Source organism: Paracoccus sp. M683 (assembly GCF_007096355.1).
GTDB lineage: Bacteria > Pseudomonadota > Alphaproteobacteria > Rhodobacterales > Rhodobacteraceae > Paracoccus.
Genome location: NZ_VKDF01000004.1, coordinates 279767 through 505093, shown reverse-complemented (window position 1 = coordinate 505093; position 225327 = coordinate 279767). Strand labels below are relative to the sequence as shown.

The following is a 225327-nucleotide window of genomic DNA, read 5'->3' as shown; positions in this document are numbered from 1 at the left end:
GACCGCGCAGCGCATCCAGCGACAGCATCGTGCCCGAGGGATTGCCGGGCGAGGCCAGCATCAGCCCGGCCGCATCGGCGGGAATGTCCTGCGGCCGCGGTTGGAAACGATCTTCAAGCCGGGTCGGGATGGCGACGGGGTCCAGCGACATGGCCCGCATGATCTGGCGATAGCTGGGATAACCGGGCGCGCCCAAGGCCACCTTGTCGCCCGCGTCGAACAGCGCCGAAAAGGCCAGGATGAACGCCCCCGACGAGCCGGGCGTCACCACCACCCGCGCCGGATCCAGCGTGACGCCATACCAGCGCTGATAGAGATCCGCGATGCCTTGCCGCAATTCCGGGATGCCCAGTGCCACGGTATAGCCAAGCGGCTGGTCCAGCGCCGCCGCCAAGGCGCGGCGCGCGCCCTCGGGTGCCGGGGTGCTGGGCTGGCCGACCTCCATATGGATGACGCGACGACCTGCGGCCTCTGCGGCGCGCGCGGCCTCCATCACGTCCATGACGATGAACGGGTCCACCTGCCCGCGCTGTGACTGTCTCATCCGCTCTGCCCGTCTTCTTGCTTGTTTGGCGGATGTTCTAGCGCGGGGGCGGCCGCCGCTCCACCCTCTTTTGCGTCCCGCGATGGCCGGGGGTTTCACACCCCCGGACCCCCGTGGGATATTTGCCGGACCAAAGCAGGCTGGATCGGGGCCGATCATCACGCAGCCGTGTCCTTGCCATTATGGGTCTTGGGGCTAATGTGGCGCGCGACAAGGAAAGGACCCCTGATGAAACGCCTGATCGCCGCGCTGCTGCTGACTGCCACCCCCGTCATGGCCTTTGACATCAGCGCCATGACCGAGACCGAGAAACAGGCCTTTGGCGAGGCGGTGCGTGACTATCTGATGGCCAATCCCGAGGTGCTGATCGAGTCGATCAACGTGCTTGAGGAACGCCGGGCATCGGATGCGGCGCAGAATGACAAGCTGCTGGTCAGCCAGTTCAGCGACGAGATTTTCAACGACGGCTACAGCTGGGTCGGCGGCAATCCCGATGGCGACCTGACCATGGTGGAGTTCATCGACTATCGCTGCGGCGTCTGCCGGCGCTTCAATCAGGAGGTTCAAGATCTGGTCGAGGCCGATGGCAATATCCGCTTTATCCTGAAAGAGTTTCCAATTCTGGGGCAGGATAGCGACGTCTCGTCGCGTTTTGCCGTCGCGGTCAAGCAAATCGCCGGGGACGAGGCCTATATGGCCGCCCATGTCAGGCTGATGGAGCTGCGCGCCGGCGCCACGCTGGATGCGCTGTCAAAGATCGCGGACGAGATCGGCGTCGATGCAGAGGCGGTTCTGGCGGCGATGAATACCGATGCGGTCAGCGATGTGCTGCGCAGCAATCATCAGCTGGGCGAGAAGATGGCCATTCAGGGCACGCCCACTTTTGTCATTGGCGGGGAATTGCTGCGCGGCGTGCCGCAGGCGGGTCTGACACAGACGGTTCAGAAGATCCGCGAAGGTCTGGACGCATCCGGCAGCGAGGGCTGACCGGATCAGGTGGCGGCGCGCAGGTCGAAACAGGCGCGCCGCAATTACAGGTCAGTTTCCGCCGGAACCGCCAGCCGTGGCCTGCTGATCCTCGGGTCGGACGGCGGCGACGGTTTCGGCCGTGGGATGTTCGGTATACTGGTTGCCGAAATTGGTCTGAACATAGGTCACGACGGCAACCACCTGTTCATCCGACAGCATCGCGCCAAAGGGCGGCATGCCCTTTTGCCCGTTGACGACCAGCATGACCGGATAATCTGGAAATTCCAGATTCTCATTGCCGGCCAGTGCCGGATAGGCGCCCGCACCCGATGCCCCCGCGCCATCATATTGGTGGCAGGTCCGGCACAGATACTGATAGATGTCCTGGCCATCGGTAAAGGCCACCAGCGGCCCCGGATCATCAAGCTGGGGCGCGGCCGGGTCGGTCAGGGCTGCGGCGGCCTGGGTTGCCGCATCCGGCGCGGCATCGGTCGCAGCGGCGGTTTCGGCCTCGGCCGGGGCGTCGGCCTGTGGGGCGGCCTCTTGCGCAAAGGCCGGGGTGGCCAGCGCGAGGGCGACCAGAAGGGTCAGGTGATGTTTCATCTTGATCTTCTCCTTCCTCAGCCGGCCATGACGCGTTCATGCAGCCGGGTAATGGCGTCCAGCGCCGACAGGATCGCGCCTTCCTGCCAGCCGGGCAGATAGGACAGGTGCTCGCCCGCGCAGACCAGCCGGCGATCAACGGCGCAGGCCTGTGCGTAAGCCGTGCCGTATTCGTCCCAATGCCCGTAACATCCAAGCGTCCAGGATGTGCGGTGCCAGGCCCAACTTGCGCCGGCCACAAATTCCTGCCGATAGGCCGGACCGTGGATCTTTTCGCCATCGGCCAGGCAACGCTCGATCCGCTGTTCGGGGGTCAGGGCCGACAGCTCGTAGGCCTGCTTGCCGAAACGATAGGCCGCCAGAAGTGTGCCCGGCCCCGCACTCATCATATTGGCCGAGGGATAGCTGATCTGGCCGATGGGCAGGTCGGTAAAGGTGATGCCGCCATAGATCTGTTCGTCCTGTTCCCAGAAGCGGCGCTTCATTTCCAGACCGGCCTTGAAGCCTTCGTAATACCACATGCCGTCGACCGCGTTTTGAAGGTCGGATGACAGGTCGGCGTCGATCTGCCCCAGAACCGAGAAGGGGATGGTGCAGACGCAGTAATCGGCCGTCACGCTGCCGCCCTGCCCCGTGCCCGAGGCGCTTTCATAGTCGATGGTCACGCCGGTCTCGCTTTGCGCGATACGGGTGACGCGGGCGTCAAATGTGATCAGGCTGCCCACCTCGGCCTCGAAGCCTTTGGCGATCATGTCCATGCCGCCGACCGGCTGGAACAGCGCGGCGTGATGTTCGAACGTGTCATGTTCGCGCAGATATTCCCACAAGCCCGAGCGCAGAAGATCGTCGCGCCCGATCGGCACCGAGGGTTCCGGCGCGCCCGTCAGCCCGCCTCCGGGGGGCTTGGCATAATCGCGGAAATTCGAGGTCGCCAGATTGCTGGCGTAACGCATGTCGCCGTCCAGCGCGCCATAGGCACGCAGGCTTTCCAGCAGCATGTCCTTGACCTCGCCCGTCACCTCATCATCCAGCGAGCCGGCATTGACCGCCTTGGCCAGCAATTCGGTGACATTGCCCAGATAGTCGTTCTTGACCCAGGAAAAGCGCTGCGGCTTGCCGTCGAAAGAGGTCTGCGAATGCAGATAGGCGCTGTCATTCTGCTGAACGAAGGGCTGCAATTCGACACCGAGGCGTTGGCAGTAATGGATCACGCCCTGATGGTGATGCGGGATGCGCCAGGGGCCGTTATTCAGATATTGCCCCTCGGAAAAGCCGACCTTCTGGGTAAAGCCGCCCATCTCATGCACCTCGTCACCGCCGCGCAGGGTCATGCAGCGGCCGCCGGCGCGGTTCTGATATTCCAGGATGGTGACGTTATAGCCCGCGTCACGCAATTCCAGCGCAGCGGTCATGCCGGCAAGACCCGCGCCCAGAATGACGACGCTTGCGCCATTCGGATCGCCTTCCAGCTTGACCGGCTTATAGTCGCTTTCCTGCGCATGACCCATCGTGGTCATGGCGCGAAGCATGGCGGCGCTGCCGGCGGTGGCCCCGATCAGGGTCAACAGGTTGCGCCGCGACATGGTGCCAAATGGTGACATGGCAAGTCCCTCCGCGATTTGTATTGTATTGGATAAGGCCAACGGGACTGTGGGTGGAACGGTTCCACCGCAAGCTGAATAAACCTGCACGGTCCGCAAACGACCGCGCGCCCCATGTCAGGGCAGGCCAACCGGCCCTGGTTTTCCTGTCATTCCGCGGCCTTGGCGGCCAGTGCGGCGTCGGCCTCCAGCTTTTCGGCGCGGGCTTCGACCAGTTCGACGATCTGGTCGATCATCTGCGCATTGCTCATCTTATGGGCCTGTTTGCCGGCCAGATAGACCATGCCAGAGCCCGCCCCGCCGCCGGTAAAGCCGATATCGGTCATCAGCGCCTCGCCCGGCCCGTTCACCACGCAGCCGATGATGGAAAGGCTGATCGGCTGCTTGATATGTTCCAGCCGCTGTTCCAGCGCCTCGACGGTCTTGATCACGTCAAAGCCCTGACGCGCGCAACTGGGGCAGGAAATGATCTGCACGCCCCGCGTCCGCAGGCCAAGGGATTTCAGGATCTCGAAGCCGACCTTGACCTCTTGCACCGGATCGGCCGACAGGCTGACGCGGATGGTGTCGCCAATGCCCGACCACAAAAGGTTGCCAAGACCGATCGCCGATTTGACCGTGCCGCCGACGAAACCGCCGGCCTCGGTGATGCCCAGATGGATGGGCGCGTCGGTCGCCTCGGCCAGTTGCTGATAGGCAGCGGCGGCAAGGAACACGTCGCTGGCCTTCACGCTGATCTTGAATTCGTGGAAGTCGTTGTCTTGCAGGATCTTGATGTGATCCAGCCCGCTTTCGACCATCGCATCGGGGCAAGGCTCGCCGTATTTTTCCAGCAGGTGCTTTTCAAGGCTGCCGGCATTGACGCCGATCCGCATCGAACAGCCGTGATCGCGGGCGGCCTTGATTACCTCGCGCACGCGGGCGGCATCGCCGATATTGCCGGGATTGATGCGCAGGCAGGCGGCACCGGCCTCGGCGGCCTCGATGGCGCGTTTATAGTGGAAATGGATGTCGGCCACGATCGGAACCGGGCTTTCGCGGCAAATCTCGCGCAGCGCCTGCGTGGTGGCCTGATCGGGGGCACTGATGCGGACGATATCGGCCCCGGCCTCGGCAGCAGCGATGACCTGGGCCAGCGTGGCGCGCACGTCGGTGCCATCGGTATTGGTCATGGTCTGCACGCTGATCGGCGCATCGCCGCCCACGGGGACGCGGCCCACCATGATCTGCCGCGACTTGCGACGTTCGATATTGCGCCAGGGGCGGATCGGGTTATGGGTCATCGGGACCTCGGGGGTATGGGGCCGGGTTTCGCAGCAGCAGATACGCTATTGCCGGGCGCCGGACAACCTGGCGCGCGGCTCTGTGATCGGGCGCGCTATTGCAATCCCAGTCCGGCCATCGCCGCCGCCAGCGCCTCGCGCGGCAGCATCACCAGCATCGGCCCCTCGATCGCCAGACGCACCGGCCCCGTCACCCGGTTCGAGGTGCCGCTGCGCCCGTCCGGGGTAAAGGCCAGGCCGTCGATGGGCCATTCCAACCCCTCGCTGCTGCCCCGCGCGGGCCCCATCGGGAAAAGCGACAGGCGCGCACCGTCAGGCAGGTCCAGCGCCAATCGCGGCGGGCAGAGAAAGACGATATCCTCGGCCGCGATCAGGATGACATTCGGCGCGGGCAGCCGCGCCATGACATTCAGCGCGGCAAGCGTATGGTCCAGACGGCGGCCGGAAAAGCCGATGGCGATGACGAAGGGCGCAGCGATCCGGGTCAGGCATTTCTGGAAATCGGTGCTGTCCTGTTCGGCAACACGATGCAACACCTCTGGCGGCAAGGCCGCGCGACCGGCCACGGACAGCGAGTCGAAATCACCGATCACGGCGGCGGGCCGATAGCCACGATCCAGCGCCTGATCGGCACCGCCATCGGCAGCGACCAGAAGGGGCGCTGCGGCCAGCGCCTGTTCCAGATCGTCAGGCTCCAGCGCACCGCCGCCGATCAGCGTGACCCCGCCGGCACTGGTGACAAGCGGCTCGCTCACTCGTCGCCCTTGCCGATGCCGGTGAACACCCGCTTGAAGGGCAGGATCCAGATGATCCCCAGCACCACGATCACCAGCAGTTCCACCAGAACCGGCAGGCGGCCATAGCGGTCGCCAAGCCAGCCCAGCACCATCCAAGCAATCGCGATATAGCCCGGCAGACCAATCACAAGGATCAGGATCGACAGGCGCTTGCGGGTTTTCAGGTCCATCAGATCTTGTCCTTGCGTTTCAGTCCCTGTGCGCCGCCGGCAAGCTTGCGCAGCCGGGCACGCCACTTCTCGATATTGCGGTCCACACCGCCGCGCCTGACCATCCCGAAATAGGCCATGCGGATCGGGCGGAAGCCAACGAAACCCAGCACCTGCCGGCGATAGCGCCAGCCCACCGGATCGAAATAGGCCAGCCGCAGATAGGGCGGCGGCGTATCCATGGTGACGATCACATCGGCCGAGCGGCCCCGAAGCAACCGGTCCCACCAGGGATCATCCTTGTGATAGCGAAAGGCGCGGCGCGGCAGCAGGATGCGATCCCAAAAGCCCTTGAAGCGCGCGGGCTCCGCCCCCCACCACAGCGGAAAGCCCAGGACCAGATGGTCGCAACCCTCGACCAGTTCCAGCACGCGCGCCAGATCGGGTTCCAGTGGCGGCACTTCTTCATAGCCGCGCGACAGGTCGGGATTGAAATCCAGATCACGAATGGCAATCCGCGACACTTGGGCCCCCGCTGGCAGAGCCTGCTGATAGACATCCAGCAGATGCGCCGTCAGGCGGTTCGCATCGGGATGGCCGTCGATCAGCAAGACCTGCAAGATGTCAATCCGCGAAGGGATCGGTCACAAGGATCGTATCGTCGCGCTCGGGGCTGGTCGACAGCAGCGCGACAGGGCATTGAATAAGCTCTTCGATCCGGCGGACATATTTGATCGCCTCGGCCGGCAATTCGGCCCAGCTGCGCGCGCCTGCGGTCGATTCCTGCCAGCCGGGCATTTCCTCATAGATCGGGGTCACCTTGGCTTGCAGGGCCGCGGCCGTGGGCAGGTAGTCATAGGTCTGCCCGTCGATTTCATAGCCCACGCAGATCTTCAGCGTATCGAACCCGTCCAGCACGTCCAGCTTGGTCAGCGAGATGCCGCTGACACCCGAAATCGCGCAGGTCTGGCGCACCAGCACCGCGTCAAACCAGCCACAGCGCCGCTTGCGCCCGGTGACGGTGCCGAACTCGCGGCCGCGTTCGCCAAGACGCTGGCCGATCTCGTCATGCAGCTCGGTCGGGAAAGGGCCTTCGCCCACGCGGGTGGTATAGGCCTTGACGATGCCCAGCACGAAATCCACCGAACCCGGCCCCATGCCAGTGCCGGTGGCCGCCTGCCCCGCGATCACATTGGACGAGGTCACATAGGGATAGGTGCCGAAGTCGATATCCAGCAGCGAGCCTTGCGCGCCTTCGAACAGGATGCGCTTGCCGGCGCGGCGGGCCTCGTTCATCACCTTCCAGACGGGGGCCGCATATTGCAGGATCTGCGGCGCGATGGCGCGCAGGCTGTCCAGCAGCGGTTCGCGGTCGATCGGTTCCAGCCCCAGGCCGGCACGCAGCGCGTTGTGATGGACCAGCGCACGGTCGACCCGCAGTTGCAGCGTATCGTCATCGGCCAGATCGGCCACGCGCACGACGCGGCGGCCCACCTTGTCCTCATAGGCCGGGCCGATGCCGCGACCGGTGGTGCCGATGCGGGCCAGGCTGTTCTGTGCCTCGCGTGCGCGGTCAAGTTCGCCATGGAAAGGCAGGATCAGCGGCGTGTTCTCGGCCACCATCAGGTTCTCGGGGGTGATTTCCACGCCCTGTTCGCGGATCGCGGCGATTTCCTTGACCAGATGCCAGGGGTCCAGCACCACGCCATTGCCGATGACCGACAGCTTGCCGCCCCGCACCACGCCCGAGGGCAGCGCATTCAGCTTGTAGACCTGGCCGCCGATGACCAGCGTGTGCCCGGCGTTATGGCCACCCTGAAAGCGCGCGATCACATCGGCGCGCTCGCTCAGCCAGTCGACGATCTTGCCCTTGCCCTCGTCGCCCCATTGCGCGCCGACAACCACCACATTGGCCATGAGAAAAGCCCCCTTCGGTCAGGAATTTGCCGCTGAAGGGCATAGTGGATCGCCGCGCCAGAGGAAAGCGGCGATTTGGCACGGGGCGGATCGCGCATCCTTTTCCGCCAGCCGACCACCCGCGCGGCCAATGATGGCTAGGCCCGGTTCCCATCCCCGGCCGATTTTGCGCCCAGCCCCAGATAGGCGCGCGGTGCCGCGCCGAAGGCCTTTTTGAACATGATGGTAAAGGCGGCCGGATTTTCATATCCCAGATCCATCGCGACCGCCGTGACCGCCCGCCCGCCAGCCAGATGCGGCAGCGCCGACAGCAGGCAGGCTTGCTGCCGCCAGGCAACAAAGCTGAGACCGGTTTCCTTGCGAAAGAAGCGGGTAAAGGCGCGCCGGCTCATACCCAGCAGGGTGGCCCAGTCATCAATGGTCTCGTGGATATTGGGGTGGCGCATGAACCGCTGGCAGGCATCAGCCAGGCGGTCGTCGCGCGGATAGGGCAGAGACAGCGGCAAGGCCGGCAGGCGTTCCATTTCATAGCCCAGAAGCGCCATCAGCGCCCCGGACCGGCCGTCAAGATCGTATTCCAACGGCAGATCCAGTGCCTCGACAATCAGGCCACGCATGAAGCCCGAGATTTCGACGACCTGACAATGATCCGGCATCCCACGCGCGGCCTCGGGCTCGATGTAAAGGCTTTGCATGCTGACCGCCCCCACCATGCGGACATTGTGGGTTACCCCAGGCGGGATCCACAGACCTCGCTGCGGCGGCATGATCCAGGTGCCGTCAGGCGCAGACAGCACCAAAAGCCCCGTCGTGCCCGAAATCAATTGCCCGCGACGGTGATGATGCGGGGCAATGCGCCCGTCATCGGGATGGTCGCGGGCGATCGCGACGATGGGGCGCTGCGTGTCATCCACGCTGTTGATATGGACATTCCGCATCTCTGGCCCAGTTGCGTAAGAATGAGGCCCGGTCAAGGTGGCAGGCCAGCATGCCGGTCCATAATTCTTGGTTGCATTGGTGGCAAGTGCGCTTGCCCGCAACCCATTCAAGGCGAACCCCCTGTGTCAAACATCACCACGACAGCACCGCCATCAGGCGGAACAGCCGCGTTTTCCGTTCTTGGCGCCGCCAGCCTGTGCCATTTTCTCAATGACATGATGCAGTCGCTGTTGCCGGCGGTGTATCCGATCCTGCAAGGCAATTTCGCCCTGTCCTTCGCGCAGGTCGGCATTCTGACATTGGTTTACCAGCTGACGGCCTCGATCATTCAGCCCTTTTTCGGGGCCTATACCGATCGCCACCCGCTGCCCTATTCACTGCCCATCGGCATGGCCTCGTCCATGCTGGGCCTGCTGACGCTGGCCTATGCGCCCAGCTACGCCGTCCTGCTGGCTGGCGCGGTGCTGCTGGGCGTGGGTTCCTCGATCTTTCATCCCGAGACCTCGCGCATCGCACGCCTGGCCTCGGGCGGCTCGCATGGTCTGGCGCAGTCGATCTTTCAGGTGGGCGGCAATTTCGGTTCCGCGGTTGGCCCGCTGGCCGCGGCTTTCATCGTCCTGCCAAGGGGGCAGCAAGGTCTTGCCTGGTTTGCGCTGGTGGCTTTGGCCGGCATGATCATCCTCGGCGCCCTTGGCCGCTGGTATCAGGTGAATCATCACGCAAGGCGACCGACCGAAACAGCGCCGGTCCGGCATGCAAGCCTGTCGCGCGGCAAGGTGGTGTTGGCAATGTCGGTGCTGATCGCGCTGCTGTTTTCCAAATATATCTATACGGCCGCCTTCACCAGCTATTACATCTTCTTCCTGATCGAGAAATTCGGGATCGAGACCCGGCAGGCCCAGCTGTGCCAGTTCGTGTTCTTCGGCGCGGTCGCGGCAGGCACGCTCGCAGGTGGCCCCATCGGCGACCGGATCGGACTGAAGCCGGTGATCTGGGTGTCCATCCTTGGTGTGCTGCCCTTTTCGCTGATCCTGCCGCATGTCGGCCTGACGGCGACGATCCTGCTGAGCGGAATCATCGGCTTTACCATCGCCTCGGCCTTCCCGGCGATCGTGGTCTATGGCCAGGACCTGATGCCCGGACGGGTCGGCATGGTCTCGGGGCTGTTCTTCGGCTTCATCTTCGGGATCGGAGGGATCGGTGCGGCGATGCTTGGCGGACTGGCGGACTGGAAGGGCATCGCCTTTGTCTTCAACCTCTGCTCGGTCCTGCCTGCGATCGGGATTCTGGCCGCGCTTCTGCCCGATACGCGCCAGCGCCATGGATAAGACAATGCGGCAGGGCCTCTGACTGACGGCCCCGTCAGCCGCGCGGTCATTGGCATGCGGGGACCGGGACGTGCCTGCCGGGCGTCAGTCCCCCAGCCTCTCCTCGATCTGTTCGGCAACCGCTTCGGCGCGGGCGGCCAGTTCGGCCATCGCTTCCTTCAGATCGGCGGGGACCACCGGAACCTCGACCTTGGTGGGGTTGGATTGCAGCCGCGACAGCTGTTTTTCGGCCTTGTCAGCGCGGTCTTCCAGCGCCGAATACTTGTCGGCCAGCATCAGGCCGGCCAGCAGCAGCAGGCGCGGCTCGGGCATGCGGCCGGCCTGTTCCAGGATCAGCCGCGCCTCGGCATCCAGCAGGGCGGCGGCGCGTTTCAGCAGCCGTTCCTCGCCCGGCTGGCTGGTCAGGCGGTATTCCTTGTGCCCGATCGAAAAATCGACTTCCGCCATGATTACCTGCCCCCGTTTCCGGCTTCGCCGGCCTCGTCATCGGCATCAACGCCGTCATCATCATCGCCATAAACCGCACCAAAGGCCGGATCGGCCTCGCGGGTCAGTTCGGGCACGCCCGCCTCGTCGCCAAAGCTGACCACCTCGGCCTGAACCAGCGGCCTGTCAGGCACCGCCACATCGGCGGCGAAGGGCGCATCCGTCGCGGCGGAATCGGCCAGCATACGCTGCAATTCGGCCATGATCTCGGCCAGTTGCGAAATCTCGGCGGCGCGGGCGGCGCGCAGGGCCTCGATCTCGGCCTCCAGCGCCACGGCCACGGCCTCGACCTGGTCGGTCTGGCCCGAGACGGCCTCGATCAGCCCGCGATTGGCGGCGATCAGTTCTTCGTTCGCGGATGACAGCCGCGCGGCCTGATCGGCCAGATCGGCCAGGCGCGGATCGCCCGACCCGGCCAGTTCGGCCCCCGATTGCGGCGCCGGGCGCATCGCATCGACGGCAGCCTGAAGCCGTTCATTATCGGCAAGCGCCTGATCCAGACGGGCCTGCAACCCGGCGGGATCCACAGCCGGGCCGCCACCAGCCCCGCGCGGTGGCGCGGTTTCCAGCAGATAGTCGATCCGGTCAAGCGCGGCAGCCAGGCGGCGTTCGCTGGCCCTGATATCACTCATCACTTCGTCCTTACGGCAGTCGCTGGCGCATAGCCTTCGGTGAACTTTCTCGCATCCTGCGCGCCATAAAACAAGAACGGGCAGGTTTCCCCGCCCGTTCTTTTAACTCTGCCAGCCAGATCAGGCGATTTCACGCCGTTCCGCAGCAAGGCCCTTGAACACAGCCCAGACCGCGCCCAACAGCACGATGGTGAAGGGGAAACCCGTCGAAACCGCCATCGCCTGCAAGGCCGTCAGCCCGCCACCAAGCATCAGCGCAATGGCGACCAGCCCCTCGAAGGTGCACCAGAAGACGCGCTGCGGCACCGGCGCGTTGACCTTGCCCCCGGCCGAGATCGTGTCGATCACCAACGAGCCGCTGTCGGACGAGGTGACAAAGAACACGATCACAAGGACGATGCCGATAAAGCTGGTGATCTGCGCCATCGGCAACTGGCCCAGCATCTCGAACAGCTTCAGCTCCAGCGTGGCATCGGCAATGCCGGTGAACCCGCCAAGCGTTATCGAGATAGCCGTGCCGCCCAGTGCCGTCATCCACAGGACCGAGATCAGCGAGGGCACGATCAGCACCGCGACCAGGAATTGCCGCACCGTGCGACCGCGCGACACGCGGGCGATGAACATGCCGACAAAGGGCGACCAGCTGATCCACCAGGCCCAGTAGAACGCCGTCCAGCCCTGCCGGAAATTGTCATCCGTGCGGCCGAAGGGGTTGGACAGCGGGATCAGATCCCGCGCATAGGCGCCCAGATTGCCGAAGAACCCCGTCACGATCTGCCAGGTCGGCCCCACCGCGATGACAAAGGCCAGCAACAGGAAGGCCAGCACCATATTGGCCTGGGACAGCAGCTTGACGCCCTTTTCGACGCCCGCCACGACCGAGAAGGTCGCCACCGCCGTGATGCACAGGATCAGCACCATCTTGGTCAGGTCGGTGGCCTCGATCCCGAACAGATAGTTCAGCCCGGCACTGGCCTGTTCGGCCCCCAATCCAAGCGAGGTCGCAAGCCCGAAGATCGTGGCAAAGACGGCAAGGATGTCGATGACATGGCCCGGCCAGCCCCAGACACGTTCGCCCAGCAGCGGGTAAAAGACCGAACGCATCGTCAGCGGCAGACCCTTGTTATAGCTGAACAGCGCCAGCGCCAGCGCGATCACCGCATAGATCGCCCAGGGGTGCAGCCCCCAGTGGAAGATCGTGGCGGCCATGCCCAGACGCCGCGCGCCCAGTTCATCGCCAGCAGCACCGCCAAGCGGCGCCCAGTCCGTGCGCAGGCCGTTTTCAACGGTAGGGCCTGCCAATGCGGCATCGAAATGGCTCATCGGTTCGCTGACGCCATAGAACATCAGCCCGATCCCCATGCCGGCCGCGAACAGCATCGAAAACCAGCCCGACAGGGTGAAATCCGGCGTCGCTTCGGGTCCGCCCAGCCTGATGCTGCCATAGGGCGAGACGATCAGGACCAGGCAGGCCAGCACGAAGATGTTGCCCGCCAGCAGGAAGAACCAGTCCAGCCGGCTGGTCAGCGTGTCGCGCAACCCGGTGAACACCGGCTCCAGCGAACTGGCGAAGGCCATGGTGACGACGGTAAAGATCAGGATCGCCACAGCCGAGATGATAAAGACCGGGTTGTGGATGTCGAACGGGATGCGACCCTTGTTCTGGATGTTGTCCTGTCCGACCTCATAGTCGGTCTCGATGATCTCGGTTGCCCCTTCGGGCTCGGGGATGGGTTCGACCTCGGGTTGCGGATCGTCCCTGCCCTCTAAGACGCGGCGTTCGGCGGCTGCGTCGCCGGGCCGTCCTTTATGGCCCTTTCTTGGATTGGTCGGGTCTGTCATTCGGCCCCTTTCCTTTCCTGTTTTCTGGTTTTTCCGGTTTCGTCATTTTGCGGGATGGCGGGTTTCCGCCAAGGGCAGCAAACCTGTCACACTGCGTCCAGATTGGCCACCCAAGACCCGGAATAAGGGTGAAACACCGACAAATCAGGGGCTTAATGCGACCAATTCAGGGGGTCAGAGGGGTGAAGGACAATCGCTTGACGATGCCTGCGGTCGATCTCACTATCCGCGCAACCTATCGTGAGGGCGGCAGATGAGTCGCAGAAATCGCAGTTTCGTGGTCGTCGGGCTGGGCAGCTTTGGCGGCGTGGTCGCGACAGAGCTGGCCCGGTTCGGCAACCGGGTTCTGGGAATAGACCGGGACGAACGCCGCGTCGCCATGCTGGCGGAAACCCTGTCCAGCGTCGTCATTCTTGATGCCACCGACGAGGGCGCGCTGCGCGAGGCGGGCGTGAACCAGTATGACGTGGCGATGGTCTCGATCGGCAATGATCTGGAAGGCAGCATCCTTGCCTCGATGAACCTGCGGCTGATCGGCGTCGAAACGATCTGGGCCAAGGCCGAGAACCGCACCCATCACCGCATCCTGTCCAAGATCGGCGTCGACCGGGTGATCCTGCCGGCGCTGGAGATGGGCCGGCACACCGCGCAGATGCTGAACAACCCGGCGGTTCAGGACTATGTCGCCCTTGGCAACGGCTTCAGCGTCGTCAACCTGATGATCCCGAAGCGGCTGGCCGGCAAGGCCATCGCCGATCTGCATATCGGCGCGGGCGTCAGGGTGCTGGGGCTGATGCGGGGAACGGAATACACCCCCGGCCAGGATCCCGCCTATGTGCTGAAAGAAGCCGACCGCCTGCTTTTGCTGGGCAAGCGGCCCGAGCTGACGGCATTCGGCGACCGGCTGTGAGCCAGTTAAGCCGTCCCTCATGGCGCGGATTCAAGCGGTGGCTGGGCCGCACGCCGCCCACTGCCGTTCTGGCGACAGGTTATTTTTCGCTGATCATGCTGGGCGCGTTCTGCCTGATGCTGCCTTTCGCGACGACACGGCCGATCAGCCTGACCGATGCGCTGTTCACCTCGACCTCGGCGGTGACGGTGACGGGACTGGCCGTCATCGACACCCAGTTCGCGCTGACCTTCTGGGGCCAGCTGATCGTGATGATCCTGATCCAGTTGGGCGGGCTGGGTCTGATGACCTTCGCCGTGCTGGTCTTTGCCGCGCTTGGCATGTCGATGGGCGTGGCCCAAAGCACCTATCTGCGCGAGGATCTGAAGCAGACATCCTATGAAAGCCTGTCGCGCCTGACAGCCACGATCCTGCGCATCGTGCTGCTGGCCGAGGTCGCCGGCGCGATGCTGCTCTGCCTGACTTTCGTGCCGAAGTTCGGTTTCACACTGGGGGTCTGGCACGCGATTTTCCATTCGGTTTCGGCCTTCAACAATGCCGGCTTTTCGACCTTCTCGCCGGGGCTGGTCGATTTCGCCACCGATCCGATCATCAACGTTGTCCTGCCGGCGCTGTGGATCACCGGCGGCATCGGCTATCTGGTGACCTCGGAAATCGCGCGGCGCAAGTTCTGGACCGCCTACAGTCTGCATACCCGGCTGATGCTGGTCGGCACGGCGGTGCTGATCGTGCTGGGCGTCGGGCTGACGGCCGTTCTGGAATGGAACAACCCCAAGACGTTGGGTCAGTTCGACAGCGCGCTGGCACGGATGACCGTGGCCTGGTTTCAGGGAACCGTGCCCCGGACGGCTGGCTTCAACACTGTTGCCATCGGCGACCTGAACGATTCGACATCGCTGCTGTATATGGCGCTGATGATCATCGGCGCGGGGCCGACCTCGACCGCGGGCGGGTTGAAGGTCACCACCATCATGGTGCTGTTTCTTGCCACCATGGCCTTTTTCCGCCGCCGCACCCATGTCTGGGCCTTTGGCCGATCGGTCGGGCTGGAAGAGGTGCTGAAGGTGATGGCGGTCATCTCGCTGTCGGCGGTGCTGATGTTCACCGCGATCTTTGTGCTGACCATGACCCATAACGGGCATTTCCTGGATATCAGCTTCGAGGTGGCCAGCGCCTTTGGCACCACCGGCCTGTCACGAGGTTATACGGGCGAATTGTCCGATTTCGGGCGGATCGTGATCATGATCGTGATGTTCCTCGGCCGGGTCGGGCCGCTGACATTGGGCGTTTTCCTTGCAACCAGTATCCCGTCCCGCGTGCGTTACCCGCAGGGGCAGCTGCATCTTGGCTGACGGGCCTGCCCGGCCTATAAGCGCGGCGACAAGCAAGGGATCAGCCGATGCGCACAGCCACCATCAGCCGCAATACCGCCGAGACGCAGATCGAGGTGACCGTCAATCTGGACGGCACCGGCATCTATGACAACCGGACCGGCATCGGCTTTTTCGATCACATGCTGGATCAGCTGTCGCGGCATTCGCTGATCGACCTGACGGTGCGGGCCACGGGCGATCTGCATATCGACGATCACCACACGGTCGAAGATACCGGCATCGCCATCGGCCAGGCCCTGACCCGCGCCCTTGGCGACAAGCGCGGCATCCGCCGCTATGGCAGTTTCCTGCTGGCGATGGATGATGCGCAGCTGCGCACGGCGCTGGACCTGTCGGCGCGGCCCTTTCTGGTGTGGAACGTCGATTTCCCCACCGCCAAGATAGGCAGCTTCGACACCGAGCTGGTGCGAGAGTTCTTTCAGGCGCTGTCGACCCATGGCGGCATTACCCTGCATGTGGACCGCCTGCACGGGTTGAACAGCCACCACATCGCCGAGGCCGCCTTCAAATCCGTCGCCCGCGCCCTGCGCGAAGCGGTCGAGCCTGATCCGCGCATGTCGGGTGTGCTGCCCTCGACCAAGGGCGCGCTGTGATGCGGGTCGCGTTGGTCGACTATGACAGCGGCAATCTGCATTCGGCGGAAAAGGCCTTTCAGCGGATGGGCCGCGATCTGGGCGCGGATGTCACCGTCACCTCGGCTCCTGATGTCGTGGCCCGCGCCGACCGGATCGTGCTGCCGGGCGATGGGGCGTTTCCCGCCTGCAAGGCCGCGCTGGACGCGGTGGACGGCATGACGGATGCGCTGCGTCAGGCCGTGCTGGAACGTGGCGTGCCCTTCATGGGCATTTGCGTCGGCATGCAGATGCTGGCCGATCTGGGCCATGAATACCGCCCGACCAACGGCCTGGGCTGGATTGGCGGCGAGGTCGTGGCCATTGACGCACCGGGCCTGAAGGTGCCGCATATGGGCTGGAACGATCTGGCCATCGACCACCCCCATCCGGTCTTGCAGGGCGTGGTGACGGGCGATCACGCCTATTTCGTCCATAGCTGGCAGTTCCGCGTCACCGATCCGGCGCAGCGGCTGGCTCATGCCGGCTACAGCGGCGAGGTGACGGCCGTGGTCGGTCGCGACAATATCGTCGGCACCCAGTTCCACCCCGAGAAATCGCAGGGCGTCGGTCTGCGGATCATCGCGAATTTCCTGCGCTGGCAGGTCTGAGGCCGCGCCGCCACCGCGATTGCGACGACATCAATAGCGCATGTTCAGGCTCATTCGCAGGGCCTGCGAATAGGTCGCATAGGGCACCACCAACAGCGGCACGCCGGGCGCATTGATGCCGAACATGTCGTTGGCATTCCAGTATTTATCCTTGGTGATATTGTGCGATGTCGGGTCATAGCGCAGCAATTGCCCGGTCCCCAATGTGCCAAAATTGTTGAAGCCGCGCACCGTCACATGATCGGCACGCCTGACCTGGCGCACGATCATCGAATGGTTCGGCACGGTGTAATGCCCGGTGATCAGCACATCGCCCGGATGCAGATTGACCAGATCGTTGCGGGTAATCCTTTGGGCCCCCTGACAAAAGATCGGGCCATAGCGCATCGCCGGCAGCGAGAAATGAAACGCCCCGTTATTGATGCAGCCCGGACAGGTCGCCCGGACAAAGCGGTCGACCTTGGCATTGGCTTCGGCCTCGGTCAGGCCCAGATCCATATAGCCCCAATGCATCGCGGCCGTGTGGCAGGTATATTCTGTGGTCGAGTTGTCGCTGTGCCGGTTCAGCCAGGGATTTGGGGCTGTCTTGGACAGGGTGGACAGGTTCTGACCGCTCATTGCAAATCTCCTGTTCAGCCGGGCGTGGTGCCGCGGACGCTGATGCATCGTTTACGCAAGGCGATTGTCAAAAGGGCGACGCGAGAAACTGGCTGTGCCAATGATCAAGCTAAGCCAGCGGGCGCATTCCGGCAATGATTCTGGCACGTTGGGGGGCACGCTATCGGACAAAGGCGCGCGCCGCAGATGTCAGGACCTCATGATCGGCAGTTCGGCAAGCGCCGTCTTCAGCCGCAACATGTCCCAGGGCAGATGCTCGGTGATGGCAAGTCCGACCAGATCGGTCGCGCCACCTGCATCCTTCAGCAGGCGGACCACCTGATCCAGTCGCATCCGGCCGCGTTCGATCCCGTCAAACGCACCTTGCGGCAGATCGGGCCTGTTGAACAGCAGCGGCGAAAAATGCGCCGGATCCAGCACATCAAGATCGAAATGCACGGCAAGATGGGTGATCCCTTCCTGCGCGATCCAGTCCAGAACCGGCTGGCTGGTATCGGCAAGATCGGCGGCAGGGATGTGCCGGATGCCCAGTTCTTCAAGGATCGGGCCTTCGGCATCATTCCAACCCTGCATCCCCGCGATCATCACGCGGGGGGCAGACAGCTTGGCCGGCACCTCGGCCGTAAACGCCTCATCCCCACGGCCAAGCAGCATGGCAAGCACATGGGCATGGGCGTGGGAAAACTCGGCCGCGCTCATCACGTCGGGATGGGCATCCAGCCACAAGACGCCCAGCTTGTCGCCATATTTCCGGCTGAGCCAGGCGATCGGGGCCAGATCGACAAGGCAATCCCCGCCAAGCGTCACCACCCGGTCAGGGTCATGGCGTTCAATGGCAGCCCGCGCCGCCCTGGCCTGCGACAGCAGATCGGCCCGCCATTTGATGCCGCGATCCATGTTCGGGGCCTGCCCGTCACGTTCGGGCGCAGCCACCGTTTCTTCCGGCCCGTCATGGGCAGGCGCCAGCCAGCGCAGCAGATCGGCACCAAAGCGATAGGCCGGTTCGTTACCACCCTGCCATTGCGGCATGTTCAACCTGAGCGTCGTCGATGTCATCAGACCCATCCTTCATTATGGCAACGAAAGATCGCCGCAGCATACTGGCATCCGGGGCATAGTGGCATGGCCGACGGTTGGCCGGAACCGGGCCTAGCTGACCACCACCGGCTGGACCCCCATCGCCTTGCACAGCGATTCAAAACGCGACCGCGCGACCTCGCCAAACAGCGCCTGTCCAACACGCGTCAGCTTCAGCTCCAGCGCGTTCTTTTGGGGCAGCAGGGTCAGCGTGCCCGCGCTGTTGGGATCCTTGACCGAGAACATCGCCCCAAAGCGCATGGCCTTGCCCAGGATCTCGGCATCCTGGGTCGCGCGTTCATCAAGCAACGCGAACAGCGGCGCCATGGGCGAACCTTCGCGGCTGTTCTTGTATCGGTGCAGCAGCGATAGGCCCAGAAAGATCCGTTCAGGATGGCTGAGTGCGGCCATATTGGCGCGGGTGACATTGTCGAAACAGGCCTCGGCGCGGTAATCGGGATGGGTGCGCCAGGTCGTGTCATGCAGCATGCAGGCCGCGCGGATCAGGCGTTCGCGGTCCTTGGGCACGCCGTCAAACAGCGGTTGCAGGAACTTGTACAGCTTTTTGCCGAAACCGGGCATCCGTGCCATCTGGCGTTCGCTGAACCGCGCGCCCTCGATCAGCGGGTCGCGGCGGCGCAGGGCCTTGGACATGTGTTCATACAGCAGCCCCTCGCGGATGCCATAGCTGCTGACGGCCAGTTCCTTCGGTTTGAAGGTCGCAACCAGTTCGCGCAGCACCTGCGAGGCCAACGGCACCAGCTCCATCCGGGCCGAGCCGATGCCGACCAGCTTGCGCAGATGGTCGGTGGTGTTGTTCCCGATCCAGTCGACCGTGTCATTCACGGTTTCGGGGTCCATGCGGTATTCATGCAGCACCGTCATCGGATAGCCAGTGCGTTCCATGTCCAGCCGGGCGATGGCACGCCAGGACCCGCCCACCAGATAGATGCGATCATGATCGGTGCCGACCTCTGCCGCCAGTTCATCCATCACCGTCTTGATATAGTCGCGCAGCCCGTCCTTGCCGCCCTTGACCTGTTGCAGCCGGAAAGGGCCAAGCTGCGAGGTCGCGCGCTTGCCGACCTTGCCATCCTTCAGCACGGCCAGTTCCATCGAGTTGCCGCCGATGTCGCAGACCAGCCCGCTGGCATCGGGCCAGCCCAGCAGCACGCCCTGCGCCGACAGCCGCGCCTCTTCCTGGCCGTCGATCACCCACAGTTTCAGACCCAGTTCGTCCTCGACCCGCTGCTGGAAGGCGGGGCCGTCCTCGGCGTCGCGGACGGCGGCGGTGGCCACACAGGTCAGCGGCTTGACGCCCATCCCATCGGCCAGCGCGGCGAAACGCTTCAACGCCTCGAAACCGCGCTCGACGCCTTGCGGGTTCAGCCGACCGGTCGCAGCCATATCCTGCCCCAGCCCCGCCATGACCTTTTCGTTATAGAAATAGGCCGGGCTGCGGGCCGCACCCTCGAACACGACCAGACGGATCGAGTTCGAGCCGACATCAACCACGCCCACCCGGCTTAGCGCGCGGGCCGAATCATCCGTGAACAGCGATTCGCCCCAGGGCTCGATCGTCTTGCCAGTGGCCGTCAGCACTCCGTTCATGGGGTGTCCTCCTTGGGCGTGGCGGCTGATCGCGCCGCATTTCACGCTGCGTTCATCGCCTGTCAGGCGGTTTTGGTCAATCCGCCGAATGGGTCAGCGCCGGCACGTCGCGATAGCCCGCTGTGCCACGCCCCGACAATGAGGGATTGGCCATGAAGAAACGATGACAGTTGAACAGATCATCGCGCCCCGCCGGCAGATAGCGGACATAGCGCCCATCGGGTTGCAGGATCCAGCTTTGCGCCTCATCGGCCATATTGGCCGACATGATCTGGCTGACGATCTGCGCCTTGACCGTCTCGTTATGGCATTCGACCAGCGTTTCCACCCGGAAGGACAGGTTGCGACCCATCCAGTCGGCCGAGGAAAAGAACACCCGCGCCCTGTCCGAAGGCAGCCCGTGGCCGTTTCCGAAACAGACGATGCGCGAATGTTCCAGATAGCGCCCGACGATGGATTTCACCCGGATATTTTCGGACAGGCCCTTGATGCCGGGCCGGACGCCGCAGATGCCACGGATCACAAGGCTGATCTTCACCCCGGCCTGGCTGGCGGCATAAAGCGCCTCGATCACTTCCTTCTCGGTCAGCGAGTTCATCTTGGCCCAGATCGCGGCAGGCCGGCCACGCCGTGCCAGATCGGCCTCGCGCGCGATCATCGTCAGCAGATCCTGCTTCAGATCGACGGGGCTGATCGACAGGTTTTCCAGCCCTTCGGGGTTCACATAGCCCGACAGATAGTTGAACACCTTGGTCGCATCGCGCCCAAGCGCCCGGTCGCAGGTAAACAGCGACAGATCGGTATAGATGCGCGCCGTGATCGGGTGGTAGTTGCCGGTGCCGAAATGGGTATAGGTAACCAGCTTGTCGCCCTCGCGCCGGACCACGCTGCTGATCTTGGCATGGGTCTTGTAGTTCACGAAACCATAGACGACATGCGCGCCCGACCGTTCCAGCCGGCGCGATTGGCGGATATTGGCGGCCTCGTCGAAACGCGCCTTCAATTCGACCAGCGCGGTGACGGATTTGCCCGATTCCGCCGCCTCGCACAGCGCATCGACGATGGGGCTGTCGCGGCTGGTGCGATACAGCGTCTGCTTGATCGCCAGCACATCGGGGTCACGCGCCGCCTGCGCCAGAAAGCGGATGACCATGTCGAAGGTTTCATAGGGGTGATGCAGCAGCATGTCTTTCTGCCGGATCGCCGCGAACAGGTCGCCATCATGATCCTGCACCCTTTCCGGCACGCGCGAGGTAAAGGATGGCCACAGCAATTCGCGCCGGTCATCCAGCACCAGTTCGCGCAGATCGGCCATGCCCAGCAGGCCCTTGACCTCGACCATCTCGTCAAGGCTGACGCCCAGTTCCTCCATGATCAGGTGGCGCATCGCCTCGGGCGCGCCTGCGGTGATCTTCAGCCGCACCACGCTGCCCCGGCGGCGGCGTTTCAGCGCGGTTTCAAATTCACGCACCAGATCCTCGGCCTCTTCCTCGACCTCAAGGTCGCTGTCGCGCAGCACGCGAAAGGCGCAATGGCCATTGTCGCGATAGCCGGGGAAAAGGCTGGTCAGGTTCATCAACAGCAGGTCTTCCAGCCGCAGGAACCGTTCCGTGCCAGGCATGCGGATGAATCGCGCCAGCTGCGCCGGAATGGGCAGCAGCGCCTGCATCCGCCGCCCGTCGCGGTCGCGGACCAGTTCCAGCGCCAGCGAGAAGCCGGCATTGGGGATGAAGGGAAAGGGATGCGCCGGGTCGATGGCAAGGGGCGACAGAACCGGAAACACGCTGTCCTGAAAATAGCCTTCCAGAAAACGCGCCTCATCCGCGGTTACATCCTCGCGTTCGAGGATGGTGATGCCGGCCTCGGCCATCTCGCGGCGCAGGCGGTTCCAGACCGATTGCTGCGCGCCCATCAGCCGGCGCGCATCGGCATTGATCAGTGTCAGCTGTTCAGCCGGGCTGAGGCCGTCATCCGAGGGGATGGCGTTCCCCTCGCGCACCAGTTCGCGCAGCCCGGCGACGCGGACGGTATAGAACTCGTCCAGGTTGGTGGCGCTGATCGACAGAAAGCGCAGACGTTCCAGCAGCGGAACCCGGTCATTGCGCGCCTCGTCCAGCACCCGCCAGTTGAAGCTGAGCCAGGACAGCTCGCGGTTGAAGAAACGGGCCGGGCCTTCGGGCGTGCCGCCGGGCACATCGCTGGCAATCGGGAACGGATTACGAAGAAAATCAGCCTGGGTCATGTCATGTCGATGGAAAGGAACGGCCGGATCATGCGCCGGGCGACATCAGCTTGTCCAGCAGGTCCTGGGCCAGCCTGCGCGTCACCGGCTTCTTGTCAGCCATCGCCGCCTGATCCAGCGCGGCGACCAGCCGGCGGGCAAGGCCCAGATCGCGGTCCATGCGCAGGACCAGCCAGTCGATCAGTCCGGCGGACACCACCAGCTGACGATCGGCGAACAGCTTGACCAGCACGGCGGCCAGCAGGGTCTCGTCCGGGGTGGCGATGCGGGTCTGGGGCATGGCATCCATGCGACTGCGCAGGTCGGGCAGGACCACCCCCCAGTCACGCGGCGCACAGCGCGCCGTCAGCAGCAGCAGGCAGCGCCGGGCATGGCAGATGTTCCACAGGTGAAACAGCGCCTGTTCGGCCGGGCCTACCCCGCCGGCGCGATGCGCATCCTCGACCACCAGCGCACCGCCTTCGGGGGCCAGCGCATCGGCATCCTCGGGGTGCAGCGCCATCGCCGCGACCCGCTGCGCGCCATGTTCCGCCGCCCAGAACGAGGCCAGATGCGTCTTTCCCGCCCCGGCCTCGCCGATCAGCAGCATCCGCCCCTGAGGCCAGCTTTCGGGCGTATCCAGCGTTGCCAGCGCCAGCCGGTTGGCCTCTGCCACCAGGAAATCGGCGCGCGAATGGGCCGGATCGCCGGCCAGATCGAGTGTCAGCTGACGGGGCACGGCCTAGGCGCTGTCCCCGCCCGGACCCTCGGCGGCAATGGCATGGGCGATGGCCGGTGCCTGGCGTTCGGCCTCGGCGGTGCCGCGCGGCACCAGTTCGACCCGCAAGGGCTCGGCCGGTTCGGGGCGCGTGCCCTGCCCGGTATAAAGACTGCTTTCGCGATAGCGCTGGATCAGGAAGCGCACGATCACCCCAAGTGCTGCGGCCAGCGGCACCGCGGCCACCAGCCCGACAAAGCCGAACAGCGCGCCAAAGACCGACAAAGCCAGAAGCAGCCAGACAGGATGCAGCCCGATGCTGCCACCGACGATCTTGGGTTGCAGATAATTGCCCTCGACCACCTGGCCAATGACGAAGATGGCGATGACCACGCCGATCCACAGCGGATCCCCCCAGAAGCTGAACAGCGCCACCCCGATCGCCGTGCCGCCACCCAGCAGCGTGCCGACATAAGGGATGAAGGACAGCGCCGCCGCCATGATGCCGATGAAAAAGCCGAAAGGCAGCCCGGCAAGCATCAGCGCGAAGGAATACCAGGTGCCCAGGATCAGCATCACCAGCCCCTGCCCGCGCACGAAACCCGACAGGGCGATGTCGATCTCATGCGCCAGCTGCCGGATCGTGGGCGCATGTTCACGCGGCAGCAGCGTGTCGATCTGCGCCACCATGCGATCCCAATCCAGCAACAGATAGAAGGCCACCACCGGCACGATGACCAGCAGCGCCACCACGCTGAACACCCCCGCGACTGAGCCCAGCACCGTGCTGAGCAGCTCCCCCGCCCGTTCGCCAATGGCCGAGCCAAGCTGCGACAGGGTCGAGGCGATGGTGCTGCCTTCGGGGATCAGGTTGGGGAATTGTGCGGTCAGGAAATTCTGCAAGCCCTCCAGCATCTGCGGGGCCGTGTCGACCAGCTGGCTTGCCTGGCGCACCAGCACCGGCACGACCAGCAGCATGGCGATGACAAAGATCAGCACGGCGAAGGCGGTAATCACCACCACCGACATGGTGCGTGACAGACCCATGCGTTCCAGCCGATCGGCGACGGGATCCAGCAGATAGGCGACACCCGCACCCAGGATAAAGGGCAACACGGCCGAACCCAGAAGCCACATCGTCAACAGCAGAATGGCAGCGGCAATGCCCCACCAGGTCGCCTGTTTCTGAACCGGAATGCGCATGAGTGGCCCCTTTTGGCTTTCAGGCTATGTGGCCGGTTGGGCGGGGGGATGCAAGGGTTTGGTCAGGGGGCAAAGGCAGGCGCCAAGACGTCCGCGGCCTCGGCGCCGATGAAATGACAACCAATCAAGCAATCAACGGCAACTCGACAGGTCCGTTGTCCATCGGCTCGGCAAGAAGTGATCGGTCCATCGGCGCGCGGTTATCTCGCGCATCCCGGCCGATCCGACATGTCCTTTTGCGGTGTTTTCCGTGCCATGCGCAAGCCTCTCGATCCATTGATCATAGTGCCTGCGCCACCCCACCCCGCAAGCCCGCACACCCATCGCCCTTGCATCAGCCACCTGCTTGGCCCAGAAGTCCAACCCAAAGCGAAACCCCAACACGGTGTGTCCCATGCGTCTGTCGCGCTATTTCCTGCCCGTCCTGAAAGAGGACCCCAAAGAGGCCCAGATCGTCAGCCATCGGCTGATGTTGCGCGCGGGCATGATCAAGCAGCAGGCGGCGGGGATCTATTCCTGGCTGCCTCTGGGCTACAAGGTGCTGCGCCGGATTGAACAGATCGTGCATGAGGAACAGCAGCGCGCCGGCCATATCCCGCTGTTGATGCCGACGCTGCAACCCGCCGATCTGTGGCGCGAATCCGGCCGCTATGACGATTACGGCGAGGAAATGCTGCGGATCAAGGATCGCCACAAGCGCGACCTGCTGTATGGTCCCACGAATGAAGAGATGATCACCGACATCTTCCGGTCCCATGTGAACAGCTACAAGGACCTGCCGCTGACGCTGTATCATATCCAGTGGAAGTTCCGCGACGAGATCCGCCCGCGCTTTGGCGTGATGAGGGGGCGCGAGTTCCTGATGAAGGACGGCTATAACTTCGACCTGACCAAGGAAGACGCGCTTCATGCCTATAACCGGCATCTGGTCAGCTATCTGCGCAGCTATGAGCGCATGGGATTGCAGGCCATTCCGATGCGCGCCGACGGCGGGCCGATCGGGGGCGATTACACGCATGAATTCCTGGTGCTGGCCGATACCGGCGAATCCGAGGTCTTCTATGACAGCCAGATCACCGACCTGACCTTTGGCGACCGCCAGATCGACTATGACAATGTCGAACAGTGCCAGGCCGTGCTGGAGGAGTTTACCAGCCGCTATGCCCGCACCGACGAGACCCATGATCAGGCCCTGTTCGACCGGATCCCCGAAGAACGCCGCCGGACGGCGCGTGGGATCGAGGTCGGCCAGATCTTCTATTTCGGCACCAAATATTCCGAACCGATGGGTGCCACGGTCGTCGGTCCCGATGGCGCGCGCGTGCCGGTCCACATGGGATCGCACGGCATCGGCGTCAGCCGCCTGCTGGGCGCGATCATCGAGGCCAGCCATGATGACAAGGGCATCATCTGGCCCGAGGGCGTGACCCCCTTCCATGTCGGCATCGTGAACCTGAAACAGGGCGATGCCTCGACCGACAGCGCCTGCGAGGCGCTTTATGCCGAGTTGAAGGCGCATGGTCTCGATCCGCTTTATGACGATCGCGACGAACGCGCCGGGGCGAAATTCGCCACCATGGATCTGATCGGCCTGCCCTGGCGGATTACGGTGGGGCCGCGCGGGCTGGCCAACAACAAGGTCGAATTGACCAACCGCCGCACGGGTGAAAACCTGGAAATCTCGCCCAAGGATGCGGTGGCCCGGCTGGACGAGATCTATCGCCCGGTTCTGGCGGCGGCCCTGCCGTGATCGGGCTGCTGCGGCTGGTGGCGGCGCTTGCCTGCGCCGTCTGCCTGTCGCAGTTCCCCGCCTTTTCCGACCAATATGTCCAGCGTCTTGGCGGTCAGGTCGATGCGCTGACCCGAATCGCGGCCGATTTCGACGCCAGTGCAGCCGAGGCCGGCTTGACCCGGACGGAGGCGCTGGCCGATCTGGGCGGAACCGAATTTCGCGATCTGCATCAGGCAGATATCGCCCAGACCTTTGCCCGGCTGGACCATGCGGCCGCCGATCTGACGATGCTGCGGCTGGCCAGCCCGCTGGAACGGATGCTGCTGCCCCACCGGCTGCGCGATCCGCAGACGCTGGCTGCGACCTGGGGCGATTTCAGCCCCGCCGTGCCGGTCACCGTCGCGGGCCTGGCCGCTGCCGGCATCGGCTTTGTGCTTGGCTGGCTGGCCTTTGGCCTGCTGATCCTGCCGTTTCGCAGCCGCGACAGGCTGGGCTGGCGCTAAGCACCCGGCATTCCGCCGAAATCTGCTTCAAATTGCCCGAAATGGCAGCATCTGGCTGACCATATGATGCTTTTCTTTTGAAGCCGGCCCTTTTAACCTGCGGCGCAGGACATTGTTCCAACTGGGAGACAAACGTATGAAAAAACTTCTTCTTGCCAGCGCCGCCATGGCGCTGACGACCGGCATTGCCGCCGCCGAGGACATCAAGCTGGGTGCATCGCTTGGCTTTACCGGCGCGCTGGAATCGCTGGCCCCGGCCATGCTGGGCGGTGCCGAACTGGCCGCGAAGGAAGTGACTGATTCCGGCAAGCTGCTGGATGGATCGACCGTCAGCGTCGTGCAATCCGACTCGACCTGCACCGATGCCGCCGCTGCCGTTTCCGCGCTGGAGCGTGTTGTGGCCGAGGGCATCAAGGGCGTCGTCGGCGGCATGTGCTCGGGCGAAACCATCGCCTCGCTGGAAAAGGTCGCCGTGCCGAATGGCATCGTGATGATCTCGCCCTCGGCGACCTCGCCGGCGCTGTCCACGATCGAGGATCAGGGGCTGTTCTTCCGCACCTCGCCTTCGGATGCGCGTCAGGGCGAAGTGATGGCACAGATCATTCAAAGCCGCGGCATCAACAACGTCGCCGTGACCTATACCAATAACGACTATGGCAAGGGGCTGGCAGACAGCTTTGCCGCAGCCTTTGCGGCCACCGGCGGCACGGTGACGGTGAACGCCGCCCATGACGACGGCAAGGCCGACTATTCGGCCGAGGTTGCGGCCCTGGCCGCAGCGGGCGGCGATGCGCTGGTTGTGGCGGGCTATGTCGATCAGGGCGGCTCGGGCATCACCCGCGCGGCGCTGGACACGGGCGCGTTCGAGACCTTCGTTTTCCCCGACGGCATGGTCAGCCAGGCGCTGGTCGACAATTTCGGCGCCGAACTGGCGACCTCGTTCGGCCAGAACCCGGCCGCCGAGGGCGAGGGCCGCGACGCCTATGTCGCCGCCGCCCAGGCTGCCGGCTTTGACGGAACCTCGGCCTTCTCGGCCGAAGCCTATGACGCCGCCGCGCTGATCCTGCTGGCGATGGAGGCTGCCAAGTCCTCGGACCCTGCCGTCTATAAGGACAAGGTTCTGGAAGTGGCCAATGAGCCGGGCGAAAAGATCATGCCGGGCGAGCTTGCCAAAGGTCTGGAACTGCTGGCCGCAGGCACCGATATCGACTATGTCGGCGCCACCGCAGTCGAGCTGATCGGACCGGGCGAAAGCGCCGGCGTCTATCGCGAGGTCGATTTCCCGAATGGCGAACTGAACGTGGTGGCTTACCACTAAGTCTGGCCAGGACAGATAACGGGCCCGGTGCTTTTGCGCCGGGCCTGCCTTATAATAAGGGGCCGGCGCGCGTCGCGGGCGACCCGACGCGGGGAACACCGCGCGGGATGACAGGGGGAAATCACGAATGATCCGGGTCGAGGATCTGCACAAGCATTTCGGCGGTTTCCGCGCCGTGGACGGGGCCAGCCTGTCGATCGAGCAAGGCTCGATCACCGGGCTTATCGGACCAAATGGCGCCGGGAAATCAACGCTTTTCAATGTGATCGCTGGCGTTCTTAAACCGACATCCGGTCGCGTTTTCATGGGCGACGAGGATATCTCGGGCCTGCCGCCGCATCAGCTGTTCCACAAGGGGCTGCTGCGCACCTTTCAGCTGGCGCATGAATTTGCCTCGATGACAGTGCGCGAGAACCTGATGATGGTGCCCGGTGGCCAGACCGGTGAGACCATCATCAACACCTGGTTCCGCCGAGGCCGGATCGAACAGGAAGAAGCCGCGCTGCGCAAGAAGGCCGATGAGGTGCTGGATTTCCTGACCATCCGCCATCTGACCCATGAAAAGGCCGGCAACCTGTCAGGCGGGCAGAAAAAGCTTCTGGAACTGGGCCGCACGATGATGGTCGACGCCAAGATCGTTTTTCTGGACGAAGTCGGCGCCGGCGTGAACCGCACGCTTCTGGGGACCATCGCGGATGCAATCATCCGGCTGAACAAGGAACGCGGCTATACCTTCTGCGTGATCGAGCATGACATGGATTTCATCGGCAAGATCTGTGACCCGGTCATCGTCATGGCCGAGGGCAAGGTTCTGGCCAAGGGCAGCGCCGCTGACATCATGCAGAACGAGGCCGTGATCGAGGCCTATCTGGGCACCGGCCTGAAGAACAAGGAGATGATCGGCGCATGAGCGATGCAGATCAGCCATTCGGCAATCGCGGCAACCGCGACGCCTCGATCGTCAATCCCCGCCCCGGCGGCAGCATTGACGGCACCCGCAAATCCGGCCCTACCGGCGCCGCAGGCAGCGGCACCCCGTTCCTGATCGGCGAGAACATGACCGGCGGCTATGGCCGTGGTCCCGATATCCTGCATGATTGCACCATCGCCGTCGAGCAGGGCGAAATCGCTGTGATCGTCGGCCCCAATGGCGCAGGCAAATCCACCGCGATGAAGGCCGTCTTTGGCATGCTGGACCTGCGTAAGGGCCGGGTCTGTCTGAACGGGCAGGACATCACCGCGCTGAACCCTCAGGACCGGGTCAAGGCCGGCATGGGTTTCGTGCCGCAGGTGAACAACATCTTCCCCTCGATGACGGTCGAGGAAAATCTGGAAATGGGCGCCTTCATCCGCGATGACGACATCCGACAGACGATGGAACAGGTCTATGACCTGTTCCCGGCCGTCGCCGAAAAGCGCAAGCAGGCGGCCGGCGAATTGTCAGGCGGCCAGCGCCAGCAGGTCGCCGTCGGCCGCGCGCTGATGACCCGCCCAAGCGTGCTGATGCTGGACGAGCCAACGGCAGGCGTGTCGCCCATCGTCATGGACGAGCTGTTTGACCGCATCATTGCCATCGCGCGCGGTGGGCTGCCGGTGCTGATGGTGGAACAGAATGCGCAACAGGCGATGAACATCGCCGACAAGGCCTATGTTCTGGTGCAGGGTGCCAATGCCCATACCGGAACCGGCAAGGAATTGATGGCCAATGACGAGGTGCGGCGCACCTTCCTGGGGGGCTGAGGTGATCCGCATGACCCTGCTGCCCCTGGCCCTTCCGCTGCTGCCTGCTGTTGCGCCGGCGCAGGACAATTCCATGCCCGTTCCATTCGATAGCGCCGCCGGCTGGCACATGGAATGCAAGGAAGAACGCTCGACCGATCAGTTTGCCACGCTCGGCAGCTTCAGTCTGGACTGGGATCGGCGGACACGAACCGTACGATGGGAATCTGCCGAGGGCTTTTATAGATACGGAACACAATTACAACGGGACGACGACTGGACAGTTACCTTTGTAACCAGCCCCGAAAGCCCAGTCGTTCAAACCACCGACAAGCCCGTGATCAACTGCTGCTTTGCCGACATGTTCTCGGTTCGCGCCCAAGGTGAATTCGCGGCGACAGACCACACGATCATCTATGGCGGCTATAAGGCTATATCGAGGGAAGGCCGCTGCACGTTCACGCCGGTTGACCCCGCCAGCATCCCCTTTGCCAACGGAGCAGCGAATGAGTAACGCACGCAAAACCTTTGCTGCGCGTCGGTTATCGGTCGGTGCCGCCATTCTGACATTGATGCCGCTTGTCGCTTTGGCACAAGAGGCCAGCTGGAATTGCAAATTCCAGACCGAATGCCTGGACAACGAATGCGCGGGTTCGGCTTATGAGACCAGCCTGGTTCTGCTGACCAGCAGCATCGACGCCGGCATCGCCACTGTCGGCGGTCGGTTGGAGGACAGCGCCGAAAGCCTGCCGATGGCCGGCATGGATCAGAACGGGCTGATCCGCCTGTTCAATATCGAAAGTGCGACCGGCGCGCGACTGCTGACGCTCGCCCCGGACGGAACCGCGCGCTATACCACTCATATCGCCGACCCGATCATGTCGATGACCTATCTGGGCCGCTGCGAGGAAGCCAAATAATGGATATTCTGAACGCCCTTGTGGCCTTTCTCAACTTTGTTTTCATCCCGGCTGCGGCCTATGGCGCACAATTGGCGCTTGGCGCGCTTGGGGTGACGCTGATCTATGGGATCCTGCGGTTTTCGAACTTCGCCCATGGCGACACCATGGCTTTCGGCACCGCCGCGACCATTCTGGCGACATGGGGCTTGCAGGGGCTGGGCATCACCGCCGGCCCGCTGCCCACGGCTCTGCTGGCGCTGCCAGTGGGGATCGCGGTGACGGCGGCGGTGGTCCTGGGCACCGATCGTATCGTCTATCGCTTTTACCGCGCCCGCCGCGCCGCGCCGATCATCCTGGTGATGGCCTCGGTCGGGGTCATGTTCGTGATGAACGGCCTGACGCGGATGCTGCCCGGTATCGGCGTGAACGAGATCCGCTTTGCCGATGGCGCGCGTTTCGTTATCGAAGTGCGCAGTTTCCGCGAATGGTCAGGCCTGACCGAGGGGCTGGCGCTGAAGACCACGCAGGCGCTGACGCTTGTGGTCGCGGTTCTGGTTGTCTGGGCGCTGTTCCGGTTTCTGAACCGCACCAAATCGGGCAAGGCCATGCGCGCCTATTCCGATAACGAGGATCTGGCGCTGTTGTCGGGCATCGACCCGGAACGGGTGGTGCGCCTGACCTGGATCATCGCCGCCGCGCTGATGACCATTGCCGGCACTCTTTACGGGCTGGACAAGTCGTTCAAGGCCTTCAACTATTTCCAGATCCTGCTGCCGATCTTCGCCGCCGCCATCGTGGGGGGCCTGGGCAACCCGCTTGGCGCCATTGCCGGGGGGTTCGTCGTTGCCTTTTCCGAGGTCGCGGTGACCTATCCTTGGGTCAAGGTCGCGGGCTATCTGTTCCCCGGCTGGCAGCCTGACGGGCTGCTGCAACTGCTGTCGACCGAGTATAAATTCGCCGTCAGCTTCGTGATCCTGATCATCGTCCTGCTGTTCAAGCCCACCGGGCTGTTCAGCGGCAAATCTGTGTAAGGGGGGCAAGCGATGTCAACCAATCGTCAAGCCGGGGCCAGCAGCCCCTGGCGCGCACCGATCCTGTTCGCCATCCTCGCCCTGCTGATCATCCTGGAGGGCAGCTGGCGCAGCGCCCTGTTCTCGGGCAGCTGGAACACCGCCCTGGCGATCCTGAACATGGGGCTGATCTCGGCCATCACCGCGCTTGGGGTGAATATGCAATGGGGCTATGCGGGCCTGTTCAACGTCGGTGTCGTGGGCTTCCTGGCACTGGGTGGGCTGGCGCCGGTTCTGGTCTCGCTGCCCCCGGTCGAGGGGGGCTGGGCCGCTGGGGGGCCGCGTGTGCTGGTCGCATTGGCCTCGGGGCTGGGCACGCTGGCGCTGGCCGTCGTGCTGTGGCGCAAACTGGCCAAAAGCTGGCTGCGCGGGCTGGTCGTGCTGGCCGTGCTGATCGCGGGCTTTGTCCTGTATCGCGAGCTGTTCGACCCGGCGGTCACGGCGATCGAGGCGAACCAATCGGCGCGTTACGGCAACCTTGGCGGGCTGGGCTGGCCGGTGCTGCTGTCCTGGCCGGTAGGCGGGCTGTTCGCGGCCGCTGCGGCCTGGGGCGTGGGCAAGGTCGCGCTTGGGCTGCGTTCGGACTATCTGGCCATCGCCACGCTTGGCATCGGCGAAATCATCGTCGCCGTGCTGAAGAACGAGGAGTGGCTGGCACGCGGGGTCAAGAACATCACCTCGATCCCGCGCCCCGTCGGATATGAGATCCAGCTGCAACAGAACCCCGAATTTCAGCAGGCGGCTGCGAATTGGGGCTTTCCCGTGGCCGAAGCCTCGGGGATCTGGGTCAAGCTGTCCTATATGTCGCTGTTCCTCGTCGTGCTGCTGGTGCTGATCCTGCTGGCCGAACTGGCACTGAAATCGCCCTGGGGCCGGATGATGCGCGCGATCCGCGACAATGAAACCGCAGCCGAGGCGATGGGCAAGAACGTCACCAACCGGCATTTGCAGGTCTTTGTCATCGGTTCCGCCGTTATCGGGATCGCCGGCGCGATGATGATCACGCTGGACGGGCTGATGGCGCCGACGGGCTATAACCCGCTGCGCTATACCTTCCTGATCTGGGTGATGGTGATCGTTGGCGGGTCCGGCAATAACTGGGGTGCGGTGCTGGGCGCCGTGCTGATCTGGTTCCTGTGGATCAAGGCCGAGGCCTGGGGTCCGCAACTGATGAGCCTGCTGACCAGCCCCCTGCCCGATGGAGGGTTGAAAAGCCACCTGATGAGCAGCGCCGCCCATATGCGCTTTATCGCCATGGGTGCGGTCCTGCTGCTGGTGTTGCGCTTTGCCCCGCGCGGGCTGGTGCCCGAGAAATAGCCAACCGCTTCCTGTCGAAACACAAACAGCCGCCGGACGATCCGGCGGCTGTTTTCATCTGCGGACTGATGCGAGAAATGGTCAGGCTGCGATTGCGCGCAAAGGCATCACGTGCCGCAAAACCTGCGTCAGTCGGCGCGCTTATTCCTTGAAATGGCGGCTGTCCTTGACCTGATCCCAGGCCCAGACGACCTCGGCCAGACGGTCCTCATCGGACCGATCGCCGCCATTCATGTCAGGATGCAGAACCTTGACCAAGGATTTGTATTGCTTCCTGATTTCCGTCCTGGACCAATTGTCCTTGGCTTCCAGAATCTCCAGCGCCTTGCGCTCGGTCGGGGGCAGCTTGCGGCTGGCCTTGGCGCGGGCCTCGGGGCTGGTGCCGTTGGCGCCCAGGATCTCCATCGGGTCGCTGACGCCATGTCGCGCCCATTTCAGTTCCTCGGCGGCCTTGCCAAAGGGCTTGGTGGGGCGTTCCCAGACCGTCGCATTGTCCAGAAACTCCTGGAACTCGGCCTCGGACTGGCCCTGGAAATAATTCCAGTTCAAATTGTATTCCCGGACGTGATCCTTGCAGAACCAGTAATAGTCCTCAAGGTTTCGCGGGCTTTTGGGCGCGCGGTATTTGCCGGCCTCTTCGCAGCCCTCTTTATCGCAAATGCGGGTCGAGGTCTCGAAGGCGCCGGACATGCCGCGACGGCCCTTGGCCCGGCGCTTTTTGTCTTTCGCGGCCGAGATATCGAAATCGAACGGGTCGTTCTTGGTCATGCTTCTGCACCTATGCGACTCGGGAAAGGCAGTTTAGGGTTTTTCGCGGGACATGAAAGGGGGCGATATGGCCGAACAGCGACTGATCGCGGATGAAATGACGGAACGGCTGGCCGAACTGGCCCCGCTTGCGCTGGAGGTCATCGACGAAAGCGAAAGCCACCGCGGTCATGCCGGCTACCGGGATGGCGGGCAAAGCCACTTCCGCATCCGCATGACCAGCCCGGCCTTTGCCGGCCTGACCCGGTTGCAGCGTCATCGGCTGGTTCATGCCACGCTTGGCGATATCGTGCCCCGCATTCATGCCCTGGCACTGGAGCTTGAAGCCGCCTGATCCCTTCCCTAGAAGTCAGGCAACCCAAATCCAAAAGGATAGATGATGACCGCCCGCAAGGATTTCAACGACCGCATGCTGTCTTTGGGCCTGGCCCGTGTGTCCGAGGCCGCCGCCCATGCCTCGGCCCGGCTGATCGGCCGAGGTGACGAAAAGGCCGCCGACCAGGCCGCCGTCAACGCCATGCGCGAACAGCTGAACATGCTGGACATCAAGGGCGTGGTCGTCATCGGCGAGGGCGAGCGGGACGAGGCGCCAATGCTGTATATCGGCGAAGAGGTCGGCTCGGGCAGCGGCCCCGAGGTCGATATCGCGCTGGACCCGCTGGAAGGTACGACCCTGACCGCCAAGGACATGCCGAACGCCCTGACAGTGATCGCCATGGCCCCGCGTGGCACATTGCTGCATGCGCCGGATGTCTACATGGACAAGCTGGCGATCGGGCCGGGCTATGCAAAGGATGTCGTCAGCCTGGACATGTCCCCTGCCGAACGGGTGCAGGCGCTGGCCCGCGCGCGCGGCGTCAAGGGCAGCGATATCACCGTCTGCATCCTGGAGCGCCCCCGCCACGAAGAGATGATCGCCGAGGTGCGCGAGACCGGCGCGGCGATTCGCCTGATCACCGATGGCGACGTGGCCGGTGTGATCCATACCGCCGAGGCCGAACTGACCGGTATCGACATGTATATGGGTTCGGGTGGTGCCCCCGAGGGCGTGCTGGCCGCCAGCGCGCTGAAATGCATGGGCGGGCAGATGTGGGGCCGGCTTCTGTTTCGCAATGACGACGAACGCGGCCGTGCCCGCAAGGCCGGTATCACCGACCTGAACCGCGTCTATACGCGCGACGAGATGGTCACCGCCGATGTGATCTTTGCCGCAACCGGCGTCACCAACGGTTCGATCGTCGCCGGGGTCAAGCGCGAACCGCATTACCTGCAAACCGAGACGATCCTGATGCGCTCAAAGACGGGTTCGGTGCGGCGGATGATCTATCGCAACCCGATCCGGTAGGGCGATGGGGGCTTTGCCCCCGTCCCTGCGGGACTCCCCCAGGATATTTGGACACGGCTGATAGGGCATGGCGGCATTTCTCGGGGTTGAGCATTCACTGACCGGCCGACGCTGGGCCGGTCCCGGCGCCGCGGCCGAGCGGCTGGCCGAGGGATTGGCACAGGCCGCGAGGCTGCCCCTGCCGGTGGCGCGCGTTCTGGCCGAACGCGGGGTCGAGGCAGCCGATGTCGGCGGTTTTCTGACGCCCAAGCTGCGCGACCTGATGCCCGACCCGCTATCCCTGCGTGACATGCAGGTGGCGGCGGAACGGCTGGTGATGGCGGCCATGGCCGGGCAGCGGATTGCGGTCTTTGCCGATTATGACGTGGATGGCGGGGCATCGGCGGCGCTGCTGGTCTGGTGGCTCCGCGCGCTTGGGAAACCTGATCCGACGATCTATGTGCCGGATCGCATTGACGAGGGCTATGGCCCCAATCCTCAGGCCATCGGGATGTTGGCAGAAGGCCATGACCTGATTGTCTGTGTGGATTGCGGCACGCTGTCGCATGAGGCCCTGGCGGCTGCGGAAGATCGGGCCGATGTGATCGTCCTGGATCACCACCAGGGGGGCGAAACGCTGCCACCGGCGCTGGCCGTGGTGAACCCCAACCGTGCCGACGAGGATGGCGCCCTTGGCCATCTTTGCGCCGCTGGCGTGGTCTTTCTGACATTGGTGCAGGCTGGACGCGCGCTGCGTGGCCAGGGGCAGTCTGAACCGCCGCTGATGGGGCTGACCGATCTGGTGGCATTGGCCACGGTTGCCGATGTTGCACCGCTGATCGGCGTGAACCGCGCCTTTGTCCGCACCGGCCTTGCCGTGATGGCCCGGCGCGAACGCCCCGGCATCGTCGCCCTGTCTGACGCGGCGCGGCTGGACGGTGCGCCCAACGCCTTCCATCTGGGTTTCCTGCTGGGTCCGCGCATCAATGCCGGCGGTCGTGTCGGTCGTGCCGATCTGGGCCTGCGCTGCCTGATCAGCCGCGAGCCTGCCGAGGCGACCCGCCTGGCCGCCGAACTGGACGAGTTGAACCGCGACCGCCGGGCGATCGAAGCCGCCGTGCGAGACGAGGCGCTGGCCCAGGTCGAGGCGCGCGGCGCCACCGGCCTGTCCTGGGCGGCAGGCGACGGCTGGCATCCCGGCGTCGTTGGCATCGTGGCGGCACGGGTGAAAGAAGCGACGGGCCTGCCCTCGGTGGTAATCGGCATCGAGCATGGCATCGGCAAGGGCAGCGCCCGCAGCGTTCCCGGCGTTGACCTTGGCCACGCCGTCCAACGCCTTGCGCGCGAGGGCCTGTTGCTGAAAGGCGGCGGGCATGCCATGGCCGCCGGACTGACCGTGGCCGCCGATGCCGTCGAACCCGCCATGGCTCGGCTGGCCGAGCTGCTGGCCCGCGATCTTGACGCGCGCACCAGCATCCACGATCTGCGCATTTCCGGCCTGATCGAGCCTTCGGGCGCCACTATCGAGATGTTCCGTCAGCTAGAGGATGCCGGTCCCTTCGGGCAGGCCGCCCCGGCGCCACGCTTTGCCTTTGCCGACATGCTGATCGACAGCGCCGCATCCATGGGCGACAACCACCTGCGGCTGGATTTCCGCAGCCCCGGCATCACCCCGATGCAGGCCGTGGCCTGGGGCGCGATGAATACCGCGCTTGGCCCCGCGCTGCTGGGCGCCAAAGGCCGCCGCTTTCACCTTGCCGGCCGGCTGGAGCTGAGCACATGGGGGGGCCGCGAACGACTGCGGCTGCGGTTGGATGACGCGGCGCCGGCCTGACGGCTCTATCATCCGGGCACAAATATCCCGCAGGGGGTGCGGGGGCGGCGAACGCCCCCGCTGCCGCCGCTGGCCCTTCGAGACGCGGCCGGCTAACCTGCCCCAAACCCGGCAAGGAGATTCCCATGAAACTGACCTGGCTCGGCCATTCCGGCTTTCGGCTTCAGATCGAGGATGCAGTGATCCTGATCGACCCCTGGCTTTCGGGAAATCCGGTCTTTCCCGAACCCCGCCGGGCCGAGGCGCTGGCCGGGGCCACACATATCCTGTTGACCCATGGTCATGGCGACCATACCGGCGACGCGCTGGCCATCGCCAGGGATCAGGGGATTCCGATCGTCGGGATCTATGACCTGATCAGCAGCTGGGTGACACATCAGGATGTCGAGGGCATCGGCTTCAACAAGGGTGGCACGGTCGATCTGGCCGGTGCCAGGGTCACCATGGTCAATGCCAGCCATTCCTCGTCCTTGCAGGGCAATGAGGGCCCGGTCTATGCGGGCCATGAATCGGGCTATATGATCGCGGGCGAGGGTCATGTGATCTATGTCAGCGGCGATACCGACATCATGGCCGATATGGGCTGGATGGGGGAATACCATCAGCCCGATATCGGCATTCTCTGTGCGGGCGGGCATTTCACCATGGACATGGCGCGGGCGTCCTGGGCGGCAAAGAAATACTTCAACTTCAAGACCGTGATTCCCTGCCATTACAAGACCTTCCCGCTGCTGGAACAATCCGCGCAGCCGATGATCGACGCGCTGCCCGGCGTGAATGTGCTGACGCCCGAGGTCATGGAAACGGTGACATTGTGAGCGCCTTCCAGCAATTCGAGGATGAAGGCGCAGCCGGCGATCACGCGGCCCGGCTGGTGGCGCTGCGGCGGCAGATGGCCGAAACCGGGCTGGATGCCTTTGTCGTGCCCCGTGCCGATGCCCATCAGGGCGAGTATGTCGCCGATTCCGATGCGCGGCTGCGCTGGCTGACCGGCTTCACCGGCAGCGCCGGCTTTGCCATTGCCACGGCCGACAAGGGCGGGCTGTTCGTCGATGGTCGGTACAAGGTGCAGGCCCGTGCGCAGGTCGATCCTGCGCTGTTTGCCGTGGTCGACTGGCCTGCGACGCGGCCCGCCGACTGGCTGCGAAAGGCATTGCCCGATGGCGGCACCCTGGGTTTCGACCCCTGGCTGCATACCCGGCGCGAGATCGAGACCCTGCGAAAAGGCCTGAAGGGCAGCGGCATCGCCTTGCTGGCAACGGACTATAACCCGCTGGATGCGGTCTGGACCGACCGTCCGGCCCCACCTGTGGGCGCCGCGCGCATCCATGCCGATGCCACCGCCGGCGAGGTGGCCAAGGCCAAACGTGAACGCATCGCCGCCGAACTGGCCTCGTCCGGCCAGAAATCCGCGCTGCTGACCCTACCCGATTCGATTTCCTGGCTGCTGAACATCCGGGGCAGCGACCTGCCCCGCAATCCCGTTGTGCAAAGCTTTGCCATCCTGTCCGATGACGGACATCTCGCGCTGTTTGCCGAGCCGGCGAAATTCGACGATGCCCTGCGCGCCCATCTGGGCAACAGTGTCAGCATTCAGCCCCCCGACCGGCTGATTGATGCGCTGCAAGCCATCGACGGGCCGGTGCGGGTCGATCCGGGCTCGGCCCCGGAAGCGGCCTTCCTGCAACTGGAACTGTGCGGCACCACAATTGCGCAGGCCACCGATCCGGTCATCCTGCCCAAGGCGATGAAGAACGATGCCGAACTGGCCGGCATGCGTGCCGCGCATCGCCGCGATGCCGTGGCGATGGTGCATCTGCTTGCCTGGCTGGATGCTCGCGGCCCGGAAGGGCTGACCGAAATCGACGTGGTCGAGAAACTGGAAGGTTTCCGTCGCGATCAGGGCATTCTGGATATCAGCTTTGACACCATCGCAGGCGTCGGGCCGAATGCCGCCCTGCCCCATTACCGGGTCAACCGCGCCAGCAACCGCCCGCTGGTCGAGGGCGACATCCTGCTGGTCGATTCCGGCGGGCAATATGGCGATGGCACCACCGACATTACCCGCACCATCGCAATCGGCCGGGCGCGACCCGATGCGATTGGCCCGAACACGGCTGTGCTGCGCGGAATGATCGCCCTGACCCGCGCGCGCTTTCCCAAGGGCGTGGCCGGCGCGCATCTGGACGCGCTGGCGCGACAGTTCCTGTGGGCAGAGGGGCTGGATTTCGACCATGGCACCGGCCACGGGGTTGGTGCGGCGCTGTGTGTGCATGAAGGCCCCGCGCGGATCAGCCGGATCAGTGACATCCCCTTGCAGGCGGGCATGATCCTGTCGAACGAGCCGGGCTATTACCGCGAGGGTGCCTTTGGCATCCGCATCGAAAATCTGGTGATCGTCCAGCCGGTCCACGCGGAACCGGGGCGAGAGATGCTGGGTTTCGAAACCCTGACCCTGTGCCCCATCGACCGGCGGCTGATCGACGTCGACCGGCTGTCATCCGATGAGATCAACTGGCTGGATGACTATCACGCCCGCGTCCGCCACGAGATTGCGCCGCTGGTGACGGGCGATGCCCATGACTGGCTGATCCGCCAGACGCAACCGCTGGACTAGGCGCTACAGCGCCGCGAGGATCCGCAGGGCCTCGTCCCGGCAAGGGGTCAGCGCGGCGCGATCCTCGCCCGGATGGAACCGGGCGCGGGTCGCGGTCGGCATCGGCGCGGGCTGGGCGATGACCACACGGGGACCGATGCTGGCGGTTTCCGCCTGCCAGCTGCGGGCCAGCGCAATCTGGGCTGCCTTGGTCGCGCCATAGCTGCCAAAGAACTTCTGCCCGCCCAGGGCGTCGTCAAAGAACAGCGCCGTTCCCTGTCGGGCCAGCAGCAGCGGCTCGATCAGACCGATCAGGCCACGGGTCGCGTTCAGATTGATCTCGACCGATTTGGCCCAGTCTTTCGCGTCGATATGGGGTGCCGGCGTCAGCGGCGCGGCATGGATTGCGCTATGCGCCCAAAGATCCAGCCCGCCCCATCGCTGCTGGACCGAGGCTGCCAGTTGAACCATGGCTTCGGGCACCGTCACATCCATCGGCGCCAGCGTGGCGCTGCCGCCTGCGGCACGGATGCGGTCGTCCAACTCTTCCAGCGCGCCGGTGGTCCGGGCGACGGCAAGGATATGCCAGCCCGAGGCGGCAAGCGCCTCGGCCAAGGCCGCGCCCAACCCGCGCGAGGCGCCGGTGATCAGGGCGATTTTCTGCGTGTTCTCGGTCATGCCGGCCTCTTGCCATCGGGCGCGGGCGGCGGCAAGCGCCGAATGGTTAGCCATTCAGGAAACCATCTTGACAGGGCTGCGTTCCGGCGATTACTTAGCCACATGGCTAATCTTGACCGAATCTTTCACGCCCTGTCTGACCCGACGCGCCGCGCGGTGATTGAACGGCTGCGCGATGGCGGGGCCTCGGTCAGCGAACTCGCCCAGCCCTTCGACATGGCGCTGCCCAGTTTCCTGAAACATCTGGGCGTGCTGGAACGCGCGGGCCTGATTGAAAGCGACAAGCAGGGCCGCACCCGGCACTGCCATCTGGCCGATGGCGCACTTGTGCCGGTCTCGGCCTGGATGGCGGATCAGCGCGCGCTGTGGGAAGGGCGAACCGACAGATTGGCCGCCTTTGTTGAGCAAAAGGATGCAAATCCATGAAATCCAAGACCACAATCGACGGGAATGATCTGATCATCACCCGCCACATCGCCGCCTCGCCCGAGGCGATCTGGGACGCCGTGACCAATGCCGAAAAGCTGAAGCAATGGTTCGCCCCCCGACCCTGGCAGATCACCGATGCGGTGGTCGAACCGCGCCCCGGCGGCCGGTTCATGATCGTCATGGTCGGCCCTGATGGCGAGAACGAGGATTGCGGCCCCTCGGAAGGCTGCGTGATCGAGGCCGAGGCCCCCAGGCGGCTGGTCTGGACCGATGCCATGGCCGGCGGCTATCGCCCCAACCAGACGCCCTTCATGACCGCGATCCTGACGCTGGAGGTCAGCGATGGCGGCACTCAATACACCGCCCGCGTGCTGCACCGCACCGAAGAGGACCGGATAAAGCACGAGGAAATGGGCTTTGCGGAAGGCTGGGGCACGGTGATTGAACAGCTTGCCGAGATGCTGGAATAAGGAACCCAAGCGGGTTGTGACACGAAACCGATCCCTGCCGGATGCCGGCACTGTGGTCTTTTCGGTCCATATCAGTATGGTGCGCCCCGAAACTGTTAGTCCCGAACCGGCCGGTCCGCTGGCCGGTTCCCGATTTGAAGGTCGCCACGATGAAAGCCCTGCTGGTCACCAGCCACCCGGTCGGCGAAAGCCTTAGCCGCCATCTTACGGTCCAGACCCTGATCGCCACCGGCGCGGCCGGCAATGACGTCGACTTTCTGGATCTTCATACCGAGGATTTCGACCCGCGCCTGTCCGAGGATGAACGCCGCGCCTATTACGACCCGCAGGCCGAGATCGAAGATGAAAATCTGGCGCAGATGACCGAGCAACTGCGCCAGACCGAATTGCTGATCCTGATCTTTCCAACCTGGTGGTCGGGCTTTCCGGCAATTCTGAAAGGCTGGTTCGACCGCGTCTGGCGGCCCGGCATTGCCTTTGATCACAGCCCCGACGGCGGGCGGCTGATCCCCAGGCTGGACAATCTGAAACATGTGATCGCAATCACCTCGACAGGCTCGCCCATGTGGATCGACCGGCTGGTGATGCGCCAACCCTTGCGGCGGGTGCTGCACCGGGCGATCATCGCCCCCTGCGCGCCCAAGGCCCGGCTGCACTGGATGGTGTTGCATCAGGCCGAGACGGTCCCCGCCGCCCGCGTCGACGGCTTTGTCACCCGCATTCGGGATCTGGTCGACCGCCTTGCGCAGGAGGAAAAAGAGCTGGCCCAGAAAGAGAAAGAAAAAGAGCTCGCTCAGCAACAGAAAGAAAAAGGGGCGCCGTAAAAGCGCCCCTGCTTCTGTCTTTTACCAGGTGGTTATCCTGATCAGGCGGCTTCCAGCACCAGATGGGGCTGTCCATCCGAGGTGCGGCTGATGCTGCGACCGCTGGTGTTGACCGTGGCGTTCACCCGCTTGCGCGGCGCCTCGAACAGGTCCGAGCGGGACACATCGACCGGCGCGTCGAAATGGATCGTCAGCGCGTGGTGGTTGCGCCCGCGTTCGCTGGCCGCGACGACCCGCCCGGTAAAGGGCTGGCCCAGATAGCGCCCGCGAACCGGACCGCCGAATTGCCACAGGGGCGCGGCGTCGACCGCCTCGGCGGCTGCATGGGCGGTGTTCCAGTCGCGCGCGCCATGGCTTTGCGCGACCAGTTCCAGCGCCTGCGAATGGGTCACCGGGCTGCCGGCGCGATCCAATGCCGCACGAAGATTTTTCGCCTGAGATTTCAAAGCGTTCAGATCATGGTTGATGGCCATGTTACAGTTCCTTCAAGCAATCATGCCGTATATGGGCGGGGCTCACATTGCCGCCGTCGGACATGTTGCCGAAAGCGGAAGAATTTCAGGACTTCACCAAAGGCAAATGCCATGTGAGCGGCCGGGGCCTGAACCCGAGAACGGGGATATGGTGGGCCTGCGTCCCCCCGTCAAGAGGGCGCGATCAGCTGCGGGATTCGTCCAAGGCCTCGAACCCGGCGCGTTGCCGGTCGGTCCAGCGCAAATGCAGCAGCAGCCCGTCATCGGTGGTTTCTTCGCGCTCGACCACGCCGGCCTCATGCAGCCAGGCGCGGCGCCGGCCATCGCTGAAGGGCAGCGTCACCTGCGCCTCGTGGCGCGGCTCGTCCAGCGCCTCGGCCAGATGGGCGTCGATGGCCGAGATCAGATCGTCCAGCCCCTCGCCGGTCAGGGCGCTGACGGCCTGCACCCCCTCGGTGCGCGAATCGGTGCGACGCAGGGCGGCGCGGGTTTCCGCCGACAGGGCGTCGATCTTGTTCCAGACCTCGATCAGGGCCACGTCGTCATCGACGCCCAGCCCTTCAAGGATCTCGGCCACATCGGCGGCCTGTTCCTCGGTTTCGGGGTGGCTGATGTCGCGCACATGCAGGATCAGATCGGCCTCCAGCACCTCTTCCAGCGTGGCGCGGAAGGCGGCGACCAGTTCATGCGGCAGATCGCTGATGAAACCCACCGTATCGGACAGGATGATCTTGCGCCCGCCCCCGGCCCCGCCGCCGGCATCGGGCAGCCGAATCGCGCGCATGGTCGGGTCCAGCGTGGCGAACAGCATGTCCTTTGCCATGACCTCGGCCCCGGTCAGGCGGTTGAACAGCGTGGATTTTCCGGCGTTGGTATAGCCCACCAACGCGACGATCGGATAGGGCACCTTGGCGCGTGCGGCGCGGTGCAGGGTGCGGGTTTTCACTACCCGTTCCAATTGCCGGCGCAAGCGGGTCATCTGTTCGTCAATGGCGCGGCGGTCAGCCTCGATCTGGGTTTCGCCGGGGCCACCCACAAATCCCAGCCCGCCCCGCTGACGTTCAAGGTGGGTCCAGGCGCGCACCAACCGCGTGCGCTGATAGGACAGCGCGGCAAGTTCCACCTGCAACACACCCTCGCGCGTGCGGGCGCGATCGGCAAAAATCTCTAGGATCAGGCCGGTCCGGTCCAGAAGTTTGACGTCCCAGTCCTTTTCCAGATTGCGTTGCTGCACAGGGCTGACCGGGCCGTCGATCAGCACCAGATCAACCTCGCCATCGGCCAGACGTTCCTTGATCTCGGCCAGTTTTCCCTTGCCGAACAGGCGGCCCGGATCGGGCTTGCGCAACCGCACCACCTCGGCACCCACGATTTCGGTGCCGGGAAGCGCATGGGCCAGGGCCACCGCCTCGGCCAGCGCATGTTCGGGTTCACGGCGCTGCATGCGGGCAGCGCCGATATCAGGATGGATCACATAGGCGCGTGTCGGCCGTGCCTCGGTCGAGGTGGGTTCGGCCAATCAATCCTCGCCTTCATACAGGCTGATCGGCTGGCCCGGCATGATCGTGCTGATGGCATGCTTATAGACCAGCTGCGACTGGCCATCGCGGCGCAAAAGCACGCAGAAATTGTCGAACCAGGTGATCACGCCCTGCAATTTGACGCCATTGATCAGGAATATCGTGACCGGCACCTTGGCCTTGCGGACGTGGTTAAGGAACGCGTCCTGAAGGTTCTGCTTATCGCCAGCCATTTGGTGTCAGCCTGCCTGCTAAAGTTGATCGACATCCAAGGTTTAGGGGCTGATCCGCGCGCATGCAAGTTACTTGACATCAACAGGAAGCAGACAAAAGCTGACTGATGCACTGCAGCTGCTGTTATTCCGGCACACGCCCCGATTTCAACATGAGGCCTCGATGGTAATTCGCTACCAGGGTAAGGAAATTCCCCCCGATCATGTGCTATGCGAAACGCTTGGCGCCGCGCAGGCGGATCAGCAGACGACAACGGATGACGGTTCTGCGACGCTGACGCCCCGGATCGAGGGCGCGACCCGGCGCGCCAGCCCCACCCATGTGGACGAACGCGGCCGCCTGTTCGAGGTCTATTCGCGCGACTGGTTTCCCGACGATGAACCGGTCGAGCATGTCTATGTCACGACGCTGCGGCCCGGCATCGTCAAGGGCTGGGGGCTGCATGAACGCCATGTCGACCGCTATTTCCTGATCTCGGGCGAGATGCAGGTGGTGCTGTATGACGTGCGCCCCGACAGCCCCAGCTGTGGTAAGCTGTCGGTGATCACCCTCGGCCCGGAGAATCGTCAGTTGCTGCGGATCCCCGCCTATGTCTGGCATGCCGACGTGAACATCGGTGAAACCGAGGCTGTGCTGCTGAACATGCCGACGATGATTTACGACTATCGCAACCCCGACAAGCATCGCCTGCCGCCTGACACGCCGCTCATCCCCTATGATTTCGGCGGACGACCGGGCTGGTAGGGATGGCAACCACTGCGCCAGCCGACGGCCCGCTTTTCTCGGTCCTGCTGCCCACCCATGACAGCCCCGACACGCTGGGGTTGTCCATCGCCAGCGTGCTGGCCCAGACCCGGACCGATTTCGAGTTGCTGGTGGTGGGCGATGGCTGCACCGGCCCCGAGGCAGATATCGTTCAGGGCTTCGGCGATCCACGCATCCGCTGGTTCGACCTGCCCAAGGCGCCGGGCTTTGGCTATGCCAATCGCAATATCGCCCTGCGGCAGGCGCGCGGTCAGCTGATTGCCATGGCAGCCGATGACGACCTGATGCTGCCCGGCCACCTGTGCGGCATGGCGGCCGAGTTCACCAACCCCGAGGTGCAATGGGCCTATTGCCGGCCGCTCTGGGTGACGGGTGACGGGCTGATCCTGCCCGCCTATGCCAATCTGCGCCTGACCCATGCGCGGCAGAATTTCATGGGCCATTTCAACATGATCCCATCCGGCTGCGTGGTCCATCGGCGCAGTTGCCTGGACGAGGTCGCCTTTTGGCCCGAGAATATTCTGAAATCCGGTGACTGGCATTTGTGGCGCCAGATGATCCAGCACTACGGCCCTGCCAGCATCCGTTTCAACAGCCGGCCGACGCAGCTGCATTTCCGCGCCCGCTGGCGTGACGAAACGGATGAGTTCTGGCCTCGTTTCCTGGTGCATCTGCGGGCCGTGGCGCTGGCCGGACCGGGCTGGTACCCGCCCTTGCGGATCGAGCCGGCCGGGGGGCGCAGCTTTCAGGCGCAGTTCTGGCATGAATTGCAGTCATCCCCGAACCGGGCCGAGCGGATTGCCCAGGCGGTGCAATCCTTTCAGGATCAGCTGGCCTGGCAGGCAACCCAGGCCCATCTGTTCAACTGACAGCCCTCAGCGCCGCCAGAAATCGGGCGTGAACAGCGCCAGGATCGCCAGCGTTTCCAGCCGCCCCACGATCATCGCGCCGGCCAGAATCGCCTTGTTGTAATTCGACAGGCCGGACCACCCGTCCCACGGGGCCGAGGCGGCGCCGGCGGTCCCCTCGAAAGCGGGCGTCAGCGGGATGGCGCCAGCCAGCGGGCCGGTATTGGTCAGCGCCGCGATGGACAGGATCGTTGCGGTCTCGAACTCGACCTGCTGGATCGAGACAAGGATGACGACGACCGCGATGGATATGGCAAACAGCATGAAGAAAATGAAGGCCAGATAGGCGCCCTCGCGCCGCAGACGCCGCGCCATGCGCCCGCCCCCGCCGATCGAGCGCGGATGAATGATCCGCTCCATCTCGCGTTCGCCATGGCGGGCCAGCGCATAGACGCGCAGCAGCTTGACCCCGCCCGCCGTGGTCGCGACGCCGCCGCCGAACATGGCCAGCCCGGCCAGCATCAGGCCCGGCGAGGTCAGCCCCGACCAGGTGCGGGCGCCCTGCCAGTCGACGCTGTTCCAGCCGGTCGTGGTCAGATAGCTGAGCCCGTTGAACAGCCCGCCCCAGGCGGCTGCGGCGCCCTTGCCGATGGCATCGAAGGGGCCGGCCGGATCCACCGGGCCGCCAGTATTGGCCACCTCGATCGCGCCGATGAAATGGCGGGCGAACAGCAGCGCCGCCACCAGAAACACCACCCCTGCGGCAAGCCGCAATTCGGGGTCATCAACGATCCGCTCGGTCGCGCGCAATTCCCCGCCGCCCGGCCAGAACCGCCGCGACAGGGCCAGGATCAGAAACAGGAAGATCACCATCTCGCCCAGCACGCCCGAACCCTCGGTCGTTGCGCCGACGACCGGCGAAATGCCCGAGGTGGCCAACGTTCCCATCGCCCGGCACAGCGCGATCAGCGAACTGTCCCCCAGCAGCAGCAGCAGCACCCACAGCACCAGCGTCAGCCCGACATAGACCGGCGCCACCGCCTGCAAGGCCCGCAGCACGCGATAGGCCGGGTCGACCAGTTCGGTCTGAAAAGCCGGGCTGGACAGATGCGACGGCACCTCCAGCGCGTCGGCCGATCTGGGCAGCCGTTCGAAATATTCGCGCCGGCCATAGGGCGATGACATCAGCTCGAACCCGCCAACACGCAGCGGCGCAAGGACGGCGATGGCCGCGACCAGCATGAACAGCCCCCCCATCCAACCGACCATCGCCCGCCACAGATGCAAAGGAGGCGCCAGCAGATCGGCGGAATAAAGCGAAGCCCCGGTGGTCGTCAGCGACGAGACCATTTCCCACCAGGCGTTGAACAGCCCCGTATCGGGCAGGCTTTCGGCCAGCGGCACCGCCAGCATCACCGGCAGAACCGTCATCGTCGCCACCATGGTCAGCAGCATCGACCGCGCCCTTTGCCCGGCCGGGTTGGCGGCGGTGGCGATGCCGATCATGCCGGTCAGCACCAGAAACAGCAGCCCCGAGTAAAAGAAATGCCGTGCGATGGCGTCATGATCGGTGACCGAGGCATAGCCGGCCGGCACCATCATCGCCAGGGCACCAATCCCGGCAAGGATGACGATCAGCGGCAGGCGGATCAGAACCGACACGGGGCGCGCAACCTCAGAAAAAGTCGATCGAGACCTGCAACAGGCGCTCGACCTCGGGGACATCGGCACTCAGCGCGAAGATCAGGACAAGATCGCCCTCTTCGATGCGCATGTCTGCGGTGGGCTTCAGCACCTTTTCGCCTTTCTGGACAGCGCCGATCAACACGCCCTCGGGAAATTCGATATCGCGGATCGCCCGGCCGGAAATGGGCGAGGTCGACAGCACCTGCGCCTCGATCACCTCGGCCTCGGCATCGCCGATGGAATAGATGTCGCGCACGCGGCCATGTCGGATATGGCGCAGGATGGTGGAAACCGTGGTGGCGCGCGGGTTGATATAGGCGTCGATGTCCAGCGCCCCCATCAGGGGCACCAGCGTCGGGTCGTTGATCAGCGCGATGGCCAGTTTCGCGCCGGCCTGCTTGGCACGGACAGAGACGAGGATATTGGTCTTGTCGTCATCGGTCACGGCCAGCACCGCATCGGCGCGCGGCACGGCGGCCTCTTCCAGCAACTCGGCCGACAGCCCGTCGCCGTTCAGCACGATGGTGCGTTCCAGCGCATCGGCGGCCATCTCGGCGCGGCTGCGGTCGCGTTCGATCAGCTTGGCGCGGATCCGATCGGGCCGGGCTTCCAGCGCGCGGGCCACCGACAGCCCGACATTGCCGGCACCGACCACGACGACCCGTTCCTGCTTGGCCGTGGGCTTGCCAAAGATTTCCAGCGCGCGATCCACATCATCGACATGGGCAAAGACATAGATCTGATCATGGGCGAACAGCTGATCGCCCGGTTCCGGTGCAAAAAGCCGGCCGTCGCGGCGAACGCCGGCGACGATGGCACGCAGGCTGGAAAAGATTTCGTTCAGCTGTCGCAGCGGGGTGTTCAGGGCGGGGCAGTCTTCTTCCAGTGCAATGCCCAGCAGATGCACCTTGTCGCCCATGAAGGTCTCGGCATCAAAGGTCGAGGGCGCCGAAAGGCGCTGCATCGCGGCCTGCGCCACCTCGCGCTCGGGGCTGATGACCACGTCGATGGGCAGGTGATCGGTGCGGTAAAGATCGGAATAGATCGCGTCCAGATAGGCGCTGGAGCGGAGGCGGGCGATCTTGCGCGGCACCTGAAAGACCGAATGGGCAACCTGGCAGGTCACCATGTTCACCTCGTCCGAATAGGTCGCGGCGATGATCAGATCGGCATCGCGGGCCCCGGCGCGATCCAGCACATCAGGATGGCTGGCAAAGCCGGTGACGCCCTGCACGTCCAGCGCATCGGTGGCGCGGCGGATCAACTCGGCATTGTTGTCGATGACCGTCACATCGTTCCGCTCGCCCGACAGATGCCGCGCGATCTGCCAGCCAACCTGGCCCGCCCCGCAGATGATGATCTTCATTCCAGCCCGCCCAATTTCGGTTCCAGACCAGCAGCATTAGGCAAGATGGGCAGGATGGGCAATCGCCTCGATCCGCTCGGCATGGGCCGATCCCCGCAGCCTTGTCTTTCCAGCAATTTGCACAATGCGCAATTATCCTGTTATTTCAATGCAATCGAGGGAGCCAGACTTGAATGTGCGGCTTCTTTGCGCTATTGTCATGAAGTCTGAGAATTTGCAGCGTTTCGCAATTGCGATATGGCCGCGCTGTTAAGATGCTGACTTGGGACGATCCGGCCGGGACCACCCCCCGGCTTCAGCGCAGACAGTGGCCATCCTGAGACTGACAAGGCGGTTGGTCTTGGACGAACGCTGTATGTCCTGGGTACTGGCGTTCGCCCAATGTCACCGCCAACCGAAAGTGAGGATCACGCCGATCGCTTCCTGATCCGGGCCAACGTCGTCTGGCCTTTGTCACGGCAGCCTTCGGATGGTGCCATGCCCACGCATGGGGCCTTCGCGTTCGGAACGAGTCGTGTCTTTCGCAACCGGCCGCAGGGTCCACTCTCCCGGCGGCCGGTTGCAGCATTTCTGGTTCGGGGTCATTTCCCCAAAATCATCTCATCCTCGACCCGCACGCCGCCGACGACGCCAAGCGATTTCAGCTTGCGGTGCAGGGCGCTGCGTTCCATGCCGACGAATTGCGCGGTGCGGCTGATATTGCCGCCGAAACGGTTGATCTGGGCCAGCAGATATTCGCGTTCGAACAGCTCGCGCGCCTCGCGCAGCGCCAAAGCCGTGATCTGCGGGCCGAGGCTCAGCGCCTCGCCATTGTCGGGGGTGGCGCCCTGGGGTTCCAGTTCGGCCGGCTGGATCGGGCCGGTATCCTCGGCCAGGATCAGCACCCGCTCGATCACGTTGCGCAGCTGGCGGATATTGCCGGGCCAGCGCATCGACTGCAACGCCGCCACCGTCTCATCAGGCAACACGCGCGGGGTCAGGCCCTGATCGCGGTTGAATTCGTCAATGAAATGCTCGGCAAGCAGCTGGATGTCCTCGCGCCGCTCGGCCAGCGAGGGCACGACGACGGGCACCACATTCAGCCGGTCATACAACTCCTGCCGGAACCGGCCGGCGGCGATCTCGGTCCCCAGATCGCGGTTGGTCGAGCTGATGACCCGCAGATCGACCCGCACCTTGTCTGCGCCGCCCGATCGGCTGAACTGCTGTTCGGTCAGCACCCGCAGAATCTTGGGCTGCGTGCCCAGGGGCATATCCGAGACCTCGTCGAAATAGATCACCCCGCCATGGGCCTGTTCCAGCAAACCCGGCTCGATCCCCCTTTCGGGCGTTTCGCGGCCGAACAGGACCTCTTCCATGCGCTCGGGTTCGATCGTGGCGCAGGATACGGTGACGAAAGGCGCCTTGGCGCGCGGGCTGTTGGCATGGATGAAGCGCGCGGCCAGTTCCTTGCCGGCCCCCGGCTCGCCCGTCAGCATCACCCGGCCATTGGACTTGGCGACCTTTTCCAGATTGTCGCGCAGCCGCTTGAAGGCGGCGGAATTGCCCAGCATCTCGGCAGGCTTGGTGTCGCCGCGCTTCAGGCTGGTGTTTTCGTGCCTCAGCCGGCTGGTTTCCATCGCCCGGTTGATGACCACCATCAGCTGATCAATGTTGAACGGCTTTTCGATGAAGTCATAGGCGCCCTGCCGGATCGCGGCGACTGCGATCTCGATATTGCCATGGCCGGATATGATGATCACCGGCACATCCGGGTTGTTGCGCTTGACCTGTTTCAGGATGTCGATCCCGTCCATCCGGCTGTCCTTCAGCCAGATATCCAGGATCATCAGCGCCGGTTCCGCATCATTCAGCGCAGCCACCGCCTCGTCCGAGTTCGCGGCCACCCGTGTCTGGAAACCTTCGTCCTTCAGAATATCCGCGATCAGCTCGCGGATGTCTCGTTCGTCATCGACGATCAAGATGTCGCTCATATCGCCCCCGTCTGCTCTTTGTCATGTTTGTGCCGCCTTGCGGCCAGCCGGACCGGCTGACGTTCCCGCGGCAATCTGATTGTGGCCATGGCCCCTTCATGGCCAGGCGCGTCGGTCAAGGACAGGCTGCCGCCATGTTCCTCGATGATCTTCTTGACGATCGGCAGCCCCAGCCCCGTGCCATGCGCCTTCAGCGTGACATAGGGTTCGAACAACCGCGTCCGATCGGCCGGCAGGCCAGTGCCATTGTCGATGATGCGGATCTCGACCGCGTCGGGCTGGGCAATCATCCGCACATCGACCTGCGGATGCCAGTCGGCAGGGTTGTTTTCTGCCTTTTCGTCAATTGCTTCGCCTGCATTCTTCAGAAGATTGGTGAAAGCCTGGCTGAGCATGCCGGCGTCGCAATCCACGATCACCGGCTGGTCGGGGATATCGGCAAGCAGCGCGCCTTTCACCGCGTCCTGCTGGATCAGCACGGCATCGCGCAACAGCCGCGCCAGATCGACCTCGGCGCGGTCAGGCTCGGGCATGCGGGCGAAACGGCTGAACTCGTCCACGATCCGGCGCAGATCGCCCGTCTGGCGGATGATCACGTCGACATATTGGTCCAGACTGGCCTTGTCCTCGTCACGGGCCAGCGGCATGAACTTGCGCCGCAGCCGTTCCGCCGACAGCTGGATCGGCGTCAGCGGGTTCTTGATTTCATGCGCCACGCGGCGGGCCACGTCGCCCCAGGCCGCCATGCGTTGCGCGCTGACCAGTTCGGTCACATCGTCAAAGGCCACGACATAGCCTTCCAACCCGCCATCGGTGGCACGGCGCACGGCCATGCGCACCAACAGGCTTTCGACCCGGCCCTCGCGGTTCAGCCGCACCTCGTCCTGCACCGCCTCGACCACCGATCCGGTCAGCCGGTCAAACAGCGGCGCGAATTCCGGCACCGCCTCGGACAACAGCGCGTCGATATCACGCGCCGCATCCAACCCCAGCAGGCGCGTGGCCGAGCGGTTCAGAAAGTCGATCTCGCCCGCCGGGTCCAGTCCGATCACGCCCGAGGTGACCGAGGACAGGACATTGTCGAACAACCGCCGCTGTTCATCGCTGGAGCGATAGCTTTCCACCAACTCCTCGCGCTGCGCCTTCAGCTGGCGCGTCATGCGGTTGAAGCTTTCGCCAAGGGTCTGGATCTCGTCCCCGGTATCGGGTTCGGGCACCTGCACGTCCAGATCGCCGCGCCCCACCGCCTCGCTGGCCTGCGCAAGCTGTCCGATGGGCCGCGACAGCCGGCTGGCAAACCACAGGCCCAGCCAGATAGCCCCCGCCACCATCAACAGCGCAAAGCCCAGATAAACCAGCGAAAATTCCAGCAGCACCCGGCCGCGCGTCTGTTCCAGCTGCTGATAGTCGCCAACCGTCTGGCGGGTGTCATCCAGCAGCCCCAGAAGCGAGCCATCGACATCGCGGGTGACGTAAAGATAGCGGTCGGCCAATGGCGACAACTTGACCAGCGCGCGAAATTCGTTGTTCTGCCAATCCTCGATCAGCACCACGCCTTCCGCGCTGGCCTGATCGAACTGGCCGGCACCAGGGGCCTCGTACCAGAACAGATAGGACCGCTCGCCCCGTGCCCTGATCGCGCCTGCACCGTCGATCACATAGGCCTCGCGCAGGCCGCGCTGGATCAGCCCCTGCCCCTGCACCAGCAATTCGCGCAGCATCGCGTCCTCGATCAGCGGATCGTTGCGCGCGGCCTGGGTCAGCACGCGGGCCAGCGCATTGGCGTCCTCGGTCAGATCACGGCGATGTTCGTCCTGATAGGCCACGGCTGCCGCCTGCGAGGTGGTGACCACCTGCTGCACCCGGTCCGAGAACCAGCCTTCAAGCCCGATATTCACCAGCAGACCGGCAAACAGCGCCACCAGCACCGTCGGCACAAGCGCGATGACGGCAAAGACCCCGACCAGCCGCATATGCAGCCGCGATCCGGCCGCCGAGGCCCGCCGCGCCGCCACCATCCGCGCCAGCCGCATGACCACCAAGCCGGTCAGCGCGATCATGCAGACCACGTCCAGCAGCAGCACCAGCCGCAAGGCCCAGTTCGGCGTCGCCGGCCCGAACGGCCCCAGCACCAGCAGCGTCGCCACGGCCAGAACAACACCCAGCCCAAGCAGCATGGCCATCGCCATGCCCTCTAGCTGCCGGCTGTCACCCAGCCGGATCAATCGGTTTCGAATTGCGCCGCTCGCCGCCCCTGCCATCGCCATCCCAACGCCGTCTTACGCGGCTGTTGTTGCAAAGCCGTGACTCTGCCACGGCTATCTGTGGCTGTTTTACATCAGTTTGCGGCGCCGTGTCACCTCGATATTCAGATCGGTCAGCTTTTTGCGCAGGGTATTGCGATTTATTCCCAGCAAATCGGCACAACGCAGCTGATTTCCGCCGGTCGCGTCCAGCGCAATTTCCAACAGCGGCTTTTCCACTTCGCGAAGGATGCGGTCATACAGGCCCGGCGGGGGCAGTTGATCGCCATGAAGATCGAAATAGCGTTGCAGATGCGCCTCGACCGAATCCGCCAGAGGTGTATCAGCACCGGTCGCAGCCGGGGTCACGCGCGCGGGCCGCTCGGCCATGGGCGGGACGGACATCCGCGTGACAGCCGGTCGCGTCGCCGGTTCGGCGCCAGCGGTCTGGGCCAATGCCTCGCGTGCCTCGGCCGCGGCAATCTGGGGGCCAGAGGCGGTCAGGGCCAGCCGGCGCATGGCGTTTTCCAGCTCGCGCACATTGCCGGGGAAAGGGTGGCTGCGGATCAGCGCGGCCGCCTCGTCGGTCAGGCCCCGGTCAGGCAGCCCCTGCGAGGCCGCGCGCGCCAGCAGATGCCGGGCCAGCGGCACGATATCCTCGATCCGGGCGCGCAGCGGCGGCACCGTCATCGTCACCCCGGCCAGCCGGTAATACAGATCGGCGCGCAACCGCCCCGCGGCCAGATCGGCCTGGGGATCGGGGCCCATGGTCGAGATCAGCCGTGGCGCCCGGCCCGGTTGCGGATCGGCCTCGATGGTCTCGATCAGGCCCAGCAACCGGGCCTGCGCGGCGGCATCGAACCCTGCGGGGTTCTCGATGATGACCGAGCCGCCCACGGCCTGCGTCTCGATCCGCGTCAGCGCGGCATCCATCGGGTCCGCCGCATTCAGCACCACGATGCCATGGTCCTTGCGGTCCGACAGGTCGTGGAAGCTGCGGGCAATCATCGACTTGCCGACACCGGCCTCGCCCGCGATGACCACCGGCAGATCCGCGTTCAACACCCGCGCCACCATCCGAAACAGCGCCTGCATGGCCGGCGCGTGACCGATCAGCGGCATCGCCGGATCGGCCGAGGGCGCCGCACCGGCCGCAGGCTCTGCCCCCCCTGCCACGACCGAAGGCAGGGCAGGCCCGCCGGACGGCTCGCCGGCCCTTCGCGGACGACGGGACAAGGCCTGCCCGGCCTTGCCCATCAGATCGGGCAGATCAAAGGGCTTGGGCAGGTATTCAAAGGCCTCGGCCTCGGTCGCACGAATGGCGGTGACAATGGTATTCTGGGCCGAGATCACGATGACCGGCAGGTCAGGCCGCGCCTTGCGGATGGCAGGGATACGGTCGATGCCATTGCCGTCGGGCATCATCACATCGGTGATGACCAGATCGCCGCGCCCCTCGTCGACCCATTTCGACAGCTGCGCCAGCGAGCCGGTCGCATGAACCCGGCAGCCGGCGCGCGTCAGGGCCTGGGTCAGCACTGTGCGGATGGTGCGGTCGTCATCGGCGATCAGAACGGTTCCATCCATGATTTCAGTCCTTGAAACTATGCCTTGGGCAATGAAATGCGGAAAATCGTGCGGCCGGGCCGGCTTTCTGCGCGGATCCAGGCCCCGTGATCGGTGATAATCTTGCTGACCAGCGCCAGCCCCAGGCCGGTGCCGTTCTCGCGGCCCGATACGAAGGGTTCGAAGATCTGATCTGCAATCGCCTCGGGCAGTCCCGGCCCGTCATCCTCGATCTCGATTTGCAGGGGCAGCGGCCGGCCGGTCGGCTCTGCATCGGTCGGCGGCTGGCGCATGGTGTGGTCGTAATGAGTGCGCAGCCGGATGGTGCCGCCGCGCCGCGACAGGGCCTCGGCCGCGTTCTTGACCAGGTTCAGACAGACCTGCATCAGCTGGTCGGGATCGGCCAGCGCCGAGGGCAGCGAGGGGTCATATTCGGTCAGGATCCGCAGCCCCTTTGCGAACCCCACCTTGGCCGAGCGGCGCACCTGTTCCAGCACGTCATGGACATTGACCGGCCCCAGCTTTGGCCCGCTGGTGTCGCCAAAGCGTTCGACCTGATCCAGCAGCGCCACGATCCGGCGCGATTCGCTGACGATCATCTCGGCCATCTCGCGATCCTCGGGCGCGGCGTTCATGGCCATCAGCTGCGCCGCGCCGCGAATGCCGGCCAGCGGGTTCTTGATCTCATGGGCCAGCATCTCGGCCATGCCGATGGCGCTGCGGGCTGCGGTGCGCACGGCGCGGGTCTGGCCCATGCGGTCGTCGGTCTCGCTTGGCACGATCAGCAGCGACAGACCATCGGGCAGATCAGGCGCGGGGCCGGCATGCAGGGTGGCATAGCGCGCCTCGTGCCGTCCGGCGCGGTCTCCGATACGAAAGCAGACATGCGGCTGAAACAGCGATTCGTCGCCGCGCACCACACGCGCGGCCATGGGGGCAATCGACGGCTCGATCCGCAGGCGCGCCGCCATATCCTCGCCCTCAAGCAACTTGCCAAGGGTCGATTTGCGCGACAGGTTCAGCCAGATCTCGGCCGCTTCATTCAGCGCGGCGACCCGGCCCTTGCCATCCAGCACCAGCGCCGGCAGCGGCAGCCCCATCCAGCCGGTGCCGGGATCGGCAGGAATGAAATCGGGGGGCGGCAGGCAGGTCATGCAGCCCGCCCCTTCCTGCCGTCATCGCCGGGCGCATCCGCAAAACAGTCGCGGATCACCGCCAGCGTGGCCGCAGGCGTGGCCGCGCGCATCAGCAGATCGCGGCCCGGCGCCTGGTTCGCCTCGGCATACCAGCCCAGATGCTTGCGCGCGACGCGCAGGCCCAGTTCAACCCCGTAAAGCGACAGGATGTCGTCATAGTGATCGGCCACCGCATCGGCCAGCCCGGCGCCGCGCGGAATCGCCGGCGCCGGTGTGCCCCACAACTGATGCGCGATCTGCGCCAGCCGCCAGGGCGCGCCCTGCGCCCCACGCCCGACCATCACCGCATCCGCCCCCGATCGCGCCAGTGCGGCCTGCGCGGTTTCGGCATCGACCACATCGCCATTGGCGACCAGAGGCGGCCTGCCCGGCAGGTTGGCCACCGCCCGGATCGCCGCCCAATCTGCGCTGCCCTTGTAGAATTGCGCCCGCGTGCGGCCATGGACGGTCAGCATCCGCACCCCCGCATCCGCCGCGCGCCGCGCCAGATCGGCGGCATTCAGACAGGTCTCGTCCCAGCCAAGCCGCATCTTCAGCGTCACCGGCAGATCGACCGCGCCCACGACCGCATCGACCAGTCCAAGTGCGTGATCCAGATCGCGCATCAGCGCCGCGCCCGACAGACCGCCCGTCACCTTCTTGGCGGGGCAGCCCATGTTGATGTCGATGATCCGCGCGCCCATACCCGCGACGATGCGCGCGGTTTCGGCCATGGCACCGGCCTCGCGTCCGGCGATCTGCACGCTGACGGGCAGCGCGCCCTCGGTCAGGGCCTTGGCGCGAACGGCGGCGCGGGTCGAGGGGCGCGGCGTCACCATTTCGGTCGAGGCGACCATCTCGCTGACCATCAGCCCCGCGCCAAAGCGCGCCACCGCGCGGCGGAACGGCAGGTCGGTGATCCCGGCCATGGGCGCCAGAAAGACCGGCGGCCCAAGCCGCAGGTCACCGACAGAAATGGGGTCTGGCAAAGTCATGGCTTTCCTTCGCTCGCTTCGCTGTTCCACCGCAAGACGAGCGCGATCTTCGCCCCACAGGCAAAAGGCTCATGCCGCAGCATTGTTCAATTTTCAATCATCATGCCTTAAATTTAGGCAGATCCGAAACGTCACTTTCGTCGCAGCACCTGTCCGTGCCGTCGCTTTCCGGCTGGCAGGCGGGCCGGGCTGGCATGTAGACAGTGGAATGGCAAAGGAGAAGAGCGATGTTTCTGTCCGTATTCGACCTGTTCAAGATCGGCGTCGGGCCGTCATCCTCGCACACGATGGGGCCGATGGTTGCCGGGTCCCGCTTTTTGCAGGCGCTGCGCGAGCAGCCCTTTCGCGCCCATGGGCTAAGGGCCAGCCTGCACGGCAGCCTTGCCTTTACCGGCAAGGGCCACGCCACCGACCGCGCCACCATTCTGGGCCTGGCCGGCTTTGTCCCCGAAACCATGGATGCCGAGGCAGCCGAAGCCGCGCTGGCCAGCAATCGCGAAACCCGGCTGCTGACGCCCGAGGGCCTGCCTCCGCTGCATTTCGACCCCGAGACGGATCTGCGTTTCGACTATGACAACGCCCTGCCCGGCCATGCAAATGGCATGACCCTGTCGGCCACGGACAGCCAGGGCGACGTGATCTTTCATCAGGTCTATTACTCGGTCGGTGGCGGTTTCGTGCTGACCGAGGAAGAACTGGCCCGCAAGGGCGACGAGGATCGCAGCGATGCCAGCAGCAAGGTGCCCCATCCCTTTGCCAGCGCGGCCGAGATGCTGGCCATGGCGCAGGCCTCGGGCAAGTCCATCGCCCGGATGAAGCACGAGAATGAGCGGGTCTTTCGCAGCGAGGCGCAGATCGACCAGGGATTGCGGCGCATCTGGCAGGTCATGCGCGACTGCATGGATCGCGGGCTTGGCACGGGCGGGCACCTGCCCGGCGGGCTGAATGTGCGCCGCCGCGCGCAGGGGATCCACGAAAAGCTGATGGCGGAACGCGGCATGAACCTGACCGCGCCCCATGTCATCAATGACTGGATGTCGACCTATGCCATGGCCGTGAACGAGGAAAACGCCGCCGGCGGTCAGGTTGTCACCTCGCCCACCAACGGGGCCGCCGGGGTGCTGCCCGCCGTGGTGCGTTATTGGCTGGACCATGTCCCCGGCGCGTCCGAGCGCGATCTGCCCGAATTTCTGCTGACCGCCTCGGCCGTTGGCGGGCTGATCAAGCATAACGCCAGCATCTCTGGTGCCGAATGCGGCTGCCAGGCCGAGGTTGGCAGCGCCAGCGCCATGGCAGCCGCCGGTCTGGCCGCCGTGCTGGGCGGCACGCCCGAGCAGGTGGAAAACGCCGCCGAAATCGCGCTGGAACATCATCTGGGCATGACATGCGACCCGGTGCGCGGGCTGGTGCAGGTCCCCTGTATCGAGCGCAACGGCCTGGGCGCCATCAAGGCCGTCAGCGCCGCCAGTCTGGCCCTGCGCGGCGATGGTCAGCATCTGGTGCCGCTGGACGCCGCCATTGAAACGATGCGCCAGACCGGCCGCGACATGAGCGAGAAATACAAGGAAACCTCGCTTGGCGGGCTGGCCGTCAATGTGCCGAACTGCTGAATAGCGGCCAAAAGCCCGGCTTTGCCAGCGGCGCTTTGCCGGCTCGGCGTGGTTGGCCTTGCCCCGGACTGCCGCATTTTGCTATCGCTTGGCCGACAGTGATCCCAAGCCCAAAGGCACGACATATGAAATTGCGCCTCGCCGCTCTCGCGGCCCTGCCCCTGGCCCTTGCCGCCTGTGACGAAGCCGCAATGAGCGATCTGCGCAACGGCCTTGGCATGACCCCTCCGGCCGAAGAACAGCCCGAAGGCCCCAAAGGCCCCCCCGCCGTCTCGCCCCTGGATCAGGCCATCGAGATCGCCGGCGCCGATCAGGTGCTTTCGGCCACGGCCAATTCCGAGACGTTGAATACAGTAGCCTTCGTCGCGCGTGGCAACGAACCCTTCTGGACGGTCGAGGCATCCGGCGACCGCGCGCTTTACAAGACGCCCGAGAACCAGGCAGGCCGCGCCGTCACCGTGCGCCGCATCACCTTTGCCCAGGGGGTCGAGTTCGTCGGCACGTTGAACGGCAGCCCCTTCGCGCTGACGGTCCGGGGCACGGATTGCGTCGATGACATGTCGGGCGAGAAATTCCCGATGACCGCGACGCTGAAAATCGGCAGCCGGATGAACAACGGCTGCGCCGCGCCGGCCGCCGCCGCCGATCCCGCCGCGCAGGGCTGATCCGGGCTGTTGCCCAATCGACGCGGGCATTCGCCTATCTGACCCGGCAGGGCTGTGCGCAGCCGCGCTGTCCCGTTAACATGGCCGAAATACCGACAGGAGACCTCAACGCCATGCGCCCATCGCGACTGCACCGCCATCTGCTGGCGACCACCTTGCCTGTGGCCCTGCTGATGGCCTCGGGCGGCCAGACAGCCATGGCCGAGACGCTGATCGGCCAGGGCATGAACGCCTATGGCATGCCCGGCGCCATCGACACGCCGACCGCCGAACTTCTTGACGACGGCACCCTTGGCGGCTCTGTCGGCTATTCCGATTACTCGCGCCGCAACACGCTGGTGTTTCAGGCGATGCCCCGGCTGACCGCCTCGTTGCGCTATTCCCGTCTTGAGGGGCTGGACGACAATCGAGGCTATGTCTGGGACCGTTCCTTTGACATGCGCTTCCGCCTGCTGAACGAGGATCCCGAGGGCTGGCGCCCGGCGGTTTCGGTCGGGCTTCAGGATTTCATGGGCACTGGCATCTTCTCGGCCGAATATCTGGTCGCCACCAAGACGCTGTCGCCCCGGCTGCGGGCCAGCCTTGGTGTGGGCTGGGGCCGTTTGGGGGGTGAATTCCGGCCGCCCACCGATCCGGGCGAAGGCGGCAAGCTGAATTACGAGGACTGGTTCACGGGCCAGGCCAGGCCCTTCGGCTCGATCACCTGGCAGGCCACCGACCAGTTGCGGCTGGTCGCGGAATATTCGACCGATCCCTATGCCATCGAGGTCGGCGAGGGGCAGGAAGCCCCTGACAGCAAGATCAACCTTGGCGCCAATTACCGCTTTGGCGAGAATTACGAGATCGGCGTCTATACGATCGGCGGCAACAGCTTTGGCGCCCAGTTCAGCGTCGCGCTGAACCCGCGTCAGGCGCCCTTCCCCTCGGGTCTGGAAAAGGCCGCTGCCCCGGTTCGCCCGCGCCCCGCGCCCAGTGCCGATCCCGAGGGCTGGTCGGGTGTCTGGGCCAGCGATCCAACCGCGCATCCCGCCATTCAGACGGCACTTGGCGATGCGCTGCGGGGCGAGGGGCAGCTGCTGGAATCCATGGCGCTGTCGGCCGACCGGGCCGAGGTCCGCATCCGCAACAACCGCTATATCCAGCATGCCGAGGCGATCGGCCGCACGGCGCGGCTGATGACGCGCGCCCTGCCGCCTTCTGTCGAGACCTTCGTGATCACAACCTCGGCCGACGGCCTGCCGACCAGTTCGGTCACACTGCGGCGTTCCGATGTCGAGCGGCTGGAAAACTCCGAGGCCGGCCAGATCGCCAATGCCGCGCTGTTGACCGACGCCGATCCGCGCCCGGCCGGGCTGATCCAGACCCCCGGCCTGTTCCCGCGCCTGCAATGGAGCCTGCGCCCCTATCTGTCGACCTCGCTGTTCGACCCTGACCAGCCCTTCCGCTATGAGATCGGCGGCCAGGTCAGCGCGAAATACGAGATCATGCCGGGGCTGGTTCTGTCCGGCAGTATCAAGCAGCGCGCCTTCGGCACGATCAAGCAGGACGCGCCCGGCAGCATGACGGTCGATGAATACGAGGCGCAAACCGCTGATGTGAACGAAAACGGTGTTCCCAGGGTGCGTTCGGACAGCCGGATGTATTCGGGCAACAAAAAGCCCAATATCCCGGAACTGACACTGAACTGGTATGCCAAGCCTACAGACACGGTCTATACCCGCGTGACCGTGGGCCTGCTGGAACGCGCCTATGGCGGGGTCTCGGCCGAGGCGCTGTGGAAGCCGGTCAATTCACCGCTGGCTTTGGGCGCCGAGATCAACCGCGTGCGCAAGCGCGATTTCGAAGATGCCTTTGGCTTCCGCGATTACGAGGTCACCACGGGCCATGTCTCGGCCTATTACGAATTTGGCGGCGGTTTTGTCGGTCAGGTCGATGTCGGGCAGTATCTTGCCGGCGATCGTGGCGCGACCGTGACGCTGACCCGCGAATTCGCGAATGGCTGGCGCGTGGGCGCCTATGCCACCAAGACGGATATGAGCGAAGAAGATTTCGGCGAAGGTTCGTTTGACAAGGGCATCACCATCTCGTTGCCGCTGGCCTGGGGCACCGGGCAGCCGTCGATGCAGCGGGTTGGCGGCGATCTGCGCTCGCTGTCGCGCGATGGCGGGTCGCGGCTGAAGGTCGATGGCCGGCTGTATGACAATGTGCGCGAAAGCCATTCGGGCAAGCTTTACGAAGGTTGGGGGAAATTCTGGCGATGACCGGCACTATCACGAAGGGCGCGCTTGGTATCGCCTTGCTTTCGCTGCTGGCGGCCTGTGGCACGCAGGACGAGGAAGGGTCGGGCGGCGTTTCGACCCTTGGCATCGCCAGGCAGGCCGCAGGGCAAATTCTGGCCGAGCGTCGCGCCGCCAGCCAACCGCAGGCCCCCGCCCGCACGCCAGAACAGATGGCGGCCGAGGCGCTGCGGGTGAACCCCGGGCCGCTGATCCTTGTGGGGCTGGAATCGGCCGGTCGCACGCAAGTTCTGGCCATGACCGGCCAGAATGGCGCCATGCGCACCTATATGACCGAGAACGAACAGGCGCTGATCCTGCGCAACGGCATGCTGATCGGCACGCGCGGGCTGGGCAATGACATGTCGGTAACCGAGCCGGCCACGGAATCCCTGATTCGCGCCGGCCGTGCCGGCACCGCGCAGCGGGTGATCCGCTATTACGCGGGCGACGGGCTGGAACGGCCGCTGACCTTCAACTGCACGGTCGGCGCGGGCCCCAATCCCGGTGTCATGGTCGAGAACTGCGAAGGGCTGGGCGTGACCTTCCAGAACAGCTTCATGGTCCAGGGCGGGCAGATCCCGGTCTCGCGCCAATGGGCCGGCCCTGGGCTGGGCTATATCACGGTTCAGACCCTGCGCCCCTGACCGCCTGAACCCAGCCCCCTGACAACGAAAAACCGCCCCTCGCAGGGCGGTTTTTTCATGGCCCCAAGGGCCGCCGGTTTTGGCGTTTGATCGGCCGGCAGCCAAACCGTGAATCATGCGCAAATGAAAAGGGCTGGCACAAGGCCAGCCCTTAGTCGAAATCCCACAAGGGGAAATTCGATTACTCGGTGGTCGCAGCTGCGTCGTCGTCGTCGTCGTCCGAAGCGACGGCAGCGATCACGCCCAGCAGCAGCAGGGCGGGAACAACCAGGCCGGCGTTCGACGAAGCGGGCTGCTCGTCGACAACGACGGGCTCGACTTCAACGACGGGGGCGACATAGCCACCGGCCAGAGCCGAGGTAGCGGTCAGGCCGAGGACGGCGGCGAAAGTAGCAAATTTGGTCATGATCATGCTCCGTTTCATATGACAGATGCCGTCTCCGGCAACATCGCTGCGACAGTTGCATAAACCCGTTCCTTTGAAAAGCCGGGTCACTTCAGAATCCCGGCGGGTTTGCGCCCACTGTTGCATATTCGCCAACACCGCCAACGCGGCCCCAGTTCCCGTAATTCTGTCGCAATTTCGGACCGTTGCATTCCTGCACTAACCCTTGCGGAAGATCGCGCCAAATGCAAAGACCCCCGCCGCCGCCACGACGATCGAGGGGCCGGCGGGCGAATCCAGCCGCAGGCTTGACCACAACCCCGCAGCGACCGACAGCGCCGCCACCCCGGTTGCGATCATGGCCATCTGTTCGGGCGTGCGCGACCAGGTGCGGGCCGCCGCCGCCGGGACGATCAGCATGGCCGAGATCAGCAGCGCACCCACGATTCGGATTGCCACGGCCACGACAAGCGCCAGCGCCACCGCCAGAATCAGCCGTTCAAGCCGGGTGTCGATTCCGGCGGCCATGGCCAGTTCCTCGTTCACGGTGGCGCTGACCAGCCGCTGCCAGCGCCAGATCAGCAGCCCCAGAACCAGCAAGGCGCCGCCCCAGATCCACGCCAGATCCGCGCGACCAACCGCCAGAATGTCGCCGAACAGAAAAGCCGTCAGGTCGACCCGCAGCCCCGGCACGAAACTGGCCGCCACCAGCCCAAGTGCCAGCGCCGAATGCGCCGCCACCCCCAGCAGCGTATCCATCGCATGCCCCCGCCCCACCAGCGCCGAAACCAGCAGCGCCATGGCCAGCGCCACCGCCAGCGTGCCGGCATAGATCGAGACCCCGAAGGCAAAGCTTAGCGCAACGCCCAGAATCGCCGCATGGGCGGTGGAATCGCCGAAATAGGCCATGCGCCGCCAGACCACGAAACAGCCCAGAGGCCCCGCCGCAATGGCCAGTCCCAGCCCCGCCAGAACCGCGCGGACAAGAAAATCGTCAAGCATGGTGATGACCCCGCGGATGCGCATCATGGGGATGGCCGTGATCGCCGTGGTGATCAGCGCCATGATCGTGATCGTGATCGTGATCGTGATCGTGATCGTGATGATGGCGATACAGCGCCAGCGTGCCCTCGGATTCGGCGCCGAACAGGGCGCGATATTCCGGCGCGCTGCTGACCTGCTGGGGCGTGCCCTCGCAGCAGATATGCCCGTTCAGGCAAAGCACCCGGTCCGAGGCCCGCATGACCACCAGAAGATCATGGCTGACCAGCAGGATCGCGGCGCCGGTTTCGGCCCGAATCTGCTCGATTAGCTTGTAAAAGGCAACGATGCCCGGCTGATCCAGCCCCTGCGTCGGCTCGTCCAGCACCAGAAGCTGCGGATCATGCAGCAGCGCGCGCGCCAGCAGCACGCGCTGGAACTGGCCGCCCGAAAGCTGCGTGATCTGGCGCTGCTCGACCCCCTCGACACCGACCCGGCGCAGCATCGCGGCCGCCTCGGCATCGGCCACACGGCGCGGCAGCGACAGAAAGCGCCGCACCGTCATCGGCATGGCGGTGTCGATGTGGACGCGCTGCGGCACATAGCCGATGCGCAGCCCCGTCAGGCGCATCACCCGCCCGGCTGCCAGCGCCACATGCCCCAGCAGCGCCCGCACCAGGGACGATTTGCCCGAGCCATTCGGCCCGACAACCGTGACGATCTCGCCCGGTTCAATGCTGAAATTCACATTATCCAGCACCGGCTCGGTGGTGCCGGGGCGATGGATGCCAAGACGCTCGGCCCGGATCAGCGCCGTCATGGCCGCACCTCGGCGCCGGCAGCACAGCGGTCGCACAGGCCCAGCACCTCTACCGTCATCCGTTCCACCGAAAATCCCGAATCGCCCGCAGCCTGCCCGACCGCATCGCGAATCGCGGGGACGTCGGCCTCGGCCACCTTGTTGCAGGACCGGCAGATCAGGAATGCCGGCGCATGGTCATGGCCGGGCGTCAGGCAGGCGGCAAAGGCATTCAGCCGCTGGACCCGATGCGCCAACCCGTGCTGGACCAGAAAGTCCAGCGCCCGATAGGCAACCGGCGGCTGGCTGCCAAAGCCCTCGGCCGCCAGGCGTTCCAGCACCTCATAGGCGCCCATCGCCTGATGGGTTTCCAGCAGGATCTCCAGCGTCCGCAGCCGCACCGGGGTCAGCCGCACGCCCTGCTGCCGGGCCAGATCGACCGCAGCCTGCATCGCCTGACTGCGGCATGCGCCATGATCATGAGGGGTAAAGGCCGTGGCCTCGGTCGAGGAAGGGGAAGATCTTGCCATGGGTGATTTTATAACATGATGGTTGACTTGTTATCTTATTACATTCAAACCGTGGTGCTGTTCAACCTGTTCCCCAATTCTCGAAGGATCCCATGCGCATCCCATCCCTGTCGCGGCCTGCGACCATGGCATTTGCCCTGACCGGCATGACCGCCCTGACTGCCTTGACGGCCAGGGCCGAACCGCCCCTGATCGTCACGGACATCCCTGCGACCGGCTCGCTGGTCCAGCAGGTTCTGGGTGATCTGGGCGACGTGCAGGTGCTGCTGCCGGCCGGAGGCAACGCCCATCATTATCAGCTTCGCCCGTCACAGGCGGCAAGCTTGCAGGATGCCGGGTTGCTGATCTGGGTCGGGCCGGAACTGACGCCCTGGCTGGCACGGGCGGCGGAATCGCTGACACAGGGCGTTTCATTGCCGCTGCTGGCGCTGCCGCAAACGCAGCATCCCGGCGGAACCGCAGAGGATCACGACCACGCGGCCCATGATCACGACCACGAACATGATACCGACGACCACGACCAGGATCATGGCGGCATTGATCCCCACGCCTGGCTGGATCCGCAAAACGGCAAACTTTGGCTGGCGGCCATCGCCGAGGCCCTTGCCAAGGCCGATCCAGAACATGCCGCAACCTATACCGAGAATGCCCGTCTGGGTGCGCAGCAGATCGACCAGACCTCTGCCGCGCTGACCGCGGAACTGGCTTCCGTCGCGGGGCAGCGCTTTGCGGTTTTCCACGACGCCTATGGCCATTTCACCGGCAGGTTCGGCTTGCAACCCGCCATTGCTCTGGCGCTTGGCGATGCCGCCACGCCTTCGGCTGCTCGGCTGTCGGCAATTCGCGACGAAATGCTGGCCGGTGACATTCGCTGCATCTTTCCCGAAACAGGCCATGACCCGGCAGTCATCGAATCGCTGATCGACGGCACGGATATCCGCATCGGAGACATGTTGGACCCGGCCGGCGCAAGCCTGGTGACCGGCAATGGCACCGGCGACAAGCAGCTGTATCCCGCCATTCTGCAAGGCCTTGGCCAGACAATAACCGGCTGCCTAAGCAGCGAATAACAGGCAGGAATCTGCCGGTGGCGGATTCCTGACTCTTTTCCTTTGACATATCCGACCATTATTGTCAGATTTCAGTCAGGCCCTGTCGAACGGAAGGACGAACCCATGACCGCCACCCGCCCCGCCGAGTTCACCCGCCCCGGTGTCACCATTCTGAACAGCCTGCCCGCCCATGACGCCGAGGCCCTGACGGCCGGCGGCAATCAGGCGCTGATCGTTCTGGGCGAACAGGTCTATCAGCTGCGCATCACCCGCGCAGGAAAGCTGATTCTGACGAAATAAGGATCAGCCGCGCGGCGCGCGCGGCTTGCCACCACCGGGGCGACCACCACCAGGACGGCCGCCCTTGCCTGCAAATGGCTTGCCACCACCCGGCTGGCCACCCTTGCGGGGACCGCCCGGCTTGAAGCCTTCGCTGCGGGGCTTGAAGCCTTCGCCGCGGGGCTTTCCACCTTCGTCACGCGACTTGAAGCCACCCGCATTACGCGGCTTGAATCCATCGTCGCGGGATTTGAAGCCCTCGCCGCGCGGCTTGTAGCCCTCGCTGCGGGGCGAGCCACCGTCATCGCGGGATTTGAAGCCACCCGCATTGCGCGGCTTGAATCCCTCGTCACGGGATTTGAAATTCTCTCCACGCGGTTTGTAGCCGCTGGCCGAACGGGCAGCCGCGTCATCGCCATCCCGACGCGAATAGGGCTTGTCACCATCCCTGCGGGCGAACGGCTTGCCACCGTCGCGGTTACCGTAAGGCTTGCCGCCGTCGCGGTTCCCGTAAGGCTTGCCGCCGTCGCGGCGGGCAAAGGGCTTGCCGCCACCGCTGGCCCGCTCGGGCCGTTCCCCATCACCGGCGTCGCGCGGCCTGGATGACCAGCGCGGCTTGCGATCATCGTCCTTGCCAAATCCACCCGCGCCGCGCGAACCGCCGCCAAAGGGCTTGCGGCCGCGATCGTCGCGGCTGTCGTCACGTTCGCCATCGCGGCTGCGGAAGGGGCGCGGTCCGTCACCATCCTCGCGCCGGCGGAACGGCTTGCGCCCGTCATCGGCACCCGCGAAACGGGCTGGGCGCGGTCCGCGCTCGCCACCACGATCGTCGCGGCCCCGCCCGTCATCATCCCGGTCGCCGAATTTCCGATGTTCGCGGGGGCCATCCCGATCGGCACCGCGTTCACGGAACTCGCGCGGCTTGTCCTCGACCTCTCCGGTCAACAGCCCGCCCAGCTGATCGCGCAGGGTGCGGCGCTTGACTTCGCGGACCTCGTTTTCCTCCATCCCGGTCAGCTTGAAGGGGCCATAACCGATGCGGATCAGCCGGTTCACCTGCATGCCAACATGGGCCATGGCGCGGCGAATCTCGCGGTTGCGGCCCTCGCGGATGCCGACGGTCAGCCAGGCATTCGCGCCCTGCTGGCTGTCCAGACGGACCTCCATCGGCTGAAAATCCTCGCCCTCGATACTGACGCCCCGGCGCAGCGGATCAAAGGTCAGGTCGGTCGGATTGCCGTTCACCCGCACGCGATAGCGGCGCAGCCAGCCCGTCGAAGGCAGTTCCAGCCGCCGCTTCAACTCGCCATCATTGGTCAGCAGCAGCAAGCCTTCCGAGTTCAGGTCAAGACGGCCGACCGACATCACCCGCGGCAGGTCGCGCGGCAGCGCGTCGAATACCGTCTGACGGCCCTTTTCATCGGATTCCGAGGTGACCAGACCAAGCGGCTTGTAATACATCCACAGCCGGGTTTCCTGCGGCGCATCCAGCGGCTTGCCATCGACCTTGATCTTGTCAGAGGGCAGCACGTCCAGCGCCGGCGAGGCGATCTTTTCGCCATTCACCGTCACGCGGCCTTCGATGATCATGCGCTCGGCGTCGCGGCGGCTGGCCACGCCGGCGCGGGCGATCACCTTGGCGATGCGGTCGGCTTCGGCCGGTTTTTCGGGATTCGGGCTGTGGGGGGTATCGGTCATGGCGATCTCTCCTGCGCATCACTGCGGTGGTTGAAAGCGGGTTTAATACGCCTGCGCGTCCTGAAAGGAAAGGACGAACTGCATGCCGCCCCCCCGCAACGGTCTGCTATTGCGCAACCGGCCCGCAGGCTTCACAACGTGCCGATGCGCGCCTTTACCTCGCATATGCAACAGGCCCTGGCGCAGGCCCGCGCCGCCGCCCTGCGGGGCGAGGTGCCTGTGGGCGCGGTGCTGACCGACCCAAAGGGCCGTGTCGTCGCCGCAGATGGAAACCGCACGCGCGAACTTCACGATCCGACCGCCCATGCCGAGATTCAGGTGATCCGCGCCGCCTGCCGCGCCGCCGGGTCGCAGCGCCTTCCCGGCCATGCGCTGTGGGTGACGCTGGAGCCATGCCCGATGTGTGCCGCCGCCATATCCGCCGCGCGAATCGAGATCCTGTATTTCGGGGCCGACGATCCGCGCATGGGTGGTGTCAGCCATGGCGCACGGGTCTTTGACCATCCCCAATGCCACCACCGCCCCCAGATCTATGACGGAATCGCGGCGGACGAGGCCCGCCAGCTGCTGCAACGGTTCTTCGCCCAGCGGCGCTAGCCTCGGGCTTTACAACGCCCGGCCGGCCCTTACTGTGGACGGACGCAATGGCAGGGGGATCCATGTCACCACGCATCAGGCTGACCGTTGATGGCGGGCCCGTCGATCTGGCCATTGATCCGCGCCTGACGCTGCTGGACGTGCTGCGCGACCGGCTGGGGAATTTTTCGGCCAAGAAGGGCTGCGACCACGGGCAATGCGGGGCCTGTACCGTGCTTGTGGATGGGCGGCGGGTGCTGTCCTGCCTGTGCCTCGCCCTGTCCCATGACGGGGCCGATGTGGTGACGGCGGGCGGTCTGGGCCGGCCCGGCGCGCTGCATCCGATGCAGCAGGCCTTCATCGACCATGACGGGCTGCAATGCGGCTATTGTACGCCGGGGCAGATCTGTTCGGCCGTGGGCATGCTGCGCGAATTTGCCGATGGCGCGCCAAGCCACGCCACCGCCGACCTGACCGCCAGCCCCAGCCTGACGGATGACGAGATCCGCGAGCGTATGTCAGGCAATCTGTGTCGCTGCGGGGCCTATGCCAATATCCTGACGGCGATCCGCGACGTGGCCGAGGGCCGTGCGGAATGACGCCCTTTGACTATATCCGTGCCGCCGATCCGGTTGATGCTGTGGCGCAGTTGCAGGCAGGCGGCACATTGCTGGCGGGCGGCACGAACCTGATCGACCATCTGAAGCTGGGCATCGCCACACCGACCCGGCTGATCGACATCAGCCGCCTGCCCCTGACCAATATCGACGAATTGCCGGATGGCGGCCTGCGCATCGGCGCAATGGTCCGAAACAGCGATCTGGCTGCCAACCCGCTGATCCGCGCGCGTTTTCCCCTTGTCGCACAGGCGCTGCTGTCGGGGGCATCGGGTCAGCTGCGCAATATGGCCTCGACCGGCGGAAACCTGATGCAGCGCAGCCGCTGCGTCTATTTCCAGAACCTCGCCACGCCGTGCAACAAGCGCGATCCCGGCAGCGGCTGCCCTGCGCGGGAGGGCTTTGGCCGCCATAACGCGATTTTCGAGACCGGCGGGCAGTGCATGGCCGTGCATCCCTCGGATCTGTGTGTGCCGCTGGCGGCACTGGATGCGATGGTCATCGCGCTTGGGCGGCAGGGCGAACGGCGCATCCCCTTTGCCGATTTCCATCGCCCGGCCGGCGATACCCCGCAGCTGGATACCAATCTGGCCGGTGACGAGCTGATCACTGCGATCGAACTGCCGCCCCTGCCCGCCACGGCCCGATCCAGCTATCGCAAGATCCGGGACCGGGCCTCGTTCGCCTTTGCGCTGGTCTCGGTCGCTGCCGCGCTGGAGATTCGGGATGGCAGGATCCAGGACATCCGGCTGGCGCTTGGCGGGGTCGCGCATCGCCCCCACCGGGCACGGCTGGCCGAACAGTCGCTGCGCGGGGCACGGGCGACGGTTCAGGCCTTGCGCGACGCGGCCGAGGTCGAACTGGCGCAGGCGCAGACCGGCCATGACAATGGCTTCAAACTGCCCATGCTGCGCAATGCCATCGTCGCCGTGCTGGCCGGTCTGGCCGGCATTGACGAAAGCCCAGCGCCATGAACCGCCCTAATGATCCCCGCAATATCGGCGCCCCGCGCCGTCGGATCGACGGGCCGCTGAAGGCCAGCGGCACCGCGCCTTATGCCTATGAACATCCGGTCGATGACCCGCTGTGGCTGTGGCCCATCACCGCCACGCTGGCCAAGGGCGAGATCACCCGGATCGACACCAGTGCTGCCGAGTCCCTGCCCGGCGTCGAACTGGTGCTGACCCATCTGAACGCGCCCCGACTGTGGCTGGGCACCGATGCCTCGCTGAAGGTGCTGCAATCGCCACAGATCGCGCATTTCGGCCAGTTCATCGGCGCAGTGGTGGCGGCGGATGCCGCAACCGCGCGGCACGCGGCGGGGCTGGTGCGCGTCACCTGCCGCCCCCTGCCCTTCGAGGCCGCCTTCACCCCGGACCTGCCCGACCTGCCTGTGCCCAAAAAGGTCGGCGGCGAGCCGGGGCAGCGATCGCGCGGTGACATGGATGCGGCGTGGGCAGCTGCCACACACCGGATCGACGGGGTCTATACCCACCCGGTACAGCATCATAACCCGCTGGAACCGCACGCCCTGATCGCGCGCTGGCGAAAGGGCGGTGGCCTTGATCCAAGAAAGACGCGGCTGACCCTTTGGGACGCAAATCAGGGCGTTCTGACCGCGCAACTGTTTCTGCCCCCGCTTCTGGGGCTGTTGCCGAACCAGATCGAGATCATCGCCCCCTATACCGGCGGCGGTTTCGGCGGCAAGGGTCTGCCGCTGCCCCATGTAGTGCTGACGATTCTTGCGGCGAAGAAGCTGCGCGGTCGGGCGGTGAAATACGCCATGACCCGGCAACAGATGTTCGCCACAACCGGCCACCGCCCCGCCAGCCATAACCGCATCCGCCTGGCCGCCGATGATCAGGGCCGGTTGCTGGGGATCGAGCATCACATCACCGCCCCGGATTCGCGGCTGAAATCCTATATCGACGCCTCGGGCGGGGGGCCGCGGATGATCTATGCCGCGCCGGCCTGCCGGACCATCTATCACCGGCAGGTGCTGGATACCGCACCGGCCACCTTCATGCGCGGGCCGGGCGAGTTTTCGGGCATGTTCGCGCTGGAAACGGCGATGGACGAACTGGCCCATGACTGCGGCGTCGACCCGGTCCAGTTGCGCCTGCGCAACGAACCTGCAACCAACCCCGATACAGGCAAGCCCTTCAGCACGCGCAACCTGACCGCCTGTCTGACCGAGGGCGCGGCGGCCTTTGGCTGGGCCGACCGTGCCGCCATGCCGGGCCAGCGGCGGCAGGGCGAATGGCTGATCGGGATGGGCGTGGCGGCGGCCGCATTTCCGCATGTCCATATGCTGCCGACGCGCTGCCGCATCCGGTTCCGGGGCGGACGCTATGTCGTGCAACTGGGTGCCAGCGATATCGGCACCGGCGCATGGACCGCGCTGACCCAGATCGCCGCCGATGCGCTGTCCGTGCCAATGGACCGGGTGCAGCTGGAAATCGGCCGCACCGGCCTTGCGCTGGCCATGGTCGCGGGCGGCAGTGCGGGCACCTATAGCTGGGGCGGCGCGATCATCCGGGCGGCGCGGAAGTTCCGTGGCAAATATGGCGAGACACCGGCCGAGGGCGCGCATGTCGTGGCCAGCAGCGGGCCGCCCAAGGGCTATAAGAACCAGTCGATGCATGCCTATGGTGCGCATTTCGCCGAGGCGCGGGTGAATACCGTCACCGGCGAGGTGCGGGTGCCGCGCATGCTGGGCGCCTATGCGGCGGGCCAGATCATCAACCCGGTCACCGCGCGCTCACAGATGATTGGCGGCATGACCATGGGGATTTCCGCCGCTCTGCACGAGGAAAGCGTGACCGACCCGCGCTTTGGCCATGTGGTGAACGCCGATTTCGCCGGCTATCACATCGCCGCCCATGCAGATATCGGCCGGTTGGATGCGATCTGGATCGACGAGTTCGACGAATGGTTCGGCCCCACCGGCGCCAAGGGCATTGGCGAAATCGGCATCGTCGGCGTGCCGGCGGCCGTCGGCAATGCGATCTTCAACGCCACCGGCATCCGCCTGCGCGACATGCCCTTTACCCCCGACAAGCTGTTGATGGCGGGGCCGGACCTGCGCTGACCCTGCCTGCGTCGGTTGGCTTTGCTTGCCGGAATGGGTGAAGCCGACTAAATTCGGTCATCGTAAGGGTTCTGGCTTTGGGGGTGATATGATCGTGACATTCCAGCGCGAAACGGTGGCGGCGCAGCGGGCGGCGCAGGGTGTGACCCGGCGACAGTTCGCCCTCGGCTCAGCGGCGGCAATGGCAATCCTGGCCGCTGCGGCAGGCCGGGCCTGGGGGCAGGAACCGCTGCCCAGGCTGCGCATTGTCGAATCGGGCCACAGCCTGACCGATGGCGTCATGGAACCGCTGCGCGACATGATCAACGCCGCTGGCGGGCGTGGCACCACGCTGGTCAAATCCACCATTCCCGGCAGCCCGATGGAATGGCGGTGGGAGCACCCGGCCGAGCCGAACCTGCGCGACCCCGCCGCCATGGCCCAGTTCGACCTGATGGTCATCACCGAGCGCGTGTCGCTGTCCAACACCCTGCCCTTTCACAGGTCCGAAGAAATGGGCCTGCGCTGGTTCGAACAGGCCTGGACATACGGCAAGGACGGCCAGGGGGCGGCGACCATCCTGTATGCCACCTGGGTCGACATCGATTCCGGCCCCGATCACGAAAACCCCTATAAGGACTCGGATGGCAAGATCCCCTTCCGTCAGCGGATGGACCGCGAGATGGTGCTGTGGGAACAGATCGCAAACCACGTCAACAAGAACCGGCCCGAGGGCTCGCCCGCGATGAAGGTGATCCCCGGCCCGCTGATCATGGCCGCCGCCTATGACGCGATCGCCGCCGGCGAGGCGCCGGGCCTGACCGAGATGCAGCAGCTGTTCGAGGATGTGATCCACCCCAACGAGCTGGGCAAATACCTGATCGCCCTGGCCCATTTCGCGGTGATCTATAACCGGGACCCACATGGCCTGCCCGCAGGGGTGCCCGCGCGTGGCGGCACCAGCCCCGAACAGGCCGCCTGGATGCAGGATCTCGTCTGGCGTGTTGTCTCGGGCTATCCTGGGGCGATGACCGACGGATCGGGGCAACTGGATTACTAGGCCGCGAATGCCCGGCGTTGTTGCGCCAGGCCCGCATCTTCGTCAAAGTGATCCCGCAGGGATGGTCCGACCCAGGCGTTGAGGAGCGCGCGGCCCACCCCCAAAGGGAGGAAAACCATGAAAAAGACGACTTTGGCCGCATCGGCGCTGATGCTGGCCCTGCCGGTTGCCGTGCATGCGCAGACCCTGAAGGCCAGCCACCAGTTCCCTGGCGGCAAGGGCGATGCCCGCGACGAGATGGTGCAGATGATCGCCACAGAAATCGCAGCGGCGGATGTGGGGCTGGATATCCGCGTCTATCCCGGCGAATCGCTGTACAAGGCCCGCGATCAATGGAGCGCGCTGACCCGTGGCCAATTGGACATCAGTTCCTTCCCGCTGGATTACGCATCCGGCCGGGTGCCGCAGTTCAGCGTCACCCTGATGCCGGGGCTGGTGCGCAATCACGAACGCGCCGCGCGGCTGAATGACAGCCCGTTCATGGAATCCATCCACAAGCTGATCGAAGATCAGGGCGTGCTGGTGCTGTCCGATGCCTGGCTTGCCGGCGGCTTTGTCAGCAAGAAAAACTGCATCGAGGCGCCCGAAAGCATCGCCGGTCAGGTCACCCGCGCGGCCGGACCCGCCTTTGAGCAGATGCTGGTCGGCGCCGGAGCATCGATTTCGTCGATGCCTTCGTCCGAAATCTATACCGGCATGCAGACCGGTGTGCTGGATGCAGCCAATACCTCATCGGGGTCGATGGTCAGCTATCGCCTGTTCGAACAGGCCACCTGCCTGACCGCGCCGGGCGAAAATGCGCTGTGGTTCATGTATGAGCCGATCCTGATTTCGAAAAAGGTCTATGACCGGCTGTCGCCCGAACAGCAGCAGGCGCTGATGGATGCGGGTCAAAAGGCCGAGGACTGGTTCGCCCAGCAGGCCGCCGGCCTGGATGATGCGATGATCAAGCAGTTCGAGGATGCGGGCGTGCAGGTCGTCAGCATGACCGGCGAAAACTACGACGCCTGGCTGCAAATCGCGCAAGAGACCTCGTATAAAAAGTTCGCCGAAGAGGTCGAGGGCGGCAAGGAGTTGATCGACCAGGCGCTGGCCGTCGAATGATCCGGGCGGGCGGGGCGCAAACGACCCCGCCTGACCTTTTCCAGGCGAGGGACGGGGATGAGGGCCTATCTGGCAATTCTGGGCTGGGCCGCGCGGCTGTGTGGCTGGGCGGCGATGGCGCTGTTGGTGGCGGCTGTGGTGGTCGTCACGCAAATGGTGGTGATCCGATATGTCATGAACGGATCGACCATCTGGCAGACTGAATTCGTGATCTATTCCACCACGGCGGCGATGCTGCTGGGGTCGCCCTATGTGCTGGCCCTGCGCGGGCATGTCGGCGTCGATGTGCTGGTGCAGGCGGCCAGCCCCGGCTGGCGCCGGGTGATGGAACTGATCGCCGCCATCGCCTCGATCATCTTCGTTGGCGCGATGACCTGGTCGGGCGTGCGTTTTCTGGTCGAGGCGATCCATGGCGGCTGGACGACCGACACGGTCTGGGCCCTGCCATTGTGGATTCCGTTCTGGCCGCTGCCGGTGGCGATGGGGCTGATGCTGTTGCAATTGCTGGCCGATATCGTGCTGGCGCTGCGACCCGACCTTGCCCCGCCACCGATGGAAGAGGTCTGAGATGTCGCCCGCCCTTGCCGGTTTCGCCGTTCTGATCGCCCTGCTGGTCCTGCTGGCCGCCGGCACGCCGATCGCCTTTGCCCTTGGCACCGTGGCCATCGTCGCGCTGGTCCTGTCCGAGGGCTTCTTCGTGCTGGATGGCGTGGCCGAGACCTTCTGGGTCGGCCTTGCCAATTTCGGCCTTGTCTCGATCCCGATGTTCATCCTGATGGGGGCGGCCATCGCCTCCAGCCCGGCCGGGAAAGACCTGTACGAGGCACTTGACCGCTGGCTGTATCGCGTGCCGGGCGGGATGGTCATGTCGAATATCGGCGCCTGTGCGCTGTTTGCCGCGCTGTCGGGATCCAGCCCCGCCACCTGCGCCGCCATCGGCAAGATGGGCATTCCCGAAATGACCAAGCGCGGCTATCCCGACAGTCTTGCTGCCGGGTCCATCGCGGCGGGTGGCACGCTTGGCATTCTGATCCCGCCTTCGGTCACCATGATCGTCTATGGCATCTCGACCGAAACCAGCATCGGACGTCTGTTCCTTGCCGGGTTGATGCCGGGGCTGATGCTGACCCTGCTGTTCATGGCCTGGGCGCTGTTCGACTGCTGGCGGCGCGGCATTGGCCTTGGCGATCTGACCCGCCGCTATTCCCTGGCCGAGCGGTTGGAAAACCTGCCCCGCGTGTTGCCCTTCCTGATGATTGTCGCGGCGATCCTGTTCGTGCTTTACGGCGGCGTCGCCACGCCCTCCGAGGCCGCAGGCGCGGGCGCGCTGATCTGCATCCTGCTGGTCGCGGTGATCTACAAGATGTGGAGCCCGCGCCCGATGGCCGCGATCTTTCGCGATACCATCCGCGAGGCGGTGATGATCATGCTGATCATCGGCGCGGCGGAACTGTTCGCCTTCGCGCTGTCATCGCTGTTCATCACCCAATCGCTTGCGGGCTGGATCGCCGGGCTGGAGGTGAACCGCTGGGTGCTGATGGGGATCATCAACCTGTTTCTGCTGTTCGCCGGCTTCTTCCTGCCCCCGGTGGCGATCATCCTGATGACCGCGCCGATCCTGATGCCGATCCTGGATGCGCATGGCTTCGATCCCTATTGGTTCGCCGTCATCCTGACCATCAACATGGAAATCGGCCTTATCACGCCGCCGGTCGGGCTGAACCTTTACGTCATCAACTCGATCGCGCCGCGTATCTCGCTGCGAGACATCCTGATGGGCTCGTTGCCCTTCGTGGGCATGATGGTGCTGGGGATCGTGATCCTGTCGATCTTTCCGCAGATCGCGACCGGGCTGCCGGACCTTGTGATGGGGCCGGTCAGGTGACAAGACAGAATAAAAGAACCGGGGGGCTGTCATGACCAACACGCTTTACGACGCTTTGATGGGGCCGCATCAGGGGTCCGAACGCGCCTTTCTGATCCTGCCTGACGGCAATGCGCTAAGCTATGCCGATATCGACCGACTGTCGGCGCGGCTGGCCAATCTGCTGGTGGCCAAGGGCGTCGCGCCCGGCGACCGGGTGGCCGCGCAGGTGGAAAAATCGCCCGAGGCGTTGGCGCTGTATCTGGCCTGTCTGCGCGCGGGGGCCGTGTTCCTGCCACTGAACACCGCCTATACCCCGGCCGAGATCGCTTATTTCGTCGGTGACGCCGAACCTGCGCTTGTCGTCTGCGACCCTGGGCGCGAAGGCCAGCGCGATGCCTTCATGGGTATGTCAACCGCACCGCTGATGACGCTCGCCGGAAATGGCCGTGGCAGCCTGATGGATGCGGCGGCCGATATGCCAGACAGCCAGACGCCGGTGGAACGCGGGCCCGATGATCTGGCCGCGATCCTTTACACGTCGGGCACGACGGGCCGGTCGAAGGGCGCGATGCTGAGCCACCGGAACCTTTTGTCAAACGCACAGGTGCTGGTGGATTACTGGCGCTTCACGGCTGATGACGTGTTGCTTCATGCGCTGCCGATCTTTCACACGCATGGGCTGTTCGTGGCCAGCAACATCATGATGATGGCCGGCGGCGCGATGATCTGGCTGTCGAAATTCGACGCCAGACAGGTCATGTCGCTGATGCCGCAGGCGACATCCATGATGGGCGTGCCAACCTTTTATACCCGGCTTCTGGATCAGCCCGGTTTTGACCGCGATCTTGCGGGTCATATGCGTCTGTTCACATCGGGCAGTGCGCCCCTGCTGGCCGAAACCCACCGCGCGTTCGAGGCCCGCACAGGCCAGCGCATTCTTGAACGCTATGGCATGACCGAAACCAATATGAACACCTCGAACCCGTACGAGGGCGAGCGGCGGGCGGGCACCGTGGGTTTTCCCCTGCCGGGCGTCGAGCTGCGGATCATGGATGGCGGCGCCGAGGTCACGCCGGGCGGGATCGGCACCATCGAGGTGCGCGGCGCCAATGTCTTTCAGGGCTATTGGCGGATGCCCGAAAAGACCGCCGAGGAACTGCGCCCGGATGGCTGGTTCATTACCGGCGATCTGGCAACGGCGGACCCGGACGGCTATGTCACCATCGTCGGGCGCGGCAAGGATCTGATCATCTCGGGCGGGTTCAACGTCTATCCCAAAGAGGTGGAAGAGGTCATAGACGCCCTGCCCGGCGTGCTTGAAAGCGCGGTAATCGGCCTGCCGCATCCCGATTTCGGCGAGGGTGTGGTGGCAGTGGTGGCGCGCCAGCCGGGGGCCGAACTGAACGCAGCCGCGATCATTGAGGGGCTTGCCGACCGGCTGGCCAGGTTCAAGCAGCCCAAGCAGGTGATCGTGGTCGACGAATTGCCGCGCAACACCATGGGCAAGGTGCAGAAGGCCGCCTTGCGTCAGGAACATGCGGCGCTGTTCGGGGGCTGACCACCCGTCGCATCGGCGCTAGAACGGCATCAGTCGCGGCTGATCTGGGGAAAGCGGATGAAGACGATCTATGTGCTGAACGGGCCTAACCTGAACTTGCTGGGCAAGCGCCAGCCCGAGATCTATGGCCGCGAGACGCTGGAGGATGTGGAACGCCTGTGCCGCGACACCGCCGGCGCGGGCTATGCCATCCGCCTGCTGCAATCGAATTACGAGGGCCAGATCGTCGACTGGATCCACGAGGCCCGTGAACAGGCCGTGGGCATCGTCATCAACCCTGCGGCGCTGACCCATACCTCGGTCGCGGTGCTTGACGCGCTGCACACGTTCGAAGGCCCGGTGATCGAGGTCCATATCAGCCAGGTTCACAAGCGCGAGGCATTCCGCCACCATTCCTATGTCTCGCTGCGCGCCGATGGGGTGATCGCCGGGCTGGGGATCGAGGGCTATGCCGCTGCGACACGTCGTATCGTCCAGCTGACGAAAGGCTAGGCCGGTGGTCCCGCCGGCCAGTCGCATCGCAGTCGTCGGCGCCGGTCTGATCGGCCGCGCCCATGCCAGGGCCATTACGATCGCGCCCGGCGTGACGCTGGCCAGCTTCACCGATCCGACGCCTGCGGCCGAAACCGCCGCGTCTGAATTCGGCGTGCCCCTGTTCGACCGAATTGAAACGATGCTGGCCGCCGGCTCCGCGGACGGCGTTATTCTGGCCACGCCCAACCAGCTGCACGCATCGGGCGCGCTGGCCTGCATTGCCGCCGGTCTGCCGGTTCTGGTGGAAAAGCCGCTGGCCTCGGATCTAGCAAGCGCCCGCGCCATCGTAGATGCGGGCGAACAGGCCGGCATCCCTGTCGCCACCGGCCATCACCGCCGCCACAACCCGCTGATCGTGAAAGCCAAGCAGCTGATCGCAGGCGGAACGCTTGGCCGCATCGCCTCGGTCCAGGGCAGCGCCATGTTCCTGAAACCGGACGATTATTTCGAAGCCGGCTGGCGGCGTGCCCAGGGTGCCGGCCCGGTCTATCTGAACCTGATCCATGACATCGACCTGATGCTGCATCTTTGTGGTCCGATCACCCGGTTGCAGGCGATGGAATCCAGCGCCATTCGCGGGTTTGAGGTCGAGGACACGGCAACCATAACCCTGCAATTCGAGAGCGGCGCGCTTGGCACGGTGAATGTCAGCGACACCGCGCTGACGCCGCTTAGCTGGGAGTTGACGGCGCGGGAAAACCCCGCCTACCCGGCCACCTCGCAGGATTGCTACTGGATCGCGGGCACCGATGGCTCGCTTGCCCTGCCCAGCCTGACCCTGTGGACCAATCCCGGCCAGCGCGGCTGGTGGCAACCGATCAGCGCCACCCGCATTCCCTTCGATTTCGCCGATCCACTGGTCTTGCAGGCGGCGCAATTCGGCCGGGTGATCCGGCGCGAGGAACCACCGCTTGTCACCGCACGCGACGGTCTGGCCGCGCTGGAGGTGATCGAGGCGGTCAAGCAGGCCGCCGCCAGTGGCCAGATTGTGGTGCCCGGACAGGGCGGATGACGGGTTGCAATACCGGTCCGGCGCGGCAAGAATTGTATACCAAATATCCCACGACTCAGCCGTAAGGACATGCGCCAATGGATCTGCCGAAAAACGCCTTCAAAGCCGCGATCAAGGCCAATCAGCGCCAGATCGGCGTCTGGTGCTCGATCCCCGATCCCAGCAATGTCGAGCTTCTGTCAAATTGCGGCTATGACTGGATTCTGCTGGATGCCGAACATACGCCGATGGATTCCACCGACCTGATGCCGCTTTTGCGGGCGGCGGCGCCCTATCCGATCACCGCCATCGTGCGGCCCGGCTGGAATGACGCGGTGGATATCAAGCGGCTGCTGGATGGCGGCGCGCAGACCCTGCTGATCCCCTATGTCCAATCGGCGGACGAGGCGCGGGCGGCGGTGGCCGCCGTGCGTTACCCGCCGCTTGGAATGCGGGGCGTGTCGGGGCTGTCGCGGGCCTCGCTTTACGGGGCGATCCCCGACTACGCCAATCGCGCGCATGAAGAAATCTGCCTGCTGATCCAGTTGGAAACCCTTGAGGCGCTGGAGCATCTGGACGAGATCGTCACCATCGAAGGCATTGACGGGGTGTTCATCGGGCCTGCTGATCTTGCGGCTTCAATGGGGCATCTGGGCAATGCCGCCCACCCCGAGGTCAAAGCCAAGATCGTCGAGACCATTCAGCGGCTGACAGCTGCCGGGATGCCTGCGGGCTTTCTGTCGCCCGACCAGAATCTGGCCCGCGCCGCCGCCGATGCGGGTGCGGTTTTCGTGGCCGTCGATATCGACACGGCACTGATGCGCCGGGCGGCTGTCGCCCGACGCGCTGAATGGGCGTGACCCCCTAGTAAGCCGCGCTGCCGGTCCCGGCGGGCAGCGCGCCATAGGGCAGCCAGATGGTCTTGGTCTGGGTGGCGTGGCGCAGGAAGCTTTCGCCCTGCGCCTGCGGGCCGGTCCAGTCGCGGTTCTCGGGCGACCAGACGGGCTTCAGATTGCCGCCAGCAGCCTTTTCCACGCCCGCCAGACCGGCGCTGTCGCCGACATACCACAGCGCCGCGACCTCATCATGGGCGGCCAGCACGCGGGCCAATTCGTCCTTCACCCCGGTCACGATATTGACCACACCGCCCGGCAGGTCCGAGGTATCGAACACCTGATAAAGGTCCAGAACCGGCAGCGGATCGTCCTGCGCCGGGATCGCCACGACGGCATTGCCCATCGCGATGGCGGGCATGACCAGCGACATGAACCCGGCCAGCGATTGCCCGTTCGGGCAGGCGATGCCGATGACGCCGTAAGGCTCGGGCAGGACGTTCACCAGATGACCGGGTTTGGCCTGCACATTGCGGCCATCGAACTTGTCGGCCCAAGCGGCATAGTGAAAGGCGCGGTCGATGGTGGCCTGAACCTCGGCCTTGCTGGTGCGTTTGGCGAACTCGTCAGCGCGGGCGGCAAGGTTTTCGGCGATGTAATAGAGGACCTGCGCACGGGCGTGCCCGCCCATGCCGGCCCATTTTCCGGCCTTGGCTGCGGCCTCGACGGCGTTGCGGATATCCTTGCGGCTGCCAAGCGGCGCCATGCCGCCCGGCACGGCATAATTCGCGCCGCCATCGGGGCGCTTCTGCGCGCCGCCGATATAGAGCTTGGCCGTGCGGTCGATGCCGCCGCCCTTGCCCTCACCGCCGGGGGCGGTGAGGGGGGCGCTGGCCTCGGGTTCCTTGCGGGCGCGCACGGGCGGTTCGGCCAGATAGTCCAGCATGCCGGTAAAGCCGCCCTCGCGCCCGAAGCCGCTTTCGCGATAGCCGCCAAAGGGCGCCGCCGCGTCGAAGAAATTGGCGCAGTTGATCCAGACCACGCCCGCCTTGATCCGCGCGGCCAGATCGGTGGCGACGGTGGCGCTTTCCGACCAGACCGAACCCGCCAGACCGTAGCGGGTGTTATTGGCCAGCTCGACCGCCTCATCCGCCGTGCGGAAGGTGGACAGGGTGGCGATAGGGCCGAAGATTTCCTGCTCCATCCCCGGATTGGTCGGGGTGATATTCTTCAGATAGCCCGGCGCGATGAAACAGCCCTCGCCCGGCTGGCCGCCGACCAGTTCGGCGCCCGCATCGGTGGCGGCGCGGCAGATGGCCTGAATGCGGTCCTTCTGCACCGGATCGACGATGGCGCCGACATCGGTGGATTTGTCCAAGGGCGGGCCAAGGCGAAGGTTCGACATGCGCGCGTTCAACAGCGATTCAAAGCGCGGCGCCACGGCCTCGGCCACGAGGATACGCGAACCGGCGCAACAGACCTGACCCTGATTGAACCAGATGGAATCCACGACGCCCTCGACAGCGGCGTCAAGGTCGGCGTCCTCCATGACGATGAAGGGCGATTTGCCGCCCAGTTCCAGCGTCAGCTTGCGGCCCGTGCCCGCCAGTTGGGCGGCAATGGCGCGGCCCACTTCCGTCGAGCCGGTGAAGGCGATCTTGTCCACATCCGAGGCCACGATGGCCGCCCCCGTCGCACCGTCGCCGGTGACGATATTGACCACGCCCGCAGGCAGGCCGATTTCCTGACAGATTTCGGCAAAGGCCAGCGCGGTCAGGGGCGTGTATTCGGCAGGTTTCAGAACGACTGTATTCCCGGCGGCCAAGGCGGGCGCGATCTTCCAGGCCAGCATCAGCAGCGGAAAGTTCCACGGGATGATCTGGCCGCAAACGCCAAGCGGCGCATGGCCGCGAAACTGGCTGTCGCGCAGTTCCGCCCAACCCGCGTGATGATAGAAATGCCGCGCCACCAGAGGCACGTCGATATCGCGGCTTTCGCGGATCGGCTTGCCGTTATCCAGCGTCTCCAGCACCGACAGGAAACGCTCGCGCTTCTGCACATGCCGCGCGATGGCATAGAGGTAGCGCGCCCGTTCCGACCCCGACAGCGCCGCCCAGCCCTTTTGCGCGCGGCGCGCGGCCTTGACGGCGGCCTCGACATCGTCAGCCGTGCCCTGCGTCACCTCGGCCAGCGCCTGCCCGGTCGAGGGGTCGCTGGTGGTAAAGGTCTGGCCCGGCTTGGTGAACTTGCCGCCGATGAAATGGCCGAACGGACCGTTCGCCCGCCGCCAGTCGCGCACGGCGGCGCTGTCTTCGACCGAGGGGCCGTATTCCATGCTGTTCATGAGTTCGCTCACGCTGGTCATAATTCCCTCAGGCGATGGCTTGGCGGTAACCGGCGGCATAGCGGCCGGTGACGTGATGGCTGATCTGGCGCTCGATATCGCCCAAAAGGGACGATGCGCCGATGCGGAACAGGTCGGGCTTCAGCCAGTCGGTGCCAAGTTCCTCTTTCATCAGCACCTGCCAGCTGATCGCATCCTTGGCCGTGCGCAGGCCCCCGGCGGGCTTGAAGCCGACCTTATGGCCGGTTTGTTCGCGGTAGTCGCGGATGGTGCGGCACATCACCAGCGACACCGGCAGGGTGGCGTTCACCCCTTCCTTCCCGGTCGAGGTCTTGATCCAGTCGCTGCCTGCCTGCATGGCGACATGGCTGGCTTTGGCCACGTTTTCCAGCGATTTCAGATCGCCGGTGGCAAGGATGGATTTCATTTTCGAGGCCCCGCAGGCCTCGCGCATGGCGCTGATCTCGTCATAAAGCGCGGCCCAATTGCCTTGCAGCACATGGGCGCGGGTAATGACGATGTCGATTTCATCGGCGCCCTGATCGACGGCATAGCGAATCTCGGCAAGGCGCAGGTCCAAGGGCATCAGGCCAGCGGGGAAGCCGGTGGCGACGCTGGCCACGGGCACACCGGAATTGCCAAGCGCGCGTTTCGCAGCGGCAACCATGGTCGGATAGACGCAGACGGCGCCGGTGGTCAGGCTCTCGACGCCCACTTTATCCAAGAGTTCCGGGGCGATGGGCTGCATCGCCTTGGCGCACAGCCGCGCCACGCGGTTTTCGGTATCGTCGCCCGCCAGTGTCGTCAGGTCGATGCAGCGCACGGCGTTCAGCAGCCATGCGGCCTGCCAGTCCTTCTTCAGGCTACGCCGCGCAGGCAGCGTCGCCGCGCGGCGTTCGACGGCGGGCGTGTTGATGCGAATGCCCTCGAACCAGTCGAGGCGCAGATCGGTGCCGGGATTTCGGTTGCTGGCGGTCATGGTCCCCTCGGCCTTGCGGATCGCACGAGCCTAGCCGCGCCCGCGCCGGGCGGCAAGCGGCGTGCGGCGTCACCCGCGCAGCGGACGCGCGCCCCCCAGCAATTCGGCATTGTCCTTGTAAACCTGAACGATGCGGTCAATCAGGCGGCGGATATGCGGGCGGTGGCGGTCGTCGTCATGCATGACCAGATGCTGCGTCTCGGTCAGATCCTCGATCAGCGGGCCGGCGCGCGCCAGTGCCGGATCGGCATCGGCGATCATGCAGGGCATCACCCCGATCCCCGCCCCGGCGCGGACCAGCTGGTGCAAGGTGGCCACCGTGTTGGCCATCGCGCGGATCGGCAAATCCTGCGCATGCAGCCATTTCGCCGCCGGATGGCGCGCATGGGCCGGGTCCATCGCCACCCATTCCAGCAGTTCGGGGCGCGGTGCCGCCCAACTGCGATAGGGGGCAAAGCGCAGGGTGCCAAGCGGGCGCGAGGCCAGATTGCCGGTCTCGGCCGGGCGGTTGCGGATGCCGAGGTCGATCTCGCGATGAGCGATGTCCAGAACCGCCTCGGTGGTGATCACGTTCAGGCGAAAATCGTCGCCGGGCCGGGTCAGGGCAGCGAACCGGTCAACCAGAAACATGGCCGTGGCGGTGCCCGCCGACAGCCGGACCAGCGGCGTTTCGGCCTCGGCCCCCAGCAGATCATGGACCGGACGCGCCGCCGCGTGCATGGCGCGAACCTTGACCAGCAGCGTCTCGCCGGCACGGGTCAGGGCATAGCCCGTCTGGGATCGGTGAAACAGCGCCTGACCTGTCATCTGCTCCAGCGCCAACATTCGGCGCCCGATGGTTGGCGCGCTGAGATCCAGCGCACGGGCCGCGCCGGACAGGCCTCCCGTCGCGGCGACATGGTAGAAAATCTGAAGGTCATCCCAGCTGATGTTTTTCATTTTTGAAAGATACCTTGCGGATTCAGGTCATGTATCGACCCGAATCCGCAGGTTATCTTTTCAACCATGAAAATGAAAGGCAGCTATCATGTTTCCGATGATCCAGCCGCATCTGCGGAAAAAACTGACTGAAGAGCAGTTCTACCGGATTGGCGCGCCCCCGTTTCGACGCCTGTTGCCGGGGCTGGCTGCGCTGTTTTGGCAGCACAAGACCCCGGCGGCAGACAATCAGGGGCGAGGCTTGCCCCGCCACGTCCCCAACCAACCGCTGAACCGACCCTTGGCTTCGCTGGCCTCGGATACGACGCGGTCGCGGGCGGCGTCGGCGCGGGTCTCGACGTCGTCCCAGGCCTGATCCACGCGGGCGACGGCCGGGTCGATGGTGCGCTGGCGGAACTGCGCCCACATGCGCCAGATCAGCAGCAGGAAAACCAGCAGCACGGTGCAGATGATGATCGCAGGCCAGTTGCGCGGGCTTTCGGTCGGACCGGCCACCGTGTCGATGGAAATCGCATTGGGATAGATCGACAGCCACGGCACCCGCCAGCCATAGGCCGTGACGCTGACCCATTGCGGGCTTTGTGCCGTCGATTGCAGGTTCGTCGCCTCGGAATGCAGGTTCGAGCTGTCATATTTGAAATAAGGCGGCCAGATCCAGCCGGTATCCTCGTTACGATAGACAAAGACCTTGCCGTTGGGGCGCACCGTGTCGATGAAACGTATGTCGCGCTGACCCTGCTGGTTCTCGACCGTGCCGGTATCGTCGCTGGCATAGAAGATGCTGTTGGTGGGGCTGATATAGGTCAGCCGGTTATAGGTATTGGTGATCCTGACCGTATTCTTCGAAGGCAGCGTATAGTCCAGAAAGGCAAAGACGATCACGCCCAGCAGCACCCCAAAGACGACCTTTACATAATACATTTGCGGCCCCTTACTGCCAGTTGACCCAATAGACGATCCCCATGATCGCGGCCGTGGGCAGGATAAAGACCAGCCACAGCAACCGCGCCCGCAGGCTTTTTTCGAATCCGACCATCGACTTTCGAACAAACTCGGCGCGCTGCGGGTTGTTCCCTGCCTTGTCGGGATGGCGTTGGTCCCATTCACCTTCCAGCGTTTCACGCCGAAGCGAGCGGATATAGATCCAGAACAGGAAATAGAACAGCGCTTCCAGCAACAGCACCAAAAGCATCAATCGAAACAGTGCGATCACCCGTCAGCCTCCCCATGGGCCTTTGACATTCGGCACGGCGGCCGCCTCGGTCAGGCTAGCACGCGCGGCACCCCATGGGCCAGCGACAGGCTGCTGGCGTTCGGGTTCGGCCATGCCCGGTTCCGGCCCGAACAAGGCGTCGCGGGTGCCTTGTTTGTCGATCTGGTATTCGCGGGCCAGAAACTCGGCCACATATTCGCGCTTTTGGTCGTCCCAGGTCTGATACAGCCGATAGAACAGCGGCTTATGGGTGATGAACAGCTGACGCACATCATCGGGGCCCAGTTCGGACAGCATCCGATTTACCAGATCGCGCGCCGGCCCCGGCGTGGCGCGGATGGCATAGAAATAGGCCGGATCGCTGCTGTCGATGACCGGCCAGTCGCCACCCTGTTCGGCATAGCGCAGCAGATTGGCCAGGCCCCGGACCTCGGCCGGCAACTGGCTGCCCATGCGGGCGGCGGCGCGGCGCAGCTCGGCCCGGCTGCTGTTGCCGGTGTCGATTTTTAGTTGGGTGGCGGCGTCGACCAGCACAAAGTCGATCTTCTGGCGCAGGATCGGCGCGGCGTCGGCGCCGCGCGCGCTGATGATCGGTTCGGCCAGCGCATTGCGGGCCAGCCAGGCGGCAATGGCATTGCGCTGATCCAGCGACATGGTGGTGGTGCCATGGATGTCGATGCGCTGCGCGGGATCGGCAAAGATCATCGCCGGCTGCTTGGCCGAGCGCATGACATAGACACCGCCGAAATCGGCTGTCCAGAAATCGGGAACCTCGAAATCGGTCTTTTGCAGATGCACGGGGTTGCGCAGCACATCGCCGGATTTCTGCGCCTGCTCGATCATCCGCGCGATCAGCACATCATCCCACCAGGCATCGGGCTGGGCGCGGAACTGCTGGATCATGGCGGTCAGCCGGTCGGCCTCGGCCACGTGATTGCCGGTGGTATCGGCGCTGACCTTCAGGTGACGGATGTTCAGCAGATCCGCCGGACCCGAGACCTGCCAGACCTGATCGTCGATCTCGCCCAGCACCGCATCGCGGGCAGTCAGGCTGAACAGCTGGCTTTCGTTATCCTCGATAAAGGCACGCAGCACGTCGCGCAGCACGGACAGATCCGCGTTCAGCAGCGGCGCGGTCTTTTGCTCGGTCGTCAGCAGGATGAACTGACGGTTGCCGCCATCGGGACGCAGATAACCCATATCGCCCAGCTCATCCCCGATTTCGGGGGAATAGCCGCTGATGTCGATGTGAAATTCCGTCAGCGCGGTTTCGCGGCCGGTGATCTTTTTCAGCGCACGGTTATAAAGCCCGACCCAAGCGGTCGAGTTCACCCGGATCAGGTTGCCAAACATCAGGCCCTTTTCGATGAGGCGTTTCATGGCAGCATGCTCCTTTGAAATCGTCCCGAGATTGCACCCAGAAACAGCGGCGCCGTCAACATGGCGAAGAACGCCCGCAAAATGCCCTGGTTCGAGGCGCTGCAAGCGTCAACCAAAGACAAGACGCCAAAAAATGCCGAGCATCCGAACAACACTGCACCCAACGTAAGCAGCGAGCCCACAACGATCGCAAGAACGAGATGGCCGGACTTGCCGCGCAACAGCGCCCAAGTCGCGCCCAGGGCGACAGGCGGCCAGAATATCGCCAAGGCGATCAACCCATCAGGCAAGCGGACATATGCAGCGGTCTGGCGCAGGGGCGTGGTCGGCGACAGGAACACCAGGCAAGCGGCGGCAAGGACCGTAGCACCGACCAGCAGCGTGATCAGCGATTTGAACAGGCTGTCACCCTTGATCCATTCATTCACTGCATTCTGGACCACGCCACTTGGCAACAGGGTTCCAAGAAACCGGCCGGCCAGTGCCAATATGATCGGGGAACTTGTGATGGCGTCACCTTGGGGATGCGGATGGCATCGACCGCTGCTGATTGGTTGGTTTCATGCTGATGGCATCCGCAATTCTCATGCCCGAACCAACCGCCGCCCGTATCGCGAATAAAGCCATACAGCCCCGACCCAAACGGGGATTGTGAACAGCGGCATCATCGGCGCGACCTTGATGATATCCCGCATATCCCGCCCCAGAAAGGCCATGAATGACGCGAAACCAATGGCTTGCCCTAATGCCTGTATGACCAGCATTTGAACCATCCCCAATCGCGCAGCATGCCGTTCGACAAGCCAGATCACCAACAGCGACAGAAGCGCCGGCAGAACAGCGATGATCGACGTATACAGCAGCAATACATACCAAGGCGGAGGAAAGTAGAATGCCATCGCCTAGGCATCCCCCCGATACCGCTTCTGCGCCTCGGCCATCCGCTCCATCCCGCGCACTGCATCGTCGATGGCGCGTTCATCGGCGCTGTCGCTATAGCGCCACTCGCTGTCGGCATAGCGGTTGATTTCCTGCACCACCATCCGCGTCGTGATCGGCTGGCGCAGGGCCGAGATCATCTCAAGCTTGCGCGCATAGGGCTGGTGCAGGAACGGCTCGGGCGTTTCGAACCACTCGTCGGGCATGTCGAAATCCATCGCGCGGGCCTTGACCGCGTCGGTGATGTTCTTGACCGCGCGGCCGGTGAAACGTGGCTCGGCCTGCGAAATGGCGTAAAGATAGCTGCCCAGTTCGGCCAGATCGGTCAGATCGCCATATTGCGCCGTGACCTCACCAAAGACCTTTTCCAAGCCAGCCTCGTGCGGGCGGGAATGGCCCTCATAGCTTTCTGCGACGGCCTTTTCCATGGCCTGCGCCTTCATCAGATCGTGCTGGCCGACGGGGATGTCGTGGCGCTTGCCCAGAAGCAGCGAGAGAATGTCGATGTAATCGGCCCGCGTCTTTGGCCCGTCGATCAGGAAACGGGCGGCGGCGCGCTGGCGCAGGGCGTCGTCGATATTCTCGGCATAGTTGGAAAACATCCCGAATGTGCAATTGCCGCGCACCACGGTGCTGGCACCGGCAAAGGCTTCCATCAGCACGGCGGTGATTTCCTGCTGACCGGCGGATGACTGTCGGTCGCCGCGTTTGCCGGCGATCTGGTCGATATCGTCGATGGTGCCGAAACCGATGACCGAGGGGTCGATGATGCTGTCGATAAAGGCCCGCGCGTTCTGGCCCGACTTGCCCTGATAGCTGTCGATATTGTCCACGGACAGGTTGGCATAGCGGAAGGGATAGCCGCCAATGGTGCAGTAATCGTTCAGCATCCCCGCCATCATCTGGATCAGCGTGGTCTTGCCGGTGCCGGGTTTGCCGTCGCCCAGAAAGGTAAAGACAAAGCCACCCAGTTCCACGAAAGGGTTCATCCGCCGGTCGAAATCATAGGCCGCCAGCATCCGCGCCAGCCGCATCGCCTGATGCTTGGCAATGGCGTTGCCGATCACCTCTTCCGGTTTCTTGAAGGCCATGATCAGCGGCTTGCCGCGCGCCTTTGTCGCGGGGGCAAAGCCGGCGATGGGGAAATCATCAGCCGCCACGCGCCAGCTTGCGCCGGTGAAGGCGCCGGTGCGGGGGGCGGTTTCCGCGCGGGCAGCGACGGCGGCTGACAGCGCCTCGGCAAAGGCGATGGCGGCGGCAATCAGGGTTTTGTCATCACTGGCGCGGGTCAGGTTCTGATCCATTTCCCACAGCGCGCCTTGCAGGGCGGTCAGCGGGCTGTCGGTCAGAATCTCGTCGGCGGTGATGCCTTCGACCGTTTCGGGGCCGGCATGTTCGGCCAGCAGAAAGGCCGTGGCATTGGCAAAGACGGACAGCGCGGCCAGTGCTTCCACCGCCAGCAATTCACCAAACTCGGTCCGCTTTTCCGCTGGCAGGCGGCCTTCCAGATTGGCGCGCTTCATTTCTGCCGCGCCAGAGCGTGCGGCGACCTCATCCGCAACGGCCAGCGCGATGGCCAGCGCCCGGCGCAAGGCGCGCGCCGCAGTCGCGGCGGCGGGCGAGGGAAGATCGTCGCCGCCGATGCCTTCAATCCGGTCGATCAGCTGCACGCCCGAGGGCCGCGCGGTCGTGCGCCCCGCCAGCCCCGGCGTGGTAGAGCGAAAGCGCGAGGTCCGGGGAATGCCGGGCGAGCGTTCGGGCGCTGTGGTTGCGGCGGCGGCGCTGGCAGCGGTTGGCTTTCCAAGGCGCGGGGCATGGTCGAACCCGTTCAGCAGGCTCAGCGCCTGAGCGTAATGCGCCCTGATCTCGGCCTCGGGCAGTTCCATTTCGTTACGCGCGTCCATTCAAACCTCTTTAATCCAAAGCGGCGGATAGTCTGTAACCAGCCCGTCGCCATCAATTGTCAAATCCGCGGTGAAATCATGGCTGGGCGAGCGGTAATGCCAGCCATTGTCCCCGCGCCTTTCGTAATGCTGCGGCAGCGGCTTCAGCTGCCAGTCATCCGGGTCCAGCCATGCGCCAGCCAGATCAGCGCCGTCCTGACGCGCGGCGCGCATGCGGCGGATCGGCAGCGTATTCGTGGCTGGGGTAAAGCCCAGGTCGATATCGCGCAGGCCCGTCACCTCGGGCACGGATTCGCCGTTCACCCGCCAGTTTCCCAGATCGTCGCGATGGATCGACAGGCTGACCGCCCGCTTTCCAGCGCGCCCCATCAGCCGTGCGCTGCGGGTTACCCAATCCTCGCTGGCCGAAACCTCATATGCGATCTGGGCCGGGCCACTCGCGTCGGCCCAGACCGCCATGCCCTCGATCCGCCACAATGCGCCTTCGGACCACAACCGGCAGGCATCATGACCGGGCCGGTCCAGCCGGCGCCACAGGATATGCGCCCCCGCCGCCACGGCCCTAACGATAACCCGTCACCCGGCCATCGGGACCGGGCACATATTTGCGGATATTTCGGAAACCGGGCGGGTCCAGCGTCACCAGCGCCTGATAGGGCCGCTGAGGCAAGACCAGCAGCCGTGTGGCCGAGGTCGCCCCCTGCCCCGCCCCGTGCTGGTTCAGCGGGTCCAGCCGGAAAACCTGCCGTTCAGTCACGCCGAACAGGCCGCTGGTTTCCATGATCGCGCGTTCGGCCTGAAGATCCTCGATGGTCATGGCCATGGCCCAATCCTCGCCCGCCGGGGCATTGGCGTTTTCCAGCACCTCGCGGATCGGGCCTTCCTGCGTGGTGAAACCGGCGGAATAGGCCGGACCAAGCGTCAGCCGCCGCAGCCGATAGGGGTGCAGCGAGTCGAAATCGCGGTCAAACCCCTGCGCGATCGTCACCAGTTGCAGCCCGGCCACCGATTGCGCCAGAAGATGCGCCCGCACCTCGGGCCAGCGTTTCGGATCGTCGGTCAGCGGTCGGCGGCCGGTATCGTCGACATCCATCAGATACAGGATCGGCACGTTCAACTGGCTGTCATAGACCGCCCAATGCACCAGCCAGCGCCGGCGGCGGCTGTCATGGCCCGAAACCCAATAGCCCTGCGGATGCATCTGCGGCCAGAACAGCCCGCCCCTTGCAAGCGCCTCGTAGTAATAGCGTTGCGACAGGGCGTATTGCAGCCGCGTCGGGATGCTCAGTTGGCCGACGATCTGGCGGATCATGTCATCCTTGATCGCGCTCGCATCGGGAGTGCGGGCCAGTTCGGCCTGCGCCTGTGCGGCATCGGCGGCGGTCTGGGCGATTTCCTGCCAGACCGGAAATCCGCTTTCATGGATGTCGATGGTCATGTGACGCCGCAGCGGCCCCTCGATCCGGCCCGCGATCAGGTATTTCATCGCCAGCGCGTCCATGCTGGTTTTCAGCGCGTCGATATAGCCGCCAATCACCTCTGTCTCGGTCTGCGCAAACAGGCCGTCGCGGACGGTTTCGACCAACGTTGCCCGCAGCGTTGCGGCGATCAGCCGGGTCTGGTCGATGAAAGCCCGCGCGATCCGGTCGTCGTCAAGCTGCCGGTGGTCAGCATCAAGGGTGCCGGTTTCAGCCATCGCGCTGTTCCGCCTTTCCGTCGTCGCCCCAAAGCCATGCGAGGCTTGTGCCGACAATCCAAATCACCGGCATTGCAGCAAGCTCTACCGACCGCCAGAAGGCGTGCCGAACCGACCGCTTCCATCTTTCCGCCAGGATCGAAGTGACGCCAACCAATGCAACCCAGATTAAAAGTCCGATCGCCGCCACTCCGAATGCGATGGCGGCCAGCGCGAACAATGCGACAATCGGCAACGCAGCCCCCACAACGGCACCGCTGATCCCCGCGAGTATCGCCTCGATCAAACCCGTGCCACGCTGCAATTCAAAGCCAACAACGCCGATCGCGGTCAGGATCGCACAAGCCAGAAAGACCAGCCCGATCCGTCCGCGATAGGCGTCCTCACCCGCCATACAAGTTGCTGTCATGCTTCTTGACGATCTCGGCAAAGCGGCGGGCGAAACGTTCGTCGGCCTTGGCCTTTTCCTCCAGCACCTTGCGGGCGAATACCATGTGATCGCCATGGGCTTCCAGCATGTCGGCCATGCGGTCGTTGGTGGCGGTGCCGATGGCGGCCATGGCGGCCTGCGCCTCTTGATCCGTCCGCACGCCGATTTCGTTGATGCGGTGGGCGATGTCCTGCTGCTGGGCGGTTTTCAGCGACTTGGTCAGCGCGTCATACAGCACGACCCGCTGGCGTGTATCCGTCTGCAATTTGTTGATCAGCACCATCTGGGTCGCGGCCTGATTCTGAAGGCTGTCTACCCAGGTCTTGCCAGCCTCGATATAGCGTTCCAGCGTCTGCGACTTGGCCAGCGCGACCTGTTCGTCCTGGACCAGCGCGTTGTGGTCCTTGTTCGCATTGGCCAGATCGGTTTCCAGCCGCGTGCGTTCGGTGGCGTCGGTGGTGGTCGAGATCTTGTTTTCCAGCTCGATCAGCTGCGGGTCCATCGCCTTGATCCGGTCGCGCAGGGCTTCCAGCGTCGCAACCGTCGCCTCGCGTTCTTCCAGCGTGCCGGTCAGGTTGGTCTCGACCTTGCCCTTCTGGTCGTTCAGCAGGTCAAGCTGATCCTGCAACAACCGGGTAATGGTGTCGGATTTGGCGATCAGATCCTGCAACTTGTCGTCGATACTGGCGCCGCGCAGACGTTCCTGACGCATCGCCTCGGATTTGCCACTGGCAAAGATGCCGACGAATTTCTCCCATCCGGTCTTGCTGCGCAGATCCTCGAAATCCTTCGAGAAGCCGGCGGTGACATCGTCCAGCCCCATGATCAGCTCGGCGATATTGGCGTTCATCGCCTCGGTATGGGTATGCACATCCTGCAAGGTCGCATTGGCCACGTCGATGGGCAGATCCGCCACATCGGCCCGCGCCGTCGCACGGTCCAGCGCCGCCGTCATCTGTGCGATCTTGTCCTGCGTCGCCGCAACCTGCTGCTGGCTGTCCTTGATCTGCTGTTCCAACGATGCCATCGCCATCACTCCCTGAACTGGTTCTTGTGCAGGATGTTAGGTCTTATGCCCGCGCGCGCAAGGGCAAGCCGCCGCGATAGCGCCGAATTTCGCCGTTGTCAGCGCCCTGTGCCCTGCCTAACCTGCCCGTCATGGACGCCTTGAAATCTGCCATCGAAAGCCGCAGCGCCGCGCTGATCGCGCTGACGCAGGATCTGATCCGCATCGCCACGCTGAACCCGCCGGGGCGGCGTTATCGCGAGATTTGCGACTATATCGAGGCCCGCATGGCCCCGCAGGGCTGGGCTTGCGAGCTGATCCGCGCCCATGGCGCACCCGGCGACAGCGAGGATTTTCCGCGCTGGAACATCGTCGCCCGCCACAAGGGCGCCCGGCCCGGGGAATGCGTGCATTTCAACAGCCATCATGACGTGGTCGAGGTCGGGCACGGCTGGACCCGCGACCCGTTCGGCGGCGAATTGCAGGGCGACCGCATCTATGGCCGGGGCGCCTGCGACATGAAAGGCGGCCTGGCGGCGTCAATCATCGCGGCCGAGGCCTTCGTCGCGCTGAACCCCGACCATGCCGGCCAGATCGAGATCAGTGCCACGGCGGACGAGGAATCGGGCGGCTATGGCGGCGTGGCCTATCTGGCCCAGCAGGGCGCCTTTGCGCATGTGGGCCATGTCATCATCCCCGAACCGCTGCACAAGGATCGCATCTGCCTGGGCCATCGCGGCGTCTGGTGGGCCGAAATTGAAACGCAGGGCCGCATCGCCCATGGCTCGATGCCCTTTCTTGGCGATTGCGCCGTGCGCCATATGGGTGCCGTGATGGACGAGATGGAGGCGACGCTGTGGCCCCTGCTGGCGGGCAAGCACACGGAAATGCCGGTGATCCCCGAAGGCGCACGGTCATCCACGCTGAACATCAACTCGATCCATGGCGGCGCGGTGGAACAGCCCGAGGATTTCACCGGCCTGCCCACCCCCTGCGTTCCCGACCGCTGCCGCATCGTGATCGACCGCCGTTTCCTGATCGAAGAGGATCTGGCCGAGGTCAAATCCGAGGTCACCGCCCTGATGGAGCGGGTAAAGGCGCGACGGCCCTCGTTCAAATATGAAATCCGCGACCTGTTTCAGGTGATCCCCTCGATGACCGACAAGGATGCGCCGGTGGTTCGTTCAACGGCCGCCGCGATTGAACGTGTGCTGGGCCGCGAGGCAGGCTATGTCGTGTCGCCAGGCACCTATGACCAGAAGCATATCGACCGCATCGGCAAGCTGAAGAACTGTATCGCCTATGGGCCGGGCGTGCTGGATCTGGCGCATCAGCCCGATGAATGGGTGGGCGTGCAGGACATGCTGGACAGCGCGCGCGTGATGGCGCTGGTTCTGGATGATCTGTTGAACACCACGGCAAATGCAGGTCAATAACATACCATATTTATTTCAAGTCCGGATTTATATAAACTGATGGAATATTATGTCAGTATGGATCGTGGTTTTGGAAAAGACCCTTATATTGATCGTCCACGGGATTGGCGAGCAGGCACCGGGCGAAACCATTGACGCGCTGACCGGCGGCGCGGTGCAGGAACTCGGCCTGCCCGGCCCGATAGAAGGCCGGACCGAGATGATCGCCGAGCAGGTCGAGGATAGCGAGCAGCTGAACCTGTTTCCCTGCACGATCAGGCGCACGGTTCTGGCCGCTTCGGACCGGAACAAGCTGTCGAAAGATCAAGAGATTATGGCCGCCGAGGTTTATTGGTCGGACCTGTCGCCTGCACCGCGCGGCGCGTTTGGCACCGCCTTTGACCTGCTGCGCACGGTGCTTGGGCTGGGTTATCTGGCGATGGACAATGCCGATGACAGTGCCAGCGCGGTCGATATCTGGTCACGACGCGGCGTTTATGGTTTTGTCTGGATATTCTATGCGCTGATTGCGCCGATGAATGCGCTGCTGCTTTTGGCCTCGCTGGCCTTATTGGTGGATAATTTCGTGATCCGCATCGGCAGCGGCGCCGGCCAACTGCCCGGCAGCCTGCTGATAGCCTGCGTCGCCGCGACTGCCCTGCTGGCCGGTCTGTTCTGGCGGGCACGGATCCGCCGGCCATCCAGTTCCTATATGTTGCGCGCCTTCATGGCGGGGCTGGCCGGGTTGGCCGGGTTGCTGATCATCGCGGCGCTGGCGGCATGGATGGTGCCGGATGCGGGCTGGCTGAACGCCATGCGCCTGGCATCCTGCCCTTCCGTCGAGATGACCGCCTGCTGGTCGCGCGACCATCAGGATCTTGCCGCCTTTGCCTGGGCGGCAGGGTTGGCCATGGGGCTGGTCTGGCTGGGTGCGGTGGCGCTGTTGCTGTCGCTGTTCACCCTGTCGACGCTGACCGATCTGGGCCTGCGCCGGACATTGCTGCTGTTCGGCCTGCCGGCGCTGGTCATCCTTGCGGCGCAGCTTGCGCCGGGTGGCATCTGGATCGGCTTTGCGATCATGATCGCCGGCGCGGCCCTGGTCCTGGCGCTTGCCTGGCGATCCCTGACCGGGCTGCGCGGCGGCCTGCGCCGGATCACCGAGTTCTTCGGCCGCCGCGACCGGATCTTTCTGTCGGTCTGCAATGCGATGCTGCTGTTCTGGATGCTGATCTCGGCCGCGCTTTGGTCCCTGTTTTCCGGCATCGTGCAGAAAATGGACGGCCCCGAGGGCGGGCAAAGCCTGTTGAGCCAGATCTATCGCGACTATTCCCAACTGCCGACAAGCACCATGGCCTATATCCTGATCGCCGTGGCGGCGCTTGTGATCGTGGGCGCGGTGCCGGTGCTGATCCGGCAGTTGCGGCGCGACCAGCTGGCCCAGGATCCGAATACCGAGCTGTCCGGGCTGGATGTGTGGTGCGGGCGGCTGATTCTGAACCCGGTCATGAACCTGCTGCTGTTTTTGCTGATCCTGTGGGTGGCCTTTGGCGGCGCGTTTCAGGCGGCCAAGACCGCAATGGACCTGTTCGGCATCACCTATTACGAATGGAATACCGACACGCTGATCGGCAAGCTGAGCGCCTTTCACGACTGGATCAGTCACTGGAACGTCTTTGCCGTGACGGTCACGGCGGTGCTGGGCATTGCCATCTATCGCGCGGCCGATTTTATCGCTGCCGCGCTTGGCGTGGCGCGTGACATCTCGGTCTATTCGACCCGCACGCTGGCTGCCAAGCCGGGGCCGGGCAGCGCCAGCCGTTATGCACAGCGCGAACGCATTCTTGGCCGGTTCCGGCTGGTGCATGATCATCTGGCGCGGCAGATGGATTATGACCGCCTGATCGTGGTCGCGCATTCGCAGGGCACCGTCGTGGCGGCACAATCGCTGGCATCGAACCAGATGCCCGAACGGCCGCGGTTTCTGCTGACCATGGGATCGCCCCTGACCCATATCTATGGCCAGTATTTCGCCCGCGGCTTCGGTCTGGACCCGCTGGCCGGACGACTGGCGCGCTGGATCAATGTCTATCGCTGCGACGATTTCGTGGGCACTTATGTCAGCGCCGGCAATGGCCTGGTCGAAAACCTGCGCGTCGCGCCGAACGGCCATACCGGCTATTGGACCGACCGGAATGTCTGGTCGGCCCTGCGCCGGACACTGGCCCCGCAGCCGGCGGATCGCGACATCAACGACAGGGATTCCCCTGCCGGTCCGCTTGTGGCATGATGCCCGCAAAACAAGAGCAGCAATCACCATGTCACAGCGTTTGCCGATCAGTTCAGCCATTCTTTTCGTGGTTGCCGCCGGGCTTGGCCTGTATTTCGCCTTTGCCGCCGTGCAGGGCCCCTCGGGCATTCTGCGCCGCGTGCAACTGGAGGCCGAGACCCTGGAACTGGAGGCCGAGCGCGAGGCGCTGATGCAGGAAGCCGCGCGGATGCAGAATCTGACGCACCGACTGTCGGATGACTATCTCGACCTTGATCTGCTGGACGAACGGGCCCGCGCCGTTCTGGGCACGATCCGCGCGGACGAGGTTATTCTGCGCTGAACCGCCCGCCCCTTTGGGCGAGTTCCCCTGCAATTTTTTCCACCTGTGCGCGATTTTGTTCCGTCGCGCTGCCGGGATGTTTTTGGCGCATTGCACCCCCCTTTTCGATCGTTTACGGATAGTTTAACGCTGAACTATTCCTAGCACCGCCAAAGGGGGACGATCGCATGGTCAGGAAAACCACAGCAGCCAAGCCCAAATCAGCAACGTCAGGATCGGCTGGCGCAACCGCTTCCCAAGCCAGGTCGAACACCTCCAAGGACGAGTTGCTGAAATACTATCGCGACATGCTGCTGATCCGCCGCTTCGAAGAGAAGGCTGGCCAGCTTTACGGCATGGGCCAGATCGGCGGCTTCTGTCACCTCTATATCGGCCAGGAAGCCGTGGTTGTGGGCCTGGAAGCCGCCGCCGAGGAAGGTGACAAGCGCATCACCAGCTATCGCGATCACGGTCACATGCTGGCCTGCGGCATGGAAGCCCGCGGCGTCATGGCCGAGCTGACCGGCCGCGAGGGCGGATATTCGCGCGGCAAGGGCGGCTCGATGCATATGTTCAGCCGCGAAAAGCATTTCTACGGCGGCCACGGCATCGTGGCGGCGCAGGTGCCGCTTGGCGCGGGCCTGGCATTTGCCGACAAATATCTGGGCAATGGCCGCGTGACCTTTACCTATTTCGGCGATGGCGCGGCGAACCAGGGCCAGGTCTACGAGACCTATAACATGGCCGAGCTGTGGGACTTGCCGGTCGTTTTCGTGATCGAGAACAACCAGTATGCGATGGGCATGTCGGTCAAACGCTCGACCAAATCGACCACCTTCTTCGGTCGTGGCGAGGCTTTCGGCATCCCCGGCGAACAGGTGGACGGCATGGATGTGCTGGCCGTCAAGGCCGCCGGCGAAAAGGCCGTGGCGCATTGCCGCGCGGGCAAGGGGCCGTACATCCTTGAGGTCATGACCTATCGCTATCGCGGCCACTCGATGTCGGACCCGGCGAAATACCGGACGCGCGAGGAAGTGCAGAAGATGCGCGACGAACGCGACCCGATCGAGAACGTGCGCACCATGCTGCTGGATGGCAAGCATGCCTCCGAGGACGATCTGAAAGCGATCGACAAGGAAATCAAGGACATCGTCAACGACTCGGCCAAGTTTGCTGCGGAAAGCCCGGAACCGGCGCTGTCCGAGCTGTGGACCGACATTTACGCCGACGCCTGAGGAGACACGATTATGGCAACCGAAATTCTGATGCCCGCCCTGTCTCCGACGATGGAGGAAGGCACCCTGGCCAAATGGCTGAAAAAGGAAGGCGATACGGTGAAATCCGGCGACATTATCGCCGAGATCGAGACCGACAAGGCGACGATGGAATTCGAGGCCGTGGATGAAGGCATCCTTGGCAAGATCCTGATCGCCGAGGGCACCGAGGGCGTAAAGGTCAACACCCCCATCGCCGTCATGGTCGAGGAAGGCGAAAGCGCCGACAGCGTCGCGGCCCCTGCCGCCGCTGCCGCCGCCCCCGTCAGCACTGAATCCGAAAGCACGCCGGCGACCGTGGCCGCCCAGGCCGCGCCCTCGCCCGCCATGCCGCGCGATGTCTCGCCCGACTGGCCCGAAGGCACCAAGATGAAGACCATGACCGTGCGCGAAGCGCTGCGCGAGGCCATGGACGAGGAAATGGCCCGCGACGAAACCGTCTTCCTGATGGGCGAGGAAGTGGGCGAATATCAGGGCGCTTACAAGATCAGTCAGGGCCTGTTGGACAAGTATGGCACCAAGCGCGTCGTCGACACGCCGATTTCCGAAATCGGCTTTGCCGGGATCGGCACTGGCGCCGCGCTTGGCGGTCTGCGCCCGATCGTCGAATTCATGACCTTCAACTTCGCCATGCAGGGCATGGACCACATCATCAACTCGGCCGCCAAGACGCTGTATATGTCAGGCGGGCAGATGGGTTGCCCGATCGTGTTCCGCGGCCCCAACGGCGCCGCCGCCCGCGTGGGCGCCCAGCACAGTCAGGATTATGCCGCCTGGTATGCGCAGGTGCCCGGTCTGAAAGTGGTGATGCCTTACTGCGCCGCTGACGTGAAGGGCCTGATGAAGACCGCCATCCGCGACCCGAACCCGGTGATCTTCCTGGAGAACGAAATCCTCTATGGCCGCAGCTTCGAGGTGCCGGACCTTGAGGACTTTACCATCCCCTTCGGCAAGGCCCGCATCGCGCGCGCCGGCAAGGACGTGACCATCGTCAGCTTCGGCATCGGCATGACCCACGCCCTTGAAGCCGCCGAGAAACTGGCCGCCGAGGGCATCGACGCCGAGGTGATCGACCTGCGCACCCTGCGCCCGATGGACACCGCGACCGTCATCGAATCGGTGAAAAAGACCAACCGCTGCGTGACGGTCGAGGAAGGCTGGCCCGTCGCCAGCATCGGCAGCTATATCAGCTCGGTCCTGATGCAAGAGGCGTTCGACTATCTGGACGCCCCGGTCATCAACTGCACCGGCAAGGATGTGCCCATGCCCTATGCCGCCAACCTTGAGAAACTGGCCCTGACGACCGCAGCCGAAGTCATGGATGCGGTCAAGAAAGTCACCTACAAGTAAGGAGAACGCGAGATGCCGACAGAAATCCTGATGCCCGCGCTTTCTCCGACGATGGAGGAAGGCACCCTGGCCAAATGGCTGGTGAAAGAGGGCGATACCGTCAAATCCGGCGACATTCTGGCCGAGATCGAGACCGACAAGGCCACGATGGAATTCGAGGCCGTTGACGAAGGCACCGTGGGCAAGATCCTGGTGGCCGAAGGCAGCGCGGGCGTAAAGGTCAACACCCCCATCGCCGTGCTGCTGGAAGAAGGCGAAAGCGCCGCCGATATCGGCAGCGCCCCTGCCGCCGCCGCGCCTGCTGCTGCTGCGGCCCCTGCTGCCGCCGCTGCCCCTGCGGCTGCTGCGGCATCTGCCCCCGCTCCGGCTGCCCCAAGGGCGGCAGATGGCGGCCGGGTCTTTGCCTCGCCCCTGGCCCGTCGCATCGCGGCGGAAAAGGGTGTCGACCTGGCCTCGGTCAAGGGCTCTGGTCCGCACGGCCGCATCGTCAAGGCCGATGTCGATGGCGCCAAGCCCGGCGCTGCGGCACCTGCCGCCGCCGCGCCTGCGGCTGCTGCTGCGGCCCCGGCTGCTGCCGCGCCCGCCGGTCCTTCGGCGGAAACCATCCTGAAGATGTATGCCGACCGCCCGACCGAAGAGGTCAAGCTGGACGGCATGCGCCGCACCATTGCCGCACGTCTCGGCGAGGCCAAATCGACCATCCCGCATTTCTATCTGCGGCGCTCGGCCAAGCTGGACGAGCTGATGAAGTTCCGCGCCACGCTGAACAAGCAGCTTGAGGACCGCAAGGTCAAGCTGTCGGTCAATGACTTCATCATCAAGGCCTGCGCGCTGGCGCTTCAGGAAAACCCCGACGCCAATGCAGTCTGGGCGGGCGACCGCATCCTGAAGCTGAAGCCCTCGGACGTGGCGGTTGCCGTCGCGGTCGAAGGCGGGCTGTTCACCCCGGTCCTGAAGGACGCACAGCAGAAAACGCTGTCTGCCCTGTCGGCCGAGATGAAGGACCTGGCCAACCGCGCCAAGAACAAGAAGCTTGCCCCCCATGAATATCAGGGCGGCAGCTTCGCGATCTCGAACCTGGGGATGTTCGGCATCGAGAATTTCGACGCCGTGATCAACCCGCCACATGGCGCCATCCTGGCCGTGGGCGCGGGCATCCAGACCCCGGTTGTCGAGAATGGCGAGGTGGTGATCCGCAATGTCATGTCGATGACCCTGTCGGTCGATCACCGCGTCATCGACGGTGCCCTTGGCGCGCAACTGCTGGAATCCATCGTCAAGCATCTGGAAAACCCGATGGGCATGCTGGCCTGAGGCCAACCGAACCCAAAACCAGAAAAGGGGCCTCGCGGCCCCTTTTTTTGGTCATGTCTTGAAATCGTGTTGGTCGATTTCGCCTTACGGGCAAACGCCAATATTAAGCTCTGCGAACCTCATGCAGAGCAGATGCCCAAGTCAACCACCACAACAACGATCAGCACCGGTTTCGATCATTCCTCAATCGCCTGCCGCAACTGACGGCAAGCCGGATTGAGGATCTCTTGTCTGTCGCGACCGCGATCTTCCGTTCGTCCCCCACCAAGCCGATCACTCCCTCGGTCATTACCAGAAAGGATCAACCCTTGGCCGTGAGCGGGTCGATCACCTGCGGGACCTCCGTAACTGCGGCGACCGGGATGCCCGACAGTTGCGCGTGCTTTCGGATCGTTGCCTCGCTGTCGGCCAGATAGATGCAGAAGGTCTTGTCGCGGGCCACATAGCTGTGGACCCACTGGATGCCGGTGCCAATCTGCTCCAGCGCCTGATTTGACGCGCGGGCGGCCCCGCAAAGCTCGGCAGCCGACATCTGGCCGATCGCCGGAATGTCACGCTCGATCATGAATCGTTTCAGCTGTGTCATCGGATGGTCCTTTCTCATGCTGGACTACTGGCAGCGCGTCGGCCTTCTGCTGTTGACGAAACTCTGGTCGCCAGCAAGGCATGCGCGGCAAGTGTATGAAGCTGGGTCTGGTGCGAAGCAGGATGGACCCGAACAACCTCGCCACCTAAAACAGCTGTGCAGGAGGCCATGGACTGGGGCACACCCAACCGGATTGCCACCTTTCAAGCATCCCGAGCCAATCGCTTTCTATTCCTCGTCCACCGACGCGGTGAAAGCCAGGACGGCGTCAACGAAGCCTTCGCGATCCTGAACGGGTCCGCCGTGGTTCGTGCCCTCAAGGACCGAGCCAGTTGCATTCGGCTGGCAGCGCACTACCTCGTCGGCCATCATCGCGTCCAGCACGTAGGCATCGCTGCCCTGCATCACCAATGTCGGAACCTCGATTTTTGCCAGCCCGTCACAGTCGATTGGCTCGGCTGAAGCGACAGCTTCGAGAAAGGGAGGAAGGGTACGGGCATTGTCATCCCACATCTGCTGTGCGAGATCGGAATGGGTTTCGGCTTCGCCGGGCTCAAGCCGAAAGACCGCTTCGATCAGCCGTCGAACGGCGTCCTCTTCCTCGCCTGCCTTCAGTGCCTCGGCCATTGGGCCGAACGAGGCGAATTTCTGGGCGATCGCGGCACGTTCACCAGAAAGCCCGGCATGCAGGGATCCAACCGTGGGTTCGAAATGTGTGATCGAGCGAAACTTCTCGGGATAGCGCATGGCCGCCTGAAGCCCGACCAATCCGCCGTAGGACCAGGTCACCAGATGCACGGGGCCGGCATCCAGCGCATCGATCACAGCCGCAAGATCGTCGGCATGGGTTGCCACATTGAAGTTTCCGGCGTCATCGGGCCAATCGGCGGGGCCGAAATAGCGCTGATCATAGGCAACGAAGCGATAGTGTTCGGCGACGCGGTCGCGGATGCCGCCCCAGACGCGATGGTCGGACGCCGCCCCATGCAGGAACAACACCACAGCACCGCTGCCGGCCTCCTGATAGGTCAGGGTTGCATCCCCTACGGCGATTTCTTCACCGCGAGCGGGCAAGGCAGAAGGCAGAAACAACGCGACGGCGGCAAGGCAGGCGCGGATGTCGGGCGGGGTAAAGTCACTAGGTCTCATCTTCAACTCCTCTTTCCGTTCTGCGATGCGGAAAATCAGGCCCGAATCCCTCCTGAATGTCCTGACCAGCATCTGAATTCTTTCTGAATCGACGCTGGGGCGTTAACATGGACGGATCGGGAGTTTGTCATGCAGCTTGGTGATCATAAGTTTGATCCCCAGAGTGGTGATCTTTTCACGGTCGACGGACAGCCCGTCCCGTTGAAGCGCCAGGCACGCGCGCTGATGCAGGTGCTTGCGGCCGCAGGCGGTCGGGTGGTTTCCAAGGATGCGCTGATGGACGCTGTCTGGCCCGATGTGACGGTCAGCGAGGATTCGCTCTATCAGGCGGTCTCCGAAGCAAGGCGGGCGCTTGGCGCACATGGTTCCCAGATCATCAGATCGGTGCCACGCCAAGGCTATCTCATGGATGCGGCTGGTGCTGCGAACAGGAAGGTCGGGCGATGGCCTGTTATGGCCGGGTTCGCGCTCGCGGCCATGCTCACAGGTGTCACGCTCTGGACGCAAAGGCCGGTGTCGTCCGGTGACGCCCGGCATCCGGTGATCGCGGTCCTGCCATTCGAGGCCGTCGCAGGCGACGACCTATGGCAACGCCGCGGTCTGGGTCTGTCCGCTGAAATCGCCACCGAGCTGGCGCGCAACGACTGGCTTGATGTCATTGCGCCTGAAGCCGCCGAGGCGCTGGCAGGTTCGCCGCTGCAATCTGCCGCCGAGAAGCTCAATGCGCGGTTCCTCGTGGATGGGACACTGGCCGTCGAGAACGGCCTGCTCCGTGTGTCGGCGCGCATGATGGATCGCGAGACGGGAAAGCTGATATGGTCAGATCGCTGGAATCGCGACGAAGCGGGCTTTCTGGATCTCGAAGCGGATGTTCTCGACCGCATCGCAGGGCCCCTCGGCGGTGCGCTGACCGGCGTGATCGCCCAAGCCGAACTCGCCAGCTCGCAGGCAAGGCCTCCAGCCTCGCTCGACGCCTATGACCACTTCCTGCTGGGGCTTGCGGCGAAACATCACTGGAACCGCGAGGGGTTCAATCTTGCGGTGACCCATTTCAGGCGTGCCATCGAGCTTGATCCGGACTATGCAAAGGCATGGTCGTTTCTGTCGCTCAATCTCAGCTTCCTCGCGCTGGAACCGGACAGTCAGGACGAACGTGAAAGGCTCTGGCGCGAGGCTCGGGCTGCCGCCGAGCGCGCCTATGCCCTTGATCCGGATGATCCGGAGGTCCTCTGGCGTGTGGCGCGAGAGCGGGGCGCGCAGGGCGACCTTGAAAATGCCGCGAGAATGCTGCACCGATCTGTGGTGCTGGCACCGGGCAATGCCGATGTCCTGATGGTCGCCGCGTGGACCAGCCATTATGCCGGCGTGCGCGGGGAAGAACCCCTGCTTTGGGCGCAGCGAGCGCATGAACTGACGCCGATCCGCCCGGCAAAATACAGGATCAGCCTCGGGCTCGCTGCTTTCTCGGCGAAGGAATACCAGCTGTCCGCGACGACCCTGCGGACCGCACCGCAATCGCCCGAAGTCCTTGCCCATTTGGCCGCGGCCGAGGCGCTTCTTGGCAATGTCTCGGCCGCCCGAGAATTGGCGCGGCAGCTTCAGGAAGCTCGTCCGGGTTTCGTGGTCGACGACATGTTCGGAACAGTCGGACTGGCCGGCTTCGGCGATGTCCTGGGGGATCTTCGGCAAGGTGCAGCCTTGGCCGGCCTTCCGATCAGCCGCTCGGAAAACCTTTAATATCCCCGAATATTTGCACCGATGAAAGGCATTGGCAACGATGCACAATATCCGAGGCTGCGCCGACCACCCTGCCACCCCCCCAATGCCGATGGTGATCCGGATAAGGCCAGACACGATCGAAACAGGTGCAGAACCTGAAGTCATCACATCGCCAGGCGAGACGTGCAGCGCCAGCGATACCGCCCGTCGCACAAGGTCTATAACGCCAGCGTGGCGAACGGGCGGCTACAACAATTACGGCAAAGCGCCGGGGGAACACACGAAATGTCCGAAAAGCGGACCAACACGGTTTCAAGACATGAATTTTTTTCTGCTTTGGTCCTGAAATATCCCGCAGGGGGTCCGGGGGACGCGAAGTCCCCCGGCCATCGCGGGACGCAGATCACTCGGCCGGCACTTCGCGCGCCCGGTTCAACCCGATCTTCCGCGCCATCCAGCCAAAGACCCGATGCTGCGCCCCATGGATCATTGAAAACAGCGAGGGCACGAACAGCAGCGACAGTACCGTCGACAGCAGCAGCCCGCCGATGACGGCAATGGCCATTGGCGCGCGGAACTCGCCCCCCTCGCCCACCGCAAGCGCGGATGGCACCATGCCCGCGCTCATGGCGATGGTAGTCATGACGATGGGGCGCGCGCGCTTGTGCACGGCATCCAGAATCGCCTCGCGCTTGGGCGTGCCATCGGCCATCGAGGTCAGCGCGAACTCGACCAGCATGATCGCGTTCTTGGTCACGATCCCCATCAGCATCAGGAACCCGATCACCACCGCCATGCTGATCGAATTGCCGGTGATATACAGCGCCAGAATTGCCCCGCCGATGGCCAAAGGCAGCGACAGCAGGATCGAGACCGGCGTGACGAAGTTATGAAACAACAGCACCAGCACGATATAGACCAGCAGGATCCCCGATCCCATCGCCAGACCAAAGGCCGAAAACACCTCGGCCATGATCTCGGCATCGCCAGCAGCCTGAATCTCGGTGCCGGGGGGCATGTCAACCTGATCCTTCAGCGCCTCGACCTGCGCATTTACCGGCCCCAGCAGCGCGCCATCGGCCAGGTTGGCGCTGACCGTGGTGCGGTATTGCCGGTCATAGCGCCCGATCTCGGTCGCGCCGGTCGACAGCGTCACATCGGCCACCGCCACCAGCGGGATCTGCCCGGCGGATGAGGGCACGCGCAGATTCTGCACGCTGGCCAGATCCTGCCGCGCCGCCTGGTTCAGCCGCACGACGATGGGCACCTGTTCCTGCCCGGTATTGAACTTGGCCAGGTTTGATTCCGTATCGCCAAGCGTCGCCACCCGCAGCGTCGTGGCCAGCGCACTGGCCGTCACGCCCAGTTGCGCGGCCAGATCCGGCTTGGGATGGATCTGGATTTCCGGCCGTTGCAGACTGGCCGACGAGGTCACGCCTTCCAGCGTCGGCAGTCGTCGCATCCCGTCGACCAGCCGTTCGGCGGCCAGTGCCGCGCCCTCTTCGGTCTGGCCCAGCACGCTTATGGTGAAATCATTCGCCCCGGCCTCGTTCTGGAAATTGATCCGCATGTCGGGCACGTCGGACAGGCGCTGCTTCAATTCCGCCTCAAGATCGAATTGCGACCGCTCGCGCGTTTCTTTCTTGCCGTAATTGATCATCAGCCGCGCCTTGGTGACCTTGTCACCGCCGCCATTGACGAAAACCGATTGAACCTCGGGCACCTTGCGAACCATGGCGGTCAGGGTGCGGGCGGCATCCTCGGTTTCAGACACGGTGGCGCCGGGGGGCAGCTCGACCTCGATCTGGCTGCGGCCGACATCGGATGCCGGAATGAACTCGGTCGGCAACAGGGTCGAGGAATAGATCGACCCCGCGAATATCCCCAGCCCCGCCAGCAGTGTCAGCCCGCGATGGCGCATGGTCCAGCGCAGCACCCGCATCAGCCCTGCCATCAGCATACCGTCCCGCTGCGGTTCGGGATGGGCCACGCCACGCATGAAATAGGCCGCAAACATCGGCGTGATGATCCGCGCCACCAACAGCGAAAACAGCACCGAGACCGCGACCGTCAGCCCGAACTGCTTGAAATACTGCCCCGGAATCCCGCCCATGAAACTGACCGGCGCAAAGACGGCCACGATGGAAAAGCTGATGGCGATGACGGTCAGCCCGATCTCGGTCGCGGCTTCCTCGCTGGCCTCATAGGCGGGCATGCCCATGTTGATATGGCGCACGATATTCTCGATCTCGACGATGGCGTCATCCACCAGAATGCCGGTGACCAGCGTGATCCCCAACAGGCTGATCCCGTTCAGGGTAAAGCCCAGCCAGTCCATCACGAAGAACGTCGGGATGATCGACAGGGGCAGCGCCACGGCGGCGATCAGCGTGGCCCGCCAGTTCCTGAGAAACAGGAACACCACGATCACGGCCAGGGCCGCACCCTCATACAGCGTCTCCATCGCGCTGTGATAGCTGGACGAGGTATAGGTGGTGGAATCGTCGATCAGGCTGATCCGCGTATCGGGATAACGCGCCGCGATCTCGGCCAGCTTTTCCTTGGTGCCATCGCCCGCCTCCAGATCGGATTTGCCGCTGGCGCGGAACACCCCAAAAGCCACGACCGGCTGGCCATCCAGCAGCGCAAAGCTGCGTTCCTCGCTGGCGCCGTCCAGCACCTCGCCCAGCTGATCCAGCCGGATCGTCGCGCCCTGGGCAATGGCGATGGGGGTGGCGGCAAGCTGTTCGACGGTATCGGCGGCACCAAGCGCGCGAATGGAATATTCGGTTCCCGCCAGATCGCCACGCCCGCCGCCCATGTCGATATTCTTGGCCCTGAGCTGGTCCGAGATATCGGCCGCCGTCAGCCCATGGGCCAGCAGTCGATCGGGTTGAAGCTCGACCTTGATTTCCCGATCGGCGCCACCGATCCTTTCGGTCTTGCCGACACCGTCCACGGTCGACAGGTCGCGATCAATCACGTCATCGACGAAGCTGGACAGCTGCTCGATGCTCATCGTCGGATCGCTGACCGCATAGGTCAGGATCGGAAAGCTTTCGACATCAATCCGCTGGACGATGGGTTCCAGAATGCTTTCGGGCAGGTCGCCGCGGACATTCGACACCGCATCCTTGACATCGTTCACCGCGCGGTCTGTATCGACCTCCAGTTCGAACTCGACCACGATATTGGCGGCGCTGTCCGTCGCGGTCGAGTTGATGTGGCGCACGCCCACCACCGAGGCGATGGAATCCTCGATCGGCTGGACGATCTGGGTGGTAATCTCGGACGGTGCAGCGCCGGGCTGGGTGACGGTGACGCTGACCAGCGGCAGGTCGATATTCGGCATGGCCGTGACCGGCAGGCGCTGAAAGCTGACCAGCCCCACGATCAGCAGCACCAGGAAGATGGCAACGGGCGGAACCGGATGGCGAATGGACCAGGTCGACAGGTTCATGGCGCGGTGCCGCCACCGCTGTCTGCACCGGCGACCGGGCTGACCCGGTCACCATCGCGGAAAAACGCGCCCGAGCGGGCAATCACGCGCTGCCCCGGCTGAACCCCGGTGCGGATCTCGCGCAGCGACTGCCACAGCAGCCCAGCCTGCACCTGCTGCCGCTGCACCACCCCGTCATCGCTGACCAGCTGAACCCATTCCCCCTGATCGTCCGCCAGCACCGCGCCAGCCGGCACCGTGACCGCCTGCCGCTGCGCCGTGATGACCGAGCCATTGGCAAACAGCCCCGTCCGCAGCGCCGGATGCGGATCCAGCGAGATGCGCATCTTGCCCAACCGCGTCACCGGATCGACGCTGGCGGGCAACAGCCGGACCTTGCCCTGCACCGCGCCGACACCCGCCACCTGGATCAGCGCCGGATCGCCCAGCTTCAACTGATGCAGCGCGGTTTCGATCACCTCGGCCGAAAGTTCGATCTCGCCCCCCGCGATCAGCCGGAACAAGGGCTCGCCCCCGGATCCGGCGATGGCCCCCAGTTCTGCCTGACGTTCCACGATCAGCCCGTCCGCCGGTGCCCTGATATCTGTGCGATCCAGATTCAACCGCGCCAGCGCCCGCGCCGCTTCGGCCTGTGCCACCGCCGCCTGCGCCACGGCCAACCCGTCAGCGGCAGACGCCGCCTGCGCCTGCGCGCTGGCCTCGGCCGCGATGGCGTCATCCAGCGTCGCCTGCGCGGCGCTGCCGCTGCTGCGCAGCTGCTGGACCCGGTTCAGCGCGGTGACGGCCTGGATACGGGCGGCCTCGGCATTTGCGATCTGGCTTTGCGCCTGACCGACACCCGCCATCGCGCGCTGATATTCGGCATCGGCCTGCGCCAGTTGCGCGGCCAGGATGTCCCGCGACATCCGTGCCAGCACCTGACCCTTCTCGACCTGCTCGCCGGTCTCGGTCAGCAATTCGGTGATCTCATAGCCCGAGACCTGCGGGAAGATCAGCACCTCTTGCCGCGCCACCAGCGTGCCCGACAGCAGCACCCGTGACTGCACCTCGGCCATGGCAGCATCGGCAACCGTCACCGATGGGATCGTTGTTGCCGCGGCGGGCACTGTCGCAGCGGCGCTTTCCTCGGCCAAGGCGGCAGGGCCAGGCGGAACCAGCGTCAGCGCCGCCAGAATGACGAAAAGCCGTTTCATCCGTGGCGTCCACCCATCATCACATCCAATGTAACCGACCGTAACATAGTCATGCCGACCCCGTGCCACAATGCGGCGTTTTCGCTATCCGTTCAATGGGCGGCAGATGGCCGAACGGCTGGCCGGGCACGCATGTCAGAAGCTGACGGAAACTCCCGGCAGCCGCAATTCCGCGATCAGGTCGCGCAATTCCTGGCGGGCAGCGATGTTGGACATGTTCAACGTCTCGGTCCCGACATCCTTCAGGTCCAGCAGGGTCAGCCCGCGCGGAAACAGCTCGCGAAAGATCACCCGCTCGGAAAAGCCGGGGGCCACACGAAAGCCGATGCGGCGGGACAGGTTGGTCAACGCGTCACCAACCTTGCGCTTGTTGTGCATGGCCTGCGTGCCAAGGCGGTTGCGCAGCACCAGCCAGTCGATTGCCCCGGCCCCGGCCTGCCCGCGCATCTGCCGCGCGGTCCAGACCATCTCGGCATAGATCGAGGGACCAAGCACATCGCCATCAGGCGACATCCGCGCCAGCAGGTCGAAGTCGATGAAGCTGTCATTCATCGGCGAGATCAGCGTGTCAGCCAGTGTATGCGCCATCTGGCTCAGCTTGGTATGGGAACCGGGGCAGTCCAGCAGGATGAAATCGCAACGCGTTTCCATCTCGGCCATGGGCGGGCTAAGGGGGTCGGCGCCTTCGGCCAGATGCGCCAGTTCGGGTGTCGGCAGTTCGATCCCCTCGCGCGCCATGAAGGCGGCGCGGTTTTCCAGATAGCGGCCAAAGCTGCGCTGGCGAACGTCCAGATCCATGGCGCCCACGCGATGCCCCATCCGCGCCAGCGCGGTGGCGACATGCATCGAGGTGGTGGATTTTCCCGAACCGCCCTTTTCGTTCCCGACAACGATGATATGCGCCACGAATCCTCCGGCACCAGAACCGGGCGGACCATATGAAAACAACGGCCTATTGGAAAGTCGCCCCGCGCAACCCAAGTGACGGAAAAAGCGGCCCGGCTGCGCAGCACGCTTGCCGTATGGCCCGGCGCTGCCTAGGAATGATCCATGATTACTCAGAAAATGAAATATGCGCTGAAAGCCTTGATCGTTCTGGCTGAGGAGCGCGCAAACAGCGACCACGCCTTGCAGATCGAGGAAATCGCCCGTCGATCAGGCGCGCCCAAGCGTTTTCTGGAACATATCCTGTTGCAGGTGCGCGATGCCGGCATCCTGACCTCGATCCGGGGCCGCAAGGGCGGATACCGCCTGAACCGCGATCCGGCCGAGGTGCCGCTGGAACCGCTGCTGCGCCGGATCGAGGGGCCGCTGGCGCCCCTGCCCTGCCTGTCTCGCAGCGCCTATCACCGCTGCGAGGATTGCACCGACGAAAAGACCTGCCAGCTGCGCCGCGTCTTTGGCGAGATCTTCTGGTCCTATCTGCTGCTGATCGAATCACTGACCCTGGCCGATCTGGTCAGCCGGCCAGAACACGAGCTGCTGAATCTTCCGGTATCAGATCCAGTAATTTCATGATATTTCAAATATTTAAAAAATATCTACTCAGCAAGTCGTTTTTATCTTGATAAACACGACTGACTAAGTCGTAATAAATCTGTCAGCAAGACCTGACAGTGAAACGACGGAGTATCCGCCATGACGATGCTGAACCACCTGACCGCTTTTGCCGGAACCGCCATTCAGGCGATGCGCCCGCTGCCCCCGGTCTTCACGGTCGATCTGATCGACCGGGTGACTGGGCGCCATCACTGCATCGCCGGAATCCCCGTGACAGTCATGACCCGCGATCCCGACATCGCCACACGGGATCTGCTTCGCAACCGCGACCGCTCGCGCTGGACCACCCGCACGACGCCGCTGCATGGGGAACTGCAATGAACGCCATCATCAGCCAGGGCTTTACCGCCCATGTGACGCCTCTGCTGCCCGAGTTGATCGCAATGCAGCAGCGCCCCGAACCGGCCCGCGATATGGGCTTTGCCACGATCGAGCTGAGCGGCCGGCAATCGGCGCAAGGCCCGGTGCTGCGCCGCTATCGCGACGGCCGTGTGACCATCGACGCGGGTGAACGGCTGATCACCGGCCATCCCCTTGGCGGCAGCGCGCCGAAAGGTTGGTGGGTATCGCTGACGACATCGCTTTGACCCCGCCCCCATGTCGTCCATGCCCAACGAAGAACGCCGCCCCAAAGGGCGGCGTTCGCGTCTTGCACCGACTGGCGGGGCTTATCAGAAGCCGAGGCCAGCGTATTTGTTCTTGAACTTCGACACGCGGCCGCCGGTATCCATCAGCTTGGCCGAGCCGCCGGTCCATGCCGGGTGCGAGGTCGGGTCGATATCCAGCGACATGGTGTCGCCTTCCTTGCCCCAGGTCGAACGCACGTTGTAGGTCGTGCCGTCCGTCATCTTGACCTCGATCATGTGGTAATCGGGATGAATGTCTTTTCTCATCGGACGTCTCCTCAGGCTTTGGATGCAGCGCCCGACAGGGGCTTGTAGTTGGTCTTTTCGACGATACGGGCCGACTTGCCGCGACGATCGCGCAGATAGTACAGCTTGGCGCGGCGGACCTTGCCGCGGCGCACGACCTCGATCTTGTCGATATTGGTCGAATACAGCGGGAACACACGTTCCACGCCCTCGCCAAAGGAAATCTTGCGCACGGTGAAGCTGGCGGCGATGCCATTGCCGCCCTTGCGGGCGATGCAGACGCCTTCATAGTTCTGCACGCGGGTGCGGGTGCCTTCGGTCACTTTGTAACCGACGCGGATGGTGTCACCGGCCTTGAAGTCCGGGATGTCCTTGCCGAGCGAGGCGATCTGCTCGGCTTCCAGTTGGGCGATCAGGTTCATCGCATTAATCCTTTTCATGCTCGCGGCGTTTCCGCGATTGGTCTGATGCGCCCGAGAGCTGTCGGTCCTTTGTCGGGTCCACTTGCCCCCCGGTGTCCCGGTCTGCAAATGCCCGCCACAGGTCGGGGCGGCGTTCCTTGGTCAGGCTTTCGGCCTGCTCGCGCCTCCAAGCAGATATGGCCGCATGATTGCCCGACATGACGACATCGGGGATCCTGCGGCCTTCCCACTCGGCGGGGCGAGTATATTGCGGGTGTTCAAGCAGACCTTCGGAAAAGGATTCCTCGGCCAGTGACGCCTGATTCCCCAGCACGCGCGGTATAAGGCGAACCGTCGCGTCGATCAAGACCTGAGCTGCAAGCTCGCCTCCGGTCAGGACATAGTCGCCGATGCTGATCTCTTCGATGTTGCGGGCGTCCAGGACGCGCTGATCCACGCCCTCGAACCGGCCGCAGATCAGAGTCATCCCCGGCCCCTCGGCAAGGGCGCGGGCGCGGGCCTGGGTAAAGGGGCGGCCGCGTGGTGACAGATAGATCACCGGCAGGCCAGGATCGGCCCGATCCAGCGCCGCGGCCATGACATCGGGGCGGATCACCATGCCGGCGCCGCCGCCCGCCGGCGTATCGTCGACGTTGCGATGCTTGCCGATGCCGTGGTCGCGCAATGGAATGGTGCGCAGGTTCCAAAGCCCCTCGGCCAGCGCCTTGCCGGTCAGCGACAGGCCAAGCGTGCCGGGAAACGCCTCGGGGAACAGGGTGACGATATTCGCCGTCCAGCCCCCCCGCACCTGCGGTTCGGCCATCAGTTCGCGCGGTTTGGCAGAGGCCGAGATGGACAGCCGGCCATGAGATTTCATCGCGGATTTCCCCACATATCGGTGCCGGCCAGGCTGTTGCCCCGGATCAGGGCCTGCTTCGCCGCGACCAGGGCATCGCCATCCAGCGCGCTGTTGTTCAATGCGATCAGCGCGGCCACAAGTTCGGGCGCGGCCGAGCGGTAGACATGACCCACCGGCGTCAATCGCGCAAGGGCGGCGGCCGGAAGGTTCAGGAAGTCGACAAAGGGCTGGGCGATGCCGAAAGGCGCCTCGGCCAGCGTCGCAATGTCATGGGTGATGACCCGGACAGGCAAGGCTGCCGCGATATGGCGGGCCTGATCGGCAAGCGACAGCTGCCCCAGGCGCGCCGTGAACTGGTCAAGATCCTCGCGCAACCTGATCCGGGATTTCAGCGCAAGATGGCTGTGGACGCTGCGCAGCCAGTCCTGCGGTTGTCGCTGCGACAAATACACGGTCGTTTCAGCGGGTTGCGGCAGCACGCCCAGGGCGCGGATCAGCCGGTCCAGCAGATCGACGGCCACGGGATAGGGATCCGGGCCGACCTGGTTCGGCATTCGCCCCAGCAGGTTTTCCGCACTGATGATCAGATCACGGCCGGCCTTGCCGGGCTTTGCGGGCGCCAGGTCGAGGCTGCGCAGAAAGGTTTCCATCGCCTCTTGCCATTGATCCAGCAGGCCCGGCTCGGGCAGGTCCTGATACCAGAACCCGATGCGAGTCACCTGGCGCAGCCGACTGGGTAACACAATGGCGGAACGCGGCCAGATCACCGGGCCGTTCTGATGCAGGAAGTGCTGGACTGTCTTGGTGCCGGTCTTGTGAAAACCGGCATGAACGAAAATGCGGGTCATTCGTCCGAACCGGGCGGGTCGGCCACGATACGGCCGGCCACCAGGTCGACCGTCGGCACCACCGCACGGGTAAAGGGCAGAAGCAGCACCTGCTGGCCCACAACTTCCAGAATATCGCCGGCGCCGTGATCATAAATCGCCCGGACCCGGCCCAGCACCTGCCCGCCGGTGTCCACCACCTCCAACCCGATCAGGTCGGCATGGTAGAACTCGTCATCAGGCAGATTCGGCAATGCCTCTCGCGAGGCCCAGAGGGTCGTGCCCTTCAGCGCCTCGGCCTGTTCGCGGGTCTCGACCCCCGACAGACGCGCACCCAGCCCGCCGGTGACGGGCCGGGTCACCTGAATGGCAAAGGATCGTTTGCCATCCTCGGTGGTCAGCGGACCATAGCTGGAAATGTCGCGCGGTTCCGAGGTGAAGCTTTTCAGCCGCACCTCGCCGTGGACGCCAAAGGCGCCTGCAATCGCGCCGACGCAGACCCGGTCCGCCGCAGCCATGGATTATTCCGCGCTTTCTGCGGTGGCTTCCTCGGCCGGGGCGCTGGCAGCGGCCTCACGCTCGGCACGCTTGGCGGCGCGGTCCTGCGCGGCCTTGCCGGGCTGGGCTTTCTTCATGTTCTTGCGCTCGGTCTTTTCCTTGACGCCGGCAGCTTCCAGGAAACGGGCAACGCGGTCGGTGGCCTGCGCGCCCTGGCCCAGCCAGTATTGCACACGCTCCATATCCATCTTGATGCGATCTTCGCTGTCTTTCGGCAGCAGCGGGTTATAGGTGCCCAGCTTTTCGATAAAGCGGCCGTCGCGCGGCATGCGCGAATCCGAGGCGACGATGGCGTAATGGGGGCGCTTCTTGCTGCCACCACGGGCCAGACGGATTTTCATTGCCATTGGTATTCTCCTTTGAATGGCGGTGTCGGGGGGATGCCCCTAGGATTGGAATTGTTCGTGGTGACGGATGACTTCCGCGATCACGAAGTTCAGAAGTTTGCGCGCGAATTCAGGGTCCAGGTCGGCCTCGCGCGCGAGGCGTTCCAGCCGTGCGATCTGTTCCGCCTCGCGGGCGGGATCGGACGGCGGAAGATCGTGGTCGGCCTTGAGGCGGCCGACGGATTGGGTGTGCTTGAAGCGCTCGGCCAGCGTATAGACCAGGATCGCATCCAGCCGGTCGATGCTGGAACGATGTTCCGACAACAGGGCTGCGGCGCGGGCGGTTGCGTCACTCATGCGGGGGCTCCGATGGCTGGTCGGGCAGCGGGGGCTGTCTGCCCCCACACCCCCGAGGATATTTTCATGAAGAAGAAGGGCGCGGTCATGGCGCGACCCTTGCATGGCGAAAGACCAGATCCGCGGGATCGGGGCCCGCGGCGGTGCTGTCCGGCCGGGCGCCAAGACGGCGCGCCAAGGCGATCGAGCGGTCGTTATCCGGGGCGATATAGCTGACCAGCGAGGACCAGCCCAGATCGACAAAGGCATAGTCGCGCAGCCGGGCGGCGGCCTCGGTCAGATAGCCGTGGCCGGGCGCGAAAGCCATCCAGCCCAGTTCGCGTTCGGGGAAATGCGGCAGGTCGTTCAGAATGACCTGCCCCACCAGCCTGCCGGTTGCCGTTTCGGTCACCGCCAGCGCGCCGCAGCCCTTCAGCGGCCATTGCGCGACATCCGAGGCGAACCACTGCCAGGATTGCGCCAGATCGAAAGGGCCACCCATATGGATCGCGCGGTTCGATTGCATCAATTCGGCATAGGCGTCGAAATCGGCCATGACATGAGGGCGCAGGGTCAGCCGGTCGGTCGTCAGCAGGGGCGCGGTCATGCAGCACCTGCGGGGTGGCGGTAGATCAGGACGGGCTGGCCCAGCAGCACGGATTCGCGTTCGATCACCGCGCCCATCCGTTCCGCAAGCCGGCGCGAGCGGGCATTGTCAGGGTCGATATGCGAGATCATCGGCGGCAGGCCCATGACGCGATAGGCGTGGTCGCGGGCGGCCATCGCGGCCTCGTAGGCATAGCTTTTGCCCTCGAAGCCGGCATAGATGTGCCAGCCCAGTTCGATTTCGGGCCAACCCTCGTGATCCAGCAAGCCGACACGGCCGGCGGGGGCGCCGGTGGCGCGGTCCTCGACCGTCCAGAAGCCGAAGCCCTTGAGGATCCAGTGGCCGATGCCCGAGGTAAAGCCGCGCCATGCCTCGAAACGGTCGGGGCTGCCGCCGACGAATTTCGCCCGATCCGAGGCCGCGAATTCGGCATGCGCCGGGAAATCCGCCTGACGCGGTTCGCGCAGGATCAGCCGTTCGGTCGTCAGGACCGGAATATCGACAGACAGAACCGTCATGCGCCGGCCCCGGAAAGATCACGGTTCATTCTGGCGCTGCCGTCCCAGGTCGAAAGCCAGATGACGGCCTCGACCGCCGCGGTGATCGGCGCCGCCAGCATCCTGCTGAAGGTCGAGTGTTTGCCGACATGTTGACGGGCGAGCGACAGGTGCCCCTCTTCCTCGGCCTGGATCGAGGCGATCAGGTCGTGCAGCGGTTCATCCCGCTTTGCCAGATAGCGCAATTGGGCCGACAGGTGATGATGCACCCTGTCCTCGACAATTTCTGTACAGGTCCAGATCGCCTTGGGGCCAAGCAAAGCGGTAAGAAGGTCCAAAAGCCAACCGCCCCGACCCCACAGCGACATCGTCCGACAGGGGCGCGACTGCCGATCCGGCATGGCGGATCTGAACAGATCGCAATGGGTGACTTCATGTGACCGCAAATCTTGCAACTCTGCGGCAACAGGTTTCCAGAAGATCGACGACACCAGAATCTGCGCAGCATAGATGCGGATCGCGCTGAATTCACCAGCGTGATTGACGCGCACGATCCGCGCGATCTTGATGTGGTCGGACGCGGGCATCACTTCTTCCCGAACAGCCCGCTTAGGCCCGAGGGCAGGCCCGCGCCGCCCAGTTGCCCGCCCAGACCCTTGGGGTCTTGCAGCATCTTGGTGGCCTCGGCCATTTTCGCGGGATCGACATTGCCCATATCGGGCAGGCCGCCGCCCTTGCCCTGCATGGCGCGCATGGCCTGCTTCAGCATGCCGCCCTTGCCCATCTTGCCCAGTTTTTTCATCGTATCAGCCATTTGGCGCTGCATCTTCAGAAGCCGGTTCAGTTCCGCGACCTCCATCCCCGCGCCAGCGGCGATGCGTTTCTTGCGGCTGGCCTGCAACAGGTCGGGATTGGCCCGTTCCTTCTTGGTCATCGAATTGATCAGCGCGACCTGACGGCGGATGGCGCTGTCATCCATGCCGGCTTCTTCCGCCTGTTTGGCCATTTTCGCCATGCCCGGCATCATGCCCATGATGGATTGCATGCCGCCCATCTTCTGCATCTGTTCCAGCTGATTTTTCAGGTCGTTCATGTTGAACAGACCCTTCTGGAAGCGCTTCATCATGCGTTCGGCCTGCTCGACCTCCAGCACTTCCTGCGCCTTCTCGACCAGGGCCACGATATCGCCCATGCCAAGGATGCGGCCGGCCACGCGCTGAGCGTCAAAGCTTTCCAGCGCGTCCATCTTTTCGCCAAGGCCGACAAAGCGGATCGGCTTGCCGGTCACCGCGCGCATCGACAGGGCCGCGCCGCCGCGACCATCGCCGTCCATCCGCGTCAAAACCACGCCCGAGATTCCGACCTTGCCGTCGAACTCGGTGGCGACGTTGACGGCATCCTGACCAGTCAGACCATCGACGACCAGCAGGGTTTCGCGCGGGTTGGCGACATCGCGAACCGCCTGAACCTCGTCCATCAGCACTTCGTCGATATGCAGGCGTCCGGCGGTATCCAGCAGATAGACATCATAGCCGCCAAGCGTGGCCTGCTGTTTGGCGCGCTTGGCGATCTGCACCGCCGTTTCGCCCTTGATGATCGGCAGGGTGTCGACGCCGATCTGCTGGCCAAGGATCGCCAACTGTTCCATCGCGGCCGGGCGGTTCGTGTCCAGCGACGCCATCAGCACGCGCTTTTTCTCGCGGTCATGCAGGCGCTTCGCCAGCTTGGCGGTGGTGGTGGTCTTGCCCGAGCCCTGAAGGCCGACCATCAGGATCGGCGCGGGCGGGTTGTCGATACGCAGGGCGTCGGGCTCTCCCTCGCCCTGCAACACCTTGATCAGCTCGTCATGGACGATCTTCACGACCTGCTGGCCCGGCGTCACCGATTTCGTGACCGAGGCGCCGGTGGCCTTGCCCGTGACCGCCTTGACGAAGGACCGCGCGACCGGAAGCGAAACGTCGGCCTCCAGCAAGGCGGTGCGAACCTCGCGCATGGCGGCGGTGACGTCATCCTCGGTCAGCGCGCCCTGCTTGGTCAGGCGGTCAAAGACCCCACCCAGGCGGTCTGACAGGTTCTCGAACATCGCGGGCCTCCTGCGGTCCAAAACAGTTTTGCCCCCGTGGGCGCAACGCGCTGACGGAGGGCGATCCCCACACCTTGCGGGGACCGGAAGGATAGGCCTTCCGGGAATTAAGGGTCCAGATAGGCAAAAACGGCCCCCGAGTCAACGAGGGCCGTCCCTGCATGATCCTGACCCGGATCTCTGACCGCTCAGGCGGCCAGCTTTTCCAATTCGGCATTGGCGCGCGCCAGCGAGGCATCGCGGTCAAAGACCAGATTGTCGGCGGCGATGAATTCGACATCGGTGATGCCGAAGAAGCCAAGGATAAACCGCAGGTAATCCGAGGCATGGTCCAGATCCGACCCCATCGGCGTGCCCGAGGCGCTGTAGGCCACGATGGCGCGCTTGCCTTTCAGCAGGCCCTCGGGGCCGGCTTCGGTATAGCGGAAGCTGATCCCGGCGCGGGCGATCTGGTCGATCCAGCTTTTCAGCGGCGCGCCGATGGAAAAGTTATAGATCGGCATGCCGATGACCAGCACATCCGCGTCCTGGACTTCCTTCAGATAGGTGTCCGAGGTCGCGACGGCGGCGGTATGGGCGGCCGAGCCGTCGCCGGCGGCGCCACGGGTGGCCTCGACCCAGGTGCCGTCGATGGCCGGCACGCCAAGCGCCAGATCGCGATAGGTGACGCTGGCCGAAGGGTGGTTGGCTTTCAGCTTGGCGACGATATCGCCGGTCAGCTTGCGCGAGACCGAGGTTTCGCCGGTGATCGCGCTGTCAAGGTGCAGGATGTTCATTGTCGGTTCATTCCCGGAATAGATTGGCATTCGTTGCGGATCAGATAGGCAGTTGCACGGATGAACAAAATGACAATAATCGCGCAACTTCTGTTCAGGAACGCACATAAAAATGGAAGATTGGGACGGGATCCGAACCGCTTTGGCGGTGGCGCGTGCAGGCACGGTTAGCGGCGCGGCTTCGGCGCTTGGCGTACACCATGCCACGGTCATTCGCCATATCGACGCGCTAGAGGACAAGCTGGGCGCCAAGCTTTTCCAGCGTCATCCGCGCGGCTATACACTGACCGAGGCCGGCCGGATGCTGGAAGAGGCCGGACTGGCCGCCGATGCCCGCTTTGCCCAGCTTGCCGCGCAGATCTCGGGGGCGGCTGAACGGATCGAGGGCGAGCTGACGATCACCTCGGTTCCGGGCCTGGTCCGTCGGGTGATGCCGGCCCTGACCAAATTGATGGAGGTGCATCCGGGCCTTCGGTTGCGCTATGTCACCGACACCCGGCTGTTCCGCCTAGAGACGGGCGAGGCGCATGTGGCCATCCGTGCTGGCGCCCGGCCAGAATCGCCTGACTATATCGTCCAGTCCTTTGGCATGGTCGATAGCCGGCTTTACGCATCGCCCGCCTATGTGCAGCGTCATGGTGCAGCCACATCGCTGGCCGATCACCTGTTTGTCCTGCCCAGTGACGAGGGGCGGAATGCCCCGTTCATGCGCTGGCTGGCCGCGGAACTGCCCGAACCGCAATGCGCGCTGATAAGCAATGACATCCTGACCTTGCGCGCCGGTGTGCGCGAAGGGTTGGGCGTCGGCTTCATGGCCGTCGACGAAGCCGAGGGTCTGATCGAGATCATGACCCGAGATGACTGGAAATCGCCCCTGTGGCTTGTCACCCATGTCGATCTGCACCGCACGCCCAAGATCCAGTCGGTGCTGGCGGCACTGAAGGGCGAAGGTCAGGAAAACTGATCAGGCGCTGGCGCCCGGCCGCCTTCCTTTGGCCAGCAGCCGCGCACCCAGGTCCTGCAAGAATCGCAGCTGACGGCCATCGGGATCGGCAAGGATCAACGGCCGATTCCCGACCTCGTGGCCATCGCTGCGATCGCAGCGATCCTTCGACGCGGCACGAACCGCCGACAGAAAGCGGCGACAGCCTGGTACAGAAATCCAGCCAGCGGGCGAAATCCAAGACCGGCCGCAAATGCCACGCCCGATTTTCAAGCCCCTCGCCCGACGGAATGCGGCATGGATCAGCGGCGGCCATCGCTTCCATCCCCCGCGCCGTTGACGCAATCTGCCCCGAAGGAGGACCCGCCATGACCAACGCCGCCCAACCCATCAGCCGCTTTCCCATTCCCGATTTCGCCAGCCTGCCCGACGACATCCGCCAGGCGATCGAGAAGGTCGCGGAGAAATCGGGCTTCGTCCCCAATGTGTTTCTGGCGCTGGCCCATCGCCCGGCCGAGTTCCGCGCCTTTTTCGCCTATCACGATGCGCTGATGGACAGTGACGAGGGCCTCAGCAAGGCCGAACGCGAAATGATCGTCGTGGCGACCAGCGGCATCAATCAATGCCAGTATTGCGTGGTGGCGCACGGCGCCATCCTGCGCATCCGGGCCAAGAACCCACTGATTGCCGATCAGGTGGCGATCAATTGGCGCAAGGCCGATCTGACCGCCCGTCAACGCGCCATGCTGACCTATGCCGAAAAGGTCACGCTGAATGCCCAGCAGATCGGTGATGGCGACCACCAGGCGCTGCGCGAGGCAGGCTTTAGCGCTGATGAGATCTGGGACATCGGCGCCATCGCCGCCTTTTTCGGCATGTCGAACCGGCTGGTGAATGCCGGCGACATCCCTCCCAATCAGGAATTCTACATGCTGGGCCGGGCATGAGCCTGAAACAGACGACCGCGCCCGCCGGGATGAGCATGAACGGCTCGGACTGGACACAACTGCTGTTGCTGTCGGCGATCTGGGGCGGGTCGTTCTTTCTGGTCGCAGTGGCGGTCACGGGGCTGCCTGTCCTGACCATCGTGACACTGCGTGTCGGTACGGCAGCGCTGATCCTCTGGGCGATCGTCGCCGTAACCGGACGGCATGTCCCGCATGCCCCTGCGATCTGGGCCGCTTTTCTGGTCATGGGCCTTCTGAACAATGTCATCCCATTCTGCCTGATCGTCTGGGGTCAGACAGCGATCCCCTCGGGGCTGGCCTCGATCCTGAATGCCACGACCCCGCTTTGGACGGTGATCGTCGCGGCGCTGTTTCTGACCGACGAGAAAGCCACGATCCAGAAACTGGCAGGTGTGGTGCTGGGGCTGGGCGGCGTGACGGTGATGATCGGTCTGGATACGCTGTCGGGGCTGGGCAATGCCGTGCTGCCGCAGCTGGCGATCCTGTGCGCCGCGATTTCGTATGCCTTCGCCGGCGCCTTTGGGCGGCGCTTTCGCGCCATGGGGGTCGATCCGGTGGTGACCGCCGCCGGAATGGTCAGCGGATCGACGCTGATCCTTCTGCCCTTGGCCGCCATGGTGGACGGGCTGCCATCTGCGGGCGTCCCCGCACGGGTCTGGCTGGCGGTGCTGATGCTGGGCGGGCTTTGCACGGGCCTGGCCTATGTGCTGTATTTCCGCATCCTCGCCCATGCCGGCGCGACCAACCTGTCGCTGGTCACCTTCCTGGTGCCGATCTCGGCCATCCTGCTGGGCGTATTGTTACTGAACGAGACCCTGTCAGCCGCGCAATTCTGCGGCATGGCACTGATCGGTGGTGGTCTGGCGCTGATCGACGGGCGCTTGCTGCGCCGCAGATCCGCATGACGGCAACTGCGCAAACCAGCCAGACAAGGCGCGAATCGCTGCGTGGACATGCGGCGATGCTGTTGTTTTCCGCGCTTGTTGCCGGGTCGTTCAGCCTGGGCGTGCGGTCGGCGAACCTGATCGACCCGGCCGCGATCACGGCGGCACGCTTTGTGCTGGCGGCAGGGGTGATCGGCGGCGTGATCCTGGCGATGCGGCCGGCGCCCACAGGCCAGCCAATGTCCGCACCCTGGCGCAACGTGCTGCTGGGCGCCGTGTTCTCGGCCTATTTCGTGCTGATGTTCGAGGGCCTGAAAACCGCCCCCGCCGTATCTGCCGCGGCGGTCTTTACCCTGACCCCGGTGATGTCGGCCTTTTTCGGCTGGCTGCTGATGCGCCAGCGGATGACGCTGCGCATGGCGATGGCGCTGACCCTTGGCGGGATCGGCGCGCTTTGGGTGATCTTTCGTGGTGATCTGGCCGCCATGGCGCGGCTGGAATTCGGGCGAGGCGAGGCGGTCTATCTGCTGGGCTGCACCTTCCACGCGCTTTATACGCCGCTGGTGCGCAAGCTGGATCGGGGCGAAAACGCCGCCGTCTTTACACTGGGCACGCTCACCGCCGGTGCGGTCTTGTTGACGATCTGGGGCTGGGGTGCGATCCGGGCAACGGATTGGGCCAACCTGCCCGCCATCGTCTGGGTAACACTGATCTATGTGGCCGTGTTCGCCAGCGCCGCAACCCTGGTTCTGGTGCAATATGCAACCCTGCGACTGCCAGCGGCCAAAGTCATGGCCTATACCTATCTGACGCCGGCCTGGGTGATCGCGCTCGAAGCGTTGCTGGGCCAAAGCCTGCCCGGTGCGATCATCCTGCCCGGCATCGCCGCCACGGTCGCCGCGCTGGCTTTGTTGCTGCGAGACTAAGCACCGCAGCGCCCCTGCCCCGACCTGGCCTACAGGCGAGCGACCGCAGGAACGTCCCATTGGCGAACGGGGCGCCCGGCCTGGGCGCTATTGGGTATTTGCACGAGAAAGAAGCTTAGTCGGATCTTAACACTTGTCGAACATGATGCGAATCGCGGTACAGGCTGGGGAGCCGATGACCGCCGAGAGAGAAGCCGCCCCGGTCATCGGGTGAAACATCCCATTCGGGCCCGCCGGCCCGGTTGGCCGGGGCGCATTTTCGCAGTTTCTTTCTCGACCCAATACCCATGCGACGACGCGACGGGCGGGACAGGTGTTCAGGCGGCGACCGCGCCGGGTTCGACCAGGGCCACAATATCCATCATGATGGTGTTCAGTTGAAAGTCCTTCGGCGTATAGACACGCGCGACACCCATCGCCCGCAGCCGGGCTGCATCCTCATCAGGGATGATGCCGCCCACGATCACCGGGATATGCGTCAGCCCCGATTCGCGCATCCGGGTCATCAGTTCTTCGATCAGTGGCAGATGGCTGCCCGACAGGATCGACAGACCGACGACATGGGCATTTTCGTCGCGTGCGCGGGTGACGATCTGTTCCGGCGTCAGGCGGATGCCTTCATAGGTGATATCCATCCCGCAATCGCGGGCGCGAAAGGCGATCTGTTCGGCACCGTTGGAATGGCCGTCGAGGCCCGGCTTGCCGACCACGAATTTCAGACGCCGGCCAAGACGGGCGCTGACCGCATCGACGGCGTCGCGGATATCCTCCAGCCCCTCGGTCCGGTTCGAGGGTGAGGCCGACACGCCCGTCGGTCCGCGATATTCGCCATGGACCTGACGCATGACACCAGCCCATTCGCCGGTCGTGACGCCCGCCTTTGCCGCCGCAATGCTGGGTGGCATGACGTTCCGCCCATTCTGCGCGGCCTCGCGCAATGCGGCCAGTGCTTCCTTGACCGCAGCCTCGTCGCGATCTGCGCGCCAGGATTGCAGGCGGGCGACCTGCTGGGACTCGACCGCCGGGTCGACGACCATGATGCCGCCATCACCCGCCGTCAGCGGCGACGGCTCGCCCTGCTGCCAGCGGTTCACGCCGACCACCACGGTTTCATTCGCCTCGATCCGGTTCAGCCGTTCGGCATTCGATTCGACCAGCCGCGATTTCATGTAGTCGATCGCCGCGATCGCCCCACCCATATCATCCAGCGTGGCCAGTTCCGCCCGCGCCCCGGCCTTCAACTCCTCGACCTTCGCGGCAATTGCCGGGTTGCCGTCGAACAGGTCGGCATATTCCAGCAGGTCGGTTTCATAGGCCAGGATCTGTTGCATTCTCAGCGACCATTGCTGATCCCAGGGGCGCGGCAGGCCAAGCGCCTCGTTCCAGGCGGGCAATTGCACCGCGCGGGCGCGGGCGTTTTTCGACAGCGTCACCGCCAGCATTTCCAGCAGGATACGATAGACGTTGTTTTCCGGCTGCTGTTCCGTCAGGCCAAGGCTGTTGACCTGCACGCCATAGCGGAAGCGGCGATATTTCTCGTCCTCGATGCCATAGCGTTCTGCGGTGATCTCGTCCCACAGCTCGGTAAAGGCGCGCATCTTGCACATCTCTGTCACGAAACGGATGCCGGCATTCACGAAAAAGCTGATCCGCCCGACCATTTCCGGGAAGCTTTCGGCAGGCACCTTGGTTTTCAGGTCATCCAGCACCGCGATGCCTGTTGCCAGCGCATAGGCCAGTTCCTGTTCGGGCGTCGCCCCGGCCTCTTGCAGGTGATAGGAACAGACATTCATCGGGTTCCATTTGGGCAGATGCTGCCGCGTATAGGCCGCCACGTCGGTGATCATCGCAAGGCTTGGCTTGGGCGGGCAAATATATGTGCCGCGTGACAGATATTCCTTGATCAGGTCGTTCTGGACGGTGCCCTGCAACTGGCTGACATCGGCGCCTTGTTCCTCGGCCACGGCGATATACAGCGCCAAAAGCCAGGGCGCGGTGGCATTGATCGTCATCGAGGTGTTCATCTGTTCCAGCGGGATCTGGTCGAACAACGCCCGCATGTCGCCCAGATGGCAAACCGGCACGCCGACCTTGCCGACCTCGCCGCGCGCCAGGACGTGATCGCTGTCATAGCCGGTCTGGGTGGGCAGGTCGAAGGCAACGGACAGGCCGGTCTGACCCTTGGACAGGTTCGTCCGGTAAAGCTCATTCGATTTCGCCGCCGTGGAATGGCCGGCATAGGTGCGGAACAGCCAGGGTTTGTCCTTCTGGGTCATGAAACAGCGCCTCGCAATAATCTTTCAGTCGAAGCAGCGATACAGAAAGATTGATGCGCCGTCAATTCGCTGCGGCGCGGCAATACGCCGCCCGCCAATCGGATGGACGTCGGCGCGGGGGGGGGCGTCTCGGTCCGGCTTGTCGATATATATAGCCTGACCCCAACAGCGGGCGATTGCCGAAACCTCTGTTTTCGGCTATCGTTTTTGTCGTCCCGTTGCGGTCGGAGAGTTTATGGCCGTTCTCGCCCCTACCCTTTTTACGGCCAGAAACAATCAGCTTCCCATTGAAACGGCCCGTGCTATCGCGATCCTGTTGCTGGTCGCCTATCATGTAATCGGTGCCGGGCCGGATGCCGGGCTGAGGATTGGCTATCCGGCGCCGTTGCGATTGTTTGCGGATTTCTTTGTCGACCTGCGCATGCCGCTTTTTGCGCTGATCGCAGGTATGGTTTTCGCCATGAAACCGCCCGAACCATCGGGGCTGGGCAGTTTTTTTCGTGGCAAGCTGCGCCGGCTGGTACTGCCGGGACTTGTCGCAATGGCCGCGTTCGAACTGTCATCGAAGCTGGGGCATACCAGTCTTGAGGTCAGCAACCACTATCTGCGGCCCCTGATCACCGGCTATGCCCATTTCTGGTTTTTGCAGTCCATTCTGCTGATTTTTGTCGTCTATGCGCCCTTGGACAGCCTGACCAGAGGCAAAATCGCGCCTTTCGCGCTGGTCGGGGCGGTCTTGTTATCGCTGTCCGGTATTGGCGTGCCCGATGATCTTTTCTCGGCTGATGGGGCGATGATGCTGATGCCCTATTTCATCATCGGGGTCCTGATCTGGCGGCATCGCAGCCGGATCCTGGCCCATCGCTGGCCGCTGGCGCTGGCAGCGCTGATCCTGCTGATCGTGGGCAGCCTGTGGAACCTGCGTGTGCTGCAAGAAACAGGCATGTTCTCATCCGACCGCCGCGACCTGCAAAGCCTGATCAGCGCCACAGGCGGCTGTGTGCTGGCCATGCTGGCCCTGCCCCGGATCAGGTGGCTGGACGGGATCGGCGCCATGTCCTTTACCATCTATCTTTACCACGTGTTCGGAACCTCGCTGATGCGCCGCTTGCTGGAGGGAATCGGCATGGACATCCTGTGGCTTCAGATGATCGCGGGAATCGCCGCCGGTCTGGCCCTGCCGATCCTGATTCACAAACTGGCCGAGCGGAACAATTTCACCAGGCTTGTGCTGCTTGGCCTAAAGCCTTTGCAGCCGCAGCAGGAAAAATCGGCTCGCACGCAATCCCGCACGACATAAAGTTACAAATTAGACCTTCTGACTGTTGCAATGTTGCGCTTGCTGCATTAGCAAAGCGCAAAAGCCGCTGCAATTCTGCATCGCAGCACGAGACAGGAGAACTGACATGGCCCTTGATGCCCCGACCCCGATTGCGGCCTATGACGCGCCCGAGAAGGATCTTTACGACATCGGCGAAATGCCTCCGCTTGGCTATGTGCCCAAGCAGATGCATGCCTGGGCCATCCGCCGCGAGCGGCAGGGCGAGCCGGAACAGGCCATGCAGCTGGAGGTCGTCGACGTCCCCACGCTGGACAGCAACGAGGTGCTGGTTCTGGTGATGGCGGCGGGCGTCAACTATAACGGCATCTGGGCGGGCCTGGGCAAGCCGATCAGCATGTTCGACGTGCATAAGCAGCCCTATCACATCGCCGGGTCGGATGCCTCGGGCATTGTCTGGGCCGTGGGCGAAAAGGTGAAGCGCTGGAAGGTCGGCGACGAGGTCGTGATCCATTGCAACCAGGACGATGGCGACGACGAGGAATGCAACGGCGGCGACCCGATGTATTCACCGACGCAGCGCATCTGGGGCTACGAGACGCCGGATGGGTCATTCGCCCAGTTCACCCGCGTCCAGTCGCAGCAGCTGATGCCGCGCCCACGTCACCTGACCTGGGAAGAATCGGCCTGCTATACCCTGACGCTGGCCACCGCCTATCGCATGCTGTTCGGCCATGAACCGCATGAGTTGAAGCCGGGCATGAACGTGCTGGTCTGGGGCGCGTCGGGTGGTTTGGGTTCCTATGCGATCCAGTTGATCAACGCGGCCGGCGGCAATGCCATCGGCGTCATCAGCGAAGAGGACAAGCGCGATTTCGTCATGGGCCTTGGCGCCAAGGGCGTGATCAACCGCAAGGATTTCAATTGCTGGGGGCAACTGCCCACGGTGAACACGCCCGAATACAAGGAATGGTTCAACGAGGCGCGCAAGTTCGGCGCCGCCATCTGGGCCATCACTGGCAAGGGCAATAACGTGGATATCGTGTTCGAGCATCCCGGCGAAGCGACTTTCCCGGTCTCGACCCTGGTTTGCAAGAAGGGCGGCATGGTTGTGATCTGCGCCGGCACCACCGGCTTCAACTGCACCTTTGACGTGCGCTATCTGTGGATGCATCAGAAACGCGTCCAGGGCAGCCACTTCGCCCATCTTAAACAGGCGTCAGCGGCCAACAAGCTGATGCTGGAACGCCGCCTTGACCCCTGCATGTCCGAGGTTTTCCCCTGGGCGGAAATCCCGGCGGCGCATACCAAAATGTACAAGAACCAGCACAAACCCGGCAACATGGCCGTTCTGGTGCAGGCCCCGACCACCGGGCTGCGCACCTTCGAGGACGCGCTGGAAGCCGGCCGCCGCTGATCGCAGGCAGCACGGAATGACACAAAGGGCGGGGAAATCCCCGCCCTTTTTCGTCGCCCAAGGCCCGACGGGCGCGGTCGCCTAGAACAGCCCGTAAAGGATGCCGCTGACCGCGATCAGGCCCATGATCACCACGAAAATATTCGACAGCTTGCCACGATAGGGCGCCAGCGCCGGGATCTTGTGGATGGCATACATCGGCATCAGATACAGGATCGCCGCAATGACCGGGCCGCCCAGGGTCTCGATCATGCCCAGGATGCTGGGGTTCAGCACCGCCACGGCCCAGGTCGTCACGAACATGAACCCGGCGATCAGCGCGTTCAGCCGGCTGTCCGGCATGGCGCTTTCGTCCCTGGCCACCGAACCGCGCAGGATCCCCCGCAACCCCTCGGTCGCGCCGAGATAATGGCCAAAGAACGAGGACACGATCGCCACGAAGGCAACCAGCGGGCCGAAATAGCTGATGAAGGGGCTGTCATTCACATTGGCCAGATAGGACAGCACCGGCAGGTTCTGCACTTTGGCTTCGGCCAATTGCTGCGGGCTCAGTGCCAGGACGCAGGAAAAGACGAACAGCATCACAAAGCCGACCAGCATGATCGAGGTATTCTTCAGGATCTGGTCCGATTTCGCGGCGGCATCGCGGCCATGGTCACGCTTCATCGCGCAGGCGAATTGCGAGATGGCGGGTGAATGGTTGAAGGCAAAGACCAGCACCGGGATGGTCAGCCAGATGACATGCAGCGACTGGCCAAGCGGCGTCACCTGCCGGATGGCGGCCAGGTTCCATTGCGGGATCAGATAAAGCGACAGGAAGATCAGGATCGCGACCAGCGGATAGACCAGCCATTGCGTCACCGCCAGCATGGTCTTTTCCCCCGCCAGCATGACTGCCATCATCCCCGCGACCAGAATGCCCGAAAGCAGCCAGCGCGGTGGCGGCGTCATGCCCAGCTGGTTCTGGATAAAGCTGCCGACGGTATTGGTGATGCCCACGCCATAGATCAGCACGATCGGATAGATCGCCAGAAAATACAGCAAGGTGATCGCCCGCCCGGCACCGGGGCCGAAATAATCCGCGACGATGGCCGTGATGTCCTTGTTCGGGTCATCGGCCGAACAGACGAACCGCGCCAGCGCCCGGTGTGACAGATAGGTCATCGGGCCGATCAGAATGGCCATGACCACCAGCGGCCAGAAGCCGCCGATGCCCGCATTGATCGGCAGAAACAGGATGCCGGCGCCAACGGCGGTGCCGAACAGGCTGAGCATCCAGGTTGTGTCCTGCCGCCTCCATTTCGGCACAGATCGTCCGGCGGCGCCGGCGGCCCCAGTCAGGTCAGTCATCGCACCAACTCCCCATTTTCTCGTCGTAATTTCAGACAGCGTGACAGCAAGTTAACTTTGCGTAAAGCGCAAAACTGCCCGTCAGATAGGCAGTGACGGGATGCTGCGGACCTTGCCTGACATCCCGTCGATCAACGCCAGATTGTGCAAGCCCATGCTCTGCGGCTGTCCGGGTCAGAACATCTCGCCATGACGCGCAAAGCCCTCGCACTCGATGTCGCGCAGGGCCTTGTATCGCTTGACCATGACGGCGTGACTGGACATGGCGTTGCTGGCGCGGACCCAGAATTCGCGATGCTCGGCCTCGCATTGCGCAGCCCAGGCATCGGCGTCGACGCCTTGATGCATCCAGGGGCCGACGGCCAGCAGGCGAACGGCGAGGGCGTGGTTCGGGCAGACGGCCATCGCCAGCCGGTCGGCGGAATATTCCTGCGCGCGGGTTGTGGCCAGGCCCGGCAGCAGCATCAGGTTCGGCACCATGCCAATGACGATGCGCCACAGCGAGACATGCCGCAGCCTGTGATGCGCCAATTCATGCGCCAGCACGAACTCGACCACATCGGGCGCGGTCGGCAGCAGCATCGCGATCTCGGCATGGATGACGACATAGCGGTTGCGGCGATTGCATTCCAACGCATAGGCGTTCACCACGCCATTGCCATTGGTCAGGTAAAGTCGGGGCATCCGGCGCATGTCCAGCCGCTGACCCAGATCCTGATACAATGCGAAAAGCTGGGGAAATTGCTGCGGGCCGACGAGAATCGCGTTCGATTTGGCCTGCGCGGCCATGTAGAAGCGATAGATAAAGAAGGCAAGCGGCGCCAGCGGCAGCAGCAGCACGAAGGAAGACGTATCCAGCAGATCGGTGGCATCCTGCTCGGTCATGCCCGCCTCGACCAACCCCGAATGGCCCATCAGCGTCAGCGTCAGCCCGATGGCAAAGGCCAGGACCGTGATCGCCACCGACAGCCAGATCATCGGCATTTCCCACCGATGGCGAAAACGGGTGAAGTCGCGGGACGAAGGGGAATTGGCACACATCTGAAAGATCCTCACGGGTAATGCGCGCCCGCTATGCGCCGGACTGCGCGAAGTCAACACGATCCGCGCGGCTCAGATCTTGCGCCCGTCGGTTGCGGCATAGCGGCATTTCCATTCCTTCACCCGGTCATTCGGATGGGCATTGACCCATCGGGCCAGCTCGTTCTGACCTTCCAGCAGGCAGGTGAACAGCCCGTTTCGTTCCTCGAACAGCAGGCTGTGGGGCTGGCAGACATCCGGCGCGGTGGCCAGGCAGGTAATGAAGAACAGCTCGATCATGGCGGCGCCTCCCGGCGGCATCATAGACCATCCACAGGCGCATGCGAGGAAATGATGCCGCACCCTTCGCTTTCCCGTCGGCGCGGTCTATCAGGGGGCATGACTGCCCTTGCCGCCGTGCCCACCCTTTCCCCCGATCAGGCCGAAGCCTGGGACGCGCTGGCCGAAGCCTTTGCCAGCGCCGGCATCGACCTGACCGCCGAGGAAATCATGCCGCCCCAGCCCGGCAAGGGTCGGGTGATGGCGGTGATCGGCAAGGCCGGGTCAGGCAAGACCCTGATGCTGGCCCAGATCACCCGCGCCCTGCGCGAAGCCGGGGTCGAGGTGATCAGCGGCGATTACGAGGGCAAGCGCCGCAAGGACCGCCGCACCGTCGCCATTCTGGCCCCGACCAACAAGGCGGCTTTCGTGTTGCGCATGCGCGGCGTCCCGGCGACCACGATCCACCGCATTCTGTATACCCCGGTCTATGACCCAGAATATGAAAAAATCGCCGACTGGCTGGCCGGCAATGGCGAGCGTCCCAAGGTCGAGGGGTTGACCGACGACGCGCTGGACCGGGCCAAGGCCTTTTACGATCAGCATGCCAGCATTCCCGGCGCGCTGGCGGCGGCGGGGCTGCGGGGATCGGATTTCATCAAGGGCTGGAAACGGCGCGAGGATGGGCTGGATGTCGGGCTGATCGACGAATCCTCGATGCTGGACGAACGCCAGTTCGAGGATCTGCGCGAGATCTTTCCCACGCTGGTCCTGTTCGGCGATCCGGCGCAGCTGGCCCCGGTCGGCCAGTCGGGCGAGATGGTCTTTGACCGGCTGGCCAACTCGCAAAAGCTGATCCTGAATCGCATTCACCGGCAGGCAGGCGACAGCCCGATCCTGGATCTGGCCCATGCGCTTGCCGACGAGGCGCTGGATTTCGCCGGGTTCGAACGCCTGATCCGCCAGGCGGCGGCCAGCGATCCCCGCGTGATCTGGGCCGAGCGCGTGGAAAGCGACCTGATGGCGCGCAGCCCGGTTCTGGTCTGGCGCAACGCCACCCGCATACGGCTGATCCACGCTTTCCGCATGGCTTATGGCGCACCGGGCGACGCCCTGCTGCCGGGCGAGCCGCTGATCTGCGACGGGCTGGAACTGCCGCTGAAGCACCGCAAGAAGCGTATCGACCTTGAGGCGCGGGGCCTGATCAAGGGCGCGCAGGTCGTTTATCTGGGGCCGGGCAAAAAGCCGGGCTTTTCGCGTCTGCACGTGATCGGGGCAGAGGATCCGCGCCTGTCAGCGGCCAGCATCATCAAGATCGAGATGCCCGATATCGAAGAGCCGTTCATCGCATCCGCCGCACATATGGGCGCGGCCTTCCTGCATGGCGCGGCGGTCACGATCCACAAGGCCCAGGGCAGTCAATGGCCCGATGTGCAGGTCTTTGGCCCCGATATCAGCGCCGCCGCCTGGTCCAACCGGACCGAGGCGGGCATTCCCCTGTGGAAGCGGCTGGCCTATGTCGCCATCACCCGCGCGCAGGAACGGCTGCTGTGGATCACCCGGCCGCGGCTGGCGCGCCCTTCGGCCGCGCTTGGCACCGACGATCTGGATGCCCCGGCCGCCCCACTGACGCTGCAAGCCGACGGGGACGAGGGCGAGGCCGGTTGACGATGGGTCAGTGGCGGGCCGGCGGCGGGTCAGTGGCGGCTCAGCTGCTTTTGGCGGCCTTTGCAAGCTCGCGGGCCTTGCGCTTGACCTGACCGCGCCCAGCGGCCCACAGCATCAGCGTGTTGCAGAACAGGCCGAACCCACCGACGACCAGCAAAAGCGGCATCAGCGCCCGGCCCACCATGCCGTTCTGCATGGCATAGCCGTCGATCTGGTAAAGCGCACGGTCCAGATAGCCCCCCTGCCATGCGGCCAGCAGCGCCATCAGCAACAGCAAGGTCGAGGTCAGCCCGAATTTCAGCGCATAGCCCCAGCCAGGTTCCTGGCCGGTCTGCTTGAAATAGTCATTCCCCGCTGGCACCGGCGCATACATCATCACGATCAGCACCATCAGCCCGCCCGGATAGGTAATCTGTGTATAGGTCGCCAGTGCCCACAGCATGCCATAGCCAACCGCCACCCCAAGGATCAGCGTGACGGCATAGATGACAAGCAGCCGGCCCAGGCTGGCCGGACCGGTGGGTTCGGATTGGGTGGCGTTCTGATCGGACATGATGAAACGGGCTCCGGACAACTATGGCGTGCACATAGCCCGATCACGCCGGCGTCGAAAGGCGGCCTCAGCGATTATGTGCACCGGGCGGCGCAATACCGCCTTCAGGCCCGGCGCAGACGGCGGGGGGCCTGGATCCGCTCGATCGACAGGCGCAAGGCCTCGGTCAGCGCCTCGGCCGGGATTCCGGTTTCGCGGGACAGGCGCAGGATGCCGAAATGAACCCGCGCCAGTTCCTGATAATAGCGCGCAAAGGTATAATTGATCGAGGCACCGGCCACCGCACCAAAGATCGGTGTGGCCTGCGCGGCCAGCTTTTGCCCCAGCACCGCGGCAAAGCGGGGCGCGACACGGGCGATCAGCCCCTGCACCGTCTGTCCGGTGATCGACATCCGCGCGGCCAGCAGGCCCAGATCGGCGCCGTCATCCTCGGCCATGGGGCCGCCGGCGGCGAAGATACGCAGGCATTCGGTGCGCACCTCGTCGGATTCGGGGTCAAAGCCGTGTTCTTCAGCGATTTCCAGCATGGCGCGCAGAAATGTGGTGATGGTGAAAGGCAGTTCGACCACGGCGCCGGGCAGCCCGGCAAGGCCGCCCGCCGCGCCGGATGCGGTGCTGAGCATGCGGTTGAACCACTCGCCCCGGTCGCGCAACACGCGGCGCGAGCTGCCGGCGGCATTGAAAGCACGGGTCAGCCCGCTGCGTGTCAACTGATCCAGCCGCCCCCGGACAACAGCCGGCAAGCGTTCGATCAGATGTTCGGCGCTGGTGCCGATGGTGTTCAGGATATCCATCCCAAACCCGCCCGCATCGACATAGCGCCGGGCCAGCCGGTCAATCTCGGCATGCACCGAGGGGTCGTTGATGGGGGGCAGAACATGCTGCTGCAAAGCCGTCATCCACAATCCATTCCTGTTGTCGGGCCGGGGTCGGCCCTTTGCAGATATGGGGGCTTTGGGCTATTCCGCCAGTCCTGCCTCGGATATCGGGCCGTCCTCGCGCGTCACCTTGCCCCTGACATCAACCCAGGCATCATCCCAAAGTTCCAAACCAAGCACCCGGTCGGGATTGGTCGGCGGTGGCATTTCCACCCCGTCCAGCCGCACGAAACCGAACCGGCTGTAATAGGGCGCGTCCCCCACCAGCATCACCCGCGACCAGCCGGCAATGGCTGCCTGTTTCAGACTTTGCAGCATCAGCAGCGCACCCAGCCCCTCGCCCTGCGCGGTCGGGTGCACGGCGATCGGCCCCAGCAGCAGCGTCTTGCGCCCGCCCACGCGCACCGGCCAATAGCGGATCGCCGCCAGCAGGATCTGATCCTGTGTGCGCAGCGTCAGGCACAGATCGGCCACCTTCGGCACGCCATCGCGCAGCCGATAGGACGACAGCGCCGTCCGGCCCGGCGCGAAACACAGGTCGTAAAGCGCCTCGACCTCGTGAAAATCGGCCTCGGTTTCGGGTCTGATCTGATACATGTGCCTTTCATCCGGTCTCGGCGGCCGATTACCACGACAGGCGCGTGGACTGAACCCTGCATGCCGTAAAATCCACCGATGACGTGAAAGATTGCAGCGCGGTCAAAGCGATGGCATCGTGGCGCGAATACGAGGGAGCCACGAATGTTCTATCAGCCCGAGGCCGGACACGGCCTGCCCCACAACCCTTTCAACGCCATTGTCGCGCCCCGGCCTATCGGCTGGATCTCGACCAAGGGCGGGACCGGCGACAATCTGGCGCCCTATTCCTTTTTCAACGCGGTCGCATATGTGCCGCCACAGGTGATGTTCGCCTCGACCGGGGCCAAGCCCGATCGCAAGGGCACCAAGGACAGCGTGGCCCAGATCGCGGAAACCGGCGTCTTTTGCGTCAATATCGCCGCAGGTGATGATCGGCAGCGGATGAATGCCTCATCCGCCCCCCTGCCCGCGGCGACCAGCGAGTTCGAGGCGGCGGGCATTCCCTCGGCGGCCTGCCGGACCATCGACTGCCTGCGCGTGGCCGATGCGGTGGCGGCGCTTGAATGCCGGATGACGCAGATCGTCCGGCTTGCGGGCGAGGCGAATTTCGCCGTTTTCGGCGTGGTGACGGGCGTGCATCTGCGCGACGATTGCATCAGTGAGGGCCGGTTCGACCCGCGCCCCGCCGGTGGCTGGCTGGCCCGTCTGGGCTACAAGGACTATACCGCCGTCACCGACCTGTTCGAGATGGACCGCCCGAAATGACGAAAACCGTCAAGGAATATATCCGCACCATCGCCGATTTCCCGCATGAGGGGATCATGTTCCGCGATGTGACCACCCTGTTCGCCGATGCGCGCGGTTTTCGCATGGCCATCGACCAGTTGCTGCACGCCTATGCCGGGATGCCGATCGACAAGGTGGTCGGGCTGGAGGCGCGCGGTTTCATCCTGGGTGGTGCGATCGCGCATCAACTGTCGACGGGTTTCGTGCCGATCCGCAAGAAGGGCAAGCTGCCCGGCCCGGTGATTTCCGAGGCCTATCAGCTGGAATATGGCGAGGCGGTGATGGAGATCCATGACGACGCCCTGAAACCGGGCGAGCGCGTGCTGATCGTCGATGATCTGCTGGCGACGGGCGGCACCGCCGAGGCCGGAATCAAGCTGTGTCAGCGGCTTGGCGCCGAGGTGATCGGCTGCGCCTTTGTCATCGACCTGCCAGAACTTGGCGGCCGGGCGCGACTGGAAAACCTGGGGATGGACGTGCACGCGCTGAGTGCCTTTGATGGCGCGTAAGCAGGCGTCCTCGGATGCCTCCGGCGGGGATATTTGGACACGGCTGATGGAGAGGTCGGGCAGAGCCTGCGGGACTAGCGCACTTCGGTGCGGCCGCGCCGGTCGCCGCGCAGGTTGGCGTAAAGCACATGATTGCGCCAGCGGCCGTTGATTTGCAGAAAGCTTTGGGCGACGCCCTCGTATTTGAAGCCGCATTGTTCCAGCACCCCGCGCGAGGCGGCATTTTCTGGCAGGCAGGCGGCCTCGACCCGGCTGAGGTCCAGCGCGGTAAAGGCATGGTGGGTGACGGCGCGGATCGCCTCGCGCATATAGCCCTGGCGGGCGAAGGGCTGGCCGATCCAATAGCCGATCACGCCCATCTGCGCCGGGCCACGGCGGATATGGTCCAGCGTGATCGCCCCCACCAGCAAGCCGTCGCGGCGCAGGATGAACAGCGGCAGCGCCGTGCCGCCCTTGCTGGCGCGTTGGGCCCAGTAGACCCGGTTGGTAAAGCTTTTGCGGGTCAGGTGGTCATCGGCCCAGACCGGTTCCCAGGGGGTGAGGAAATCGCGGCTTTTCTGGCGCAGGGCCGTCCAGGCAGCGAAATCGGAATGGGCAGGCAGGCGCAGGATGATCCGCTCGGCTTCCAGACGGACCGGACGGCGGCGCAGGAACATCAGGCGGCAAGCCTTTCGGCAAGCGCCTGACGCGATGGGGCGGCATCGACGGGGCCATATAGCGCCAGCGCGGGCTGCGGATTGGACAGCAGCCGTTGCGCGTGATCACGGATCTGGACGGCCGAGACGGCGGCGATACGGGCGGCGACCTCGGCCGCATCGGGGACACGTCCCCAGATCGCCAGGGTCCGGGCCAGACGCTCGGCCTGATTCGAGGGGCTTTCCAGCCCCATCAGCAGGCCGGCGCGCAGCTGCGCCTTGGCGCGGGCGATCTCGGCCTCGGTCAGGCCGTCGGCCGCGCGGCGCAGCTCGTCCATGGTCAGGGTGGCGAGGTCGTGGATATCCTCGGCCCCGGTGCCGGCATAGATGGTCAGCATGCCGGTATCGTCGTGAAACCCCGACTGTGCGAAGATCGTGTAGCACAGGCCACGTTCCTCGCGGATCTTCTGGAACAGGCGCGAGGACATGCCCCCGCCAAGCGCATTGGCGAAGATCTGGGCGGCGTAGAAATCATCCGAGCGATAGCCCGGCCCTTCCAGCGCCAGCGCGAAATGGGCCTGTTCCAGCGGTTTCAGGTGACGCGCCTCGGCGCCCTGCCAGCGGGCCGGGTCGCGTTGGGCGGAATGGCGCGGGGATAGGTGGCCAAATGCGGCTTCGGCCAGGCGGGTGATCCGGTCGTGATCGACGGCACCGGCGGCCGCGACGATCATCTGGCCCGGCCCGTAATGTTCGGTGACGAAGCCTGACAGATCGTTGCGGGAAAAGCCGCTGACGCGTTCGGCCGGGCCAAGGATCGTGCGGCCGATGGCCTGATCGGGGTAGGCGGCTTCCTGAAGCCAGTCAAAGATCACATCATCGGGCGTATCCAGCGCCTGACCGATCTCCTGCAAGATCACGCCGCGTTCGATCTCGATCTCGCGCGGGTCGAAAACCGGGTTCATGACGATGTCGGAAATCACGTCGAATGCCAGATCGACATCGCTTTGCAGCACACGGGCGTAATAGGCCGTCACATCGCGCGAGGTATAGGCGTTGATGAAGCCACCCACGTCCTCGATCGTTTCGGCGATCTGGACCGCGCTGCGCCGCGCCGTGCCCTTGAAGGCCATATGTTCCAGGAAATGCGCGATGCCGTTCTGTTCGACCCGTTCATCGCGCCCGCCCGCGCCGACCCAGACCCCAAGCGCGGCCGAATGCAGCCCCGGCATCAGCCGCGTGACGACACGCAGCCCGTTGGGCAGGGTAGAAATGCGAAGGTTGGGGTCGGTCTGGGTCAAGCGGATCTCCGTTCAAGGATCAGCGATTTAAGTGCCGCATTGTCGTTTTCAACCCGTGTGACACGTTCGGGCAAGTCGAAAATCTGCGCCATATGCGGCGGCAGGTCCGGGCGGGTGCCGATGGCGGCCTGCACCGCATCGGGGAATTTCGCCGGATGGGCCGTCGACAGCGTGATCATCGGCACGCCCGGTTCGATATGATCGCGGGCAACCTTCACGCCGACAGCGGTATGAGGGCAGATGATCTGGCCGGTTTCCTGACGGATGGTGGCGATCATGTCGCGGGTCTCGTCCTCGCTGACCCGGCCCGAGACATATTGATCGCGCAGGCTGTGCAGCGCGCCCTGGCTGATGGTGAAGCCGCCGGATTTCAGTTCCGCCATCAACTGCCGGATCGCGCCCGCATCGCCACCATAGGCCAGATACAGCGCGCGTTCGAAATTGGAACTGATCTGGATATCCATGCTGGGGCTGATCGAGGGGTGAACCTCGCCCATGCGGTATTCGCCCGTGGTCAGGGCGCGGTGCAGGATGTCGTTCTGATTGGTCGCCACCACCAGCCGGCGGATCGGCACGCCCATGGCGCGGGCGATGCTGCCGGCGAAGATATCGCCGAAATTTCCGGTGGGGACGGTGAAATCGACCTCGCGATGGGGCGCGCCAAGCGACACGGCAGAGGTGACGTAATAGACGATCTGGGCAAGCACCCTGCCCCAGTTGATGCTGTTCACGCCAGCCAGCCCGACCTGATCGCGGAAGGCATGGTCGTTGAACAGATCCTTCAGCCGGGCCTGGCAATCATCGAAATGCCCGTTCAGCGCCAGCGCATGCACATTGGCATCGTCGGGCGTGGTCATCTGGCGGCGCTGCACCTCGCTGACGCGGCCATGCGGGTAAAGGATGAACACATCCACGTTGGGCAGGCCCCGGAAGGCCTCGATCGCGGCGCTGCCGGTATCGCCGGAGGTCGCGCCGACAATGGTGATGCGTTGGCCACTGCGCGCCAGTGCGATCTGGAACAGCTGGCCGATCAGCTGCATGGCGAAATCCTTGAAGGCCAGCGTTGGCCCGTGGAACAGTTCAAGCAAGTGATGGCCGGGGGCAAGCTGGATCAGTGGCGCGCGGGCGACATGGCGGAAACCGGCATAGGCGCGGGCGATGGCGCCTTGCAATTCGTCGTCGGAAAAGCTGTCACCAGTAAAGGGTTTCAGTACGCGGAAGGCGGCATCCTCATAGGACAGGCCTTCCATCGCGCCGATATCGGACAGGGCCGGCACCGTCTCGGGCAGATACAGACCGCCATCGCGGGCAAGCCCGGTCAGCATGGTCTGTTCAAAGTTCAGAACCGGGGCCTCACCCCGCGTCGAGACGTAACGCATCCGCTATCCCCTAGTATTTGCGCTGCCTGATACGCCAGATCAGACCGGCTGTCATCCCCGCCCAGGCCACCGCGATCATGAACCATTGCACGGCATAAGAGAGGTGGTTGTTGGGGATACCCTCGATCGCGACGGGAATGGGTTGCACCCCTTGCGCGTCGCCCCGCACGAAACTGGCAACCACCAGGATCGGCTGCGTTCCCAGTTGCGCCGCCATGGCGGGCACGTCGCGGGCGAACCAGATGTTTTCCGACAGGTTGGGGTCGGGCGTGCTGCTGCCTTTTTCGTCGGGCCAGTGAAGGTTGCCGGTGATGTCCAACCGGACAGGTGGCCGGGGGGCATGGCGGTCGTCCTGCGGGACGAAACCGCGATCGACCATGATCCGCCGTCCGTCATCGGTGACGAAACCGGACACGATCTGATAGCCGCCGCCCTGTTCCTTGGTGCCCGACAGCACGTCGATTTCCTCACCGGTGGTCATGCCGCTGACGGTGACCGGGTCGTATTTCATTGACGGATCGGGATTCGCGGGAAGCGGCACCGGCGCGGCGTCGATGCGGGATTGGATGCGGGCCAGCATATCCTCTTTCAAGTCAAGGCGTTGCAACTGCCAGACGCCAAGCCAGACAAGGATCGCCGTGCCAAGGACACCGAGGATCAGGGGGAAAAGATAGCGTTTCATGGCAGCGTTCTAGGCCCGATTGCGGGGCTGTGCCAGAGGCGGCGTGCTGCGTGATCCTTCGCGCGCAGCAAGGCGCATGGCATTGCGCAGATAACCCGTCCGGCAGGGGCGGAAAGGATCGGTCATGCCGCTTGGGACCGATCTTGAACCCGACACAAGGCCTGCACCCGCACCCGCACAGCGCGTTGCTGCGCGCCGGCAGTCCTGGGCGGTGCGGGCGCCACGTCTGTTGCGAATGATCAGTATACCATTCCGACATCACGCATCATAAGGTCGCAGACCTTTGTTGTTTTACAAGGGGCTGCGCGAGATGTCTGGACCAAAGTTATTCGGTTACTGGATCGCTGTTAAAGATGCGGCCAGTGCGAAAGAAGCCGTTCGCATGTCAGGCCTGCCCGTTCTTCTGATGGGCGCGAATGCGGCGTTGCTGGCACTGATGGCTTAAGTTCAACCTGACCCCGACGCAGTGATGTTGGGCCTCAGGGCAACAGCAGCCATTTTGCTGATCGCATTGGCTTTTCGACGACGCTCAGGGCATGCGGCATGGATACACATCGCGTTGCTGCTCTGCGCTGTATTCCTGGATGCAAATGCCCTGCTGTCATACATTGAATGGCATTTGGCCGGGCAAACCCGAATCGGAATCGCCCGGCTTGTGGCCGGCTGGATCGTCCCGATCATCTGCCTGATCCTCGCGATCGGTGGCTTTCGGGGCTGGCGATGGATGCGCGCAAATGCGGTCAGCCTTTCCTTCTGACCGACGTGAATGACCGCTTCTCTCACAAGGGCCGGCGAAGCCGTATCCCGACATCACCAAGAAGAAAGGCGCGGAGTTTCCCCCGCGCCTCGGTTCAATTTATTCGTGGCAGCGCTGCTTAGCGGCCCCAGATATAGATCGCGAAGAACAGGAACAGCCAGACCACGTCGACGAAGTGCCAGTACCAGGCAGCGGCCTCGAAGCCGACATGATTTTCCTGCGTCATCTGACCACGCTGGAAGCGGACAAGGCAGACCAGCAGGAAAATGGTCCCGATGATCACGTGGAAACCGTGGAAGCCCGTGGCCATGAAGAACACGGCGCCATAGACGTTGCCACTGAGACCGAAGGCCGCGTGGCTGTATTCATAGGCCTGAAGGATGGTGAAGAACACGCCCAGCACAACAGCGATGGCCAGGCCCCGGATCGTGGTCTTGCGGTCATTGTCATGGACAAAGGCATGGTGCGCCCAGGTCACGGCAACGCCCGACAGCAGCAGGATCAGCGTGTTGATCAGCGGCAGATGCCAGGGGTCAAAGGTTTCGATCCCGGCGGGCGGCCAGACGCCGTCCTTGATCGGGCTGTCCGGCCCCATCGGATAAAGCGCGTTCTTGAAGAAGGCCCAGAACCAGGCGACAAAGAACATCACCTCGGACATGATGAACAGGATGAAGCCGTATTGCAGGCCGATGCGGACAACCGGAGTATGGTCGCCCTCTTCGCCTTCGTGGACGACGTCAGCCCACCAGGCGAACATCGTGTAAAGAACACCGGCCAGGCCCATCAGGAACATCCAGGGGCCATGATCCTGCATCCACATCACGCCACCGAACAGCATGACGAATGTCGATACGGCGCCGATCAACGGCCAGATCGACGGCGGTAGGATATGGTAGTCGTGGTTCTTCGCGTGCGCCATGTTCAGCCCCGTCGTTCCTTTTATTCGTCAGTTTACGGCTTCGGCGGGCGCTGCGTCCAGCGCTGCCTGCTTGGGTTCCGTGCGGTGGAAGGTATAGGACAAGGTGATGTCCCGCACCCATTTCGCGTCGCGGTCGCCCACCAGTTCCGGGTCGACATAGAAGCTGACCGGCATTTCGATCCGCTCGCCCGGCTGCAATGTCTGCTCGGTAAAGCAGAAGCATTCGACCTTGATGAAGTAATATCCGGCCACCTCGGGCGCCACATTGAAACTGGCGGTGCCGGTGATCGGCTGGTCCGAGGTGTTGATCGCCTCGTAAAAGGCCAATGCGTTCTCGCCGATCTTCAGTTCCATCTTGTTCTGCATGGGACGGAAGGTCCAGTCGAGATTGTTGTCGACATTCGCGTCAAAGCGGACGCGCACCACCTCGTCGATGACCGTATCCGAGGGCTTTTCGGCGACCTGGGTGGTGCCGCCATAGCCGGTCACCTTGCAAAACCAGTTATAGAAGGGCACGGCAGCCCAGGACAGCGCCCCCATCAGCACCACGACGCCGACCAGCATGCTTACTGTGCGCTTTTCACGGGTCATTGGCTGTCCTCCGGCGCGGCGGTGACTGCGGGCGCGGCTTCGGTCGCGGGTTCTTGGGACGCCGGCTCTTCGCGCGGCAGTTCCGAGACGCGCGGCTGATGGTCGAACCCTTCCATCATGTCACCACTCTGCACCTTCACGATGGTCAAGGCAAAGACAAGGACGACAAAGGCGATCAGCACCAGCCCCAGGCCGACATTGCGCGACCGGCGGCGGCGGTGAATTTCATGTTCGGTATGCAGCGCCATCTACCAGCCTCCTCCGATCCAGTGCTGAACCAGCAGCGCAAGGAAATGCAGGAACAGATAGTAAAGCGACAGTTTGAAATAACGCTTCTCGACGCCATAGCCATCGGCCTCGGCCGCGACCTCGTCCCGCTTCAGGATGCGCCAGCCGCCCAGGATGAACAATGCGTTCAGCAGCACCGAAACGGCCATGTAGAACGCCCCGCCAACCGAGGTCAGCCCCAGCCAGATCGCGAAAGGCGCCAGCACCAGCGTATAGGCAAAGATGTGGCGGCGTGTCGCCGCGCGGCCGTGGGTAACGGTCAGCATCGGCACGCCGGCCTTGTGGTAATCTTCCTTCATGAACAGCGCCAGCGCCCAGAAATGGGGGGGCGTCCAGAAGAAGATCAGCGCAAACATCAGCACCGATTCAAGGCTGATCCCACCCGTCGCACAGGCCCAGCCAATCATCGGGGGGAAGGCGCCTGCCGCCCCGCCGATCACGATGTTCTGCGGCGTCGAGCGTTTCAGCCAGATCGTATAGACCACGGCATAGAAGAAGATGGTAAAGGCCAGAAACCCGGCCGCGAACCAGTTCGCGACCAGCCCCAGCATCATCACCGAAAGGCCCGACAGCGCCAGCCCGACGGCCAGCGCCTCGGGGCGGGCGACTCGGCCAGCCGGGATCGGCCGGCCCGCCGTGCGGCGCATGACCGCGTCGATATCGGCGTCATACCACATGTTCAGCGCGCCCGACGCACCGCCGCCAAGCGCGATGAACAGCACCGCGCAGAAGGCCACGAAAGGATGGACATGCACCGGCGCGATCCACAGCCCGACAAAGGCCGTGAACACCACCAACGACATGACCCGAGGCTTCAACAGCGCGACATAGTCGCCAAACTCTGCCTCGGGGGCGCCTTCATATGTGTGAATATCCGCCATCGGCCGGTTCAGTTGCCGGCCGGCGCGGCTTCGCCTTCGGCGGCGGGTTCTTCAGCAGCCTCTTCGGCGGCGACTTCCTCGACCGAGACCTCGGCCGCGGCTGCGGCGCCGGCGGGCACCTCGGCCTCGGCAACGGCCTCTTCGTCACCCAGCGTGCCGCCCTGCTCGGCGACCCAGGCCTCGAACTTGTCCTGCGAAACGGCCTTTACCACGATCGGCATGTAGGAATGGTTGATGCCGCAAAGCTCGCTGCACTGGCCGAAATAGATGCCCTCTTTTTCGACATTGAACCACAGCTGCGCGATCCGGCCCGGCACGGCATCCTGCTTGACGGCAAAGGCCGGGACGGTCCAGGCGTGGATCACGTCGTTGGCGGTGACCTGAACCAGAACGTCCTTGCCCACCGGCACGACAACGGCGGTATCGGTCGCCAGCAGATGTTCGTCGGGCGCATAGCCGTAATCGGCCAGTTCGTCCTCGGCCAGCATGATGCTGTCGAAGCTGAGGCCGTTATCGGGATATTCATAGGACCAGTACCACTGGTTGCCGATGGCCTTGATCACCAGGTCGGGGTTCGCCGGCATTTCCTGCGAATAGAACAGTCGCGGCAGCGAAAAGACACCGATGGTGATCAGGATCAGCACCGGCACCAGCGTCCAGGCGATCTCGATCGGGGTGTTGTGGGTGAACTTGGCCGGAACCGGATTCACCCGGCTGTTATAGCGCAGGATCACGATCAGCAGCAGCGCGCAGACAAACACGGTGATCACCGCGATGATCACCAGCACGAAGTGATCCAGCCATTGCTGCTGTTGGGCGATCTCGGTCACTGCCGGCTGAAAGCCCATCGCGCCATTCACGGGCTTGCCGATTGTCGGCAGCTCGCCCAGCACGTCTTGCGCAAAGCCGGCTGTCGCCGCCAATCCACCCGCCGCGAAACCTGTTACTGCCGCGGTTGCACGGCGAATCATCGCTTTTGCCATCGTCCCATCCCGTTGCCTTGGCGCGGCCGGCGGGCCGCGCATGGGTCAAGGGCCGCCACCGGCCGCCCCTTTTCCTTGCTCAGTGACCGTTCTATGACCATATCTCAGCCGATCCGGCAAGACGTAGGAATGTCTTGGCAACGAATTTTCCGGCCCAAAAGGACCTTTCCATGCCGCGCAAGCCCTTTTCCCCCTTCGAAGATCACCTGGACCGCGATGCCGCACTGGCGATTTTGCAGGATGCGGTCGCCGGGGCCGAGGATGGCGAGTTGTTCATGGAACGCTCGACCGCCGAGACATTGGTGTTCGACGATGGCCGGCTGCGGAATTCGGGCTATACCGCCCAGCAGGGGTTTGGCCTGCGCGCCGTTCGCGGCGAGGTGACCGGCTATGCCCATTCGACCGATATTTCGCTGCCAGCGCTGCGCCGTGCCGCCGAAACCGCGCGACTGGCCGTGGGCGCGGGTGGTGGCATTCTGGCCGATCCGCCGGCGCCGCGCGGCCCCGATCTTTACGCGCCGCTTGACCCGGCCGGAAATGTCACCATTGCCCGCCGCATCGAAACCCTGCGCGCAATCGACGCCTATGCCCGCGCCGCCGATCCGCGGGTGGTGCAGGTCACCGCCTCGATCTCGACCTCGCTGCAAGAGGTGGCGATTCTGCGCCCCGAGGGCGGTCTGGTCACCGATATCCGCCCCATGGCGCGACTGAATGTCGCAGTCATCGTCGAAAACAATGACCGCCGCGAATCCGGTCATGCCGGTGGCGGTGGTCGGATCGGCATTGACGGGCTGGTGGATCCCGCCCATTGGCGCGGCCTGGTGGACGAGGCACTTCGCATCGCGCTGGTCAACCTGCGCTCGGTTCCGGCGCCTGCGGGGGTGATGGACGTGGTGCTTGGCCCCGGCTGGCCCGGCATCCTGCTGCACGAGGCCGTGGGTCACGGGCTGGAGGGTGATTTCAACCGCAAGAAAGCCTCGGCCTTTGCCGGGCTGATGGGGCAGCGTGTGGCCGCCCCCGGTGTCACCGTGGTCGATGACGGCACCATTCCCGACCGTCGCGGCAGCCTGTCCGTCGATGACGAGGGTACGCCCCCTGCCCGCAACGTGCTGATCGAGGACGGCATTCTGGTGGGCTATATGCAGGACCGGCAGAATGCCCGGCTGATGGGCGTGGCCCCGACCGGCAACGGTCGTCGCGAAAGCTTTGCCCATACGCCCATGCCACGCATGACCAATACCTATATGCCCGGCGGCGATGCCGAGCCGGCGGCGATTCTGGCCGACCTGAAGGATGGCATCTATGCCGTCGGCTTTGGCGGCGGGCAGGTCGACATCACCAATGGCAAGTTCGTGTTCAGCTGCACCGAGGCCTATCGCGTGAAAGATGGCGTGGTCGGCGATCCGATTCGCGGCGCCACGCTGATCGGCGACGGGGCCACCGCGCTGCGGCAGGTCCGCGCCATCGGAAACGACATGGCGCTGGACCCCGGCATGGGTAATTGCGGCAAGCAGGGGCAATGGGTACCGGTCGGCGTGGGCCAGCCCACGCTGATGATTGGCGGCCTGACGGTGGGCGGATCAGCTGCCTGAGAATTTCTTTTCCGCGCTAACCTGTTGTTAACCATTGCCGCGCTAAACCTTGTTCCAGGATGAGGCGAGGGCAGTGATGACGATAGGAACGTTTTCTTTCGACACCCCCAACACCCCACCCACCGCGAAGGAAGATGATCTCAGCTTTCTTCGCCTCATCCGCTCTCGCCGGGTTGGTCCGGCGACATTTCATCGCCTGATCGGCGAACATGGCTCGGTCGCGGCGGCGCTGGATGTCCTGCCGGGACTGGCCCGCGATGCCGGCATCGACAGCTATGAAACCTGCACCGAAGGCATGGCCGAGGCCGAACTGCGCGCCGGTCGTCGTGCCGGGGCCAGGCTGATCCGCTGCGATCATCCCGATTACCCGGCGGCGCTGCGCGAGATCGACGACGCGCCACCGGTGCTGTGGCTGCGTGGCGACCCCGGTTGGCTGAATGGCAGCTGCATTGCCGTGATCGGGGCGCGCAATGCCTCGTCCCTTGGGTTGCGCATGGCACGCGGCATGGCCGCCGGCCTGGGCGAGGCCGGGCATTGTGTCGTGGCGGGACTGGCCCGAGGCATCGACACGGCCGCCCATAACGCAGCGCTGGCAACGGGCACGGTTGCGGTGATGGCCGGTGGTATCGACAAGATCTATCCCGCCGAGAACGTGATTCTGGCCGCCCAGATCGCCGAGAAGGGCGCCTTGCTTTCCGAACAGCCGCCAGGGGTCGAGCCGGCAGCCCGACATTTCCCGATGCGAAACCGCATCATCAGCGGCTTGTCCCATGCCGTCGTGGTGATCGAGGCCGCACATCGGTCCGGCAGCCTGATCACGGCCAAGAACGCGCTGGATCAGGGGCGCGAGGTGATGGCGGTGCCGGGGCATCCGATGGATGCACGTGCCGCCGGCTGTAACGCGCTGATCCGCGATGGCGCGGTTCTGGTCCGCAGCGCCGCTGATGTCATCGCCGCCGGCAAAGGCATGCAGGATCCTGCCGGCCCAACCGCGTCGGCCATCCCGACCGCGCGTCATGCCGCCGCACCCGCCGGACTTGCCAGGCGGCAGATCCCGCCTGTCCCGTCGCAGCCGCAGGCCATGACAGCGCCGTCACGGCCGCGCGATTCGGGCGGCCCTGTCAATCTGGAGGCGCGGATCATGGCATGGCTGTCACCCAGCCCCAGTGACGAGGATGATCTGATCCGTCGCCTCGGCGTGCCGGCATCAATCGCCAACAGCGCAATCCTGTCGCTGGAACTTCAGGGGTTGCTGACGCGGCTTTCTGGCGGCCGGCTGGCGCGCAGCTGACCGCATCGGCCCTGTTTCCGCCCGCCAGCCCGGCAACCCGCCAGCCCGCCATTGGCACTTGACCGATCCGGGCCTGATTTTCCTGCTGGCGCATCCCGTGTATGACCGGGGCAAGGCACCAAGGACCAAGCGGCGGGGATGCAACGATGATGACAATCTCGGGTCTGGACCATCTGGTGCTGACGGTCCGCGACATCGACCGGACCGTCGCGTTCTATCGCGATGTGCTTGGGATGACGCCGCGGCAGTTCGGCGCCGGTCGGCTGGCGCTGCATTTCGGTCGGCAGAAGATCAACCTGCATCTGGCCGGTCACGAATTCGAACCCAAGGCCGCCAGCCCCCTGCCCGGTTCGGCCGATCTTTGCTTTCTGGTGGATGGCACCGCCGCGACGACCCAGACCGTTCTGACCCGCGCGGGCATCGCCATCGAGGAAGGGCCGGTGCCGCGAACCGGCGCCGCCGGGCCGGTCATTTCCCTCTATCTGCGCGACCCCGATGGCAACCTGGTCGAGCTTGCTCATCCGGCCGGGCCGTAACCCCCGGTTGACAGCGCCCGTCATGCTGCCCATGTTCCCGGCCCAATTGCAGTGCCAAGAGTTTGCCCATGCCCGTCGTTGTCGTCGAATCCCCGGCCAAGGCCAAAACCATCGAGAAATATCTTGGCGGCGACTATCGCGTGCTGGCCTCTTTCGGCCATGTCCGCGACCTGCCGCCCAAGGATGGCAGCGTCGATCCCGATGCCGATTTCAGCATGAAATGGGAGGTCGCGTCAGACAGCAAGAAGCACCTGAAGGCGATCAAGGACGCGCTGAAGAATGACCAGAACCTGATTCTGGCCACCGACCCCGACCGCGAGGGCGAGGCGATCAGCTGGCACCTGCTGGAGGCGCTGCAATCCTCGTTGAAAAAGGGCAGCGAGGTGAACCGCGTCACCTTCAACGCCATCACCAAGAATGCCGTGACCGAGGCCATGGCCAATCCCCGCAAGATCGACCAGCCGCTGGTCGATGCCTATCTGGCCCGGCGCGCGCTGGATTATCTGGTCGGTTTCAACCTGTCGCCGGTGTTGTGGCGCAAGCTGCCGGGCGCGAAATCTGCCGGTCGGGTGCAATCGGTCGCCCTGCGCGTCATCGTCGACCGCGAGATGGAGATAGAGGCCTTCAAGGCCCGCGAATACTGGTCGGTCCATGCCCGCCTGGCCACGCCCGGCGGCGATGAATATGACGCCACGCTGACCAGTCTGGCCGGCAAGAAGCTGGATCGTTACGACCTGCCCACCGCTGACACCGCCGCCATGGCTGTCAGCGCCGTGGCCAGCCGCGATCTGCGCGTCACCGAGGTCAGCGCCAAGCCCGCCAGCCGCAATCCCTGGCCGCCCTTCATGACCTCGACCCTGCAACAGGAAGCCAGCCGCAAGCTGGGCATGGGTGCCAAGGCCTGCATGTCCACCGCGCAGCGCCTGTATGAGGCGGGGTATATCACCTATATGCGGACCGACGGCATCGACATGGCACCCGAGGCGGTGATGTCGGCGCGCGATGCGATCAAGGCCCGTTTTGGCGCCGATTACCTGCCGAAATCGCCGCGCATGTACAAGAACAAGGCCAAGAATGCGCAGGAGGCGCATGAATGTATTCGCCCGACCGACATGATGCTGTCGCCCGACAAGCTGAAGGTCTCGGCCGATGATCAGCGGAAGTTGTACGACCTGATCTGGAAGCGCACCATCGCCAGCCAGATGGAAGCCGCGCGGATGGAACGCACCACCGTGGAAATCGCCAGCGCCGACGGACAGGTCGGTCTGCGTGCGACCGGGCAGGTCATGCTGTTTGACGGTTTCCTCAGGGTCTATGATCAGGGCCGCGACGATGACGAGGGCGAGGATGGCAACCGCCTGCCCGCGATCACGCAGGGCGAAGCTGCCCGCAAGGTCGCCAAGGCCTTTGACGATGAACTGACCCGCGCCCGCGACAAGGGCGGCGACCTGCCCGATGCGCCCAAGGGGCAGTTGACCGCGCCCGGCATGCTGGCCGATGACAGCGCCGCCACCGCCGCACGCCAGCATTTCACCCAGCCCCCGCCCCGCTATACCGAGGCCACGCTGGTCAAGCGGATGGAAGAACTGGGCATCGGGCGCCCCTCGACCTATGCCAGCATCGTCACCACGATTCAGGACCGCGACTATGTCCGCAAGGACAAGAACCGCCTGATTCCCGAGGATAAGGGCCGGTTGGTCACGGCCTTTCTGGTCAAGTATTTCCCGCGCTATGTCAGCTATGACTTCACTGCGGATCTGGAAAACGAACTGGACGAGATCAGCGCCGGCGACCTGATGTGGCGCGAGGTTCTTGGCCGGTTCTGGCGCGATTTCACCAAGGCGCTGGAAGGCACCAGCGAGTTGCGCATCAGTGAGGTGTTGCAGGCGATCGACGACGCGCTTGCGCCGCATCTGTATCCGGCGCGCGCCGATGGCGGCGATCCGCGCGAATGCCCGCTGTGCCATCAGGGCCGGCTGAACCTGAAAACCGCGCGGTCGGGCGGGGCTTTCATCGGCTGCACGCGCTATCCCGATTGCCGCTATACCCGGCCGCTTTCGGCGCCCGATGGCGAAGAGGCCATGGGTGATCGTATCCTGGGTGACGATAATGGCGACGAAATCAGCCTGAAATCCGGGCGCTTTGGCCCCTATGTCCAGCGTGGCGATGCGACCGAGGAAACCCCCAAACCGCCCCGCGCCTCGCTGCCGAAGGGCTGGGATCCGGCCAGCCTTGATCTGGAACGCGCGCTGATGCTGCTGAACCTGCCGCGCCCCATCGGCCCCCATCCCGATGATGGCGAACTGATCGAGGCCGGGATCGGGCGCTATGGCCCCTATGTCAAGCACGGCTCGAAATATGCCAACCTGCCCGAGGTCGATGAGGTGTTCACCATCGGCATGAACCGCGCGGTCGAGGTGCTGGCGGCCAAGCAGACACGCGGCCGGGCTGCGGCTGCCGCGCCCCTGCGCCAGCTTGGCGATCACCCCGATGGCGGCGTGATTCAGGTGATGAATGGCCGCTATGGCCCTTATGTCAAATGGGAAAAGGTCAACGCCACCCTGCCCCGCGACGTGACGCCTGACGACATTACCATGGAACAGGCGTTGGAACTGATCGCGGCCAAGGCGGCGAAAGCGCCGGCGAAAAAGGCGACCGCAAAGAAAGCCGCTGCCAAGAAACCGGCTGCAAAGAAGCCGGCCGCCAAGAAAACCGCCAAGAAGGCCCCCGCCAAGGCCAAGACAGACAGCTAGGGGCCACACGCCCCGCTGAAAACCATGGCGGCAGACACGGTCTGCGGACCTTTCAGGCAGTCACGCGGGCGATCAGATCCTCGATCCCGGCCTGATAGGGTTCGGGCCTAGCGCCTTCGGCGATGCGCAGTGCGGCGCGGTCGAAGCCGGCTGACAGCATGTCGGCCAGGGCCGACAGCTTGGCCGGGTCACTGCCGGGCAGCGCCTGCGCCAACCCCTGTGCCAGCGCCCCGCCGCCAGTTGCGCCGTCGATCCGCGCCATTTCCGACGGGCCAAGCACCGCCGGCCCGTCGATCAGCAGGATGCGCACCCGCCCCTTGTCGGCCATCGCCTGAAACCACAGGCGTGCACCCTGGCGCAGGGCCAGCGGCCCATCGGGCAGCGCCGCCAGAACAGCCGCCACCGCCTGCGCCTCGGCCCGGACAACCGCTTGGAACAACCCGGCCTTGTCCCCGTAGTGATGGGTGATTGCGCCGCGCGTGACACCCGCCAGTTCGGCGATTTCGGGCGCACCGACACCAGCATAACCGCGATCCGCAAACAGCGCGCGCGCAGCACCCAGCAAGGCCAGTTGCGTCGCTGCGCGGCGGTCCGCCTGCGTCCGGCTGGATTTTTCTTGCATATATACACCGTGCATGTATTTTACATACATCAAGTATGTTTAATTTGAACAGGAGTGTCCAGCCATGAAATGCACCCAGTACTACCCTGTCCTGATGACCGATGATGTTGCCGGTAGCGCCACGTTCTTCACCCGGCATTTCGGTTTCACCCCGCAATATCAGGATGAATCCTATGTCCATCTGCAAATGTCCGATGATCCTTCGGTCAATCTGGCCATTCTGAAGGGCGATCACACGACCATTCCGGCCCAGGGCCAAGGTCGGGCCTCGGGTCTGTTGCTGAATTTCGAGGTCGAGGATGTCGATGCGATGCACAGCCGCCTGACGCGCCAGGGCCTGACCCCGATCCAGCCCCTGCGCGACGAGGATTTCGGCCAGCGCCATTTCATCCTTCAAGGCCCTGAAGGCGTGCTGATCGACGTGATCACACCCATTCCCCCGACCGAGGCTTTCGCAGCCGGCTATTCCGCCGAGGCGCTGCCGGGCTGATCGTCGGCGAGTGCCGCTGCAATCTCAAGAAAGCGCCGCCGCATCGGGCTGGCATGGGGATTGTCGGTCAGGATCGTCTGCAACAGCTCGGGCGAATCGGCCTGCACCATGCCGGCGGCCAGCGCCACATGGCGAAAGCTGGCCGTCGTCAGACGCTGCGGCAGCGGCCCCAACTGGCCAAGGCTGCGGGCGATCAGATGGGTCAGACCCTGGACCATCGCCATTTCCCGATCATGCTGGTCGGGCGTGGTGAAAACGACCTGCAACCCAAGCCAACGCAGGAAAGCGGCCAGGCGGCGATGGCCCCTGCCCCTTAGGGGGCACCAGGCAATCCGCTGCCCCGCCAGCCCGTCACGGGCGCTTTCGGGGCCGAACAGCGGATGGCTGGCGACGATCTGCACATGTGCAGGCAGTATCCTCTGCATCAGCTGCGCCGGATGAATCTTGACCGAGGTGACATCCACCACCGTCGCGCCGGGACGCAGATGCGGGGCGATGCCCATAAGCACCTGTTCCAGCTGCGCCAGCGGGACCGCAATCAGGACGATGTCGCAGGTTGCGGCCTGCGTCAGTTCCACCTGGGGCAGGTCGTTGGCGCGAATGGACGGATCGCAGATGCAAAGGCGCAGATGATCGCGCAGATGGCGGGCTGCAAGCTGGCCGAAGGCACCGAAACCGATGATGGCCAGGCTGGGTTGGGGTGACATGGAACGACCTTTCGGACTGGCGCAAGGTCGTGGTGTGTTGCTGATCGTCAACCGCCGGGCCCCCGCGCGGTTGACATGGCTCTGCCCCCGCTATTTCAGCGGGCGATAATAGCTGCGAAGGGCGGCAGAAAGCTGTTTCATGCCCGTCTCTTGCCGGTCCAGGTGGAGGAAAGTCAAGTCTTGTCGCTAACAGTGCCTGTGCCGATTGACACTGCGTAACCCGCGCGCCACTACTGCCCGCGACACGAAATTTCGCGAGGGGGTCCCATGAAAAAGGTTTATTCCAATGCAACCGAGGCCTTGGACGGCCTGCTGAAGGACGGGATGCTCATCGCGGCCGGAGGATTTGGTCTTTCGGGCATTCCCGAACTGCTGATCGCGGCGATCCGCGACAGCGGCGTCAAGAACCTGACCGTGGCCAGCAACAATGCCGGTGTCGATGATTTCGGCCTTGGCCTGCTGTTGCAGACCCGGCAGGTCAAGAAGATGATCAGCTCCTATGTCGGCGAAAATGCCGAGTTCATGCGCCAGTATCTGTCGGGCGAGCTGGAGCTGGAATTCAACCCGCAAGGCACGCTGGCTGAACGCATGCGGGCCGGCGGCGCGGGCATTCCGGGGTTCTATACCAAGACCGGCGTGGGCACCGTCATCGCCGACGGAAAAGAGGTGAAGGTGTTCGATGGTCAGGAATACATCCTCGAACGCGGCATTGTGGCCGACCTGTCCATCGTCAAGGCCTGGAAGGCCGACGACACCGGCAACCTGATCTTCCGCAAGACCGCGCGCAACTTCAACCCGCCGGCCGCCATGTGCGGGCGCGTTTGCGTGGCCGAAGTCGAGGAAATCGTCCCGCGCGGTTCGATCGACCCCGATCACATCCATCTGCCGGGCATCTATGTGCATCGCCTGATCCAGGGCCCGCATGAAAAGCGCATCGAACAGCGCACCACCCGCAAGCGTGAGGAGGCTTGATCCATGGCCGGTGAGATGAAGGGCTGGGACCGCAACCAGATGGCCGCACGCGCGGCCGAGGAACTGGAAGATGGCATGTATGTGAACCTGGGTATCGGGATTCCGACGCTGGTGGCGAACTATGTCGGCGACAAGGACATCACGCTGCAATCGGAAAACGGCATGCTGGGCATGGGCCCCTTCCCCTTTGAGGGTGAAGAGGACCCGGACCTGATCAACGCGGGCAAGCAGACGATCACCGAACTCGCGCGCACCAGCTATTTCGACAGCGCGACCAGCTTTGCGATGATCCGCGGCGGCAAGATCGCGGCGGCGATCCTTGGCGCGATGGAAGTGGCCGAAAACGGCGATCTGGCGAACTGGATGATCCCGAAGAAGCTGGTCAAGGGCATGGGCGGTGCGATGGATCTGGTTGCCGGCGTGGGCCGGGTGATCGTGGTCATGGACCACACCAACAAGGCTGGCGAGACCAAGGTTCTGAAGGCCTGCACCCTGCCGCTGACCGGCAAGGGCGTGGTCGACCGGATCATCACCAATCTGGGCGTGCTGGACGTGGTTCCGGGCGGGCTGAAAATAGTTCAGCTGGCCGATGGCGTGACCGAGGAAGAACTGCGCGCCTCGACCGAGGCCACGATCGTCGACTGACAGGTTACGCGGGGCGCTGCCCCGCACCCTGGGATATTTGGATCAAAGCGAGGGCCGTGCGGTGAAAACCGTCACGGCCCTTGTCATTCGTGGATCGGGCCGAGGCAGAAAAACGCTGACATGTTTAGTGAACATCTTGCCGAAACGGCTTGTTATATAGGAGAAAAAACAGCGTTACGCTGGCGACCCCAATGTGACGCCTTTTCGTGGAGTTTGGCCCTGACGATGATGTTGGACGACAAGGACAGGCATATTCTGGCCCAGCTGGACAAGAATGGTCGCATGTCCTTGGCCGCGATCGGGCGCGAGGTCGGGCTGTCGCGCAATGCTGTGCGCGACAGGATCACCCGGATGGAACAAGGCGGCGTCATCCTTGGGTTTCGGGTCTTGCAGGGTCGCGGAGGCGCAGGGCCGGACCGGGCTGTGATCTTTGTGACGCTTGCCGAACGCGCGGATGACAAGGCGCTGGAATGGCTGGGCCGGCTGGCCGGCATGCGCCGTTTGTGGTTCATCGGTGCCGAATGGGATGTCGTGATGACGATCTCGGTGGCCGGCCCTGCGGATCTGTCGCGGTTGTGCGAGTTGATCCTGCGCAATCCGATGATCGGGCGTGCTGCCGGTCACATGATCCGTCGCGCGCTTTAGGGTCGGGACCGCCGAAACTGCGCGCGACTGCGGCGTATCGCTGTATTCATGGATGACCTTCTGACGCTGCCCGGCCCTGACGAGATCGCCGCACTGTTCACCCGAACAGACGGCACCGTTCTGTGCGCGCGTTGGCGGCGGCCGATCGCTGTGGTGATCTTCGGGTGGGCGGATGGGGGCAGCGAGGACGAGTTGCGCACCGCGACCGAGGCGATCACCGTAAACAGAGGTGCTTGCGGAGGCGCTGCCCCACACCCCAGGGATATTTGAGTGAAGAAGAAAGGGCATGCGTTGCTTTGCGCAACTGGCATCCCTTTTTCAGCAAATGCCGGGCCGAGCGCTGCACCGGCGGCACACAGGGACAGGCACCGCGGCTGGACCTTCTCAGAAGACGGCGACGGCCTTGTACATGGTCGTGGCGCGGTCGAAACCAAAGACATGGCGTAGCGGACCGGTCCGGCTGATCGAATGCGCCACAAAGCCCCGCCGTTCATACAAGGCCCGCGCACGGGGATTGGTATTGATCACGTCAAGGCGCACCCGTGCCAGGCCAAGACCGGCCGCGTGGCATTCGACCGCTTGCAAAAGCGCGGTGCCGACACCAAGACCGCGCGCTGTCTCTTCAACGACGATCCCATCCATCAGCAGGGTCTGGGGTTCATTGGGTCGTTCCAGAACGCCGACAAGGGCCGCACGAAAAGCCGCACCCAGATAGCCATAGATGCTGGCCAAATCGTCGAAATCGCCGCCCAGAAAGGCACCCTTTGGTGTCTTGAACCCTGCGAGACCGAGAAATCGGCCATCTGGAGAAATCGCGCTGATGGCATGATCGGCATCGAGAACCCGCAAGATGAACCTGATGCCCTTGTCCGGCGGGCCCAGAGGATAGCGCAGTTTCTGGGCAAAGGCCTGCCAATAGGCGGCGGCAGCGGCGGCGCGATGATCCGGTCTCAGACCTTTTTCGATCAGGACATTCTGCATGACGACCCCGCTTCAGTCATCTGTCGATATCGTGTCGTGTTCGGCCCCATACAAGGCAACAGATGCAAGTGCCCGCAGGGTCGGCGCGAAACGGCGCAGCCGCGGGCTGGATATTGGCAGACGGCAGGACTAGGCTCGCCCGATGGAAGCAAGCGCCCAACAGTTAGATGCAGATCGTATTACGCTGCTGTTCACCCGTCCTGACGGATCGTTTCTATGCGCCCGATGGGGACGGCCCATTGCTCCGGTGATCTTTGGCCTCTCGGATGAGACGCTGGATGTGTTCCGCAGCGCGATCCGGGCCGTGGCCGCCCATGCAGGCGCCGCGGTGACCGAAACCGACCCCGAGATGGGCAGCAATCTGATGCTGTTTTTCGTGCGCGATTGGGACGAACTGGCGGGCGTGCCCGATCTGGACCGGCTGACCGGACAGCCCGGCCTGCCCGCGCGACTGGCCCAGGCCGGCGCTGATCAATACCGGCTGTTTCGTTTTGACGCGGATGGCGGCATCCGCGCCTGCCTGACTTTCGTGCGCATGTCGGGCGCGCTGGCCGAGGCGCATCCGGCGCAACTGGCCGAGGTGCTGGCCGTACGCGCCATGCTGACATTCGCGCAGGATGTGACGCCGTCGCGGGCGCTGGCGGCGCTGATCCGGGCGGCCTATGACCCGGTGCTGCCGGCGGCGGCGCATGATCCCAGCTTTGCGCTGCGGTTGGCGGCGCGGTTGGCAGCAGGGTGATCGCCCCTGCTCAGCGGCTTGGCGACAAGTCGACGTTCAGCGCGACGGGTCCGCGCACGGACAGGCCGCGCTTGTAGCTGACCTGATCCTGCGCCAGTTCGATGGTCTGGAACTGGCTCAGCAGCGTCTGGAAGATCACCTTCATGTTCAGCCGGGCGACATTGTTGCCCAGACACAGATGCGCGCCCTGCCCGAAGGACAGATGCCGGTTCGGGCTGCGCTCGATCTGGAAGCTGTCGGGGTCGGCGAACATCGCGGGATCGCGATTCGCCGCGCCATAAAGCAGGCCAAAGGTCGTGCCGGCGGGCCAGACCCTGTCGCCGATCCGGGTCTCGGCGGTGGCATGGCGGTGGAAGAAGGGCAGCGGGGGTTCATAGCGAAAGATTTCCTGGATCGCCACGGGCAGCTTCTCGGGATGCTTGCGCAGGGCCTGCATCGCATCTGGATGTTTCAGCAACAGGTGCAGGCCGCTGCCCAGCACATCAATGGTCGAGCCATGACCGGCCATCAGGATCAGCATGCAGGTCGAGATGAACTCGTCGCCCTGATACTGCCCCGCCGCCTCATCGGCGATCATATGCGAGATCAGGTCGTCTTGCGGGCGCTTCCGACGCTCGGCCCGCAGATCGACCAGAAAATCGTGAAACTCGCGGGTTGCGGTCTCGGCCAAGGTCTTGCGGGCGTCGCTGCGGTCGACATCGAAGAACTGCACCACATCCTCTGACCATTGGCGCATCTGGCCCGAATATTCCGGCGGAGCGCCAAGGATATGGGCGATCACCAAGCCGGGGATATGGGCCGCGAAGTCGGCGATGAACTCGATCCGCGCCCCCCCCGCCAGTTGGTCCAGCAGGCCGTCAACGATCTGCTGGACCATCGGCTCCAGCCCGGCAACGGCAGTGGTGGTGAATTTCCCCAGAAGCAGGCGGCGCAGCCGGCGGTGCGGTTCGCCGTCGCTGTCCAGCAGCGAGACCTGAACGAAGCGCTGGTGATAGGGCATGTCGTCCCAATTGGCCTGACGGCGGCGCAGAGTGGCCTCTTGGGCGGTCTCGATCCCGTCCAGCGAGCGCACCATGGTGGGGTCAGTCGCGACCTGGGACACATCGGCATGGCGCGTGAGCAACCAGAGGTTCGCGGGCGCGAACCATGTCGGGCCGTCGGCCTCGCGCAGGGTCTTGTAGACGGCATAGGGATCGTCGGCGAAGGCTTTCGACAGCGGGTCGAACTGGGTGCCGGTGGTTGTTGTCATGGTTTTCCCTGCCCCGCTGATTGCTGTCTGGAATCCCTGATCCATCCGGGCGGGCGCTGCAAGGCCGATCAGGGGGCGGCGGGTGATTGCGGCCACCGGCCAGCGCGCCTAGTCTGCGGCCATGAGCCATTCCATCACCATCCGCGTCTATTACGAAGACACCGATCTGGCGGGCATCGTCTATTACGCCAATTACCTGAAATTCATCGAGCGCGGGCGCACCGACTGGCTGCGCGATCTGGGGATCGACCAGAATGCGCTGAAGGATGGCGGGGGCATCGTCTTTGCCGTCCGCCGGGTCGAGGCGGATTACCTGTCCCCCGCCCGGTTTGACGATCTGCTGACCGTCGAAAGCAGCCTGCACCAGATGACACCTGCGCGGATCGTCATGGATCAGCGGGTGATGCGCGGCGGTGACTTGCTGTTCACCGCCCGCGTGACCGTGGCCTGCCTGACACACTCGGGCCGGCCTGCGCGCATTCCCGAAGCCGTCCGAAAGGCCATCGCATGACCCAGCACCGTTCCAGCCACGACGCCGCGCATGATCCGCGCAATGACGACATTCTGATCTGGGTGAATGGCCGGCTGGTGCCGCGCGATCAGGCCGTGGTCAGCGTCTATGACAGCGGCTTCATGATGGGCGATGGCATCTGGGAGGGGCTGCGGCTGTATAACGGTCGATGGGCCTTTCTGGACCTGCATATCGACCGCCTGTTCGAGGGTTGCCGCGCCATTGATCTGGACCCGCGCATGACCCATGACCAGTTTGTCACCGCGCTGGCAAAAACGGCACAGGCCAATGGCATGACCGGCGATGCCCATGCCCGGCTGATGGTGACGCGGGGGCCGAAGGTCAGGCCGTTCCAGGACCCTCGGCTGTCGCGCAGCGGGCCTACGGTTGTCATCATCATGGAACATTCGATGCCGGTGGACCGGATGGCGCAGGGCATCCGGCTGGCCACCGTCCCCAATGTCCGGGGGATGCCGATGGCGCAGGATCCCAAGCTGAACAGCCATTCCAAGCTGAACTGCATCCTCGCCTGCATTGCCGCGCAAAAGGCCGGCGCGGATGAGGCGCTGATGCTGGACCCGCAGGGTTTTGTTTCAACCACGAACGGCTGCAATTTCTTCATCGTGCGGCGGGGCGAGGTTTGGACCTCGAACGGGGATTATTGCATGAACGGGATCACCCGGCAGGCCGTCATCGACCTGTGCCACGAAAACGGCATCCCCTGTCGCGAAAAGAATTTTTCGCTGGTCGAGACCTATTCCGCCGATGAGGCCTTTCTGACCGGCAGTTTCGGCGCACAGACCCCGGTGGCCGAAATCGACGGCCGCAGGATCGGCGATGGCGGTGCCGGGCCGGTAACGCGGCGGCTGCGGGATCTTTACAAGGTAAAGGTGGGCGCATGACCCTGCGGATCGCCATGTGGTCGGGCCCGCGCAACCTGTCCACCGCGATGATGCGCAGCTTTGGCGCAAGGGGTGATTGCACCTGTGTGGACGAGCCTTTCTATGCCCATTACCTGCTGCGGACCGGGCTGGATCATCCGATGCGGGATCAGGTGATTGCCAGCCAGCCGGGCGACTGGCGGGTCGCGCGGGACGGCCTGCTGGGGCCGGTCAGTCAGCCGATCCAGTATCAGAAGCACATGGTCCAGCATATGCTGCCGGGCATGGACACCGACTGGCTGGATGGTCTGGTCAATGTCTTTCTGATCCGCGAACCCGACCGGGTGGCGGCCAGCTTTTCGGAAAAACGAGGCTTGCCGGATGCGGATGAACTGGGTTTTCGCCGTCAGCGCGAACTTTTCGAGACACTCGCCGCCTCGGGCCCAAAGCCCATCGTCATCGACAGCGCCGATATCCGCCGCGCGCCTGAAACCGCGTTGCGGGCGCTGTGTGATGCCATCGGGATCGGTTTTACCCAGCAGATGCTGCATTGGCAGCCGGGACCAAAACCCGAAGATGGCGTCTGGGGGGCGCATTGGTATGACGCGGTGAACAGCTCTGGCGGCTTTGCCGGCGCCGAAGGGCCGCTGCCGCTGCTTGACGGGCCGCTTGCCACGCTGGCCCAAAGCCTGCGCGCCGATTATCAGGCCGTGGCGGCGCATCGGCTGGCGATCTGATCGCCGCAGGGGCCGCTGATGGCGCGCTTGACGCAGCGGCCGACTGTCCCGCACACGCCACACTCTCGGCTTTGTGTTGGTCAACCCCCTGACCCTTCTGGTAAACAGCCGCTAGAAGGCCGCCCAAGAACGGCAGCACAAGACCCATGAGGCAGTGAGATGGAACCCATTCAGGCCACGCAGGCCATCGACTTTTCGCTGTTTGCGCTGTTTGCGCAGGCATCGCTGACCGTCAAGATCGTCATGATCGTGCTGGTGCTGGCCAGCTTCTGGGCCTGGGCCATCATCATCCAGAAACTGATCGCCTATGCCGCCGCGCGGCAGGATGCCAGCCGCTTTGACCGGCGTTTCTGGTCGGGCGAGCCGCTGGACGATCTGTATGACCGCCTGGGCGACCGGCCCAAGGGCGCATCGGAACGCATTTTCGCCGCCGGCATGACCGAATGGCGCCGCAGCCATCGCGACGATGGCGGGCTGATCCCCGGCGCCAGCCAGCGCATCGACCGCGCCATGAATGTCGCCATCCAGCGCGAGGAAAGCCGGCTGATGCGCGGGCTGTCCTTCCTGGCGACCACCGGATCGACCGCCCCCTTCATCGGGCTTTTCGGCACCGTCTGGGGCATCAAGACGGCCTTCGAGGGCATCGCCGTCAGCCAGAACACCAACCTCGCCGTCGTGGCACCCGGCATTGCCGAGGCGCTGGTGGCGACCGCGCTTGGCCTGCTGGCCGCGATCCCGGCCGTCGTGTTCTACAACAAGCTTTCCGGCGATGCCGATCGGGTCGTCGGCAATTGGGAAAACTTCGCCGATGAGTTCTCGACCATCCTGTCGCGGCAGTTGGACGGTGAATGACCCATGGCAGATGTCGTCACCCGCGAGCGCCGGAAAGGACGGGGCCGCCGCCGCAACAGGCCCATGTCCGAAATCAACGTCACGCCCTTTGTCGATGTGATGCTGGTCCTGCTGATCATCTTCATGGTCGCCGCACCCCTTCTGACCGTGGGCGTGCCGCTGGAACTGCCACGCACCGCCGCCACGGCCCTGCCCTCGGAACCTGAAGAGCCGCTGGTGATCTCGATCCCGGCCGAGGGCGACATCGTGCTGATGAACGAGGACATCCCCGAGGCCGAGTTGGTCAGCAAGCTGCAAGCCGTGATCGAGCAGCGCCAGACCGACCGCATCTTCCTGCGTGCCGACGGCGCCATCCCCTATGCCCGCGTCGTGCAGGTCATGGGCGCGCTGAACGCCGCCGGATTCACCAATATCGTGCTGGTCACCGACGCGGGTGGCCCGCGCATGGACGGCTGACGCCATGGATCGCGCCGACCGTATCGGCAAATGGGTCTCGGGTGTGGGGCATGTCGGGCTGCTGGGCTGGGCAGCCTTTGGCGGCGCATTGTTCGGCCCGCAGCCGACGCCTCCGCTGCAAATGACGCAAGTGGCCACCATGTCCGAGGCGCAGTTCCAGGCCTTTGCCGCCGCCTCGCGCGGGGCCGGTCCGGTCCAGGGCCAGGCGCAAGAGGTTGCCGCCCTGCCCCAGCCCGCCGCCGAAGACGTGCAATCGGGCGCGCTGGAACCGTCGCAATCGCCCGAACCCGAATCCGAGGCGCAGCCCCTGCCCACGCCCGAGGTGCAGGAACCCGCGCCCGACCTGACCGATCTGACCCCGGCACCCGAGGCGCCGGCCGGTGTGGTCGCCGTTCTGCCGCAGCAGCCCCGACAGCCCAGCACGGCCGAGCCGCAGTCGGAACCGCCGCAACCCGCCGTTTCGCCCCAGGCCGAGACAGCGCCCACCCGGCCCGAGGCGCCGCAAACCCCTGCCACGCCCGACAACGTCGCGCAACCGCCGGCCCAGCCCGCACCGCCGCCGCGCTCGGAACTGGCGCTGGACAACTCGCCGCGCCCCAGAGGCCGTCCCGACGGGTTGGTCGAGAACCGCGAAAGGCGCCTGACCGAGGCCGCCGAACAGGCCCGCCGTCAGGCCGAGGCCGCCGAAATTGCCCGGCAAGAGGCAGCGCAGGCCGAACGCGAGGCCGAGGCCGCCCAAGCCGCCGCCCGCGCCCGCGCCGAGGCCGAAGCCACGCGCGCCGCCGAAGAAGCCGCCGAACGCGCCGCCGAAGAGGCGCGCCGCGCCGAGGCCGACCGTCTGGCCGAGGAACAGGCCACCCGCGAAGCTGCGGCGGCCGAGGCCGAGCGGCGGGAAGAACAGCAACAGGAAGAACAGCGCCGCGAGGCCGAACGTCTGGCCGAGGAAGAACGCCAGCAACAGGAACGGGATCGCGTCGCCGCAGAACAGGCGGCGCAGGCCGAACGCGACCGGATCGCCGCCGATGAGGCCGAGCGCCAGCGCGAAGAAGAGGCCGAGCGCGAGGCCGAACGCATCGCCGCCGAAGAGGCCGAACGCCAGCGTGCCGAGCAGGCCGCCCCCAGCCAGGACGCATTGACCGCCGCGCTGGCCGAGGCTTTGGGCGAAGCCCCCCCGCCGGGCGGCGACACCCCGGCCGGCGGCGGCGCCACTGACGGCCCGCCCCTGTCGCTGAGCGAACGCGAAGGCTTCCGCGTGGCGATCGAGGAATGCTGGCGCCTTGGCACCCAATCGCGCGAGGCACAGGCAACGACGGTGACCGTCGCCTTCTCGATGTCGCCCGATGGCTTGCCGGAACCGGGAACGATGCGGCTGATGGGTCATTCGGGCGGCAGCCCGGCGGCGGCCCAGCAGGCCTATGATTTCGCCCGCCGCGCGATCATCAACTGCGCCGGCACCGGCTATGACCTGCCGCCCGAAAAATACAACCGCTGGAAAGAGGTCATCATCGACTTCCGCCCCGATGGCGTTGGGATGCAATGATGCCGCTTCCCCATCGCCCGATACAAAGGTAGAACATGCCCATGATCCGCCGATTGACCCTGGCCCTTTCGCTTGGCCTGACCACCGCCCTGACCGCCGCCCCTGTCCTTGCACAGGACAGCGGCCCCTTGCGTATCGAGATCACCGATGGCGTGGTCGAGCCGATGCCCTTCGCCATCGCCACCTTTCACGGCACGGATGAGGTCACGGGTCTGGTCCAGAACCTGATTGCCGCCGACCTGACCGGCACCGACCTGTTCCGCGAGATCCCGGCCAGTGCCCATCTGGCGCGGCGCGACAGCTTCGAGGAACCCGTAACCTATGAGGATTGGCGCGCGATCAATGCCGAGGCGCTTGTGACCGGTGAGGTCAGCGTCGAGGGCGATATCGTCAGCGTCAGGTTCCGGCTGTTCGATGTGGTGTCGGGCCAGCCGCTTGGCGACGGGATGCAGATGCAATCGGCCAAGGCCGACTGGCGCCGCGCCGCCCATAAGGTCGCCGATCAGGTCTATGCCCGGCTGACCGGCGAAAAGGCCTATTTCGACAGCCGCGTGGCCTTTGTGCAGGAAACCGGCCCCAAGGATGCCCGGCGCAAGCGTCTGGGGGTGATGGATTATGACGGCGCCAACATCGACTGGCTGACGGATGATGCCGCGCTGGTCCTGTCGCCCCGCATGTCGCCCGACGGCAATTCGATCCTTTACACCAGCTTTGAATCGGGCTTTCCGCAGATCAAGGTCATGGATGTGGCCAGCGTCACCTCGCGTCCATTGACGCAATCGGGTGACAGCATGGCCTTTTCGCCGCGCTTCTCGCCCGATGGGCGCTGGATCGTCTATTCGCTGGAAAAAGCCGGCAATTCCGACATCTGGCAGATGGACCCGTCCAGCGGCGCCGCGCGCGCGCTGATCGAAAGCCCGGCGATCGAGACCTCGCCCAGCTACAGCCCCGATGGCAGCCAGATCGTGTTCGAAAGCGACCGCTCGGGCAGCCCGCAGCTGTATACCATGCCGGCCACCGGCGGGGTCGAGCCCACGCGGATCAGCTTTGCCGAGGGCCGCTATGGCACGCCGGTCTGGTCGCCGCTTGGCGATCTGATCGCCTTTACCCGCCAGATTGGCGAGAAATTCCATATCGGGGTGATGCGGGCGGATGGCTCGAACGAGAAAATCCTGACGGAATCGTTCCTTGACGAGGGGCCAACCTGGGCGCCCAATGGCCGGGTTGTGATGTTCACGCGCGTCACGCCGGGCGGCGATGGCGAGCCGCGGCTGCATTCGGTCGACATCACGGGGCGCAACATGCGCCCCCTGGATCTGAGTTTCGCCGCCTCTGACCCGGCCTGGGGGCCGCTGCTGCCATGAGGGACAAGATGAACAAGATCAGACAACCCGCAATCATTGCCCTGGCCGCCGTTTTGACGGTTGCGGCCTGCGCCACCCCAAATCGGCCCCAGATCGTGACCGACCCCTATGCCAATGCGGGCGGGGGCGCGATTTATCAGGGCGATCTTCAGGGCGGCGCGCTTGGCGGCAATGCCAGCGCCGAATATTTCCGCACCACGGTGGGCGATACGGTCATTTTCCCGGCCGAACAGACCAGCCTGACGGCCGAGGCGCGCACCACGCTGACCCGCCAGGCCGCCTGGCTGAAGGAACATACCGGCTTTACGGCCAGCGTCGAAGGCCATGCCGATGAAAAGGGCACGCGCGAATACAACCTTGCCCTTGGCGCCCGTCGCGCCAATTCGGTGCAGGAATATCTGATTGCCCAAGGGGTCGAGGCCAGCCGCATCCGCACCAATACCTATGGCAAGGAACGCCCGCTGGAAATCTGCTCGACCGAGCTGTGCTTTGCCCAGAACCGCCGGGCGCAGACCGTGGTCTCGCAGGGGGCCGGTACGTGAGTTTGCGCGCCGTCGCCCTGCTGCTGACCGCCTGGCTGGCGGCGGTCGGGCTGCCGGCGGCAGTGCTTGCCCAGACCCAGGATGCGGCGCAGCCGCCCGCGCAGGATGCGGCGCAGCCGCTGGCGCAGGATGCCTCCACCCTGGCCGATCTTCAGAACCAGCTGCATCTCTTGACCGAAGATCTGCAATCGCTGCGGACCGAGTTGGTCGCCTCGGGCGCGGCCGGTTTTCAGGCGGCGGGTGGTGACAACGCCATCGACCGCATGAACGCGATGGAACAGCAGCTGACCCGCCTGACCGGCCAGACCGAGCAGTTGCAAAACCGGATTCAGCGCATCGTCCGCGACGGCACCCGGCGCATTGGCGATATCGAGTTCCGCCTGTGCGAGATGGACCCTGGCTGCGATCTGGGCGCGCTGATGTCGGTGCCCGAACTGGGCAGTCAGGGCGCGGGCGGTGGCAGCGGCCTGTCAACCGGTCCGGTCATCGGCACGAATGGGTCGGCAGCCGGGACCGCCGGCACCGCACAGCAACCATCCGCGACCGAGCAGCAGGATTTCGACCGTGCCCAAGAGGTGCTGGGCCAGGGTGACTTTCTTCATGCGGCCCAGCTTTTCGCGGCCGTTGCCGAAACCCATGCCGGCGGACCACTGACATCCGAGGCGCTGTTCCTGCGCGGATCGGCGCTGGACAGCGCGGGTGATGCCGATCAGGCCGCCGCCGCCTGGCTGGAAAGCTTTGCCGCCGATCCGCAGGGCCAGCGCGCCGGGGAAAGCCTGCTGGGCATCGCCCGCATCATCGCCGACAAGGGCGACCCGGTCGCCGCCTGCCTGTATCTGTCGGAAATTCCCGTCCGCTTTGCCGGCAGCGACCCGGCCACCGAGGCACAGCGCCGCATGGATGCGCTGAACTGCGGCGCGGGCGAACTGCCTGATTCCCATGCCGATGCCGCCATCGGGGACGAAGCCACCGCCGACATGGCGGAACATGAGTGATCCCGGCCCCGACGCGGATCTTGCCGCGCGGGTCGCTGTGGTGCTTGACCGTCTGGCAGGTGATTTGCCCGCCCTTGGCATTGCCCTGTCGGGCGGAGGCGATTCGGTCGGCCTGATGCATCTGGTCGCCGGATGGGCGCGCGGCCGCAGGGTGATGGCCGCGACCGTCGATCACGGTCTGCGCGCAGCCAGCGCGGACGAAGCGCATGCCGCGCACCGTGCCGCACAGGCGCTTGGTATCCCGCATGTCACGCTGAAATGGCGCAGGGATACCGAGGCGGGAAACCTGATGGCTGCGGCCCGCGACGCGCGGTTGCGGCTGCTGTCTGGCTGGGCCCAACGCAATGACCTGCCTGCCGTCCTGCTGGGCCATACCCAAGATGATCAGGCCGAAACCCTGCTGATGCGGCTGGCACGGGGGGCCGGCGTCGACGGGCTGGCGGGCATGGCCGAATGGCGCGACGCCTTCGGCATTCGCTGGCTGCGCCCGATGCTGGGCGTCGGACGCGCGGAACTGCGCGACTGGCTGACCGCGCGCGGCGCGGGCTGGATCGACGATCCCAGCAATGACGATGACGGCTATGACCGGGTGCGCATCCGCAAGGCCATGGCGGCTGTGGGGCTGGGCGCGGGGCCGCTGGCGCTGGCGGCGGGGAATATCGCCTCGGCCCGCGACGCGCTGCAATTCTATACCGCGCAGGCCGCCAGCGAGGCCGATGCCCGCAATGCCATGCTGGTCCTGCCTCGCGCCCCCTTCAGGCACAGCCCCCCGGAAATTCAACGGCGACTGATCATCGCCGCAACGCGCTGGATCACCGGGGCCGACTATCCGCCCCGCCGGGCCGCCGTCGGGCACGCGCTGGCCGGCATCGCGGCCGGCAGCCGAATCACGCTGGACGGTGCGCTGTTCGAACCCTTGGGCGATCGGGTGCGGGTGATCCGCGAACCCGCAGCCGCCCTGCGCGCACCCGCAGCCGCCCTGCCCGATACCGATATGGACACGATCGGCGTCACCGAAGCCGTGACCTGGGACAACCGCTGGCGGATCGAGCGGCTGCCCCCCGGCCAGCATGTCGCCGCCCTTGGACATGCGGCCCTGACCTTGCCGCAAGTGGGCTGGCGGGCGTCGGGGCTTGGGCGGGACGAGGCCGCCTCGACCCCGGCGATCTGGCAGGGCGAACAGCTGATCGCGGCGCCGGTTCTGCGGCGCTCGGCCTGTTCCGCACGGCCGATAAGGGGGGGCCAGGCGTTTCGTGCCCTGATCTTTGCGCATTAACCGCCCAACGCGCCAAAGCGCGCATTGAACCCCGCCCGATAATCCCTATTTTCTGTCGCAACCGAATTCGCCTGGGAGGTCCCGTTTTGGGCAATGCACGCAACCTCGCCGTCTGGGTCGTCCTGTTCGTGATGATCCTGATGCTGTTCAACGTATTCAACGACGGCGGCGCGCCGCTGAACAGCCGTCAGATCAGCTATTCCGATTTCATGGCGAGGGCGCAGAACGATCAGGTCACCTCGGTCACCATCGACGGCGAGGATATCACTGCCGTGGGCACCGACGGGCAGGCCTATGTCACCGTGCGCCCCATGGGCGAGGAAATCGCTGACAAGCTGATTGCCGAGGGCGTCGAGGTTCAGGTCGTCAAGCAGCAGCAATCGGGCTTCATGTCGCTTCTGGGGGTGTGGCTGCCCTTCGTGCTGCTGATCGGCGTCTGGATCTTCTTCATGAACAGGATGCAGGGCGGCGGGCGCGGCGGGGCCATGGGCTTTGGCAAGTCCAAGGCCAAGCTGCTGACCGAAAAGCATGGCCGCGTGACCTTTGACGATGTGGCCGGCATCGACGAGGCCAAGGAAGAGCTGGAAGAGATCGTGGAATTCCTGCGCAACCCGCAGAAGTTCAGCCGCCTTGGCGGCAAGATCCCGAAAGGCGCGCTGCTGGTCGGCCCTCCGGGCACGGGTAAGACGCTGCTGGCGCGCGCCATCGCGGGCGAGGCCGGCGTGCCCTTCTTTACCATTTCGGGTTCCGATTTCGTGGAAATGTTCGTGGGCGTCGGCGCATCGCGCGTGCGCGACATGTTCGAACAGGCCAAGAAAAGTGCGCCCTGCATCGTCTTTATCGACGAAATCGACGCGGTGGGCCGTGCGCGTGGCGTCGGCATCGGCGGCGGCAATGACGAACGCGAGCAGACGTTGAACCAGCTGCTTGTCGAAATGGATGGCTTCGAGGCGAATGAAGGCATCATCATCATCGCCGCCACCAACCGCAAGGACGTGCTGGACCCGGCCCTGCTGCGCCCCGGTCGCTTTGACCGCCAGATCCATGTGCCGAACCCCGACATCAAGGGGCGCGAGAAGATTCTGGGCGTCCACAGCCGCAAAGTGCCCGTCGGCCCCGATGTCGATCTGCGCATCATCGCACGCGGTACGCCCGGCTTCTCGGGCGCCGATCTGATGAACCTGGTGAACGAGGCCGCGCTGATGGCCGCGCGCATTGGCCGGCGTTTCGTCAGCATGGAAGATTTCGAGAATGCCAAGGACAAGGTGATGCTTGGGGTGGAACGCCGCAGCATGGTCCTGACGCCCGAGCAGAAGGAAAAGACCGCCTATCACGAGGCCGGTCACGCCATCGTCGGGCTGTCCCTGCCGAAATGCGACCCGGTCTACAAGGCGACGATCATTCCGCGCGGTGGGGCGCTTGGCATGGTGGTGTCGCTGCCCGAAATGGACCGGCTGAACTTTCACAAGGACGAGGCCAAGCAGAAACTGGCCATGACCATGGCCGGCAAGGCCGCCGAGATCATCAAATACGGCGAAGAGGGCGTCAGCAACGGCCCGGCCGGTGACATCCAGCAGGCCAGCCAGCTGGCCCGCGCCATGGTGATGCGGTGGGGCATGTCGGACAAGGTCGGCAATATCGACTACGCCGAGGCGCATGAGGGCTATAACGGCAATACCGGCGGCTTCTCGATCTCGGCCCATACGAAAGAGCTGATCGAGCAGGAAGTTCGCGACCTGATCGAGGACGGCTATCAGGAAGCCCGCCGGATCCTGCTGGAAAAGGACGAGGAATTCGAGCGCCTGGCCAAGGGCCTGCTGGAATACGAGACCTTGACCGGCGAGGAAATCGGCAAGGTCATCCGGGGCGACCAACTGGGCGGCGATGACGACCTGCCGGGCAGCCTGATCCCTTCGGTCACTTCCGTGCCAAAGGCCGGCGAAACCAAGCCCGCGCCGGGCGGAGACCCTGCGCCGGCCTAAGCCGTCGATTATCTGAAATTGAAAGACAGACCGCCCTCGCAATATTCTGCGGGGGCGATTTTTTTGATGGAGGCTTTGCGGACCAAACTGCCATTCGCCGCCGCCGCACCAATGACTGTTTCTGAACAGCGCCGAATAGCCCTCTCGCCGGCAAACCATTGCGAAAAGATGCGCAAAGGCAGATGCTTCGGCCATGGCAGCTGAAATTGAGTTTTCTTACAAAACACTGACGGACACAGCGCGACGTCACATCCGGGTGTTTCAGGTACACCAGTTTCTTGATCGTTTCGCCATGGGTCTGACCGTCGCGGTCGTCGCACTTGCGCTGACTGATCGAGGCATGGATCTTTTCCAGATTTCGCTTCTCTTCGGGGTCTACTCGCTTACCACCATGGCGATGGAACTGCCTTTCGGCGGCTTGGCCGACAATATCGGCCGCAAACCGGTTTTCCTTGCGGCGGTTGTGGCCAGTTTGATTTCGCTGGTGCTTTTTCTGTCATCGCGTGACTTCACCGTCCTGGCCCTTTCATTCGCTTTCATCGGTTTTGGACGCGCGCTGCGATCAGGCACACTTGACGCGTGGTTTGTCGAAACGTTCAAAGCCGCTGCGCCAAATGTGGACGTTCAACCCGCCCTCGCGAAAGCGCAATGGGCCAATGCCATGGGCCTTGCCATGGGCGCTGTCGTGGGAGGTTTCCTGCCGGACGCGTTCGGCATGACCGCGTCTAGCTATGGGATCAGCGTCTATGATGTTTCCTATGCAGCGAGCTTTGTCGTGATGCTCGGCGTCTTGATCTACACCATGTTTGCCATCGCCGAAGAACCGCGCCCGCTGAATGCCAGTGCGCTCAAACAGGGGTTCATTAAAGTCCCGTCCGTGATTGCCGAGGCAGGGCGGCTTGCGTTGAAACATCCAACGCTTTCAACGCTTCTGGCCGCTTTGGCATTGTTCCTGATGGCGACGAACCCGGTCGAGGTGATCTGGCCGACATACGCCAAGCCCATGCTGGACGAGGGCTATGCCAACACCGCTATCGGTGCTTTGACTGCGGTATATTTTTTCTCAATCGCCTTTGGCGCATCGCTGTCTCCCCGCATTAGCCGAGTATTCAGGCGTCACCACGCAGTGACACTTGCGGCTATTTTCGCATGTCTCGCGATGGTTCAGATCGCCCTGGCAATGCAGGGGGGCATCGTGGGATTTATTTTCGTCTTTCTTGTGTATTCCATCTTTCTTGGGGCAAGCGAGACGCCCGCAAGCAGCATCTTGCATAGCTGCGTCGAAGATCGTCAGAGGTCCACCATGCTGTCGCTGCGATCCCTCATACAACAATTGGGGGCGGCAATCGGACTGGTCATGGCAGGAGCCGTCGCCGAGATATATTCTACATCCATCGCGTGGATTGCAGGTGCGGTCTTTCTGCTCATGGCGATGGCATTGAGCTTGGTGCTCGCCAGACGAATAGCCGCCGGAGCCAAATAGCTGACATTCGTAGATCGCGCCGTATCAGTTTCTTTGGGCTGAAACCGGTCATCCGATGGCAGATCCCGCCCAAAAGCACGCTGCGCAACGCCCATCGCGCGACAGCAGTCTACAGTCTGTGTACATGCTGTGCGCGGGCGGTGTACGCGCTGCGCGGCAACGAACCCAGAGATTACTGGGGTTTTCGCGAAACCTGCCAAGAGGCCCGGAGCGCGCATCGCCTCGGCAACACCCGCCTCGTTGCGCTGCCCCTCTTGCACCCCTCACGCCAAGGGTGCATGTGCAGCGCAACATGACCCAGATCGACGACATCCCCGACATGCCCGCCCTGCGCGCGCGCATCGACGCGCTGGATAAACAGCTTGTCGCGCTGTTGGCGGAACGCAGCGCGCTGATCGACCGGGCGGCGCGGATCAAGGCGCGTGACCGGCTGCCGGCGCGGATCGACGCACGGGTGGAGGAAGTGGTCGCAAATGCCCGCCGCCATGCCGCAGATGCCGGATTGGATGCCGATCTGATCGAAGATATCTGGCGCCGTCTGATCGAGGCAGCCATCGCCCAGGAAGACCGCCACCTGAAAGGAGACCCCGCATGAGCGCAACGCTGATCGACGGAAAAGGCTTCGCTGCCGGGCTGCGCGCCCGCATCGCCGAAGGCGTCGCCGCCATGGCCCAGCAGGGCATCACACCGGGTCTGGCCGTGGTGCTGGTGGGCGAGGACCCGGCCAGTCAGGTCTATGTCCGCTCGAAGGGGAAGATGACGCGCGAAGTGGGAATGAACTCCTACGAGCATCGCTTGCCGGCGGATACCTCGCAGGCCGATCTGCTGGCGCTGGTCGAGACGCTGAACGCTGATCCTGCGGTGAACGGCATTCTGGTGCAACTGCCCCTGCCCGGCCATATGGACGAGGAAGCCGTCATCAATGCGATCCTGCCGGAAAAGGACGTGGACGGCTTCACCGTGCTGAATGTGGGCCGGTTGGCGACCGGGCAAAAGGCCATGGTGCCCTGCACCCCGCTTGGCTGCCTGATGATGCTGCGCGACCATCTGGGTAGCCTGTCGGGGTTGAACGCGGTGGTAATCGGGCGGTCGAACATCGTCGGCAAGCCAATGGCGCAGCTTTTGTTGCGCGACAGTGCCACGGTGACGATTGCGCATTCGCGCACGCGGGATCTGCCGGGTCTTTGCCGCAATGCCGATATTCTGGTCGCAGCCGTAGGCCGCGCCAATTTCGTGCAGGGCGACTGGATCAAGCCCGGCGCCACTGTCATCGACGTCGGCATCAACCGCACCGATGACGGCTTGGTCGGTGATGTGGATTTTGCCGCAGCCGAACAGGTCGCCGGCGCCATCACCCCGGTTCCCGGCGGTGTCGGTCCGATGACCATCGCCTGCCTTCTTGCCAATACGCTGACCGCCACGGCCCGCGCCAATGGCCTGCCGGATCCCGAGGGTCTGACGCCGTAAGCGGGGGCGCTTCGCCCCCCGCACCCCCCGAGGATATTTCGATCAAAGCGAGGCAGGCCGTCCGGTGTCGGGCGGCCTTGCCGGTTAGTTGAACTTGTTGTTGCGGGGGAAGCCGCGCGGGGCCATGCGGCCACTGCTGGCGCGTTTGCCCAGCCATTCGCCAAGATCCGGCTCGGTGCGGGTGCGCCCGCCCGTTTCCTGCCACCGCAGCCCGTCGGCAAGGGTGATAAAGGTGGCGTCGGACAATTGGCTGTCGGGCAAAAGGCCGCCGCCATCGCGGAATTTCTGCAACCGGACACCCTTGCCGCGCCCCATTTCGGGCAGATCATCCAGCGGAAAGACCAGAAGCTTTCGATTGGTGCCCACGGTCACGACATGATCGCCACTGACAAAACGACACAGAAGTGCGTCACCATTCAGCACCTGCTTGCCGGTCTTGGTCTGCGCCAGAATATCGGCGGCAGGCACGATGAAGCCGTCGCCGGCCTTCGAGGCGACCAGGTAGCGGCCACCTTCGCGCCAGGGGAACATGGCGATCACCTCTGCCTCGTTGGGCAGGTCGATCATCAGGCGCAGGGGTTCCCCCATGCCGCGCCCGCCGGGCAGGTTGTTCGCCGGCAGCGTATAAAAACGGCCGTTGCTGGCGAAGATCATCAGCTTGTCGACCGTCTCGGCATGCAGGGCCAGGCCGGGGCCGTCACCATCCTTGAATTTCAGTTCCGCATCCAGCGGCTGATGGCCCTTCATCGCGCGGATCCAGCCCATTTTGGACAGGATCACCGTCAGCGGCTCGCGTTCGATCATCGCGTCCATGTCTATGGGTTCGACATCGGCGGCCTCGGTGATCTGGGTACGGCGCTGCCCTTCGGGGGTGGACTTGCCGAACAGGTTGCGCACCTCTTTCAGCTGATCCGAGATGCGCGACCATTGCGTGCCCTCATCGGCCAGCATGGCCTGCAATCCGTCGCGTTCTTCCAGAAGCCGGTCACGCTCGGTTCGCAACTCGATCTCTTCCAGCTTGCGCAGGGCGCGCAGGCGCATGTTCAGAATGGCCTCGACCTGCGGGTCGGTAAGGCCGAATTCGGCCATCATCACCGATTTCGGATCATCCTCATAGCGGATGATCTCGATCACGCGATCAAGGTTCAGATAGGCGATCAGATAGCCTTCAAGCACCTCAAGCCGGGCGGCAATCTTTTCCAGCCGATAGTTCGCGCGGCGCACAAGCACGTCGCGGCGGTGGTCAAGAAAGGCGCGCAGCACTTCCTTGAGGCTGCAAACCTTGGGCACGCGGCCGTCGATCAGCACGTTCATGTTCAGGCTGAAGCGGATTTCCAGATCGCTGACGCGGAACAGCGCCGCCATCAACTGTTCGGGGTCCACATTGCGGGCTCGGGGTTCCAGAACGATGCGGATATCCTCGGCAGATTCGTCGCGGACATCGGCAAGGATCGGGATCTTCTTGGTCTGGATCAGTTCGGCCAGACGCTCGATCAGTTTGGATTTCTGGACCTGATAGGGGATTTCGGTGACCACGATCTGCCACTGCCCGCGGCCCAGATCCTCTTGTTCCCATTTCGAGCGCAGGCGGAAGGCGCCGCGGCCGGTGCGATAGGTCTCGGCGATCGACTCGCGGCTTTCGACGATCACGCCGCCGGTCGGGAAATCGGGGCCCTGAATGATGCCGGCCAGCGTTTCGTCGCGGGCGTCCGGCGTCTTGATCAGATGCAGGCAGGCGTCGATCACCTCGTGCAGGTTATGGGGCGGGATATTCGTGGCCATGCCGACCGCGATCCCCGAGGCACCATTGGCCAGCAGGTTCGGAAAGGCCGAGGGCAGCACGACGGGTTCTTCCAGCGTGCCGTCATAGTTGGGGCGGAAATCAACCGCGTCCTCGGCCAGGCCTTCCATCAGCGCCTCGGACGCAGCGGCAAGACGCGCCTCGGTATAGCGGGCGGCGGCAGGGTTATCGCCGTCGATATTGCCAAAGTTCCCCTGCCCGTCGACCAGCGGATAACGCATGGCGAAATCCTGGGCCAGGCGCGCCATGGCATCATAGATCGCGGCATCGCCATGGGGGTGATAGTTGCCCATCACATCGCCGGTGATCTTGGCCGATTTGCGGAACGCGCCCGTGGGCGACAGTCTGAGTTCGCGCATCGCGAACAGGATGCGCCGATGCACCGGCTTCAGCCCGTCACGCGCATCGGGCAGCGCCCGGTTCATGATCGTGCTGAGCGCATAGGTCAGATAGCGCTCGCCAATGGCGCGGGACAGCGGCTCGGCTTCGGTGCGGTCGGAATCTTGGGGCAGTTCGTCGGACATGGCGCTTGGATATTGCGCGGCGGCCCGCCGGTCCAGCGGGAAAATCGGCCGCGCGTGGCATCGGGCGGAACACGGCCGCCAGAAACTGCGTTATACCGTCAGAGTTACGGGGGGAATTGCGCCGCAGATGATTCGATTGACGATCCTGACCTTGATCGGGCTGTTTGCCGTATTGGCCCTGTTCGGACGGGCCGACCCGGATCACCCCTTCAACCCGCCAACCGAAGAAACCAGCGAAGCCACGCCGGCCCCCGAGACCTCGTCCGAGGCAATCGAGGCCGCGACCGACCTCGCCCAGCAGGTCGCGGTGCCTGCTGTTTCGGCCGATCAGGTCCAGCAGACACCCGAACAGGTGCAACGCTTTCCCGGTCCGGCATTGCGGCCCTCGCCCGAATATGCGGGACAGGCCGAGGCCGCACAGACCGAACAACTTGCCGCCAGCGGGGCGCAGATCCTGTATGTCACCGGCAACCGGGTGAATTTCCGCGCCGGCCCCTCGACCAATGATCGCGTCATCGGCGCGCTGCAATCGGGCAGCCCGGTCGAGGTGCTGGGCGAAACCACCGGCGGGTGGGTGCAGTTGCGCGACACGCAGGGCCGCCAGGGCTATATGTCGGGCGATTTCCTGTCGCCCGACCGGCCAAACTGACCTATCCTTGCGGTCTGGACCGCATGCGGAGGTCCGCGATGCAGATCATCGACGTCACCCATGACTACGACGTGTCGCCTGACCGGCTGCGGATGCTGGTCACGGATTTCGGGGCATTGGCCGAAACCATGCAGGGTCGGGCGCGACTGTATGGGCTGCCGTCTGGCAGGTTGCAGCAGGGGCAGGTTCTGGACGTGCAGATTTCGCTGTTCGGGGTGATGCCCCGGCGTCCCTATCGCATCGAAGTGCTGGAATGCGACGATCGGCTGCGGCATCTGCGGTCATCGAAAAATGGCATGGGCGTCCGGCGGCGGGATCACCGAGTGCGCGTTCTGGACCTGCCGCAGGACAGCCGCCTGCATGACCGGATCGAACTGGATGCCGGTTGGCGCACCGCGCTGTTCGCGGCCTGGGTGCGCCGCATGTATCGTGCCCGGCACAAGCCACGCCTGCGAATGCTGGCGGAAGGCCGGTATTAGGCTTTCATCCGGTCTCAAGGCCACCTATGCCTTGCGTGACAAAAGGCAGGGAAAGGCTTCGCAGATGGGCGGACGGGTCCTGATCACCGGCTGTTCCTCGGGTATCGGCCTTGATGCGGCGCGGCATCTGCGCGATCGCGGCTGGCAGGTCGTCGCAACCTGTCGCCGTCCCGAAGACATCGCCGCGCGGCGGGCCGAGGGGATGGAATGCCTGCCGCTGGAACTGGCCGACACCGCCAGCGTGCGCGACTGCGTCCGGGCCGCACTGGATGGCGGTCCGCTGGACGCGCTGATCAACAATGCGGCCTTCGCCCTGCCCGGTGCGGTCGAGGACATACCGCGCGAGGGGCTGCGCGCCATTTTCGAGGCCAATCTGTTCGGCACCCATGACCTGACCACCCGGCTGATCCCGCATTTCCGTGCGCGTGGCGCCGGGCGGATCGTCAATATCAGCTCGGTCCTGGGGCTGATCGGCATCCCCTGGCGCGGCCCCTATGTCGCCACGAAATTCGCGCTGGAGGGGCTGACCGATGTGATGCGGCTGGAACTGGCCGACACGCCCATCCATGTCAGCCTGATCGAACCCGGCCCCATCGCCTCGAAGATTCGCGAAAACGCCATCCCGCATTTCGAGCGTTGGGTGAACTGGCAGGCCAGCCCACGCGCCGGTGATTACCGCGCCACCCTGCTGAAACGCCTTTATGAACCGGCGGCGAAGAAGGACCGCTTCGAATTGCCGCCCCAGGCCGTCAGCCAGCGCATCACCCATGCGTTAGAGGCGCCGCGACCCAAACCGCGCTATTATGTCACGGTCCCGACACGGGTTTCAGGCATCGGACGGCGAATCCTGCCGACTCGCGCTCTGGACTGGTTCGCGCGGCGGGGCTAGGGTCCGGCTGGAAAGCGAGGGCTTATGAAGGACGATCCCCTTTTCTACCTGATCGTGCTGGCGGTGCTGGCCGTGACGGTGATCCTGATGACCGGTATCGGCGGCTTTGCCCGTGGCGGCGACTGGAACCGCAAGAACGGCAACCGGATGATGCGCTGGCGGATCATCGCCCAGGCCATCGCCATCGCGCTGATCCTGTTTTACGTCTGGCTGAGGGGTTAGGCTATGGTCGTTCTGAACAAGATCTATACCCGCACCGGCGACAAGGGTGACACGGCGCTGTCCGATGGCAGCCGCGTCATGAAGCATGATCCACGGGTCGAGGCCTATGGCAGCGTCGACGAGCTGAACGCAACGCTTGGTCTTTGCCGTCTGCATGCGACCGGCGATCTGGCCGACCGCATCGCCGTGATCCAGAACGACCTGTTCGATCTGGGCGCCGATCTGTCGCGACCGGATATGGCCGCCGACGCCGATGCCGGATACGAGGTGCTGCGCATCGTCCAGCACCAGGTCGACCGGCTGGAATCGGAAATCGACGTCATGAACGCCGATCTGCGGCCGCTGCGCAGCTTCATCCTGCCGGGCGGCAGTCCGCTGGCCGCGCATCTGCACCTGTCGCGGACGGTCGCGCGCAGGGCCGAACGCCGCGCAACCGAACTGGCAGCGGCTGGCGACGCCAATCCGATCGCGGTCAAATATCTGAACAGGCTCAGCGATTGGCTGTTTGTCGCAGGGCGCGTCGCCAATAATGGCGGACAGGACGATATCCTTTGGGTTCCGGGTGCCAGCCGCTGATCTTGACGTGCGCGTAAACGCAACGTCATCGAAATTAGCCCTGTAAAACCTGTCGCCTGTTAGCTAACACAAACCCCGAACCGATGACGCAACTTAGGGAGAGAGACGCATGAAGGTCCTCGTGCCAGTCAAGCGCGTAATCGACTACAACGTGAAGGCCCGCGTGAAAGCGGACGGCACGGGTGTCGATCTTGCGAATGTAAAGATGTCGATGAACCCCTTTGACGAGATTGCCGTGGAAGAGGCGATCCGGCTGAAGGAAAAGGGCGCGGCCGAGGAAGTCGTCGTGGTCTCGATCGGCGTGAAACAGGCGGCGGAAACGCTGCGCACCGCGCTGGCCATGGGTGCCGACCGCGCGATTCTGGTCGTGGCCGCCGATGACGTGCATCAGGATATCGAGCCGCTGGCGGTTGCGAAAATCCTCAAGGCCGTGGTCGATGCGGAAGCCCCGCAACTGGTCATCGCCGGCAAGCAGGCCATCGACAATGACATGAACGCGACGGGCCAGATGCTGGCGGCGCTTCTGGGCTGGGGTCAGGCGACCTTTGCCAGCAAGTTGGAAATTGACGGCGACGCAGCCAAGGTCACGCGCGAGGTCGATGGCGGTTTGCAGACCATCAGCGTCAAGCTGCCCGCGATCGTCACCGCAGACCTGCGCCTGAACGAGCCGCGCTATGCATCGCTGCCCAACATCATGAAGGCCAAGAAAAAGCCGCTGGATGAAAAGACAGCCGCCGATTACGGCGTCGATGTCAGCCCGCGCCTGGAAGTGGTGAAAACCCGCGAGCCCGAGGGTCGCAAGGCCGGGATCAAGGTCGGCTCGGTCGACGAGCTGGTGTCGAAACTGAAAGAAGCGGGGGTGATCTGATGGCTGTTCTGCTGCTGGGTGAAGTCACGAATGGCGAACTGAGCGTCGATGCGACCGCCAAGGCCGTGAATGCGGTCAAGGCTCTGGGCGATGTGACGGTGCTCTGCGCCGGGGCCTCGGCCAAGGCGGCCGCCGCCGAGGCCGCCAAGATCGCCGGCGTGGCCAAGGTGCTGGTCGCCGAAGATGCGCTTTACGGCCATCGTCTGGCGGAACCCACCGCCGCGCTTCTGGTCAGCCTTGCCGGCGATTATGACCATATCGCCGCGCCTGCCACGACCGACGCCAAGAATGTCATGCCGCGGGTCGCAGCACTTCTGGACGCAATGGTGATCTCGGACGTCTCGGCGATCATCGACGCCGACACGTTTGAACGCCCGGTCTATGCGGGCAACGCCATCCAGACGGTGAAATCGAAAGACGCCAAAAAGGTCTTTACCGTCCGCACAGCGTCCTTCGATGCCGCAGGCGATGGCAATTCAGCCCCGGTCTCGGACGTCGCCGCCGCCGCTGACCCTGCGCTTTCCGTCTGGGTCGCCGACGAGGTCGCGGTCAGCGACCGCCCGGAACTGACCTCGGCCGGTCGCGTCGTCTCTGGCGGCCGTGGCGTCGCCTCGAAGGAAAACTTTGCCATTATCGAGGCCCTGGCCGACAAGCTGGGCGCCGCCGTCGGTGCGTCCCGCGCGGCTGTCGACAGTGGCTATGCCCCGAACGACTGGCAGGTCGGCCAGACCGGCAAGGTGGTCGCACCTGAACTTTATGTTGCCATCGGCATCTCGGGCGCGATCCAGCACTTGGCGGGCATGAAGGACAGCAAGGTCATCGTGGCCATCAACAAGGACGAAGAAGCCCCGATCTTCCAGATCGCCGATTATGGCCTGGTGGGCGACCTCTTCACCGTCGTCCCGGAACTGACCGGCAAGCTGTAAGGGCTTCTCGCTCGTCCCAATACCCTGGGGAGTCGCCGAATGGCGACGGGGCAAAGCCCCCATCCCCGACCGCAAGACAGAACCGCCCGCGCCTAACCGGCGCGGGCGTTTTCCATTCTCTCGCCGTCAATCACCCGCCCGCCCGGTGTTTGACCAAAAACCGCCCGATACGCCTGGGTGAAATGCGACCGTGACCGATAGCCGACCGCCTCGGCTGCCTGCGTCACGCTGGCCCCCGCCCCAATCGCGCGATGGGCAACCTGAATCCGCACCTCGGCAAGCAGCGCACGAAACGGCCAGCCCGCCGCCGTCAGCTTGCGCCGCAATGTTGACGCCCCCGTGCCCAGATCGGCAGCCAGCAGATCAACGCTCCACGCGCGGTCGGGCTGGGCGGCGATCAGCCAACGGGCGCGCTGGACCAGGTCGCCCGCCATCAGGTGCCGCCCGGCGGGATCTGCCTGCAACAGCCAAAGCAATTCCGTCAGCCGCAACCCGGCCAGGGCCTGGGACTGGCCCTTGTCGGCAACGGCAACCGCCGCATGGCAGATGGATTCGACCAGATCCGGCGTCAGCGTGATGGCAAAGCCGTCAATCCGTGCCGCCGGCGCCAGCGGCCTGATCGCCGGGGGTAATGCCGGCACCGACAGGATCAGCGATTGATAAATTCCACTGCGATCATCGGGGATATTCACCACATCCAGCACCAGCCCGCGCGGCAGGGCGAAAGCCATACCCGGCGTCAGAACCTCGGCCAGGTCGCCCTGCCACAGCTCTTTCCGGCCACGCAGCACAATGCTCAGCAGCGGCTCGTCGATCGAGATCGCCGACAGCCTTTCGCGATCCAGACTGCAATAGCTGAGCAGCGGGCCGGCATGGGGATGCGGCCCATGGCGAAAGGCGGTGGACTGAAATGGCCGCAGACGGGCCAGCAGGGTTGGGCGAAGATCGGTGATGCTCATGGCGGCAGAGATTGTCATATCCAATCCACCCTGTCCCCGGCAATTCGAGCGTTCCGGGCACAAAGCCGGGCGTTCACCGCACAGCCACCGCCGCGCCCCATGACAGAACCGCCGCATCGCAAAAAGGAGAACGATGTGATGCGTAACGCTTTGATCGCCCCGGTTCTGACAGTGCTGGCAGTCCCGGCGCTTGCGGCCGGGCCCGATCTTGAAATGTGGCGGCTGGATTGCGGCACGATCGAGGTCCGTGACCTGGATTTCTTCAGTGACAGCTATGCCTATCAGGGCCAAAGCCGCACCCTGACATCCAGCTGCTATCTGATCCGCCACGGGCAGGATTATCTGCTGTGGGATGCCGGCCTGCCAGCGGCCACACTGGGCGCGGCGACACAGCCAGACGGGCCGATCGGCCCAGGGCTGGACCGGCTGCTGACGGACCAACTGGCCCAGATCGGGGTCGATCCCGCGGCGATCGGCCGCCTGGGGATCAGCCATTATCATTTCGACCATATCGGTCAGGCGGCCAGCTTTCCCGCGGCGACATTGATGATCGGCGCTGCGGACTGGACCGCGCTGAAGGATGGCAATGCCGCCTTTTCGGATCCGGCGCTGGTGCAGCCTTGGCTGGATGGCGGCAAGGTTCAGCCGGTGACGGGTGATCTGGATGTCTTTGGCGATGGCAGCGTCACCATGCTGACCATGCCCGGACATACGCCCGGTGAATATGCGCTGCTGGTCCGGCTTGCCCAATCCGGGCCGGTGCTGCTGTCGGGCGATGTCGCCCATTTCCACGAACAGTTGGACCAGGACCGCGTGCCGCCCTTCAACCTCGACCGCGCCGATTCACTGGCCGCAATGGCGCGCCTGCGCCAGGTCGCCGCGCATACCGACGCCACGCTGATCATCCAGCATGACGCCGATCATATCGCCCGCCTGCCGGCCTTTCCGGCCTCGGCCCGCTGACCACGGCGGCCGGCGCGCAATCACGCCAGCCGAGTTTCCGCATTGATCCCATCCCTGCCGCACCCTATCGTCGCCCCCAATCAACAGGGGATGGATCAGATGGCGATTCAATCGGTGGGCGTGATCGGCGCGGGTCAGATGGGCAACGGGATCGCGCATGTCTTTGCGCTGGCCGGCTATGACGTGCTGATGACCGATATCAGCCAAGAGGCGTTGGACAAGGCCGTCAGCCTGATCGACAAAAACCTGGAACGTCAGGTCAGCCGCGACAAGATCACCGCCGAGGCCAAGGCCACCGCCATGGGCCGGATCAAGACCACGCTGAAACTGGCGGATCTCGGCAAGACCGACCTGGTGATCGAGGCCGCCACCGAACGCGAGACCGTCAAGCAGGCCATTTTCGAGGATCTGCTGCCGCATCTGAAACATGACACGATCCTGACCTCGAACACCTCGTCCATCTCGATCACGCGACTGGCCAGCCGCACCGACCGGCCGGAAAAGTTCATGGGCTTCCACTTCATGAACCCGGTCCCCGTCATGCAGCTGGTCGAGCTGATCCGCGGCATCGCCACGGACGAGCCGACCTATCACGCGCTGCTGGAAGTGGTCGAGAAAATCGGCAAGACCGCCGCAAGCGCCGAGGATTTCCCGGCCTTCATCGTCAACCGCATCCTGATGCCGATGATCAATGAGGCCGTCTATACGCTGTATGAAGGCGTCGGCAATGTCAGCTCGATCGACAGCGCCATGAAGCTGGGCACCAATCATCCGATGGGCCCGCTGGAGCTTGCCGATTTCATTGGCCTGGACACCTGCCTTGCGATCATGAACGTGCTGCATGAAGGGCTGGCAGATACGAAATACCGCCCCTGCCCGCTGCTGACCAAATATGTCGAGGCCGGCTGGCTGGGTCGCAAGACCGGGCGCGGCTTCTACGACTATCGCGGCGAAGTGCCGGTTCCGACACGCTAAGCGGCGCATTCGGGCAACAGCAGGCGGGCCATCGTCACATTCTGATGGGAAATTCACCATAGGGAGGGTCATGATGAAACCGTTACTGCTGACCACCGCACTGGCATTGCTTGCCGCCCCCGCGCTGGCCGATGATCCGGCTTGCCAGACCGTCCGCCTGTCGGATCCGGGCTGGACCGACATTACCGCCACCAATGGCGTGGCCAACGTGGTTCTGGATGGGCTGGGCTATGAAACCCGGATCAACACCCTGTCGGTCCCGGTGGGCTATGAGGCGCTGAAGAATGGCGATACCGATGCCTTCCTGGGCAACTGGCTGCCGGCGCAACAGAAGTTCCGCGAGGATCTGGACGCATCAGGTGTGGTGCAGGACCTTGCGCGCAACCTGGAAGGGGCCAAGTTCACGCTGGCCGTGACGACACCCGGCGCTGATCTGGGGGTAACGGATTTCGCCGATCTCGACGCACATAAGGATGCCTTCGACGGCAAGATCTATGGGATCGAGCCGGGCGCGCCAGCCAATCAGTCGATCCAGGCGATGATCGACGACGATGCCTTTGGGCTGGGCGATTGGGAACTGATCGAATCGGGTGAGCAGGCAATGCTGGCGCAACTGGCGCGCAATGACGCGGCCGGCACGCCGACGGTCTTTCTTGCCTGGGCGCCGCATCCGATGAATGTGAATTTCACCATCACCTATCTTTCCGGTGGCGACGAACAGTTCGGCCCCGATTTCGGCGGCGCCACGGTTCACACGCTGGCACGCAAGGATTGGGCCGCGGCCTGCCCCAACGCCGCAAAGCTGCTGGCCCAGATGGTCTTTACCATCGACATGGAAAATCAGCTGATGGGCAAGATCCTCGATGATGGCGAGTCGGGCGAGGATGCCGCCCGCGACTGGCTGGCCGCCAATCCCGACGTAATGACCCCCTGGCTCGACGGAGTGACCACGCTGGACGGACAGCCGGGCCTTGATGCGCTCAAGGCGGCCATCGCGGAATGAAACCAAACATCCTGATCCTGATGGCGGATCAACTGTCCGGGGTCTTGTTCCCTGACGGCCCCGCCGATTTTCTGCATGCCCCGAACCTGAAGCGGCTGGCCGAACGGTCGACCCGTTTCGCCAATTGCTATACGGGCAGCCCGCTTTGCGCGCCGGGCCGGGCCAGCTTCATGTCGGGGCAATTGCCGCGCCGGACGCGGGTCTATGACAATGCGGCCGAGTTCGCCTCGGATATCCCGACCTATGCCCACCACCTGCGTCGTGCGGGCTATCAGACCTGCCTCAGCGGCAAGATGCATTTCGTCGGCCCCGACCAGATGCACGGCTTCGAGGAACGGCTGACGACCGACATCTACCCGGCCGATTTCGGCTGGACGCCGGATTATCGCAAGCCCGGCCAGCGGATCGACTGGTGGTATCACAATCTGGGTTCTGTCACCGGCGCTGGCGTGGCCGAGATCACCAACCAGTATGAATATGACGACGAGGTCGCCTATAACGCCTGCCGCAAGCTCTATGACCTGTCGCGCGGCGGCGATCAGCGGCCCTGGTGCCTGACCGCCAGTTTCACCCACCCACACGACCCCTTCGTTGCCCGGCGCAAATACTGGGATCTCTACGAGGGCGCCCCCGAACTGGAACCGCCGGCTGCGATCCCCTATGACCAGCAGGACCCCCATTCACAGCGGCTGATGGATGCCTGCGACTGGCGGGCCTTTGACATCACACCCGATCATATCCGCCGCGCCCGTCAGGGCTATTTCGCCAATATCAGCTATATCGACGATAAATTCGGCGAGATCCTCGATGTCCTGGACCGGACCCGTCAGGACGCGATCATCATCGTGCTGTCCGATCACGGCGAAATGCTTGGCGAAAGGGGCATGTGGTTCAAGATGAGCTTTTTCGAAGGCTCGGCCCGCGTGCCGCTGATGATTTCTGCCCCCGGCATGACGGCGGGTCGCGTAGACCGCCCGGTCAGCACCATCGACGTGCTGCCCACGATCTGCGATCTGGCCGGACTGTCCATGGACGAAATCGCCCCCTGGACCGACGGCGAATCATTGGCCGATGGCGGTGCCGATCGCGGGCCGGTGGCACTGGAATATGCCGCCGAGGGCAGCATCACCCCGCTGATCTGCCTGCGCGAGGGGCGTTGGAAATACACTGCCAGCATGGCCGACCCGGATCAGTTGTTCGACCTCGCCGCCGATCCGGACGAGCGCGCGAACCTTGCCGACGACCCGGCCCATGCCGAAACGCTGGCGCATTTCCGGCAAATGGCGGCGGCCCGATGGAACCTGCCCGCCTATGACGCCGAGGTGCGGCAATCCCAGGCCCGGCGCTGGATCGTCTATGAGGCCTTGCGGAACGGCGCCTATTTCCCCTGGGACCACCAGCCGCTGATGCAGGCCTCGGAACGCTATATGCGCAATCACATGGACCTGAATGTCCTGGAAGAAAGCAAACGTTTCCCGCGCGGCGAGTGACGGGCCCATCAGCCGTGCATAAATATCCTCAAGGGGGTCCGGGGGACAGAATGTCCCCCGGTGCCCGGTTCAGTCATCAGTCTTGCTGCCGCGCTGATCCATGAATTGATCGAACTCGGCCTTGTCCTTGGCTTCACGCAGCTTTTGCAGGAAGTTCAGGAATTCCCGATGCTCGTCCTCCAGCCGCTTCAGGGTTTCGTCACGATAGGCGTCAAAGGCCATGTTGCCCGTCGGGGCGGCGAAATAGCGAGAGCGTTGCGAGCGATTGCTGCATCCAAACATACGTTTGCTCCAGATAATGTAACCAAGGATGGCCAGTCCGACCGGCCAGAAGATGACAAAGCCAAGGATCATGGCGACGATCCATGCGGGTCTGCCGCGTTCGTCCAGCCAATCCCTGGCCCGGCCCAACGGCCCATTTCCGCGATGCTGCGGCAGCTGGATACCGTCCGACCAATTCTGCGACGCGCTGTGCATTTCGGTGATCCTTTCATGTTAATGTTAATCACATTTACATAAATGGAGACCGAAAGCCCCCGATCAAGACCGGCATCGAAATTTTTTGAAACATTCGCCGGTTCTGCCCCCCGGCCCGATCAGCGGGGAAAGACGCCCAACCCGCGCAGATAGATGCGGACGCCGCTTTCCAGCATGTCAGCGGGGGATATAGGGGTACGACCACCCGGCTTGCCGCGTGAAAACAACTCGACCACGCCATGACTTAGGGCCCAGATATGGTTGGCGACCATGCGGGCGGGCGGGCGGCTGTCGGGGGGCATGTCCTGAAACAGCGCCCCGGCGCTGCTGACCAGAACGCCCAAGGCCCGATCGGCCGCACGCGACAGATCTGCGTTGCCTGCAATCGAAACGCCTGACTCGAACATTGCCATGTAGAAACCCGGTCGATTGCGGGCGAAATCCAGATAGGCCTGCCCCAAGCGCAAGAAGGCCGCCATGGGATCGGGACGCCCCTCGTCGAAACTGGTCTCCAGCAATTCGGAAAATTCGATGAACCCCTGACGGGCGACCTCTTCCAGCAGATCGTCGCGCCCCTTGAAATGGCGATAGGGGGCGGCGGGCGACACGCCGGCGCGGCGGGCTGCCTCGGCCAGGGTAAAGGATTGCGGGCCGGATTCCTCGACCAGCGCGGCGGTCGCATCGACCAGCGCCTGACGCAGATTGCCGTGATGATAGGATTTGCGGTCGGCCACGGCGGCGCGGCCCTACATGCCTTCGCCGAAATAATCGGCGACCAGCGCCTGCAAGGCATCGGCCAGTTCGGCGGCCTCTGCCCCCGAGGTCGTGACGCTGAGCGTGCGGCCGCGCTCGGCCGTCAGCATCAGCAGCCCCATGATCGAATCGCCCGAAACGGTCATGCCGTCCAGCGTCACCTGTGCCTGCGCATCATGGCGCTCGACGCAATCGACGAATTTCGCGCTGGCCCGCGCATGCAGGCCCTTGACGTTGATGATGGTCAGGTCGCGGGTGATCGGGGCAGTCATGAGGCGGCGGGAACCGTATAGGAATTGATGTATTTGCGTCCGGCCTCTTCGGCCTTGGCGACGGCCTTGGCAATGGGTTGGCGCCGCGATTTGGCCAGCGCCAGCAGCATCGGCATATTGGCGCCATAGATGATGGTCCGGTTGCGCAAGGCGCAGGCAGGCAGCGCCAGATTGGCCGGCGAACTGCCGATCAGATCCACGACCACGACGACACCGTCGCCCATGTCGACGGCATTCGCGGCTTCCATGATCTCGGCCGTTTTCGCGGCGCGGTCATGATCCGCCTCGAAGGTCACCGCCCTGATACCCGTCTGCGGCCCGACGACATGCTCAACCGCCGAGAGATATTCCCGCGCCAGTCCACCATGTGCCACGATGACTATTCCAATCAATCCGATCCACCAAAGCAATCGAACCGAGTCACGCCGAACCCTGCCCGGCCGAGACCGATTCGCTTGCAGGTGCCGGCGCCGAACCTCGGCGTTCAAGTTCCCTATGCCTTTTTGACACCCGCCACCCGGCATCTGCAAGCGCATCTGCCATCTTTTCAGCCAAAGTGACGGAACGGTGTTGCCCTCCGGTACACCCAAAGCCGATCGCAAGGTGGGTCTTTCCCTCTTGCAGGTGTGCCGGAAGAACAAATTCAATCAAAGCGCGAACCCGCTCGAAGAACTCGGCATAGCGGGGGTCGGCCATTACAAAGCCCTGCACCGCCGAATCGCACCCGTCCAGCAGCCGCAGATCGGCCTGCCAATGCGGGTTCGCCAGAAAGCGGCAGTCAAAGATCACATCGACCCCGCGCGGCACCCCGCGCTTGTAGGAAAAGGACTGGACCGAGACGGTCAGCCGGCTGGTCTCGTCCGAGCCGAACCAGCGGGTCAGTTCCTCTTTCAGGTCATGGGGCGACAGGTCGCTGGTATCCAGCAGCACATCGGCACGCACGCGGATCGGTGCCAGCAGGTCCATCTCGGCCGTGACACCGTCCAGCGGCGCACCATCGACCGACAGCGGATGGCGGCGGCGGGTTTCGTTGAAACGGCGCACCAGCGTTCCCGGCGCACAGTCCAGATACAGCACCTCGGGGGCATAGGCCGGGTTGCGGGTCAGCGAATCTATCAGTTCGATGACATTGCTGGCCGAGAAATCGCGGTTGCGCACGTCCAGCCCAAGCGCCAGCGGCACCGGCCGCGGCGGGCCGTCCAGCAGACGCGGGATCAGCGACAGCGGCAGGTTGTCGATGGCCTCGAAACCAAGATCCTCCAGCACGTTGATGGCGGTGGAACGCCCTGCCCCCGATGGCCCGGTCACCAGCACAAGCCGCTGCGCGCCGTCTTCGGCGGGGGCGGCTGTGGCAACCGGTACAGTCGTGGTTGTCTGGGTCATCTCATTCCTTCAACGGCGACAGGTGGCGTGGCCAGGGCAGCTGTCACGCAATCCGCCCGCCGATCAGCAGTTGCCGCAGTGCAGCACCAAGATGAGGTCGGTATACCGCTTTGACAAGAGGCAGTAAAACCCCTGCGATTTCAATCTGCCGCACGGGTGGCAGCCGCTGATCCTGCGCATCGCCCAACTCGACCACCAGGATCAGGGGAACCGGCCCCACTGCGTCGGCAGCCAGAATGCCGATGCCGCGTGCCTCGATGCGCCCACGAATGCTGGCTGGTGCCTCGGCCAGCAGCTTGCCACCATCCGGCCGGATCAGCGTCCAGTCATCACTGACCAACCCACCCCCAAGCGCCATCAGATCAAGCGCCAGTGACGATTTGCCCGCCCCCGACGGCCCCGTGATCAGCACCGCCCCGCCGCCCAATGCGACACAGCTGCCCCGCTGCCGATTCTGCGAATCATCCGCCATTTTGTCCCCCATGGCCCATCAGCCCGACCCGCTCCGCCCGCCCGTCGTGACCGAAATATGAAATGATGGCGATAACATAAGGTGTTTGCGCTAACCGACCGCCCGCCACGACTTTTCTCACATATACTCCGTGTTATAGCGGCCCCAGCGGTGTCTAAGAACCGCCTAATCATATCTGCACGGAGCCAAGCACCAATGACCACGCGCGTGAACCCGAATTGCCGACTGGAGGATCAGGGGATCGAGGGACTCGGCCGGGTCTATTATAACCTGCTGGAACCCGCCCTGATGAACGAGGCGATCGCACGCGGCGAAGGCCAGCTGGGCCTGGGCGGCACGTTCCTGTGCTCGACCGGCGTGCATACGGGCCGCTCGCCCAAGGACAAGTTCGTCGTGCGCACGCCCGGCGTCGAAAACGAGATCTGGTGGGAAAACAACAAGCCGATGACGCCCGAGGCGTTCGATCTGCTGCATCAGGACATGCTGGCCCATATGAAGGGGCGCGACTATTTCGTGCAGGACCTGTTCGGCGGCGCCGATCCAGAACTGCGCCTTGATGTGCGCCTGGTCACCGAACTGGCCTGGCACAACCTGTTCATCCGCCACCTGCTGCGCCGCCCCGAGGCGGCCGAACTGGCGACCTTCGTGCCAGAGTTCACGATCATCAACTGCCCCAGCTTCAAGGCCGATCCGGCCCGCTATGGCACCCGCACCGAGACGGTCATCGCGCTGAACTTTGAAAAGAAACTGATCCTGATCGCCAATACCGCCTATGCCGGCGAGAACAAGAAATCGGTCTTTACGCTGCTGAACTATCTGCTTCCGGCCAAGGGCGTGATGCCGATGCATTGCAGCGCCAACCACGCGCCCGAGGATTCCGACGACGTGGCGATCTTCTTCGGCCTTTCGGGCACCGGCAAGACCACGCTGTCGGCCGACCCCTCGCGTATCCTGATCGGCGATGACGAACACGGCTGGTCCGAGCGCGGCATCTTCAACTTCGAAGGCGGCTGCTATGCCAAGACCATCAGCCTGTCGCCCAAAGCCGAGCCTGAGATCTATGCCACCACCAGCCGTTTCGCGACCGTAATTGAAAACATGGTCCACGATCCCGACACGCTGGAGCTGGATTTCGAGGATAACTCGATCACCGACAACATGCGCTGCGCCTATCCGCTGGACGCGATTTCGAACGCGTCGAAAACCAGCCTTGGTGGGCATCCGAAGAACGTGATCATGCTGACCTGCGATGCCTATGGCGTGCTGCCGCCCATCGCGCGGCTGACCCCGGCGCAGGCAATGTATCACTTCCTGTCGGGCTTCACCTCGAAAACGCCGGGGACCGAGATCGGCGTGACCGAGCCGATCCCGACCTTCTCGACCTGCTTTGGCGCCCCCTTCATGGCCCGCCGCCCCGAAGTCTATGGCAAGCTGTTGCAGGAAAAGATCGCCCAGACCGGCGCGACCTGCTGGCTGGTGAATACCGGCTGGACCGGCGGCGCCTATGGCACCGGCAAGCGCATGCCCATCGCCGCCACCCGCGCCCTGCTGGCTGCGGCGCTGGATGGCAGCCTGAACGACGTGCAGTTCCGCCGCGATCCGAATTTCGGTTTCGAGGTTCCGGTTTCCGTGCCGGGCGTGTCCGATGTGCTGCTGGATCCGCGCCAGACCTGGGCCGACGCCGCCGCCTATGATCAGCAAGCCGCCAAGCTGGTGCAGATGTTCAGCGACAACTTCGCCCAATATCTGCCGGCCATCGACGACGATGTACGCGCGGCGGCAATCGGATGAACCCTTGCCTTCTGGCCGCTTTGATTGTCTTTCTTGCAGGGGCTGCTTCGGCGGCCCCTGCTTTGACCGATGTTCAGATCGGTGTTTTCTGCAAGCTGCCCTCGGAAGGGCAGAGCGCAGCCCCCGGCACGACCGCGGGTTATATCTGGGACCCCGTGGCCCTGCCCCAGATTCGCTGGCCGCAAACCACAGTGCCGGCCAGTATCGGGATTTCGTTCGGGATCGTTGCCCGCGCCAAGGAAAAGTCGTTCGAGGTCGAGGTGCGGGTCAGTCATCCCGAATTTCCCGGCAAGGACCGCTTGCAGGAAATCTGGACCGGCAGCTTTTCAACCATCGGTGCGTCGGCAAGTGTTTATTCCTTCGACTATCCCTATGAGGTCGTTCCCGGCGATTGGCGGATCGAGATCATCGCGCAGGATAACGGCGAGGTCATATTGAGTCAGGACTTCATCGTCCTGCCCGCTGAAGACCTGCCCGAGATCGTTGATGCCTGTGCCTCTGGGCCGTTGCAGATGACCGCTGCCTCGGTCATCGCACCATTCCGCAGCCCCGGCTGAACGAGGGTGACACATGAACGCCGCGCCATCAGAGGCGCGGCGTTCGTCATTCTGCCGGCTGCGGTTTTCAGGCGCCGTCGATCGGCACGCCGATCTTGCCGCCACCCTGCCGGGTGATCGCCACGACGGCCGGCCGCACCGGCATGGCGTCGTTGAAATCGGGCCAGCGCGTCGACAGATCCTCATAATAGGAGGGGCGACCGAACCCTTCCCAATCCTCGCCGCCATCGCCCGGATGCTGCACCGCCAGGAAAAAGGTAGTCATATCCTCGGTCACGCATGGCCCGCACATCTCGGCGCCCACCGGCACCCGATAGAACAGCCGCGAGGTGCCGCGCGCGGCGCCCGCCGTATCCACCGCCCACAGCCCATCCGTGCGGCCGGTCTTGGACGGAGAGTTTCCGTCCGTCGACACCCACAGCCGCCCATCGGCATCCACCGCACAATTGTCGGGCATGCCGAACCAGCCATTCACCGTCGTCTCGGTCGAGAAGGTCGCGCCGACCTCGGCAATCGAGGGATCCCCGCATTTCAGCAGGATTTCCCAGGTGCCGGTGGTGGCGGCGAAATCGCCACCCTCTTCGACGATTTCGATGATATGGCCAAAGGCGTTTTCCACGCGCGGGTTGGCGGCATTGGCCTCTTCGCGCTTGGTGTTGTTGGTCAGCATGACATAGGCGCGGCCGGTGGCAGGATCGGGCTGAATATCCTCGGGCCGGTCCATCGGGGTGGCTTCCAGCAGATCGGCAGCACGGCGCGTCTCGATCAGAACATCGGCCTGCGAGGCAAAGCCGTTTTCGGCGGTCAGCGGGCCTTGGCCATGGACCAGCGGCAGCCATTCCACCCTGCCATCATCATGGAAACGCGCGACATACAGCGTGCCCTGATCCAGCAGATCCATGTTTGCGGCACGATCATCGGGGTTGAAGGTCCCGGCGGTGACGAATTTGTAGACATAGTCAAAGCGCTCGTCATCACCCAGGTAAAACACCACCCGGCCATCCCTGTTCAGCACGCTTTCCGCGCCTTCATGCTTGAAGCGGCCAAGCGCGGTGCGCTTTTTGGGCACCGAGTTCGGATCCATCACGTCAACCTCGACCACCCAGCCAAAGCGGTTCGGCTCGTTCGGATCCTTGCTGACATCGAAACGGTCGTGATAGCGGCCCCAGGCATAGGTGCCCTCGGGCAGGCCGAGGCGCTTGTAATTCGCGGCCTCGGGGTGATCTGCGGGCAGTTCCCCCATGAAATAGCCGTGGATGTTTTCCTCGGCCATGATGTAGGTGCCCCAGGGCGTCACGCCGCCAGCGCAGTTGTTGATGGTGCCGAACACCCTGGTGCCGGTGCTATCGGCTGCGGTTTGCAGGCGCGGATTCCCGGCCGCCGGACCGCTGATCTGCATTTCGGTCTTGGCGGTGATGCGGCGGTTCATCGCGCCGTCCAGAACGGGCTGCCATTTGCCGTCGACCTTGCGGATCTCGATCACGGTGCCACCATGGGCGGCCATCTCGATATTGACGCGGTCCTCGGTCGCATCGGCCAAGGTGATCTTGCCATCGGCGATGGTGACGATGCCGGGAAACATCATATGCGGGTCGGTATATTCGTGGTTGACCACCAGAAGCCCGTGATCATCGGCGCCGTCCAGCGGGATGAAGCCCACGAAATCGTTGTTATATCCGAATTGCCGTTCCTGCGTCGCCTCGGTCTGTGCCGTCGGGTCGAAATCGGGCGAATCGGCAAAGATCTTGTCGCCCCAACGCAGCAGCACATCGGCGTCATAGCCTTCGGCCACATGATGATCGGCATCGACGCCGGCCATCACCTCGGGGAAATCGAAGGCGGATTCGGCAGCGGCGGCATGGGCATCATCAGCGGCCAGCAGGGCCAGCGGGCTGACCGTGGCGCTGATCGCCGTCGCGGCCATCGAGCCTTTCAGAAAGCCGCGACGCGAGAACCGGGCGGCGATGATCTCGCCCATGGTGCGGTTGCCGGTCGGGTTCAGGCCGGGACCATCGGCATCTTCAAGCCGGCTGGTCGGGAAATGGTGGCGTGACGAATCGTCGTTCATCGGCTGCTCCTGTAAACTGTCGCGCGCCCGGATGGCGCGGTCCGGCACGGGTTAGGTCAGCGCGGTGACACCCCCACGACAGCGGCGTGACGACTGTGTGACATTCGCCGATCTCAGCCCAAAAGGGCCGCGGCGCGTTCGGCAATCGTCAGGTCGATGCTGGCCATCGGATCGGCATCACCCAGAAACCAGCTGGCCGACAGGCCGGTCCAGGCCACAATCCATTGCAGCAGCCGCCGCTGTGGCAGACCCGAGGCCTGCGTGACGACCTGCAAGCGCCGCTCGAACATGCCGGGGCGGGTGGCGACAGGGCGCGCAGGGTCCGACAGGTCAGGATTGGTGAAGATATTGGCATAGTCAAAGCCTCGCTCGCCCAGCAGGCCCTGCGGGTCGATGGCCAGCCAGCCGCGCGCGCCGAAATCCAGGACATTGTCGTGGTGGATATCGCCATGCAGCGGCACCACGCCCTGCGGCGAGGCAAGCAGTTCCACGGCGATCTCGGCACAGCGGGTCAGGATACCACCATGGGTCGCCGCCATCGGTGCCAGCGCATGAAACTGTTCCGCCAGCGGCTTCAACGGCGGAGGCCGACCGGGACGCGGCGCATGCAACCGGGCAATCGTGGCGCAAAGGATCCGGCTGGCCTCGTCATCCTCTGCCCCGCGCGCCATGTCGGCCAGCGCACGGGTTCCCGTCGCGCGTTCCATCAACAGCGCCGCGCCATTGGAATCCCGCGCCAGCACCTGCGCAGCACCATCCCCACCCCACCAGTCCAGCAGTTGCACGCCCCTGCGTTCCTCTGGTTCGTGCAGCAATTTCAGCATGGCAGGCTGGCCGGCCTGTCTGACCGGCAGCAGATCGGCGCCACGGGTATGGATCGGATCGCCATCGGCAATCAGGTTCCAGGATGCCAGCCAGGGGACGAAACCGTCCCGCCCCCTGCCCGGCATGATGGTCAGACCCCCAGGCAATAACGCATGATTGCCTTTTGCGCGTGCAGGCGGTTTTCGGCCTCGTCGAAGATCACCGAATGCGGGCCGTCCATGACGGCACTGGTCGCCTCGTCATCACGATGGGCGGGCAGGCAATGCATGAACAGCGCGTCCGGTTTTGCCTGGGCCATCAGCGTCTCGTTCACCTGATAGCCGCGCAGCTGGTTGTGGCGGCGTTCCCGCGCGGATTGGGGATCGTGCATGCTGACCCAGGTATCGGTGACGACCAGATCGGCGCCTGCAACGGCCTTGGTCGGGTCGCGCTCGATGGTCACGGGGCGGCCCTTGCCGGCGGCATAGTCCAGCCAGACCTTTTCGGGATCCAACGTTTCCGGGCCGGTGAAGGTCAGGTCAAATCCGAATTGACCGGCTGCATGGGCGAAGCTGGCAAAGACGTTGTTGCCATCGCCCGACCAGACCACCTTGCGGTCGGTGATGGGGCCGCGATGTTCCTCGAAGGTCATGACATCAGCCATGATCTGACAGGGATGGGTGCGGTTGGTCAGCCCGTTGATGACCGGCACCGTGGCATATTCGGCCATGTCCAGCAGCGTCTGTTCCTCGAAGGTGCGGATCATGATCAGATCGACATAGCGGGACAGGACGCGCGCCGTATCGGCAATCGTCTCGCCATGGCCCAGCTGCATTTCGCTGCCCGACAGAACCATGGTCTGACCACCCAGTTGTCGCACGCCCACGTCAAAGCTGACGCGGGTGCGGGTCGAGGGCTTTTCGAAGATCAACGCCACCATGCGTCCGGCCAGCGGCTGATCATCATCGGGCGTGCCCTTGGGGCGGCCGTTGCGCGCGGTCTTCATGGCGCGGGCATTGTCGATGATGCCGCGCAGATCGGCCGCGTCGGTCTTGTGGATATCGAGGAAGTGCTTCATCTGATGGTCTTTCCGCTTTCGGCCAGCAAGCCGATTTGTGTCTGTGAGGTCAAGGGGGCGCTGCCCCCGGCGCGCGTTCCGCGCGCCTCCCCCGGGATATTTTCATGAAGAAGAAAGCGTCATCGCAGGCGGGTGTCGCGGTGCGGGTCGTTCTCCAGTGCGATGGGCTGGCCGTGTGGCGTGGCGCGGGCGGCGCGCTGCCAGGCGGCCGACATGGCCGCGATCGCGGCGGCATCCGCGACACCGCGTTCGGCCAGCAGCGTCTGCAAGGTTGCCAGCCAGTCGGCGTAATAATCGCCCTCGCCGGCACGGGCTTGCCCGAAAGCAGCCGTCCAGTCGCGCCAGTCCAGCCAGCCGGCCTCGTTCAGGGCCACGGTCAGGGCGAACAGTTGTGCCTGCCAGGGTTCGTCGAAGGGGTGGTCAGGCGCGGTCAAGATAGCTCTCCCAGGCGTCGATGGTGACGCGGGTGCCGGGTTCGGCCTGCGGTCCCCAGAGCTCGTTGCCGTCAAATTCGACGGTATAAAGCCGCTCGGGCGCATCGCCGCCGCCATGGGCACTGCTGTCGGGCAGGACGAAGCCGCCATGGACGGCAATGACCCGCCCCCGCTTGCCGCGCGCATAGCCGGGAATGCGGGTATGTCCTTGCGGGTGGCGGTTTTGCAGCCGCACCCGGTCGCCCATGGCGAAGGCAGGTTCGGCGGTGATCGCCCGGTCACAGGGGCCGCCGCGAGCCAGGGCAGAGGCAACGCGATCTGCCGTCAACTGCCGTGGATGGGCCGCGCCGGGTTCAGCCGTACCGCTGTTCAGCTCGGTCCCGGTGATGAAACCGTGGCGCAGCAACAGGCTTTCCAGCGCCCTGATCCAGATCTCGTAATAGGAGGTCCCCAGATAGATCGGCCAGGGCAGGCATTCGCGCGCATGACGGCTTTCGTCGATGCTCCAGGCGCCCAAAGCGCCTGCGGCAAGGGTTACGCCAAGGGCGCGCCCCTCCCATTCGGCATGAAAGACCGGCTCGTTCTTTTCGGGGTTGATGGCGCCAAAGCCCATGGCCCCGCCCAGATCATGCGGCCCGTTCATGGCTGTGGCTCGGCAGACAGCGCCAGGCCGGTGCCGATCATGCTGTCACGGGTGACGAGAGCGGCGAGGCGGTCCGCGTCCCAGCCCTCGGTTCCGGCGGGGCGTTGGGGGATGACCAGATAGCGCAGTTCAGCCGTGGAATCCCAGACCTTCACGGCCTGGCCCGCTGGCAGGGTGACGCCGAAATCGGCCAGCACGGCGCGGGGTTCGCGCACGGCACGGGACCGATAGGCCGGCGACTTATACCAGACCGGAGGCACGCCCAGCACCGTCCAAGGATAGCAGGAACACAGGGTGCAGACGACCATGTGATGCGTGTCGGCACTGTTGAACAGCGCCTGCATATGTTCGCCCTGCCGCCCGGTGAACCCCATCTGGGCGATGGCCGCCGTGGCATCGCGGCGCAGGTGGTCGGCGAAGGCGGGATCCGTCCAGGCGCGGGCGACAACGGCCGCGCCGTTCCTTGGGCCGACCTTGTTCTGATAGGTGTCGATGATCGCATCCACCGCCGCCGGATCGACCAGCCCCTTGCGGGTCAGAATCGTTTCCAGCGCGCGGACCCGCGCGGTCATCTCGTCCAGATCGCTGCCGTGGTCGTGGTCGTTGTCATGATCGTGCATCGGATTGCCTCGTTCTCTCCGTGCTTTGCGATGGCTGCCCGTGCAGCGGTGCCAGCAAGCCCGCGCCGGGCCTGCCCGTCAAGTCAATCAGTTCGTCGCCGCGTCATCAGCCGCAGCATTTCGCCGTGTTCATTCGGCGCGACCAGGTCGCCACGGAAACCGGCCTTTTCATAGGCGCGGATGGCGCGGGTATTATCGGGTGCGGGATCGACCGCCAGCATGGGCGCCGTTTTCAGCAGATGCAGCGCCAGCGCGTCAAGCCATGCCCCGCCCTGCCCCATCGCATCCGGCGCTGAAAACACGTCAATGGCGACCGTCCCTGCGGGCAGAGAGGCGAAATGCGGGGCCTTCCAGCGATGCGCCTGATAATGCTGGACAAAGGCGATGGGCCACCCCGTCGCCACGACCATCAATTGCGACATGGCTGGTTCGCCCAGATCCTTTTCGATCCCGGCGATCTGGTGCGCGGGATCGGGCCACCAGCGGCTGATTTCGGGCGCGCGCAGCCAATCCGCCAGCATCGGCAGATCATCCGGCGTCAGCGCCCGAAACCCGTATTCAGCCATCCAGACTGCCCGCCGCGCGGTCCAGCCGCGCCACCGCCTCGGCGATATCCTCGTCCGAGATATTCAGCGGCGGCAGAAGCCGCAGGGTGTTATCGGCGGCGGCAATCGTCAGGACATGCTGGTCATGGCCAGCCTTGACCATGTCACCCGGCGCAACCTTGCATTTCAGCCCCAGCATCAGCCCCTGTCCGCGCACGGATTCAAAAACCTCGGGATGGGCGGCGACCAGCCCCTCAAGCCGCTGGCGAAACAGACCGGCCTTGCGACTGACCTCGGCCAGGAAGGCGGGGTCCGAAACGATCTGCATGACCTTCGCCCCGACCGCGCAACCCAGGGGATTGCCGCCATAGGTCGAGCCATGCGTGCCCGCAACCATGCCGGCGGCGGCCTTTTCGGTGGCCAGCACCGCGCCCAGAGGGAAGCCACCGCCGATGCCCTTGGCGACCATCATGATATCCGGCGTGATACCGGCAAACTCATGCGCGAACAGCCGGCCGGTCCGGCCCATGCCGCATTGCACCTCGTCCAGGATCAGCAGCGCGCCGGTCTGATCGCAAAGCCCGCGAACCTCGCGCAGTTCGTCATCGGTGAGGGGGCGGATGCCGCCTTCGCCCTGAATGGGTTCTATCATCACCGCGCAGGTCTTGTCGCTGATCGCCGCTTTCAATGCGGCCATGTCGCCAAAGGGCAATTGCCGGAAGCCGGGCATCAGCGGGCCGAAACCCTTGACCATCTTTTCCGAGCCGGCAGCCGCGATGGCGCCGGTCGAGCGGCCATGGAAGGCGCCCTCGAAGGTCAGGATCTCGATCCGGTCGGGCTGACCTTCATGATCCCAGTATTTGCGGGCCATCTTGATCGCCAGTTCGGCCGCCTCGGTGCCGGAATTGGTGAAGAATACGGTATCGGCAAAGCTGTGTTCGACCAGCAGATCGGCCAGATGTTCCTGTTGCGGGATGTTGTAGATGTTAGAGACATGCCAGATTCGCCCGGCCTGCTCGGTCAGGGTGGCAACCAGATCGGGGTTGGCGTGGCCCAGCACGTTCACCGCGATGCCCGCGCCCAGATCCAGATATCGCGTGCCGTCTGCGGTGATGGCCCAGCTGCCCTCGCCGCGATCAAAGGCGATGGGGAAACGGTTATAGGTCGGCAAGACATGCGAAATCATGGCAGATTCCTTCAAAGACAGACGAATTGTAAGGGCAGGCGGGATCGGACGTTGAAATTCAACGTCGGGGACGGGCGAAACTGGCGGTCCGTGCGATCATGTGCTTGCCATAGCGTCAATCGCCGAGCCACGCAATCACGGTTTCATCCGATAGCCCGATTTCAACCAGCGCCAGGCGGTGAACAGCACCAGGCACACCACCACGGCACAGACGATCAGACCGCGCAGGGGCGGCGCGTCGCTGACACCTGCGAAACCATAGCGGGCACCGTCGATCAGATAGAAGATCGGGTTCCAGTGCGACAGGGTGCGGAAGGGCTCGGGCAATTGCTCGACCGAATAGAAGGTGCCGGACAGGAAGCTCAGCGGCGTGATGATGAAATTGTTGATCGCCGCCATCTGGTCGAATTTCTGCGCCATGATCGCGGCCAGAATGCCCAGCCCCCCCATCAGCAGCGCCCCCAGCAGGATAAAGGCCACAGCCCAGATCGGATGCGCCACGCCCTGCCCCAGGACCAGCGCCATCCCCGCGCCGATCACCACGGCCACCAGCCCCGCGCGGGCCACGGCGCCGGCCAGGTATCCGGCCAGCAATTCGCCTGCCGATAAGGGCGGCATCAGCGTATCGACGATATTGCCCTGCATCTTGGCCGAGATGATCGAGGATGAGGTATTGGCAAATGCGTTCTGGATCACCGTCATCATCATGATGCCCGGCCCAATGAAGGCCAGGTAGGGCACGCCCATGACCACCTGCCCCTCGCGTCCCAGGGCCAGCGCAAAGACGGTGACGAACAACCCGGCCGTCATCAGGGGCGCAAAGACAGTCTGTTGCCACACCGCCATGAAGCGCATGATCTCGCGCCGGGCCAGCGTCCGCATCCCCAGCCAGTTCACCCGGCCAAAGCGACGAACGCCCAGTTCCTGCGCCTTATCGGTTCTGCTATGCGACATGTCTTGCGGTCCTTGAATTTGCCGCCCCGCAGGGCTATTTCTCGGCATCCCGTTTCTGACGGGGTCAATCACGGGTTTCAAGATGTGGCGGGGATGGGCCCTGCCGGAAAGGCAACGATGTCCTGGACGGATGAGCGCGTCGAGACGCTGAAGCGCATGTGGAGCGAGGGCCAGTCGGCCAGCGCCATCGCCAAGGAACTGGGCGGCGTCACCCGCAATGCGGTGATCGGCAAGGTCCATCGCCTTGGTCTGTCCAACCGCAATGACGAGGCCGAGGCCGCGCCGGTGAAAGCCGCGGCCCCTGAACCTGTCGCAGCCCCCGAACCTGCCAGGAAACCCGCCAAGAAGGTCGAGGCCAAGGCCGAACCCAAGGCCGAGAAGCCTCAGCCCTCTGCCCCGGAGCCTGCGGAAGAAGAACCCGCGCCCCAGCCCACCTTCACACCGGTCCCGCGGCGCCCGATCGTGCCCGCCGGCCAGCCGCTGCCGCCGCAGCCATCGGCCAATGAGATCAGCCCGGAAGCACTGGCTTCGGTCCGCGAGATCGAGAAGCGGGCCCGCAAGCTGTCGCTGATGGAACTGACCGAGCGCACCTGCAAATGGCCCATTGGCGACCCCGCGACCGAGAAATTCTGGTTCTGCGGGCTGCCCAGCCAACCCGGAAAACCCTATTGCGAAGCCCATACCGGCGTCGCCTTCCAGCCGATGAGCTCGCGTCGGGATCGCCGCCGCTGATCGGGCACGGCTGATCCGGTGCCGGGCTTTCCGCGACTGGCCGCCTTGGCGGTAACACTGCGCGGTGGCGATGTCCTGCTGGTTCGCCGCCGCAATCCACCCGATGCCGGGCTTTGGGGGTTTCCCGGCGGCCATGTCGATCCGGGCGAGACCGCCCTTGCGGCCGCAGCCCGCGAACTGCGCGAGGAAACCGGCGTCATCGCCACCCCGCGCCTGTATCTGGACAATATCGACGTGATCCTGCGCGATGGCGATGGCGGCCTGTCATTCCATTTCCTGCTGGCGGGGGTGCTGTGCGACTATGTCTCGGGCGAGCCGGTTGCCGGCGATGATGCGCTGGCCGCATCGTGGTGGCCCATCGAAACCGTGCTGCACGACCCTCTGCCCCTGTCAGAGCATGTGGCCGATCTGCTGCGCCACGCCCTTGCCCGGCACGCGGTTTGACGGCGGCGGGCGCACGAACGGCGGATCAGGCCGGAAAATCCGGCAACACGCCCTGAACCCAGGCGTTCAGGATGATCTGCGCGACGGCCCCCTTGCGGGCCGGCGCGATCCTGTCATTCCGGCCGTCCAGCGCCGCTGCGATCTCGGCGCGGGTGACCCAGATCGCATCCTCCAGCTCGACCGGATCGCGGTTGATTTCCGTGGTCTCGGCCCGCCCCATGCAGCCGATCATCAGCGAGGCCGGAAACGGCCAGGGCTGCGAGGTGACATAGCGCACCTCGCCCACCTTGACCCCGGCTTCCTCCATAACCTCGCGCCGCACGGCCTCTTCGACGGTCTCGCCCGGCTCCATGAAGCCGGCCAGCAGCGAATACATCCGTTCGGGCCAATTGGATTGCCGGCCCAGCAGCACCCGGTCACCATCCAGAACCAGCATGATGACCACGGGATCGGTGCGCGGGAAATGCTGCCGACCGCAGGCGGGGCAGTCAAAGCGCCAACCGGCATGGCCGACCCGGTTGCGCTGGCCGCAATTGGCGCAGAACCCATGGGTCAGCCGCCACTCGAATATCCCTTTGGCTGCCGCCGCAATGCCCGCGTCGCGATGGTCGATCTCGCCCATGATCGCGCGCAGGTCGATGAACTTGCGCGTTTCGGACAGATCCAGCGTGCGCTTGTCCACAAATTCGGCGGGGGATTCGTCGGGCGGGGCGATGTGGGACACATCGGCGGCGAAATGCGCGATGCCGGCATCGTCCAGCCCCATGAAAACCATCGGCTCGGGACAGCCCGTCACCAGCGGCTCGGCCGCAGACAGCCAGGCCAGGCGCGGGCCGTCTGGCGTCAGGTCAAACAGCGGCTTGCCCCGCCAGAAGGGCGAAACGCGGCTGTCCGGGTTGGCCATGCGCACCGCCATCCCGGCCTGATCGGCACGCAGCCGATCGGCGCGATCAAGAAAACTGCCCGCGAAGGTCACATCGGATTCGGGTATCATGGCCAGAGCCTGCACCGCGCCTTTGCCGCAGGCAAGAGCCGTCCGCAGCCCCCGCCCCGCACAACCGGCTGTATCAATCCGTCCCGCCGGCCATGCCCCGGATCTGCGCCGCGCGATCGGCAAGCGCGGGATGCGATGACAGCCATCCCAGTTCGTCCTCGCCAATCTCGTCCAGCAATGCGTCGAAAAACTCGGCCAGTGCGGCGCCGTCATGGCCGGCGGCATTGGCGGTCGCCACGCCCAGCCTGTCGGCTTCGGCCTCTTGCCCGCGCGAATAGGACAGGGCCAGAAGGGCATTCCCCTCGCGCAGAAAGTCTTGCAGCACCGGGCCGGGATCGCCGGCGATCAGCGTCACCAGCAGATAGATCGAGCCGGCCCGATACAGCTGCGCCAGCACATGACGTTCAGAGACATGGGCAATCTCGTGCCCCAGCACCGCAGCAATGACATCGTCATCCTCGAATTGCTGGATCAGCTGATCGGTAATGACGATGGTGCCGCCGGGCATGGCAAAGGCGTTCGGCCCCATCGCAGGGATGTCGCGAAACAGCAGCCGATACTCGCCCCAGGGGGCGGGCGGGGCGTGCCGCACCAGGCCGTCAAAGATCGCCAGCACCTGCAGTTGCCGGTCAAGATCCAGTTGCGTCTGCTCGGCAAGGACCTGGTCGATCATGACCATATTGCCGCCATCCATCGCCCGCACCGGCGCATCGGGTGTGACCGCCATTGCCAGCGCCACCAGCAGATCCAGCCCCCAACGCCACAGCGCCACCGCCGCCAGCAGGCAGATCAGTGCCACGGCTGCCAGTCGGGGATGCCATGCCTCCAGCCGCGACAGCCAGCGATCGGGACGCGCGCCGGGCAGCCCATTCAGATCGGCATCGGTTTCAAACAGCCAGCCATCGGGCAGATGCACCTGTGCCGGGCCGCCCGGCATCCGCTCGATCCGCTGGACCGGCCCGCTGGCCAGCACCGCGCCATCCGCATCGCGCAGCCAGACCACGCCGCCCCGCCAATCCAGCCGGGCGGCGATCCGTTTCGATGACAGCGCCGGATGGGCATGGCCCAGGGCGCTGCCCGCCATGTCAGATGGCGACCCCAAGGTCGATCCCTTCGATATCGGTATAGGCGTCACCCAAAGCGGTGACCTTGCCCTCTTCCTGGCCCACAAAGGCGTCGATCGGGCCAGCGGCACGAACCTCGGTCGACTCGGCCAGATAACGCGCCATACGCACCTTGGCCCAGGGATACATCAGCCCCAGCGTGACGACCGTAACCAACGCGTTGGAGAGGGCCACCCAGACCAGCTGCGCCGGCACCACGGTCGAACGGAACCGGTGCCCGCCTTCAAGCGTGATGTTCTCGTACACGGAATTACGCAGATAGGCCTGATAGATGAAGGCCGCCGGCAGGATCGCCACGAAGAACAGCACATACATCATCATGAAGCGAACGATCAGCGCCGGATCTGGTTCGACGCCATACTGGCTGGCCATCGCAAGTTCCTGGAACACGCCGACCCCGCCGATCAGGAAGAAGCCCACCACCAGCAAGCCCACGGCCCAGACCATCGAGATCAGCATGGCGCGGTAGAACGGCCAGATCGGGCTGTCAAAGCCAAAGCGCGCCGTGCCAAAGCGATGCCCGCTGATGGTATAGCGGTGAACCGCGCGGACCACGAAAGGATAGGTGGTGAACAGCGTCAGCATCGACAGGATCGGATACAGCAGGAACACCAGGAACGAACGGCCATAGCTGCCGTCAAAGCCGAAACGCAGGCCCGAAAAACTGGTCATGCGCGCATTGAACGCGATGGACCTGTTCAACAGCCAGGGCAGCGCGATCAGCAGCGCCAGAATGGCCAGCAGGTTCAGGATCGGAATGTAAAGGACGATCAGCCCGAGAATGACCAGAATGCGGCCGATCAGGATCTGCATGCCGGTCGCGTGATAGTCGAAATGCCGGCCGTCGATCACCGTATTCTGCGAGAAATAGCGCTTGGTCCGCACCTTGGCCCAGGCCGAATAGATACCCAGGGTCACGATGGACAGCAGGATATTGACGATCCAGATGCCGAAATATGTCTTGGCATCCCCGGTAAAGCGAACCTGATGGTTCTGCAATTGCGACATGGCAACCTCTTAATTCAGAAAACGTTTCACGGGCCGCATATCCCGCGCATTGCGGCAGGTAAAGCGACATATTCATGACATTTTCCGCATGTTCGGGGCCACCGGTCATTCGCATACGGACAAGCCGGCCTTGCCCGCCGACCCGCACTTCAACCTTGCGCAGATCGGGGCGCAGCAAAATCCGCCGCAGCGCGATCAGCTATCCACAGGCTTTAACTTGCCCCCCAAGGCGGCTACATACGGCGCCGACCGCATCAAGGATATCCCGCGCATGGCCCGCCATCTTATCACCTCTGCCCTGCCCTATATCAACGGCATCAAGCATCTGGGCAATCTTGTCGGCAGCCAGTTGCCCGCCGACCTTTATGCCCGCTATCTGCGCGCGCGGAATCACGAGGTGATGTTCATCTGCGCCACCGACGAACATGGCACGCCGGCCGAGCTGGCCGCCGCCAAGACCGGCGAGACAGTGCCCGATTACTGTGCCCGGATGCACGGCGAACAGGCGGCGCTGGCGCGCGGTTTTGGTCTTTCCTTCGATCATTACGGGCGCTCGTCCAGCGACCGCAATCGGACGCTGACCCAGCACTTCGCGGGCCGGCTGGCCGATAACGGCTTCATCCGCGAGGTCAGCGAGAAGCAGGTCTATTCGATCGACGACGGCCGCTTCCTGCCCGACCGCTATATCGAGGGCACCTGCCCCAATTGCGGCTATGACAAGGCCCGTGGCGATCAATGCGAGAATTGCACCAAGCTTCTGGACCCGACCGACCTGATCGACCCGCGCAGCGCCATTTCCGGCAGCACAAATCTTGAAATCCGCGAGACCAAGCATCTCTATCTGCGCCAGTCGGCACTGAAGGGCGAGATCAGCGACTGGATCGACAGCAAGACCGACTGGCCGATCCTGACGACTTCGATCGCGCGGAAATGGCTGAATGACGGCGATGGCTTGCAGGATCGCGGCATCACCCGCGACATCGACTGGGGCGTGCCGGTGAAACGCGGCGACGAGCCCTGGCCGGGGATGGAAGGCAAGGTCTTCTATGTCTGGTTCGACGCGCCTATCGAATATATCGCCGCCACCGCCGAATGGGCCGATGCCAATGGCCGCTCTGACGCCGACTGGCGCCGCTGGTGGCGCCGGGACGAGGGCGCCGAGGACGTGACCTATACCCAGTTCATGGGAAAGGATAACGTTCCTTTCCATACACTTAGCTTCCCTGCAACGCTGATCGGCTCGGCCGAGCCATGGCGGATGGTCGATTACATCAAGTCCTTCAACTACCTCACCTATGACGGCGGCCAGTTCTCGACTTCGCAGGGGCGTGGCGTGTTCATGGATCACGCGCTGGAAATCCTGCCCGCCGATTACTGGCGCTGGTGGCTGCTGTCACACGCCCCGGAATCCGGTGACAGCGAGTTCACCTGGGAAAACTTCCAGCAATCGGTGAACAAGGATCTGGCCGACGTGCTGGGCAATTTCGTCAGCCGCATCACCAAGTTCTGCCGCTCGAAATTCGGCGAAGTGGTCCCCGAAGGTGGCGATTACGGCGCCGAGGAACTGGCCCTGATCGAGGCCCTGACCACCCGCATCCGCGCCTATGAAGGTTTCATGGCCGCGATGGAGGTGCGCAAATCCGCGTCCGAACTACGCGCCATCTGGGTGCTGGGCAACGAATATCTGCAATCCGCCGCCCCCTGGTCGACCTTCAAGACCGACCCGGAAAAGGCCGCGATGCAGGTCCGGCTCGGGCTGAACCTGATCCGGCTCTACGCGGTCCTGTCGGCCCCCTTCATCCCCTTTACGGCAGAGGCGATGGTGCAGGCCATGAACACCGACACCGGCTGGCCAGATGACGTGGAACAGGCCATGATGGCGCTGAAACCCGGCCATGCCTTCGCCACTCCGGACAACCTTTTCGCCAAGATCACCGACGACCAGCGCGCCGAATGGGAAGACCGCTTCAAGGGCGCGCGGCGTTGAAGCTGACGCTCGACCACCTTTTGGCAGAGATGGAGATCGATCCTGCCAAGGTTGTCGTCATGCGACACAGCCCGCGGGAACCGACACTTAAGCGCGTCTTTCCCGGCCTCGTGCGAACGCGCCCCGATCTTTTGGACGTGTATCAGCGTCTGCAATCCCCAAGGGCCGAAGCTGCCATGCGCAAGGCCGGCTGGTTGGTCAGTTGCGCAGGGGAAAGCGCCGGAACCGCTGTGCTGTTGGGCATCTTTCAGATCACCGGCTACAAGGTGATGTCGCGCCCGAACCTCGAACAACTGCCCTTGCAACAGGAATTGCTGCAGCTAGGGCAATCGAACCAGGGCTGGCGCGACACCATGGTGCAGTTCGACCTTCAGCATCTTCCGACAGAATATGACCTTCGGCTTATCCTAAGCTGGCCGGGGAAAGAGCTATCATGGTACCGTTGGGCGCATAACAATACCTTCGAGATATCCTCTATCCTTCCCCACGCGCAGATTGATCCGCCGCTGCCAGATTGGCCGGTCCTGGCCCTGGACTGGAAGGAAATCGGCACGCTGCCAAACAGCTGGAAGCAGGCCCTGCAACAATGGCGCGGCGTCTATCACATTCTCGACCGGGATACCGGCAAGGGTTATGTCGGCAGCGCGGGCGGCGAACAGAATAAGCTTGGCCGTTGGCGAAACTACTCGCAGAATGGGCACGGCGGAAATCTCGGCCTGACCGGCGTTATACCTGAAACGCTTCGTTTTTCGATCCTTGAGAGAACCTCGCCCGACCTTCCCTCTGCAACGTTGATCGCCTTGGACAGCAGTTGGAAGGCTCGCCTGTCGACCGGCGAATTCGGTCTCAATCGTAACTGAAAGGCCCCAGATGACCCATTGCATCCTGATCGGCGCCCCCGTCGACGAAGGCCAACGCCGCCCCGGCTGCCTGATGGGCCCCGCCGCCTATCGCGTGGCGGGATTGGCCAGTACCCTGTCCCAGCTTGGCCACACGGTCGAGGATCGCGGCGACGTGGCCATGGACACGCTGCAAGGCGAAACCTGCGCCAATGCCGTGGTCCATCACCTGCCCGAAACGCTGGCCTGGACCCGTGCCCTTTCGCTGGCCGCTCAGGACGCGCTGCGTCAGGGCATGCCGATCTTCATGGGCGGCGATCACTCGCTGGCGCTTGGCACGGTGGCAGGCGTCGCCGCCCATGCCGCCGCGCAGAACCGCCCGCTTTTCGTCATCTGGCTGGACGCCCACAGCGATTTCCATACGGTCGAGACGACAACCTCGGGCAATCTCCACGGCACGCCCATGGCCTATGCCGCTGGCCGCTCTGGCTTTGATCCCTTCCCGCCCTTCCCGGCCCCGATCCCCGGTGAAAACATCTGCATGTTCGGCATCCGCAGCGTCGATCCTGCCGAACATGCCGCGATGCAGGAAACCGAGATCGCCGTGAACGACATGCGCGTGCTGGACGAACAGGGCATCGTTGCCCCCCTGCGCGCCTTCCTCGACCGCGTCCGCGCGGCGGATGGCCTGCTGCATGTGTCACTGGACGTGGACTTCCTCGACCCCTCGATCGCGCCCGCCGTCGGCACCACCGTCCCCGGCGGCACCACCTTCCGCGAGGCGCATCTGGTCATGGAACTCTTGCACGAATCCGGCCTCGTCACCTCGCTGGACCTGGTGGAACTGAACCCCTTCCTCGACGACCGCGGCCGCACCGCGAAACTGATGGTCGATCTGGTCGGCAGCCTGATGGGCCGCAAGGTCTTCGACCGCCCGACCCGCAGCTACTGAGTTTCTTTCTCGCGAAAATATCCTCGGGGGTGTGGGGGCAGACAGCCCCCGCTGTGCCCTCGCCCCTTGCCACCACCGCCCCCACAAGATAGCCAAGACCCGACGCGGGCGTGGCGGAATGGTAGACGCATGGGACTTAAAATCCCTGGGGCGCAAGCCCGTGCGGGTTCGAGTCCCGCGGCCCGCACCAAAGGGACCCAATCATGCGCCTGATCGAAAATCCCTCGGCCCGGCGCGTTTTCCTTGATCGCCACGCGCTGACCGCCCCACCCACCGGCCCCGCCACGCGGACCGATCTGCTGGCGCTGATCGAAACCCTGGGCTTCGTGCAGGTCGACAGCATCAACACCGTCGCCCGCGCCCATGACATGATCCTGTGGTCACGCCGCCGCGCCTATCGCCCACAGGCGCTGCGCCGCATGCTGGACCGCGACCGCACCCTGTTCGAACATTGGACCCATGACGCGGCGATCATCCCCTCAACCTTCCTTCCGCTCTGGCGGTGGAGCATCCGGCGTGACACGCCCCGCCTTCTGGACCGCTATCGCAAATGGCACGGCCCCGATTTTCAGGACCGGTTGGACGAGGTGATCGCCCATATCCGCGATAACGGCCCCGCCGGCAGTGGCGATGTCGGCAAGGACGAGGCGCGCAGCAAGGGCGGCTGGTGGGAATGGCATCCCTCCAAGGCCGCGCTGGAATTCCTGTGGCGCAGCGGGCGATTGTCGATCACCCGGCGCGAGGGCTTTGCCAAGCTTTACGACCTGACCGAGCGTGTCCACCCGCCCGGCCCGGAAATGCCCGACGATCAGGCGCTGGATTGGGCGATGAACGCGGCGCTGGACCGGCTTGGCTTTGCCACCACGGGCGAGCTTGCCGCCTTCTGGGGCCGCTTCCGCCCCGACGAGGCCGCCCGTTGGGCCGATGCCGCCCTGCACCGGGGCGAGGTCGTGCCGGTCCGTATCGAGTCCGCCGATGGCAGCCATCGCCGCGCGCTGGCCCGCGCCGATCTGGATACCGACGCCGCCCCCGCGCCCAAGGGGCTGCGCATCCTCTCGCCCTTTGACCCGGCCTTGCGCGACCGCAACCGTGCGGAACGGCTGTTCGGCTTCCACTACCGCATCGAGGTCTTTGTTCCCGAGCCCAAGCGGCAATTCGGCTATTACGTTTTTCCAATCATCGAGGATGACCGCCTGATCGGCCGCATCGACGCCCGCGCCCGCCGGGCCGAGGGCGTGCTGTCGGTCGCGGGCCTGTGGCTGGAACCCGGTATCCGCCCGGCCAAATCGCGGCTGGCGCGGATCGAGGCGCAACTGTCACGCCTCGCCACATTCGCACAATGCGAGCGCGTCGTTTTCGAAAAGGGATGGCAGAAATGGTGACAAGCTGCGACATCATCGCCGGTCATCCGGTCCTGTTCGTCATGGCCGCGCAGGCCGAATACGGCCCCCATCTGCAAGCCCGCATCACCCCCCTGATGACCGGCATCGGCCCGGTCGAGGCGGCGGTGGTGCTGGCTTCGACCCTGACGGCAATGGTGCACAGACCAGCGCTGATTGTCTCGCTTGGCTCGGCCGGATCGCGGCGGCTGGTGCAGGCCGAGGTCTATCAGGCGACGCATCTGGCCTATCGCGACATGGATGCCAGCCCGCTTGGTTTCGAACGCGGATGCACACCGCTGCTGGACCTGCCCAAGCAGGTGCCGCTGACCCATCGCATCCCCGGCATCCCCACGGCCAGCCTGTCCACCGGCGCCAATATCGTCAGCGGCCCGGCCTATGACGCCATCGCCGAGGATATGGTGGATATGGAAACATTCGCCCATCTGCGCGCCGCCCAACGCTTTGGGATTCCGCTGATCGGGCTGCGCGGTATCTCGGATGGGGACGAGGCGCTGCAAAAGCTTAGCGACTGGACGCAATACCTGCATATCATCGACGAAAAACTGGCAACGGCCGTGGACCTGCTGGCCGACGCGCTGGTGCGCGGCAATTTGCGCCTTTAGCCCCGCTTGCCCCTGCGCGCATGCGCCCCTAAACCGGATCAGAACGCAGGCAAAGGGAAGCGGATGGCACGCAGCACGACACTGATCGAGGATCGCCCGACCACCCGCCGCGTAGGGGCGCTGCGGGCGCTGGTGCCCTTTGTCTGGCCTTATCGGGCGCAGGTTGTGCTGGCGCTTGGCGCGCTGGTGCTGACCGCCGGGATCAGCCTGATCCTGCCCCTGGCCGTGCGCCGCGTCGTCGACGGCTTTGGCCTGGGCGCGCAAATGCTGGACGAATATTTCGGTGCGGCCCTGCTGATCGTGGCGCTGCTGGCCGCTGGCACCGGACTGCGCTATTTCCTTGTCACCCGATTGGGCGAGCGCGTGGTGGCCGATATCCGCAAGGCCGTGTTTGGCCGCGTCATCACCCTCAGCCCGCGCTTCTATGAACGGCTGATGACGGGCGAGGTCTTGTCGCGCATCACCACCGATACGACGCTGATCCAATCGGTTGTCGGCTCGTCCGTGTCGATCGCGCTGCGCAATATGCTGATCCTGATCGGGGGGCTGGTGATGCTGGCCTTCACATCGGCCAAGCTGACCGGCCTGGTCCTGCTGATCGTGCCTGCGATCATCATCCCCATCGTGGTGCTGGGTCGTCGGTTGCGGCGCCTGTCGCGCGAAAACCAGGACTGGATCGCGGCCTCGTCAGGTTCGGCATCAGAAAACCTGCTGGCGGCGCAGACAGTGCAATCCTATACACACGAGAAGGCGAGCGCCGCCGATTTCGACCGCGTGACAGAACGCAGCTTCGACACCGCACTGACCCGCGTGCGGACCCGCGCGGTAATGACCACCATCGTCATTTTCCTGATCTTCGCGGGCGTGCTGGGCGTGCTGTGGATCGGCGCCCGCGACGTGCGCCTTGGCATCATGAGCGCGGGCGAGCTGGTGCAATTCGTCATCTACGCCATTCTCGTGGCAAGTTCGACCGGCGCGTTGTCAGAGATCTGGGGCGAATTGCAGCGCGCCGCCGGCGCGACAGAACGGCTGACCGAGTTGCTGACCGCCGAGGACAATATCCACGACCCGGCCCAGCCCCTTCCCCTGCCTCGTCCGGTCAAGGGCCGCATTTCGCTGGATGGGGTGACCTTCCACTATCCTTCGCGGCCCGACACCTCGGCGCTGGAGGATGTCAGCCTGACCATCCAGCCCGGCGAAACCGTGGCGCTGGTCGGCCCGTCAGGGGCCGGCAAGACCACCGTGATCCAGATGATCCAGCGCTTCTGGGATCCTGATCAGGGCCGGGTCACGCTGGACGGGATCGACCTGAAGGACATGGCCCGTACCGATTTTCGCGCGGCAATGGCGCTGGTGCCGCAGGACCCGGTGATCTTTGCCACCACCGCCCGCGAGAATATCCGCTTTGGCCGCCCCGAGGCCAGCAATGCCGAGGTCGAGGCCGCCGCCCGCGCCGCCAATGCCTATGACTTCATCGCCGCCCTGCCGCAGGGCTTTGACAGCCAGCTGGGCGAACGCGGGGTGATGCTGTCGGGCGGCCAGCGCCAGCGCGTCGCCATCGCCCGCGCCATCCTGCGCGATGCCCCGGTCCTGTTGCTGGACGAGGCGACAAGCGCGCTGGACGCCCAATCCGAGGCCGCAGTGCAGGAAGCGATCACCCGGCTGGCACAGGGACGCACCACCATCGTCATCGCGCATCGGTTGGCGACGGTAAAGAATGCCGATCGCACCGTGGTTTTCGATCAGGGCCGCATCGTGGCGCAGGGGCGGCATGACGATCTGGTTCGGCAGGATGGGCTTTACGCCCGGCTGGCGCGGCTGCAATTCACCGGCGACGCGGCAGAAGGTGGCGACGCCTCTCCCCCGGCTCAGCGGGGTTTTGGCGCGGCATAGACGGCCGCCCAGAACATCGTCTTGCCATCCGAACCAAGCGCGCGGCCGATGCCGACCTGTTCCACCTGCGGAATGCGGATATTGTCCAGATGCCCCGAGGACCGGTTCCATTCATTCAGCACCCGGTTCAGCCCGAACGGCCCTGCGGCGATATTTTCCGCTGTCAGCCGGGTGGGATAGCCCAGTGATTTGACCCGCTGCGCCGGGCCTGTGGTCTTGCTGCCGTGATGGGCCATCAGGCCCCGGCCCGCCATGTCGCAGGCATGGCTTGCCGCAGCCTGCGACAGCGTCGGGTCGGGCGTGACAGGCGCCAGCCCCCGCGCGCGCCGGGCCGCATTGGTCGCCTGCGCAGCCGCCGCGTTTTCCGCACCGCTGGTCGCATAGCAGACGGCCTTTCCCGGTGCCGTGGCCTGCACATCGGGATATTTGCTGCTGCTGCCCGCCCGCATAATCTGCCCCTGCCCTGAATCGCATCCGGCCAGTGCCAGGATCGCAAGCGCGATCAATCCATAACTGCGCATCAGCCGCCCTCGGTCCGTTCAATCATGGATTGTGCGTAAGCCAGGCCGGCACCCATGGGAAGCACCCTATTGTCAGGCCTTTTAGCGATCCGCCGTTCCAGCGGAACTTCGCCATCCAACGGCGCGTTTCCACTGCCAGGACGCCATATGTGAAAGGACAATCCATGGCTTTGTGGGATTTCGTGAAGGATGCGGGGAAATCGCTGTTCGGTTCCGAGGCCGAGGCAGCCGAGGCCCAGGCGCAGCCCGGCACTCCGCAGATGGATGACGACACCAAGCGCAAGGTCGCCGCCCTTGAGGCAGAGGTCAAACGCCTTGGCCTGGACAGTGGAGACGTGCACCTGCGCCTGCGCGGCGACACCGTCATCGTCGAGGCAAAAAGCGCCGATCGCGAAACGATGGAAAAGCTGATCCTTGCCGTGGGCAACATCAAGGGCATCGCCAAGGTCGAAGCAGACCTGCCCGAGGCGCCGGCCGCGCAACCGGCGCCGGCACAGCCCTCGGCAGCCGGGGCCGACGCGGCGAAGGCACAACCAGCCGCTGCGGCCAGCCCGGCTGCCGCTGCGGCAAAACCCGTCTTTCACACCGTGGCCAAGGGCGAGACGCTTTCTGCCATCGCCAAGAAATATCTCGGCAATGCAAATGCCTATTCCGCGATCTTCGAGGCAAATCGACCCATGCTTTCGGATCCCGACAAGATCTATCCAGGCCAGGTGCTGCGCATCCCGCCAAAGGGCTGAGGCCGGCTGACCTCGCGTCATTGACGCTGCGTTCCACGGCTGGGGGCGGGGGCAAGCCCCTTGCCCTCTTGGCATTTTCCGGCTCATTCTTCTGACCGTCCGGCCTGGCAGGAGAGGGGCGGGAAAATCGACATTTGGGGGAGGCGTTGATGAGCCGTTTTGGCAGCATGGAAGATCGTAACAAGGTCGAGTCCGAGATGGACTATGACAGCCGGCAGCAACCGAAAACGATCTATCGCTTTCTGCGCGGGACCGCCGAACGCTTTCCGGATCGGCCCGCCATGTCCTTCCAGCTGCTTTCGGGCGAACGCGATCACGCCACCACGCTAAGCTGGCGTGAATTGCTGCAACGGGTCACGGAAACCGCCAATCTGTTCCGCAAGCTTGGCGTCGGGCCGACCGATACCGTGGCCTATCTCTTGCCCAACAGCATCGAGACGCCGATCGTCCTGCTGGCCGGTGCGACGGCGGGGATCGTGAACCCGATCAACCCGCTTCTGGACGCCGAACAGATCGCCGGCATCCTGCGCGAGACCGGGGCCAAGGTTCTGGTGACGCTGAAGCCCTTTCCCAAGACCGATGTGGCGCAGAAGGCGGCCGAAGCGGTGGCCAAGGCCCCCGGCGTCACCCATGTCATCGAGATCGACCTGAACCGTCATCTGACCGGGCTGAAGCGTTTTATCGTGCCGCTGATCCGTCCCAAGGTCACGACCAGGCATCAGGCAAAGGTTTTGGATTTCGAGGCCGCGACCAGCGGGCACAACCATGACCGGCTGGATTTCGACGATCCCGATCAGGATCGCGTCGCCGCCTATTTCCACACCGGCGGCACCACCGGCACGCCAAAGGTCGCCCAGCACAAATATTCAGGCATGATCTATAACGGCTGGCTTGGCGCGACGCTGCTGTTTGATGAAACCGACGTGCTGATCTGCCCGTTGCCGATGTTCCACGTTTTTGCCGCCTATCCGGTGCTGATGTCCTGCATCGCCTCGGGGGCGCATGTGGTGATGCCGACGCCCGCCGGCTATCGCGGCGATGGCGTTTTCGACAATTTCTGGAAGCTGATCGAACGCTGGCAGGTCACCTTCCTGATCACCGTTCCCACCGCCATTGCCGCGCTGATGCAGCGCCCGGTCAATGCCGATGTCAGTTCGCTGAAAACCGCCATCTCTGGCTCGGCCCCGCTGCCGGTCGAGCTGTATAACCGCTTCAAGGCTGCCACGGGGGTCGAGATCGCCGAGGGTTACGGGCTGACCGAATGCACCTGCCTGGTCAGCTGCAACCCGGTCGACGGGCTGAAAAAGGTCGGCTCGGTCGGGCTGCCCCTGCCCTATACCCATGTGCGCATCCTGAACCATGACGATGCCGGGGCGATCCATGAATGCGCCACCGACGAGGTGGGCGAGATCTGCGTCGCCAATCCGGGCGTCTTTCCCGGCTCGACCTATACCGAGGCCGACAAGAACCATAAGCTGTTCGCCGAAGACATCTATCTGCGCACCGGCGATCTGGGCCGGATCGACGCCGATGGCTATCTGTGGATCACCGGCCGCGCCAAGGATCTGATCATCCGCGGCGGCCATAACATCGACCCGGCCGAGATCGAGGACGGGCTGCTGTCCCATCCGCAGGTCGCCTTTGCCGGTGCCATCGGCCAGCCCGACGCCTTTGCCGGCGAGCTGCCCGCGGCCTATGTCGAGCTGACCGACGGCGCCACCGTCACCGTGGAAGAGCTGTTGGAACACGCCAAAAGCCATATCCATGAACGCGCCGCCCTGCCCAAGCATATCGAGATCATGGCCGAGCTGCCCAAGACGGCAGTGGGCAAGATCTTCAAGCCCGACCTGCGCAAGATGGCGATCAAGCGTGTCTATGACGCGGCCCTTGCAGGCACCGGCGCCCATGTGGCCGAGGTGATCGACGACAAGAAGCGGGGCCTGGTCGCGCGGCTGGCCCGCGAAGGTCAGGTGGACGAGGCCGCCGTCAAGGCCAAGCTGGGTGAATTTACCCGCCCCTGGGAATGGGTCTGACCGGACAGGGTGATGCAACCGGCGATCCGGTCTGCCCGCTTTGCGGCAGGCCGATCCCGCCTGGGGTGCCGCAAAGCCGGCACCATCTGGTCCCCAGACTGCGCGGCGGCAAGGGCGGGCAGACCGTGCTGCTGCATCAGGTCTGCCATTCAACCATCCACAAGACCTTGTCCGAAACCGACCTGGCCCGCCATTTCAACACGGTCGAGGCCCTGCGCGCCCATCCCGAACTGGCCCGTTTCTGGGCCTGGGTGGCGAAACGCCCGCCTGAATGGAAAGGCAAGGTGCGCTAGACGCCTGCCGTATTAGCCGACGCCCAGCGTCTTGCGGGCGCGGGCGACCAGGTCCTGCATTTCCGTCAGGCTCATCTTGCCAAAGACACCCTCGTCCCCGGCGATGAAGCTGGGCGTGCCCATCAGCCCCATGTGATCGGCCAGCCGAATCGACCCCTCGATATGTTCACCGACCTCGGGGCGATCCATATCGGCACGCAGCCGCGTCGTATCCAGCCCGATCTGGCGGGCCACGCGCATCACGCTGGCCTCGGCCGCGCGGTCCTTCATCGCCATCAGGGCGGCGTGGAAGGCCCAGTATTTTTCCTGCCGCAGCGATGCCAAAGACGCACGCGCCGCAAATTCGGACCCTTCGCCAAAGACCGGCCATTCGCGATAGACGACCCGCAATTGCGGGTCCGACGAGATCAGCTGCTGCACCGTGCCGACCATGCCCCGGCAAAATTCGCAGTTGTAGTCGAAGAACTCGGTCAGGGTGATGTTGCCATCGGGATTGCCCAGAACCGGCGCGGTCGCGTCGCGTTCCAGCGCGCGGCGCAGATCGTCGGGCATCGGGTTCGGCCGGTCGACGGCCTGGGCCAGCGCGGGCAAGGCAGTGGCCGCGCCAAGGGCGGTGGCGCTGATCAGAAGGTGGCGGCGGGTGGTCATGGCGGTCCTCTTGCTGGTGGTCCGGTGCGACATATTCCTAATCAGGAATGCCCGCAGGCAACAGTCACGATCTGTTGGGGCGATCAGCCGGCCCGCATGGGTTGGGCAGGCGCGCAGAAAAAGCGTGATTTTGCGATTCGGCGATTCGGGCGCATTCTTGGGGCGGATATCCAGCAAAAGAAAGGATCAGCCATGCCTAGCCGCGCCCTGACGATCGCATTGGTCACGGCCTGCCTCGCCGCCCCCGCATTCGCACAGGATGCCGGCAGCGAACTGCCCAAGCCGGTGATTATCCAGCCAACCCCGGCCGAGACCGATGCCAATCTGCAAACCTCTCCCGAAACAGTGAAGCCGGTCAACAGCTCTGGCTGCTCGCGTTCAAAGGCCGTGACCTCGTAAGACCCCTGCCCCGCGCTTCAAGGGCTGGCGCTGGTGAGAAGCCGCGCATCCCCTGTGCCTTCGCGCACAGGTTGTGAATTTTATCGTGAAATCCAATACTTGCAGGGCGTCATCGCGTTCCGTAACAGTTGCGTGGTTGCCTGCCTGACACGCCTGGGCTGACCGGGACGGGTCGCCCCCTTACCCCTTGCCGACCCGAGGCATAGCTAGGCTGAGAAAGCAAAAAGGAGGTTTCAGATGAAACTCGCTCTCGCAGCTATCGCAGCTACCCTGACCGCCGGTTCCGCCTTTGCGGGCGGCTATGTCGCCCCCGTGGTCGAGACGGCGCCCGTTGTCGCCGCCCCCGTGATCGAGCCGCAGACCGGCGACTGGACCGGCTTCTACGCAGGTCTTCAGTATGGCAAAGGCAATGCCGAGTTCACGCAGGGCGGCGCCTCGATCGACAGTGACTATGACGCCTATGGTATCCATGGCGGCTATCTGCACGACTTTGGCAGCTATGTCCTGGGCGGCGAACTGGATTACAACAAGGCTGACATCGACGATGTCGACGACAAGGCCGATCTGGTCCGCCTGCGCGCCCGCGCCGGCTATGACATGGGCCGCTTCCTGCCCTACGTCACCATTGGCGCCGCGCATATCTCGGCTGACAATGTCAGCGGCATCGACGTGTCGGAAACCGGCCTGACCTATGGCATCGGTGGTGAGTTCAAGGTGACCGACCGCGTGTCGCTCGGTGCCGAATACACCCGTTCGGACTTCAGCGATGTCGATGATATCGACGGGCTGGACCTGGACACCGACCTGGTGCAGGTGCGCGCCTCGTTCCACTTCTGATCCCTGCGGATCGGACAAGACGGAAAAGCGGTCCTTCGGGGCCGCTTTTTCGTATCAGGCGCATGACAAGGCCCCGCTGCGGCCCAATCTGCGATGGCAGGCGGTCAGCCGCGCGACAGCGCCAGCGCCTGAGTTTCCCAATCCTCGCCCAGCGCCTGCCGGGCGCGATCAAAGGCCTGCTGGGCCTGTTGCTCTGCGGCCGCGGCATCGCCGATCCGGTTCAGCGCCCCAAGACAATCCTGCAAGGTTTCCTGCACCTCCAGCAGGCCGGCCCCGTCGCGTGCAATCGGTGCAAAGAAACCGGCATAAAGGCTGGCCATATCTATCGGCGGCGCAGAGACCCGGTCATATGTTACAAGAACCTCGGCCTGCGATGGTTCGTGCAGCACCGACAGAACACGGGTGCCGGCGCGCAGAACCTCGATGGCGGTGCCGGGATCGTTGATCGCCGGAGACAGCGCCTTGCTGGCGACCTCGCTGAGGACGATCAGCCCGTATGCCAGATCCTGGTCAAAGCCCCGTGCATAGCCAAGCGAGAACCCGGCGCGCAATTCATCCCGAAGCAGGTCATCGGCCGCGGCGGAAAGGCGCAGCAGGGCCTCGCCCCGGTGAACATATTTACCGGGCATGCGCAGGACGGTGACCTTGATCCCGGCGGCCTTTGCCGCATTCTGCAACCGGCTGAAGTCGATATGAACAACATAGCCGGACTGATCAGACAGAAGCTGCGGCCCGCTGTCATCTTGCCCCGGCGGAAGCAGCACCGCACCAAGCGCCGGCTGGTCGCGATAAAGCCGGGCGGCAGGCAGTGCCGCCTGTTCGATCCGCTCGATGATATCGCTCATCCGGCCAAAATCGTTCAGGTGGTTCACCCAACGCAGCAGCGCCCAAGAGATCAGCGCAATATCCAGCAGGGTCGCCACGAACAGCACGATCCGGGCGTTGTCGGCGTAAAGATCCGCCGCCAGCCCGATGATGCCCACGACGCTGAACAGGAACGAGCCGATAAAGATCGAAACCGCGTTCTGGGCGGTGTTGTCCTCGGCCAGAAGGCGCGTCGCGCGCGGTGTGGCATTCGAGGTGGCGGACCCATAGGCGCCGACGATGATCGACATGGAAAAGGTCGTCACTGTCAGCATCGACGAGGCGATGATGTTCAGAAGCGACCCGACCGAGCCCGCCGCAAGGTTGATCTTCGGGACATAGGGCAGGATCGGGCCAATGACCGGCGCAACCAGCGCCAGCGCCACCCCGGCCAGGCTGTAAAGCACGACCCGCACCCACATCTTGCGCAGTTGTTCGCGCAGGCGCTGCGCCCATCCTCTATCCAGAATATCAGCCATGTTTACCGTGGAAACCTTCTGTCATGCGAGGGCGACAAGGGCGGGCCGCCTTTCAATCCACGGACATGATCGCTGGTTGCGGGCAAAGGGGCAAGCGGCAACCAAGGCCGCCTGGCCGCCTGGCCGCTGGCGCGGCAGATATTTACATGAAATCGGCCAGCCGTTCGCTGCGCTTGAATTGCCCGTCCAGGGTCAGATCGTCCGGCACCACATCGGGCGTGCCAAAGCGGTCTGCCAGCACCGCCGGCCGGGTTGCGAGACCAGCGAAATAATCCAGAACCGATCCGAAATCGACCGCCACCCCGCCGCGACGCCGAAAGATGGTGGCAAGCGGTTTGGTCCAGATGCCGGCGCTGATCAATAACGGCTCGCCGGGCCGCGAGGGACGTATATTCTCGTAAAGCGTCTGCCAGCGTGCCCAGAGAAAATCGTGATTGCCGCCGAACTTCGCCTCGGCCGCCGGATAGGCGGGGCATTCGTAAAAGCGCAATCGCGGCCCCATCATCTCCTGCATGCGCCGCACCACCGGCTTGCGCTCGGCCGAGGTGATCAGCGCGACCGAGGGCGCCTCGCGCAGAAGCGCCGAGAAAAAGCCGATCCGCGCAAGATCCAGGTGAATCCAGGCATTCGTCAAATGGGCATCGGCCCGGATCGGAAAACGCTGCATCGCCAGCCGTGTCTCGGCCAGACGCCGGGCGGCTGGGGCCTTGATCCGTTGCAGTTCATAGCTGCGGATCGGATACAGCCGGGACAGATGGCCCAGAACCTCCTCGTCAGGGCCAGCCAGGACCGCAGCAGGCAGGTCCGGCCCAAGCAGGTCGCTGCGCAGCCCCACAATATCGGCCGCCGCCGCCGAATGCAGGATCGCCCGCCCCAGCCAGTCGATCTGGCGCGGTGTGACCTCGGCGCCCAGAAAGGCTTGCAGATAGTCATAGCCCGGCGTTCCGGGTGCCGGGCGGGCCAGAACCCGCCCGCCCGTATCGCCGAAACGCAACAAGGCCGCGCCGCGCCCGTCACGTAACCGTGCCGACAGCAACCGCGCCACGGCCGACGCATCCAGAAGTGCATCGGCCGACATCGGCAGCCTGCGCCGCCTTTGGAACAGGTTCGTCAGCATCAGATCAGGCACCGATGTCAGCGGGTGAATTTCTTGTATTTCACCCGCTTTGGTTCGATGCTGTCCGGCCCAAGACGGCGGACCTTGTCCTCTTCATAGGCCTCGAAATTGCCTTCGAACCATTCGACATGGGCATCGCCTTCAAACGCCAGGATATGCGTGCAAAGACGATCCAGGAAAAAGCGGTCGTGGCTGATGATCACCGCGCAACCGGCGAAATCTTCCAGCGCGGCTTCCAGCGCTTGCAGGGTTTCCACGTCCAGATCGTTGGTCGGTTCGTCCAGCAGCAGCACGTTGCCGCCCGATTTCAGCAGCTTGGCCATATGGACGCGGTTGCGTTCACCGCCCGACAGTTGGCCGACCTTCTTCTGCTGGTCGCCGCCCTTGAAGTTGAAAGCGCTGGCATAGGCGCGGCTGTTCATCGTCGCGTCGCCCAGCACGATCTGCTCGGCCCCGCCGCTGATTTCCTCCCACACGGTCTTGTTTGCATCCAGCGCGTCGCGCGACTGGTCGACATAGGACAGTTGGACGGTATCGCCATAGGTGATTTCACCCGCGTCCGGCTTTTCCTGACCCGTGAGCATTCGGAACAGCGTGGATTTACCGGCCCCGTTCGGGCCGATCACGCCGACGATGCCGCCCGGCGGAAGGGCAAATTCCAGACCCTCGATCAGCAGCTTGTCGCCCATGGCCTTCTTCAGGCCCGCAACCTCGATCACCTTGCCGCCAAGGCGTTCGCCATTTGGAACGATGATCTGCGCGCGCGACAGCTTCTCGCGCTCGGACTGGCCGGCCAGATCGTTATAGGCGTTGATCCGTGCCTTCTGCTTGGCCTGACGGGCCTTGGCCCCGGCGCGGATCCATTCCAATTCGCGTTCCAGCGTCTTTTGCTTGGCCTTGTCCTCGCGGGCTTCCTGTTCCATCCGCTTGGCCTTTTGTTCCAGCCAGGCCGAGTAATTGCCCTCGTAGGGGATGCCGCGGCCGCGATCCAGTTCCAGGATCCAGCTGGTGATGTCGTCCAGGAAATAGCGGTCATGGGTCACGATCAGGATCGTGCCGGCATATTCGATCAGGTGCTTTTGCAGCCAGGCGATCGTTTCCGCATCCAGGTGGTTGGTCGGTTCGTCCAGCAGCAGCATGTCGGGCGCTTCCAAGAGCAGCTTGCACAAAGCCACCCGGCGGCGTTCACCGCCCGACAGGGTTTCGACATCGGCATCGTCTGGCGGGCAGCGCAGAGCCTCCATCGCCACGTCGATCTGGCTGTCCAGATCCCACAGGTTCTCGGCGTCGATCTCGTCCTGAAGGGCGGCCATTTCCTCGGCTGTTTCGTCCGAATAGTTCATCGCCAATTCGTTATAGCGGTCCAGCTTGGCCTTTTTCGCCGCCACGCCCAGCATGACATTGCCGCGCACGTCAAGGCTGGGGTCAAGCTGGGGCTCCTGCGGCAGATAGCCCACGGTGGCGCCCTTGGCGGCCCAGGCCTCGCCCGAGAAATCCTTGTCCAGGCCCGCCATCACCTTCAGCAGCGTCGATTTACCGGCGCCGTTGACACCGACAACGCCGATCTTGACCCCCGGCAGGAAGTTCAGGCGGATGTTCTCGAACACCTTCTTGCCGCCGGGATAGGTCTTGGACACGCCGTCCATGTGGTAGACGAACTGATAGGCCGCCATCTGAAATCTCCTGCATAGGTTGCGGGGTATTTAGGGGATCGGGGGGGATTAGGAAAGATCAGCGAAGCTGTGCGTTGAATTCCGCCGGAAAAGCCCGTTCGAGATAATCGAATTGCGGTGCCAGCTTCTCGCGCAGCACCTCTCGCACCTCGCCCGGCGCCGACAGGTCATCGCGGGCGGCAAAGACCTTGCGGCCCGAACTGCGATAGCGGAACGGCGGCAGCCCCAGAAAATTCTCGACCTCGGCCAGCAATTTATCTGGGTCAGAGCCGATGCGACCGAAGGGCAGGACCAGCAGCCTGTCGGGGCCGAAACGCGCCTGCCAGCGTGGCAGATATTCGGCATAATTGCCCCGGTTATACAGCGCCGGATCATCCAGCAGATCAAGCCAGGGCTTTGCGCCTTTCGGCACCTGCTTGCGGCGGGCCATATGCATTTTCATCTGCGAGATGACCCGGTCGACCGGGTGGCGCAGAATATAGATGAACTGCGCGCGAGGCAGGAAATCACGCACAAAATCAACGCCCTCGTCGGGGATCGTCGAATATTCCGGGCTGATGTCCATGGGGCGCGAACCGGGCGGTGCAGGGGAAAAGACCTGCTTGTACCAGTCCTCGGTGAACATCGGTCCCCGTGTCACCCGGTCAAGATACTCGACCAGTCCCTGCGGCACGGCCTCGCCCCGCGCGGCCCATCTCTTTCCAAGATTCTGGCGCGCGCGGCCGAAATGCCAGGGCAGCCATTGGCGATGTTCCTCGACAAAGCGATGGCTGAAGAACTGCACCTCTTTGAACGGCGGCATCCAGATCTTTGGATGCTGCGCCAGCATCTGCGACAGCCATGTGGTGCCGGCCTTCTGCGCGCCGATGCCGATGATCGTCGGCTTGCGCGGCTTGCCCGGCGCATCCCAATCGGTATCGCGTTCATCCGTCATGCGCAGATACCCGACAGGGGCTGGTGCTGCGCCATGAAAAGATGCGCGGCGTGGCTGGATGGCGGCAACACGTTCAGATTGCCGCCTTGCGGCTTTCTTCCAGATAGATTTCGCGCAGTCGCCGCGCAACGCCGCCGACCTTGCCATCGCCGATGGGCTGACCGTCGATGGCCACGACCGGCATCACGAAGGACGAGGCCGAGGTTACAAACGCCTCATCCGCTGCCTGCGCCTCGGCCACGGTAAAGCTGCGCTCCTCGACCTGCATCTGCGCTTCGCGCGCGAAACGCAGCACGGCCGCGCGGGTGATGCCATGCAGGATGTCGTTGGACAGTTCGCGGGTCACGATCACGCCGCCCTTGACGATATAGGCATTGTTGCTGGTGCCCTCGGTCACGCGGCCATCCTCGACCAGCCAGGCATCGTCAGCGCCCTTGGCCTTGGCCTCCATCTTGGCCAGGCTGGGAAACAGCAGTTGTACGGTCTTGATGTCGCGGCGGGCCCAACGCAGATCCTCGGTGGTGATGACTTTCCACCCGGTCTGCGCCGCCGGGCTGTCGGCAAGACCGGGTTTGGACTGCGTGAACATCACGACGGTCGGCTGCGTATCCTCTGGCGGAAAGGCAAAGTCGCGATCGCCCGGATTACCGCGCGTCACCTGCAAATAGACCATGCCATCGGTCACGCCATTCTCGGCCACCAGCCGGCGATGAGCGGCAAGGTATTCGTCATCGGACAGCGGATTTTTCATCTGCAAGCCGTCAAGCGAACGTTTCAGCCGGGCCAGATGACCGGCAAAGTCGATGAGCTTGCCATCCAGAACGCTGGTCACCTCATAGACGCCGTCCGCCATGACGAAACCGCGGTCAAAGACCGAAACCTTGGCCTGATCTTCGGGCAGATATTCAGCGTTCACATAGACGGTGCGGGTCATGGCGTTCTCCGTTGCTTTGACGGGTTGTTCTCGCTTGGCGCGGAAAGGTCAAGCACCTCGACCCGGCTGGCCGCAGAACTAACCCCAGAACTCGGCGCGCGAGGGATGCGCCCAACTGCCATCATAGTGCAGCCCGCCCGGCCGATCCTCGGCCAGCAGCAGCGGCCCGTCCAGATCGACATATTTCGCGCCCTGCGCCACCAGGATCGCCGGCGCCATGGCCAGGGACGAGGCGACCATACTGCCGACCATCACGACCATGCCCGCGGCATGCGCGGCCTCGCGCAGCACCAGCGCGTCCGTCAGACCGCCAGTCTTGTCCAGCTTGATGTTGATCGCATCATAGCGCCCCTTCAGCCGTGGCAGCACCGCGACGTCGTGACAGCTTTCATCGGCGCAGATCGGGATAGGGTGCTCGATCTCGGCAAGCACGCTGTCCTGAATCACCGGCAACGGCTGTTCGATCATCACGACACCTTCGCTGACCAGCCGTGGCGCAAGCCGCAGATAATCGTCGACGGTCCAGCTTTCCCCGACATCCAGAATGACGCGGGCATGGGGCGCCTCTTTGCGGACGACCTTGATCATTTCCAGATCGCTGATCGAGCCGATGCGGAATTTCATGATCCGGTGGTTCTTGAACCGGCGCACATCCAGCATCAGTTGCGCCGGATCGCTGATCGACAGGGTGATCACAGTCTCGACCGGCTTGGGCTGGTGCAGACCGGCCAACTGCCACACCCGCATGCCGTTCGTCTTTGCCTCAAGGTCCCACAATGCGCAGTCGACGGCATTGCGCGCCGGGCCGGGCCGCAACAGCGCAGGCAGGCTTTTGCGATCAAACTCGGCAGGAAGCTGGCTGATCTGATTGGCGACGCTGTCCAGCGATTCGCCATAGCGCGGGTTTGGGACGCATTCGCCCCGGCCGGTACGGCCGTTCCGGGTCAGTGTCACCTCGATCGCATTGACATGCGTGCGCGCCAGCTTGCCAAGCGTGAACATCTTGCCAAAGGCAAAGCTGCGCCGGTGGATATTGATGATCAGCGGGCTCATTCCGGGCACTCGTGAAATTGCGCTGTCGGCATTCATTGATCAATACCGGCTTGATGCAATCGCAGCAATCCAATAACAACCACGCAATCAATCGCATTTGCAGGATCGGTACATGAGCTTCCGCACCCAGCCACTGCCCCCGGCCCGCCTGAACCGCTGCCAGCTATTCGGCCCCGGTTCGCGCGTTGCCCTGTTCGAGAAGATGGCAAAGTCGGATGCGGATGTCATCAATATCGACCTGGAGGATTCCGTCGCGCCCGACGACAAGGAAAACGCCCGCCGCCAGACCATTCAGGCGATTGGCGATGTGGATTGGGGCGACAAGACGCTGTCGGTGCGCATCAACGGCCTGGACACCCCCTATTGGGTCCGTGACGTCGTCGACCTGATGGAACAGTCGTCGGAACGGCTGGATCAGATCATGATCCCCAAGGCCGGCAATGCCAGCGACATCTATGCCGTGGATGCGGTCGTCACCGCCATCGAGAAGGCCAAGGGCCGGACGAAAAAGATCGCATTCGAGGCAATCATCGAATCCGCCGCCGGCATCTGCCATGTCGAGGAGATCGCTGCCGCCTCGCCACGCATGGCCGCGATCAGCCTGGGCGCGGCCGATTTCGCCGCCTCGATGGGTATGGCCACCACGGGCATCGGCGGCACGCAGGAAAACTACTACATGATCCGCGAGGGCCAGAAATACTGGCCCGACCCCTGGCATTGGGCCCAGGCCAAGATCGTCGCCGCCTGCCGCACCCATGGGGTGCTGCCCGTCGACGGGCCGTTTGGCGATTTTTCCGACCCCGAGGGCTATCGCGCGCAGGCGCTGCGCTCGGCCACGCTTGGCATGGTCGGCAAATGGGCCATCCATCCCAGCCAGGTTGCGCTGGCCAATGAGGTTTTCTCGCCCAGTGACGCCGCCGTCACCGAGGCGCGCGAGATTCTGGCTGCCATGGAAGCCGCCAAGGCTTCGGGCGCGGGTGCCACGGTCTACAAGGGGCGGCTGGTCGACATCGCCTCGATCAAGCAGGCCGAGGTGATCGTGCGTCAGGCCGAGCTGATCACCGGCAAATAAGCATACCTCGGGGCGCGTCGCGGGAGGGGTGAGGCGCCCATCGAGGGAGGAGTGGCAGGCCCCGTGGGAAACCGCGGGGCCTGTCTTCAATTTGGGGTCTTCTGTTCCTGCTGCCATTGGCTTGGGGTCTTGCCTGTGATCCGCAAAAATTCCCGGTTGAAATTCGACTTGGTGTTGAAGCCGCTGCCGAGCATGGCCGAGATGACAGGCTCGCCGGCCTTCAGCATGTCGCAGGCATGGCGGATACGGAACCCATTGACGAGGCGTGAAACATTCTCGCCCGTCTGCCGGTTCACCGCAGCCGAAAGCTGTTTGGCTGGCACACCAATCCGCCGCGACAGCCGCGACAGGCTGAGATCGGGATCAAGATAAAGCGGCTCTTGCGCCAGAAGCGCATCAAGCCGCACGATGATGGCGGCATCATGCGGCTGGACCTGTTCGCCGGGTGGTTGCGGCTCGGCGCCCTTAGCATCGCCGTCGGTTTCAAGTGCCGGGGCAAGGCTTAACATCCCTATCCCCAGCAAGCTGGCCCAGGTTCCGATATTCAGAACCCAAAACAGGATCCACTTCTGCCCCATCACCGCCGCAACGGCAATTAAGGCATCGCTTAGCCCAGAGGCGAACAGCATCAACGCGATGAAACGCCAGATCAACACCGGTGCCCTCCCGGCCTGAAGCCGGGTCAGTGGCAGATCCGCTCCGGCCTCACTGACGCCCACCCAAAGCCGCAAACCGTAACCGATGAAAAGCGCGATGACCGCTACATCCAGCGCCTCGGGCGCGAATACGGCGCAGAAAACGACGAATGCCGGCCCCAGAAGGTGCAGCATATCGCTGCGCAGGCTGACCGCCCGAATGGCCCCATGCTGAAATGCCAGCCAGGCCAATGGCGGAACGATCGCCGCCGTGACCGGCTGCACCTGCCGGAAGACTTCGATTTCATAGTGCTGGGACAGCGCCACGATCAGGCTTTGCCCCGCCAGCGCCGCGATCAGCGCATTCAGCCAAACCGACCCTGTTCCGGCCAGAAGCTGACGGATCAGCAGGAAGGCCAGGGTCAACGCCACATAAATCGGGACAGGCAAACTCAACATCACATGCGATCACCACATGAACGGCCGGCTGACAAGTGCTGAAACCGGTTTTAGGACCAGACCCGGCATGTTTCAGGACGCCAGGGTGATGCGGTCGGGCGCATGCAAAGGCCATTGCAACCCTTTGAAAGATCAAGACCATGACACTGACCCTGCGTGCAGCCGCCCTAGCGGCACTGATGATCGCCCCGCTGCCCGGCGCGGCCCAAACCGCCGATCTGCCGGGTTATGACCGGCTGGATGTTCAGGCGGCACATCGTGCAAGACCCATCGCTGCCTCGATCTGGTATCCGGCAGCCGGGCCGACGTTTGTTGCGCCTGTCGGCGACAACGCCCTGTTCGAAGGACGCCCCGCCTATATGGGCGCCGCGATGGCAGAGGGGAAGTTTCCCCTGATCCTGTTGTCGCATGGCTCGGGCGGGAATATGGACGGGGCGGCGTGGCTGTCAGCAGAACTGGCGCAGCGCGGTGCCGTGGTGCTGGCGGTGAACCATCAGGGCAGCACCTCGGGCGACAGCTCGCCCCGGCGCACGCTGTATCTGGGCACGCGCGCGGCCGATCTGTCGGCGGCGCTGGATCAGGTGATGAACAACCCGGAATTTTCCGCGCATATCGACCCCGACAGGATCACTTCGGTCGGCTTCTCGCTTGGCGGAACGACGGTTCTGGGGCTTGCGGGAATGCGTTTCGATCCGAAGGGTATGGGCAATGCCTGCAAAGAAAGCGAAGACCCAGTCAGGGGCTGCAACTTCTACCAGAATGCCAAGGTGAACATGGCAGATCTGCCCGAGGATTTCGGCGCCGATGCCCGCGACACCCGGATCGGCGCCACCATCGCCATTGACCCCGGCTTCACGCAGGCCGCGCGCGAAGACAGCCTGTCCCTGATCAGCGATCCGGTGCTGCTTATCAATCTCGGCGCCGCCGATACTTTGTGGAACATGGTCGATGTCGGCCCAAATGGCACGGATCTGGCCGCACGCCTTCCCAATGCCACGCGGAACGTCATTGCACCAGCCGATCACTATGGCTTTCTGATGAACTGCAAACCGGGCGCGGCCGAAATTCTGGCCGAAGAGAATGATGACCCGATCTGCGACGATCCACAGGGCGCCGACCGCAAGCAAATTCACCAGCAGATCATCGACCAGATCGCTGATTTCGTGAACCTCTGACTGCTGCGAAAGGGCTGCCGCGCTACCCCCGGCGCAGCAGCCTGAACGCCGTCGAGGCGCCCCAGCCCGCCACGACCGCCACGGCCAGCGACATCAGCCCGTAGATCAGCGGCCAATCGAAGGCCAAGCGGTACAGCCAGCGTTCCAACCCGACCTTGCGAACCTCGATCGGGGCCCGATAAACATCCACGACCCGGCCGTCGCGCAGCAGAAAGATGCGGGTCCGATAGTCACCCTCGATCAGGTTCGCCGGCAGGGTGACATTGGCGCGAAACAGGGTCTGTTCGGTCAGGGTCACGCTGCCCTCGTCCAGGCGATAGGTGCCGCTGCCCTCGCGCAGACGGATCAGGGCCTGGGTGAAGGGCACGGTATCGGCCACCTCGACCGGGCCCGCGAAACTGCGCATCGCCAGCGGGATCGAGATCCGATGGCGACTGTCCCATTCCGGCAGCAGGATCCTGTCCAGCGGCCCGGTGCTGGCGACGGCGTAAAAGCTGGGCGCGGCGCCGATCTCGACCCGTTCGGTATTGACCCAGATGCCTACTCGGCGCTGCTTGTGCCAGATGGTCAGAGGCTGGGCCGGTCCCTCGACCGTGACGATCACCTGCAAGGGATCCCCCTCGGGAATGGGTGTCTCGCGCTTGACCGCGCCATAGATCAGGATGTCCGAGCCGTCGAAACTGGTGGTGATCGAAACCGCGTCGTGAGACAGGCCGGCCACGACCTTTTCCGGGGCCTCGGCCTGGTTTTCAGGGACGACCACGGGCGGCTGACCCGGATCGGGATAGACCTGCGCACCGTCACCCGGCCGGTCAACCTGCTGCTGCTGCTGGGCCACAAGTGGCAGCCCCGCGACCAGCAGCAACGCCAGCGCCACCGCCGGCACGTGGCGCAGCCGCCGCCGCCCCGGCATTACCGCACCCCCGTGGTGATCGAATAGGCATCCTCTGGTGTCAGGAAAAGATCCAGCGCCAGCTTGCCG

Annotated in this window: 232 protein-coding genes and 1 tRNA gene (2 of these 233 only partly in view); 117 read left to right on the top strand and 116 right to left on the bottom strand. The window is 64.3% G+C overall.

Annotated elements, in window-relative coordinates:
• A protein-coding gene (locus FNJ84_RS09230; protein WP_143792810.1) for a pyridoxal phosphate-dependent aminotransferase crosses the window boundary here: on the bottom strand, positions 1-544 show its start. 593 nt of this gene lie to the left of the window's left edge; the window shows 544 of its 1137 coding nt (coding positions 1-544); the start codon lies at positions 542-544; its stop codon lies off the left edge, out of view.
• A 228-nt stretch (positions 545-772) separates the two neighbouring features.
• Between FNJ84_RS09230 and FNJ84_RS09225 the strand changes: the two genes are divergently transcribed.
• On the top strand, positions 773-1531 hold the full coding sequence (locus tag FNJ84_RS09225; RefSeq protein ID WP_143792809.1) for a DsbA family protein: 759 nt from the start codon (positions 773-775) through the stop codon (positions 1529-1531).
• Between the two features lie 51 nt (positions 1532-1582).
• Here FNJ84_RS09225 and FNJ84_RS09220 read toward each other — a convergent pair whose 3' ends face one another.
• The 8 genes from FNJ84_RS09220 to FNJ84_RS09185 all read right to left on the bottom strand — a co-directional run bounded on the left by FNJ84_RS09220 (position 1583) and on the right by FNJ84_RS09185 (position 8801).
• Positions 1583-2116 (bottom strand): cytochrome c, encoded by a 534-nt coding sequence (locus FNJ84_RS09220; RefSeq protein ID WP_143792808.1) that lies wholly within the window; start codon positions 2114-2116, stop codon positions 1583-1585.
• 17 nt (positions 2117-2133) lie between these two features.
• On the bottom strand, positions 2134-3717 hold the full coding sequence (locus FNJ84_RS09215; RefSeq protein WP_255471123.1) for a flavin monoamine oxidase family protein: 1584 nt from the start codon (positions 3715-3717) through the stop codon (positions 2134-2136).
• A 149-nt stretch (positions 3718-3866) separates the two neighbouring features.
• Positions 3867-5000, bottom strand: a complete 1134-nt coding sequence (gene ispG, locus FNJ84_RS09210) for a flavodoxin-dependent (E)-4-hydroxy-3-methylbut-2-enyl-diphosphate synthase (protein ID WP_143792807.1) — start codon at positions 4998-5000, stop codon at positions 3867-3869.
• Between the two features lie 95 nt (positions 5001-5095).
• Positions 5096-5755 (bottom strand): thiamine diphosphokinase, encoded by a 660-nt coding sequence (locus FNJ84_RS09205; RefSeq protein WP_143792806.1) that lies wholly within the window; start codon positions 5753-5755, stop codon positions 5096-5098.
• A complete protein-coding gene (locus tag FNJ84_RS09200; protein ID WP_143792805.1) occupies positions 5752-5967 on the bottom strand; it encodes a DUF2842 domain-containing protein in 216 nt (71 codons plus the stop codon). Before FNJ84_RS09200 ends, FNJ84_RS09205 begins: the two co-directional genes overlap by 4 nt.
• Positions 5967-6566, bottom strand: coding sequence for an NAD(P)H-dependent oxidoreductase (locus FNJ84_RS09195; protein WP_143792804.1), 600 nt, complete (start codon positions 6564-6566; stop codon positions 5967-5969). Before FNJ84_RS09195 ends, FNJ84_RS09200 begins: the two co-directional genes overlap by 1 nt.
• 4 nt (positions 6567-6570) lie before the next feature.
• Positions 6571-7863, bottom strand: coding sequence for an adenylosuccinate synthase (locus FNJ84_RS09190; protein ID WP_143792803.1), 1293 nt, complete (start codon positions 7861-7863; stop codon positions 6571-6573).
• 137 nt (positions 7864-8000) lie between these two features.
• A complete protein-coding gene (locus FNJ84_RS09185; protein WP_143792802.1) occupies positions 8001-8801 on the bottom strand; it encodes a helix-turn-helix domain-containing protein in 801 nt (266 codons plus the stop codon).
• Between the two features lie 123 nt (positions 8802-8924).
• On the opposite strand from FNJ84_RS09185, the gene FNJ84_RS09180 reads away from it, so the two are divergent.
• Entirely contained in the window at positions 8925-10130 is a 1206-nt protein-coding gene (locus FNJ84_RS09180; protein ID WP_255471122.1) for an MFS transporter, read from the top strand.
• A gap of 84 nt (positions 10131-10214) precedes the next feature.
• Here FNJ84_RS09180 and zapA read toward each other — a convergent pair whose 3' ends face one another.
• The 3 genes from zapA to FNJ84_RS09165 form a co-directional block, all read right to left on the bottom strand.
• Positions 10215-10577: a cell division protein ZapA gene (gene zapA, locus FNJ84_RS09175; protein WP_143792800.1), complete on the bottom strand. Its 363-nt coding sequence runs from the start codon at positions 10575-10577 to the stop codon at positions 10215-10217.
• A 2-nt stretch (positions 10578-10579) separates the two neighbouring features.
• The gene (locus FNJ84_RS09170; RefSeq protein ID WP_185968470.1) at positions 10580-11248 is read right to left on the bottom strand and encodes a hypothetical protein; all 669 of its coding nucleotides are present in this window, start codon (positions 11246-11248) and stop codon (positions 10580-10582) included.
• Between the two features lie 120 nt (positions 11249-11368).
• On the bottom strand, positions 11369-13090 hold the full coding sequence (locus FNJ84_RS09165; protein ID WP_143792799.1) for a BCCT family transporter: 1722 nt from the start codon (positions 13088-13090) through the stop codon (positions 11369-11371).
• Positions 13091-13343: 253 nt separating this feature from the next.
• Here FNJ84_RS09165 and FNJ84_RS09160 point away from each other — a divergent pair, with 253 nt between their 5' ends.
• The 4 genes from FNJ84_RS09160 (at position 13344) to hisH (ending at position 16616) form a co-directional block, all read left to right on the top strand.
• On the top strand, positions 13344-14000 hold the full coding sequence (locus tag FNJ84_RS09160) for a TrkA family potassium uptake protein (protein WP_143792798.1): 657 nt from the start codon (positions 13344-13346) through the stop codon (positions 13998-14000).
• Between the two features lie 95 nt (positions 14001-14095).
• Positions 14096-15352 (top strand): TrkH family potassium uptake protein, encoded by a 1257-nt coding sequence (locus FNJ84_RS09155; protein WP_143792797.1) that lies wholly within the window; start codon positions 14096-14098, stop codon positions 15350-15352.
• Between the two features lie 47 nt (positions 15353-15399).
• The gene (hisB, locus tag FNJ84_RS09150; RefSeq protein WP_143792796.1) at positions 15400-15987 is read left to right on the top strand and encodes an imidazoleglycerol-phosphate dehydratase HisB; all 588 of its coding nucleotides are present in this window, start codon (positions 15400-15402) and stop codon (positions 15985-15987) included.
• Positions 15987-16616, top strand: a complete 630-nt coding sequence (gene hisH / locus FNJ84_RS09145) for an imidazole glycerol phosphate synthase subunit HisH (protein WP_143792795.1) — start codon at positions 15987-15989, stop codon at positions 16614-16616. Before hisB ends, hisH begins: the two co-directional genes overlap by 1 nt.
• A gap of 30 nt (positions 16617-16646) precedes the next feature.
• Here the strand turns inward: hisH and FNJ84_RS09140 are convergent, their stop codons facing one another.
• The 6 genes from FNJ84_RS09140 to FNJ84_RS09115 all read right to left on the bottom strand — a co-directional run bounded on the left by FNJ84_RS09140 (position 16647) and on the right by FNJ84_RS09115 (position 24064).
• Positions 16647-17234 (bottom strand): hypothetical protein, encoded by a 588-nt coding sequence (locus FNJ84_RS09140; RefSeq protein ID WP_143792794.1) that lies wholly within the window; start codon positions 17232-17234, stop codon positions 16647-16649.
• Positions 17235-17423: 189 nt separating this feature from the next.
• Entirely contained in the window at positions 17424-18290 is an 867-nt protein-coding gene (locus FNJ84_RS09135) for an arginase family protein (protein WP_185968469.1), read from the bottom strand.
• Between the two features lie 93 nt (positions 18291-18383).
• A complete protein-coding gene (locus FNJ84_RS09130; protein WP_143792793.1) occupies positions 18384-19922 on the bottom strand; it encodes a Ppx/GppA family phosphatase in 1539 nt (512 codons plus the stop codon).
• 76 nt (positions 19923-19998) lie between these two features.
• Complete coding sequence (locus FNJ84_RS09125) at positions 19999-22164, bottom strand: RNA degradosome polyphosphate kinase (RefSeq protein ID WP_143792792.1); 2166 nt, start codon at positions 22162-22164, stop codon at positions 19999-20001.
• A 28-nt stretch (positions 22165-22192) separates the two neighbouring features.
• On the bottom strand, positions 22193-22882 hold the full coding sequence (locus tag FNJ84_RS09120) for a chromosomal replication initiator DnaA (RefSeq protein WP_143792791.1): 690 nt from the start codon (positions 22880-22882) through the stop codon (positions 22193-22195).
• Positions 22883-22885: 3 nt separating this feature from the next.
• Entirely contained in the window at positions 22886-24064 is a 1179-nt protein-coding gene (locus FNJ84_RS09115; RefSeq protein ID WP_143792790.1) for an AI-2E family transporter, read from the bottom strand.
• A gap of 394 nt (positions 24065-24458) precedes the next feature.
• Here FNJ84_RS09115 and proS point away from each other — a divergent pair, with 394 nt between their 5' ends.
• The 9 genes from proS to FNJ84_RS09070 all read left to right on the top strand — a co-directional run bounded on the left by proS (position 24459) and on the right by FNJ84_RS09070 (position 32625).
• Positions 24459-25814: a proline--tRNA ligase gene (gene proS, locus FNJ84_RS09110; RefSeq protein ID WP_143792789.1), complete on the top strand. Its 1356-nt coding sequence runs from the start codon at positions 24459-24461 to the stop codon at positions 25812-25814.
• Positions 25811-26299: a DUF2937 family protein gene (locus FNJ84_RS09105; protein WP_143792788.1), complete on the top strand. Its 489-nt coding sequence runs from the start codon at positions 25811-25813 to the stop codon at positions 26297-26299. The genes proS and FNJ84_RS09105 overlap by 4 nt, the downstream gene beginning before the upstream one ends.
• Positions 26300-26435: 136 nt before the next feature.
• Entirely contained in the window at positions 26436-27617 is a 1182-nt protein-coding gene (locus tag FNJ84_RS09100; protein WP_143792787.1) for an ABC transporter substrate-binding protein, read from the top strand.
• A gap of 127 nt (positions 27618-27744) precedes the next feature.
• The gene (locus tag FNJ84_RS09095) at positions 27745-28527 is read left to right on the top strand and encodes an ABC transporter ATP-binding protein (protein WP_143792786.1); all 783 of its coding nucleotides are present in this window, start codon (positions 27745-27747) and stop codon (positions 28525-28527) included.
• Positions 28524-29357 carry an ABC transporter ATP-binding protein gene (locus tag FNJ84_RS09090; protein ID WP_143792785.1) on the top strand — a complete coding sequence of 278 codons (834 nt, stop codon included), beginning with the start codon at positions 28524-28526 and terminating at the stop codon, positions 29355-29357. Before FNJ84_RS09095 ends, FNJ84_RS09090 begins: the two co-directional genes overlap by 4 nt.
• 10 nt (positions 29358-29367) lie before the next feature.
• Positions 29368-29850: a hypothetical protein gene (locus FNJ84_RS09085; RefSeq protein WP_143792784.1), complete on the top strand. Its 483-nt coding sequence runs from the start codon at positions 29368-29370 to the stop codon at positions 29848-29850.
• Positions 29843-30256, top strand: a complete 414-nt coding sequence (locus FNJ84_RS09080; protein ID WP_143792783.1) for a hypothetical protein — start codon at positions 29843-29845, stop codon at positions 30254-30256. The genes FNJ84_RS09085 and FNJ84_RS09080 overlap by 8 nt, the downstream gene beginning before the upstream one ends.
• Positions 30256-31269 carry a branched-chain amino acid ABC transporter permease gene (locus FNJ84_RS09075; RefSeq protein WP_143792782.1) on the top strand — a complete coding sequence of 338 codons (1014 nt, stop codon included), beginning with the start codon at positions 30256-30258 and terminating at the stop codon, positions 31267-31269. The genes FNJ84_RS09080 and FNJ84_RS09075 overlap by 1 nt, the downstream gene beginning before the upstream one ends.
• 12 nt (positions 31270-31281) lie before the next feature.
• Complete coding sequence (locus FNJ84_RS09070; protein WP_143792781.1) at positions 31282-32625, top strand: branched-chain amino acid ABC transporter permease; 1344 nt, start codon at positions 31282-31284, stop codon at positions 32623-32625.
• Positions 32626-32766: 141 nt separating this feature from the next.
• Here the strand turns inward: FNJ84_RS09070 and FNJ84_RS09065 are convergent, their stop codons facing one another.
• A complete protein-coding gene (locus FNJ84_RS09065; RefSeq protein ID WP_143792780.1) occupies positions 32767-33393 on the bottom strand; it encodes a J domain-containing protein in 627 nt (208 codons plus the stop codon).
• Positions 33394-33460: 67 nt separating this feature from the next.
• Between FNJ84_RS09065 and FNJ84_RS09060 the strand changes: the two genes are divergently transcribed.
• From FNJ84_RS09060 to FNJ84_RS09040, 5 genes are all read left to right on the top strand, one after another.
• Positions 33461-33727 carry a BolA family transcriptional regulator gene (locus tag FNJ84_RS09060; RefSeq protein ID WP_185968468.1) on the top strand — a complete coding sequence of 89 codons (267 nt, stop codon included), beginning with the start codon at positions 33461-33463 and terminating at the stop codon, positions 33725-33727.
• A gap of 45 nt (positions 33728-33772) precedes the next feature.
• Positions 33773-34738: a class II fructose-bisphosphatase gene (gene glpX, locus FNJ84_RS09055; protein ID WP_143792779.1), complete on the top strand. Its 966-nt coding sequence runs from the start codon at positions 33773-33775 to the stop codon at positions 34736-34738.
• A gap of 67 nt (positions 34739-34805) precedes the next feature.
• Positions 34806-36551, top strand: a complete 1746-nt coding sequence (gene recJ / locus FNJ84_RS09050) for a single-stranded-DNA-specific exonuclease RecJ (RefSeq protein WP_143792778.1) — start codon at positions 34806-34808, stop codon at positions 36549-36551.
• 125 nt (positions 36552-36676) lie between these two features.
• The gene (locus FNJ84_RS09045; protein ID WP_143792777.1) at positions 36677-37369 is read left to right on the top strand and encodes a metal-dependent hydrolase; all 693 of its coding nucleotides are present in this window, start codon (positions 36677-36679) and stop codon (positions 37367-37369) included.
• Positions 37366-39168, top strand: coding sequence for an aminopeptidase P family protein (locus FNJ84_RS09040; RefSeq protein ID WP_255471120.1), 1803 nt, complete (start codon positions 37366-37368; stop codon positions 39166-39168). Before FNJ84_RS09045 ends, FNJ84_RS09040 begins: the two co-directional genes overlap by 4 nt.
• 3 nt (positions 39169-39171) lie before the next feature.
• Here the strand turns inward: FNJ84_RS09040 and FNJ84_RS09035 are convergent, their stop codons facing one another.
• Complete coding sequence (locus FNJ84_RS09035) at positions 39172-39825, bottom strand: SDR family oxidoreductase (protein ID WP_143793038.1); 654 nt, start codon at positions 39823-39825, stop codon at positions 39172-39174.
• 102 nt (positions 39826-39927) lie between these two features.
• Between FNJ84_RS09035 and FNJ84_RS09030 the strand changes: the two genes are divergently transcribed.
• From FNJ84_RS09030 to FNJ84_RS09020, 3 genes are all read left to right on the top strand, one after another.
• Complete coding sequence (locus FNJ84_RS09030; RefSeq protein WP_143792776.1) at positions 39928-40251, top strand: helix-turn-helix transcriptional regulator; 324 nt, start codon at positions 39928-39930, stop codon at positions 40249-40251.
• Entirely contained in the window at positions 40248-40724 is a 477-nt protein-coding gene (locus FNJ84_RS09025; RefSeq protein WP_143792775.1) for an SRPBCC family protein, read from the top strand. The genes FNJ84_RS09030 and FNJ84_RS09025 overlap by 4 nt, the downstream gene beginning before the upstream one ends.
• Before the next feature lie 149 nt (positions 40725-40873).
• The gene (locus FNJ84_RS09020; RefSeq protein ID WP_185968467.1) at positions 40874-41548 is read left to right on the top strand and encodes an NAD(P)H-dependent oxidoreductase; all 675 of its coding nucleotides are present in this window, start codon (positions 40874-40876) and stop codon (positions 41546-41548) included.
• 41 nt (positions 41549-41589) lie between these two features.
• Here the strand turns inward: FNJ84_RS09020 and FNJ84_RS09015 are convergent, their stop codons facing one another.
• The 3 genes from FNJ84_RS09015 to hfq form a co-directional block, all read right to left on the bottom strand.
• Positions 41590-42021 carry a glyoxalase superfamily protein gene (locus tag FNJ84_RS09015; protein WP_143792773.1) on the bottom strand — a complete coding sequence of 144 codons (432 nt, stop codon included), beginning with the start codon at positions 42019-42021 and terminating at the stop codon, positions 41590-41592.
• A gap of 184 nt (positions 42022-42205) precedes the next feature.
• Positions 42206-43540 (bottom strand): GTPase HflX, encoded by a 1335-nt coding sequence (hflX, locus tag FNJ84_RS09010; protein WP_143792772.1) that lies wholly within the window; start codon positions 43538-43540, stop codon positions 42206-42208.
• Positions 43541-43774 carry an RNA chaperone Hfq gene (gene hfq, locus FNJ84_RS09005; RefSeq protein ID WP_020949330.1) on the bottom strand — a complete coding sequence of 78 codons (234 nt, stop codon included), beginning with the start codon at positions 43772-43774 and terminating at the stop codon, positions 43541-43543.
• Positions 43775-43937: 163 nt separating this feature from the next.
• On the opposite strand from hfq, the gene FNJ84_RS09000 reads away from it, so the two are divergent.
• Complete coding sequence (locus FNJ84_RS09000) at positions 43938-44519, top strand: dTDP-4-dehydrorhamnose 3,5-epimerase family protein (protein WP_143792771.1); 582 nt, start codon at positions 43938-43940, stop codon at positions 44517-44519.
• A 2-nt stretch (positions 44520-44521) separates the two neighbouring features.
• Positions 44522-45409 (top strand): glycosyltransferase family 2 protein, encoded by an 888-nt coding sequence (locus FNJ84_RS08995; RefSeq protein ID WP_143792770.1) that lies wholly within the window; start codon positions 44522-44524, stop codon positions 45407-45409.
• A 6-nt stretch (positions 45410-45415) separates the two neighbouring features.
• Here the strand turns inward: FNJ84_RS08995 and FNJ84_RS08990 are convergent, their stop codons facing one another.
• The 7 genes from FNJ84_RS08990 to dusB all read right to left on the bottom strand — a co-directional run bounded on the left by FNJ84_RS08990 (position 45416) and on the right by dusB (position 56392).
• Positions 45416-46990 carry a potassium transporter TrkG gene (locus tag FNJ84_RS08990; RefSeq protein ID WP_370454591.1) on the bottom strand — a complete coding sequence of 525 codons (1575 nt, stop codon included), beginning with the start codon at positions 46988-46990 and terminating at the stop codon, positions 45416-45418.
• Between the two features lie 73 nt (positions 46991-47063).
• Positions 47064-48440 (bottom strand): Trk system potassium transporter TrkA, encoded by a 1377-nt coding sequence (gene trkA / locus FNJ84_RS08985; protein ID WP_143792768.1) that lies wholly within the window; start codon positions 48438-48440, stop codon positions 47064-47066.
• Between the two features lie 581 nt (positions 48441-49021).
• Complete coding sequence (locus FNJ84_RS08980; RefSeq protein ID WP_143792767.1) at positions 49022-50413, bottom strand: sigma-54 dependent transcriptional regulator; 1392 nt, start codon at positions 50411-50413, stop codon at positions 49022-49024.
• Entirely contained in the window at positions 50410-52674 is a 2265-nt protein-coding gene (locus FNJ84_RS08975; protein ID WP_370454590.1) for an ATP-binding protein, read from the bottom strand. Before FNJ84_RS08975 ends, FNJ84_RS08980 begins: the two co-directional genes overlap by 4 nt.
• 72 nt (positions 52675-52746) lie before the next feature.
• Positions 52747-54243, bottom strand: coding sequence for a sigma-54 dependent transcriptional regulator (locus FNJ84_RS08970; protein ID WP_143792766.1), 1497 nt, complete (start codon positions 54241-54243; stop codon positions 52747-52749).
• Positions 54244-54260: 17 nt separating this feature from the next.
• Complete coding sequence (locus tag FNJ84_RS08965) at positions 54261-55376, bottom strand: nitrogen regulation protein NR(II) (RefSeq protein ID WP_143792765.1); 1116 nt, start codon at positions 55374-55376, stop codon at positions 54261-54263.
• The gene (dusB, locus tag FNJ84_RS08960) at positions 55373-56392 is read right to left on the bottom strand and encodes a tRNA dihydrouridine synthase DusB (RefSeq protein ID WP_143792764.1); all 1020 of its coding nucleotides are present in this window, start codon (positions 56390-56392) and stop codon (positions 55373-55375) included. Before dusB ends, FNJ84_RS08965 begins: the two co-directional genes overlap by 4 nt.
• A 227-nt stretch (positions 56393-56619) precedes the next feature.
• Between dusB and FNJ84_RS08955 the strand changes: the two genes are divergently transcribed.
• The 4 genes from FNJ84_RS08955 to FNJ84_RS08940 all read left to right on the top strand — a co-directional run bounded on the left by FNJ84_RS08955 (position 56620) and on the right by FNJ84_RS08940 (position 61590).
• Positions 56620-58002 (top strand): L-serine ammonia-lyase, encoded by a 1383-nt coding sequence (locus FNJ84_RS08955; RefSeq protein ID WP_143792763.1) that lies wholly within the window; start codon positions 56620-56622, stop codon positions 58000-58002.
• A 125-nt stretch (positions 58003-58127) separates the two neighbouring features.
• A complete protein-coding gene (locus FNJ84_RS08950) occupies positions 58128-58667 on the top strand; it encodes a COG3650 family protein (RefSeq protein ID WP_143792762.1) in 540 nt (179 codons plus the stop codon).
• A gap of 113 nt (positions 58668-58780) precedes the next feature.
• On the top strand, positions 58781-60928 hold the full coding sequence (locus tag FNJ84_RS08945; protein WP_143792761.1) for a YjbH domain-containing protein: 2148 nt from the start codon (positions 58781-58783) through the stop codon (positions 60926-60928).
• Positions 60925-61590 carry a YjbF family lipoprotein gene (locus FNJ84_RS08940; protein ID WP_143792760.1) on the top strand — a complete coding sequence of 222 codons (666 nt, stop codon included), beginning with the start codon at positions 60925-60927 and terminating at the stop codon, positions 61588-61590. The genes FNJ84_RS08945 and FNJ84_RS08940 overlap by 4 nt, the downstream gene beginning before the upstream one ends.
• Positions 61591-61771: 181 nt before the next feature.
• Here the strand turns inward: FNJ84_RS08940 and FNJ84_RS08935 are convergent, their stop codons facing one another.
• From FNJ84_RS08935 to FNJ84_RS08920, 4 genes are all read right to left on the bottom strand, one after another.
• Complete coding sequence (locus tag FNJ84_RS08935; protein ID WP_143792759.1) at positions 61772-62002, bottom strand: hypothetical protein; 231 nt, start codon at positions 62000-62002, stop codon at positions 61772-61774.
• A 192-nt stretch (positions 62003-62194) separates the two neighbouring features.
• Positions 62195-62977, bottom strand: a complete 783-nt coding sequence (locus FNJ84_RS08930; protein WP_143793036.1) for a metal ABC transporter permease — start codon at positions 62975-62977, stop codon at positions 62195-62197.
• Entirely contained in the window at positions 62970-63776 is an 807-nt protein-coding gene (locus FNJ84_RS08925; protein WP_143792758.1) for a metal ABC transporter ATP-binding protein, read from the bottom strand. Before FNJ84_RS08925 ends, FNJ84_RS08930 begins: the two co-directional genes overlap by 8 nt.
• Positions 63773-64285, bottom strand: coding sequence for a Fur family transcriptional regulator (locus FNJ84_RS08920; protein ID WP_143792757.1), 513 nt, complete (start codon positions 64283-64285; stop codon positions 63773-63775). The genes FNJ84_RS08925 and FNJ84_RS08920 overlap by 4 nt, the downstream gene beginning before the upstream one ends.
• A gap of 92 nt (positions 64286-64377) precedes the next feature.
• On the opposite strand from FNJ84_RS08920, the gene FNJ84_RS08915 reads away from it, so the two are divergent.
• Positions 64378-65355, top strand: a complete 978-nt coding sequence (locus FNJ84_RS08915; RefSeq protein ID WP_255471118.1) for a zinc ABC transporter substrate-binding protein — start codon at positions 64378-64380, stop codon at positions 65353-65355.
• A gap of 105 nt (positions 65356-65460) precedes the next feature.
• Positions 65461-65637, top strand: coding sequence for a hemin uptake protein HemP (gene hemP, locus FNJ84_RS08910; RefSeq protein ID WP_143792756.1), 177 nt, complete (start codon positions 65461-65463; stop codon positions 65635-65637).
• 3 nt (positions 65638-65640) lie between these two features.
• Here the strand turns inward: hemP and FNJ84_RS08905 are convergent, their stop codons facing one another.
• Positions 65641-67314 carry a pseudouridine synthase gene (locus FNJ84_RS08905; RefSeq protein WP_143792755.1) on the bottom strand — a complete coding sequence of 558 codons (1674 nt, stop codon included), beginning with the start codon at positions 67312-67314 and terminating at the stop codon, positions 65641-65643.
• Positions 67315-67458: 144 nt separating this feature from the next.
• Here FNJ84_RS08905 and FNJ84_RS08900 point away from each other — a divergent pair, with 144 nt between their 5' ends.
• The 12 genes from FNJ84_RS08900 to FNJ84_RS08845 all read left to right on the top strand — a co-directional run bounded on the left by FNJ84_RS08900 (position 67459) and on the right by FNJ84_RS08845 (position 79551).
• Positions 67459-67911: a nucleoside deaminase gene (locus FNJ84_RS08900; protein ID WP_255471116.1), complete on the top strand. Its 453-nt coding sequence runs from the start codon at positions 67459-67461 to the stop codon at positions 67909-67911.
• 62 nt (positions 67912-67973) lie between these two features.
• Positions 67974-68489, top strand: coding sequence for a 2Fe-2S iron-sulfur cluster-binding protein (locus FNJ84_RS08895; protein WP_143792754.1), 516 nt, complete (start codon positions 67974-67976; stop codon positions 68487-68489).
• Complete coding sequence (locus FNJ84_RS08890) at positions 68486-69481, top strand: xanthine dehydrogenase family protein subunit M (RefSeq protein WP_143792753.1); 996 nt, start codon at positions 68486-68488, stop codon at positions 69479-69481. The genes FNJ84_RS08895 and FNJ84_RS08890 overlap by 4 nt, the downstream gene beginning before the upstream one ends.
• Positions 69478-71598 (top strand): xanthine dehydrogenase family protein molybdopterin-binding subunit, encoded by a 2121-nt coding sequence (locus tag FNJ84_RS08885; protein WP_143792752.1) that lies wholly within the window; start codon positions 69478-69480, stop codon positions 71596-71598. The genes FNJ84_RS08890 and FNJ84_RS08885 overlap by 4 nt, the downstream gene beginning before the upstream one ends.
• Positions 71599-71686: 88 nt before the next feature.
• On the top strand, positions 71687-72637 hold the full coding sequence (locus FNJ84_RS08880) for a hypothetical protein (RefSeq protein ID WP_143792751.1): 951 nt from the start codon (positions 71687-71689) through the stop codon (positions 72635-72637).
• Between the two features lie 117 nt (positions 72638-72754).
• Positions 72755-73741 (top strand): TRAP transporter substrate-binding protein DctP, encoded by a 987-nt coding sequence (gene dctP, locus FNJ84_RS08875; RefSeq protein WP_143792750.1) that lies wholly within the window; start codon positions 72755-72757, stop codon positions 73739-73741.
• Positions 73742-73798: 57 nt separating this feature from the next.
• Positions 73799-74308: a TRAP transporter small permease gene (locus FNJ84_RS08870; protein WP_143792749.1), complete on the top strand. Its 510-nt coding sequence runs from the start codon at positions 73799-73801 to the stop codon at positions 74306-74308.
• Between the two features lies 1 nt (position 74309).
• Positions 74310-75626, top strand: coding sequence for a TRAP transporter large permease (locus tag FNJ84_RS08865; RefSeq protein WP_143792748.1), 1317 nt, complete (start codon positions 74310-74312; stop codon positions 75624-75626).
• Between the two features lie 31 nt (positions 75627-75657).
• The gene (locus tag FNJ84_RS08860) at positions 75658-77166 is read left to right on the top strand and encodes a malonyl-CoA synthase (RefSeq protein ID WP_143792747.1); all 1509 of its coding nucleotides are present in this window, start codon (positions 75658-75660) and stop codon (positions 77164-77166) included.
• A gap of 57 nt (positions 77167-77223) precedes the next feature.
• The gene (gene aroQ, locus FNJ84_RS08855) at positions 77224-77658 is read left to right on the top strand and encodes a type II 3-dehydroquinate dehydratase (RefSeq protein ID WP_143792746.1); all 435 of its coding nucleotides are present in this window, start codon (positions 77224-77226) and stop codon (positions 77656-77658) included.
• A 4-nt stretch (positions 77659-77662) separates the two neighbouring features.
• Positions 77663-78712, top strand: a complete 1050-nt coding sequence (locus FNJ84_RS08850; protein WP_221931949.1) for a Gfo/Idh/MocA family protein — start codon at positions 77663-77665, stop codon at positions 78710-78712.
• Positions 78713-78789: 77 nt separating this feature from the next.
• Positions 78790-79551 carry an HpcH/HpaI aldolase/citrate lyase family protein gene (locus FNJ84_RS08845; protein ID WP_143792745.1) on the top strand — a complete coding sequence of 254 codons (762 nt, stop codon included), beginning with the start codon at positions 78790-78792 and terminating at the stop codon, positions 79549-79551.
• Between the two features lie 4 nt (positions 79552-79555).
• Here the strand turns inward: FNJ84_RS08845 and FNJ84_RS08840 are convergent, their stop codons facing one another.
• From FNJ84_RS08840 to FNJ84_RS08780, 13 genes are all read right to left on the bottom strand, one after another.
• The gene (locus FNJ84_RS08840; protein ID WP_143792744.1) at positions 79556-81889 is read right to left on the bottom strand and encodes an aldehyde dehydrogenase family protein; all 2334 of its coding nucleotides are present in this window, start codon (positions 81887-81889) and stop codon (positions 79556-79558) included.
• A 7-nt stretch (positions 81890-81896) separates the two neighbouring features.
• A complete protein-coding gene (deoC, locus tag FNJ84_RS08835; protein ID WP_143792743.1) occupies positions 81897-82847 on the bottom strand; it encodes a deoxyribose-phosphate aldolase in 951 nt (316 codons plus the stop codon).
• Between the two features lie 69 nt (positions 82848-82916).
• Positions 82917-83786: a LysR family transcriptional regulator gene (locus FNJ84_RS08830; protein WP_143792742.1), complete on the bottom strand. Its 870-nt coding sequence runs from the start codon at positions 83784-83786 to the stop codon at positions 82917-82919.
• A 228-nt stretch (positions 83787-84014) separates the two neighbouring features.
• Positions 84015-84707 carry a DUF1523 family protein gene (locus tag FNJ84_RS08825; protein WP_143792741.1) on the bottom strand — a complete coding sequence of 231 codons (693 nt, stop codon included), beginning with the start codon at positions 84705-84707 and terminating at the stop codon, positions 84015-84017.
• A gap of 10 nt (positions 84708-84717) precedes the next feature.
• Positions 84718-84999, bottom strand: a complete 282-nt coding sequence (locus FNJ84_RS08820; protein WP_143792740.1) for a hypothetical protein — start codon at positions 84997-84999, stop codon at positions 84718-84720.
• 3 nt (positions 85000-85002) lie between these two features.
• Positions 85003-86379: a DUF6638 family protein gene (locus FNJ84_RS08815; protein ID WP_185968466.1), complete on the bottom strand. Its 1377-nt coding sequence runs from the start codon at positions 86377-86379 to the stop codon at positions 85003-85005.
• Complete coding sequence (locus FNJ84_RS08810) at positions 86376-86867, bottom strand: hypothetical protein (RefSeq protein ID WP_143792739.1); 492 nt, start codon at positions 86865-86867, stop codon at positions 86376-86378. The genes FNJ84_RS08815 and FNJ84_RS08810 overlap by 4 nt, the downstream gene beginning before the upstream one ends.
• 96 nt (positions 86868-86963) lie before the next feature.
• Positions 86964-87278 carry a hypothetical protein gene (locus tag FNJ84_RS08805; protein WP_143792738.1) on the bottom strand — a complete coding sequence of 105 codons (315 nt, stop codon included), beginning with the start codon at positions 87276-87278 and terminating at the stop codon, positions 86964-86966.
• Between the two features lie 3 nt (positions 87279-87281).
• Complete coding sequence (locus tag FNJ84_RS08800) at positions 87282-89222, bottom strand: ATP-binding protein (protein ID WP_143792737.1); 1941 nt, start codon at positions 89220-89222, stop codon at positions 87282-87284.
• Positions 89223-89780: a putative glycolipid-binding domain-containing protein gene (locus FNJ84_RS08795; RefSeq protein WP_185968465.1), complete on the bottom strand. Its 558-nt coding sequence runs from the start codon at positions 89778-89780 to the stop codon at positions 89223-89225.
• A 4-nt stretch (positions 89781-89784) separates the two neighbouring features.
• Entirely contained in the window at positions 89785-90918 is a 1134-nt protein-coding gene (locus tag FNJ84_RS08790) for a hypothetical protein (RefSeq protein ID WP_143792735.1), read from the bottom strand.
• A complete protein-coding gene (locus FNJ84_RS08785; protein WP_143792734.1) occupies positions 90911-91312 on the bottom strand; it encodes a hypothetical protein in 402 nt (133 codons plus the stop codon). Before FNJ84_RS08785 ends, FNJ84_RS08790 begins: the two co-directional genes overlap by 8 nt.
• Entirely contained in the window at positions 91302-92375 is a 1074-nt protein-coding gene (locus FNJ84_RS08780; RefSeq protein ID WP_370454589.1) for a hypothetical protein, read from the bottom strand. Before FNJ84_RS08780 ends, FNJ84_RS08785 begins: the two co-directional genes overlap by 11 nt.
• A gap of 131 nt (positions 92376-92506) precedes the next feature.
• Between FNJ84_RS08780 and FNJ84_RS08775 the strand changes: the two genes are divergently transcribed.
• The 6 genes from FNJ84_RS08775 to FNJ84_RS08750 all read left to right on the top strand — a co-directional run bounded on the left by FNJ84_RS08775 (position 92507) and on the right by FNJ84_RS08750 (position 100295).
• Positions 92507-93790 carry an acetylornithine deacetylase/succinyl-diaminopimelate desuccinylase family protein gene (locus tag FNJ84_RS08775; RefSeq protein ID WP_143792732.1) on the top strand — a complete coding sequence of 428 codons (1284 nt, stop codon included), beginning with the start codon at positions 92507-92509 and terminating at the stop codon, positions 93788-93790.
• 49 nt (positions 93791-93839) lie between these two features.
• Positions 93840-96056 carry a hypothetical protein gene (locus FNJ84_RS08770; RefSeq protein WP_143792731.1) on the top strand — a complete coding sequence of 739 codons (2217 nt, stop codon included), beginning with the start codon at positions 93840-93842 and terminating at the stop codon, positions 96054-96056.
• Positions 96057-96084: 28 nt separating this feature from the next.
• Entirely contained in the window at positions 96085-96378 is a 294-nt protein-coding gene (locus FNJ84_RS08765) for a septum formation initiator family protein (protein ID WP_143792730.1), read from the top strand.
• Between the two features lie 167 nt (positions 96379-96545).
• Positions 96546-97592 carry a pyruvate dehydrogenase (acetyl-transferring) E1 component subunit alpha gene (gene pdhA / locus FNJ84_RS08760; RefSeq protein WP_370454588.1) on the top strand — a complete coding sequence of 349 codons (1047 nt, stop codon included), beginning with the start codon at positions 96546-96548 and terminating at the stop codon, positions 97590-97592.
• A gap of 12 nt (positions 97593-97604) precedes the next feature.
• On the top strand, positions 97605-98981 hold the full coding sequence (locus tag FNJ84_RS08755; protein WP_143792728.1) for a pyruvate dehydrogenase complex E1 component subunit beta: 1377 nt from the start codon (positions 97605-97607) through the stop codon (positions 98979-98981).
• A gap of 12 nt (positions 98982-98993) precedes the next feature.
• Entirely contained in the window at positions 98994-100295 is a 1302-nt protein-coding gene (locus FNJ84_RS08750; RefSeq protein WP_143792727.1) for a pyruvate dehydrogenase complex dihydrolipoamide acetyltransferase, read from the top strand.
• Between the two features lie 301 nt (positions 100296-100596).
• Here FNJ84_RS08750 and FNJ84_RS08745 read toward each other — a convergent pair whose 3' ends face one another.
• Both FNJ84_RS08745 and FNJ84_RS08740 read right to left on the bottom strand, forming a co-directional pair.
• Positions 100597-100881 carry a DUF4242 domain-containing protein gene (locus tag FNJ84_RS08745; RefSeq protein WP_143792726.1) on the bottom strand — a complete coding sequence of 95 codons (285 nt, stop codon included), beginning with the start codon at positions 100879-100881 and terminating at the stop codon, positions 100597-100599.
• A 228-nt stretch (positions 100882-101109) separates the two neighbouring features.
• Positions 101110-102030 (bottom strand): alpha/beta fold hydrolase, encoded by a 921-nt coding sequence (locus FNJ84_RS08740; RefSeq protein ID WP_185968464.1) that lies wholly within the window; start codon positions 102028-102030, stop codon positions 101110-101112.
• 129 nt (positions 102031-102159) lie between these two features.
• Between FNJ84_RS08740 and FNJ84_RS08735 the strand changes: the two genes are divergently transcribed.
• On the top strand, positions 102160-103767 hold the full coding sequence (locus tag FNJ84_RS08735) for a winged helix-turn-helix domain-containing protein (RefSeq protein ID WP_143792724.1): 1608 nt from the start codon (positions 102160-102162) through the stop codon (positions 103765-103767).
• A gap of 385 nt (positions 103768-104152) precedes the next feature.
• Here FNJ84_RS08735 and FNJ84_RS08730 read toward each other — a convergent pair whose 3' ends face one another.
• The 3 genes from FNJ84_RS08730 to FNJ84_RS08720 form a co-directional block, all read right to left on the bottom strand.
• Positions 104153-107209: an efflux RND transporter permease subunit gene (locus FNJ84_RS08730; RefSeq protein ID WP_143792723.1), complete on the bottom strand. Its 3057-nt coding sequence runs from the start codon at positions 107207-107209 to the stop codon at positions 104153-104155.
• Positions 107206-108402, bottom strand: coding sequence for an efflux RND transporter periplasmic adaptor subunit (locus FNJ84_RS08725; RefSeq protein WP_143792722.1), 1197 nt, complete (start codon positions 108400-108402; stop codon positions 107206-107208). Before FNJ84_RS08725 ends, FNJ84_RS08730 begins: the two co-directional genes overlap by 4 nt.
• A gap of 135 nt (positions 108403-108537) precedes the next feature.
• Positions 108538-109308 carry a division plane positioning ATPase MipZ gene (locus FNJ84_RS08720; RefSeq protein WP_143792721.1) on the bottom strand — a complete coding sequence of 257 codons (771 nt, stop codon included), beginning with the start codon at positions 109306-109308 and terminating at the stop codon, positions 108538-108540.
• Between the two features lie 144 nt (positions 109309-109452).
• Here FNJ84_RS08720 and FNJ84_RS08715 point away from each other — a divergent pair, with 144 nt between their 5' ends.
• The 3 genes from FNJ84_RS08715 to FNJ84_RS08705 all read left to right on the top strand — a co-directional run bounded on the left by FNJ84_RS08715 (position 109453) and on the right by FNJ84_RS08705 (position 110549).
• Complete coding sequence (locus FNJ84_RS08715; RefSeq protein ID WP_143792719.1) at positions 109453-109920, top strand: Rrf2 family transcriptional regulator; 468 nt, start codon at positions 109453-109455, stop codon at positions 109918-109920.
• 120 nt (positions 109921-110040) lie between these two features.
• Entirely contained in the window at positions 110041-110283 is a 243-nt protein-coding gene (locus FNJ84_RS08710) for a hypothetical protein (RefSeq protein ID WP_143792717.1), read from the top strand.
• A complete protein-coding gene (locus FNJ84_RS08705; RefSeq protein ID WP_255471114.1) occupies positions 110280-110549 on the top strand; it encodes a hypothetical protein in 270 nt (89 codons plus the stop codon). The genes FNJ84_RS08710 and FNJ84_RS08705 overlap by 4 nt, the downstream gene beginning before the upstream one ends.
• 84 nt (positions 110550-110633) lie before the next feature.
• Here FNJ84_RS08705 and rpmE read toward each other — a convergent pair whose 3' ends face one another.
• The 12 genes from rpmE to FNJ84_RS08645 all read right to left on the bottom strand — a co-directional run bounded on the left by rpmE (position 110634) and on the right by FNJ84_RS08645 (position 118104).
• Positions 110634-110855 carry a 50S ribosomal protein L31 gene (rpmE, locus tag FNJ84_RS08700; RefSeq protein ID WP_143792715.1) on the bottom strand — a complete coding sequence of 74 codons (222 nt, stop codon included), beginning with the start codon at positions 110853-110855 and terminating at the stop codon, positions 110634-110636.
• Positions 110856-110866: 11 nt separating this feature from the next.
• Complete coding sequence (gene rplS / locus FNJ84_RS08695; protein ID WP_143792714.1) at positions 110867-111256, bottom strand: 50S ribosomal protein L19; 390 nt, start codon at positions 111254-111256, stop codon at positions 110867-110869.
• Between the two features lie 4 nt (positions 111257-111260).
• Positions 111261-112112 (bottom strand): tRNA (guanosine(37)-N1)-methyltransferase TrmD, encoded by an 852-nt coding sequence (trmD, locus tag FNJ84_RS08690; RefSeq protein WP_143792711.1) that lies wholly within the window; start codon positions 112110-112112, stop codon positions 111261-111263.
• Entirely contained in the window at positions 112109-112942 is an 834-nt protein-coding gene (locus FNJ84_RS08685; RefSeq protein WP_143792709.1) for a hypothetical protein, read from the bottom strand. Before FNJ84_RS08685 ends, trmD begins: the two co-directional genes overlap by 4 nt.
• On the bottom strand, positions 112939-113439 hold the full coding sequence (rimM, locus tag FNJ84_RS08680; RefSeq protein ID WP_143792707.1) for a ribosome maturation factor RimM: 501 nt from the start codon (positions 113437-113439) through the stop codon (positions 112939-112941). Before rimM ends, FNJ84_RS08685 begins: the two co-directional genes overlap by 4 nt.
• 3 nt (positions 113440-113442) lie before the next feature.
• Positions 113443-113826 (bottom strand): 30S ribosomal protein S16, encoded by a 384-nt coding sequence (gene rpsP / locus FNJ84_RS08675; RefSeq protein ID WP_143792705.1) that lies wholly within the window; start codon positions 113824-113826, stop codon positions 113443-113445.
• A 39-nt stretch (positions 113827-113865) separates the two neighbouring features.
• The gene (locus tag FNJ84_RS08670) at positions 113866-114162 is read right to left on the bottom strand and encodes a chorismate mutase (RefSeq protein WP_143792703.1); all 297 of its coding nucleotides are present in this window, start codon (positions 114160-114162) and stop codon (positions 113866-113868) included.
• Between the two features lie 85 nt (positions 114163-114247).
• Entirely contained in the window at positions 114248-114748 is a 501-nt protein-coding gene (locus FNJ84_RS08665; RefSeq protein ID WP_143792701.1) for a GNAT family N-acetyltransferase, read from the bottom strand.
• Positions 114745-115266 (bottom strand): GNAT family N-acetyltransferase, encoded by a 522-nt coding sequence (locus FNJ84_RS08660; protein ID WP_143792699.1) that lies wholly within the window; start codon positions 115264-115266, stop codon positions 114745-114747. Before FNJ84_RS08660 ends, FNJ84_RS08665 begins: the two co-directional genes overlap by 4 nt.
• Positions 115263-115832 (bottom strand): demethoxyubiquinone hydroxylase family protein, encoded by a 570-nt coding sequence (locus FNJ84_RS08655; protein WP_143792697.1) that lies wholly within the window; start codon positions 115830-115832, stop codon positions 115263-115265. Before FNJ84_RS08655 ends, FNJ84_RS08660 begins: the two co-directional genes overlap by 4 nt.
• The gene (ffh, locus tag FNJ84_RS08650) at positions 115832-117328 is read right to left on the bottom strand and encodes a signal recognition particle protein (protein WP_143792695.1); all 1497 of its coding nucleotides are present in this window, start codon (positions 117326-117328) and stop codon (positions 115832-115834) included. Before ffh ends, FNJ84_RS08655 begins: the two co-directional genes overlap by 1 nt.
• Positions 117329-117516: 188 nt before the next feature.
• Entirely contained in the window at positions 117517-118104 is a 588-nt protein-coding gene (locus FNJ84_RS08645; RefSeq protein ID WP_143792693.1) for an FMN-dependent NADH-azoreductase, read from the bottom strand.
• 112 nt (positions 118105-118216) lie between these two features.
• On the opposite strand from FNJ84_RS08645, the gene FNJ84_RS08640 reads away from it, so the two are divergent.
• From FNJ84_RS08640 to FNJ84_RS08625, 4 genes are all read left to right on the top strand, one after another.
• The gene (locus FNJ84_RS08640) at positions 118217-119068 is read left to right on the top strand and encodes a LysR family transcriptional regulator (protein ID WP_143792691.1); all 852 of its coding nucleotides are present in this window, start codon (positions 118217-118219) and stop codon (positions 119066-119068) included.
• A gap of 347 nt (positions 119069-119415) precedes the next feature.
• On the top strand, positions 119416-119994 hold the full coding sequence (locus tag FNJ84_RS08635) for a peroxidase-related enzyme (protein WP_143792689.1): 579 nt from the start codon (positions 119416-119418) through the stop codon (positions 119992-119994).
• Positions 119991-120920 carry a DMT family transporter gene (locus FNJ84_RS08630; protein WP_255471113.1) on the top strand — a complete coding sequence of 310 codons (930 nt, stop codon included), beginning with the start codon at positions 119991-119993 and terminating at the stop codon, positions 120918-120920. Before FNJ84_RS08635 ends, FNJ84_RS08630 begins: the two co-directional genes overlap by 4 nt.
• On the top strand, positions 120917-121825 hold the full coding sequence (locus FNJ84_RS08625) for a DMT family transporter (RefSeq protein ID WP_143792687.1): 909 nt from the start codon (positions 120917-120919) through the stop codon (positions 121823-121825). The genes FNJ84_RS08630 and FNJ84_RS08625 overlap by 4 nt, the downstream gene beginning before the upstream one ends.
• Before the next feature lie 317 nt (positions 121826-122142).
• On the opposite strand, the gene FNJ84_RS08620 is transcribed toward FNJ84_RS08625, so the two are convergent.
• The gene (locus FNJ84_RS08620; protein ID WP_143792685.1) at positions 122143-124101 is read right to left on the bottom strand and encodes a protein meaA; all 1959 of its coding nucleotides are present in this window, start codon (positions 124099-124101) and stop codon (positions 122143-122145) included.
• A 235-nt stretch (positions 124102-124336) separates the two neighbouring features.
• On the opposite strand from FNJ84_RS08620, the gene FNJ84_RS08615 reads away from it, so the two are divergent.
• A complete protein-coding gene (locus FNJ84_RS08615; RefSeq protein WP_143792683.1) occupies positions 124337-125401 on the top strand; it encodes an acyltransferase family protein in 1065 nt (354 codons plus the stop codon).
• Positions 125402-125507: 106 nt separating this feature from the next.
• On the top strand, positions 125508-126797 hold the full coding sequence (ccrA, locus tag FNJ84_RS08610) for a crotonyl-CoA carboxylase/reductase (RefSeq protein WP_143792681.1): 1290 nt from the start codon (positions 125508-125510) through the stop codon (positions 126795-126797).
• A gap of 81 nt (positions 126798-126878) precedes the next feature.
• On the opposite strand, the gene FNJ84_RS08605 is transcribed toward ccrA, so the two are convergent.
• The 3 genes from FNJ84_RS08605 to FNJ84_RS08595 form a co-directional block, all read right to left on the bottom strand.
• The gene (locus tag FNJ84_RS08605) at positions 126879-128147 is read right to left on the bottom strand and encodes an HAAAP family serine/threonine permease (RefSeq protein WP_143792679.1); all 1269 of its coding nucleotides are present in this window, start codon (positions 128145-128147) and stop codon (positions 126879-126881) included.
• Between the two features lie 174 nt (positions 128148-128321).
• Positions 128322-129188, bottom strand: coding sequence for a M48 family metallopeptidase (locus tag FNJ84_RS08600; protein WP_143792677.1), 867 nt, complete (start codon positions 129186-129188; stop codon positions 128322-128324).
• Between the two features lie 72 nt (positions 129189-129260).
• Positions 129261-129491 (bottom strand): hypothetical protein, encoded by a 231-nt coding sequence (locus FNJ84_RS08595; protein ID WP_255471112.1) that lies wholly within the window; start codon positions 129489-129491, stop codon positions 129261-129263.
• 75 nt (positions 129492-129566) lie between these two features.
• On the opposite strand from FNJ84_RS08595, the gene FNJ84_RS08590 reads away from it, so the two are divergent.
• Positions 129567-131114: an ATP-dependent RecD-like DNA helicase gene (locus FNJ84_RS08590; protein ID WP_143792675.1), complete on the top strand. Its 1548-nt coding sequence runs from the start codon at positions 129567-129569 to the stop codon at positions 131112-131114.
• A 40-nt stretch (positions 131115-131154) separates the two neighbouring features.
• On the opposite strand, the gene FNJ84_RS08585 is transcribed toward FNJ84_RS08590, so the two are convergent.
• The 3 genes from FNJ84_RS08585 to FNJ84_RS08575 all read right to left on the bottom strand — a co-directional run bounded on the left by FNJ84_RS08585 (position 131155) and on the right by FNJ84_RS08575 (position 133142).
• Positions 131155-131667, bottom strand: coding sequence for a hypothetical protein (locus tag FNJ84_RS08585; RefSeq protein WP_143792673.1), 513 nt, complete (start codon positions 131665-131667; stop codon positions 131155-131157).
• Between the two features lie 104 nt (positions 131668-131771).
• Positions 131772-132566 (bottom strand): EcsC family protein, encoded by a 795-nt coding sequence (locus FNJ84_RS08580; protein WP_143792671.1) that lies wholly within the window; start codon positions 132564-132566, stop codon positions 131772-131774.
• A gap of 60 nt (positions 132567-132626) precedes the next feature.
• Positions 132627-133142, bottom strand: a complete 516-nt coding sequence (locus FNJ84_RS08575) for a GNAT family N-acetyltransferase (RefSeq protein ID WP_143792669.1) — start codon at positions 133140-133142, stop codon at positions 132627-132629.
• A 144-nt stretch (positions 133143-133286) separates the two neighbouring features.
• Here FNJ84_RS08575 and FNJ84_RS08570 point away from each other — a divergent pair, with 144 nt between their 5' ends.
• Complete coding sequence (locus tag FNJ84_RS08570) at positions 133287-133889, top strand: flavin reductase family protein (protein WP_143792667.1); 603 nt, start codon at positions 133287-133289, stop codon at positions 133887-133889.
• Entirely contained in the window at positions 133886-134419 is a 534-nt protein-coding gene (locus FNJ84_RS08565) for an adenine phosphoribosyltransferase (RefSeq protein WP_143792665.1), read from the top strand. The genes FNJ84_RS08570 and FNJ84_RS08565 overlap by 4 nt, the downstream gene beginning before the upstream one ends.
• Before the next feature lie 74 nt (positions 134420-134493).
• On the opposite strand, the gene FNJ84_RS08560 is transcribed toward FNJ84_RS08565, so the two are convergent.
• The 4 genes from FNJ84_RS08560 to FNJ84_RS08545 are packed head-to-tail and all read right to left on the bottom strand — an operon-like array spanning position 134494 to position 138413.
• The gene (locus FNJ84_RS08560; RefSeq protein ID WP_143792663.1) at positions 134494-135075 is read right to left on the bottom strand and encodes a GNAT family N-acetyltransferase; all 582 of its coding nucleotides are present in this window, start codon (positions 135073-135075) and stop codon (positions 134494-134496) included.
• A complete protein-coding gene (locus FNJ84_RS08555; protein ID WP_255471110.1) occupies positions 135075-136352 on the bottom strand; it encodes a pitrilysin family protein in 1278 nt (425 codons plus the stop codon). The genes FNJ84_RS08560 and FNJ84_RS08555 overlap by 1 nt, the downstream gene beginning before the upstream one ends.
• The gene (thrC, locus tag FNJ84_RS08550) at positions 136349-137731 is read right to left on the bottom strand and encodes a threonine synthase (RefSeq protein ID WP_143792661.1); all 1383 of its coding nucleotides are present in this window, start codon (positions 137729-137731) and stop codon (positions 136349-136351) included. Before thrC ends, FNJ84_RS08555 begins: the two co-directional genes overlap by 4 nt.
• Positions 137732-137741: 10 nt before the next feature.
• On the bottom strand, positions 137742-138413 hold the full coding sequence (locus FNJ84_RS08545; protein ID WP_143792659.1) for an SURF1 family protein: 672 nt from the start codon (positions 138411-138413) through the stop codon (positions 137742-137744).
• A gap of 286 nt (positions 138414-138699) precedes the next feature.
• Here FNJ84_RS08545 and FNJ84_RS21950 point away from each other — a divergent pair, with 286 nt between their 5' ends.
• Both FNJ84_RS21950 and FNJ84_RS08540 read left to right on the top strand, forming a co-directional pair.
• The gene (locus FNJ84_RS21950) at positions 138700-138858 is read left to right on the top strand and encodes a hypothetical protein (protein WP_185968462.1); all 159 of its coding nucleotides are present in this window, start codon (positions 138700-138702) and stop codon (positions 138856-138858) included.
• Between the two features lie 24 nt (positions 138859-138882).
• Entirely contained in the window at positions 138883-139170 is a 288-nt protein-coding gene (locus FNJ84_RS08540; RefSeq protein WP_143792656.1) for a hypothetical protein, read from the top strand.
• A 118-nt stretch (positions 139171-139288) separates the two neighbouring features.
• On the opposite strand, the gene FNJ84_RS08535 is transcribed toward FNJ84_RS08540, so the two are convergent.
• From FNJ84_RS08535 to coxB, 5 genes are read right to left on the bottom strand one after another with little or no spacing between them, the layout of a single operon-like run.
• A complete protein-coding gene (locus FNJ84_RS08535) occupies positions 139289-140089 on the bottom strand; it encodes a cytochrome c oxidase subunit 3 (protein ID WP_143792654.1) in 801 nt (266 codons plus the stop codon).
• Between the two features lie 27 nt (positions 140090-140116).
• Positions 140117-140680: a cytochrome c oxidase assembly protein gene (locus tag FNJ84_RS08530; protein WP_143792652.1), complete on the bottom strand. Its 564-nt coding sequence runs from the start codon at positions 140678-140680 to the stop codon at positions 140117-140119.
• A complete protein-coding gene (locus FNJ84_RS08525; RefSeq protein WP_143792650.1) occupies positions 140677-140928 on the bottom strand; it encodes a hypothetical protein in 252 nt (83 codons plus the stop codon). The genes FNJ84_RS08530 and FNJ84_RS08525 overlap by 4 nt, the downstream gene beginning before the upstream one ends.
• Entirely contained in the window at positions 140929-141849 is a 921-nt protein-coding gene (gene cyoE / locus FNJ84_RS08520; RefSeq protein WP_143792648.1) for a heme o synthase, read from the bottom strand.
• Positions 141850-141857: 8 nt separating this feature from the next.
• Complete coding sequence (coxB, locus tag FNJ84_RS08515; RefSeq protein WP_143792646.1) at positions 141858-142832, bottom strand: cytochrome c oxidase subunit II; 975 nt, start codon at positions 142830-142832, stop codon at positions 141858-141860.
• Positions 142833-143002: 170 nt separating this feature from the next.
• Here coxB and tldD point away from each other — a divergent pair, with 170 nt between their 5' ends.
• From tldD to topA, 4 genes are all read left to right on the top strand, one after another.
• Complete coding sequence (gene tldD, locus FNJ84_RS08510; protein WP_143792644.1) at positions 143003-144424, top strand: metalloprotease TldD; 1422 nt, start codon at positions 143003-143005, stop codon at positions 144422-144424.
• Between the two features lie 76 nt (positions 144425-144500).
• Positions 144501-145715, top strand: a complete 1215-nt coding sequence (gene dprA / locus FNJ84_RS08505) for a DNA-processing protein DprA (protein ID WP_143792642.1) — start codon at positions 144501-144503, stop codon at positions 145713-145715.
• A gap of 146 nt (positions 145716-145861) precedes the next feature.
• The gene (locus FNJ84_RS08500) at positions 145862-146251 is read left to right on the top strand and encodes a VOC family protein (RefSeq protein WP_221931948.1); all 390 of its coding nucleotides are present in this window, start codon (positions 145862-145864) and stop codon (positions 146249-146251) included.
• Between the two features lie 68 nt (positions 146252-146319).
• Positions 146320-149004 carry a type I DNA topoisomerase gene (topA, locus tag FNJ84_RS08495; protein WP_143792641.1) on the top strand — a complete coding sequence of 895 codons (2685 nt, stop codon included), beginning with the start codon at positions 146320-146322 and terminating at the stop codon, positions 149002-149004.
• Between the two features lie 52 nt (positions 149005-149056).
• On the opposite strand, the gene FNJ84_RS08490 is transcribed toward topA, so the two are convergent.
• The gene (locus tag FNJ84_RS08490; RefSeq protein ID WP_143792639.1) at positions 149057-149626 is read right to left on the bottom strand and encodes a TetR/AcrR family transcriptional regulator; all 570 of its coding nucleotides are present in this window, start codon (positions 149624-149626) and stop codon (positions 149057-149059) included.
• Positions 149627-149690: 64 nt separating this feature from the next.
• On the opposite strand from FNJ84_RS08490, the gene FNJ84_RS08485 reads away from it, so the two are divergent.
• On the top strand, positions 149691-150116 hold the full coding sequence (locus FNJ84_RS08485) for a VOC family protein (RefSeq protein ID WP_143792637.1): 426 nt from the start codon (positions 149691-149693) through the stop codon (positions 150114-150116).
• Here FNJ84_RS08485 and FNJ84_RS08480 read toward each other — a convergent pair.
• A complete protein-coding gene (locus tag FNJ84_RS08480) occupies positions 150089-150823 on the bottom strand; it encodes a prephenate dehydrogenase (protein WP_143792635.1) in 735 nt (244 codons plus the stop codon). The two genes, FNJ84_RS08485 and FNJ84_RS08480, sit on opposite strands and share 28 nt — an antisense overlap.
• A 267-nt stretch (positions 150824-151090) precedes the next feature.
• Here FNJ84_RS08480 and FNJ84_RS08475 point away from each other — a divergent pair, with 267 nt between their 5' ends.
• From FNJ84_RS08475 to FNJ84_RS08460, 4 genes are all read left to right on the top strand, one after another.
• Positions 151091-151795: a CoA transferase subunit A gene (locus FNJ84_RS08475; RefSeq protein WP_143792633.1), complete on the top strand. Its 705-nt coding sequence runs from the start codon at positions 151091-151093 to the stop codon at positions 151793-151795.
• 3 nt (positions 151796-151798) lie between these two features.
• On the top strand, positions 151799-152440 hold the full coding sequence (locus tag FNJ84_RS08470) for a 3-oxoacid CoA-transferase subunit B (protein WP_185968461.1): 642 nt from the start codon (positions 151799-151801) through the stop codon (positions 152438-152440).
• 228 nt (positions 152441-152668) lie between these two features.
• Entirely contained in the window at positions 152669-153085 is a 417-nt protein-coding gene (locus tag FNJ84_RS08465) for an Lrp/AsnC family transcriptional regulator (protein ID WP_221931947.1), read from the top strand.
• 48 nt (positions 153086-153133) lie between these two features.
• Positions 153134-153355, top strand: coding sequence for a hypothetical protein (locus FNJ84_RS08460; RefSeq protein WP_143792629.1), 222 nt, complete (start codon positions 153134-153136; stop codon positions 153353-153355).
• 114 nt (positions 153356-153469) lie between these two features.
• Here the strand turns inward: FNJ84_RS08460 and FNJ84_RS08455 are convergent, their stop codons facing one another.
• On the bottom strand, positions 153470-154066 hold the full coding sequence (locus FNJ84_RS08455; protein ID WP_143792627.1) for an N-acetyltransferase: 597 nt from the start codon (positions 154064-154066) through the stop codon (positions 153470-153472).
• A gap of 142 nt (positions 154067-154208) precedes the next feature.
• On the opposite strand from FNJ84_RS08455, the gene FNJ84_RS08450 reads away from it, so the two are divergent.
• Entirely contained in the window at positions 154209-154805 is a 597-nt protein-coding gene (locus FNJ84_RS08450; RefSeq protein ID WP_143792625.1) for a hypothetical protein, read from the top strand.
• A gap of 10 nt (positions 154806-154815) precedes the next feature.
• On the opposite strand, the gene FNJ84_RS08445 is transcribed toward FNJ84_RS08450, so the two are convergent.
• Positions 154816-156054 (bottom strand): cytochrome P450, encoded by a 1239-nt coding sequence (locus tag FNJ84_RS08445; RefSeq protein WP_143792623.1) that lies wholly within the window; start codon positions 156052-156054, stop codon positions 154816-154818.
• A gap of 121 nt (positions 156055-156175) precedes the next feature.
• On the opposite strand from FNJ84_RS08445, the gene ybgC reads away from it, so the two are divergent.
• The 14 genes from ybgC to folD all read left to right on the top strand — a co-directional run bounded on the left by ybgC (position 156176) and on the right by folD (position 170140).
• A complete protein-coding gene (ybgC, locus tag FNJ84_RS08440; RefSeq protein ID WP_143792621.1) occupies positions 156176-156565 on the top strand; it encodes a tol-pal system-associated acyl-CoA thioesterase in 390 nt (129 codons plus the stop codon).
• Complete coding sequence (locus FNJ84_RS08435; protein WP_143792619.1) at positions 156562-157467, top strand: D-amino acid aminotransferase; 906 nt, start codon at positions 156562-156564, stop codon at positions 157465-157467. Before ybgC ends, FNJ84_RS08435 begins: the two co-directional genes overlap by 4 nt.
• Positions 157464-158183, top strand: a complete 720-nt coding sequence (locus FNJ84_RS08430) for an HAD family hydrolase (protein ID WP_255471109.1) — start codon at positions 157464-157466, stop codon at positions 158181-158183. Before FNJ84_RS08435 ends, FNJ84_RS08430 begins: the two co-directional genes overlap by 4 nt.
• Before the next feature lie 159 nt (positions 158184-158342).
• A complete protein-coding gene (gene tolQ, locus FNJ84_RS08425; protein WP_143792617.1) occupies positions 158343-159035 on the top strand; it encodes a protein TolQ in 693 nt (230 codons plus the stop codon).
• A 3-nt stretch (positions 159036-159038) separates the two neighbouring features.
• On the top strand, positions 159039-159491 hold the full coding sequence (gene tolR, locus FNJ84_RS08420) for a protein TolR (RefSeq protein ID WP_143792615.1): 453 nt from the start codon (positions 159039-159041) through the stop codon (positions 159489-159491).
• Between the two features lie 4 nt (positions 159492-159495).
• Positions 159496-161031: a protein TolA gene (locus tag FNJ84_RS08415; RefSeq protein ID WP_143792613.1), complete on the top strand. Its 1536-nt coding sequence runs from the start codon at positions 159496-159498 to the stop codon at positions 161029-161031.
• 35 nt (positions 161032-161066) lie between these two features.
• Positions 161067-162395, top strand: a complete 1329-nt coding sequence (gene tolB, locus FNJ84_RS08410) for a Tol-Pal system beta propeller repeat protein TolB (RefSeq protein ID WP_370454587.1) — start codon at positions 161067-161069, stop codon at positions 162393-162395.
• A gap of 8 nt (positions 162396-162403) precedes the next feature.
• Complete coding sequence (gene pal / locus FNJ84_RS08405) at positions 162404-162937, top strand: peptidoglycan-associated lipoprotein Pal (protein ID WP_143792609.1); 534 nt, start codon at positions 162404-162406, stop codon at positions 162935-162937.
• Positions 162934-163932 carry a tetratricopeptide repeat protein gene (locus FNJ84_RS08400; protein ID WP_143792608.1) on the top strand — a complete coding sequence of 333 codons (999 nt, stop codon included), beginning with the start codon at positions 162934-162936 and terminating at the stop codon, positions 163930-163932. Before pal ends, FNJ84_RS08400 begins: the two co-directional genes overlap by 4 nt.
• Positions 163925-165208 carry a tRNA lysidine(34) synthetase TilS gene (tilS, locus tag FNJ84_RS08395; RefSeq protein ID WP_143792607.1) on the top strand — a complete coding sequence of 428 codons (1284 nt, stop codon included), beginning with the start codon at positions 163925-163927 and terminating at the stop codon, positions 165206-165208. The genes FNJ84_RS08400 and tilS overlap by 8 nt, the downstream gene beginning before the upstream one ends.
• 86 nt (positions 165209-165294) lie before the next feature.
• On the top strand, positions 165295-167190 hold the full coding sequence (gene ftsH, locus FNJ84_RS08390) for an ATP-dependent zinc metalloprotease FtsH (protein ID WP_143792605.1): 1896 nt from the start codon (positions 165295-165297) through the stop codon (positions 167188-167190).
• A 193-nt stretch (positions 167191-167383) separates the two neighbouring features.
• On the top strand, positions 167384-168673 hold the full coding sequence (locus FNJ84_RS08385) for an MFS transporter (protein WP_143792602.1): 1290 nt from the start codon (positions 167384-167386) through the stop codon (positions 168671-168673).
• Positions 168674-168965: 292 nt separating this feature from the next.
• Complete coding sequence (locus FNJ84_RS08380; protein WP_143792600.1) at positions 168966-169268, top strand: chorismate mutase; 303 nt, start codon at positions 168966-168968, stop codon at positions 169266-169268.
• Positions 169265-170140, top strand: a complete 876-nt coding sequence (gene folD / locus FNJ84_RS08375) for a bifunctional methylenetetrahydrofolate dehydrogenase/methenyltetrahydrofolate cyclohydrolase FolD (protein WP_143792598.1) — start codon at positions 169265-169267, stop codon at positions 170138-170140. The genes FNJ84_RS08380 and folD overlap by 4 nt, the downstream gene beginning before the upstream one ends.
• Positions 170141-170224: 84 nt before the next feature.
• Here folD and parC read toward each other — a convergent pair whose 3' ends face one another.
• Positions 170225-172465, bottom strand: coding sequence for a DNA topoisomerase IV subunit A (parC, locus tag FNJ84_RS08370; protein ID WP_143792597.1), 2241 nt, complete (start codon positions 172463-172465; stop codon positions 170225-170227).
• Positions 172466-172592: 127 nt separating this feature from the next.
• Here parC and FNJ84_RS08365 point away from each other — a divergent pair, with 127 nt between their 5' ends.
• The 7 genes from FNJ84_RS08365 (at position 172593) to FNJ84_RS08335 (ending at position 177074) form a co-directional block, all read left to right on the top strand.
• Positions 172593-173114, top strand: a complete 522-nt coding sequence (locus tag FNJ84_RS08365; protein WP_185968459.1) for an SH3 domain-containing protein — start codon at positions 172593-172595, stop codon at positions 173112-173114.
• A 38-nt stretch (positions 173115-173152) separates the two neighbouring features.
• Positions 173153-173593, top strand: coding sequence for a hypothetical protein (locus tag FNJ84_RS08360; RefSeq protein ID WP_143792595.1), 441 nt, complete (start codon positions 173153-173155; stop codon positions 173591-173593).
• Positions 173594-173657: 64 nt separating this feature from the next.
• Complete coding sequence (locus FNJ84_RS08355; RefSeq protein ID WP_143792594.1) at positions 173658-174482, top strand: SDR family NAD(P)-dependent oxidoreductase; 825 nt, start codon at positions 173658-173660, stop codon at positions 174480-174482.
• Positions 174483-174506: 24 nt separating this feature from the next.
• Positions 174507-174704 carry a twin transmembrane helix small protein gene (locus FNJ84_RS08350; RefSeq protein WP_143792593.1) on the top strand — a complete coding sequence of 66 codons (198 nt, stop codon included), beginning with the start codon at positions 174507-174509 and terminating at the stop codon, positions 174702-174704.
• Positions 174705-174707: 3 nt separating this feature from the next.
• Positions 174708-175280, top strand: coding sequence for a cob(I)yrinic acid a,c-diamide adenosyltransferase (locus tag FNJ84_RS08345; RefSeq protein WP_143792592.1), 573 nt, complete (start codon positions 174708-174710; stop codon positions 175278-175280).
• Positions 175281-175389: 109 nt separating this feature from the next.
• Positions 175390-176148 carry an electron transfer flavoprotein subunit beta/FixA family protein gene (locus FNJ84_RS08340; RefSeq protein ID WP_143792591.1) on the top strand — a complete coding sequence of 253 codons (759 nt, stop codon included), beginning with the start codon at positions 175390-175392 and terminating at the stop codon, positions 176146-176148.
• A complete protein-coding gene (locus FNJ84_RS08335; protein ID WP_143792590.1) occupies positions 176148-177074 on the top strand; it encodes an electron transfer flavoprotein subunit alpha/FixB family protein in 927 nt (308 codons plus the stop codon). Before FNJ84_RS08340 ends, FNJ84_RS08335 begins: the two co-directional genes overlap by 1 nt.
• 92 nt (positions 177075-177166) lie before the next feature.
• On the opposite strand, the gene FNJ84_RS08330 is transcribed toward FNJ84_RS08335, so the two are convergent.
• On the bottom strand, positions 177167-178033 hold the full coding sequence (locus FNJ84_RS08330; protein WP_185968458.1) for an AraC family transcriptional regulator: 867 nt from the start codon (positions 178031-178033) through the stop codon (positions 177167-177169).
• A 138-nt stretch (positions 178034-178171) separates the two neighbouring features.
• Here FNJ84_RS08330 and FNJ84_RS08325 point away from each other — a divergent pair, with 138 nt between their 5' ends.
• The 4 genes from FNJ84_RS08325 to betC all read left to right on the top strand — a co-directional run bounded on the left by FNJ84_RS08325 (position 178172) and on the right by betC (position 182464).
• Positions 178172-178996: an N-acyl homoserine lactonase family protein gene (locus FNJ84_RS08325; RefSeq protein WP_143792588.1), complete on the top strand. Its 825-nt coding sequence runs from the start codon at positions 178172-178174 to the stop codon at positions 178994-178996.
• A 99-nt stretch (positions 178997-179095) separates the two neighbouring features.
• Positions 179096-179971, top strand: coding sequence for a 3-hydroxybutyryl-CoA dehydrogenase (locus tag FNJ84_RS08320; protein ID WP_143792587.1), 876 nt, complete (start codon positions 179096-179098; stop codon positions 179969-179971).
• A gap of 73 nt (positions 179972-180044) precedes the next feature.
• On the top strand, positions 180045-180974 hold the full coding sequence (choX, locus tag FNJ84_RS08315; RefSeq protein WP_221931946.1) for a choline ABC transporter substrate-binding protein: 930 nt from the start codon (positions 180045-180047) through the stop codon (positions 180972-180974).
• Positions 180971-182464: a choline-sulfatase gene (gene betC / locus FNJ84_RS08310; protein WP_143792585.1), complete on the top strand. Its 1494-nt coding sequence runs from the start codon at positions 180971-180973 to the stop codon at positions 182462-182464. Before choX ends, betC begins: the two co-directional genes overlap by 4 nt.
• Before the next feature lie 69 nt (positions 182465-182533).
• Here the strand turns inward: betC and FNJ84_RS08305 are convergent, their stop codons facing one another.
• The 6 genes from FNJ84_RS08305 to FNJ84_RS08280 all read right to left on the bottom strand — a co-directional run bounded on the left by FNJ84_RS08305 (position 182534) and on the right by FNJ84_RS08280 (position 185821).
• Complete coding sequence (locus FNJ84_RS08305) at positions 182534-182941, bottom strand: DUF2852 domain-containing protein (RefSeq protein ID WP_143792584.1); 408 nt, start codon at positions 182939-182941, stop codon at positions 182534-182536.
• Positions 182942-183060: 119 nt separating this feature from the next.
• Positions 183061-183675 (bottom strand): TetR/AcrR family transcriptional regulator, encoded by a 615-nt coding sequence (locus FNJ84_RS08300; RefSeq protein ID WP_143792583.1) that lies wholly within the window; start codon positions 183673-183675, stop codon positions 183061-183063.
• Between the two features lie 12 nt (positions 183676-183687).
• Complete coding sequence (locus FNJ84_RS08295) at positions 183688-183966, bottom strand: HPr family phosphocarrier protein (RefSeq protein WP_143792582.1); 279 nt, start codon at positions 183964-183966, stop codon at positions 183688-183690.
• Positions 183963-184358, bottom strand: a complete 396-nt coding sequence (locus FNJ84_RS08290; protein ID WP_143792581.1) for a PTS sugar transporter subunit IIA — start codon at positions 184356-184358, stop codon at positions 183963-183965. The genes FNJ84_RS08295 and FNJ84_RS08290 overlap by 4 nt, the downstream gene beginning before the upstream one ends.
• A 28-nt stretch (positions 184359-184386) precedes the next feature.
• The gene (gene rapZ / locus FNJ84_RS08285) at positions 184387-185349 is read right to left on the bottom strand and encodes an RNase adapter RapZ (RefSeq protein WP_143792580.1); all 963 of its coding nucleotides are present in this window, start codon (positions 185347-185349) and stop codon (positions 184387-184389) included.
• 43 nt (positions 185350-185392) lie between these two features.
• Positions 185393-185821 (bottom strand): HPr kinase/phosphorylase, encoded by a 429-nt coding sequence (locus FNJ84_RS08280; protein WP_143792579.1) that lies wholly within the window; start codon positions 185819-185821, stop codon positions 185393-185395.
• A 195-nt stretch (positions 185822-186016) separates the two neighbouring features.
• Here FNJ84_RS08280 and FNJ84_RS08275 point away from each other — a divergent pair, with 195 nt between their 5' ends.
• Together FNJ84_RS08275 and FNJ84_RS08270 are read left to right on the top strand one after the other, a co-directional pair.
• A complete protein-coding gene (locus FNJ84_RS08275; RefSeq protein ID WP_143792578.1) occupies positions 186017-187612 on the top strand; it encodes a phosphoenolpyruvate carboxykinase in 1596 nt (531 codons plus the stop codon).
• Between the two features lie 62 nt (positions 187613-187674).
• Entirely contained in the window at positions 187675-188169 is a 495-nt protein-coding gene (locus FNJ84_RS08270; protein ID WP_185968457.1) for a DUF3859 domain-containing protein, read from the top strand.
• A gap of 67 nt (positions 188170-188236) precedes the next feature.
• Here the strand turns inward: FNJ84_RS08270 and FNJ84_RS08265 are convergent, their stop codons facing one another.
• From FNJ84_RS08265 to FNJ84_RS08225, 9 genes are all read right to left on the bottom strand, one after another.
• Positions 188237-190237, bottom strand: a complete 2001-nt coding sequence (locus tag FNJ84_RS08265; RefSeq protein WP_143792576.1) for a PhoX family phosphatase — start codon at positions 190235-190237, stop codon at positions 188237-188239.
• Between the two features lie 113 nt (positions 190238-190350).
• The gene (locus FNJ84_RS08260; RefSeq protein WP_143792575.1) at positions 190351-191187 is read right to left on the bottom strand and encodes an aminoglycoside phosphotransferase family protein; all 837 of its coding nucleotides are present in this window, start codon (positions 191185-191187) and stop codon (positions 190351-190353) included.
• A gap of 5 nt (positions 191188-191192) precedes the next feature.
• Complete coding sequence (gene argF, locus FNJ84_RS08255) at positions 191193-192119, bottom strand: ornithine carbamoyltransferase (RefSeq protein WP_143792574.1); 927 nt, start codon at positions 192117-192119, stop codon at positions 191193-191195.
• 119 nt (positions 192120-192238) lie between these two features.
• Positions 192239-192553 carry a nitrile hydratase accessory protein gene (locus tag FNJ84_RS08250; protein WP_255471107.1) on the bottom strand — a complete coding sequence of 105 codons (315 nt, stop codon included), beginning with the start codon at positions 192551-192553 and terminating at the stop codon, positions 192239-192241.
• Positions 192540-193196: a nitrile hydratase subunit beta gene (nthB, locus tag FNJ84_RS08245; protein ID WP_143792572.1), complete on the bottom strand. Its 657-nt coding sequence runs from the start codon at positions 193194-193196 to the stop codon at positions 192540-192542. The genes FNJ84_RS08250 and nthB overlap by 14 nt, the downstream gene beginning before the upstream one ends.
• A complete protein-coding gene (gene nthA / locus FNJ84_RS08240; protein WP_143792571.1) occupies positions 193193-193816 on the bottom strand; it encodes a nitrile hydratase subunit alpha in 624 nt (207 codons plus the stop codon). The genes nthB and nthA overlap by 4 nt, the downstream gene beginning before the upstream one ends.
• A gap of 83 nt (positions 193817-193899) precedes the next feature.
• Positions 193900-194382 (bottom strand): GNAT family N-acetyltransferase, encoded by a 483-nt coding sequence (locus FNJ84_RS08235; RefSeq protein ID WP_143792570.1) that lies wholly within the window; start codon positions 194380-194382, stop codon positions 193900-193902.
• Positions 194375-195547, bottom strand: coding sequence for an aspartate aminotransferase family protein (locus tag FNJ84_RS08230; protein WP_143792569.1), 1173 nt, complete (start codon positions 195545-195547; stop codon positions 194375-194377). Before FNJ84_RS08230 ends, FNJ84_RS08235 begins: the two co-directional genes overlap by 8 nt.
• Before the next feature lie 135 nt (positions 195548-195682).
• Entirely contained in the window at positions 195683-196501 is an 819-nt protein-coding gene (locus FNJ84_RS08225; protein WP_143792568.1) for an ABC transporter permease, read from the bottom strand.
• 117 nt (positions 196502-196618) lie between these two features.
• Between FNJ84_RS08225 and FNJ84_RS08220 the strand changes: the two genes are divergently transcribed.
• Positions 196619-197233: a GcrA family cell cycle regulator gene (locus FNJ84_RS08220; RefSeq protein ID WP_143792567.1), complete on the top strand. Its 615-nt coding sequence runs from the start codon at positions 196619-196621 to the stop codon at positions 197231-197233.
• Positions 197234-197278: 45 nt separating this feature from the next.
• Positions 197279-197677 carry an NUDIX hydrolase gene (locus FNJ84_RS08215; RefSeq protein ID WP_370454586.1) on the top strand — a complete coding sequence of 133 codons (399 nt, stop codon included), beginning with the start codon at positions 197279-197281 and terminating at the stop codon, positions 197675-197677.
• Between the two features lie 25 nt (positions 197678-197702).
• Here FNJ84_RS08215 and nudC read toward each other — a convergent pair whose 3' ends face one another.
• The 3 genes from nudC to FNJ84_RS08200 form a co-directional block, all read right to left on the bottom strand.
• Complete coding sequence (gene nudC / locus FNJ84_RS08210; protein WP_143792565.1) at positions 197703-198671, bottom strand: NAD(+) diphosphatase; 969 nt, start codon at positions 198669-198671, stop codon at positions 197703-197705.
• 73 nt (positions 198672-198744) lie between these two features.
• Positions 198745-199773 carry a M48 family metallopeptidase gene (locus tag FNJ84_RS08205; protein ID WP_143792564.1) on the bottom strand — a complete coding sequence of 343 codons (1029 nt, stop codon included), beginning with the start codon at positions 199771-199773 and terminating at the stop codon, positions 198745-198747.
• A complete protein-coding gene (locus tag FNJ84_RS08200; protein WP_143792563.1) occupies positions 199757-200803 on the bottom strand; it encodes a YjgN family protein in 1047 nt (348 codons plus the stop codon). Before FNJ84_RS08200 ends, FNJ84_RS08205 begins: the two co-directional genes overlap by 17 nt.
• A gap of 271 nt (positions 200804-201074) precedes the next feature.
• On the opposite strand from FNJ84_RS08200, the gene metG reads away from it, so the two are divergent.
• The 7 genes from metG (at position 201075) to FNJ84_RS08165 (ending at position 208479) form a co-directional block, all read left to right on the top strand.
• The gene (gene metG, locus FNJ84_RS08195; protein ID WP_185968456.1) at positions 201075-202790 is read left to right on the top strand and encodes a methionine--tRNA ligase; all 1716 of its coding nucleotides are present in this window, start codon (positions 201075-201077) and stop codon (positions 202788-202790) included.
• Positions 202787-203650, top strand: a complete 864-nt coding sequence (locus FNJ84_RS08190) for a GIY-YIG nuclease family protein (protein WP_143792562.1) — start codon at positions 202787-202789, stop codon at positions 203648-203650. Before metG ends, FNJ84_RS08190 begins: the two co-directional genes overlap by 4 nt.
• 10 nt (positions 203651-203660) lie before the next feature.
• On the top strand, positions 203661-204581 hold the full coding sequence (gene rocF, locus FNJ84_RS08185; RefSeq protein WP_143792561.1) for an arginase: 921 nt from the start codon (positions 203661-203663) through the stop codon (positions 204579-204581).
• A gap of 104 nt (positions 204582-204685) precedes the next feature.
• Positions 204686-204771: transfer RNA gene (locus tag FNJ84_RS08180), tRNA-Leu, on the top strand.
• A gap of 13 nt (positions 204772-204784) precedes the next feature.
• A complete protein-coding gene (locus FNJ84_RS08175; protein ID WP_143792560.1) occupies positions 204785-205963 on the top strand; it encodes a winged helix-turn-helix domain-containing protein in 1179 nt (392 codons plus the stop codon).
• Positions 205957-206586 carry a 5'-methylthioadenosine/S-adenosylhomocysteine nucleosidase gene (locus FNJ84_RS08170; protein WP_221931945.1) on the top strand — a complete coding sequence of 210 codons (630 nt, stop codon included), beginning with the start codon at positions 205957-205959 and terminating at the stop codon, positions 206584-206586. Before FNJ84_RS08175 ends, FNJ84_RS08170 begins: the two co-directional genes overlap by 7 nt.
• Positions 206587-206649: 63 nt before the next feature.
• On the top strand, positions 206650-208479 hold the full coding sequence (locus tag FNJ84_RS08165) for an ABC transporter transmembrane domain-containing protein (protein WP_143792558.1): 1830 nt from the start codon (positions 206650-206652) through the stop codon (positions 208477-208479).
• On the opposite strand, the gene FNJ84_RS08160 is transcribed toward FNJ84_RS08165, so the two are convergent.
• Positions 208455-209000: a CAP domain-containing protein gene (locus tag FNJ84_RS08160; protein ID WP_255471104.1), complete on the bottom strand. Its 546-nt coding sequence runs from the start codon at positions 208998-209000 to the stop codon at positions 208455-208457. The genes FNJ84_RS08165 and FNJ84_RS08160 overlap by 25 nt on opposite strands.
• A gap of 164 nt (positions 209001-209164) precedes the next feature.
• On the opposite strand from FNJ84_RS08160, the gene lysM reads away from it, so the two are divergent.
• From lysM to FNJ84_RS08145, 3 genes are all read left to right on the top strand, one after another.
• Positions 209165-209740 (top strand): peptidoglycan-binding protein LysM, encoded by a 576-nt coding sequence (lysM, locus tag FNJ84_RS08155; RefSeq protein ID WP_143792557.1) that lies wholly within the window; start codon positions 209165-209167, stop codon positions 209738-209740.
• 167 nt (positions 209741-209907) lie between these two features.
• On the top strand, positions 209908-211773 hold the full coding sequence (locus FNJ84_RS08150; RefSeq protein WP_255471159.1) for an acyl-CoA synthetase: 1866 nt from the start codon (positions 209908-209910) through the stop codon (positions 211771-211773).
• Entirely contained in the window at positions 211764-212066 is a 303-nt protein-coding gene (locus FNJ84_RS08145; protein WP_143792555.1) for an HNH endonuclease, read from the top strand. The genes FNJ84_RS08150 and FNJ84_RS08145 overlap by 10 nt, the downstream gene beginning before the upstream one ends.
• 12 nt (positions 212067-212078) lie before the next feature.
• Here the strand turns inward: FNJ84_RS08145 and FNJ84_RS08140 are convergent, their stop codons facing one another.
• Entirely contained in the window at positions 212079-212714 is a 636-nt protein-coding gene (locus FNJ84_RS08140; protein WP_143792554.1) for a DsbA family protein, read from the bottom strand.
• A gap of 192 nt (positions 212715-212906) precedes the next feature.
• Between FNJ84_RS08140 and FNJ84_RS08135 the strand changes: the two genes are divergently transcribed.
• Positions 212907-213113 carry a hypothetical protein gene (locus FNJ84_RS08135; RefSeq protein WP_143792553.1) on the top strand — a complete coding sequence of 69 codons (207 nt, stop codon included), beginning with the start codon at positions 212907-212909 and terminating at the stop codon, positions 213111-213113.
• Between the two features lie 237 nt (positions 213114-213350).
• On the top strand, positions 213351-213950 hold the full coding sequence (locus FNJ84_RS08130) for an outer membrane protein (RefSeq protein WP_143792552.1): 600 nt from the start codon (positions 213351-213353) through the stop codon (positions 213948-213950).
• Between the two features lie 104 nt (positions 213951-214054).
• Here the strand turns inward: FNJ84_RS08130 and FNJ84_RS08125 are convergent, their stop codons facing one another.
• From FNJ84_RS08125 to dgcA, 6 genes are all read right to left on the bottom strand, one after another.
• Positions 214055-215293, bottom strand: coding sequence for a DUF2254 domain-containing protein (locus tag FNJ84_RS08125; protein WP_143792551.1), 1239 nt, complete (start codon positions 215291-215293; stop codon positions 214055-214057).
• 142 nt (positions 215294-215435) lie between these two features.
• Positions 215436-216422, bottom strand: a complete 987-nt coding sequence (locus FNJ84_RS08120) for a hypothetical protein (RefSeq protein WP_221931944.1) — start codon at positions 216420-216422, stop codon at positions 215436-215438.
• Positions 216423-216427: 5 nt separating this feature from the next.
• The gene (gene ettA, locus FNJ84_RS08115; protein WP_143792549.1) at positions 216428-218083 is read right to left on the bottom strand and encodes an energy-dependent translational throttle protein EttA; all 1656 of its coding nucleotides are present in this window, start codon (positions 218081-218083) and stop codon (positions 216428-216430) included.
• 58 nt (positions 218084-218141) lie between these two features.
• Complete coding sequence (locus FNJ84_RS08110) at positions 218142-219017, bottom strand: sulfotransferase (protein WP_143792548.1); 876 nt, start codon at positions 219015-219017, stop codon at positions 218142-218144.
• Positions 219018-219090: 73 nt separating this feature from the next.
• On the bottom strand, positions 219091-219951 hold the full coding sequence (locus tag FNJ84_RS08105) for a D-amino-acid transaminase (protein WP_143792547.1): 861 nt from the start codon (positions 219949-219951) through the stop codon (positions 219091-219093).
• A 78-nt stretch (positions 219952-220029) separates the two neighbouring features.
• Positions 220030-221004 (bottom strand): N-acetyl-D-Glu racemase DgcA, encoded by a 975-nt coding sequence (gene dgcA, locus FNJ84_RS08100; protein ID WP_143792546.1) that lies wholly within the window; start codon positions 221002-221004, stop codon positions 220030-220032.
• 112 nt (positions 221005-221116) lie between these two features.
• Between dgcA and FNJ84_RS08095 the strand changes: the two genes are divergently transcribed.
• Positions 221117-222076 (top strand): L-malyl-CoA/beta-methylmalyl-CoA lyase, encoded by a 960-nt coding sequence (locus tag FNJ84_RS08095; protein WP_143792545.1) that lies wholly within the window; start codon positions 221117-221119, stop codon positions 222074-222076.
• A gap of 86 nt (positions 222077-222162) precedes the next feature.
• On the opposite strand, the gene FNJ84_RS08090 is transcribed toward FNJ84_RS08095, so the two are convergent.
• A complete protein-coding gene (locus tag FNJ84_RS08090; protein ID WP_143792544.1) occupies positions 222163-223170 on the bottom strand; it encodes an AraC family transcriptional regulator in 1008 nt (335 codons plus the stop codon).
• Positions 223171-223310: 140 nt separating this feature from the next.
• On the opposite strand from FNJ84_RS08090, the gene FNJ84_RS08085 reads away from it, so the two are divergent.
• The gene (locus tag FNJ84_RS08085) at positions 223311-224345 is read left to right on the top strand and encodes an alpha/beta fold hydrolase (RefSeq protein ID WP_255471103.1); all 1035 of its coding nucleotides are present in this window, start codon (positions 223311-223313) and stop codon (positions 224343-224345) included.
• Between the two features lie 22 nt (positions 224346-224367).
• Here the strand turns inward: FNJ84_RS08085 and FNJ84_RS08080 are convergent, their stop codons facing one another.
• Positions 224368-225258, bottom strand: a complete 891-nt coding sequence (locus FNJ84_RS08080) for a TIGR02186 family protein (RefSeq protein ID WP_143792543.1) — start codon at positions 225256-225258, stop codon at positions 224368-224370.
• Positions 225258-225327, bottom strand: the 3' end of a protein-coding gene (locus FNJ84_RS08075) for a sulfite exporter TauE/SafE family protein (protein ID WP_143792542.1). The gene runs 848 nt beyond the window's last position; the window shows 70 of its 918 coding nt (coding positions 849-918); its start codon lies off the right edge, out of view; the stop codon is at positions 225258-225260. The genes FNJ84_RS08080 and FNJ84_RS08075 overlap by 1 nt, the downstream gene beginning before the upstream one ends.

Bases quoted from the DNA above. Each gene is read 5' to 3' on its own strand.
- FNJ84_RS09225 (WP_143792809.1), top strand. From the start codon at position 773: ATGAAACGCCTGATCGCCGCGCTGCTGCTGACTGCCACCCCCGTCATG.
- FNJ84_RS09220 (WP_143792808.1), bottom strand. From the start codon at position 2,116: ATGAAACATCACCTGACCCTTCTGGTCGCCCTCGCGCTGGCCACCCCG.
- FNJ84_RS09215 (WP_255471123.1), bottom strand. From the start codon at position 3,717: ATGTCACCATTTGGCACCATGTCGCGGCGCAACCTGTTGACCCTGATC.
- ispG (WP_143792807.1), bottom strand. From the start codon at position 5,000: ATGACCCATAACCCGATCCGCCCCTGGCGCAATATCGAACGTCGCAAG.
- FNJ84_RS09200 (WP_143792805.1), bottom strand. From the start codon at position 5,967: ATGGACCTGAAAACCCGCAAGCGCCTGTCGATCCTGATCCTTGTGATT.
- FNJ84_RS09190 (WP_143792803.1), bottom strand. From the start codon at position 7,863: ATGGCCAATGTGGTGGTTGTCGGCGCGCAATGGGGCGACGAGGGCAAG.
- FNJ84_RS09185 (WP_143792802.1), bottom strand. From the start codon at position 8,801: ATGCGGAATGTCCATATCAACAGCGTGGATGACACGCAGCGCCCCATC.
- zapA (WP_143792800.1), bottom strand. From the start codon at position 10,577: ATGGCGGAAGTCGATTTTTCGATCGGGCACAAGGAATACCGCCTGACC.
- FNJ84_RS09170 (WP_185968470.1), bottom strand. From the start codon at position 11,248: ATGAGTGATATCAGGGCCAGCGAACGCCGCCTGGCTGCCGCGCTTGAC.
- FNJ84_RS09165 (WP_143792799.1), bottom strand. From the start codon at position 13,090: ATGACAGACCCGACCAATCCAAGAAAGGGCCATAAAGGACGGCCCGGC.
- FNJ84_RS09160 (WP_143792798.1), top strand. From the start codon at position 13,344: ATGAGTCGCAGAAATCGCAGTTTCGTGGTCGTCGGGCTGGGCAGCTTT.
- FNJ84_RS09155 (WP_143792797.1), top strand. From the start codon at position 14,096: ATGCTGGGCGCGTTCTGCCTGATGCTGCCTTTCGCGACGACACGGCCG.
- hisB (WP_143792796.1), top strand. From the start codon at position 15,400: ATGCGCACAGCCACCATCAGCCGCAATACCGCCGAGACGCAGATCGAG.
- hisH (WP_143792795.1), top strand. From the start codon at position 15,987: ATGCGGGTCGCGTTGGTCGACTATGACAGCGGCAATCTGCATTCGGCG.
- FNJ84_RS09140 (WP_143792794.1), bottom strand. From the start codon at position 17,234: ATGAGCGGTCAGAACCTGTCCACCCTGTCCAAGACAGCCCCAAATCCC.
- FNJ84_RS09135 (WP_185968469.1), bottom strand. From the start codon at position 18,290: ATGACATCGACGACGCTCAGGTTGAACATGCCGCAATGGCAGGGTGGT.
- FNJ84_RS09130 (WP_143792793.1), bottom strand. From the start codon at position 19,922: ATGAACGGAGTGCTGACGGCCACTGGCAAGACGATCGAGCCCTGGGGC.
- FNJ84_RS09125 (WP_143792792.1), bottom strand. From the start codon at position 22,164: ATGACCCAGGCTGATTTTCTTCGTAATCCGTTCCCGATTGCCAGCGAT.
- FNJ84_RS09115 (WP_143792790.1), bottom strand. From the start codon at position 24,064: ATGCGCATTCCGGTTCAGAAACAGGCGACCTGGTGGGGCATTGCCGCT.
- proS (WP_143792789.1), top strand. From the start codon at position 24,459: ATGCGTCTGTCGCGCTATTTCCTGCCCGTCCTGAAAGAGGACCCCAAA.
- FNJ84_RS09100 (WP_143792787.1), top strand. From the start codon at position 26,436: ATGAAAAAACTTCTTCTTGCCAGCGCCGCCATGGCGCTGACGACCGGC.
- FNJ84_RS09095 (WP_143792786.1), top strand. From the start codon at position 27,745: ATGATCCGGGTCGAGGATCTGCACAAGCATTTCGGCGGTTTCCGCGCC.
- FNJ84_RS09090 (WP_143792785.1), top strand. From the start codon at position 28,524: ATGAGCGATGCAGATCAGCCATTCGGCAATCGCGGCAACCGCGACGCC.
- FNJ84_RS09085 (WP_143792784.1), top strand. From the start codon at position 29,368: ATGACCCTGCTGCCCCTGGCCCTTCCGCTGCTGCCTGCTGTTGCGCCG.
- FNJ84_RS09080 (WP_143792783.1), top strand. From the start codon at position 29,843: ATGAGTAACGCACGCAAAACCTTTGCTGCGCGTCGGTTATCGGTCGGT.
- FNJ84_RS09075 (WP_143792782.1), top strand. From the start codon at position 30,256: ATGGATATTCTGAACGCCCTTGTGGCCTTTCTCAACTTTGTTTTCATC.
- FNJ84_RS09070 (WP_143792781.1), top strand. From the start codon at position 31,282: ATGTCAACCAATCGTCAAGCCGGGGCCAGCAGCCCCTGGCGCGCACCG.
- FNJ84_RS09065 (WP_143792780.1), bottom strand. From the start codon at position 33,393: ATGACCAAGAACGACCCGTTCGATTTCGATATCTCGGCCGCGAAAGAC.
- FNJ84_RS09060 (WP_185968468.1), top strand. From the start codon at position 33,461: ATGGCCGAACAGCGACTGATCGCGGATGAAATGACGGAACGGCTGGCC.
- glpX (WP_143792779.1), top strand. From the start codon at position 33,773: ATGACCGCCCGCAAGGATTTCAACGACCGCATGCTGTCTTTGGGCCTG.
- recJ (WP_143792778.1), top strand. From the start codon at position 34,806: ATGGCGGCATTTCTCGGGGTTGAGCATTCACTGACCGGCCGACGCTGG.
- FNJ84_RS09045 (WP_143792777.1), top strand. From the start codon at position 36,677: ATGAAACTGACCTGGCTCGGCCATTCCGGCTTTCGGCTTCAGATCGAG.
- FNJ84_RS09035 (WP_143793038.1), bottom strand. From the start codon at position 39,825: ATGACCGAGAACACGCAGAAAATCGCCCTGATCACCGGCGCCTCGCGC.
- FNJ84_RS09030 (WP_143792776.1), top strand. From the start codon at position 39,928: ATGGCTAATCTTGACCGAATCTTTCACGCCCTGTCTGACCCGACGCGC.
- FNJ84_RS09025 (WP_143792775.1), top strand. From the start codon at position 40,248: ATGAAATCCAAGACCACAATCGACGGGAATGATCTGATCATCACCCGC.
- FNJ84_RS09020 (WP_185968467.1), top strand. From the start codon at position 40,874: ATGAAAGCCCTGCTGGTCACCAGCCACCCGGTCGGCGAAAGCCTTAGC.
- FNJ84_RS09015 (WP_143792773.1), bottom strand. From the start codon at position 42,021: ATGGCCATCAACCATGATCTGAACGCTTTGAAATCTCAGGCGAAAAAT.
- hfq (WP_020949330.1), bottom strand. From the start codon at position 43,774: ATGGCTGGCGATAAGCAGAACCTTCAGGACGCGTTCCTTAACCACGTC.
- FNJ84_RS09000 (WP_143792771.1), top strand. From the start codon at position 43,938: ATGGTAATTCGCTACCAGGGTAAGGAAATTCCCCCCGATCATGTGCTA.
- FNJ84_RS08995 (WP_143792770.1), top strand. From the start codon at position 44,522: ATGGCAACCACTGCGCCAGCCGACGGCCCGCTTTTCTCGGTCCTGCTG.
- FNJ84_RS08990 (WP_370454591.1), bottom strand. From the start codon at position 46,990: ATGATGGTGCCGGCCGGCTATGCCTCGGTCACCGATCATGACGCCATC.
- trkA (WP_143792768.1), bottom strand. From the start codon at position 48,440: ATGAAGATCATCATCTGCGGGGCGGGCCAGGTTGGCTGGCAGATCGCG.
- FNJ84_RS08980 (WP_143792767.1), bottom strand. From the start codon at position 50,413: ATGAGCGACATCTTGATCGTCGATGACGAACGAGACATCCGCGAGCTG.
- FNJ84_RS08975 (WP_370454590.1), bottom strand. From the start codon at position 52,674: ATGGCAGGGGCGGCGAGCGGCGCAATTCGAAACCGATTGATCCGGCTG.
- FNJ84_RS08970 (WP_143792766.1), bottom strand. From the start codon at position 54,243: ATGGATGGAACCGTTCTGATCGCCGATGACGACCGCACCATCCGCACA.
- FNJ84_RS08965 (WP_143792765.1), bottom strand. From the start codon at position 55,376: ATGACCTGCCTGCCGCCCCCCGATTTCATTCCTGCCGATCCCGGCACC.
- dusB (WP_143792764.1), bottom strand. From the start codon at position 56,392: ATGACTTTGCCAGACCCCATTTCTGTCGGTGACCTGCGGCTTGGGCCG.
- FNJ84_RS08955 (WP_143792763.1), top strand. From the start codon at position 56,620: ATGTTTCTGTCCGTATTCGACCTGTTCAAGATCGGCGTCGGGCCGTCA.
- FNJ84_RS08950 (WP_143792762.1), top strand. From the start codon at position 58,128: ATGAAATTGCGCCTCGCCGCTCTCGCGGCCCTGCCCCTGGCCCTTGCC.
- FNJ84_RS08945 (WP_143792761.1), top strand. From the start codon at position 58,781: ATGCGCCCATCGCGACTGCACCGCCATCTGCTGGCGACCACCTTGCCT.
- FNJ84_RS08940 (WP_143792760.1), top strand. From the start codon at position 60,925: ATGACCGGCACTATCACGAAGGGCGCGCTTGGTATCGCCTTGCTTTCG.
- FNJ84_RS08935 (WP_143792759.1), bottom strand. From the start codon at position 62,002: ATGATCATGACCAAATTTGCTACTTTCGCCGCCGTCCTCGGCCTGACC.
- FNJ84_RS08930 (WP_143793036.1), bottom strand. From the start codon at position 62,977: ATGCTTGACGATTTTCTTGTCCGCGCGGTTCTGGCGGGGCTGGGACTG.
- FNJ84_RS08925 (WP_143792758.1), bottom strand. From the start codon at position 63,776: ATGACGGCGCTGATCCGGGCCGAGCGTCTTGGCATCCATCGCCCCGGC.
- FNJ84_RS08920 (WP_143792757.1), bottom strand. From the start codon at position 64,285: ATGGCAAGATCTTCCCCTTCCTCGACCGAGGCCACGGCCTTTACCCCT.
- FNJ84_RS08915 (WP_255471118.1), top strand. From the start codon at position 64,378: ATGCGCATCCCATCCCTGTCGCGGCCTGCGACCATGGCATTTGCCCTG.
- hemP (WP_143792756.1), top strand. From the start codon at position 65,461: ATGACCGCCACCCGCCCCGCCGAGTTCACCCGCCCCGGTGTCACCATT.
- FNJ84_RS08905 (WP_143792755.1), bottom strand. From the start codon at position 67,314: ATGACCGATACCCCCCACAGCCCGAATCCCGAAAAACCGGCCGAAGCC.
- FNJ84_RS08900 (WP_255471116.1), top strand. From the start codon at position 67,459: ATGCGCGCCTTTACCTCGCATATGCAACAGGCCCTGGCGCAGGCCCGC.
- FNJ84_RS08895 (WP_143792754.1), top strand. From the start codon at position 67,974: ATGTCACCACGCATCAGGCTGACCGTTGATGGCGGGCCCGTCGATCTG.
- FNJ84_RS08890 (WP_143792753.1), top strand. From the start codon at position 68,486: ATGACGCCCTTTGACTATATCCGTGCCGCCGATCCGGTTGATGCTGTG.
- FNJ84_RS08885 (WP_143792752.1), top strand. From the start codon at position 69,478: ATGAACCGCCCTAATGATCCCCGCAATATCGGCGCCCCGCGCCGTCGG.
- FNJ84_RS08880 (WP_143792751.1), top strand. From the start codon at position 71,687: ATGATCGTGACATTCCAGCGCGAAACGGTGGCGGCGCAGCGGGCGGCG.
- dctP (WP_143792750.1), top strand. From the start codon at position 72,755: ATGAAAAAGACGACTTTGGCCGCATCGGCGCTGATGCTGGCCCTGCCG.
- FNJ84_RS08870 (WP_143792749.1), top strand. From the start codon at position 73,799: ATGAGGGCCTATCTGGCAATTCTGGGCTGGGCCGCGCGGCTGTGTGGC.
- FNJ84_RS08865 (WP_143792748.1), top strand. From the start codon at position 74,310: ATGTCGCCCGCCCTTGCCGGTTTCGCCGTTCTGATCGCCCTGCTGGTC.
- FNJ84_RS08860 (WP_143792747.1), top strand. From the start codon at position 75,658: ATGACCAACACGCTTTACGACGCTTTGATGGGGCCGCATCAGGGGTCC.
- aroQ (WP_143792746.1), top strand. From the start codon at position 77,224: ATGAAGACGATCTATGTGCTGAACGGGCCTAACCTGAACTTGCTGGGC.
- FNJ84_RS08845 (WP_143792745.1), top strand. From the start codon at position 78,790: ATGGATCTGCCGAAAAACGCCTTCAAAGCCGCGATCAAGGCCAATCAG.
- FNJ84_RS08840 (WP_143792744.1), bottom strand. From the start codon at position 81,889: ATGACCAGCGTGAGCGAACTCATGAACAGCATGGAATACGGCCCCTCG.
- deoC (WP_143792743.1), bottom strand. From the start codon at position 82,847: ATGACCGCCAGCAACCGAAATCCCGGCACCGATCTGCGCCTCGACTGG.
- FNJ84_RS08830 (WP_143792742.1), bottom strand. From the start codon at position 83,786: ATGAAAAACATCAGCTGGGATGACCTTCAGATTTTCTACCATGTCGCC.
- FNJ84_RS08825 (WP_143792741.1), bottom strand. From the start codon at position 84,707: ATGTATTATGTAAAGGTCGTCTTTGGGGTGCTGCTGGGCGTGATCGTC.
- FNJ84_RS08815 (WP_185968466.1), bottom strand. From the start codon at position 86,379: ATGAAACGCCTCATCGAAAAGGGCCTGATGTTTGGCAACCTGATCCGG.
- FNJ84_RS08805 (WP_143792738.1), bottom strand. From the start codon at position 87,278: ATGGCATTCTACTTTCCTCCGCCTTGGTATGTATTGCTGCTGTATACG.
- FNJ84_RS08800 (WP_143792737.1), bottom strand. From the start codon at position 89,222: ATGGACGCGCGTAACGAAATGGAACTGCCCGAGGCCGAGATCAGGGCG.
- FNJ84_RS08790 (WP_143792735.1), bottom strand. From the start codon at position 90,918: ATGGCTGAAACCGGCACCCTTGATGCTGACCACCGGCAGCTTGACGAC.
- FNJ84_RS08785 (WP_143792734.1), bottom strand. From the start codon at position 91,312: ATGGCGGGTGAGGACGCCTATCGCGGACGGATCGGGCTGGTCTTTCTG.
- FNJ84_RS08780 (WP_370454589.1), bottom strand. From the start codon at position 92,375: ATGGCATCGTTGGAACAGCAGATCAAGGACAGCCAGCAGCAGGTTGCG.
- FNJ84_RS08775 (WP_143792732.1), top strand. From the start codon at position 92,507: ATGGACGCCTTGAAATCTGCCATCGAAAGCCGCAGCGCCGCGCTGATC.
- FNJ84_RS08770 (WP_143792731.1), top strand. From the start codon at position 93,840: ATGTCAGTATGGATCGTGGTTTTGGAAAAGACCCTTATATTGATCGTC.
- FNJ84_RS08765 (WP_143792730.1), top strand. From the start codon at position 96,085: ATGTCACAGCGTTTGCCGATCAGTTCAGCCATTCTTTTCGTGGTTGCC.
- pdhA (WP_370454588.1), top strand. From the start codon at position 96,546: ATGGTCAGGAAAACCACAGCAGCCAAGCCCAAATCAGCAACGTCAGGA.
- FNJ84_RS08755 (WP_143792728.1), top strand. From the start codon at position 97,605: ATGGCAACCGAAATTCTGATGCCCGCCCTGTCTCCGACGATGGAGGAA.
- FNJ84_RS08750 (WP_143792727.1), top strand. From the start codon at position 98,994: ATGCCGACAGAAATCCTGATGCCCGCGCTTTCTCCGACGATGGAGGAA.
- FNJ84_RS08745 (WP_143792726.1), bottom strand. From the start codon at position 100,881: ATGACACAGCTGAAACGATTCATGATCGAGCGTGACATTCCGGCGATC.
- FNJ84_RS08740 (WP_185968464.1), bottom strand. From the start codon at position 102,030: ATGAGACCTAGTGACTTTACCCCGCCCGACATCCGCGCCTGCCTTGCC.
- FNJ84_RS08735 (WP_143792724.1), top strand. From the start codon at position 102,160: ATGCAGCTTGGTGATCATAAGTTTGATCCCCAGAGTGGTGATCTTTTC.
- FNJ84_RS08730 (WP_143792723.1), bottom strand. From the start codon at position 107,209: ATGAACCTGTCGACCTGGTCCATTCGCCATCCGGTTCCGCCCGTTGCC.
- FNJ84_RS08725 (WP_143792722.1), bottom strand. From the start codon at position 108,402: ATGAAACGGCTTTTCGTCATTCTGGCGGCGCTGACGCTGGTTCCGCCT.
- FNJ84_RS08715 (WP_143792719.1), top strand. From the start codon at position 109,453: ATGATTACTCAGAAAATGAAATATGCGCTGAAAGCCTTGATCGTTCTG.
- FNJ84_RS08710 (WP_143792717.1), top strand. From the start codon at position 110,041: ATGACGATGCTGAACCACCTGACCGCTTTTGCCGGAACCGCCATTCAG.
- FNJ84_RS08705 (WP_255471114.1), top strand. From the start codon at position 110,280: ATGAACGCCATCATCAGCCAGGGCTTTACCGCCCATGTGACGCCTCTG.
- rpmE (WP_143792715.1), bottom strand. From the start codon at position 110,855: ATGAGAAAAGACATTCATCCCGATTACCACATGATCGAGGTCAAGATG.
- rplS (WP_143792714.1), bottom strand. From the start codon at position 111,256: ATGAACCTGATCGCCCAACTGGAAGCCGAGCAGATCGCCTCGCTCGGC.
- trmD (WP_143792711.1), bottom strand. From the start codon at position 112,112: ATGAAATCTCATGGCCGGCTGTCCATCTCGGCCTCTGCCAAACCGCGC.
- FNJ84_RS08685 (WP_143792709.1), bottom strand. From the start codon at position 112,942: ATGACCCGCATTTTCGTTCATGCCGGTTTTCACAAGACCGGCACCAAG.
- rimM (WP_143792707.1), bottom strand. From the start codon at position 113,439: ATGGCTGCGGCGGACCGGGTCTGCGTCGGCGCGATTGCAGGCGCCTTT.
- rpsP (WP_143792705.1), bottom strand. From the start codon at position 113,826: ATGGCAATGAAAATCCGTCTGGCCCGTGGTGGCAGCAAGAAGCGCCCC.
- FNJ84_RS08670 (WP_143792703.1), bottom strand. From the start codon at position 114,162: ATGAGTGACGCAACCGCCCGCGCCGCAGCCCTGTTGTCGGAACATCGT.
- FNJ84_RS08665 (WP_143792701.1), bottom strand. From the start codon at position 114,748: ATGACCGCGCCCCTGCTGACGACCGACCGGCTGACCCTGCGCCCTCAT.
- FNJ84_RS08660 (WP_143792699.1), bottom strand. From the start codon at position 115,266: ATGACGGTTCTGTCTGTCGATATTCCGGTCCTGACGACCGAACGGCTG.
- FNJ84_RS08655 (WP_143792697.1), bottom strand. From the start codon at position 115,832: ATGCCCGCGTCCGACCACATCAAGATCGCGCGGATCGTGCGCGTCAAT.
- ffh (WP_143792695.1), bottom strand. From the start codon at position 117,328: ATGTTCGAGAACCTGTCAGACCGCCTGGGTGGGGTCTTTGACCGCCTG.
- FNJ84_RS08645 (WP_143792693.1), bottom strand. From the start codon at position 118,104: ATGAACATCCTGCACCTTGACAGCGCGATCACCGGCGAAACCTCGGTC.
- FNJ84_RS08640 (WP_143792691.1), top strand. From the start codon at position 118,217: ATGGAAGATTGGGACGGGATCCGAACCGCTTTGGCGGTGGCGCGTGCA.
- FNJ84_RS08635 (WP_143792689.1), top strand. From the start codon at position 119,416: ATGACCAACGCCGCCCAACCCATCAGCCGCTTTCCCATTCCCGATTTC.
- FNJ84_RS08630 (WP_255471113.1), top strand. From the start codon at position 119,991: ATGAGCCTGAAACAGACGACCGCGCCCGCCGGGATGAGCATGAACGGC.
- FNJ84_RS08625 (WP_143792687.1), top strand. From the start codon at position 120,917: ATGACGGCAACTGCGCAAACCAGCCAGACAAGGCGCGAATCGCTGCGT.
- FNJ84_RS08620 (WP_143792685.1), bottom strand. From the start codon at position 124,101: ATGACCCAGAAGGACAAACCCTGGCTGTTCCGCACCTATGCCGGCCAT.
- FNJ84_RS08615 (WP_143792683.1), top strand. From the start codon at position 124,337: ATGGCCGTTCTCGCCCCTACCCTTTTTACGGCCAGAAACAATCAGCTT.
- ccrA (WP_143792681.1), top strand. From the start codon at position 125,508: ATGGCCCTTGATGCCCCGACCCCGATTGCGGCCTATGACGCGCCCGAG.
- FNJ84_RS08605 (WP_143792679.1), bottom strand. From the start codon at position 128,147: ATGACTGACCTGACTGGGGCCGCCGGCGCCGCCGGACGATCTGTGCCG.
- FNJ84_RS08600 (WP_143792677.1), bottom strand. From the start codon at position 129,188: ATGTGTGCCAATTCCCCTTCGTCCCGCGACTTCACCCGTTTTCGCCAT.
- FNJ84_RS08595 (WP_255471112.1), bottom strand. From the start codon at position 129,491: ATGATGCCGCCGGGAGGCGCCGCCATGATCGAGCTGTTCTTCATTACC.
- FNJ84_RS08590 (WP_143792675.1), top strand. From the start codon at position 129,567: ATGACTGCCCTTGCCGCCGTGCCCACCCTTTCCCCCGATCAGGCCGAA.
- FNJ84_RS08585 (WP_143792673.1), bottom strand. From the start codon at position 131,667: ATGTCCGATCAGAACGCCACCCAATCCGAACCCACCGGTCCGGCCAGC.
- FNJ84_RS08580 (WP_143792671.1), bottom strand. From the start codon at position 132,566: ATGACGGCTTTGCAGCAGCATGTTCTGCCCCCCATCAACGACCCCTCG.
- FNJ84_RS08575 (WP_143792669.1), bottom strand. From the start codon at position 133,142: ATGTATCAGATCAGACCCGAAACCGAGGCCGATTTTCACGAGGTCGAG.
- FNJ84_RS08570 (WP_143792667.1), top strand. From the start codon at position 133,287: ATGTTCTATCAGCCCGAGGCCGGACACGGCCTGCCCCACAACCCTTTC.
- FNJ84_RS08565 (WP_143792665.1), top strand. From the start codon at position 133,886: ATGACGAAAACCGTCAAGGAATATATCCGCACCATCGCCGATTTCCCG.
- FNJ84_RS08560 (WP_143792663.1), bottom strand. From the start codon at position 135,075: ATGTTCCTGCGCCGCCGTCCGGTCCGTCTGGAAGCCGAGCGGATCATC.
- thrC (WP_143792661.1), bottom strand. From the start codon at position 137,731: ATGCGTTACGTCTCGACGCGGGGTGAGGCCCCGGTTCTGAACTTTGAA.
- FNJ84_RS08545 (WP_143792659.1), bottom strand. From the start codon at position 138,413: ATGAAACGCTATCTTTTCCCCCTGATCCTCGGTGTCCTTGGCACGGCG.
- FNJ84_RS08540 (WP_143792656.1), top strand. From the start codon at position 138,883: ATGTTGGGCCTCAGGGCAACAGCAGCCATTTTGCTGATCGCATTGGCT.
- FNJ84_RS08535 (WP_143792654.1), bottom strand. From the start codon at position 140,089: ATGGCGCACGCGAAGAACCACGACTACCATATCCTACCGCCGTCGATC.
- FNJ84_RS08530 (WP_143792652.1), bottom strand. From the start codon at position 140,680: ATGACCCGTGAAAAGCGCACAGTAAGCATGCTGGTCGGCGTCGTGGTG.
- FNJ84_RS08525 (WP_143792650.1), bottom strand. From the start codon at position 140,928: ATGGCGCTGCATACCGAACATGAAATTCACCGCCGCCGCCGGTCGCGC.
- cyoE (WP_143792648.1), bottom strand. From the start codon at position 141,849: ATGGCGGATATTCACACATATGAAGGCGCCCCCGAGGCAGAGTTTGGC.
- coxB (WP_143792646.1), bottom strand. From the start codon at position 142,832: ATGGCAAAAGCGATGATTCGCCGTGCAACCGCGGCAGTAACAGGTTTC.
- tldD (WP_143792644.1), top strand. From the start codon at position 143,003: ATGCCGCGCAAGCCCTTTTCCCCCTTCGAAGATCACCTGGACCGCGAT.
- dprA (WP_143792642.1), top strand. From the start codon at position 144,501: ATGACGATAGGAACGTTTTCTTTCGACACCCCCAACACCCCACCCACC.
- FNJ84_RS08500 (WP_221931948.1), top strand. From the start codon at position 145,862: ATGATGACAATCTCGGGTCTGGACCATCTGGTGCTGACGGTCCGCGAC.
- topA (WP_143792641.1), top strand. From the start codon at position 146,320: ATGCCCGTCGTTGTCGTCGAATCCCCGGCCAAGGCCAAAACCATCGAG.
- FNJ84_RS08490 (WP_143792639.1), bottom strand. From the start codon at position 149,626: ATGCAAGAAAAATCCAGCCGGACGCAGGCGGACCGCCGCGCAGCGACG.
- FNJ84_RS08485 (WP_143792637.1), top strand. From the start codon at position 149,691: ATGAAATGCACCCAGTACTACCCTGTCCTGATGACCGATGATGTTGCC.
- FNJ84_RS08480 (WP_143792635.1), bottom strand. From the start codon at position 150,823: ATGTCACCCCAACCCAGCCTGGCCATCATCGGTTTCGGTGCCTTCGGC.
- FNJ84_RS08475 (WP_143792633.1), top strand. From the start codon at position 151,091: ATGAAAAAGGTTTATTCCAATGCAACCGAGGCCTTGGACGGCCTGCTG.
- FNJ84_RS08470 (WP_185968461.1), top strand. From the start codon at position 151,799: ATGGCCGGTGAGATGAAGGGCTGGGACCGCAACCAGATGGCCGCACGC.
- FNJ84_RS08465 (WP_221931947.1), top strand. From the start codon at position 152,669: ATGTTGGACGACAAGGACAGGCATATTCTGGCCCAGCTGGACAAGAAT.
- FNJ84_RS08460 (WP_143792629.1), top strand. From the start codon at position 153,134: ATGGATGACCTTCTGACGCTGCCCGGCCCTGACGAGATCGCCGCACTG.
- FNJ84_RS08455 (WP_143792627.1), bottom strand. From the start codon at position 154,066: ATGCAGAATGTCCTGATCGAAAAAGGTCTGAGACCGGATCATCGCGCC.
- FNJ84_RS08450 (WP_143792625.1), top strand. From the start codon at position 154,209: ATGGAAGCAAGCGCCCAACAGTTAGATGCAGATCGTATTACGCTGCTG.
- FNJ84_RS08445 (WP_143792623.1), bottom strand. From the start codon at position 156,054: ATGACAACAACCACCGGCACCCAGTTCGACCCGCTGTCGAAAGCCTTC.
- ybgC (WP_143792621.1), top strand. From the start codon at position 156,176: ATGAGCCATTCCATCACCATCCGCGTCTATTACGAAGACACCGATCTG.
- FNJ84_RS08435 (WP_143792619.1), top strand. From the start codon at position 156,562: ATGACCCAGCACCGTTCCAGCCACGACGCCGCGCATGATCCGCGCAAT.
- FNJ84_RS08430 (WP_255471109.1), top strand. From the start codon at position 157,464: ATGACCCTGCGGATCGCCATGTGGTCGGGCCCGCGCAACCTGTCCACC.
- tolQ (WP_143792617.1), top strand. From the start codon at position 158,343: ATGGAACCCATTCAGGCCACGCAGGCCATCGACTTTTCGCTGTTTGCG.
- tolR (WP_143792615.1), top strand. From the start codon at position 159,039: ATGGCAGATGTCGTCACCCGCGAGCGCCGGAAAGGACGGGGCCGCCGC.
- FNJ84_RS08415 (WP_143792613.1), top strand. From the start codon at position 159,496: ATGGATCGCGCCGACCGTATCGGCAAATGGGTCTCGGGTGTGGGGCAT.
- tolB (WP_370454587.1), top strand. From the start codon at position 161,067: ATGCCCATGATCCGCCGATTGACCCTGGCCCTTTCGCTTGGCCTGACC.
- pal (WP_143792609.1), top strand. From the start codon at position 162,404: ATGAACAAGATCAGACAACCCGCAATCATTGCCCTGGCCGCCGTTTTG.
- tilS (WP_143792607.1), top strand. From the start codon at position 163,925: ATGAGTGATCCCGGCCCCGACGCGGATCTTGCCGCGCGGGTCGCTGTG.
- FNJ84_RS08385 (WP_143792602.1), top strand. From the start codon at position 167,384: ATGGCAGCTGAAATTGAGTTTTCTTACAAAACACTGACGGACACAGCG.
- FNJ84_RS08380 (WP_143792600.1), top strand. From the start codon at position 168,966: ATGACCCAGATCGACGACATCCCCGACATGCCCGCCCTGCGCGCGCGC.
- folD (WP_143792598.1), top strand. From the start codon at position 169,265: ATGAGCGCAACGCTGATCGACGGAAAAGGCTTCGCTGCCGGGCTGCGC.
- parC (WP_143792597.1), bottom strand. From the start codon at position 172,465: ATGTCCGACGAACTGCCCCAAGATTCCGACCGCACCGAAGCCGAGCCG.
- FNJ84_RS08365 (WP_185968459.1), top strand. From the start codon at position 172,593: ATGATTCGATTGACGATCCTGACCTTGATCGGGCTGTTTGCCGTATTG.
- FNJ84_RS08360 (WP_143792595.1), top strand. From the start codon at position 173,153: ATGCAGATCATCGACGTCACCCATGACTACGACGTGTCGCCTGACCGG.
- FNJ84_RS08355 (WP_143792594.1), top strand. From the start codon at position 173,658: ATGGGCGGACGGGTCCTGATCACCGGCTGTTCCTCGGGTATCGGCCTT.
- FNJ84_RS08350 (WP_143792593.1), top strand. From the start codon at position 174,507: ATGAAGGACGATCCCCTTTTCTACCTGATCGTGCTGGCGGTGCTGGCC.
- FNJ84_RS08345 (WP_143792592.1), top strand. From the start codon at position 174,708: ATGGTCGTTCTGAACAAGATCTATACCCGCACCGGCGACAAGGGTGAC.
- FNJ84_RS08340 (WP_143792591.1), top strand. From the start codon at position 175,390: ATGAAGGTCCTCGTGCCAGTCAAGCGCGTAATCGACTACAACGTGAAG.
- FNJ84_RS08335 (WP_143792590.1), top strand. From the start codon at position 176,148: ATGGCTGTTCTGCTGCTGGGTGAAGTCACGAATGGCGAACTGAGCGTC.
- FNJ84_RS08330 (WP_185968458.1), bottom strand. From the start codon at position 178,033: ATGAGCATCACCGATCTTCGCCCAACCCTGCTGGCCCGTCTGCGGCCA.
- FNJ84_RS08325 (WP_143792588.1), top strand. From the start codon at position 178,172: ATGCGTAACGCTTTGATCGCCCCGGTTCTGACAGTGCTGGCAGTCCCG.
- FNJ84_RS08320 (WP_143792587.1), top strand. From the start codon at position 179,096: ATGGCGATTCAATCGGTGGGCGTGATCGGCGCGGGTCAGATGGGCAAC.
- choX (WP_221931946.1), top strand. From the start codon at position 180,045: ATGAAACCGTTACTGCTGACCACCGCACTGGCATTGCTTGCCGCCCCC.
- betC (WP_143792585.1), top strand. From the start codon at position 180,971: ATGAAACCAAACATCCTGATCCTGATGGCGGATCAACTGTCCGGGGTC.
- FNJ84_RS08305 (WP_143792584.1), bottom strand. From the start codon at position 182,941: ATGCACAGCGCGTCGCAGAATTGGTCGGACGGTATCCAGCTGCCGCAG.
- FNJ84_RS08295 (WP_143792582.1), bottom strand. From the start codon at position 183,966: ATGACTGCCCCGATCACCCGCGACCTGACCATCATCAACGTCAAGGGC.
- rapZ (WP_143792580.1), bottom strand. From the start codon at position 185,349: ATGACCCAGACAACCACGACTGTACCGGTTGCCACAGCCGCCCCCGCC.
- FNJ84_RS08280 (WP_143792579.1), bottom strand. From the start codon at position 185,821: ATGGCGGATGATTCGCAGAATCGGCAGCGGGGCAGCTGTGTCGCATTG.
- FNJ84_RS08275 (WP_143792578.1), top strand. From the start codon at position 186,017: ATGACCACGCGCGTGAACCCGAATTGCCGACTGGAGGATCAGGGGATC.
- FNJ84_RS08265 (WP_143792576.1), bottom strand. From the start codon at position 190,237: ATGAACGACGATTCGTCACGCCACCATTTCCCGACCAGCCGGCTTGAA.
- FNJ84_RS08260 (WP_143792575.1), bottom strand. From the start codon at position 191,187: ATGCCGGGCAGGGGGCGGGACGGTTTCGTCCCCTGGCTGGCATCCTGG.
- argF (WP_143792574.1), bottom strand. From the start codon at position 192,119: ATGAAGCACTTCCTCGATATCCACAAGACCGACGCGGCCGATCTGCGC.
- nthB (WP_143792572.1), bottom strand. From the start codon at position 193,196: ATGAACGGGCCGCATGATCTGGGCGGGGCCATGGGCTTTGGCGCCATC.
- nthA (WP_143792571.1), bottom strand. From the start codon at position 193,816: ATGCACGATCATGACAACGACCACGACCACGGCAGCGATCTGGACGAG.
- FNJ84_RS08235 (WP_143792570.1), bottom strand. From the start codon at position 194,382: ATGGCTGAATACGGGTTTCGGGCGCTGACGCCGGATGATCTGCCGATG.
- FNJ84_RS08230 (WP_143792569.1), bottom strand. From the start codon at position 195,547: ATGATTTCGCATGTCTTGCCGACCTATAACCGTTTCCCCATCGCCTTT.
- FNJ84_RS08225 (WP_143792568.1), bottom strand. From the start codon at position 196,501: ATGTCGCATAGCAGAACCGATAAGGCGCAGGAACTGGGCGTTCGTCGC.
- FNJ84_RS08220 (WP_143792567.1), top strand. From the start codon at position 196,619: ATGTCCTGGACGGATGAGCGCGTCGAGACGCTGAAGCGCATGTGGAGC.
- nudC (WP_143792565.1), bottom strand. From the start codon at position 198,671: ATGATACCCGAATCCGATGTGACCTTCGCGGGCAGTTTTCTTGATCGC.
- FNJ84_RS08200 (WP_143792563.1), bottom strand. From the start codon at position 200,803: ATGTCGCAATTGCAGAACCATCAGGTTCGCTTTACCGGGGATGCCAAG.
- metG (WP_185968456.1), top strand. From the start codon at position 201,075: ATGGCCCGCCATCTTATCACCTCTGCCCTGCCCTATATCAACGGCATC.
- rocF (WP_143792561.1), top strand. From the start codon at position 203,661: ATGACCCATTGCATCCTGATCGGCGCCCCCGTCGACGAAGGCCAACGC.
- FNJ84_RS08175 (WP_143792560.1), top strand. From the start codon at position 204,785: ATGCGCCTGATCGAAAATCCCTCGGCCCGGCGCGTTTTCCTTGATCGC.
- FNJ84_RS08170 (WP_221931945.1), top strand. From the start codon at position 205,957: ATGGTGACAAGCTGCGACATCATCGCCGGTCATCCGGTCCTGTTCGTC.
- FNJ84_RS08165 (WP_143792558.1), top strand. From the start codon at position 206,650: ATGGCACGCAGCACGACACTGATCGAGGATCGCCCGACCACCCGCCGC.
- FNJ84_RS08160 (WP_255471104.1), bottom strand. From the start codon at position 209,000: ATGCGCAGTTATGGATTGATCGCGCTTGCGATCCTGGCACTGGCCGGA.
- lysM (WP_143792557.1), top strand. From the start codon at position 209,165: ATGGCTTTGTGGGATTTCGTGAAGGATGCGGGGAAATCGCTGTTCGGT.
- FNJ84_RS08150 (WP_255471159.1), top strand. From the start codon at position 209,908: ATGGAAGATCGTAACAAGGTCGAGTCCGAGATGGACTATGACAGCCGG.
- FNJ84_RS08145 (WP_143792555.1), top strand. From the start codon at position 211,764: ATGGGTCTGACCGGACAGGGTGATGCAACCGGCGATCCGGTCTGCCCG.
- FNJ84_RS08140 (WP_143792554.1), bottom strand. From the start codon at position 212,714: ATGACCACCCGCCGCCACCTTCTGATCAGCGCCACCGCCCTTGGCGCG.
- FNJ84_RS08135 (WP_143792553.1), top strand. From the start codon at position 212,907: ATGCCTAGCCGCGCCCTGACGATCGCATTGGTCACGGCCTGCCTCGCC.
- FNJ84_RS08130 (WP_143792552.1), top strand. From the start codon at position 213,351: ATGAAACTCGCTCTCGCAGCTATCGCAGCTACCCTGACCGCCGGTTCC.
- FNJ84_RS08125 (WP_143792551.1), bottom strand. From the start codon at position 215,293: ATGGCTGATATTCTGGATAGAGGATGGGCGCAGCGCCTGCGCGAACAA.
- ettA (WP_143792549.1), bottom strand. From the start codon at position 218,083: ATGGCGGCCTATCAGTTCGTCTACCACATGGACGGCGTGTCCAAGACC.
- FNJ84_RS08110 (WP_143792548.1), bottom strand. From the start codon at position 219,017: ATGACGGATGAACGCGATACCGATTGGGATGCGCCGGGCAAGCCGCGC.
- FNJ84_RS08105 (WP_143792547.1), bottom strand. From the start codon at position 219,951: ATGACCCGCACCGTCTATGTGAACGCTGAATATCTGCCCGAAGATCAG.
- dgcA (WP_143792546.1), bottom strand. From the start codon at position 221,004: ATGAGCCCGCTGATCATCAATATCCACCGGCGCAGCTTTGCCTTTGGC.
- FNJ84_RS08095 (WP_143792545.1), top strand. From the start codon at position 221,117: ATGAGCTTCCGCACCCAGCCACTGCCCCCGGCCCGCCTGAACCGCTGC.
- FNJ84_RS08090 (WP_143792544.1), bottom strand. From the start codon at position 223,170: ATGTTGAGTTTGCCTGTCCCGATTTATGTGGCGTTGACCCTGGCCTTC.
- FNJ84_RS08085 (WP_255471103.1), top strand. From the start codon at position 223,311: ATGACACTGACCCTGCGTGCAGCCGCCCTAGCGGCACTGATGATCGCC.
- FNJ84_RS08080 (WP_143792543.1), bottom strand. From the start codon at position 225,258: ATGCCGGGGCGGCGGCGGCTGCGCCACGTGCCGGCGGTGGCGCTGGCG.